This is a genomic window from Marivivens aquimaris, from assembly GCF_015220045.1.
Taxonomy (GTDB): Bacteria; Pseudomonadota; Alphaproteobacteria; order Rhodobacterales; family Rhodobacteraceae; genus Marivivens; species Marivivens aquimaris.
The window spans coordinates 1,687,438-1,918,123 of record NZ_JADBGB010000001.1; the positions used below are offsets into that span (position 1 = coordinate 1,687,438).

Annotated in this window: 204 protein-coding genes and 3 tRNA genes (2 of these 207 running past the window's edge); 90 read left to right on the forward strand and 117 right to left on the reverse strand. The window is 60.4% G+C overall.

The annotated features are described in order from the left end of the window. The 3 genes in view from IF204_RS08400 to IF204_RS08410 are tightly spaced (at most 54 nt apart) and all read left to right on the forward strand, a layout consistent with a single transcriptional unit that may run on beyond the window. On the forward strand, positions 1–1,166 hold the 3' portion of the coding sequence (locus IF204_RS08400; RefSeq protein WP_194096141.1) for a sugar ABC transporter ATP-binding protein. It extends 355 nt beyond the left edge of the window; 1,166 of the gene's 1,521 nt are visible here — the last part of the coding sequence; the start codon falls outside the window, past its left edge; its stop codon occupies positions 1,164–1,166. Between the two features lie 12 nt (positions 1,167–1,178). Beyond that, on the forward strand, positions 1,179–2,183 hold the full coding sequence (locus tag IF204_RS08405) for an ABC transporter permease (protein ID WP_194096143.1): 1,005 nt from the start codon (positions 1,179–1,181) through the stop codon (positions 2,181–2,183). Between the two features lie 54 nt (positions 2,184–2,237). Continuing rightward, positions 2,238–3,179, forward strand: a complete 942-nt coding sequence (locus IF204_RS08410; protein ID WP_194096145.1) for a substrate-binding domain-containing protein — start codon at positions 2,238–2,240, stop codon at positions 3,177–3,179. Positions 3,180–3,248: 69 nt separating this feature from the next. Here IF204_RS08410 and IF204_RS08415 read toward each other — a convergent pair whose 3' ends face one another. Together IF204_RS08415 and IF204_RS08420 are read right to left on the reverse strand one after the other, a co-directional pair. Beyond that, positions 3,249–5,075, reverse strand: a complete 1,827-nt coding sequence (locus IF204_RS08415) for an FG-GAP-like repeat-containing protein (protein WP_194096147.1) — start codon at positions 5,073–5,075, stop codon at positions 3,249–3,251. Positions 5,076–5,361: 286 nt separating this feature from the next. Next, positions 5,362–6,069: a helix-turn-helix transcriptional regulator gene (locus IF204_RS08420; protein ID WP_194096149.1), complete on the reverse strand. Its 708-nt coding sequence runs from the start codon at positions 6,067–6,069 to the stop codon at positions 5,362–5,364. Between the two features lie 84 nt (positions 6,070–6,153). On the opposite strand from IF204_RS08420, the gene IF204_RS08425 reads away from it, so the two are divergent. Continuing rightward, a complete protein-coding gene (locus tag IF204_RS08425) occupies positions 6,154–7,080 on the forward strand; it encodes an alpha/beta fold hydrolase (RefSeq protein WP_194096151.1) in 927 nt (308 codons plus the stop codon). A gap of 99 nt (positions 7,081–7,179) precedes the next feature. On the opposite strand, the gene IF204_RS08430 is transcribed toward IF204_RS08425, so the two are convergent. From IF204_RS08430 to IF204_RS08450, 5 genes are all read right to left on the reverse strand, one after another. Beyond that, complete coding sequence (locus IF204_RS08430) at positions 7,180–8,160, reverse strand: ABC transporter ATP-binding protein (RefSeq protein WP_194096153.1); 981 nt, start codon at positions 8,158–8,160, stop codon at positions 7,180–7,182. A gap of 4 nt (positions 8,161–8,164) precedes the next feature. Beyond that, positions 8,165–8,989 carry a carbohydrate ABC transporter permease gene (locus IF204_RS08435; RefSeq protein WP_194096155.1) on the reverse strand — a complete coding sequence of 275 codons (825 nt, stop codon included), beginning with the start codon at positions 8,987–8,989 and terminating at the stop codon, positions 8,165–8,167. After that, complete coding sequence (locus tag IF204_RS08440) at positions 8,986–9,855, reverse strand: carbohydrate ABC transporter permease (RefSeq protein ID WP_194096157.1); 870 nt, start codon at positions 9,853–9,855, stop codon at positions 8,986–8,988. Before IF204_RS08440 ends, IF204_RS08435 begins: the two co-directional genes overlap by 4 nt. 67 nt (positions 9,856–9,922) lie before the next feature. After that, positions 9,923–11,185 (reverse strand): ABC transporter substrate-binding protein, encoded by a 1,263-nt coding sequence (locus IF204_RS08445; RefSeq protein WP_228069130.1) that lies wholly within the window; start codon positions 11,183–11,185, stop codon positions 9,923–9,925. 42 nt (positions 11,186–11,227) lie between these two features. After that, the gene (locus IF204_RS08450) at positions 11,228–13,504 is read right to left on the reverse strand and encodes an alpha-L-rhamnosidase (protein WP_194096161.1); all 2,277 of its coding nucleotides are present in this window, start codon (positions 13,502–13,504) and stop codon (positions 11,228–11,230) included. Positions 13,505–13,641: 137 nt separating this feature from the next. On the opposite strand from IF204_RS08450, the gene IF204_RS08455 reads away from it, so the two are divergent. Both IF204_RS08455 and IF204_RS08460 read left to right on the forward strand, forming a co-directional pair. Then, entirely contained in the window at positions 13,642–14,664 is a 1,023-nt protein-coding gene (locus tag IF204_RS08455; protein ID WP_194096163.1) for a LacI family DNA-binding transcriptional regulator, read from the forward strand. Positions 14,665–14,678: 14 nt separating this feature from the next. Then, entirely contained in the window at positions 14,679–14,816 is a 138-nt protein-coding gene (locus IF204_RS08460; RefSeq protein ID WP_194096164.1) for a hypothetical protein, read from the forward strand. Here IF204_RS08460 and IF204_RS08465 read toward each other — a convergent pair. Next, complete coding sequence (locus IF204_RS08465; protein WP_194096166.1) at positions 14,789–15,991, reverse strand: NAD(P)-dependent alcohol dehydrogenase; 1,203 nt, start codon at positions 15,989–15,991, stop codon at positions 14,789–14,791. The two genes, IF204_RS08460 and IF204_RS08465, sit on opposite strands and share 28 nt — an antisense overlap. A gap of 271 nt (positions 15,992–16,262) precedes the next feature. Between IF204_RS08465 and IF204_RS08470 the strand changes: the two genes are divergently transcribed. From IF204_RS08470 to IF204_RS08490, 5 genes are all read left to right on the forward strand, one after another. Continuing rightward, complete coding sequence (locus IF204_RS08470) at positions 16,263–16,724, forward strand: (R)-mandelonitrile lyase (protein ID WP_194096168.1); 462 nt, start codon at positions 16,263–16,265, stop codon at positions 16,722–16,724. Between the two features lie 88 nt (positions 16,725–16,812). After that, the gene (locus IF204_RS08475; RefSeq protein WP_322743271.1) at positions 16,813–17,739 is read left to right on the forward strand and encodes a LysR family transcriptional regulator; all 927 of its coding nucleotides are present in this window, start codon (positions 16,813–16,815) and stop codon (positions 17,737–17,739) included. A gap of 103 nt (positions 17,740–17,842) precedes the next feature. Next, complete coding sequence (locus tag IF204_RS08480) at positions 17,843–18,595, forward strand: carboxymuconolactone decarboxylase family protein (protein ID WP_194096170.1); 753 nt, start codon at positions 17,843–17,845, stop codon at positions 18,593–18,595. Between the two features lie 10 nt (positions 18,596–18,605). Further along, positions 18,606–19,244, forward strand: coding sequence for an NADPH-dependent F420 reductase (locus tag IF204_RS08485; RefSeq protein ID WP_194096172.1), 639 nt, complete (start codon positions 18,606–18,608; stop codon positions 19,242–19,244). A 78-nt stretch (positions 19,245–19,322) separates the two neighbouring features. After that, on the forward strand, positions 19,323–20,492 hold the full coding sequence (locus tag IF204_RS08490) for an MFS transporter (RefSeq protein WP_194096174.1): 1,170 nt from the start codon (positions 19,323–19,325) through the stop codon (positions 20,490–20,492). 292 nt (positions 20,493–20,784) lie between these two features. On the opposite strand, the gene IF204_RS08495 is transcribed toward IF204_RS08490, so the two are convergent. From IF204_RS08495 to IF204_RS08510, 4 genes are all read right to left on the reverse strand, one after another. Further along, a tRNA-Thr gene (locus tag IF204_RS08495) sits at positions 20,785–20,860 on the reverse strand. A 55-nt stretch (positions 20,861–20,915) separates the two neighbouring features. Continuing rightward, positions 20,916–22,484, reverse strand: a complete 1,569-nt coding sequence (locus IF204_RS08500) for a cisplatin damage response ATP-dependent DNA ligase (protein ID WP_194096176.1) — start codon at positions 22,482–22,484, stop codon at positions 20,916–20,918. Beyond that, on the reverse strand, positions 22,481–23,485 hold the full coding sequence (locus IF204_RS08505) for a ligase-associated DNA damage response exonuclease (protein WP_194096178.1): 1,005 nt from the start codon (positions 23,483–23,485) through the stop codon (positions 22,481–22,483). Before IF204_RS08505 ends, IF204_RS08500 begins: the two co-directional genes overlap by 4 nt. A 76-nt stretch (positions 23,486–23,561) precedes the next feature. After that, a complete protein-coding gene (locus IF204_RS08510; RefSeq protein ID WP_194096180.1) occupies positions 23,562–25,214 on the reverse strand; it encodes an ABC transporter permease in 1,653 nt (550 codons plus the stop codon). A gap of 81 nt (positions 25,215–25,295) precedes the next feature. Here IF204_RS08510 and IF204_RS08515 point away from each other — a divergent pair, with 81 nt between their 5' ends. Further along, a complete protein-coding gene (locus tag IF204_RS08515) occupies positions 25,296–26,171 on the forward strand; it encodes a hypothetical protein (protein ID WP_194096182.1) in 876 nt (291 codons plus the stop codon). 54 nt (positions 26,172–26,225) lie between these two features. Here the strand turns inward: IF204_RS08515 and IF204_RS08520 are convergent, their stop codons facing one another. Then, positions 26,226–26,480, reverse strand: coding sequence for a DUF2312 domain-containing protein (locus IF204_RS08520; RefSeq protein ID WP_194096184.1), 255 nt, complete (start codon positions 26,478–26,480; stop codon positions 26,226–26,228). 105 nt (positions 26,481–26,585) lie between these two features. Here IF204_RS08520 and IF204_RS08525 point away from each other — a divergent pair, with 105 nt between their 5' ends. Then, the gene (locus IF204_RS08525; RefSeq protein WP_194096186.1) at positions 26,586–26,801 is read left to right on the forward strand and encodes a hypothetical protein; all 216 of its coding nucleotides are present in this window, start codon (positions 26,586–26,588) and stop codon (positions 26,799–26,801) included. Here the strand turns inward: IF204_RS08525 and IF204_RS08530 are convergent. From IF204_RS08530 to IF204_RS08540, 3 genes are all read right to left on the reverse strand, one after another. After that, positions 26,788–28,146 (reverse strand): enoyl-CoA hydratase/isomerase family protein, encoded by a 1,359-nt coding sequence (locus IF204_RS08530; protein WP_194096188.1) that lies wholly within the window; start codon positions 28,144–28,146, stop codon positions 26,788–26,790. The two genes, IF204_RS08525 and IF204_RS08530, sit on opposite strands and share 14 nt — an antisense overlap. A gap of 97 nt (positions 28,147–28,243) precedes the next feature. Beyond that, entirely contained in the window at positions 28,244–28,456 is a 213-nt protein-coding gene (locus IF204_RS08535; RefSeq protein ID WP_194096190.1) for a hypothetical protein, read from the reverse strand. Positions 28,457–28,504: 48 nt separating this feature from the next. Beyond that, entirely contained in the window at positions 28,505–28,852 is a 348-nt protein-coding gene (locus tag IF204_RS08540) for an ArsR/SmtB family transcription factor (RefSeq protein ID WP_167639248.1), read from the reverse strand. 271 nt (positions 28,853–29,123) lie between these two features. Between IF204_RS08540 and IF204_RS08545 the strand changes: the two genes are divergently transcribed. Genes IF204_RS08545 through IF204_RS08555 form a run of 3 tightly spaced genes read left to right on the forward strand, consistent with a single transcriptional unit; the run spans position 29,124 to position 30,437 of the window. Next, positions 29,124–29,567, forward strand: coding sequence for a YeeE/YedE family protein (locus tag IF204_RS08545; RefSeq protein WP_194096191.1), 444 nt, complete (start codon positions 29,124–29,126; stop codon positions 29,565–29,567). Further along, positions 29,567–29,998 (forward strand): DUF6691 family protein, encoded by a 432-nt coding sequence (locus IF204_RS08550; protein ID WP_194096193.1) that lies wholly within the window; start codon positions 29,567–29,569, stop codon positions 29,996–29,998. The genes IF204_RS08545 and IF204_RS08550 overlap by 1 nt, the downstream gene beginning before the upstream one ends. Before the next feature lie 10 nt (positions 29,999–30,008). After that, positions 30,009–30,437 (forward strand): TIGR01244 family sulfur transferase, encoded by a 429-nt coding sequence (locus IF204_RS08555; RefSeq protein WP_194096195.1) that lies wholly within the window; start codon positions 30,009–30,011, stop codon positions 30,435–30,437. 54 nt (positions 30,438–30,491) lie between these two features. On the opposite strand, the gene IF204_RS08560 is transcribed toward IF204_RS08555, so the two are convergent. From IF204_RS08560 to IF204_RS08580, 5 genes are all read right to left on the reverse strand, one after another. After that, on the reverse strand, positions 30,492–31,229 hold the full coding sequence (locus IF204_RS08560; RefSeq protein ID WP_194096197.1) for a FliM/FliN family flagellar motor switch protein: 738 nt from the start codon (positions 31,227–31,229) through the stop codon (positions 30,492–30,494). Between the two features lie 201 nt (positions 31,230–31,430). Further along, on the reverse strand, positions 31,431–34,097 hold the full coding sequence (locus IF204_RS08565) for an ATP-binding protein (RefSeq protein WP_194096199.1): 2,667 nt from the start codon (positions 34,095–34,097) through the stop codon (positions 31,431–31,433). Further along, positions 34,097–34,366 carry a hypothetical protein gene (locus tag IF204_RS08570; RefSeq protein WP_167639242.1) on the reverse strand — a complete coding sequence of 90 codons (270 nt, stop codon included), beginning with the start codon at positions 34,364–34,366 and terminating at the stop codon, positions 34,097–34,099. The genes IF204_RS08565 and IF204_RS08570 overlap by 1 nt, the downstream gene beginning before the upstream one ends. A 10-nt stretch (positions 34,367–34,376) precedes the next feature. Next, positions 34,377–34,745, reverse strand: coding sequence for a response regulator transcription factor (locus IF204_RS08575; protein ID WP_167639241.1), 369 nt, complete (start codon positions 34,743–34,745; stop codon positions 34,377–34,379). 84 nt (positions 34,746–34,829) lie between these two features. Next, positions 34,830–36,113 (reverse strand): helix-turn-helix transcriptional regulator, encoded by a 1,284-nt coding sequence (locus tag IF204_RS08580; protein ID WP_194096201.1) that lies wholly within the window; start codon positions 36,111–36,113, stop codon positions 34,830–34,832. Positions 36,114–36,343: 230 nt separating this feature from the next. Between IF204_RS08580 and IF204_RS08585 the strand changes: the two genes are divergently transcribed. The 9 genes from IF204_RS08585 (at position 36,344) to aat (ending at position 46,398) form a co-directional block, all read left to right on the forward strand. Further along, positions 36,344–37,687, forward strand: coding sequence for a substrate-binding protein (locus IF204_RS08585; RefSeq protein ID WP_194096203.1), 1,344 nt, complete (start codon positions 36,344–36,346; stop codon positions 37,685–37,687). A 95-nt stretch (positions 37,688–37,782) separates the two neighbouring features. After that, positions 37,783–38,805, forward strand: coding sequence for a branched-chain amino acid ABC transporter permease (locus IF204_RS08590; RefSeq protein WP_194096205.1), 1,023 nt, complete (start codon positions 37,783–37,785; stop codon positions 38,803–38,805). 3 nt (positions 38,806–38,808) lie between these two features. Further along, positions 38,809–39,996, forward strand: coding sequence for a branched-chain amino acid ABC transporter permease (locus IF204_RS08595; protein WP_194096206.1), 1,188 nt, complete (start codon positions 38,809–38,811; stop codon positions 39,994–39,996). Between the two features lie 11 nt (positions 39,997–40,007). Beyond that, positions 40,008–40,766 (forward strand): ABC transporter ATP-binding protein, encoded by a 759-nt coding sequence (locus IF204_RS08600; RefSeq protein WP_194096207.1) that lies wholly within the window; start codon positions 40,008–40,010, stop codon positions 40,764–40,766. 11 nt (positions 40,767–40,777) lie between these two features. Continuing rightward, on the forward strand, positions 40,778–41,524 hold the full coding sequence (locus IF204_RS08605) for an ABC transporter ATP-binding protein (RefSeq protein ID WP_194096208.1): 747 nt from the start codon (positions 40,778–40,780) through the stop codon (positions 41,522–41,524). Positions 41,525–41,584: 60 nt separating this feature from the next. Further along, a complete protein-coding gene (acs, locus tag IF204_RS08610) occupies positions 41,585–43,540 on the forward strand; it encodes an acetate--CoA ligase (protein ID WP_194096209.1) in 1,956 nt (651 codons plus the stop codon). A gap of 154 nt (positions 43,541–43,694) precedes the next feature. Beyond that, positions 43,695–44,189 carry an acetyl-CoA carboxylase biotin carboxyl carrier protein gene (accB, locus tag IF204_RS08615; RefSeq protein ID WP_194096210.1) on the forward strand — a complete coding sequence of 165 codons (495 nt, stop codon included), beginning with the start codon at positions 43,695–43,697 and terminating at the stop codon, positions 44,187–44,189. Between the two features lie 10 nt (positions 44,190–44,199). Continuing rightward, the gene (accC, locus tag IF204_RS08620) at positions 44,200–45,546 is read left to right on the forward strand and encodes an acetyl-CoA carboxylase biotin carboxylase subunit (RefSeq protein ID WP_194096211.1); all 1,347 of its coding nucleotides are present in this window, start codon (positions 44,200–44,202) and stop codon (positions 45,544–45,546) included. A gap of 201 nt (positions 45,547–45,747) precedes the next feature. Further along, positions 45,748–46,398 carry a leucyl/phenylalanyl-tRNA--protein transferase gene (gene aat, locus IF204_RS08625; RefSeq protein ID WP_194096212.1) on the forward strand — a complete coding sequence of 217 codons (651 nt, stop codon included), beginning with the start codon at positions 45,748–45,750 and terminating at the stop codon, positions 46,396–46,398. Here the strand turns inward: aat and IF204_RS08630 are convergent. The 13 genes from IF204_RS08630 to IF204_RS08690 form a co-directional block, all read right to left on the reverse strand. Beyond that, positions 46,362–46,721, reverse strand: coding sequence for a DUF2155 domain-containing protein (locus IF204_RS08630; RefSeq protein WP_194096213.1), 360 nt, complete (start codon positions 46,719–46,721; stop codon positions 46,362–46,364). The genes aat and IF204_RS08630 overlap by 37 nt on opposite strands. Next, positions 46,721–47,176: an outer membrane lipid asymmetry maintenance protein MlaD gene (mlaD, locus tag IF204_RS08635; RefSeq protein ID WP_194096215.1), complete on the reverse strand. Its 456-nt coding sequence runs from the start codon at positions 47,174–47,176 to the stop codon at positions 46,721–46,723. Before mlaD ends, IF204_RS08630 begins: the two co-directional genes overlap by 1 nt. A 15-nt stretch (positions 47,177–47,191) precedes the next feature. After that, positions 47,192–47,575 (reverse strand): NADH:ubiquinone oxidoreductase subunit NDUFA12, encoded by a 384-nt coding sequence (locus IF204_RS08640; RefSeq protein WP_167636237.1) that lies wholly within the window; start codon positions 47,573–47,575, stop codon positions 47,192–47,194. Positions 47,576–47,657: 82 nt separating this feature from the next. After that, the gene (locus tag IF204_RS08645) at positions 47,658–48,017 is read right to left on the reverse strand and encodes a RidA family protein (protein WP_194096217.1); all 360 of its coding nucleotides are present in this window, start codon (positions 48,015–48,017) and stop codon (positions 47,658–47,660) included. Between the two features lie 104 nt (positions 48,018–48,121). Further along, positions 48,122–49,390, reverse strand: coding sequence for an ATP-dependent Clp protease ATP-binding subunit ClpX (gene clpX / locus IF204_RS08650; protein ID WP_194096219.1), 1,269 nt, complete (start codon positions 49,388–49,390; stop codon positions 48,122–48,124). A 113-nt stretch (positions 49,391–49,503) separates the two neighbouring features. Further along, positions 49,504–50,124: an ATP-dependent Clp protease proteolytic subunit gene (locus IF204_RS08655; RefSeq protein ID WP_167636234.1), complete on the reverse strand. Its 621-nt coding sequence runs from the start codon at positions 50,122–50,124 to the stop codon at positions 49,504–49,506. Between the two features lie 212 nt (positions 50,125–50,336). Beyond that, positions 50,337–51,506 (reverse strand): HlyD family efflux transporter periplasmic adaptor subunit, encoded by a 1,170-nt coding sequence (locus IF204_RS08660; RefSeq protein ID WP_194096221.1) that lies wholly within the window; start codon positions 51,504–51,506, stop codon positions 50,337–50,339. Then, complete coding sequence (locus tag IF204_RS08665; RefSeq protein WP_194096223.1) at positions 51,503–53,764, reverse strand: ATP-binding cassette domain-containing protein; 2,262 nt, start codon at positions 53,762–53,764, stop codon at positions 51,503–51,505. Before IF204_RS08665 ends, IF204_RS08660 begins: the two co-directional genes overlap by 4 nt. After that, positions 53,761–55,068: a TolC family protein gene (locus tag IF204_RS08670; protein WP_194096225.1), complete on the reverse strand. Its 1,308-nt coding sequence runs from the start codon at positions 55,066–55,068 to the stop codon at positions 53,761–53,763. Before IF204_RS08670 ends, IF204_RS08665 begins: the two co-directional genes overlap by 4 nt. 63 nt (positions 55,069–55,131) lie before the next feature. Then, complete coding sequence (locus tag IF204_RS08675; RefSeq protein WP_194096227.1) at positions 55,132–57,753, reverse strand: hypothetical protein; 2,622 nt, start codon at positions 57,751–57,753, stop codon at positions 55,132–55,134. Between the two features lie 105 nt (positions 57,754–57,858). Further along, positions 57,859–58,722 carry a YihY/virulence factor BrkB family protein gene (locus IF204_RS08680; protein WP_194096229.1) on the reverse strand — a complete coding sequence of 288 codons (864 nt, stop codon included), beginning with the start codon at positions 58,720–58,722 and terminating at the stop codon, positions 57,859–57,861. Positions 58,723–58,780: 58 nt separating this feature from the next. Then, entirely contained in the window at positions 58,781–59,998 is a 1,218-nt protein-coding gene (locus IF204_RS08685; protein ID WP_194096231.1) for an ROK family transcriptional regulator, read from the reverse strand. Between the two features lie 24 nt (positions 59,999–60,022). After that, complete coding sequence (locus IF204_RS08690) at positions 60,023–60,448, reverse strand: RbsD/FucU family protein (protein ID WP_194096233.1); 426 nt, start codon at positions 60,446–60,448, stop codon at positions 60,023–60,025. A 179-nt stretch (positions 60,449–60,627) separates the two neighbouring features. On the opposite strand from IF204_RS08690, the gene IF204_RS08695 reads away from it, so the two are divergent. The 9 genes from IF204_RS08695 (at position 60,628) to IF204_RS08735 (ending at position 72,955) form a co-directional block, all read left to right on the forward strand. Beyond that, positions 60,628–61,644: a sugar ABC transporter substrate-binding protein gene (locus IF204_RS08695; RefSeq protein WP_167636226.1), complete on the forward strand. Its 1,017-nt coding sequence runs from the start codon at positions 60,628–60,630 to the stop codon at positions 61,642–61,644. Positions 61,645–61,741: 97 nt separating this feature from the next. Further along, positions 61,742–62,845: an ABC transporter permease gene (locus IF204_RS08700; protein WP_194096235.1), complete on the forward strand. Its 1,104-nt coding sequence runs from the start codon at positions 61,742–61,744 to the stop codon at positions 62,843–62,845. Further along, positions 62,845–63,621, forward strand: coding sequence for an ATP-binding cassette domain-containing protein (locus tag IF204_RS08705; RefSeq protein ID WP_194096237.1), 777 nt, complete (start codon positions 62,845–62,847; stop codon positions 63,619–63,621). Before IF204_RS08700 ends, IF204_RS08705 begins: the two co-directional genes overlap by 1 nt. A 10-nt stretch (positions 63,622–63,631) precedes the next feature. Continuing rightward, a complete protein-coding gene (locus tag IF204_RS08710; RefSeq protein WP_194096239.1) occupies positions 63,632–64,273 on the forward strand; it encodes a nucleoside/nucleotide kinase family protein in 642 nt (213 codons plus the stop codon). Between the two features lie 59 nt (positions 64,274–64,332). Further along, entirely contained in the window at positions 64,333–66,522 is a 2,190-nt protein-coding gene (glgB, locus tag IF204_RS08715; protein WP_194096241.1) for a 1,4-alpha-glucan branching protein GlgB, read from the forward strand. A gap of 23 nt (positions 66,523–66,545) precedes the next feature. Continuing rightward, entirely contained in the window at positions 66,546–67,802 is a 1,257-nt protein-coding gene (glgC, locus tag IF204_RS08720) for a glucose-1-phosphate adenylyltransferase (protein WP_194098186.1), read from the forward strand. Next, positions 67,799–69,229: a glycogen synthase GlgA gene (gene glgA / locus IF204_RS08725; RefSeq protein WP_194096243.1), complete on the forward strand. Its 1,431-nt coding sequence runs from the start codon at positions 67,799–67,801 to the stop codon at positions 69,227–69,229. The genes glgC and glgA overlap by 4 nt, the downstream gene beginning before the upstream one ends. After that, complete coding sequence (gene glgX / locus IF204_RS08730; RefSeq protein WP_194098187.1) at positions 69,226–71,310, forward strand: glycogen debranching protein GlgX; 2,085 nt, start codon at positions 69,226–69,228, stop codon at positions 71,308–71,310. The genes glgA and glgX overlap by 4 nt, the downstream gene beginning before the upstream one ends. A 13-nt stretch (positions 71,311–71,323) precedes the next feature. Next, complete coding sequence (locus tag IF204_RS08735) at positions 71,324–72,955, forward strand: alpha-D-glucose phosphate-specific phosphoglucomutase (protein WP_194096245.1); 1,632 nt, start codon at positions 71,324–71,326, stop codon at positions 72,953–72,955. Here IF204_RS08735 and IF204_RS08740 read toward each other — a convergent pair. Then, positions 72,948–73,241: a hypothetical protein gene (locus IF204_RS08740; RefSeq protein WP_194096247.1), complete on the reverse strand. Its 294-nt coding sequence runs from the start codon at positions 73,239–73,241 to the stop codon at positions 72,948–72,950. The genes IF204_RS08735 and IF204_RS08740 overlap by 8 nt on opposite strands. A 148-nt stretch (positions 73,242–73,389) precedes the next feature. Then, a complete protein-coding gene (locus IF204_RS08745; RefSeq protein WP_194096249.1) occupies positions 73,390–73,602 on the reverse strand; it encodes a hypothetical protein in 213 nt (70 codons plus the stop codon). Between the two features lie 384 nt (positions 73,603–73,986). Between IF204_RS08745 and IF204_RS08750 the strand changes: the two genes are divergently transcribed. From IF204_RS08750 to IF204_RS08760, 3 genes are all read left to right on the forward strand, one after another. After that, the gene (locus tag IF204_RS08750) at positions 73,987–74,871 is read left to right on the forward strand and encodes an MBL fold metallo-hydrolase (protein ID WP_194096251.1); all 885 of its coding nucleotides are present in this window, start codon (positions 73,987–73,989) and stop codon (positions 74,869–74,871) included. Between the two features lie 42 nt (positions 74,872–74,913). Beyond that, a complete protein-coding gene (locus IF204_RS08755; protein ID WP_194096252.1) occupies positions 74,914–76,590 on the forward strand; it encodes a bifunctional protein tyrosine phosphatase family protein/NAD(P)/FAD-dependent oxidoreductase in 1,677 nt (558 codons plus the stop codon). 94 nt (positions 76,591–76,684) lie between these two features. Then, positions 76,685–78,433 (forward strand): SulP family inorganic anion transporter, encoded by a 1,749-nt coding sequence (locus IF204_RS08760; protein ID WP_194096254.1) that lies wholly within the window; start codon positions 76,685–76,687, stop codon positions 78,431–78,433. A 47-nt stretch (positions 78,434–78,480) separates the two neighbouring features. Here the strand turns inward: IF204_RS08760 and ispG are convergent, their stop codons facing one another. From ispG to hemA, 3 genes are all read right to left on the reverse strand, one after another. After that, the gene (gene ispG, locus IF204_RS08765) at positions 78,481–79,608 is read right to left on the reverse strand and encodes a flavodoxin-dependent (E)-4-hydroxy-3-methylbut-2-enyl-diphosphate synthase (RefSeq protein ID WP_194096256.1); all 1,128 of its coding nucleotides are present in this window, start codon (positions 79,606–79,608) and stop codon (positions 78,481–78,483) included. A gap of 73 nt (positions 79,609–79,681) precedes the next feature. Then, complete coding sequence (locus IF204_RS08770; RefSeq protein WP_194096257.1) at positions 79,682–80,893, reverse strand: helix-turn-helix domain-containing protein; 1,212 nt, start codon at positions 80,891–80,893, stop codon at positions 79,682–79,684. A 120-nt stretch (positions 80,894–81,013) separates the two neighbouring features. Next, a complete protein-coding gene (gene hemA / locus IF204_RS08775; RefSeq protein WP_194096259.1) occupies positions 81,014–82,237 on the reverse strand; it encodes a 5-aminolevulinate synthase in 1,224 nt (407 codons plus the stop codon). Between the two features lie 185 nt (positions 82,238–82,422). Here hemA and IF204_RS08780 point away from each other — a divergent pair, with 185 nt between their 5' ends. From IF204_RS08780 to IF204_RS08790, 3 genes are all read left to right on the forward strand, one after another. Beyond that, positions 82,423–83,796 carry a M20/M25/M40 family metallo-hydrolase gene (locus IF204_RS08780; RefSeq protein WP_194096261.1) on the forward strand — a complete coding sequence of 458 codons (1,374 nt, stop codon included), beginning with the start codon at positions 82,423–82,425 and terminating at the stop codon, positions 83,794–83,796. Positions 83,797–84,009: 213 nt separating this feature from the next. Then, a complete protein-coding gene (locus tag IF204_RS08785; protein WP_194096263.1) occupies positions 84,010–85,560 on the forward strand; it encodes an FGGY-family carbohydrate kinase in 1,551 nt (516 codons plus the stop codon). A gap of 122 nt (positions 85,561–85,682) precedes the next feature. Next, complete coding sequence (locus tag IF204_RS08790) at positions 85,683–86,021, forward strand: hypothetical protein (RefSeq protein ID WP_194096265.1); 339 nt, start codon at positions 85,683–85,685, stop codon at positions 86,019–86,021. Positions 86,022–86,023: 2 nt separating this feature from the next. Here the strand turns inward: IF204_RS08790 and IF204_RS08795 are convergent, their stop codons facing one another. From IF204_RS08795 to IF204_RS08820, 6 genes are all read right to left on the reverse strand, one after another. Then, positions 86,024–86,770 carry a LamB/YcsF family protein gene (locus IF204_RS08795; RefSeq protein ID WP_194096267.1) on the reverse strand — a complete coding sequence of 249 codons (747 nt, stop codon included), beginning with the start codon at positions 86,768–86,770 and terminating at the stop codon, positions 86,024–86,026. Then, positions 86,761–87,747 (reverse strand): 5-oxoprolinase subunit C family protein, encoded by a 987-nt coding sequence (locus IF204_RS08800; RefSeq protein ID WP_194096269.1) that lies wholly within the window; start codon positions 87,745–87,747, stop codon positions 86,761–86,763. The genes IF204_RS08795 and IF204_RS08800 overlap by 10 nt, the downstream gene beginning before the upstream one ends. Beyond that, complete coding sequence (locus IF204_RS08805; protein WP_194096271.1) at positions 87,744–88,442, reverse strand: 5-oxoprolinase subunit B family protein; 699 nt, start codon at positions 88,440–88,442, stop codon at positions 87,744–87,746. The genes IF204_RS08800 and IF204_RS08805 overlap by 4 nt, the downstream gene beginning before the upstream one ends. A gap of 68 nt (positions 88,443–88,510) precedes the next feature. Then, positions 88,511–88,594: transfer RNA gene (locus tag IF204_RS08810), tRNA-Leu, on the reverse strand. A gap of 65 nt (positions 88,595–88,659) precedes the next feature. Next, complete coding sequence (locus IF204_RS08815) at positions 88,660–89,151, reverse strand: Lrp/AsnC family transcriptional regulator (protein ID WP_194096273.1); 492 nt, start codon at positions 89,149–89,151, stop codon at positions 88,660–88,662. A 225-nt stretch (positions 89,152–89,376) separates the two neighbouring features. Then, the gene (locus IF204_RS08820; protein WP_194096275.1) at positions 89,377–90,174 is read right to left on the reverse strand and encodes an inositol monophosphatase family protein; all 798 of its coding nucleotides are present in this window, start codon (positions 90,172–90,174) and stop codon (positions 89,377–89,379) included. A gap of 165 nt (positions 90,175–90,339) precedes the next feature. Between IF204_RS08820 and IF204_RS08825 the strand changes: the two genes are divergently transcribed. Continuing rightward, positions 90,340–92,304: a putative bifunctional diguanylate cyclase/phosphodiesterase gene (locus IF204_RS08825; RefSeq protein ID WP_194096277.1), complete on the forward strand. Its 1,965-nt coding sequence runs from the start codon at positions 90,340–90,342 to the stop codon at positions 92,302–92,304. Here the strand turns inward: IF204_RS08825 and IF204_RS08830 are convergent. Then, the gene (locus tag IF204_RS08830; protein ID WP_194096279.1) at positions 92,258–93,163 is read right to left on the reverse strand and encodes a LysR family transcriptional regulator; all 906 of its coding nucleotides are present in this window, start codon (positions 93,161–93,163) and stop codon (positions 92,258–92,260) included. The genes IF204_RS08825 and IF204_RS08830 overlap by 47 nt on opposite strands. A 94-nt stretch (positions 93,164–93,257) precedes the next feature. Between IF204_RS08830 and metF the strand changes: the two genes are divergently transcribed. Continuing rightward, complete coding sequence (gene metF / locus IF204_RS08835) at positions 93,258–94,124, forward strand: methylenetetrahydrofolate reductase [NAD(P)H] (protein WP_194096281.1); 867 nt, start codon at positions 93,258–93,260, stop codon at positions 94,122–94,124. Here the strand turns inward: metF and IF204_RS08840 are convergent. The 3 genes from IF204_RS08840 to IF204_RS08850 form a co-directional block, all read right to left on the reverse strand. After that, the gene (locus IF204_RS08840; RefSeq protein ID WP_194096283.1) at positions 94,121–95,185 is read right to left on the reverse strand and encodes a DUF2235 domain-containing protein; all 1,065 of its coding nucleotides are present in this window, start codon (positions 95,183–95,185) and stop codon (positions 94,121–94,123) included. The genes metF and IF204_RS08840 overlap by 4 nt on opposite strands. Beyond that, positions 95,172–97,442 carry a xanthine dehydrogenase family protein molybdopterin-binding subunit gene (locus tag IF204_RS08845; protein ID WP_194096285.1) on the reverse strand — a complete coding sequence of 757 codons (2,271 nt, stop codon included), beginning with the start codon at positions 97,440–97,442 and terminating at the stop codon, positions 95,172–95,174. Before IF204_RS08845 ends, IF204_RS08840 begins: the two co-directional genes overlap by 14 nt. A gap of 63 nt (positions 97,443–97,505) precedes the next feature. Next, positions 97,506–98,633: a type III PLP-dependent enzyme domain-containing protein gene (locus IF204_RS08850; protein WP_194096287.1), complete on the reverse strand. Its 1,128-nt coding sequence runs from the start codon at positions 98,631–98,633 to the stop codon at positions 97,506–97,508. A gap of 113 nt (positions 98,634–98,746) precedes the next feature. Between IF204_RS08850 and IF204_RS08855 the strand changes: the two genes are divergently transcribed. Continuing rightward, positions 98,747–99,184, forward strand: coding sequence for an Lrp/AsnC family transcriptional regulator (locus IF204_RS08855; RefSeq protein ID WP_194098188.1), 438 nt, complete (start codon positions 98,747–98,749; stop codon positions 99,182–99,184). Between the two features lie 62 nt (positions 99,185–99,246). Further along, positions 99,247–102,183 (forward strand): valine--tRNA ligase, encoded by a 2,937-nt coding sequence (locus IF204_RS08860; protein WP_194096289.1) that lies wholly within the window; start codon positions 99,247–99,249, stop codon positions 102,181–102,183. 107 nt (positions 102,184–102,290) lie between these two features. Here IF204_RS08860 and ygfZ read toward each other — a convergent pair whose 3' ends face one another. Both ygfZ and IF204_RS08870 read right to left on the reverse strand, forming a co-directional pair. After that, positions 102,291–103,016, reverse strand: a complete 726-nt coding sequence (gene ygfZ, locus IF204_RS08865; RefSeq protein ID WP_194096291.1) for a CAF17-like 4Fe-4S cluster assembly/insertion protein YgfZ — start codon at positions 103,014–103,016, stop codon at positions 102,291–102,293. Positions 103,017–103,050: 34 nt separating this feature from the next. After that, positions 103,051–104,814 (reverse strand): ABC transporter ATP-binding protein, encoded by a 1,764-nt coding sequence (locus tag IF204_RS08870; RefSeq protein ID WP_194096293.1) that lies wholly within the window; start codon positions 104,812–104,814, stop codon positions 103,051–103,053. A 107-nt stretch (positions 104,815–104,921) separates the two neighbouring features. Between IF204_RS08870 and IF204_RS08875 the strand changes: the two genes are divergently transcribed. After that, a complete protein-coding gene (locus tag IF204_RS08875; protein ID WP_194096295.1) occupies positions 104,922–106,100 on the forward strand; it encodes a pyridoxal-phosphate-dependent aminotransferase family protein in 1,179 nt (392 codons plus the stop codon). Here the strand turns inward: IF204_RS08875 and IF204_RS08880 are convergent. Together IF204_RS08880 and efp are read right to left on the reverse strand one after the other, a co-directional pair. Beyond that, the gene (locus IF204_RS08880; protein ID WP_194096297.1) at positions 106,097–107,209 is read right to left on the reverse strand and encodes a pyridoxal phosphate-dependent aminotransferase; all 1,113 of its coding nucleotides are present in this window, start codon (positions 107,207–107,209) and stop codon (positions 106,097–106,099) included. The genes IF204_RS08875 and IF204_RS08880 overlap by 4 nt on opposite strands. A 132-nt stretch (positions 107,210–107,341) precedes the next feature. Continuing rightward, positions 107,342–107,905: an elongation factor P gene (efp, locus tag IF204_RS08885; RefSeq protein ID WP_194096299.1), complete on the reverse strand. Its 564-nt coding sequence runs from the start codon at positions 107,903–107,905 to the stop codon at positions 107,342–107,344. Positions 107,906–108,128: 223 nt separating this feature from the next. Here efp and IF204_RS08890 point away from each other — a divergent pair, with 223 nt between their 5' ends. Next, a complete protein-coding gene (locus IF204_RS08890; RefSeq protein WP_167636189.1) occupies positions 108,129–108,449 on the forward strand; it encodes a DUF6280 family protein in 321 nt (106 codons plus the stop codon). A 62-nt stretch (positions 108,450–108,511) separates the two neighbouring features. Here the strand turns inward: IF204_RS08890 and modC are convergent, their stop codons facing one another. From modC to modA, 3 genes are read right to left on the reverse strand one after another with little or no spacing between them, the layout of a single operon-like run. Beyond that, positions 108,512–109,588, reverse strand: coding sequence for a molybdenum ABC transporter ATP-binding protein (modC, locus tag IF204_RS08895; RefSeq protein ID WP_194096301.1), 1,077 nt, complete (start codon positions 109,586–109,588; stop codon positions 108,512–108,514). Next, positions 109,585–110,280 (reverse strand): molybdate ABC transporter permease subunit, encoded by a 696-nt coding sequence (gene modB / locus IF204_RS08900; protein ID WP_194096303.1) that lies wholly within the window; start codon positions 110,278–110,280, stop codon positions 109,585–109,587. Before modB ends, modC begins: the two co-directional genes overlap by 4 nt. Beyond that, positions 110,277–111,014, reverse strand: a complete 738-nt coding sequence (gene modA / locus IF204_RS08905; RefSeq protein ID WP_194096305.1) for a molybdate ABC transporter substrate-binding protein — start codon at positions 111,012–111,014, stop codon at positions 110,277–110,279. The genes modB and modA overlap by 4 nt, the downstream gene beginning before the upstream one ends. Before the next feature lie 168 nt (positions 111,015–111,182). Between modA and IF204_RS08910 the strand changes: the two genes are divergently transcribed. Continuing rightward, positions 111,183–112,631: a cobyric acid synthase gene (locus IF204_RS08910; RefSeq protein WP_194096307.1), complete on the forward strand. Its 1,449-nt coding sequence runs from the start codon at positions 111,183–111,185 to the stop codon at positions 112,629–112,631. Here the strand turns inward: IF204_RS08910 and IF204_RS08915 are convergent, their stop codons facing one another. The 3 genes from IF204_RS08915 to IF204_RS08925 form a co-directional block, all read right to left on the reverse strand. Then, positions 112,632–113,642 carry a hypothetical protein gene (locus tag IF204_RS08915; RefSeq protein WP_194096310.1) on the reverse strand — a complete coding sequence of 337 codons (1,011 nt, stop codon included), beginning with the start codon at positions 113,640–113,642 and terminating at the stop codon, positions 112,632–112,634. A 96-nt stretch (positions 113,643–113,738) separates the two neighbouring features. Further along, positions 113,739–115,100 (reverse strand): TolC family outer membrane protein, encoded by a 1,362-nt coding sequence (locus IF204_RS08920; RefSeq protein WP_228069133.1) that lies wholly within the window; start codon positions 115,098–115,100, stop codon positions 113,739–113,741. Positions 115,101–115,147: 47 nt separating this feature from the next. Further along, entirely contained in the window at positions 115,148–115,801 is a 654-nt protein-coding gene (locus tag IF204_RS08925) for a protein-L-isoaspartate O-methyltransferase family protein (protein ID WP_194096312.1), read from the reverse strand. Positions 115,802–115,950: 149 nt separating this feature from the next. On the opposite strand from IF204_RS08925, the gene IF204_RS08930 reads away from it, so the two are divergent. Next, a tRNA-Cys gene (locus IF204_RS08930) sits at positions 115,951–116,024 on the forward strand. Between the two features lie 57 nt (positions 116,025–116,081). Here IF204_RS08930 and IF204_RS08935 read toward each other — a convergent pair. The 11 genes from IF204_RS08935 to chvE form a co-directional block, all read right to left on the reverse strand. Further along, entirely contained in the window at positions 116,082–116,726 is a 645-nt protein-coding gene (locus IF204_RS08935) for a trimeric intracellular cation channel family protein (RefSeq protein WP_194096313.1), read from the reverse strand. 87 nt (positions 116,727–116,813) lie between these two features. Further along, positions 116,814–117,662: an SMP-30/gluconolactonase/LRE family protein gene (locus tag IF204_RS08940; RefSeq protein WP_194096315.1), complete on the reverse strand. Its 849-nt coding sequence runs from the start codon at positions 117,660–117,662 to the stop codon at positions 116,814–116,816. Next, complete coding sequence (locus IF204_RS08945) at positions 117,662–118,267, reverse strand: 2-dehydro-3-deoxy-6-phosphogalactonate aldolase (RefSeq protein WP_194096317.1); 606 nt, start codon at positions 118,265–118,267, stop codon at positions 117,662–117,664. Before IF204_RS08945 ends, IF204_RS08940 begins: the two co-directional genes overlap by 1 nt. 1 nt (position 118,268) lies before the next feature. Continuing rightward, positions 118,269–119,135: a 2-dehydro-3-deoxygalactonokinase gene (locus IF204_RS08950; protein WP_194096319.1), complete on the reverse strand. Its 867-nt coding sequence runs from the start codon at positions 119,133–119,135 to the stop codon at positions 118,269–118,271. Further along, complete coding sequence (locus IF204_RS08955) at positions 119,132–120,643, reverse strand: aldehyde dehydrogenase (NADP(+)) (protein WP_194096320.1); 1,512 nt, start codon at positions 120,641–120,643, stop codon at positions 119,132–119,134. The genes IF204_RS08950 and IF204_RS08955 overlap by 4 nt, the downstream gene beginning before the upstream one ends. Positions 120,644–120,652: 9 nt before the next feature. Next, entirely contained in the window at positions 120,653–121,570 is a 918-nt protein-coding gene (locus IF204_RS08960) for a dihydrodipicolinate synthase family protein (protein ID WP_194096322.1), read from the reverse strand. Positions 121,571–121,579: 9 nt separating this feature from the next. Further along, positions 121,580–122,509: a Gfo/Idh/MocA family protein gene (locus tag IF204_RS08965; RefSeq protein WP_194096325.1), complete on the reverse strand. Its 930-nt coding sequence runs from the start codon at positions 122,507–122,509 to the stop codon at positions 121,580–121,582. Then, positions 122,509–124,251, reverse strand: a complete 1,743-nt coding sequence (gene araD / locus IF204_RS08970; RefSeq protein ID WP_194096327.1) for an L-arabinonate dehydratase — start codon at positions 124,249–124,251, stop codon at positions 122,509–122,511. Before araD ends, IF204_RS08965 begins: the two co-directional genes overlap by 1 nt. Before the next feature lie 9 nt (positions 124,252–124,260). Further along, positions 124,261–125,475 carry a multiple monosaccharide ABC transporter permease gene (gene mmsB / locus IF204_RS08975; protein ID WP_194096329.1) on the reverse strand — a complete coding sequence of 405 codons (1,215 nt, stop codon included), beginning with the start codon at positions 125,473–125,475 and terminating at the stop codon, positions 124,261–124,263. Positions 125,476–125,489: 14 nt separating this feature from the next. Then, positions 125,490–127,010, reverse strand: a complete 1,521-nt coding sequence (gene mmsA, locus IF204_RS08980) for a multiple monosaccharide ABC transporter ATP-binding protein (RefSeq protein ID WP_194096331.1) — start codon at positions 127,008–127,010, stop codon at positions 125,490–125,492. A 67-nt stretch (positions 127,011–127,077) separates the two neighbouring features. After that, positions 127,078–128,130, reverse strand: coding sequence for a multiple monosaccharide ABC transporter substrate-binding protein (gene chvE, locus IF204_RS08985; protein ID WP_194096333.1), 1,053 nt, complete (start codon positions 128,128–128,130; stop codon positions 127,078–127,080). A gap of 148 nt (positions 128,131–128,278) precedes the next feature. Here chvE and IF204_RS08990 point away from each other — a divergent pair, with 148 nt between their 5' ends. Further along, positions 128,279–129,196 carry a LysR family transcriptional regulator gene (locus IF204_RS08990; RefSeq protein ID WP_194096334.1) on the forward strand — a complete coding sequence of 306 codons (918 nt, stop codon included), beginning with the start codon at positions 128,279–128,281 and terminating at the stop codon, positions 129,194–129,196. Here the strand turns inward: IF204_RS08990 and IF204_RS08995 are convergent. Further along, positions 129,182–130,021, reverse strand: coding sequence for an alpha/beta fold hydrolase (locus IF204_RS08995; protein ID WP_194096336.1), 840 nt, complete (start codon positions 130,019–130,021; stop codon positions 129,182–129,184). The genes IF204_RS08990 and IF204_RS08995 overlap by 15 nt on opposite strands. 175 nt (positions 130,022–130,196) lie before the next feature. Here IF204_RS08995 and IF204_RS09000 point away from each other — a divergent pair, with 175 nt between their 5' ends. The 5 genes from IF204_RS09000 to IF204_RS09020 all read left to right on the forward strand — a co-directional run bounded on the left by IF204_RS09000 (position 130,197) and on the right by IF204_RS09020 (position 135,416). Next, positions 130,197–131,417, forward strand: a complete 1,221-nt coding sequence (locus tag IF204_RS09000; RefSeq protein ID WP_194096338.1) for a glycerate kinase type-2 family protein — start codon at positions 130,197–130,199, stop codon at positions 131,415–131,417. A 102-nt stretch (positions 131,418–131,519) separates the two neighbouring features. Next, complete coding sequence (locus tag IF204_RS09005; RefSeq protein ID WP_194096340.1) at positions 131,520–132,386, forward strand: cytochrome c oxidase subunit II; 867 nt, start codon at positions 131,520–131,522, stop codon at positions 132,384–132,386. Continuing rightward, entirely contained in the window at positions 132,383–134,494 is a 2,112-nt protein-coding gene (locus IF204_RS09010; RefSeq protein WP_194096342.1) for a cbb3-type cytochrome c oxidase subunit I, read from the forward strand. Before IF204_RS09005 ends, IF204_RS09010 begins: the two co-directional genes overlap by 4 nt. Beyond that, entirely contained in the window at positions 134,491–135,108 is a 618-nt protein-coding gene (locus IF204_RS09015) for a cytochrome c oxidase subunit 3 (protein ID WP_194096343.1), read from the forward strand. The genes IF204_RS09010 and IF204_RS09015 overlap by 4 nt, the downstream gene beginning before the upstream one ends. Continuing rightward, entirely contained in the window at positions 135,105–135,416 is a 312-nt protein-coding gene (locus IF204_RS09020) for a cytochrome o ubiquinol oxidase subunit IV (protein ID WP_194096345.1), read from the forward strand. Before IF204_RS09015 ends, IF204_RS09020 begins: the two co-directional genes overlap by 4 nt. Positions 135,417–135,445: 29 nt before the next feature. On the opposite strand, the gene IF204_RS09025 is transcribed toward IF204_RS09020, so the two are convergent. Genes IF204_RS09025 through IF204_RS09050 form a run of 6 tightly spaced genes read right to left on the reverse strand, consistent with a single transcriptional unit; the run spans position 135,446 to position 142,573 of the window. After that, on the reverse strand, positions 135,446–136,792 hold the full coding sequence (locus tag IF204_RS09025; protein ID WP_194096347.1) for a M81 family metallopeptidase: 1,347 nt from the start codon (positions 136,790–136,792) through the stop codon (positions 135,446–135,448). Continuing rightward, entirely contained in the window at positions 136,789–138,675 is a 1,887-nt protein-coding gene (locus IF204_RS09030; RefSeq protein ID WP_194096349.1) for a beta-N-acetylhexosaminidase, read from the reverse strand. Before IF204_RS09030 ends, IF204_RS09025 begins: the two co-directional genes overlap by 4 nt. Further along, entirely contained in the window at positions 138,672–139,766 is a 1,095-nt protein-coding gene (locus IF204_RS09035; RefSeq protein ID WP_194096351.1) for an N-acetylglucosamine-6-phosphate deacetylase, read from the reverse strand. The genes IF204_RS09030 and IF204_RS09035 overlap by 4 nt, the downstream gene beginning before the upstream one ends. Further along, positions 139,766–140,677: an ROK family protein gene (locus IF204_RS09040; protein WP_194096353.1), complete on the reverse strand. Its 912-nt coding sequence runs from the start codon at positions 140,675–140,677 to the stop codon at positions 139,766–139,768. The genes IF204_RS09035 and IF204_RS09040 overlap by 1 nt, the downstream gene beginning before the upstream one ends. Next, positions 140,674–141,720: an SIS domain-containing protein gene (locus tag IF204_RS09045; protein ID WP_194096355.1), complete on the reverse strand. Its 1,047-nt coding sequence runs from the start codon at positions 141,718–141,720 to the stop codon at positions 140,674–140,676. Before IF204_RS09045 ends, IF204_RS09040 begins: the two co-directional genes overlap by 4 nt. A 16-nt stretch (positions 141,721–141,736) precedes the next feature. Next, positions 141,737–142,573: a transcriptional regulator gene (locus tag IF204_RS09050; protein WP_194096356.1), complete on the reverse strand. Its 837-nt coding sequence runs from the start codon at positions 142,571–142,573 to the stop codon at positions 141,737–141,739. A 156-nt stretch (positions 142,574–142,729) separates the two neighbouring features. On the opposite strand from IF204_RS09050, the gene IF204_RS09055 reads away from it, so the two are divergent. The 7 genes from IF204_RS09055 to nagB are packed head-to-tail and all read left to right on the forward strand — an operon-like array spanning position 142,730 to position 149,441. Further along, on the forward strand, positions 142,730–143,446 hold the full coding sequence (locus IF204_RS09055; RefSeq protein WP_194096357.1) for a copper homeostasis protein CutC: 717 nt from the start codon (positions 142,730–142,732) through the stop codon (positions 143,444–143,446). Continuing rightward, positions 143,443–144,582, forward strand: a complete 1,140-nt coding sequence (locus IF204_RS09060; RefSeq protein WP_194096359.1) for a Gfo/Idh/MocA family protein — start codon at positions 143,443–143,445, stop codon at positions 144,580–144,582. The genes IF204_RS09055 and IF204_RS09060 overlap by 4 nt, the downstream gene beginning before the upstream one ends. Next, on the forward strand, positions 144,579–145,454 hold the full coding sequence (locus tag IF204_RS09065) for a carbohydrate ABC transporter permease (RefSeq protein WP_167636152.1): 876 nt from the start codon (positions 144,579–144,581) through the stop codon (positions 145,452–145,454). Before IF204_RS09060 ends, IF204_RS09065 begins: the two co-directional genes overlap by 4 nt. Further along, positions 145,454–146,296, forward strand: coding sequence for a carbohydrate ABC transporter permease (locus IF204_RS09070; RefSeq protein ID WP_194096361.1), 843 nt, complete (start codon positions 145,454–145,456; stop codon positions 146,294–146,296). Before IF204_RS09065 ends, IF204_RS09070 begins: the two co-directional genes overlap by 1 nt. A 33-nt stretch (positions 146,297–146,329) precedes the next feature. Next, the gene (locus tag IF204_RS09075) at positions 146,330–147,541 is read left to right on the forward strand and encodes an ABC transporter substrate-binding protein (RefSeq protein WP_194096363.1); all 1,212 of its coding nucleotides are present in this window, start codon (positions 146,330–146,332) and stop codon (positions 147,539–147,541) included. A gap of 57 nt (positions 147,542–147,598) precedes the next feature. After that, positions 147,599–148,702, forward strand: coding sequence for an ABC transporter ATP-binding protein (locus IF204_RS09080; RefSeq protein WP_194096365.1), 1,104 nt, complete (start codon positions 147,599–147,601; stop codon positions 148,700–148,702). A 1-nt stretch (position 148,703) separates the two neighbouring features. After that, positions 148,704–149,441: a glucosamine-6-phosphate deaminase gene (nagB, locus tag IF204_RS09085; protein ID WP_194096367.1), complete on the forward strand. Its 738-nt coding sequence runs from the start codon at positions 148,704–148,706 to the stop codon at positions 149,439–149,441. On the opposite strand, the gene IF204_RS09090 is transcribed toward nagB, so the two are convergent. The 6 genes from IF204_RS09090 to IF204_RS09115 form a co-directional block, all read right to left on the reverse strand. Further along, positions 149,438–150,445, reverse strand: coding sequence for a LacI family DNA-binding transcriptional regulator (locus IF204_RS09090; RefSeq protein WP_194096369.1), 1,008 nt, complete (start codon positions 150,443–150,445; stop codon positions 149,438–149,440). The genes nagB and IF204_RS09090 overlap by 4 nt on opposite strands. Positions 150,446–150,500: 55 nt before the next feature. Further along, the gene (locus IF204_RS09095) at positions 150,501–151,556 is read right to left on the reverse strand and encodes an ABC transporter ATP-binding protein (protein WP_194096371.1); all 1,056 of its coding nucleotides are present in this window, start codon (positions 151,554–151,556) and stop codon (positions 150,501–150,503) included. Positions 151,557–151,560: 4 nt separating this feature from the next. Further along, positions 151,561–152,445, reverse strand: coding sequence for a carbohydrate ABC transporter permease (locus tag IF204_RS09100; protein WP_194096373.1), 885 nt, complete (start codon positions 152,443–152,445; stop codon positions 151,561–151,563). Next, on the reverse strand, positions 152,445–153,476 hold the full coding sequence (locus tag IF204_RS09105) for a carbohydrate ABC transporter permease (RefSeq protein WP_194096375.1): 1,032 nt from the start codon (positions 153,474–153,476) through the stop codon (positions 152,445–152,447). The genes IF204_RS09100 and IF204_RS09105 overlap by 1 nt, the downstream gene beginning before the upstream one ends. Before the next feature lie 61 nt (positions 153,477–153,537). Further along, positions 153,538–154,776, reverse strand: coding sequence for an ABC transporter substrate-binding protein (locus tag IF204_RS09110; protein WP_228069135.1), 1,239 nt, complete (start codon positions 154,774–154,776; stop codon positions 153,538–153,540). An 88-nt stretch (positions 154,777–154,864) separates the two neighbouring features. Beyond that, a complete protein-coding gene (locus IF204_RS09115) occupies positions 154,865–156,028 on the reverse strand; it encodes a nuclear transport factor 2 family protein (protein WP_194096376.1) in 1,164 nt (387 codons plus the stop codon). 224 nt (positions 156,029–156,252) lie between these two features. On the opposite strand from IF204_RS09115, the gene IF204_RS09120 reads away from it, so the two are divergent. Next, positions 156,253–156,417 carry a hypothetical protein gene (locus IF204_RS09120; RefSeq protein WP_194096377.1) on the forward strand — a complete coding sequence of 55 codons (165 nt, stop codon included), beginning with the start codon at positions 156,253–156,255 and terminating at the stop codon, positions 156,415–156,417. Next, positions 156,404–157,729, forward strand: coding sequence for an amidase (locus IF204_RS09125; protein ID WP_194096378.1), 1,326 nt, complete (start codon positions 156,404–156,406; stop codon positions 157,727–157,729). The genes IF204_RS09120 and IF204_RS09125 overlap by 14 nt, the downstream gene beginning before the upstream one ends. Positions 157,730–157,734: 5 nt before the next feature. On the opposite strand, the gene hisD (IF204_RS09130) is transcribed toward IF204_RS09125, so the two are convergent. The 7 genes from hisD (IF204_RS09130) to IF204_RS09160 all read right to left on the reverse strand — a co-directional run bounded on the left by hisD (IF204_RS09130) (position 157,735) and on the right by IF204_RS09160 (position 167,070). Beyond that, positions 157,735–159,024: a histidinol dehydrogenase gene (hisD, locus tag IF204_RS09130; RefSeq protein ID WP_194096379.1), complete on the reverse strand. Its 1,290-nt coding sequence runs from the start codon at positions 159,022–159,024 to the stop codon at positions 157,735–157,737. A 22-nt stretch (positions 159,025–159,046) separates the two neighbouring features. Further along, positions 159,047–159,739, reverse strand: a complete 693-nt coding sequence (locus IF204_RS09135) for an RraA family protein (RefSeq protein ID WP_194096380.1) — start codon at positions 159,737–159,739, stop codon at positions 159,047–159,049. After that, entirely contained in the window at positions 159,739–160,440 is a 702-nt protein-coding gene (locus tag IF204_RS09140) for an alpha/beta fold hydrolase (protein ID WP_194096381.1), read from the reverse strand. The genes IF204_RS09135 and IF204_RS09140 overlap by 1 nt, the downstream gene beginning before the upstream one ends. Continuing rightward, positions 160,441–161,406, reverse strand: coding sequence for a cupin domain-containing protein (locus IF204_RS09145; RefSeq protein ID WP_194096382.1), 966 nt, complete (start codon positions 161,404–161,406; stop codon positions 160,441–160,443). A 24-nt stretch (positions 161,407–161,430) separates the two neighbouring features. Further along, complete coding sequence (locus IF204_RS09150; RefSeq protein ID WP_194096384.1) at positions 161,431–162,189, reverse strand: SDR family NAD(P)-dependent oxidoreductase; 759 nt, start codon at positions 162,187–162,189, stop codon at positions 161,431–161,433. Then, complete coding sequence (gene hisD, locus IF204_RS09155; RefSeq protein ID WP_194096386.1) at positions 162,186–163,517, reverse strand: histidinol dehydrogenase; 1,332 nt, start codon at positions 163,515–163,517, stop codon at positions 162,186–162,188. Before hisD (IF204_RS09155) ends, IF204_RS09150 begins: the two co-directional genes overlap by 4 nt. Positions 163,518–163,689: 172 nt before the next feature. Next, positions 163,690–167,070 carry an ExeM/NucH family extracellular endonuclease gene (locus tag IF204_RS09160; RefSeq protein ID WP_194096388.1) on the reverse strand — a complete coding sequence of 1,127 codons (3,381 nt, stop codon included), beginning with the start codon at positions 167,068–167,070 and terminating at the stop codon, positions 163,690–163,692. A gap of 374 nt (positions 167,071–167,444) precedes the next feature. On the opposite strand from IF204_RS09160, the gene IF204_RS09165 reads away from it, so the two are divergent. Then, the gene (locus tag IF204_RS09165; protein WP_194096390.1) at positions 167,445–168,659 is read left to right on the forward strand and encodes a flavin-containing monooxygenase; all 1,215 of its coding nucleotides are present in this window, start codon (positions 167,445–167,447) and stop codon (positions 168,657–168,659) included. Here IF204_RS09165 and argE read toward each other — a convergent pair. The 4 genes from argE to IF204_RS09185 form a co-directional block, all read right to left on the reverse strand. Then, a complete protein-coding gene (argE, locus tag IF204_RS09170) occupies positions 168,652–169,788 on the reverse strand; it encodes an acetylornithine deacetylase (protein WP_228069136.1) in 1,137 nt (378 codons plus the stop codon). The two genes, IF204_RS09165 and argE, sit on opposite strands and share 8 nt — an antisense overlap. Beyond that, complete coding sequence (locus IF204_RS09175; protein WP_194096394.1) at positions 169,788–170,720, reverse strand: LysR family transcriptional regulator; 933 nt, start codon at positions 170,718–170,720, stop codon at positions 169,788–169,790. The genes argE and IF204_RS09175 overlap by 1 nt, the downstream gene beginning before the upstream one ends. 71 nt (positions 170,721–170,791) lie before the next feature. Further along, positions 170,792–171,466, reverse strand: coding sequence for a DUF1028 domain-containing protein (locus IF204_RS09180; RefSeq protein ID WP_194096396.1), 675 nt, complete (start codon positions 171,464–171,466; stop codon positions 170,792–170,794). Further along, a complete protein-coding gene (locus IF204_RS09185) occupies positions 171,463–171,885 on the reverse strand; it encodes a RidA family protein (protein WP_194096397.1) in 423 nt (140 codons plus the stop codon). The genes IF204_RS09180 and IF204_RS09185 overlap by 4 nt, the downstream gene beginning before the upstream one ends. A gap of 429 nt (positions 171,886–172,314) precedes the next feature. Here IF204_RS09185 and IF204_RS09190 point away from each other — a divergent pair, with 429 nt between their 5' ends. Beyond that, positions 172,315–175,116, forward strand: coding sequence for a sialate O-acetylesterase (locus IF204_RS09190; protein ID WP_194096399.1), 2,802 nt, complete (start codon positions 172,315–172,317; stop codon positions 175,114–175,116). Here IF204_RS09190 and IF204_RS09195 read toward each other — a convergent pair. Then, a complete protein-coding gene (locus IF204_RS09195) occupies positions 175,076–176,092 on the reverse strand; it encodes a LacI family DNA-binding transcriptional regulator (RefSeq protein ID WP_194096401.1) in 1,017 nt (338 codons plus the stop codon). The genes IF204_RS09190 and IF204_RS09195 overlap by 41 nt on opposite strands. Before the next feature lie 239 nt (positions 176,093–176,331). Here IF204_RS09195 and IF204_RS09200 point away from each other — a divergent pair, with 239 nt between their 5' ends. The 5 genes from IF204_RS09200 (at position 176,332) to IF204_RS09220 (ending at position 181,498) form a co-directional block, all read left to right on the forward strand. Continuing rightward, positions 176,332–177,633 (forward strand): extracellular solute-binding protein, encoded by a 1,302-nt coding sequence (locus tag IF204_RS09200; RefSeq protein WP_194096403.1) that lies wholly within the window; start codon positions 176,332–176,334, stop codon positions 177,631–177,633. Positions 177,634–177,705: 72 nt separating this feature from the next. Then, complete coding sequence (locus IF204_RS09205; protein WP_194096405.1) at positions 177,706–178,587, forward strand: ABC transporter permease subunit; 882 nt, start codon at positions 177,706–177,708, stop codon at positions 178,585–178,587. An 8-nt stretch (positions 178,588–178,595) separates the two neighbouring features. After that, a complete protein-coding gene (locus IF204_RS09210) occupies positions 178,596–179,447 on the forward strand; it encodes an ABC transporter permease subunit (protein WP_194096407.1) in 852 nt (283 codons plus the stop codon). 12 nt (positions 179,448–179,459) lie between these two features. Further along, positions 179,460–180,503, forward strand: a complete 1,044-nt coding sequence (locus IF204_RS09215) for an ABC transporter ATP-binding protein (protein ID WP_194096409.1) — start codon at positions 179,460–179,462, stop codon at positions 180,501–180,503. Next, complete coding sequence (locus IF204_RS09220; RefSeq protein ID WP_194096410.1) at positions 180,500–181,498, forward strand: endonuclease/exonuclease/phosphatase family protein; 999 nt, start codon at positions 180,500–180,502, stop codon at positions 181,496–181,498. The genes IF204_RS09215 and IF204_RS09220 overlap by 4 nt, the downstream gene beginning before the upstream one ends. Positions 181,499–181,510: 12 nt before the next feature. Here IF204_RS09220 and IF204_RS09225 read toward each other — a convergent pair whose 3' ends face one another. The 4 genes from IF204_RS09225 to IF204_RS09240 form a co-directional block, all read right to left on the reverse strand. Continuing rightward, entirely contained in the window at positions 181,511–181,606 is a 96-nt protein-coding gene (locus tag IF204_RS09225) for a DUF2474 family protein (protein WP_194096412.1), read from the reverse strand. Beyond that, positions 181,606–182,637, reverse strand: coding sequence for a cytochrome d ubiquinol oxidase subunit II (gene cydB, locus IF204_RS09230; RefSeq protein ID WP_194096414.1), 1,032 nt, complete (start codon positions 182,635–182,637; stop codon positions 181,606–181,608). The genes IF204_RS09225 and cydB overlap by 1 nt, the downstream gene beginning before the upstream one ends. Before the next feature lie 3 nt (positions 182,638–182,640). After that, positions 182,641–184,086 (reverse strand): cytochrome ubiquinol oxidase subunit I, encoded by a 1,446-nt coding sequence (locus IF204_RS09235; protein ID WP_194096416.1) that lies wholly within the window; start codon positions 184,084–184,086, stop codon positions 182,641–182,643. A gap of 113 nt (positions 184,087–184,199) precedes the next feature. Further along, a complete protein-coding gene (locus IF204_RS09240) occupies positions 184,200–185,285 on the reverse strand; it encodes an AraC family transcriptional regulator (protein ID WP_228069137.1) in 1,086 nt (361 codons plus the stop codon). Between the two features lie 64 nt (positions 185,286–185,349). On the opposite strand from IF204_RS09240, the gene IF204_RS09245 reads away from it, so the two are divergent. Then, on the forward strand, positions 185,350–186,027 hold the full coding sequence (locus IF204_RS09245) for a hypothetical protein (RefSeq protein ID WP_194096418.1): 678 nt from the start codon (positions 185,350–185,352) through the stop codon (positions 186,025–186,027). 37 nt (positions 186,028–186,064) lie between these two features. Here IF204_RS09245 and IF204_RS09250 read toward each other — a convergent pair whose 3' ends face one another. Continuing rightward, complete coding sequence (locus tag IF204_RS09250; RefSeq protein WP_194096420.1) at positions 186,065–186,892, reverse strand: phosphogluconate dehydrogenase C-terminal domain-containing protein; 828 nt, start codon at positions 186,890–186,892, stop codon at positions 186,065–186,067. 114 nt (positions 186,893–187,006) lie between these two features. On the opposite strand from IF204_RS09250, the gene IF204_RS09255 reads away from it, so the two are divergent. Further along, entirely contained in the window at positions 187,007–188,362 is a 1,356-nt protein-coding gene (locus IF204_RS09255; protein ID WP_194096422.1) for a four-carbon acid sugar kinase family protein, read from the forward strand. On the opposite strand, the gene nanR is transcribed toward IF204_RS09255, so the two are convergent. From nanR to IF204_RS09290, 7 genes are read right to left on the reverse strand one after another with little or no spacing between them, the layout of a single operon-like run. Next, positions 188,359–189,087: a transcriptional regulator NanR gene (gene nanR / locus IF204_RS09260; RefSeq protein ID WP_194096424.1), complete on the reverse strand. Its 729-nt coding sequence runs from the start codon at positions 189,085–189,087 to the stop codon at positions 188,359–188,361. The genes IF204_RS09255 and nanR overlap by 4 nt on opposite strands. A 35-nt stretch (positions 189,088–189,122) precedes the next feature. Further along, positions 189,123–190,859 (reverse strand): hypothetical protein, encoded by a 1,737-nt coding sequence (locus IF204_RS09265; RefSeq protein WP_194096426.1) that lies wholly within the window; start codon positions 190,857–190,859, stop codon positions 189,123–189,125. Then, positions 190,856–191,875, reverse strand: coding sequence for a Gfo/Idh/MocA family protein (locus tag IF204_RS09270; RefSeq protein ID WP_194096427.1), 1,020 nt, complete (start codon positions 191,873–191,875; stop codon positions 190,856–190,858). Before IF204_RS09270 ends, IF204_RS09265 begins: the two co-directional genes overlap by 4 nt. A gap of 12 nt (positions 191,876–191,887) precedes the next feature. Beyond that, entirely contained in the window at positions 191,888–192,949 is a 1,062-nt protein-coding gene (locus IF204_RS09275; RefSeq protein WP_194096429.1) for an ABC transporter permease, read from the reverse strand. Next, the gene (locus IF204_RS09280) at positions 192,946–194,496 is read right to left on the reverse strand and encodes a sugar ABC transporter ATP-binding protein (RefSeq protein WP_194096432.1); all 1,551 of its coding nucleotides are present in this window, start codon (positions 194,494–194,496) and stop codon (positions 192,946–192,948) included. The genes IF204_RS09275 and IF204_RS09280 overlap by 4 nt, the downstream gene beginning before the upstream one ends. Beyond that, positions 194,496–195,143, reverse strand: a complete 648-nt coding sequence (locus tag IF204_RS09285) for a DUF2291 family protein (RefSeq protein WP_194096433.1) — start codon at positions 195,141–195,143, stop codon at positions 194,496–194,498. The genes IF204_RS09280 and IF204_RS09285 overlap by 1 nt, the downstream gene beginning before the upstream one ends. A gap of 60 nt (positions 195,144–195,203) precedes the next feature. Beyond that, a complete protein-coding gene (locus IF204_RS09290) occupies positions 195,204–196,151 on the reverse strand; it encodes a D-ribose ABC transporter substrate-binding protein (protein WP_194096435.1) in 948 nt (315 codons plus the stop codon). A gap of 143 nt (positions 196,152–196,294) precedes the next feature. On the opposite strand from IF204_RS09290, the gene oiaX reads away from it, so the two are divergent. Next, positions 196,295–197,542: a 3-oxo-isoapionate-4-phosphate decarboxylase OiaX gene (oiaX, locus tag IF204_RS09295; protein WP_194096437.1), complete on the forward strand. Its 1,248-nt coding sequence runs from the start codon at positions 196,295–196,297 to the stop codon at positions 197,540–197,542. A 54-nt stretch (positions 197,543–197,596) separates the two neighbouring features. Here the strand turns inward: oiaX and IF204_RS09300 are convergent, their stop codons facing one another. Next, on the reverse strand, positions 197,597–199,879 hold the full coding sequence (locus IF204_RS09300) for an adenosylcobalamin-dependent ribonucleoside-diphosphate reductase (protein WP_194096439.1): 2,283 nt from the start codon (positions 199,877–199,879) through the stop codon (positions 197,597–197,599). A gap of 133 nt (positions 199,880–200,012) precedes the next feature. Here IF204_RS09300 and IF204_RS09305 point away from each other — a divergent pair, with 133 nt between their 5' ends. Next, complete coding sequence (locus IF204_RS09305) at positions 200,013–200,444, forward strand: DUF1489 family protein (RefSeq protein WP_194096441.1); 432 nt, start codon at positions 200,013–200,015, stop codon at positions 200,442–200,444. Positions 200,445–200,507: 63 nt separating this feature from the next. Here the strand turns inward: IF204_RS09305 and hisG are convergent, their stop codons facing one another. From hisG to hisS, 3 genes are read right to left on the reverse strand one after another with little or no spacing between them, the layout of a single operon-like run. Further along, on the reverse strand, positions 200,508–201,200 hold the full coding sequence (gene hisG / locus IF204_RS09310; RefSeq protein ID WP_167636106.1) for an ATP phosphoribosyltransferase: 693 nt from the start codon (positions 201,198–201,200) through the stop codon (positions 200,508–200,510). Beyond that, complete coding sequence (locus IF204_RS09315; RefSeq protein WP_194096443.1) at positions 201,197–202,279, reverse strand: ATP phosphoribosyltransferase regulatory subunit; 1,083 nt, start codon at positions 202,277–202,279, stop codon at positions 201,197–201,199. Before IF204_RS09315 ends, hisG begins: the two co-directional genes overlap by 4 nt. Further along, positions 202,276–203,772, reverse strand: a complete 1,497-nt coding sequence (hisS, locus tag IF204_RS09320) for a histidine--tRNA ligase (RefSeq protein WP_194096445.1) — start codon at positions 203,770–203,772, stop codon at positions 202,276–202,278. Before hisS ends, IF204_RS09315 begins: the two co-directional genes overlap by 4 nt. A gap of 101 nt (positions 203,773–203,873) precedes the next feature. Between hisS and IF204_RS09325 the strand changes: the two genes are divergently transcribed. Further along, entirely contained in the window at positions 203,874–204,077 is a 204-nt protein-coding gene (locus IF204_RS09325; protein ID WP_167636103.1) for a SlyX family protein, read from the forward strand. On the opposite strand, the gene dnaE is transcribed toward IF204_RS09325, so the two are convergent. After that, positions 204,078–207,602: a DNA polymerase III subunit alpha gene (gene dnaE, locus IF204_RS09330; RefSeq protein ID WP_194096447.1), complete on the reverse strand. Its 3,525-nt coding sequence runs from the start codon at positions 207,600–207,602 to the stop codon at positions 204,078–204,080. It lies immediately after the preceding gene. 245 nt (positions 207,603–207,847) lie between these two features. On the opposite strand from dnaE, the gene IF204_RS09335 reads away from it, so the two are divergent. The 8 genes from IF204_RS09335 (at position 207,848) to IF204_RS09370 (ending at position 218,432) form a co-directional block, all read left to right on the forward strand. After that, a complete protein-coding gene (locus IF204_RS09335; RefSeq protein ID WP_194096449.1) occupies positions 207,848–209,203 on the forward strand; it encodes a xanthine dehydrogenase small subunit in 1,356 nt (451 codons plus the stop codon). Further along, positions 209,200–211,566 (forward strand): xanthine dehydrogenase molybdopterin binding subunit, encoded by a 2,367-nt coding sequence (xdhB, locus tag IF204_RS09340; protein ID WP_194096452.1) that lies wholly within the window; start codon positions 209,200–209,202, stop codon positions 211,564–211,566. The genes IF204_RS09335 and xdhB overlap by 4 nt, the downstream gene beginning before the upstream one ends. Continuing rightward, complete coding sequence (gene xdhC / locus IF204_RS09345) at positions 211,563–212,480, forward strand: xanthine dehydrogenase accessory protein XdhC (protein WP_194096454.1); 918 nt, start codon at positions 211,563–211,565, stop codon at positions 212,478–212,480. Before xdhB ends, xdhC begins: the two co-directional genes overlap by 4 nt. After that, positions 212,419–213,984: an ABC transporter ATP-binding protein gene (locus tag IF204_RS09350; RefSeq protein ID WP_194096456.1), complete on the forward strand. Its 1,566-nt coding sequence runs from the start codon at positions 212,419–212,421 to the stop codon at positions 213,982–213,984. Before xdhC ends, IF204_RS09350 begins: the two co-directional genes overlap by 62 nt. Further along, on the forward strand, positions 213,971–215,056 hold the full coding sequence (locus IF204_RS09355; RefSeq protein ID WP_194096458.1) for an ABC transporter permease: 1,086 nt from the start codon (positions 213,971–213,973) through the stop codon (positions 215,054–215,056). The genes IF204_RS09350 and IF204_RS09355 overlap by 14 nt, the downstream gene beginning before the upstream one ends. Continuing rightward, complete coding sequence (locus IF204_RS09360) at positions 215,056–216,129, forward strand: ABC transporter permease (RefSeq protein ID WP_194096460.1); 1,074 nt, start codon at positions 215,056–215,058, stop codon at positions 216,127–216,129. The genes IF204_RS09355 and IF204_RS09360 overlap by 1 nt, the downstream gene beginning before the upstream one ends. Before the next feature lie 49 nt (positions 216,130–216,178). Next, a complete protein-coding gene (locus tag IF204_RS09365) occupies positions 216,179–217,261 on the forward strand; it encodes a BMP family ABC transporter substrate-binding protein (protein WP_194096462.1) in 1,083 nt (360 codons plus the stop codon). A 100-nt stretch (positions 217,262–217,361) separates the two neighbouring features. Next, complete coding sequence (locus tag IF204_RS09370; protein ID WP_194096464.1) at positions 217,362–218,432, forward strand: NAD(P)/FAD-dependent oxidoreductase; 1,071 nt, start codon at positions 217,362–217,364, stop codon at positions 218,430–218,432. Positions 218,433–218,531: 99 nt separating this feature from the next. Here IF204_RS09370 and IF204_RS09375 read toward each other — a convergent pair whose 3' ends face one another. Next, on the reverse strand, positions 218,532–221,036 hold the full coding sequence (locus IF204_RS09375) for a GcvT family protein (protein ID WP_194096466.1): 2,505 nt from the start codon (positions 221,034–221,036) through the stop codon (positions 218,532–218,534). A 178-nt stretch (positions 221,037–221,214) separates the two neighbouring features. Between IF204_RS09375 and IF204_RS09380 the strand changes: the two genes are divergently transcribed. From IF204_RS09380 to IF204_RS09400, 5 genes are all read left to right on the forward strand, one after another. Continuing rightward, positions 221,215–222,000 carry a carbonic anhydrase gene (locus IF204_RS09380; RefSeq protein WP_194096468.1) on the forward strand — a complete coding sequence of 262 codons (786 nt, stop codon included), beginning with the start codon at positions 221,215–221,217 and terminating at the stop codon, positions 221,998–222,000. Positions 222,001–222,147: 147 nt separating this feature from the next. Next, positions 222,148–223,005 carry a pantoate--beta-alanine ligase gene (gene panC / locus IF204_RS09385; protein ID WP_194096470.1) on the forward strand — a complete coding sequence of 286 codons (858 nt, stop codon included), beginning with the start codon at positions 222,148–222,150 and terminating at the stop codon, positions 223,003–223,005. Continuing rightward, positions 223,002–223,814 (forward strand): 3-methyl-2-oxobutanoate hydroxymethyltransferase, encoded by an 813-nt coding sequence (gene panB, locus IF204_RS09390; protein WP_194096472.1) that lies wholly within the window; start codon positions 223,002–223,004, stop codon positions 223,812–223,814. The genes panC and panB overlap by 4 nt, the downstream gene beginning before the upstream one ends. An 88-nt stretch (positions 223,815–223,902) precedes the next feature. Continuing rightward, positions 223,903–224,463, forward strand: coding sequence for a hypothetical protein (locus IF204_RS09395; protein WP_194096474.1), 561 nt, complete (start codon positions 223,903–223,905; stop codon positions 224,461–224,463). 71 nt (positions 224,464–224,534) lie between these two features. Next, positions 224,535–225,512, forward strand: coding sequence for a quinone oxidoreductase family protein (locus tag IF204_RS09400; protein ID WP_194096476.1), 978 nt, complete (start codon positions 224,535–224,537; stop codon positions 225,510–225,512). Positions 225,513–225,515: 3 nt separating this feature from the next. On the opposite strand, the gene IF204_RS09405 is transcribed toward IF204_RS09400, so the two are convergent. Further along, positions 225,516–225,977 (reverse strand): pyridoxamine 5'-phosphate oxidase family protein, encoded by a 462-nt coding sequence (locus tag IF204_RS09405; protein WP_194096477.1) that lies wholly within the window; start codon positions 225,975–225,977, stop codon positions 225,516–225,518. A gap of 68 nt (positions 225,978–226,045) precedes the next feature. Further along, positions 226,046–227,032 (reverse strand): 2-hydroxyacid dehydrogenase, encoded by a 987-nt coding sequence (locus IF204_RS09410; RefSeq protein ID WP_194096479.1) that lies wholly within the window; start codon positions 227,030–227,032, stop codon positions 226,046–226,048. A 126-nt stretch (positions 227,033–227,158) separates the two neighbouring features. On the opposite strand from IF204_RS09410, the gene IF204_RS09415 reads away from it, so the two are divergent. Both IF204_RS09415 and IF204_RS09420 read left to right on the forward strand, forming a co-directional pair. Continuing rightward, positions 227,159–227,671: an SH3 domain-containing protein gene (locus tag IF204_RS09415; RefSeq protein ID WP_407658940.1), complete on the forward strand. Its 513-nt coding sequence runs from the start codon at positions 227,159–227,161 to the stop codon at positions 227,669–227,671. Positions 227,672–227,702: 31 nt separating this feature from the next. Further along, entirely contained in the window at positions 227,703–228,614 is a 912-nt protein-coding gene (locus IF204_RS09420) for a cation diffusion facilitator family transporter (protein ID WP_167636084.1), read from the forward strand. Here the strand turns inward: IF204_RS09420 and IF204_RS09425 are convergent. Together IF204_RS09425 and IF204_RS09430 are read right to left on the reverse strand one after the other, a co-directional pair. Continuing rightward, positions 228,611–229,687, reverse strand: a complete 1,077-nt coding sequence (locus IF204_RS09425) for an alpha/beta hydrolase (RefSeq protein ID WP_194096481.1) — start codon at positions 229,685–229,687, stop codon at positions 228,611–228,613. The genes IF204_RS09420 and IF204_RS09425 overlap by 4 nt on opposite strands. A 51-nt stretch (positions 229,688–229,738) precedes the next feature. Continuing rightward, positions 229,739–230,686, reverse strand: partial view of a M3 family metallopeptidase gene (locus IF204_RS09430; RefSeq protein ID WP_194096482.1) — the 3' end only. 1,074 nt of this gene lie beyond the right edge of the window; 948 of the gene's 2,022 nt are visible here — the last part of the coding sequence; its start codon lies beyond the right edge, outside the window; the stop codon is at positions 229,739–229,741.

Consider the following 230,686-nt stretch of genomic DNA (forward strand, 5'->3'; position numbering starts at 1 on the left):
TCCTCGACCGCCCCGCCATGCGCAAGGTTGCGCGGGCCGCGCTGGACGAGCTTGGCACTGACATTCATGTCGACGCGCTAATCAGCGACCTGAGCCTTGCCGACAAGCAGATGGTCGAGATCGCGAAAGCCATTAGTCGCAATGCCCGTGTCGTTTTCATGGACGAGCCGACCGCGGTACTGTCCGAAGGCGAAACCGACCGTTTGTTCGCTCAGGTTCGCCGCCTTCGCGCCGAAGGGACCAGCTTTGTCTTCGTGTCGCACAAGCTGGGCGAGGTCATGGCGCTCAGTGACCGCGTGACGGTTCTACGTGATGGTCAGTGGATCAAGACGGACCTGACCCGCAACCTTACCGCCGACCGCATTGCGCAGTTGATGGTCGGCCGCGAGTTGTCGGACCTTTATCCGGTGAAGCACGAACCTGATGTCGACGCCGAAGAAGTGCTGACTGTCGAGAACCTTTCCACCGGCTTTGTCAAAAACGCGAGCTTTACGCTGCAAAGAGGTGAAATCCTCGGTTTTTCCGGTCTGATCGGCTCGGGACGGACCGAGTTGATGGAGGCGATTGCGGGCCTTCGCAAATACCACTCCGGCACTGTGACCGTGAACGGCACGCCCCTGCCCGCGGCCGATATGAATGCGACGCGCGAAGCGGGCGTTGCCTACATGACCAAGGACCGTAAGGGGCGCGGACTGCTTGTCGGTGAACGTATCCGCCCGAACCTGACGCTGCAGACACTCGATCTGCATGAACGCTGGGGGATGATCTCCGGCACGTCGGAGGCGAAGGCGCTCGAACGCGCGAACCGCCGTTTCGACATCCGTGTCCGCGATCCGCGCGTGATGGTGTCGCAGATGTCAGGCGGCAACCAGCAGAAGCTCCTGCTCGCCAAAATCATGGAGCTCGCCCCCGGCATTCTGATCGTCGACGAGCCGACACGCGGCATCGACGTCGGCACCAAGCAACAAATTTACCAGTTCCTGTCCGTGCTGGCCCGTGAAGGCCATGCCGTAATCGTCGTCTCGTCCGAAATGCCCGAGATCATCGGCCTCTCCAGCCGCGTTGCGGTGATGCGCGAGGGGCGGATCATGGGGTTGCTGACCGGCGACGGCATTCAGGAAAACAACATCATGCGACTGGCCTCCGGCCTTGGCGTCGCGGCCTGACGGAGACCACAGATGAGCACCCAGACCAGCCCCCTCACCTCCATCCGCCGCACGTTGTCGTCGGTCGACATGCGCGCCGTTGCGCCCTTCATTGCGTTGATCGTGCTGATTATCGCCGGCGCGATGGTGAACCCGCGTTTCGTCGGCCTCGACAACCTCGCCAACGTGGCCACCCGCTGCGCGTTTATCGCGACCATTGCAGTCGGCGCGACCTTTGTCATCTCGTCCGGAGACCTCGATCTGTCGGTCGGCTCGATGGTCGCCTTCGTCGCCTCCGTCATGATCCTGTTCATGAACACGCAGGTCTTCGCGAGCCCGCTGATGATGGTGCTTACCGCCGTTCTGCTGGCCATCGCGCTCGGCGCGCTCTGCGGGCTCTTCAACGGGGTACTGACGACGAAAGGCCAGCTTGAACCGTTTATCGTAACCCTCGGAACCATGGGCATTTTTCGCGGCCTGACCACGTGGCTGTCGCAAGGCGGCGCGATCACGTTGCAGGCGCAGGAACAGCAGGCGCTTTACCGCGAGGTCTACTTTGGCCGCTTGTTTGGTGTGCCGTGGCCGATCCTGATTACCCTCGCCGTCGCGCTGCTCGGCTCGCTGCTGATGTACCGCACGCGCTTTGGTCGTCACGTGGTCGCCGTCGGCTCCAACCGTGAAGTCGCGCGCCATTCGGGCATCAATGTCAGCCGCGTGCGCCTCTATGCCTTCATGATCCAAGGCCTGACCGTAGCCGTCGCCGTGATCCTCTACGTGCCGCGCCTCGGCTCCACCTCCTCCACCACCGGCACGATGTGGGAGCTTCAGGCGATCACCGCAGTGGTCATCGGCGGCACGGCTCTCAAGGGTGGTTCGGGCCGCGTTTGGGGTTCGATCGCGGGCGCGTTCATCCTCGAACTGGTGGGCAACATCATGCTGCTGTCCAACTTCATCTCTGAATACCTCCTCCTCGCCATCCAAGGGACGATCATCATCCTTGCCATGCTGGTTCAGCGTTCGCTGACCCGTAGGGCCTGAAGAGACCGTATGGGCGTCGGTCATAAAACGCCCAATTTCAAGGGAGTGAACTTAATGCGTAAGACAATTTTCGGAGCGCTGCTTGCCAGTGCATCCTTCGTCAGCACCGCTTTTGCTGCTGACCTCACCATCGGTGTGTCGATCCCGGCTGCCGACCACGGTTGGACCTCGGGTGTGGTTTTTCACGCCAACCGGATCGCCGAAGAAGTCATGGGCGCCTATGACGACATCGAAGTCATCGTCAAAACCTCGCCCGATCCGGCAAGCCAGGCCAATGCGCTTCAGGATCTTGAGATCCAAGGCATCGACGCACTGGTCATCCTGCCGACCGACCCCGACGCGCTCGTCAACGCGATCATGGAAGTGAAGTCCAAGGGCACTTTCGTTGCACTCGTCGACCGCGCACCGTCGAACAACGACGACAGCGTGCGTGACCTCTACGTTGCGGGCAACAACTACGGCCTCGGCGAAGCGGCTGGCGAATACATCGCCGAGAACACCCCCGACGCCAAAGTCGTTGTGATCCGCGGTATGCCGATCCCGATCGACCAAGAGCGTCAGGACGGCTTTGACGCCGGTATCGAGGGATCGGACGTCGAAGTTCTCGACCGTCAGTTCGGGAACTGGAACCGCGACGATGCCTTCCGCGTCATGCAGGACTACCTGACCAAGTTCGACGACATCGACGTGGTCTGGTGTCAGGACGACGACATGGCCGTTGGCGTTCTGCAGGCCATCGAACAGTCGCAGCGTGACGACATCCAGTACGTCATCGGCGGCGCGGGCTCGAAGGACATGATCAAGATGGTCATGGACGGCGATCCGATGATGCCGGTCGACGTGCTCTACCCGCCGGCGATGGTCGGCACCGCGATCGAGATGACTGTTGCAGGCATGGTCGGTCAACTGCCGGTCGCTGGCACCTACACCATCGACGCGACGCTCGTGACCCCCGAGAACGCCGAGGACTACTACTTCCCCGACAGCCCGTTCTAATCGGTCCCACTGAAAATAAGGCCCGTCCGGAGACATCCGGGCGGGCTTTTTCGTTCCATGCGTCGACAATCACAGAATGTGGATGTGCTCCGAAAGGTCGATACCGGCCGCATCTTGCAGCACAATCACATTGCCCGCACCGAGTTTGAGGATGACGTCATCCCCGCGCGTGGTGGCACTGTCCAGCAGGTCCTCAATGCTGTCATGTTTCCGCAGCAGAGACTCAGCGATGTGCAGTTCATCGTCGCCAGAGCCGAAGTCCTTCACCGTGTTCTTGTCGATCTTTTTGCCGTCAAAGACGAACGTATCCGCCCCCTGCTTGCCGATCAGCTTGTCATTGCCCCTGCCCGCATAAAGGACGTCGTTGCCTTTGCCGCCGTTAAGCTTGTCATTGCCGTCGTCGCCGTAGATCAGGTCGTCACCGTTGGCCCCGATGATCTTGTCGTTGCCGCCGTTGCCTTTGAGCGCATCGTCACCGCCCTTCCCGTAGAGCTTGTCCTTGTAATCGCCGCCGGCAATCCGGTCATCGGTTTTCCAGCCTTTGCGCTTCACGCCCTTCGACAGCGCGCCAAGCTGGAACTGGCTGTAGCTGGACTCGCCCGTGATTTCGAATTCATCAGGCAGGTCCCACTCACGAACCTCATAGACGATGTCAGGCAGCCAATCGCCGTTGATATCCGCGACCTGGAAATTCTGCCTTGCAGGAAACAGATCGTCGTCAATCCGCGAGAAGTTGCCTTTGCCGTCATTGGCAAACCAGTATGTCACATCCTCCGTGAAGTCCGGCGACCAGCGTTTGTAGATAATGTCCAGATCGCCATCGGCGTCGAAGTCGTAGAGCTGGAAGATCGGCCCACCGCCCGACGCGCCAAGCACGCCGTCGTTCTCCTGCCCTTCGATGCGGTGCGACACCTTCGCGAAGCCGTCCTCGCCCCTGTTGTCGAAATACTGGAAGTACGTCGCGCCATCGGAGTCTGTATTGACCGCGTAGACCATGAGGTCGAGATCGCCATCGTTGTCGATGTCACCCCACTCCGCACTTTCTTGGGACAGGCCGTATTTATTGATGACCGGATCGGCAAAGTCATCGCTCTTCACGAGCGTGAAATTCCCCAGCCCGTCATTCTCGGCATAGAACTGAGTGAATTCCCACGTCCGAGTGTCCAGCACTTCGCCATACCAGATGTCGATATTGCCGTCGTTGTTCACGTCCAGCACAGCGGGGAAGTAGGCGCCGCCATAAAGTTTGTTGAACGCGTCATCGAACATGTCCGACTGGGCGTAGTCGCCATAGGGATGCTGGCTCGTCCACTCGGGCGCCGAGAAATTCCCGTTCCCGAGGTTCATCAGCACGTATGACCCCGTCAGGTCATCTTCACCGAGGTTGTTGACGAAAATATCGAGCAGGCCGTCATTGTTGAAATCCGCTGCAAACGAGCCGTGGCTGAAGTCAGTAAGCTGTGGCAGTGTATCTGTCGCATCGACCAGCCCGCCTTTGCCATCGGACAACAGAAGGTAGTTCTGCTCTCCCAGAAACGGGTCGTCCTTTTCGGAGCCGTGGTTATTGACGAACAGGTCGTCCATACCGTCGTTGTTGAAGTCGCCAACCACGAAATCCCGTAAGATAACGCTGTAAACATCGGTCGGGATGAGGTCAGGCCCGATGTCGGATATCCGCCCGTTCTTGAAATCAAGGACGACGATGGGGCCTGCATCAGTCCTCTGTAAGCCACCCTGATCCACAGCAGCGACAATGACTTCATAGTCACCGTCCCCATCGAGATCCATCTGACCGGATAGGTCCCAATTCAACTCGTAATTCTGGTCATAGTACTCCCCGAACGGTGTCTCGTTCAGGACGGCGGACTCATAATAGAACGGTGAAATCTTCGACATGCGGCAAACTCCTGCGGCGACCTGAACAAACAGAAGCGGCCTAGGCCTCGCAGTGGCTCGCGCAAAGAAAAGGGCGTTCTCATGGTGCGAACCGATGCAACCCGCACCGCCTCTTCACTGAAAAAAGAAGAGTATCTGATACAGGTTCAAATAATGAGACAACCCAAACAAGTAAGGTGTCCATGACTTATCGCGCGAACTGCACATATGTTGAGATGTCGATTTGTGGGTTCATGCACTTTGCGGGGACTGACCGTTTGCCGGCCCAATCGGAGACCGGCCATTTTTAAACGACCCGCTCCACGCCTTTGTCGAATGTGATGTGCCGCGGCCTAAAAGAGCTACCCTCGACGACACGCGGGCTAATGATGCGGTCCATCCGGAAATGACGCACGGCGTCACGCCTCGGGTCCCATGCAACGAGGTACCAGAGCGGCGGAAGGATCAGCATCGCGTGCGGCTCCACACTCCGGTCGGAGTGTTGGCCCTTTGCGTCGACGTACTCGAATTGCATGCATTGGCGGCCAAGAAACGCCTGCTCAACGGCCTCGAGCAAACCTCGATCCATTTCCCCAATGTTCGACACATCGACCTGCGGCGCCAGCGGCCCCACATAGAGGCAGTCGAGCAGTCTGCGCAGGTCTTTCAGCTTGTCTGGAGGCAGGGACTTTTCGATCTTTGCCAGCCCCGCGTCCGCGAGATCGGAAAATGGCAGAGACCTCGCCGCACGCATACTCGAAATACCGAGGATCAGCGCGAAAACCTCCGGAACGGACAGCCTCGCCGTCGTCTGCACCGACCCTGGATCGAGCGATAGCCCTCCGCCGCGTCCTTGTTCCGCATGGATGACGTAACCTTCGTCGCGCAGCGCAGAGAGGTCGCGCAAGATCGTGCTCCGCGATGCGCCAACCTCAGTCATCAGGGATTGCACGGTGGATGCCCCGTTGCGGCGAAGGCTGCGGATGATGGCGTCTTGTCTGGAACGAGCTTTCATAAGCAGACCATAGCAAAGAAAGGTGTCAGTTTTTGAAATCTTTCCAAGTTAGGCGGATGTCGAACTACGCAAAAGGACATTCCCATGGCTTTCAAAGATTTCCCCGCCCCCTCCATCATTCCGCTCAATGGCATCCAGCTCGAGGTTTTCGAAGCGGGACAGCAGAACAAAGGCAACCCGATTGTTCTTTGCCACGGCTGGCCAGAGCACGCCTATTCATGGCGCCATCAGATCCCCGCTCTGGCCGAGGCTGGTTACCACGTCATCGTCCCGAACCAGCGCGGCTATGGCAATTCATCGCGACCTGATACTGTGACCGACTACGACATCCAGCACCTCACGGATGACCTCGCCGCGCTGCTAGAACACTTTGGCTATGACAGTGCGACCTTCGTCGGCCACGACTGGGGCGCAAACGTGGTCTGGAGCCTCGCGCAACTCCACCCTGCCCGCGTGAGCAAGATCATCAACCTCGCCCTGCCCTATCAACCGCGCACGCCGATCCCGTGGATCGACTTCTTGGAGCAGATTTTCGGTCCGGAGAATTACTTTGTCCATTTCAATCGCCAGCCGGGCGTTGCGGATGCCGTGCTGGACGCGAATGCCGAACAGTTCCTGCAAAACCTGTTTCGCAAGAATGTCCCTCCGTCAGCGCCTGATGGGATGGTCATGATGGACCTTGCACAAGCTGAAAAACCACTGGGCGAGCCGATCATGAGTGACGAAAATCTTGCGGTATTTACGAGTGCTTTCGCCACGACCGGCTTTACCGGCAGCATCAACTGGTACCGCAACCTTGACCGGAACTGGCATATTTTGGAGAGCGCCGCGCCAGTCATCACGCAGCCTGCGCTCATGATTTACGGAACGCAGGACACCATTCCACCATCGGACACGCTGACCGATTTTGTACCGAACGTGGACGTCGCCAGCCTCAATTGCGGGCATTGGATTCAGCAGGAAAAGCCCCACGAAACTACCAAGCTGATGCTGGAGTGGCTCAAGAGGTAAGACGGCTTAATGGGCTGACTAGGCCATAGGGAGCCTCAAGAGCTCCCTATTTGCCGCCGCCGCTAACGCACCCCCTTACGGGCTACTGGGGCCTCACGCTCAAAAGCGAATTTCGCGGCTTCGGTCGGGAGTAGCGAAGAGCTTTTCACCCGGAGCAAATGTCCGCGCGCCATCCACGCGCGCGGTCAGCGGTCCAAGCTGGTCGCAGTCGATATGCACGATAGTATCCGCACCGAGCCGCTCGACATGACGCACTGTACCATGCCATGTCCCTTCGCTGGCCGACAAAGACACATGCTCGGGGCGAATGCCGTAAGTGTCTGACGCGCCGAGGATGCGGGCAACTTCGCCTTGATAGAGGTTCATCTTGGGCGAGCCGATGAAGCCCGCCACGAACGGGGTTGCTGGTGTGTCGTAGAGTTCCATCGGCGTGCCGACCTGCTCGATCCGTCCACCGTTCAGGACCACGATTTTGTCGGCCATGGTCATCGCTTCGACCTGATCGTGCGTCACATAAATCATTGTCGAACCAAGCCGTGCATGCAGATCCGTGAGTTCGATCCGCATTTGGGTCCGAAGAGATGCATCGAGGTTCGAAAGGGGCTCGTCGAACAAGAATACCTGCGGGTCTCGCACGATGGAGCGGCCAATGGCGACACGCTGGCGCTGGCCGCCGGACAGTTCTTTCGGTTTGCGGTCGAGATAATCGCCAAGCTGCAAAATTTCGGCAACCTCGCCGACCTTGCGAGCGATCTCCGCTTTGGGCGTGCGTGCTAGCGACAGGCCAAAACCGATATTTTCGCGCACGGTCAGATGCGGATAGAGGGCGTAGTTCTGAAAAACCATGGCGATGCCACGATCGGACGGCTCGCTATTAGACACGTCGCGCCCGCCGATTTCGATGACGCCAGACGTCTGCTCCTCCAGCCCTGCAATCATGCGCAATAGTGTGGACTTGCCGCAGCCCGACGGCCCAACGAAGACGCAGAACTCTCCGGATTCAATGGTCAGATCGATCCCTTTGATGACTTCGAAGGCGCCAAAGCTTTTGCGCAGGTCTTTGAGCTCAACACGGGACATAGGCTTATCCTTTGACCGCGCCAGAGGTCATTCCGGCGACAATTTGGCGGTTGAAGAAAATGAACACGATGAGCGGCGGTATCGTAATCAAGAGAATGTTCATAAAGAGCAGGTTCATCTGGGTCACAAACTGGCTTTGGAAATTATAGAGCGTCAGCTGCACAGTGATGTTATCGCGCCCCGGCAGGTAGTAGAGCGGATGCGTGAAATCGTTGAAGATGGTGATCGACTGCACAACGATGATGGTCAGCGTGACCGGCTTGAGAAGCGGCAGGACGACCTTGAAGAACACCTGCCACGGTTTGGCACCGTCGATGAGCGCGGCCTCATCCAACTCACGCGGTATGGTGCCGATGAAACTACGGTAAAGAAGCACGGTGAAACCCATGCCGTAGGCGACCTGAATGAGGATCATACCGTTGAGGGTCTTGAACAGGTTTATCCCCTGCAGAAGCCAGATCGTCGGGACAACGGCTGGCGGGATCATCAGGCCGGACAGCGCCACGAGATAAACCACCCGGGTCACCGGGCTTGGGCGACGTTGAACCACATATCCCACCATCGCGCCGAAAATCACGAGTAGTGTGATTGCGCCGACAGTGATGATGATCGAGTTCCAGTAGGCAAGCAGCAACGCGTAGTCACGAGCTTGGACCGTTGCGACAAGGTTCTCCCAGAAGACCCAACGTTCGGGCAGGCTGAAGTCCAGTTGACTGGCGTCCTGCGCGGTCTTCATCGCGTTGATCCCGACGAACAGGAAGGGGATCACGAAGATGACGAAGGCGATGGCCAGCGCGATCGCTCCAATGACGGTTTGGCGGCGGGTCATGCGTCGATTGCCCTTTTGTTCAGCCAGTATGCGAGCGGCGCCACGATCAGAGCGATCATCAGGAAAAGAATGACGTTTCCTGCGGTCGAAAGGCCCCAGAAACCGGCCTGATATTGTTTGTAAATCACCGAGGCGAGGACGTCCGACGAAAAGCCCGGACCGCCGCCTGTCATTGCCCAGATCAAGTCGAACAAGCGCAGGCCGCCGATCAATGATAGAATGATGACGGTCGTCGTGGCGGGGCGAACCAGTGGAACGGTGACGCGCCAGAATTGCTGCCAGCGAGTGGCGCCATCGATGCGGGCCGCCTCATAGTATTCCTGCGCGATTGTGGCGAGGCCAGCGATAAAGATGAGGGTCGCTAGCCCGACGCCGCGCCAGACATCAACTGCCGCAACGGACAACAGTGCCAATGACGGATCGGTCAGAAACCCGATCTTCGAGAGGCCGACGCCGTCAAGCATGAGGTTCAGAATGCCCTCGGTCGGGTGCATCATCTCTTTGAAAAGAATGCCGACACCGACGGTCGATACGAGCACCGGAAAGAAGACGATTGACCGCAAAATAGATTGGCCGAGGATGCCGGATGTCAAAAGCACGGCCAACAAAAGACCAAGAACCGTTTTTAGGCCAGAGGTCAGGAAGGCGAAGACCAGCGTGTTGATCGTACCGCGCACGAGATAGGGCTCGGAGAAGAACTGGATATAGTTGTCCCAGCCTGCAAATCGTGCCTCGAACGGGTCCCAATACGTCAGTGAGAAGTAAAAGGACGTCACCGTTGGCACCAGAAAGAAGATCACAAAGATCAGCCCTGCCGGTAGGACAAACCAATAGGGATACGGAGATTTCCGAGCCTTGTTGGACATCGTTGTTCCTCGTCTCAGGGTCAGGCCCACAAATAGCAGTGGGCCTGACGATTGACGTTACCGCGAATTACCAGCCCTCAAGACCAAGCTGCTTGGCTTGTTTGGCCACGTCCTGATCGTAGAGCTCCGCAGCACTTTGCGCGTCACGAATGCCGGTACCAACCTCGACGGCGAGCTGTTGCAGCGCCGGTCCTTTGATCGGGGACAGGAATTCAAGCGCGGGCGCGGTTGCACCTTCGGTCTCGAAGTAAGGAAGCATGTCCGACACGGCGCGCGGAACATCGGCGGGAATCTCGCAGCCAGCCACGAGCATCGGTCCGGTCGCACCGTTGCGGTCCACGATCGCCTGACAGCCCTCGGCCGAGGCCATGAAGTTTAGGAAATCCTTGGCGGCGTCGACGTGTTCGCTCGATTGCGGGACATAGGTCGCCGCAGGCATCCAGACCGTCAGGCCGTTCGCGCCATCACCCGGCTGAGCAAAGAAGCCGACGTCGTTCAGCTCATCGGGGTTGTTCAGCTGGATCGTGCCGATGGCAAACGTGAGCATCGGATAATGCACACCGTCGCCTGTTGCGACCATGCGCATACCGTCTTCAAGCGTTGCAGCACCGAAATCTTCGTTGAAATAGCCAGCCTCATAGGTCTCTTGGAGACGTCCGAAGCCCGCCATCGCCGCCGGTGTCGAAGCGTACTTCGCTTGGTTCAGTGTGTATTGCTCGGCAAAATCCGGATCGGCGGCCTGGATGTTGAAATAATCCGCCAGAACGAACAGCTGGCTGGTCCATGTGTCCCCGTAGGTCTGGATTACCGGCGTCTTATCTGTCTGCTCTGCAATCGCGGCATTGTTGGCCATGAACTCGTCCCAAGTGGTTGGAACTTTAAGGCCGAGCTCTTCGTAGGTCGGGACGTGGTAGAAAATGCCGCCGCCCATCGCTGCTTCATAGGGCACGCCGTAGTAGTTGCCTTCGTCGTCAGCGACAGTGGTCAGGAACGCTTCATTGAGGTTGCCCAGATTGGGAATGTCATTGATCGGCACCAGCGTGCGCGAAGGCCGCAGCGCTTGGAACAGTGAGCCGGAATTGTACGAGAAGATGTCAGCCATCTCGCCGGTCGCCAGCAGTGTTTTGACGAGGTTGTCACCCTCGGTGCCTGCCGGACGCACATCGATGGTGAAAGTGACGTCGGGGTTTTGCGCGGTGTAGGCCTCGGTCATTGCCTCGAAGGCCGCGACGTTGACCGGATTGTTGTCGACCAGAACAGTCAACTCCTGAGCCGCAGCCCCACCGGCGACAAACAATAGCCCGATGGCGGTGGTTGTCAGATGTTTCATCATGTCTTTCCTCCCTAGTTTGCCGGTCTCCTCAACCGGTCCTCAGTGCTTCAGTTCAAAGCGAAACTCGTGGGTTCCTCTTCCCACAGTCCCGCCACCAATTGCGTCGGACGCAATTCCTTCGCATCCCTCTGGCAAGGTCACGGTGTAGATCACCTCTTCACCATTGATTTGCCACTGCGCTTCGATGCGCCCGTGCCGCGTTTCGTGCCACATCTGTGCGTGACCCAATGCGGGCAGAATTGTCGGATCCAGCCGGACCTTCGCAAACCCCGGTGCCTCGGCCATGGGCTGCACACCGGCGACGTTTTCAAAAAGGAACTGGCAGACCGCGCCATATGCATAGTGATTGTAGCTGTTCATGTCGGGGTCGTAGATCGTGCCATCCTCGCCGATGGCGTCCCAGCGCTCCCAAATCGTGGTTGCGCCGCGGTCGACTTGAAACAGCCATCCCGGCACGCGCCGGTTCAGGAAAACCTTCTCGGCAAGATCGTTCATGCCCAGCATCGAAAGCGCGGGCAAAAGCGCGGGGGTGCCGATGAAACCTGTACCGATCAGATACTCGGCATCTTCGATCACACGCCTGAAATAGCCCTTGGCCGCCTCGAAGTGCTCGTCAGGTACGAGTCCATAAAGAAACGCCAGCGCATATGAGGTCTGGTCGTTGTGAGCGAGCCGACCATTGGGCGAGAAATACTCGGCGTGGAACGCGCTGCGGATTGCCTCGGCCCGTTTGCGCAGATCGCTGGCATCCTCGCCAATGATCTCGGCAATGCGCGCTGCAAGATCGGTCGAAATGTAATGATAGAGCGTTGCGGCGCAATCATCGGCAATCGTCGGGCGGGGCTTGCGGTTGTCGCCAACAGGCTGCAGCCAGTCCCCGAAGGTGAAGCCCTTCTCGCCCCAGCGCGAATGCGGGCGGATAAGCGGGCCATCTGAAATCGACCACAGATAATCGAGCCAACGCAGCATCGACGGGAAGCATTCGCGCAGAACGGCATCATCCCCGTAATGCAGGTAGAGCTGCCAAGGGATTACGGTGATCGCGTCCCCCCAACCCGTCGAGCCTGCCCAATCGCCTTCGAACGTCGAACCAGGGCGCCGTGTCGGGTCCGGAGTGAAGTGCGGTACTGCGCCGTTTGCACGCTGGTCATGCATCACATCGCGCAGGTATTTACGGAGGAATAGCTCGCTGTCGGCCAACCAACAGGCGGTGCCTGCAAAAACCTGCGCGTCACCTGTCCAGCCAAGCCGCTCATCGCGCTGCGGACAATCGGTGGGAATTTCGATGAAGTTGCCACGCTGCGACCAGATGGTGTTGGAGACCAGCTTATTGACGGCCTCCACCCCGCATTCGAACCCTGCAGTAATCTCGGGGACAGACGTGATCGGCACGGACACGATGTCATGCACCTGCGCTTCACCTTCGATGCGCACGCGGGCGTAGCGATATCCCATGAAGGTGAACATCGGTTGCCAGACTTCCTCACCCTCGCCGGCAAGGGTGTAGGTCAAGGACGCACGGGCTGCGCGGAAGTTTCGTCTGTCAATTTTCCCTTCGCCGTCCAGCACTTCAGCGAAATCTATCAGCACCTTTGCACCCGGAGCGCCAGTGACGGTGATACGCGTGTATCCGGCGACGTTCTGACCGAAATCATGAACGGTCGCATCGCCTTCGGCCCATGATTTGAGCGGAGTGAGAGACGGAAGTTCTTGAACCGTACCGGCCTCTTGCGCAACGAAAAGTGCAGGATCGGTCGCGAGCGGTTCGACCCCGCCAGTTACCTGCGGATTGATACGTGCGTCGTGGTCCTCACCCCAGTAGATACCCGACTTCAGGACAGGCAGAAGACCGCTTTTCCACTGCGCATCGGTTTTGCAGATGACGGCGTCACCCTGAACGATCTCGGCCAGCGCGCCGATCCGATCGCCCCAACCATTGGGGATCGCGAATTCGCGCCACATCAGGGGAGAACGATACCATCCATCGCCCAGCCAGATCTCGATCCGGTTGACCCCTTGGGTGACTAGATCACTGATTTCGTATGCTTGGTAGGCGATGCGATCATCGTAGCAGGTCCAACCCGGTGTCAGGCAGTCCGCCCCCACCCGTTTGCCATTTACGAAAGCGCGGTAAAGGCCGAAGGCCGAAGCGTACATGAGGACCGGGCCGCTGCCCCTGACCTCGAACTCGGTCGCGACAAAGCTGCCCTGTGTGCCCTGCCCCTTGTCGACCTCGGGAGCAATGACCTGCGCAGACCAATCTCGTGTCAAACGGCTAGACGCCATCTTTGCGTCGCCCAATTCATCCAGGCTCATCTCTTCCTCCCTTAGTGCGGCCATTCAGCGTGCGCTTTGTAGACCGTTCTACGTATATCGTTATACGCGCTTCTGGTCTTGGCAAGAAAAATCTGCTTATCTTGCTTGGCAAAGTCGGACTGCAGAAAGATCACCCGTTGGAAGACACCAAGGCCCCGCACGGAAAAGTAACCATCCGGCATGTCGCCTCCGATGCAGGCGTATCCGTGGCCGCCGTGTCGAAAGTTCTGCGAAATGCCTACGGAGTCAGCGACAGTCTCAGAGCGAAGGTCCTGAAATCAATCGACAAGTTGGGCTACCGCCCAAGTACCGCCGCTCGCGGTATGCGCGGCCAGACCTACAGCATCGGCATGTTGCTGGTTGAAATGCAGAACCCGTTTCTGCCGACAGTCATTGAGGGCGCCAAGGCCACATTGCAAAAAGCCGGCTACAAGACGCTGATCGGTGTCGGGGAAGCCAATGCCTCGATCGAGCGTTCGCTGATCGATTCGATGATTGACCTGCAAATGGACGGGCTGATCTTGGTTGCGCCGCGCATCTCTGGACGTCTTCTATCCCGCTACACTGCACAAAAACCAATCGTCGTCGTGGGGCATCACGAACCCGAAGCAACAAGCTTCGATACGGTAAATTCCGATGACGCCGCGGGGGCGAAACTGGCGGTACAGGAGCTTATTGCCGCCGGTTGCCACACGATCCACATGATCAGCCTGCCGCGCATCAACGAGGACCGAGAAGTCTTTGCGCTCCGCGAGCGAGGCTATCTAGAAGCGATGGCCGAAGCGGGACTGTCGGACAAAGCTCATATCTGGCGGGTCCGTGAGCGCCCCAACGGCCCAGGAACACCGCTCGAAGAGCTCTTTGAGGCAGGCAACCTCCCCGATGGCCTGTTCTGCTGGAGTGACATCCACGCAATCGACGTGCTGAACCAAGCGCACCAGCGCGGCATTTCCGTGCCAGAGCAGCTTGCAGTGGTCGGATACGACAATACGCCCGTGTCAGCGATGCCGATGATCGGCCTGTCCAGCGTCGAGCAGCGTGGCCAGACGCTCGGCGATCTTGCCGCAAAGGCATTGCTATCCCGCATCGGCGGCAGGACGAAGGCCGAACACGTCATGGTCGCCCCCGAACTCTTCAAGCGGCACAGCCTGCCGCATTGAACCTTGAGGCGATTGTGACATCAGGCGGTTTCGTTCCGCACATCGACTTTGCCACCTCGCAAAAGCGCATCGACCAGCCCGTCAAATGCCCCAAGCCGCACGAGCCCCAGCGCCGCGCGGTGCATCAGGTGTTGGTCATGTCGATCACGTAGCGATAGCGCGCCTCTTTCGCGACGACCTTTCGGCAGGCCTCCCCGATCCGGTCAGGGGTGATCAGGTCGTAACTCGCTGCGATCCCGTGCTTGGCCGCAAAATCGATCACTGCCTGTGTCTCGGCGATCCCTCCGGTCATCGAGCCCGCAAGCCGCGTTCGCCCAAAGGCCATCGCCATGCCCATCGGACCTTCCAACGGGCCGAGCGCACCGACGTTCACCAGAGTGCCATCCAGTTTCAGCAGATTGAGAAACGTTTGCATCTGATAGGCGACCGGTACCGTTGAAAGCATCAGGTCGAACGTGCCCCGCTGGCGAGCGAGCGCCTCTTCGTCGGACCACAGATAGGCTTCGACCGCGCCGAATTCGAGCGCGTCGGTCAGCTTATCCTGCGAGGTGGTGAACACAATGACCTCAGCGCCTTTGGCCGCGGCGAGTTTCACCGCCATGTGGCCCAATCCGCCCATGCCGATGACACCGTAACGCTGGCCAGGCTGGAGGTCCCACGTGTTGATCGGAGAAAAGGTCGTGATCCCCGCGCAAAGCAGCGGGGCGACCCCGGCGAGATCCATTCCCGGCGGGATACGCAGCGCAAATCCTTCGTCAACAACGATCCGTTTGGAGTAGCCGCCATAGGTCACTCCACCCGACACCTCATCTGGTGATCCGTAGGTGAACGTCGTGCCGTTCAGGCAGTACTGCTCAAGGTCGGCCTTGCAGTGATCGCAGGTGCCGCAACTGTCGACCATGGTTCCGACGCCTGCAATATCGCCTTCGCGAAACTTGATCACGTCAGCGCCGACGCCAATGACGCGGCCCACCATCTCGTGACCGGGCACCACCGGCTGAGTGACCGGTCCCCAGTCCCCGCTTACGGTGTGGATGTCGCTGTGACAGATCGAGCTGTACATAATCTCGATCACCACATCTTTTGGCCCAGCGGCGCGGCGGGTGATGACAAAGGGGTCAAAGGTCAACGAGGTGTCGGAAGTAGCCCACGCTTGAACTTGCGCGGCTTCTGTCGAGCGAGTTGCCTCTTGCGCCTGCGCGGTGCTGACCACACCCGCCGCCAGCGGAGCAGATGCGGCCAGAGCGGCGCCACTTGTCAGGAAAGCGCGGCGGCTTGCGCCTTCGCGGGTGATGACTTCGGCCTCGGCATTACAGCTTTCACACATGGGGTGTCCTTTCGCGGTGGAGGGCTACGGCACGGAGGATGTGCCGCCGGTAAGTCCAATGTTGTCCCGCAGAACCCGCACGATAATAGGCGCGCTAGGCACATCACTCATGATGCTAATTCATCAATTATGAGGCCGGACCAATGAATTCCCCTCATGAGCGCATTGCGGTTTGGCCCCATGATCAGTCGCGCTCGCGGCCCTACGTCCATGGCAAGCTGTATGATCGCAGCATTGGCCTGTCGGCCGCCTCACACCCTAGGAGATGCCCATGAAGTTCCCGACCTTAGCCGCCGCCCTCATCACCCTCGCTCCAACGGCGGGGCTGGCCGAAGGCATGACCCTGACGTCTGCCGGAGACCGTCCGCACATGGCTGGCAGCCTTGAGACCTTTACCGGGACAGTGAACATTGCATTCCTGTTTCCGCCGACCGACCCCTTCGCAGCAAGCGCTGCCACAGTCACGTTCCTCCCCGGCGCGCGGTCGGCATGGCACAACCACCCCGGCGGCCAGATGCTCGTGATCACTGAAGGGATCGGTTGGACGCAGGAACGCGGCGGCGAAAAACACATCATGCGAGCTGGCGACGTAGTCTGGTGCCCGCCAGGTGTCGACCATTGGCATGGCGCAACGGATCAGACGGCAGTCAGCCATATCGCCGTGCAACAGGCGGGCGAAGGCGGCGCGGTGATCTGGGGAGAACACGTCACGGATGCCGAATATCTCGACTGAATGATAGGCTCGCTGACACTACAAAACGCAATGAGGCGCAGCGAGCCCGCTCTTTTCACTTATGAAGAAACCTCATAGGTTTTCCGGAGTGCCCTTATCGAATGGTTCCCACCTCGACATGCTCCGCGAGAACATCAACGACCTCATTGCGTTTCAAGCTGTTGCTGAAGAGTGCAGCTTTACCCGAGCCGCCGCGCGTCTGAACGTGTCCCAATCGGCGCTGAGCCACACGATTAAGGGGCTCGAAAAGCGACTCGGGCGACGGTTACTGATCCGCACCACTAGGTCGGTTGCACCGACCCTCGAAGGACAAGAGCTACTCGAAACAATTGCGCCCTGCTTCGAGCGGATCGAAGCGCAGCTCACCGCGCTCATCGAAGCCAGTGACGAACCCTCCGGCACGGTGCGGATCGCGGCGGTGGAATATGCCATTGAAACGCTGCTCTGGCCCAAGCTGTCGCCGGTCCTCAAGCAACATCCCAAGGTGAAGGTCGAGTTCGTCATGGACTACGGCTATACAGACCTCGCTAAAGCACAATGTGATGCGGGTGTGCGCTATGGCGATCAGGTCAGCGACGGGATGATCGCCATGCGCATCGGGCCTGAGGAGCGGATGGTCTGTGTCGGCGCGCCGGAGTACCTCGACCGCACCAACAGACCCGAAACCCCGCAATCCCTTACCGACCACGCTTGCATCAACCTGCGTCTATCCAACCACGGTGCTCTCTATGCGTGGGAATTCGAGGACAGCGACGGGCAGGAAATCCGTGTCAAAGTAGACGGCCAGATTACGTTCAACACTATCAACCCGGTGATGCAGGCCGCTATAGCAGGTCACGGGCTTGCACTCATTCCCGAGCGCCTCGCACGGCCACATCTGGACGCTGGCGCACTGGAAATCTGCCTTGGCGATTACGCCCCCTATTTCCCCGGCTTTCACCTTTACTACCCCAGCCGCGAGCGCCCGTCGGCAGCGTTTGACATCGTACTGGATGCGCTGCGCGAACGCGGTTGATTGATGAATTATCTGCATAAGTGCTTTCTGCGCGCCGCGCATTAACCGCTTCAGCACAAGTCCCATATCGAATGGAACATTCCATTCTGAAAGGACTGCCCAGATGAAAACGCCCCTCGCCGCCTCTGCCCTTGTTCTGCTTTCCACCGGAGCCTTTGCGGAAACGATCGGTCAAAATGCACTGAAGCGGGTTGCTCCCGCGCTGGAGGCTTATACCACCGGCCCGCTTCAGGCTGATGTGTGGGAGAACGAGACCTTGGCCGAGCGTGATCGGGCGCTGGTGACCTTTGCCGCCATGCTGACCAGACACGAGGTCGGCCTCCTGCCTGACCACATTGCGCTGGCTCTCGACGCCGGTGTCTCGCCCGCAGAGATCTCCGAGACCATTACACACCTTGCGTTCTATTCGGGCTGGGGCAATGCGATTGCTGCCGCAGAAGCCGCCGCACCGGTTTTCGAGGCGCGCGGGGTCGACATTGCAGACCTGCCGCCGGTCTCTCCCGAGCTACTGCCGCTAAATGAAGAGGCCGAAGCAGCGCGCGATCAGATGGTGCGCAACAATTTCGGTGAGGTCAGCCCCGGTGTGGTCGACAATACGCGCGACCTGCTGTTCCGTGATCTCTGGCTGCGTCCCGACCTCGCCCCGCGCGACCGCAGCCTCGTGACGGTGGCGGCACTTGTCGCCGCGGGACAACCCGAACAGATGCCGTTCCACCTGTCGCGCGCAATGGACAACGGTCTGACCCAAGACGAAGCGGGCGAAGTTCTGTCCCACCTTGCATTTTACGCAGGCTGGCCGCGCGTGTTCTCGGCGATGCCGGTCGCCAAGCAAGTCTTCGAACAACGGGCTGAATGAGGGACCGCCGATGAAGATCGCAATCCTCGGCTCCGGCTTGATGGGAAGCAAGCTCGGTACGCTCTGGGCTCGCTCAGGTCACCAAGTGACCTTTGCCTATTCACGTACCGAAACCAAACTTGCCCGGCTCGCCGAGGTTTGCGGAGCAGCTTACGGCAGCGTGTCCGAAGCTGTCATCGGGGCCGATGCGATCCTGCTTGCCGTCCATTGGAACCGCGTCGAGGACGTACTGGCGCAAGCCGGTGACATGGCGGCGCAAGTCGTGATCAACTGCTGTGTCCCGCTCGACGAATCCAACAGCCAGATCGTCGTCGGCATGACCACGTCTGGCGCAGAAGAGCTGGCTCGCCAGCGACCACGCGCAAGGTGGGTTTCGGCGTTCAACACCAGCCCCTCCGAGAGTTTCGGTCCGGCCTTCGCTGCCAAAGGCCGAAGCGAGCCACCGCAACTGTTGATGTACGGCGATGATGCTGGGGCAAAGACTATAGCCGCAGAACTCATCCGCGACGTCGGCTTCGAACCTCTCGAGGCGGGCGGCCTCAGAACCGCACGCTACGCTGAACCCTTCGCCATGGTCACTGCAGAGCTTGCCTATGGGCAGCCAGGCGGCGCGGCGCTCGCCTATCGCGTCACACGCCTGACAGGCTGAGGCGAGAACCTCGCCGCTTGACCGAAGCCTGCCCCATCAGCAACACCTCCTGACGACATCTTCAAACCAAGAGGCCACATGCCAGATCAAGCCGCCCCCGCGACCCAAGCTAAGGGTGCCGTATTTTCGATGTCACTCTGCGTGGCATTGCTGATCGCATCCGAGTTCATGCCCGCCAGCCTACTCACACCGATGGCCGAAGGATTGAATGCAACAGAAGGGCAAACCGGACAGGCGATCTCCATTTCGGGAATTTTCGCCGTTCTGGCGAGCCTCACGGTCACAACGGTCGCAGGCGAGGTGAACCGCAAATGGGTGCTAATCTCGATGACGGCACTTATGCTGGTCTCGCTGGTGTTGATAGCAGCGGCCCCGAATTTTGCGTGGCTCATTGTGGCGCGCGCCTTGCTTGGCATTTCCATAGGTGGGTTCTGGGCGCTGGCGACATCTGTCATCATGCGACTTGTGGTGCCCGATGCCGTACCACGCGCGCTTTCGGTGATGTACACGGGACAAGCGATTTCTGCCGCGTTGGCTGCGCCGATCGGTAGCTGGCTAGGTAGTGTGATCGGCTGGCGCGGGGTGTTCTGGGTACTTGTCCCTCTGGTGTTGTTCGACCTTGTCTGGCAGCTTTTGGTCCTGCCATCTTTGCCTGCACGCGGACGCCAGACCTTTGGCAATCTGTTCGCCCTTCTGCGTCGCCCGTATTTCGCAAAAGGGCTCGTTGCACTGACGTTGATTTATGGCTCGGCGTTCTCGATGTTCACCTATTTGCGCCCTTTCCTCGAACAGGTCACAGGCGCGAACATCGCCCAACTATCATCGCTGTTTCTGGTCATGGGATTGGCTGGTTTTGCGGGCACATGGGCTGCCGGACGCTTGGTACCGCGCTACGGCACAGCGCTGATGGTCTCACCGCCACTCATCATGGGAGCAGTCACAGCAGGCCTGCTGATCTTTGGTGCGAATGTCTGGATAGTAGCAGCACTTTTGGCAGTCTGGGGCGCAATGAACACTGCCGTTTCAATCATCTGGTTCGGCTGGATGTCGCGAAACGTCGATGACGCAGCTGAAGCAGCGGGAAGTTTGATGGTCGCCGTTATTCAGGCATCAATCCTTCTCGGCGCACTGATCGGCGGCATCCTCCTCGACTGGTACGGGATCACCGCCACTTTCCTCAGCTCCATCTTGCTCGCCGGAATTGCGGTCGGGCTGGTACGCTCGGGGAAACACCTAATGAGACGATAACCAAAAGCGTGCGAAATGAAGGCGCCCTCGTGCCGAGCGTCTATCCCGCTGGACTTCGCGAAAGACGCAACAAAGTGCTCAGCGCCTGAAGCTCGGACAAGGTGTTCGTTCAATACTATGCCAACTGATCGGTGCTGCTTAGCCTCGCTTGGAGCTCAAATATTGCGGGTTAACGCAGGATGTCCGGGCCAGCCAATCAACCGTTCGTGGGGCAGTTTGTGGGGCAAAAAAGCGACAAAATTTACGGATTTCACCAAAAAATCAAAGATTGTTGGTTTTTTGGGATTGTAAATGGTGCCCCCAGAGAGACTCGAACTCCCGACCCTCTGATTACAAATCAGACGCTCTACCAGCTGAGCTATAGAGGCACTGGGGCGCTTCCTAGTGTGTCGCGCTGGGGCTGTAAAGTGGGTTTTTCGCGGTTCATGTTTCTGGGGGCAGAAGTGCTTTGAGGGTATCGAGCACATCGGCTTCTTCGACGGGTTTGTCCCAGCGGATGCGGGCGATGCGGGGGAAACGCATGGCGACGCCGGATTTGTGGCGGGTGGAGCGGTTCAGGCCCTCGAACGCGACCTCGACGGCGAGTTTTGGCGCGAGGCTCCGGACAGGGCCGAATCGCTCAGTCGTATTGTTGCGCACGAAACGGTCGAGGCGGAGGAGCTCTTCGTCGGTGAAGCCGGAATAGGCCTTGCCGACAGGGACCAGCATCTCGCCATCCCAGAGGCCAAAGGTGAAGTCCGAATAGAAACCGGACCGTTTGCCGTGGCCTCGCTGGGCGTACATCAGCACAGCGTCGACGGTCATCGCATCGCGCTTCCACTTGAACCACGGACCGCGGGGGCGGCCTGCCTGATAGACGCTGTCGCGGCGTTTGAGCATAACGCCTTCGATCACGGGATCAGGCGGATTGGCACGGAGCGCGGCGAGGTCGTCCCAAGTGGTAAACTCCAGCAATGGTGAGGCATCGAAACGCGGCTCGTTCATCTGGGCCACCGCATTTTCCAATGCGGCGCGGCGGACATCGAAGGGCTGGCTGCGCAGGTCATCACCGTCCCAGAGCAGCACATCGTAGAGGCGCAAGGCAGCGGGATGGCTGTTCAGCAGCGCCTTGCCTGGAGACTTGCGACCGAGGCGTTTTTGCAGGTCACCGAACGGGGCCACGACGTCATCGCGCCGGACCAGAAGTTCACCGTCGAGGGTTCCGGTGAATTGCATCCGCTCCACCAGATCGGGGAAACTGTGGGAAATATCCTCGCCTGTGCGGGTGTAAAGCCGCGCGGCCCCGCCCTCGCAGGCGGCCTGAATGCGGATGCCGTCCCACTTCCACTCGGCGGCATATTCAGACGGGTCGCGGGCAGCGAGTTCGTCTTCGTTCGTGGGCGTGGAGAGCATCACGGGGCGGAACGGCGCGCGGGCGAGGACTTCGGGCTTCGGGCCACCTTCGACCCATGCGAAAAGGTCGAGGTATGGCGGAACGAAGCCGGTCCAGAGTTCCTCGATCTCCTCGATTGGCACAGTGCCGTTGCTGGCAAGCGCGGTGAGCGCCATGCGGGTGGACACGCCGACTCGCATGGAGCCGGTGACCAGCTTGATCAGGGCGTAGCGTTCGGACGCTTCCAGTGCGTCGAGCCAGCCTGCGATCAAACGCGCGGCTTCGACCTTGCCGCTGCCCGTTAGCGCTTCGACAACCTCGCTGAGGCCGACATCACGCGGGTCTTGGCGGGTGGGCCAGATCAGCGCGACAGTTTCTGCAAGGTCACCGACATAGTCGTAAGACATGGCGAACAGCTCGGCATCGACGCGATCGGCCACGAGACCGCGCACCAAGGCAGGCTTGGCCGTTCCCATGTCGAGGTTGCCTGTGAGAGCAGCCAGCGCATAGCCGCGCTCGGGGTCGGGCACATCGCGGAAATAGTGCGCGAGGTGGGCGAGTTTGGCATTTCGTCCGGGCGAGAACGCAAGACGAGTGAGGAGTTCGGCAAAGGCCTTCATTCGCCCTCCTCCTCATATCCCACAAGATGCAGCGGACGCGCCTTGCGCTGCGTCAGGTCCGCCCAGCGCATCAGGGCGTCGTCGCGCCCGTGGGTGATCCAGAACTCCTCGGGGTTCAGTTGTTCGAGCGTGCGCGTGAGGTCCGGCCAGTCGACATGGTCGGAGACGATCAGCGGCAGCTCCACCCCGCGCTGGCGGGCACGGGCGCGGATCTGCATCCAGCCTGAGGCAAAGCTGATGACCGGATCGACGAACCGCTGAACCCACGGGCTCGCAAAGGCGGAAGGCGGCGCGATAACGACAGCCTCGCGAAGCTTCTTGGCCTCGGCCTTCTCCATCGTCGCAGGGCGCAAGTCACCAAGCGGGATGCCTTGATCGATGTGATAATCACACAACCGCTGAAGCGCGCCGTGGATGTAGATCGGCGCGTCATAGCCTGCCTCGCGCAGCAGCATGATGACCCGCTGCGCCTTGCCGAGCGCATAGGCCCCGACGAGGTGGGCCCGTTCGGGGAACTCGCGCACGGAATCCAGCAGCCGCCCGATCTCCTGACTGGGTGGCGGATGGTTGAAAACGGGCAGCGCAAAGGTGGCTTCGGTGATGAAGAGGTCGCAATCGACTGGCTCGAATGGCGCGCAGGCGGGGTTGGCAACGCGGCTATAGTCGCCGGAGACGACGGCGCGTGTGCCGCCCTGCTCGACCGCGATCTGGCAGGAGCCGAGGACGTGCCCTGCAGGATGGAACGACACGGTGACATCGCCGAGGGTCGTCCGGCCTTCGGCCGCTTGGCGGGACTTGGTGAAATCCTCGCCATAGCGGATCGCCATGATGTCGAGTGTTTGTTGCGATGCCATAACCGCGCCGTGGCCCGACCGTGCGTGGTCGGCGTGGCCGTGGGTGATAAGCGCGCGCGGGACGGGCTTGACCGGATCGATGTAGAAATCCCCGGGCGGGCAATAGAGGCCCTCGGGCCGTGGGATCAGCAGGTCTTCGAAACGCATCACGAGGCTTTCTTTGCGGCAGGCTTAGGCCAACGCCGCAAACTGTGATCGCGTTCCGCCGATTGCGAAACCTGTCCTAGCGGTTAGCGCGGGCGAGGAACGCCACGGCGATGAGGCCAACAGCAGTGATAACCAGTGCGGCAGGAGCGGCCTGGGTCAGGTCTTCAAGGCTGGCTTTTTCATGCACGCGGGTGGCTAGCGTGTTGTAATTGAAGGGCCGCAGCAACAGGGTTGCAGGCAGTTCCTTCACGCAATCAACAAACACCAGCAGCAGAGTGGAGCCGATGGAGGCGCGCACGAGCGGCATGTAAACGCGGCCGAGGACGCCGCCGGCGGTCTGACCCAGCGAGCGCGCGGCCATCGGAAGGCTCGGCGCGACACGACCCAACGCGGCGTCGGCAGCACCTTGGGCAATGCCGAAGAAACGCACGACGTAGGCGATGCAGAGGGCGGCGGCGGTACCAGTCAACAGCAGGCCCGGATCGTAGCCGGTGATGTTCAAAACAGTGTCCGCAACGGTGTTGTCGACGGCGGCAAGCGGCACGAGGATACCGATGCCCAGCACAGCGCCCGGCGCGGCGTATCCAATGGCGGTCACGGGCATCAAAAGGCGCGGCAATTGCTTGCCCGACAGGCGCACACCGTAGACCATAAGAACGCCACCCGCGACGGTCAGGACGGAGGCGATGCCGCCCACCGTGATGGTGTGGAAGAGCGCTTTCATCAGGCCGGGAGCCATCCATTCACGCGCTACGAGCGAATGGCTCGTCAGCACGGTGACGGGCAGGATGAAACCGACGCTTAGCGGGATCAGGCACGCGATCATCGCCAGCCACGCCACAGGACCGCGCAGCTTCACGGCGCTCACAGGGCGCTGGCCACGGGCGGAGCTGAAGAAACGGCTCTTGCGGCGGGACACCTTTTCGAGCGTCACGAGGAACACGACGATTCCGAGCACCAGCGCCGCGATCTGTGCCGCTCCGCCGAGGTTCGCGCCTTGCAGCCACGTCGTGAAGATGCCCGTCGTCAAGGTCTGCACGGCGAAATAGTCCACGGTACCGAAGTCGTTCACCGTCTCCATCATCGCGACCGCGCAGCCTGCGGCAATCGCGGGACGGGCCAGCGGCAGGCCCACGCGGACGAAGCGGCCAATGGGGCCGACACCGAGCGCGCGAGCAACCTCGTACCCTGCGCCCGACTGTTCGCGGAATGCCGCGCGGGCCAGGATATAGACATAGGGGTAGAACGAGAAGGACAGCACCACGATCGCCGCCCATCGGGTGCGGATCGCAGGGAACCAGTAGTCGGTGGGCCTTGTCCAGCCGAAAACTTCGCGCAGGGCCGTTTGCACCGGACCCGCGTATTCCAGCAGATCGACGAGCGCATAAGCCCCAACGTAGGCAGGCACAGCGAGCGGCATCAGCAGCGCCCATTGCAGCCATTTCCGCCCCGGAAATTCGTACATCACGACCAGCCACGCGGCCCCTGCCCCGATCATCGCGCACATCACGCCGACAGACAGCGCAAGCACCAGCGTGTTGGTCAGGTAGCGCGGCAGCGTCGTCGCCAGAAGGTGCGGCCAGATGTTGTCGGTCGGGTGAAAGGCGAACCAGATTACCGCGATAATCGGCATCACCATAAGCGCCGCGATCAGAATTGCCGTAATCGACCAAGGATCGACACGGAAGCGACGCGCTGAGGACAAAATCTGAGTAGACTGGTCGGACATAATCAGCGAGGTAGCCGAAAGCTGTTTCGCTGTCCAGAAAAGCCCCTATATTGGCTGATAAACAAAACGACGGGCAGGACTATGGATATTGCGTTTCACATCGGTGCGAATTGCACGGACGAAGAACGCCTGCTGAAGAGCCTTCTGAAGAACTCCAAAGCATTGACCGGACAGGGAATTGTCGCCCCGCTGCCAAACAAGTACCGCCGCCTTCTGCGCGAGACGATGCATGCCTGCGTCAGCGCTCCGCCCAAGTCCGACACCCGCGACATTTTGCTCGACGCGATCCTCGAAGAAAACGACGGGCGCCGCGTTGTGCTGTCGAATCCCGACTTTCTGTGCGTGCCGAACCGGATTTTCGAAAACGCGGAGTTCTATTCGACCGCGATCGAGAAGGTTTCGATCCTGCGTCAGCTGTTTCCCGAGGACCGCATCCAGTTCTTCCTCGCGATCCGCAACCCCGCGACTTTCATCCCTGCGGTCTATGCGGCGTCCAAACAAACGGACCTTGTGAAGTTCATGAACGGGCGCGATCCCGAAACGTTGCGCTGGGCCGACGTGATCGAGCGGATGCAGAGCGTTGCGGCCGACGTCGACATCACCGTCTGGTGCAACGAGGATACGCCGCTGCTCTGGGCGCAGTTGATCCGCGAGATTTCGGGCGTCGATCCGATGACCCGCATCTCTGGCGGCTTCGATCTGCTGCAAGAGGTGATGACGCTCGACGGGATGAAGCGCTTCCTCGCCTACATCCGCGCCCATCCGCCCCAGACCGAGGCGCGCAAGCGGCGGATCATTTCCACGTTTCTCGACAAGTTCGCGAACGAGGAAGCGATCTACGACGAGTTCGAGCTGGAAGGCTGGGATCAGGACCTCGTGGACCGCATCACACAGCACTACGAGGCGGACGTAGCAAAGATCAAATCAATGCCGGGTATCCGCTTCCTCGACATCTAACGAAAAAGGCCGGCGCATCGCACCGGCCTTTCGCTATTCTGGACTGCGAAGTCCTCAGCTCATGCCGAGCGCGGACTTGTACAGGTCGAGGATCGCTTCTTCCTCTGCAATGTCGTCCTGATCGCGCTTACGCAGCGAAACGATCTTGCGCATTACCTTGGTGTCGTAGCCGCGGCCCTTGGCTTCGGCCATGACTTCCTTGATCTGATCGGCGATGTCCTTCTTCTCTTGTTCGAGGCGCTCGATACGCTCGATAAAGGAGCGCAGCTCTTGAGCGGCCACACCGCCGGTCACGTCGGAATCGGACATTCGGATCTCCATTGTTCTTTTCGGAGGCCATCCCTAGCGGCTGCCCCGCCCCTTGCCAAGTCCCGCGAGGCAGGTTAGGCCCGTGGCCGCCTAGCGGAGAGTACTATGGATATCGTGATCTGGATCGGCGCAGCGGTTACGCTGCTGGGTGTCATCGGCCTGATGAGCACTGTCGTCATGGTCGGCAAGGCCAAGAAATCGTCGTCGAACGACGAGGAAATGCGTGCCCGCCTTCAGAAAATCATTCCGATGAACTTTGCCGCGCTGGCCGTTTCGATGATCGGCCTGATGGCCGTGATCGTCGGTATCAGTCTGGGCTGACGTCCGCACCGAGCAGCTCGGGCGCGTCGAAACCCTTCGCGTATTTCACAGCTTCATCGAGCAGCGGCGGCACGTCCCAGACGTTGGCCGTCTCGGACCATTTGCGCATATCGTTCCGCAGACGCAGTAGACCCATCGCGCGGGCCGCGTGCATCGGGCCGCCGGTCTGACGCGGCATAAGACCGGTTTGCACACTGATCGCGTCCACGGCTGCTGGCTCTTCGATGGTGCCGTCTTCCAACAGCCGTGCCCCTGCCCCCATGAACGCGGCGGTCAGCTTGCGGGTGACGTCGGGCGCGAGGTTCGCATGGCTCGCCGTGGTGCCGCCAAACGGCGTCCGGCGATAACCGGCAGAAACAAGCGCGCCGTCGATCTGTTCTTGTGTCAGACCATCGGCGACCATCGCCTCCCCCGCTTGGCCTTGGGCGGTGAGCAGAGCGCGGGCGACCATCTCACCAGACTTCTTCAGCGTCCGGCGGTTGGTTTCGGGGTCAAGCTCGGTCAGTTTGGAATTCGTCTGTCGTTCGGCAAGGAAGATATGGCGAAGCGCGGCTGCCTGCGGGTTCTTGCGGCACTCCAGCAGGCGCTCTTCTTCGTAGTCGCAACCGACTTCGAACGGCAGAACCGCAGCGGCCTCGACACAATCGATGATACGCACGGGCGCAACGAGATTCTTACCCAGTTCCTGACGGCGGGTCCCGATGGCCTGCATGTATCCGATCCCATCGGCAAAGCCGTCTCGCAGCTCACTGGTTTTGCGCGGCGACGCGCCCTCTTCGATCAGGCGTTTGCACATCTCGTAAGCGGCTGCCTGCACGTTTGAGGACACGATACCGTCGATAATTCGGCGCTCCATCGCGGCAGACGCGGACACCGGACGCCCGCCGAGCATCAGAGACATCGCCCCATCCGCACCCGCGAGGCGCGCCAGACGCTGGGTCGTACCGCCCGAAGGGATCTGTCCGATGGACACTTCCGGAAGTGCAAGGGTCGTTTTTTGTTCGGCCAAGCGGTGATGTGCCGCCAATGCCAGCGCAACGCCGCGCCCCATGACCGCACCGCGCAGCCCCACAACAACGGGAACGCGGCAGTTTTCCACCGCCGCGCAAAGCTCTCTCATCGTTGGTCTGGTTTCTTTTTCCGCCGGATCGCTGAGGTCCAGCCCCGCCGAGAACGCAACGCCCTCACCCGTCATGCAGATTGCACCGACATCATCGCGAGCCTGAAGTGCGTCTAGCAAGTCGATCAGCTGCGCGCGCACCGGCTGTTCCAACGCATTGAGCGGCGGCGCGGCCAGTACGACGACCGCGATACCTTCGACGACGCGATGCTTGACGAGTTTCACTAGGCTTCCGAACTTCACGATTTACTTGCGCCTATTAGTGCAGCCAACGCCGCATCTGGCAAGCTTTTCATGGACTTCCGATAGGTTGGAAGCCGTCTCAGACGGGCATGTTGTCGAAATCGGCCTCTTCGCCCTCTTCGATCAACTGCTGGTCGAGGTTATACAGCCGTTCGGGAACGGCCATGCCTGTGGCCTCCATTTCCGAGAGTAACGCACGGAATGCGGGGCGATGGACGTAGCGACCCGCTGGGTCTGCTTCCATCTCTCCGAGAAGGGAATAGAGCCGCTCTTCAAGAACCTTGGTGGTCATAACTGCCTCCTTCACACTGAAACTGGGTACAGTGTGAAGGTAGCAGATTTACGCGTTTACGCTCTGACTTAGGTCAAGCTTCACATGCTCGGGGCAGAAAACATCGTACAGACGCTCAAGAATTGGGCTGATGCGCGGATCCGCAAGCTTGTAGCGGATCGTGCGACCGTCACGGTCACAGCTCACCAGACCTTCGGAACGCATACGCGCCAACTGGCCGGAAACATAGGATTGCGATGCGCCCAGAATTTCTTCCAGCTCGCCCACACAGCGCTCACCGGGAAGGAGTGCGCATAGAATGCGGAGACGCGAAGGGTTCGCGAGAACCTTCAACACCTCTGCAGCTTCGTCTGCTGCTTTGTCCATTGCTTGTGCCGTCGTTGATAAATCGTTCATGGTCACCTCAAGCATTCCATAACACACATATTTAATTCTTGCAATGCATTCGAAACATGAATACATAGTAATCTGTCTCGGATGTAGGCGTGACCGCCGAGAAAGCACGGGTTAGCTGCATGACTCGCGCGGTGGTCGCAATTCCAGTCTCGATAACACCATATGGTGATGTCGTTCTAGAATGCAAACCTCGATCCGTCTTGGGGTCAATATAATGAAAGCCAGGCGTAGGCGCTACCTAATCTCGCCATGGTGGAAATGAGTGTACAATATGCAAACTGAATGGATCTTCGGGCTCGCAGGCGGGCTCATGATCGGTCTGGCCGCCGCGATGTACCTGCTGGTCAACGGTCGAATCATGGGCGCTTCGGGCATCATCGGCGGTCTGATCGACCGCTCGGCAGGTAGCCAGTCGATGGAGCGCATCTTTTTCATCCTCGGACTGTTCGGCGTTCCGACCGTTCTGGCGCTGATCTTCGGCAATGCGCAAACCGATGGACCGGCTGACACGTTCGTCACGTCGAACATCTTCGCAGTGATTGCGGCGGGCCTGTTCGTCGGCATCGGCACGCGCATCGCAAACGGATGTACGTCGGGCCACGGCGTCTGCGGCATCTCGCGCCTTTCGCTGCGCGGCATCGTCGCGACCGTCTTCTACATCATGGCAGGTGGCCTTTCGGTCATCGTGTTCAAACATATCTTGGGGTGGGTCTAATGCGTAACCTCTTTGCACTTCTTTCGGGCGGTCTGTTTGGCGCAGGCCTCTATGTTTCGGGCATGACCGACACCCGCCGCGTTCAGGGCTGGCTCGACGTTTTCGGCGATTGGGATCCGACGCTCGCGTTCGTCATGGGCGGCGCGATCATCCCGATGTTCTTTGCGTGGCGCTACACGACGAACCGCACACCTGCTCTGGGCGGTATGTTTCCGGCCAAGCCCGATCCTGTCATCGGTCGCAAACTGGTCATCGGCTCGACCATGTTCGGTATCGGTTGGGGTCTGGCAGGTCTGTGCCCGGGTCCGGCAATCGCCTCGCTGTCCTACGGCGGCATCCAAGGCGCAACTTTTGTGCTCGCGATGGGCGTAGGGATGCTGATGGCGCCGCAGATCAAGAACCGACTAGACGCGGTGGGTGTCGCGGCCTAAGGATTCGCACATGGATATTCGTCAAATTACCCCCGCCTATTCCGTCACGCCGCAAATCGATCCGGCAGACATCCCCGCAATCAAAGAGGCCGGTTTCGTCGCCATCATCGACAACCGCCCCGATGCGGAGATTCCGCCCGAGTGGCACACCGATGTGATGGGCGCGGCTGCCGAAGCTGCGGGCCTTGCGTTCACCGCCAATCCAGTGACCCACGCGGGCCTGAACATGGATATGGTCGCAACGCAAATGGCCGCAATCGAAGCCGCTGGCGGTCCGGTTCTGGCGTATTGTGCATCGGGCACGCGCTCGTCGATCGTCTGGTCGCTGGGCATGGCAGGCAAGATGCCGACCGAAGAGATCATCAAGGCCACCGCCGACGCAGGTTACGACCTCGCTGGTCTTGCGCCGCAGATCGACGGGCTGGCAAGCGCGCAGTAACGCCGCCGAATATCCCCACTCTGAACGCCGCCTTTTCGGGCGGCGTTTTGCTTTTCAGGGCTGCTGCAACCTCCGCTGAGTATATGGCATGTCAGTCATCTCGCGCTGCGTGATCGCCTCCAACCTGATCGCCCGCTGTCCGGCGAGCTGCCCGAGCCGCGCTTGCCCGACCTGCCTGCCGCCTGGTCCTTCAAGCGAGACCGCCTCTACCCCCGCACCCGAAAGCGGCAGCACATCACCGACCGACAGCCGCGCAATCTGCGTAATCGGAACGCTGATCCGCGACAGCACGACTTTGATCGACGCGGAGGAGGCCATCACCTGCGCCTCCAGCATCTCCTGCCAGTCGCTGTTCACTTCATCGACGACAGCGACCTGAGGCTCCGGTAGCGCAACCCAGATAATTCCGTCGCGGCCCGCCACCAGCGACAGCGTGAGCCGCACGACCGAATAGCGAATGTCATCGAATTCCATCGCCAATGTTCGCGGACTGGCAATCGGACGACCTGTTGCCGCCCCAACGATCAAGTCTGCCAATTCGGTGCCTTCGCAATATTCTATCAGTTCCGCCAAAAGCTGCTGCACGAATACCGCGTTCAAGGCATGGTCCGCGCGGGTGACCTCCCGCGACGGCGCGTCCTTCGGCATCACCTGCCCCGAGGTGCGCGTTTCCACCACTGCCGCGCGCATTTGAAGGTCGAGGCCGACGAACCCGACCGCCTCGCCGCCTCGCACGCATTGAACCAGCAGAGTGTCTTCGGCCAGCGCCCCTGCCAGCTCGTCAATTGTCATGCCTGATTGTTCGACGTCGGCCACCACCGCCGACATCCCGATAGATCGCTCAGCCGCTCGCTCTGCCGCCAATCTGAGCGCGCGGACTGGCGTCAGATATACCCTGTCTGGTGGTTCCGCTTTGTCTCGCAGCATTTGCCTGATCATCATCGCCTCTTTGCCAACCCGAGACCGATGTATCAGAGCGAACTTACCATCCGGTTAATCCACCGGTGGCAACACCACGCGGAACGCGGCCCCGCCCTGCCCCGGCAGATACGCGATCTCTCCGCCCAGACGGGTCATGATCTCGCGGCAGATCGCGAGGCCAAGGCCCGCGCCGCCTGCTTTACGCGCATCCGTAAGCCGGGAGAATTTCTCGAAAATAACCTGTTGGTTCTGCTTCGCGATGCCGCTTCCGTTGTCAATGAAATCGACGACGGCGCGCTCACCGATCTGGCGACTGACGATCCTGAGAACGGGCTTTTCATCATCACAATATTTCTGCGCATTCGCGATAAGATTGATGAAAACCTGCGTTAAACGGTCGACGTCGGTGTAGAGCGCGACATTCTCCTCCGTCGGACGCCGCTTGATCGCCATCGCCTGCCCTGACCCCGTCGCAGAGACCGCCTGATCGATCAGATCGCGCAAGGTACCGTGTTGCATATTCAGCGTCACCTGACCGTTTTCCAGTACGCTCAAATCAAGCAGATCGTCCAGCAGACGGGTCAGGCGCACCGCCTCGGCGTGGATGATGCCTGAATAGCGCACCGTCTGATCCGCCGTCATGTCACCGTCCCGCAGGATCTCTGAAAAAGAACGGATCGAGGTCATGGGCGTGCGCAGTTCATGACTGATCTGGGACAGAAACGCGTCCTTCTGGATCGACAATTGGGTCAGCTTTTCATTCGCCTCGCGGAGCTGAAGTGCGGTGCGCTCCTGCTCTGCCGACTTGGCCTCCAACCTGTTCGAGTATTCGAGAATTTGGGCGGCCTCATCCGCCACCGCGATGAGGTCTTCGACTGAGACACTGACACCTTGCGTCAACTGCCCGACCATCGCATGAGCGGTCGCAGCGCCAACGGAGCCCGCAAGTTCGCGCTCCAAATGCGCGACGAAATCCGGCGTCACATCAGGCAGATAGCTGGCCTTCCCTTGCAACTGAGCCTCGCGCTGGAACAATGCCTGCGCCTCCCCCGCACCAAGGATGCGTTGCGCCATGACCAGCAGGTCCTCGGCCTCGGCGGTCGATTGCGTCCACGCGCGGGCGCCTTGGGAATGCTCGAAAACATTGACGAACTGCGCGCCCTGAAGGCGTTCGAGCGGCTGCGGGAATGTCAGCACCGAAACGACAAAAAAGATCGTTGTGTTCAGGATCATCGACCACAGGATCGCATGAAGCTGCGGGTCGATGCCGTCGATCCCGAAGAGCGCATAGGGCCGCAGATACCGCAGCCCGAGCGGGCCGTTTTCGAACACGGCGGCGGGCACCACGGCGTCCGGCCCGAACGATGGCAGCAGCAGCGTCCACGTCCAGACGACAAAGCCAACGCCGATGCCCGCGACAGCGCCCCAGCGAGTCGCGCCGCGCCAGAACAGGCCGCCGATGAGCGCGGGCAGGATCTGCGCGACGCCGGTGAAACTGATGAGGCCGATCGCGGCGAGCGCGGCAGAACCCCCAGACAGCAGGTAATAGACGTAGCCAAGCAGCAGCACCCCGCCGATGGACAGACGGCGCGCGCCGATGACAAGTTGCCGGACGTCGCCGGATACCATCGCGCCCGCGCCTCGGGACGTCAGCCAGATCGGGGTGACGATGTGGTTCGAAATCATCGTCGCCAGCGCAATCGTCGCCACGATGACCATCGAGGTTGCGGACGACAGCCCCCCGAGGAAGGAGAAGATCGCGAGGAAACTCTGCCCTTCGGCCAGTGGTAGGGTCAGCACGAAGAGGTCGGGGTTGGAGCCCGCGGGCAAGCGGTCGAGGCCCACAACGGCAATCGGCACCACGAAAAGGCTCATGAGCATGAGGTAAAGTGGGAAGGCCCAGCTCGCCATCAACAGGTTGTTTTCGTCAGCGTTTTCAACGACCAACACTTGGAACATGCGCGGCAAGGTGAGGAACGCTGCGCCCGCGAGGAACGTCAGACCAACCCAGCGACCGGAGTGCTGATCCCACTCTGCAATCGGGGATTTGTCGATGAGCTCGAGTGTCGGGCCGATGCCGCCCGCGACGCCCCAGACAACGAAAATGCCGACGGCCAATAGCGCGAAGAGCTTCACCACCGCCTCCACCGCAATCGCGATGACGATACCGTGGTGCCGTTCATTGGCGTCGAGGTTCCGCGTGCCGAAGACAATGGTAAAGATGGCGAGGCCAACGGCAACCCAAAGCGTTGCGCGGTCAAGGTCGTCGGTCACCCATCCCTGCCCTGCGCTCTGCGAAAAGACCGCGATGGACTGCGTAACGGACTGGAGTTGCAGCGCCACGTAGGGCGTCGCCGCGACGACCATCAGCAGCGTCACCATGACGCCCAGAGCTGTCGATTTGCCGAAACGCGATGAAATCAGGTCGGCGATTGAGGTGATGCGATGCATCCGTCCGATCCGCACCAGTTTTCGTAGCACCCACCACCAGCCGATCATCACGACCGTCGGGCCAAGGTAGATCGTCAGGTACTCCAGCCCCGAGCGGGCCGCATAGCCGACCGCGCCATAGAACGTCCACGCGGTGCAGTAGATCGATAAAGACAGAGTGTAGATGATCGGCGAGCGAAGCCATTTGCCCTTGCCCTTTGCCGCGCTGCGTTCGGCTGCGAACGCGATGACGAACAGGAAGGCGACGTAAAAGACCGCGACGAAGACAAGGAACTGGAACGACACCATCAGCGCTTGTCCTGCTGCGGCAGGCTATCGGGTTCGATGCCCAAATATCGGGCAAGCACGCCCGCGATGACGATGAGCGCGACCCAGAGGACAAAGAGGTAAATCAGCGCGGCGGACGTGAAGTATCCACTTCCCTCACCTTTCGGCCAGAGAAGTGGCAGAAACATCAGCAGCAGACCCGCAATCGGCATCACGCGCATCACGTCCCGAATGCGCCGTCTGCGATAGCTTGAGCGTTCGAGGAAGGTCAGTTTCTTGGGCGCAGCCATCGGGCGGGCCTCAGTCGGCGACCAGTGTGCGGACGCTCTCGATCACCTCGGCGTTCGAAAACGGCTTGGTCATGAACTGGGTGACACCAAGCCGCTCTGCCATTTCGCGGTCGCGGGTCTGGCCCCTCGCCGTGAGCATAAGTACAGGGATTTCATGGGTTTCGCCGTCTGCACGCAGGTCGCGCAGGATGTCGAAACCGCTTTTCCCCGGGAGCATCACATCAAGGATAATGAGGTCCGGCGGCATCGCCTTGATCTTGTTGTTGGCAGTTTCGCCGTCTGCATGGGTATGCACCGTCCATCCGTCTCGCGACAGAATGAAACTGATGGCTTCAATAATATTCGGTTCATCCTCGATAACGAGAACACGTTTCCCCATGCGTCAGCCCCTCCCAAGACTTCGGCTCCCCTCTGATTAGAGCCGACTATCAATGGATTGGCTAGCCGAGTCAAAGCAATCAGATCAATTCGGAGCCTCATTGAGGATCGACGGCTCGCGTCTGGTGCGGCAACCGCTCCGCGAGCACACACGGCAGGCCACGCCGACGGGGTCCGCAGGCTGGCCGGAGGGCGCAATGGCCCGCACGAGCATAGTCGCTTCAAGCGTGGGCGGGGCATCGAAACTGGCAGGACCAACGGGGCTGGCGATAGCAAAGCAGCGGAACCGCCCTCCCCCTTCGACGGGAAGCTGCACATCACGACGGATGGGCTGCATCGGCTGGGTAAAGGCACGGAACGCAGGCCAGAGCGGGCAGACAGCGGAACGCGGCAGGCCAAAGCCGGTGATCTGCTTCTGTATAAGTATAGTGCCGGACCCATCGAGGATCACGAGCCCGAATTCAGGATGGCCAAGATCTACGGGCAGTGTCGCAAGGCGGCGCATCGCGGCGCTGAGCTGGACACGGAACCGGTCGGCGAGCAGCGCGGGGTCGTGGTTCAGCTCCATTGCACTTGCGCTGAAATCTTCGAGCGGCATCGCCTGCGCGTGGTCCTTATATACGCGCCGGAATTCGGACAGCAGCGCGGACGCCGCTTTCGACCTTAAAGTCGGCGCGTGCTGGGGCGAGCCGTCCCCTTCGAGATAGGGCAAATGAAACGACTGCGCGTCGAGATAGGCTTCGACCTCTTCCTGTGGGGACATGGCGACCGAGCCCTCGTCGCTCGGCGCATCGAGGTAAGCCACCAGAGCGCGGGACGCATCGGCGAGACGCTGGCTATCCTCATAGATGTTGCGGTGGAAGCGGCGCTGCCAGTCACGGTCCACTTCTTCTTCTCCCACCAGAATGGATGAGGCGGAGCGGATCGACGTGGCGGACGAGATGACTTCGTGCAGTGATGTCGCCAGTTGCGGATCGTGCGCGAGGCGGTCTGTCAAAGCCTTTACACGGGTCTCAAGGTCGTTGATGCGCCGCGCCTGACGGACCACGAGGTTGGACCAGCCAGTAAAACGTCCCGCGAAATCTTCGGTCCGGCCCAGTTCGGCACCGGCTGCGCGGTCAGCGGCAGCGGCCTCGCGCAACTGGTCAAGCAGTGCGGTTTCGGCACCTTCGACCAGCGATGAGGGGTCGGTTTTCATCTCCCGCGCGAGGTCGTTGAGCAGTTTACCTCCGATTCTGCGGCGGTTGTGCTCGATCAGATTGAGGTATGACGCCGAAATTCCGACCTTTTCCGCAAGTTCAGATTGCTTGATCCCCAGATCTGTTCGTCTTTCGCGAATTCTGGAACCCGTGAGCTGGCGCTGCGGCATGGCTGATCCCTGAGCAATTTCATTACCTTTCTGCACTTGCGAGAAAAGCTTTTTACAATGTGTACCATCGTATTGTGATTTTCTTTACAAAAAAATCGTTCTCTCTTCTGCACTTGTTGAGAAATTTTCGAACCCGACACTCTAATGGAGGAGCATTGTAAAATGCATCAACACGTGCCGTCGCAGGGAAGAGGAGCCCGGTGACGGAGTCCACGCAAAGGGAGGATTTTATGTCCATCAAGAATATCTCGCGTCGCGGCCTGCTGCGCACCGGTGCGGTAACCGCCGGTGGCCTTGCACTGCCGACGATCTTTACCTCGAGCGCCAGCGCGTACACGAACGAGCCGACCGGCTCGAGCGTCAAGCTGGGCTTCAACGTTCCGCAGACTGGCCCTTACGCCGAAGAAGGTCTCGACGAACTGCGCGCATTCGAGCTCGCTGTCGAACACCTGAACGGTGAAGGCGACGGCGGTATGCTGAGCACCTTCTCGTCGAAGGAACTTCAGGGCAACGGTATCCTCGGCAAGAAAGTCGAGTTCGTCACCGGTGACACCCAGACCAAGTCGGACGTGGCACGTACCTCGGCCCAGTCGATGATCCAGAAAGACGGCGTCGTCATGGTTTCGGGCGGTTCGTCCTCGGGCGTGGCTGTTGCTGTGCAGGGTCTGTGTCAGGAAGCTGGCGTGATCTTCATGGCCGCTCTGACCCACTCGAACGACACCACCGGTAAGGACAAGAAGGCCAACGGCTTCCGTTACTTCTTCAACGCTTACATGTCGGGCGCAGCTCTGGCTCCGGTTCTGAGCAACGCATACGGCAACGAGCGCCGCGCTTATCACCTGACCGCCGACTACACTTGGGGTTGGACGCAGGAAGAGTCGATCAAGGCTTCGACCGAAGCTCTCGGCTGGGAAACCGTCGAAACCGTCCGTACTCCGGTCGGCGCAGGCGACTTCTCGTCCTATATCGCTCCGGTTCTGAACTCGGGCGCAGACGTGCTCATCCTGAACCACTACGGCGGGGACATGGTGAACTCGCTGACCCAAGCTGTTCAGTTCGGTCTGCGTGACAAGCAGGTCAACGGCAAGAACTTCGAAATCATCGTTCCGCTCTATTCGGAGCTTATGGCAGAAGGCGCCGGCTCGAACATTCAGGGCGTTTACGGTTCGATGAACTGGAACTGGCAGCTGCAGGATCCGGGCACTCAGGCCTTCGTTCAGTCGTTCGGCAAGAAGTACGGCCGTCCGCCGTCGGGTTCGGCACACACCTCCTATGTACAGACCCTTCTGTACGCGGATGCGGTCACCCGCGCAGGCACCTTCAACCCGTGCGGCGTTGTCGAAGCTCTCGAAGACTTCGAGTTCGACGGTCTGGGCATCGGTAGCACCTACTACCGCGGCGCCGACCACCAGTGCTTCAAGGACGTTCTCGTCATGAAGGGCGCTGACAACCCGACCAACCAGTACGACACCCTCGAAATCGTGGAAGTCACCCCGCGTTCGCAGGTCGAGTACGAACCCGATCACCCGATGTTCGCCGGCGGCGAACTGGGCGAGTGCAACCCGGGCGCATAATCACCCATCAATAGGCCGGCCACAGAAATCTGTGGCCGGTCCCTGCCCCCGCTGCGTTGCGGGGGCTTAGTCACACCCAAGCCAGGGCGGGGACCATGGACGCTATTATCCTGCAACTCTTCAACGGCCTCGAGAAAGGATCCGCTTACGCGTTGATCGCTCTTGGTCTGACACTCATCTTCGGCACGCTCGGCGTGGTGAACTTCGCCCACGGCGCGCTGTTCATGATCGGCGCGTTCTGTGCCGTTACTCTCAGCCGTATCTTCCAGATCAGCTTCGTCACCGAAGACCCGACGCAGACGGACTTCCTCGGTAATCCGCTGCAGGTCGAAACTCCGTATGTAGAAAAGTGGTTCGGCGCCGACGCAGGTGCGTGGATGATCGACTACTCGGTTCCGCTGTCCATCCTGCTGACCATTCCGGTGATGCTGCTGGTGGGCTACGTCATGGAACGCGGCCTCATCAAGCACTTCTATAAGCGTCCCCACGCCGACCAGATCCTCGTGACCTTCGGCCTTGCGATCGTGCTTCAGGAAGTCGTCCGCTACTTCTACGGCGCGAACCCGATCCAGACGACTTCGCCGTCGGACTACTCGGGCACCGTCAACATCGGCGCGATGTTCGGCATGCAGATCTTCTATCCGGTCTGGCGTCTCGTTTACTTCTTCTTCTCGGCTATCGTGATTGGCGGCGTGTTTGCTTTCCTGCAGTTCACCACCTTCGGGATGGTAGTCCGTGCAGGTATGGCTGACCGCGAAACCGTTGGTCTGCTGGGCATCGACATCGACAAGCGCTTCACCCTGATGTTCGGCATCGCGGCGTCTGTCGCGGGTCTGGCTGGCGTGATGTATGCACCGATCCTGTCCCCGAACTACCACATGGGCATGGACTTCCTCGTGCTGTCCTTCGTCGTGGTGGTTGTCGGCGGCATGGGCTCGCTGCCTGGCGCTGTCGCTGCGGGCTTCCTGCTGGGCATCCTGCAGTCCTTCGCCTCGCTCAACGAAGTCAAGGCGATCATCCCCGGCATCGACCAGATCATCATCTACGTTGTCGCGATCGTCATTCTACTCACCCGTCCGCGTGGCCTTCTGGGTCGTCGCGGCGTGATGGAGGAATAATCCATGCTCGGCCTGAACGCTAAAGACTCCCGCTTCATGCTGATCGTGGTGGCACTCACGCTGCTCACCCCGTTCATCCTCAACCCCTTCCCTGCCGACAGCGCGCTGGCGCAGTTCAACGCGGGCTATCCTGCCCTGATGCAGCGCTTCGCGATCTACGGCCTCATGGCGATTGGCTTTAACATCCTGTTCGGCCTGACCGGCTACCTGTCGTTCGGTCACGCGGCTTTCCTCGGTGTGGGGTCCTATGCCTCGGTGTGGATGTTCAAGCTGCTGAGCATGAACGTCATCCCCGCGCTTATTGCCGCGACGCTGGTATCGGGCGTATTCGCGCTGGCCATCGGCTACGTGTCGCTGCGCCGCTCGGGTATCTACTTCTCGATCCTGACGCTCGCCTTCGCAGAGATGTGCTACCGCCTCGCCTACTCGGTTCTGACGCCGATCACCAACGGTGAGACCGGTCTTCAGATCACCCTGTCGGACCCGCGCATTCTTGACGGCGCACCGACTGGCAGCTCGCTGCCGACCCCGGGCTTCTTCGGTCTGAAGATGAACGCTGCGCACACCATCGACATCGCAGGTTGGTCGTTCACCTTCTCGGTCGGCTACTACTTCTGTGCCGTTATCGCCCTGATCGGCTTCTACCTGTCGCTCCGCATCTTCCGTTCGCCCTTTGGCATGATGCTCCGCGCCGTGAAGTCGAACCAGCAGCGTATGAACTACACCGGCCTGAACTCGCGTCCCTACACCCTCGCAGCCTTCGTCATCTCCGGCATGTACGCCGGTCTGGCTGGCGGTCTGCTGGCGGCCATGGACCCGCTGGCTGGCGCAGAGCGTATGCAGTGGACCGCTTCGGGCGAGGTTGTTCTGATGACCATCGTCGGCGGCGTCGGCACCCTGATGGGGCCGGTCCTCGGTGCAGGCTTCATCAAATACTGTGAAAACATCTTCTCGAAGATCAACGAAAGCGTCCTGCATAGTTGGTTCAGCTTCCTGCCGGACGGTATCGAAGACGTCGTCACCTGGATCTTTGCCCGCTTCGTCGGCGAAGGCTGGCACCTGACCCTCGGTGTGATGTTCATGCTGATCGTGACCTTCCTGCCTGGCGGTCTGGTCGAAGGTGGCAAGCGCCTCGCCGCACGCCGCAAGAAAAAAGGCGACGTAGACGCCGCCAAGCATCCTGCGGAATAAGGAGAAACCTGATGGGTATTCTAGAAGTCAAAGGCGTGAACAAGCGCTTCGGCGGTCTGCAGGCACTCGGCAACGTGAACCTGTCCGTCAAGGAAAACACCGTCCACGCCATCATCGGCCCGAACGGTGCGGGTAAGTCGACCCTTCTGAACTGTCTCGTCGGCAAGCTGATCCCCGATAGCGGTTCGGTCATGTTCGACGGCCAGTCCGTGCTGGGCCGTAAGCCGCACGAGATCAACCAGATGGGCATCAGCCGCGTGTTCCAGACGCCCGAGATCTTCACCGATCTCACCGTCATCGAGAACGTGATGATCCCCTGCTTTGCCAAACGTGACGGTGCGTTCCGTTTGCACGGCATCGAGAGCGTTCAGGACGAAAAGGGCATCATCGAACAGGCCGAGCAGATGCTGGCCGACGTGAATATGCTCGACAAACGCAATATGCACGCAGGCTCCATGTCCCGCGGTGACAAACGTCGCCTCGAGATGGCCATGTGCCTCGTGCAGGAGCCCAAACTCCTGCTCCTCGACGAGCCGACCGCAGGTATGGCCCGCGCCGACACCAACAACACGATCGACCTGCTCAAGGAGATCAAGGAGAAGCGCGACATCACCATGGCGATCATCGAGCACGACATGCACGTGGTGTTCAGCCTTGCCGAGCGCATCACCGTTCTCGCCCAAGGCACCCCGCTCGTCGAAGAAACGCCGGAAAACATCAAAGGTCACCCGAAGGTACGCGAAGCCTACCTCGGTGAGGCACAGGTCTGAGGAAGCAGCACATGTCCAAGTTCGATAAAAACGTGAACAACGCCGCGACCCATACCAAGTTTCTCTCGGTCTGGGATATTCAGGCGTACTACGGCGAAAGCTACATCGTGCAGGGTGTCAGCTTCGACATCCACGAAGGCGAGATCCTCGCGCTTCTGGGTCGTAACGGCGCAGGCAAGACCTCGACCCTGCGCGCTCTCGCCCGCCTCGATGATCCGGCACTAAAGCACGGCGAAATCTGGCTCGACCACCAGCCGCTACACCTGATGAAGTCGCATCAGGCCGCCGCTGCCGGTATCGCGCTCGTTCCCGAAGACCGCCGCATCATTCCGGGCCTCACGGTAGAAGAGAACCTCAAGCTCGCCCAGATCGCTCCGCCGATCGGTTGGTCGCTCGACCGAATCTACGAACTGTTCCCGCGTCTGAAGGAACGCCGCACACAGGAGGGCGTCACGCTTTCCGGTGGTGAACAGCAGATGCTTGCAATCGCGAGGGCGCTTGCCCGTGACATCAAGGTCCTCCTTCTGGATGAACCCTACGAGGGCCTTGCCCCTGTGATTGTTCAGGAAATCGCGAAGACCCTGAATATCATCCGCGACCAAGGGATTACGACGATCATCGTAGAACAGAACGCGGTTGCCGCCTTGAAACTTGCCGACAGAGCGGTGATCCTCGACACGGGGACCGTCGTCTTCGACGGATCGGCGCAGGAGGTTCTTGAGGACGAAGCTCTGCGTGCCAAGTATCTGGCGATCTGACCCCGCCCGCCCCACTGGGGCGGGTTTAACATGTAAGAAAAAGGATTTCGGGGGGAGAACATGACCGAGACCAAGAGCTACTCGCCTTCGGCTGACTTTGCGAAAACTGCCCACATTGACGCTGACACCTATGCGTCGATGTATGAGGCGTCTGTTTCGGATCCCGAGGGGTTCTGGGGCGAGCATGGCAAGCGGCTGGACTGGATCGAGCCGTATACCAAGGTCAAGAACACCTCGTTCGACTACGGCAATGTCAGCATCAAGTGGTTCGAGGACGGCGTGCTGAACGTCGCCGCCAACTGCATCGACCGCCATCTTGCGACCCGCGGCGAGCAGACCGCGATCATCTTCGAGCCCGACAGCCCCGAGGACGAGGCGCAGTACATCACCTACAACCAGCTCTCGGACAAGGTGAACCGTTTCGCCAACGTTCTGCTGAGCCAGGGCGTCATGCGCGGTGACCGCGTGGTGATCTATCTGCCGATGATCCCCGAAGCGGCCTACGCCATGCTGGCCTGTGCGCGCATCGGCGCGATCCACTCGGTCGTCTTCGCAGGCTTCTCGCCCGACGCACTGGCCAACCGCGTCAACGATTCCGGCGCCAAGGTCGTCATCACCGCCGACACCGCGCCGCGCGGTGGTCGCCGCACCCCGCTCAAGGCCAATGCCGATGCCGCGCTGCTGCACTGCTCGGACAAGGTGCGCTGCCTCGTGGTCAAGCACACCGGCGATCAGACCACATGGATCGACGGCCGCGATGTCGACGTCAAAGCGATGATGGAAACCGTCGCTCCCGACTGTCCGCCGCGCCCGATGAACGCCGAAGATCCGCTGTTCGTGCTCTACACCTCCGGCTCGACCGGCAAGCCCAAGGGCGTCGTCCATTCGTCGGGTGGCTATCTCCTGTATGCGGCGATGACCCACCAGTACACCTTCGATTACCACGAGGGCGATATCTACTGGTGCACCGCCGACGTGGGCTGGGTCACCGGCCACAGCTACATCGTCTACGGCCCGCTGGCCAACGGCGGTACCACGCTGATGTTCGAAGGCGTGCCGACCTACCCCGACGCGGGCCGCTTCTGGGCCGTCTGCGAAAAGCACAAGGTGAACCAGTTCTACACCGCCCCCACCGCGATCCGCTCGCTGATGGGTCAGGGCAAGGAGTGGGTCGAAAAGTACGACCTGTCGGACATCAAGGTGCTCGGCACCGTGGGCGAGCCGATCAACCCCGAAGCGTGGAACTGGTACAACGACGTCGTCGGCAAGGGCACCCGCCCGATCGTCGATACGTGGTGGCAGACCGAAACCGGCGGTCACATGCTGACCCCGCTGCCGGGCGCGACGCCGCTCAAGCCGGGCTCTGCGACCAAGCCGTTCTTCGGCGTGCAGCCGGTGGTTCTGGATGGCACCTCGGGCGCCGAGATCGATGAGACCGCCTGCGAAGGCGTTCTGGCGATCAAGGACAGCTGGCCGGGTCAGATGCGCACGGTCTACGGCGACCACGAGCGCTTCATGCAGACCTACTTCAGCGACTACAAAGGCTACTACTTCACCGGTGACGGCTGCCGCCGCGATGCGGATGGCGACTACTGGATCACCGGCCGCGTGGACGACGTGATCAACGTCTCGGGCCACCGCATGGGCACCGCCGAGGTCGAAAGCGCCCTCGTCGCCCACGCCAAGGTCGCCGAGGCTGCGGTCGTGGGCTACCCGCACGACATCAAGGGTCAGGGCATCTACGCCTACGTTACCCTGATGAACGGCGAGGAGCCTTCGGACGAGCTGCGCAAGGAGCTTGAAAAGTGGGTCCGCACCGAGATCGGCCCCATCGCCAAGCCCGACGTCATCCAGTGGGCCCCCGGCCTGCCCAAAACCCGCTCCGGCAAGATCATGCGCCGCATCCTGCGCAAAATCGCCGAAAACGACACAGGCGCACTGGGGGATACGTCCACGCTGGCTGACCCGTCGGTCGTGGATGATCTTATTGCGAACTCGGTTCATAACCAGAAATAATCTTGCGGGCCCGACTTGACAGTCGGGCCCTTTTCCCGTCCGCGATCACAAAAGCGGTACACGGTCCTTTGCAGCCCCTTTTCATTGGCGTATAAGCCTGATCCAATTGCTGCCCTTAGGGCATCTAGGATTTATGGCTAAAGCCGAGGAAAAAATGAGCAACCAAACCAACCACGACAGCGACGTCAGCTTTATTCAGGCACTGGCGGAACTGCTGCGCTCCAACGATCTGACCGAACTCGAGGTCAAGCGTGAATACGGCGAGAACGACCGTCTGAACGTCCGCGTGAGCCGTCAGACCCAGGTTGTTGCCAACGTCGGCGTCCCCGCTCCGGCTCCTGCTGCTGCCCCCGCTCCGGCTGCTGCCGCTGCACCTGCCGCTCCGGCTGCGTCCAATGACGATCCGTCGAGCCACCCGGGCTGCGTCACCTCGCCGATGGTCGGCACCGCTTATCTGGCTGCAGAGCCGGGCGCCGCTGCCTTCGTCACCGTTGGTGCACAGGTCAAAGAGGGCGACACGCTCTGCATCGTTGAAGCGATGAAGACCATGAACCAGATTCCGTCGCCGAAGTCCGGCACCGTGAAGCGTATTCTTGTCGAAGACGGCTCGCCCGTCGAGTTCGGCGCTCCGCTCGTCATCATCGAATAAGGGCCTGCCCATGTTCGATAAAATCCTCATCGCGAACCGCGGCGAAATCGCCCTTCGCGTCGTTCGTGCCTGCCGCGAGATGGGCATCAAATCGGTTGCGGTCCACTCCACCGCTGACGCCGACGCGATGCACGTCCGCATGGCAGACGAAGCCATCTGCATTGGCCCTGCCCCCTCGGGTCAGTCCTACCTGAACTTCCCCGCCATTATTTCGGCGTGTGAAATCTCGGGCGCGCAGGCAATCCATCCGGGTTACGGCTTCCTCTCCGAAAACGCCAACTTCGTCCAAGTGGTCGAAGACCACGGCCTGACCTTCATCGGTCCGTCGGCCGCCCACATCCGTATGATGGGCGACAAGATCACCGCGAAAGAAACCGCGAAGAACCTCGGCATTCCGTGCGTTCCCGGGTCTGACGGCGGCGTTCCCGACATCGAAAGCGCCCGCAAGGCCGCTGCCGATATGGGCTATCCAGTCATCATCAAAGCGACCGCCGGTGGCGGTGGCCGCGGCATGAAAGTGGCTAAGGACGAGAAGGAACTCGAAACCGCGTTCCGCACCGCTCGTTCGGAAGCCAAAGCCGCATTCGGTAACGACGAAGTCTACATGGAGAAATACCTCCAGAAGCCGCGTCACATCGAAGTTCAGGTCTTCGGCGACGGTCAGGGCAACGGCGTTCACCTTGGTGAGCGTGACTGTTCGCTCCAGCGTCGTCACCAGAAGGTGCTCGAAGAGGCCCCCGGCCCCTGCATCACCGAGGAAGAGCGTGCGCGCATCGGTAAGATCTGCGCCGACGCGATTGCAGAGATGAAGTACTCCGGCGCGGGTACCATCGAATTCCTCTACGAGGACGGCGAGTTTTATTTCATCGAGATGAACACCCGCCTTCAGGTGGAACACCCCGTGACCGAAGCTATCTTCGGCGTGGACCTCGTGCGCGAACAGATCAACGTTGCGGCCGGTAACAACCTTTCGTTCACGCAAGACGATCTGCACATTCGCGGTCACGCGATCGAAGTGCGCATCAACGCCGAGCGTCTGCCGAACTTCGCCCCCTGCCCGGGCAAGATCACGCAGTATCACGCGCCTGGCGGTCTGGGTGTACGTATGGATTCGGCGCTCTATCAGGGCTATTCGATCCCGCCGTACTACGACAGCCTCATCGGCAAGCTCATCGTTCACGGTGCCGACCGTCAGGAAGCCCTGTCGCGTCTCTACCGTGCGCTCGGCGAACTAATCGTCGACGGCATTGAAACCACCACTCCGCTGTTCGACGCCCTGCTCGCAGAACCGGACATTCAAGCCGGGAACTACAACATCCACTGGCTTGAAAAGTGGCTGGAAAAGAACCTCGGCTAAAAGTCATGCCCCTGCCATCGGCAGGGGCATTCTTCAAAGGGCAGGAAAATTGCCCTGAACCTACGCTTTCGGCGCAAAAAGATGCTTCAAGTCGCAGGTAACACCATACACACGCGGATGTGTTGATACTAAAGGGCTCTGGCGCTCATTTCAGATCGCCTCAAACTTGTATCACCGGACTTTGCTAGTCATTTAGACCTGATGCGTGATCAGACCCCACCACTCACACCGGAATTGCTGCTCCATGCCTATGCGAGCGGCGTCTTTCCGATGTCCGAATCCAAGGACGATCCGGAAGTGTTCTGGGTCGACCCCAAACGTCGTGGGATCATTCCGCTGGACGGCTTCCACATCTCGCGCTCGCTTGGCCGCTCCATGCGCCGCTGCGACTATCGCGTCAGCTTCGACACGGCTTTCGGCAAGGTCGTGGAGGGCTGCGCCGACCGTGACGAGACATGGATCAACGAGACCATCTTTCGCCTCTACGGCCACCTACACGAAGCTGGCGTGGCCCATTCGGTCGAGGTCTGGGAAGGGGAAGAACTTGTCGGCGGCTGCTACGGCGTCGCGCTAGGTGGTGCGTTCTTTGGCGAGAGCATGTTCTCGCGCCGCACCGACACATCCAAAATGGCGCTGGCGTGGATGGTGGATCGCCTGAACCAAGGCGGTTTCACGTTGTTCGATACGCAGTTCCTGACACCCCACCTCGCCACGCTGGGCGCGATTGAGGTGTCACGCGCACACTATCGCGGGCTCCTTGCGGCAGCCCTCGAAATCGATGCAGATTTTGATAGAGCGAAAACCGTCCCGACCGCTCAGGAATTATTGCAGCGCAACATCCAGACGTCGTAACGCGGGTGGTCCATCGCGTTGAGCGCGGGCGCCGACGCAATCATCCAGCCTTGGAACGCGGGCTTCGGGTCGTCGCGATATAGCACCGTGAGGTAGCCGTATGCGTTGCCCGACGGGTTATCGATCGGATAACGGCAATCGCCCATCGTTACGCCAAGCAGCCCCACGCGGCCTTCCTGCCCGACCTGCAGTTCGAGGTCGGTCACAACGCCGGTGATCTTGTCCAGCACACGGACGGAGCCGCCACCTGCTTCGGCGACATGCTCGGCCGAAGCCATGGTTCCGACCACACAGGCCAGTGCGATTGCGATACGACGCAGCATCAGTTGCTCGAGCTCCCACCATCACCCGCTACGTATTGCAGCAGCAGGTTCATCAAACTGACCGAACCTTGGGTATCCAGAATTTCCTGGCCCGGTTCGTAGTTATCGTAGGACGCACCTGGCAGGATTTCCACGTAGTTGCCGCCAAGTAAACCTTCGGAGGCCACGACTGCGGTGCTGTCGTTCGGGACCGGAATGCCGTCCTGAACCATCAGGGTCGCGGTGGCGCGGAACATCTCGGTGTCGAGAGCGAGGTCGGAAACGGAGCCGATCTTCACGCCCACCATGCGCACGTCGGTGCCGACGGTGACGCCTTCGACAGACCGGAAGCTCGCGGTCAGCGGGTAGCTGGACGACCCGCCCATGCCCGCAAATTGCGAGGCGTAAAATAAAAATCCGACGGCCGCCGCAATAACGACGCCGCCGACAACAGCTTCACCAGTGTGATTGCTCATAGCAAATTGCAGCCCTTACTCGGGCTGCCATGCCTCGTAGTCCGAGCGCTCGGCAGGCTGGACGCGGCGGATCGAACCGACGGGAGCGTAGGCGTTCGGGGTACCGGTCAGGTTTTCCTGGTGCGGCTTTTCCCATGCCTTGTGGGCCAGTGGGTCGAGTGACGGCGGCTTGTCCCACGTGCGGTGCAGCCAGCCATGCCATTCCGGCGCGATGCGGCTACCTTCGACTTCGCCGTTGTAGATGACCCAACGACGGGAATCATCCTTGTTGCGATAGAAGATATTGCCCTGCTCGTCCTCACCGACTTTGACGCCGTGGCGCCAAGTAAACAGCTGGGTGCCAATGGTTTGGCTATCCCACCAAGTGAGTGCGCGAAGAACTGTTCTCAGAACGCCCATGATCGGCTCCCTTAAATCGTCTTTGGCGTTATGGCGGAAAGACCGGCAAACGTCCAGTGCCGCACGCCGGTCCACGCCGCTTTTAGCCAGCTAGTGCAGTCACTTCGATCTCGATACGGAACTTCGGATCGATAAGGTTCGCCTCGATCATCGTCGCAGCCGGCGGGTTCGCGCCGAAAGCGTCGCGCAGAACGGGCCAGCAGGGTTCAAATTCTGCGGCGTCGGGCAGGTAGTAGGTCACGCGAACGGTCTTTGACAGGTCGCTGCCCGCCTCGGTCAGAGCGTTGGAGATCGTGGTGAGGGCAGCCTTGCACTGCTCAACAACGTCGTCGCCCTGCCCTACGGTGCCTGCAACATGGACAAAGCCGCCAGCAACGACGGCGCGGCAGTAGCCGATCTTTTCTTCAAACGGGCTGCCAGTGAAAACGCGCTTCATGGTCATGGAAAATCCTCCGAAAGTCGATTTGCCGTTACGACCAAAGGCATGGCCGCGCAAGAGACTTCGGAGGCAGAAATGAAAAAGGCCTCCCGAAGGAGGCCTGTCTCTTAGCCAGCAGTTGCAGGCTCTTTTTCTTTCTTGCCGTCGGAGAAAATCATCAACGGCTTGGCACCGGGGCCAACAGCCTCTTCGTTGACGACGACTTCTTCGACGTTCTCCATGCCCGGCAGTTCGAACATGGTTTCCAGCAGGATGTCTTCGAGGATCGAACGCAGACCACGTGCACCGGTCTTACGCTCGATGGCCTTCTTGGCGATGGCAAGCAGCGCATCTTCGGTGAAGGTCAGCTGAACGTTTTCGATATCGAAGAGCTTCTGGTACTGCTTGACCAGCGCGTTCTTCGGCTGGGTCAGAATGATCACGAGCGCGTCCGCGTCGAGGTCGGTCAGGGTCGCGAGGACCGGCAGACGACCGACGAATTCGGGGATGAGGCCGAACTTCAGCAGATCTTCGGGTTCGAGTTCCTTGAAAATCTCGCCAATGCCGCGCGAGTCGTCTTCGCGCACGTCAGCGCCAAAGCCCATCGCGGTGCCCTTGTTGCGCTGCGCGATGATCCGGTCGAGGCCCGCGAACGCGCCACCACAGATGAACAGGATGTTCGTGGTGTCGACCTGCAGGAATTCCTGCTGCGGGTGCTTACGGCCACCTTGCGGCGGAACCGAAGCGACGGTGCCTTCCATGATCTTCAGCAGCGCCTGCTGGACGCCCTCGCCCGAAACGTCACGGGTGATCGACGGGTTGTCCGACTTGCGAGTGATCTTGTCGACTTCGTCTATATAGACGATGCCGCGCTGAGCGCGCTCTAGGTTGTATTCCGAAGCCTGCAGCAGCTTGAGGATGATGTTCTCGACGTCTTCACCCACGTAACCGGCTTCGGTCAGCGTGGTGGCGTCAGCCATAGTGAACGGCACGTCGAGGATACGGGCGAGCGTCTGGGCAAGCAGGGTCTTACCGCAACCGGTCGGGCCAATCAGCAGGATGTTCGACTTCGCCAGTTCGATCTCGCCTTTGCCTGTGTGGTGCAGGCGTTTGTAGTGATTGTGGACCGCAACCGAGAGCACGCGCTTCGCATGTTCCTGACCGATCACGTAGTCATCCAGCACGTTGCAGATATCGCGCGGGGTCGGAACGCCTTCGCTGGCCTTAAGGCCCGCCGACTTCGTTTCCTCGCGGATGATGTCCATGCACAGTTCTACGCATTCATCGCATATGAATACGGTCGGTCCTGCGATCAGCTTGCGGACCTCATGCTGGCTCTTGCCGCAGAAGCTGCAATAAAGGGTGTTTTTGCTGTCGCCGCCGGTGTTATTCGCCATACTGGTCCCCTGGACGGATGTCCTTAGTAGTGTGCTTGGTGCTGCCCTCACACTAACAGTAGGGCAGCAACCAGTCCTTCACAACGCATAAAACGTCAGTTTCACGCGAGCGTTTACTCCGCCGCGTCAGGACGGTTTTCGAGAATCTCGTCGATGTGACCCCAGTCCTTTGCCTCTTGCGGCGACATGAAGTTGTCGCGTTCCAGAGCGCGCTCGACCTCTTCGTAGGTCTGACCGCAGTGGTGGACATAGAGCTTGTAGAGCTGCTCGCGAACCTTCTGGGTTTCGCGCGCGTGGATCATGATGTCGGTTGCCTGACCCTGATAGCCGCCCGACGGCTGGTGAACCATGATACGGGCGTTCGGCAGGGCAAAGCGCATACCTTTTTCGCCGGCCATCGACAGGACCGAACCCATCGACGCAGCTTGACCGACAACGAGGGTCGAAACCTTCGGACGGATGTACTGCATGGTGTCGTAGATCGACAGACCGGCAGTCACGACGCCGCCCGGGCTGTTGATGTACATGCTGATTTCCTTCTTCGGGTTTTCCGATTCAAGGAACAGCAGCTGGGCCACGATCAGCTGGGCCATGCCGTCATGGACGGGGCCGTTGACGAAAATGATGCGCTCTTTCAGGAGGCGCGAGAAGATGTCGTACGCGCGTTCACCACGAGCGGTCTGTTCGACCACCATAGGAACGAGGTTGTTATAAATCTCGACCGGATCTTGCATGTTATTCTAGTGCCTCGTCTTGGGACGCGTACGTCGTAATCACAAATGTCTAAGCAAATGTTAGTTGCAGGTTGGCGGACCTTCAAGGCGCGCCCAGCAGACTCGTGACAACTTTACGAAAAAACCGATGCACCTGTGCTGTTCGATGGTGCCGCAACAAAGCAAAACAGGGCCTTCCGGCCCTGCTGCAACTTTCGTCGATGACGTGATCGTCAGCGTTCGTGTAGCGCCTCGGACCCGCGATAGAGCGGCTTGGTCAGATATTGCAGAATGGTTTTCTGGCCCGTCTGCAACTCTACCGTAGCCTGCAAGCCCGGACGGATCTCGATCCCGCGCTGGCGGTCGGTCATCGCATCGCGGTCAACGCTGAGCGTGACACGGTAGTGCGGGTCACCATCAATGACGCGGTCATCCTTGAAGGTATCAGCGGAGACATACACTACCTCGCCCTTCAGACTGCCAAAGATCGTGTAATCGTAAGCCGATAGCTTGATCGTGGCCTGCTGCCCTGCCCGCACGTTGGCGATGTCACGGGGCGGAACGCGGGCTTCGATCATCAATTCGTCGTCGAGCGGAATGATCTGGAAAATCTCCTCGCCCGGCCTGATGACGCCGCCGATCGTCGTAACCCCAAGGTTGTTCACAACGCCGAGCATCGGCGCGGTAATTACTGTCCGGTCCAATTGGTCCTGAACCAGCTTGAGGTCCTGCGACAGGGTTGCGATCTCTTGCAGCACTTCGGAGTATTCGTTGGCACGCGCCAGTTCGGCGCCCGTCACGATGTCATTGTATTTGATTTCAGCGTCGGACTGCTGCTTTCGCGAGCGCGTGACCTCGAAAAGGGCGACGATATCGCGGGTATACATCTCTTCCATCGATTCCAACTCGCGGTTGGTCTCGCGAAGAACGCTTGCGGCGCTGTCCACCTTGCTCCGGTAATCAGCCTGACGCGCGGCGAGCAACGCCTGCTCGGACGACACCACGTCGGGGTTCTGGCCAGCCAGTTCAGCAGGAACGTTGAAGGTAGAAAGGCCCGCCATTTCGGCCTCAAGACGCAGACGGCGGATTTCAGCGGCGCCTACCTGATCGGTGAGGTCTTCGACGCGGGTCTGGAACTGGGTGCCGCGAAGACGGGCGAGCACTTGGCCGGGTTGAACCGTGTCACCTTCGCTTACCAGAAGCTCGGCAAGGATGCCGCCTTCGAGGTTCTGAACGATCTGCGGACGAGCGCCCGAAACAACGGCACCGTCGGCACGCACGATTTCATCCACCCAAGCGAAGCGCGCCCAGACGATGAAGACCAGAACGGTCAGGCCGACGAGCCAGATGATAGCGCTGGAGGAGCGGACGCCCCTATCGAATTCTGCGTCGATCGTGGTCATTGGGCCTGTCCTCCCTTGGCCTTGCTCAGATGCGCGAGAACCTCGTCACGGTTGCCATCGACCGCGAGCTGACCTTTTTGCAGGACAACGGTGCGGTGGGCGAGTTGGAGGATCGGCATACGGTGCGTCGCGATGACGGCCGTACGGTCTTCAAGCCATGTATCAAGACGCGCCACCAGCGTGCGTTCGAGCGTCTGGTCCATCGCAGCGGTCGGCTCGTCCAGCAGAACGATCTGCGGGTCTTGCAACCAGATGCGCGCCCACCCGATGGACTGGCGCTGACCGACCGAAAGCCCCTGCCCGCCGTCCGCGATGACCATGTCGAGGCCCTTTGGATGGCTGCGGACGAATTCGCCAAGACCGGAGAAATCGAGCGCTTCGAGCAAACGATCCTCATCACGCTCCAGCATAGTCATGTTGAGGTTGTCGCGGAGCGTACCTGCGAATAGGCGCACGTCCTGCCCCAGATAGCCGATGTTGCGACGCAGGTCGCGCGGCATCACTTGGGACATATCCACGCCGTCGATCATCACGCGGCCGCCGGTCGGCGCAAGCAGGCCGGACAGCAGCTTTAGCAGCGTCGATTTGCCGGAACCGTTGGCACCCAGGATTGCAACCCTTTGCCCTGCTGGGATCTTGAAGCCAGTCATACGGACCGCGTTCAGACCTTCGTCGTCGTACTGATAAACGAGGTCATGCAGCTCGAACTCGCCCTTCAGCGTCTCGCGGCGCAGGTAGCTTCGGGTCTCTTCGGTGTCCTGCTCCGCCTCGGCAACCGCATCCAGCGCGTCAAGAGCGCTTTTGACGTTCGCCCAACGGGACAGCGTGCCGGCAAGCTGCGTGAGCGGGCCGAGCGTGCGGCCCGTCAGGATGCCGACCGCGATGATGGTGCCGACGGTATATTCGCCCGCAAACACGAGGAACGCGCCAAAGACGACAGCGGAGATGTAGGTCGCCTGCTGGACGCCTTGGCTCCAGAACGTAAGTGCGGCACCGAGTTTGCGCTGTTCGCTGCTGGCCAGCGAGCTGAGCGCGGACAGTTCGGCCCACTGGCGGCGGAAACGGTCTTCGCCGCGGGTCGCCTTGATGCTGTCGGTGTCGTAGACGATTTCCTGAAGCAGACGACTGGAGCGGATGCTCGCGCCTTGGGTCTGGCGGGTCAGCTCGACCATTTTGCGCTGCATCAGCAGGCTCGGCAGGATCATCAGAACGCCGCCAGCCACCAGCACCCAGACCACGTTGCCACCGATAGAGGCGACGAGCGCCAGGAAGAGAAAAATGAACGGCAGGTCCGTCAGCGAGCCGATGGTCGACGCGGTGAAAAACTCGCGGATCGCGCTGAAATCCCGCACGGCAGAGAACGTCTGCGCAGGGCTCATGCCGATGCCCGCTCTCATGCCGAGCACCTTGTCGGCCAGCAGGCGCATGACCTTGAGCTCGATCTGACGACCGGCGCTATCCACAAGGCGCGCGCGGGCAATGCGCAGGAACGCTTCGAGCAGGATGGCGAAACCCGCACCCATCGCGAGCACCCAAAGGGTCGCGGTGGACTGGTTCGGAATAACGCGGTCGTAGACCTGAAGGCTGAACAGCGCGACGGTCACAGCGAGGAGGTTCGCGACGAACGAGCCGAGCGCGACTTCGAAAATATTGCGGCGGAAGCGGGTCAGTTGCCCCCAGAACCAGTGTGGCTTTTCGCCCTTTTCGGCGTGGCGGCGGGCCAGTTCGGTGACGGCCACGTCAGAGCGGATAATCGCGCCTGCATAGACCGACATGAATTCATCGACCGAGACTTCGGCGCGGTTGCCTTTGCAGGTGACGTCATAGACGAACAGCGTCTTGTCCTGCTGTTCGAGCACCAGAACCACTTGCCCCGATGTCATCTCCGCCAGCGCGGGCCATGCTTCGGCGGTGAGTTTTTTGACCTTACGGACCGACGTGACCAGCCCTGCGTCGGTCAGCGCGCCTGCGATGGCCTCTGCGCTGATCGTTTCCTGACCTGCGGCGCCGATGCTTTCCAGCAGGTCCGCGCGGATCAGGGTGACGCCCAGTACGCCAGCATAGACCGACGCGATGTCGGCGCGGGCGCGGGCTTTGGCGCTGAAGCGCTCGTCGTAATCTTTATGGTGCGGCTCTTCGTGAACCTCGGGTTCGGGCGCGACCTCGGGGGCCACGTCCGGCTCGGGTACAGCAGCTTTGAGTTTTTTGCCGCCCTTCTTCTTGCTATGAACGTTGAAGGCGATAACCGGTCCACTCATATACTCTCTCCATCGACGAGCGTGCCCAGAAGGGCCGCGATCTGGATTTCGACACGAGCGATTTCGTAGACCACTTCAACAGACTGGCGTTCGGTGCGGACCTTGGCCTCGAAGACGTTCACGACGTCCATGACCGTCCGCATTCCCGCGTGACGCTGCTCGGCAAAAGTCTCGTAGTTCCGTGCGGTCTGGACTGCCAGTTGCGCGGCTTGCGTCTGGCGGTTCTGGAGCGTGACAAGCTGGACTCGAAGCCCTGCAATGCGGCGCGCCAGTTCCTCGTTGATCCGCTGGGCACGGGCGGTCGCGGCCATTTCCTCGGCCTCGATTGCCTGCATCGCAGCGGAAGAGCCGAGGCCCAATCCGTTCGGAATGAGGACGTTCAAGCCGCCCTCGGTATCACCATCAGAGGAAACGCCGCCGCTGGCGCTCAGTCCCGGCAGGTATCCGGCACGTTCGTAACGCGCGGAGGCGACCGCCTGATTGCCTTCGGCTTCGGCACGCATGACCGGCAGCGGCACGGCATTGGCCGCCGGAGGAGAAAGAGCGGTCAGCCCGTGGATCCCGTCCACCGGCGTATCCGTCATGGCGTTGAGCTGCGCGAGTGCGGCAGCGGCGGCCTCCCTGTCGGCGGTCAGCTCGGCCCGCATTTCCTGTAACTTGTTGTCTACAAGCTGGAAATCGGCCGGGTTGGACGCGCCTCCCCTCAATCTTTCAGACATGACGTAGACGAAGTATTCCATCCGCTCCATGGCGCGGGCGCTGACCTCCGCTCTGGCACGTTTGGCCTCGGCGGTGAGGTAGAGGTCGAGCGCGTCGGCGACACGTTCGTTGGTATCTTCGGCTAACGTCACAGCGGCTACTTCGACTTCCGCTTGCGCGTAGTCGCGTTCGGCACGCTTGCGGCCATTGTCGAACAGAACCTGCTCGACAACCATTCCGGCGACGAGGTCGCCCAGAGACGAAAGAGACACTTGCGGACCAACCGACGGGAGCCAGTTTTTAGACTTGGCTTCCGCCCGCAATTGCGCCGCGCGCAGCTCGGCTTCAGCCGCGCGGGAGTTGGAGGCGAGAACTGCCGACGCAATGTCGGCCAGCGGCCCTTCGGGCAATACGGACCTGCGGTTCAGCAAATCTGTAATGATGCGCGATTGGGAGCCGTCGATCATCTCCGGAGACAAGGCCGCCGTCTGGGACGGCTGTCCCTCTGGCACTCCCGACTGCCCACCGAACCAGCTACAGCCTGACAGGCTGATGGCACAGGTGACGCAGACCAGAAGTGTGGCTGCTGTCTTGAATCCGGTCACATGCTCCTCCGAGTACGAAATCGCAGAGGTTGCGGGCCGACAGAACGCCGGCCCGAGACCCTATCAGATGACGACGTTAATATCGTCTTGGATAAGCAGCGTACTGCTGTCGCCCAACTCGTACTCAGTGAAACTCTTCTGGTCTACGACCGCAGTTTGACCAGTGGCCACTGCGCCCGTGATACTCAAGGTATCATCGGTATCACCGAAGATGGTAAGCGTATTGTCTTCGCCGGTGAGGCGTACGACATCCGCGCCCGTCATGGTGAGCGTCGCGTTGTCCGCGAACTGGAGGTCGATCGAGGTCAGATCGAATTGCTCCAGACCCGGATTGTCCAGATCGATGGTGTTGTTGCCGTTGACAGACTTGACGAACAGACCTGCACCGACGTTGCCCGCCGCATCTTCGGCCTGCAGCACAAGCTGCGCACCATCCGCGATAGGCGTGGTCGGGATCAGGTCGATCTCGTCATAACGAGCGTCGTACTCGTCCTCGATCTCCAGCTTCGTGACCGCACCGGTATCGTCCAGCTCGTAAATCTGAAGCGTATCGGGCTGGTTCAGAACGCCAACCGAACGCAGGTAGTTACGGTCCTGATCTGCCGAGTTCACAATCGGCGTATCCGGCGCGATGGTGTCCACGGTGATGTCTTCGGAGACAGTGCCAACGTTGCCATTTTTGTCGGTCGCGACCACGGTGACTTCGGTGTCGTATTCGCCGGTGCGCACTTCGTCCGCATCGTATTCGACAGTCCACGTGGTGCCGTCAACAACAGCATCCTTGGTGATGCCGTCGAAGGTTACTTGAACAGTGGAGCCTTCTTCGACTTCGCCGGTGATGACGATGCCGTCGGCGCGCTCTTCGGCGTTGATGATGTTGTCGCCTTCGACCGGATCGATGCCCAACGGATCGACGATAGTGTCGATTTCGATGGTTTCCTTCAGCTGCGCGGTATTACCGGCAGGGTCGGTCGCGTCGACAGTCAGATCAGCAGTGATGCCCTGCCCGGTCGGCAGCGTGCCAGCAGGGAAAGTCACCGACCAAGTGCCGTCGGTCGACGTGGTGGTCAGCGTTTCGCCGCCAAGGGTGACGTTGACGGTCGAGCCTACGTCCACAAGGCCCGTCACGACGATAGCGCCGCTCTGCTCATCCGCGTTGACGATGCCGTCGCCGCCGACCGGACCATTGTCGTGGGTCAGTTCGATGACAGTGTCATAATCGAGGTCGGTCGAGGTCGAAGCGGTGTTACCCGCAGCGTCTTCAGCAGTTGCATTGACTTTGACGTTGCCTTCGCCGTCGGGCAGTTCGCTCGCGGTGTAGGATACCGACCAGTTACCGTCCGCATCGGCGGTGGTGGTCTTGGTCACGTTGGTCTGGCCATCCGCGGTAGACGACAGGGTCACTGCGTTCGACGAGGTCGGGTTCAGAACAACTGTTACGGTCGCGCCTGCTTCGGCAGTACCGGTGACGGCGGCGCCGCCCGAGGCTTCAGCGGCGTTCATCACATCGTCTGCACCGGCTTCGATAGCGTCGATGGTGATGAAAGTGCTGCTGTCCACAACGAACGAGCCGGTGATGACTTCAACGTTGTCGAAGGAATCGACAGCGGTCACGGTCACGGACTCGGTGTAGTTGCCGTAGGTCACAACGCCGTCCGGCAGGTCCAGCGACCAAGTGGTGCCGGTGACGGTCGCGTCATACTCGGTGCCATCGATGGTCACGGTCACGGTCGAGTTTGCTTCGACTTTACCCGTCAGAGTAATGCCCGCACCCACTTCGGCTTCGTTGACGAAGTCATCGCCAGTTACTGCGTCGAGCGTGACGGTCAGTTCGGTGTCGACAACGACTTTACCGGAGTCAGCATCGGTCAGAACGTCGCCGCTTTCGGCTGTGACTTCAATCGTGGCCGCGATGACTTCGGTATACGTACCTTCAGGGATGTCGCCGCCGTCATAGGTGACAGACCAGTCGCCGTTCGCATCGACAGTGGTCGTCTTCTCGACACCATCGATAGTTACAGTGACGGTTCCGCCGACAGTGCCGGTGCCGAAGACCTCGAACCCATCGGGGTAGGACTCTTCGTTGATAACGATGTAGGGTTCGGACTTGATGCTGGCATCCAGGTCGACTTCGGCAGTTTCATCGCCTCCGCCTTTAGTGCCACCACCGCCGCCGTTCAGCAGACCGGCGCCGAGAAGTGCGAGACCGAGGCCCAGAGCCGGACCGGCTGCACCGCCGAGACCGCCGAGAAGCGGCGCATCGAGCATGTCGACGACGTCAGCGTCATAGGGGGCGATAACCTGCGGCGAACCGACGAAGAACAGATCGCTGTCGGGGTTGGTTTTCCCGAAGGGATCGCTCTCGACATAGGTCGCCCAGATGTAACCGTCGGAGCCTTCTGCGAATACGACGTCCTGAAGGATACTGCCGGAAGAAATATAGAGATCGGCGCGTTCGACGCCTGCAGGGGTGAAATACCCCTCGATCGCGATGACGCGGCCATCAATCAGCTCGATGTTCAGCGTCTGGCCGTCGCGCGTGTACTTGCTTATCTGCGCCGAGGCCAGATTCAGCGATACATCTTCGCCAGCCGCGACAGAAATGACCGATGTCATGCCGTCTCCGGACACGACTCCACTGCGGATGCCCGAACCGTTTCGGACAACGTAATTAACACCTAACATTGTACTACTCCACCTCACAAAATTCCGGCGTTAAGCCTGTTGCCGGATTGATTTTATTCTTTGTGGATAAGTGAAATGTATCCTTTTGGCTAGTGATTATGTCCCTCAGGTGGCTTTTTTGCGGCGCCCGATTTTCGAGACTTCGAGTTCTTCGATTCCGGACCTGAGCCATGCAATATTGAGCGCAGCCCCAAGAAGTATCAAAAATGACGATATATAGAGCCACATAAGCATCGCAACTACAGCACCTAGTGATCCGTAGACCTCATTGTACCGTCCGAAGTTCGCGAGGTAAAAAGAGAAGCCCCAAGAGGCCAGAAGCCAAAATACAACAGTCAAAACAGCCCCTGGAGTGAGCCAACCCACGCGAAAACGGCGTGTTGTGTTCGGACCGAATCGGTAGAGAATGCTGAGTGCTGCCAAAAGAACGAATAAAGCAACCCCCCATCTTATCAGAGCGATAGTAAAACCCCATTGTCTCGCGTAGGGGATGAAATTCAGGACAATCGGCACCACCACGACCAGCGCCAAGGCGATTAGCGCAACCGCAAGTAGGGAAACGGTCAGCATGATGGATGCCAGAATGGCCCAGAGGCCAGTGCGGGGCGGCACACCTTGTATCGCGTTCAGCCCGCGGATGAGTGAGGCGACCCCTGCCCTCGCCGACCATGTGGCCAGCCCGACAGACACCACTGTGGTCCAGCCCAGCGCGGTATCTTCCGCAGCGAGCAGAGAGTTGATCTGTTTCTGGAAGATGTCGAAGACGTCCGACGGGATCACGCCGTGCAATAGCTGTAGCTGGTCGTTGATGACCGATGGATCGGCAATCAGACCGAAGATCGCGATGGATGCAGCCACGGCGGGGAATATCGAAAACATCCCGTAAAACGCGATGCCAGCAGCGACCATATCAAGGCCGCTTTCCATGTAGATTTCGACCAGCTCCTTGGCCAGTTTTTTGAGATGCATTCTCATACCTGTCGCTTCCAGCCTTCAAACTGGCCCAACTCCGTCAGGTATCAAGCGATCAGCCTTGTGCAAACCCCGCATGGGTGTTCAGCAAGAATTGCGAGAACATCGGTGCGGACGCAGCGCCTAGCGCGCGGGCGTTACGCCCAATTGTCCCGCCTTCGAGCTTCGGAATGATGAGGCCGCGATGATCAAGGCTCGCCATGATACTGCGCGTCCGTTCGACCATCCGCTCGCGGACGGCCTCAGGAAACGCGCCATCAAGAAGGATGGTGTCAAAATCGACCACGGCGCAGACGGTCAGACAGGCTTGCGCCAACTGGGCCGACGTACGTTCGATCCAATCGTCGAGGACGTCGGAAAAGTCGCTCCAGTCCTGTGGTTGCACCCAAAGCCGACCAGGATCGACGCCCGCACGGGCAAGATCGGCTTCTAATAGATAAAGAGACGCCGCATCGACCAACTGACAGGCGGTGCCATCCGCGCGGCGCGCAGGAAGCGAGCCGAAAGAGCCCGCATTGCCGAGCGCTCCGTCAAATACGGTGTCGTTCAGAACGATACCGCCGCCGACGAACGAGCCGATATAGAAGTAGCCGAAGCTGCCAAGCTCCCTGCCCCGCCCGTAGATATGCTCCGCACGGCAAGCGGCGGTCGCGTCATTGTCGACGTAGACCGGCAGATGGGTGAATTGGGCGATTTCGTCTTCGAAGTTGAGCAACTTCCAGCGCGCAATCTCGCCCTCGGGCGCGCCGATGGATTCGTGCCAGCTCCAGATTTCATACGGCTTGGCGATGCCGATACCCGCGATGCGGCCGAATTCTTCCTTGGTCAGCTCGCGCTTGATGGTCGCGATGCCGTCCTTGAGAAAATCGACGATCGCTTCGGGCATGGGATAGCGGTAGGCCGCATGGAGCTGGATACGCGGCTCACCCATAAGGTCGGCTAATACCAGATCGGCGGTACGGCGACCGATCTTGAGGCCAATAGCGAACGCACCGTCAGGGTTCACGCTCATGGGGACGGAAGGTTTCCCGACCTTACCGCGCACCGGATCGCCACGAAGGAGCAGGCCGTCCTGCTCCAGCCGCCGCATGATCACAGAGACGGTCTGCGCAGACAGACCTGCAAGGCGTGCAACATCGCTGCCCGCCATAGCGCCCTGTCTGTGCAGCATGGAGAGAACCAGCCGTTCGTTATAGGCCCGCAGCCCCGACTGGTTCGTCCCGCGCGGGTTGGCCGCTCTGCCGCCACGCCATTCTGTGATGAGTTCTTCCATTGCCCGCCGCCACGTTCATCCGGTTCAGGGCCAGATGATACCTTTTCTCAATATCACGTTGGCATATAGAGCAGGCTCTATCGTCGCGACAACCGTGTGTGCTTCTTTCACGCGAGAATACAAATGGTCACCGTCGATGGCTTCCACTTGGATGTCGGGTGTCATTTCCGCGAAAACGGCTTCGATCTCGTCGTGCACCTTGGCGCGCTGAGTCGGGTCGTTGTTTTCCGACGAGCGGAATGCCGGCTGCACCACGTGGTCCAGCGGCATGACCGTCAGGATCGCCCTTAGCGTGTCGCAAAGGTTGGCGCCGTCCACGCGCACCAGCCTTTTTGCATGGGCCAGCGACGGGTAGTTACCATCCACAATCGCGATTTCGTCTCCGTGTCCCATCGCGCGCAGCGTGTACAACAGATCAGGCCCCAAAAGGGGCGGAATACCTATAAGCATAGCTTTTCCCTTGTCTCCTCCGCCCCTAGCCTCACTCCCACGGCGCTCCGATGTCAATAAATAAATCAGACTGATTTAAATATTGACGGCGCCCGACGAATCGTCCTTGATAAAGGTGTTCAAAGTGAAACTGCTGCGGATCAGGCTTGAGGAATGCCCCGCAGCATTGGGAGGAAAACATGAAAAAACTTCTTGCTGGGTCCGCACTGGCCCTCGTTGCTATGGCTGGCGCTGCTTCGGCTGATGACCACACCACTGCGTGCCTGATCACCAAAACCGACACCAACCCGTTCTTCGTAAAGATGCGTGAAGGTGCGACTGCCAAGGCTGAAGAGCTGGGCATCAACCTGCTGACCTTCGCTGGTAAAGTCGACGGCGACCACGAAACCCAAGTTGCTGCTATCGAAACCTGCATCGCCGAAGGCGCTTCGGGTATCCTGCTGACCGCTTCGGACACCAGCGCCATCGTGAACTCGGTCGAAATGGCCCGTGAAAACGGCCTGCTCGTCATCGCTCTCGACACCCCGCTGAGCCCGATCGACGCTGCTGACGCAACCTTCGCAACCGACAACTTCCTTGCTGGCGAACTCATCGGCCAGTGGGCTGCCGGTGCACTTGGTGACGACGCTGCCAACGCAAAGATCGCAATGCTCGACCTCGCTGTTTCGCAGCCGACCGTTGGCGTTCTGCGCGACCAGGGCTTCCTGCAGGGCTTCGGCATCGACCTCGGCGACCCGAACAAGTGGGGCGACGAAGAAGATGACCGTATCGTCGGCAACGAAGTCACCGCAGGTAACGAAGAAGGCGGCCGCAAGGCTATGGAAGCCCTTCTCGCTGTCGAGCCGATGATCAACGTTGTCTACACCATCAACGAACCGGCTGCTGCCGGCGCTTATGAAGCTCTGAAGTCGATCGGCCGTGAAAACGACGTCCTGATCGTTTCGGTCGACGGCGGCTGCCCGGGCATTCAGAACGTTGCTGACGGCGTGATCGGCGCGACTTCGCAGCAGTACCCGCTGCTGATGGCTTCGCTCGGCATCGAAGCGATTGCACAGTACGCAGCTGACGGCACCCTGCCGCAGCCGACCGAAGGCAAGGACTTCTTCGACACCGGCGTGGCTCTGGTCACCGACAAGGCAGTCGACGGCGTTGACTCGATCTCGGTCGCCGAAGGCACCGACCTCTGCTGGGGCTAATAGCCAATTTAACAAATCTTCGAGGGGCGGGCTTCGGCCTGCCCCTTTTCTCTAGAAGAAACGCATAACGTTTCTTGGGATATCTCTGGAGGGCACCGTGTCAGGAACGGAAAATTACGAAAGCGCGGCCAATAGGGCAGATGCCGTCGCTGCGTTCGAGGACAATCACAAATCTGCATTCCAGCGTTTCCAGCACCGGCTCCATGTGACGCCGTCGCTCGTTCCGCTGATCGTGCTTATCGCCTCGCTCATCATCTTTGCTGTTGCCATCGACGGGACCGCAATTCTCGGCGCTTTGGGAATTGGTGAAGGGGATCGCTTCCGCTTCTTCTCGCCGTTCTCGATGACACTCATTCTCCAGCAGATCCAGATCGTCGGCATCGTCGGCGCGGCGCAATCGCTGGTCATCCTGACTGCGGGCATCGACCTGTCGGTCGGCGCGATCATGGTGCTGTCTTCGGTCGTCATGGGCCAGTTCGCATTCCGCTACGGCCTGCCGCCGGAAATCGCGATCGTCTGCGGCCTTCTCTGCGGTTCGATCTGCGGCTTCATCAACGGTTTCCTTGTCGCTGTCGTCAAACTGCCGCCGTTCATCGTGACGCTCGGCATGTGGCAGATCGTGCTGGCAACGAACTTCCTGTACTCGGCGAACGAGACCATCCGTAGCCAGGAAATCGAGGCCAGCGCACCGCTGCTCCAGTTCTTTGGCAACAGTTTCCGCGTGGGAGGAGCGGTCTTCACATACGGCGTGGTCTTTATGATCCTGCTCGTATTGGTCCTCGCCTACGTCCTGCGTCAGACCGCTTACGGCCGCCACATCTACGCCGTGGGTGACGATATCGAAGCGGCAGAGCTTTCGGGCGTGAATACCCGCAACACCCTCATCTCCGTCTACATGCTATCGGGCCTCATCTGTGCCTTCGCAGGCTGGGCGCTTATCGGCCGCATCGGTTCGGTCTCGCCGACCTCGGGCCAGCTGGCAAACATCGACTCCATCACCGCTGTGGTGATCGGCGGCATCTCCCTCTTTGGTGGACGCGGCTCGATCCTCGGCATGATCTTCGGCGCGATCATCGTGGGTGTGTTCACCCTCGGCCTGCGCCTGCTGGGTGCTGACGCCCAGTGGACTTACCTGCTCATCGGCGCGCTCATCATCGGCGCTGTGGCTGTGGACCAGTGGATCAGAAAGGCGACTGCATAATGGAACCGATCCTTCACGCAAAGAACCTCGTCAAGCGCTACGGCAAAGTGGTCGCGATGGACCACTGCGATTTCGAACTCTATCCGGGTGAGATCCTCGCGGTCATCGGCGACAACGGCGCAGGTAAATCGACGCTCATCAAGGCACTGTCGGGCGCTGTGACGCCCGACGAGGGCGAGATCTACCTCGACGGCAAGCGCGTCCATTTCGGTAGCCCGAATGAAGCGCGCGAGGCTGGCATCGAAACGGTGTACCAGCAGCTTGCGATGTCCCCTGCCCTGTCGATCGCCGACAACATGTTCATGGGGCGCGAACTGCGCAAACCGGGCATCATGGGCAGCGTCTTCCGCCAGCTTGACCACAAGCGCATGGAAGACTTCGCCCGCCAGAAGCTGAACGATTTGGGCCTGATGACAATCCAGAACATCAATCAGGCGGTGGAGACCCTTTCAGGCGGTCAGCGCCAAGGTGTTGCCGTGGCCCGCGCCGCCGCATTCGGATCGCGCGTTATCATCCTCGACGAGCCGACCGCCGCGCTGGGTGTCAAGGAAAGCCGCCGCGTTCTGGAACTGATCCAGGACGTCAGATCGCGCGGTATTCCGATCATTCTGATCAGCCACAACATGCCGCACGTCTTTGAACTGGCAGACCGCATTCACGTTCACAGATTGGGTAAACGTTTGTGCGTAATTGATCCGAAAAACCATACCATGTCGGACGCAGTCGCGTATATGACTGGAGCCAAAGAGCCCCAAACGGAGCTCACACCGGCATAAGGAAAGAGCAATGCAGGACCTTACCAATCGATCCAATTTGGTCCTCGAAGCGATCGAAAAAGCCCGTGAAGGCAAGGAGCGTATCCTTGTTGCCCTCACGGGCGCCCCCGCCAGCGGCAAGTCCACCCTTTCGGAAGAACTTCTGCGGCGCCTGACCCTCAGTAAAATTCCGGCGGCAGTCGTACCGATGGACGGCTTCCACCTCGACAACGCCATCCTCGACGAAATGGGGATGCGTCCGCGCAAAGGCGCGCCAGAGACGTTCGATGCCCAAGGGTTCATCGAAATGGTCCGCCGCCTGCGCGCCGGTGGACAGGTATTTCATCCGACATTCGACCGTACCCGCGATCTGTCCATCGCAGGATCGGGCTATGTGCCGGCGAATTGTCAGGTCGTGATCGTCGAGGGCAATTACCTCATGTTCGACGAGGCACCGTGGCGCGATCTGGCGAACCTTTGGGACCTCACTATCCGCTGGGACGTCCCCCTGCCCGAACTGCGCGCCCGTCTCTTGCAGCGTTGGCTTTCGCTGAACCATTCGCGGGCAAATGCGCTCCGCCGTGCAGAGAGCAACGATGTGCCTAACGCGATCCGTGTGATCGAACGCGCTTTGCCGTGTGACATCACACTGGATGGTGTGAACGGCAACTAAATAGCCTATTCTTTAGGATAATATGTTGCCGTCAGGGAAATCCGCCATAGACTTGGGGCATGACGGCTGAACCATTTTTGTCGAGCGAGATTCTCGACGCGTTGAACTCCGGCCACTGTGCCGACAACTTCCAATATCTCGGCCCTCTGGGCCGAGGCCCGGACCGTTATGTTACCGCTATCGCTCCTGACACAGCATCGCTCGACGCACTCGTCGACGGCGAGGTCTATCCGCTAGAGCGACTGGACGGTAGCGTATACGGCGGCAAGGTTCCGGGCGAGGCGCGGTACAAGCTCCGCGCCGACGACGGCTTCGGAAATCGCTGGGAATATGACGACGCGTACGGCTTCGGGCCGGTGCTGTCGGGCGAGGACGATTATTACTTTGGCGAAGGCAAACACCGCCGCCTGTGGAAGATCCTAGGTGCCCATACCATCGTCCATGAATACGTCGAAGGCACCCACTTCGCCGTTTGGGCTCCGAACGCGAAGCGCGTGTCGATCATCGGCGACTTCAACAACTGGGACAACCGCCGCCACGTTCTGCGCCGCCGCGGCAATTCCGGCGTTTGGGAGATATTCATTCCCGCAGCGCACGACGGCCAACGTTATAAATACGATATCATCGGCGCCGACGGCGAACGCCATCTGAAGGCCGACCCCGTTGGCTTTGGTGCGCAGCACGCGCCCGAGACCGCGAGCATCATTCGCGACCTCAGCGGCTACGGCTGGCGCGACGCGGACTGGATGGAGACCCGCGCCGAGGTGCAGAACCGCAACGCGCCAATTTCGATCTATGAGGTTCACCTCGGATCGTGGCGCCGCGTGGTCGATGATGGTAACCGACCGCTGTCCTACAAAGAAGCGGCCGAGCAACTGGTCAGCTACGTCAAGGACATGGGCTTCACCCATATCGAGTTCCTGCCGCTTTCCGAATACCCGTTCGAAGGCTCTTGGGGCTATCAGCCCGTCGGCATGTACGCGCCGACCATCCGTTTCGGCCCGCCGCACGAATTCCGCGATCTGGTGGACGCAGCGCACACTGCTGGCCTCGGGATCATTATTGACTGGGTGCCCGCGCACTTCCCCACCGACCCGCATGGATTGGCCAAATTCGACGGCACGTCGCTTTATGAGCACGCCGATCCGAAGGAAGGCTTCCATCAGGACTGGAACACGCTGATCTACAACTACGGTCGGCGCGAGGTGTCCAACTATCTTATTTCGAACGCGCTTTACTGGCTCGAAGAATACCACATCGACGGCCTGCGCGTGGATGCGGTCGCTTCGATGCTCTACCGCGACTATTCCCGCCGCGACGGTGAATGGATCCCGAACAAGGACGGCGGCCGCGAGAACTATGAGGCCATCGATATGCTGCGCCACATGAACTCCGTCACCTATGGCGAGTTCGCGGGCATCATGACGGTGGCCGAAGAAAGCACGTCGTTCCCCAAGGTTTCCGCCCCCGTTGACCACGGCGGGCTCGGCTTTGGCTTCAAGTGGAACATGGGCTGGATGAACGACACGCTGCGGTACATGGAGCTCGATCCGATCCACCGCAAACACCACCACAGCCTGATGACCTTCGGCCTGCACTACGCCTATTCGGAAAACTTCGTGCTGCCGATCAGCCACGACGAAGTTGTCCACGGCAAAGGTTCGATGATCGAAAAGATGTCGGGCGACGAGTGGCAGAAATTCGCGAACCTGCGCGCCTATTACGGCTTCATGTGGACCCATCCGGGCAAGAAGCTCATGTTCATGGGCAATGAATTTGCCCAGTGGCGCGAATGGAACCATGACCGCCAGCTCGATTGGGATCTGCTGGGCGACCACAAGCACGCGGGCATCCAGAACCTCGTGCGGGATCTGAACAAGCTCCATCAAGGCACGCCGGCGCTGCATGTCAACGACAGCACGCCCGAAGGCTTCGACTGGGTCGACGGCGGAAATACCGAGCAATCGGTGTTCACCTATCTGCGTCGCGGTAATGCCGATGATGCGACCGTGCTGGTTGCGCTCAACATGACGCCCATCGAACGCGGAGACTACCGCATCGGTGTGCCGTCGGGCGGTTTCTGGCGCGAAGCCATGAACACCGACAGCGAGCTTTATGGCGGCGCAAACGTCGGAAACTACGGCGGCGTCGAGGCCGAGGACGTTCCCGCGCATGGCCACCAGCACTCTATTCGGGTCACGCTACCCGCATTGTCAGCGGTGATTTTCGTCGCCGGAAATAACGAATAATTTGGGAGGAATAATTGGAAAACCTGAATCAACGCCGCCTGTCGCAGCGCTCGATGGCCTTCATTCTGGCCGGTGGTCGCGGTAGCCGCCTCCACGAACTTACCGATAGTCGCGTGAAGCCTGCCGTGTATTTCGGCGGCAAGACCCGCATCATCGACTTCGCCCTGTCGAACGCGATGAACTCCGGTATTCGTAAGGTCGCGCTGGCGACGCAATACAAGGCTCACAGCCTGATCCGTCACGTCCAGCGCGGTTGGAACTTCTTCCGTGCGGAGCGCAACGAATTTCTCGACATCCTGCCCGCATCGCAGCGCATGGACGAGAGCATGTGGTATCGCGGCACCGCCGACGCCGTCGCGCAGAACGTGGATATCGTGGACAGCTATGACGTCGATTACATCGTGATCCTCGCAGGCGACCACATCTATAAAATGGACTACGAGCTGATGATCCGTCAGCACGTAGAAACCAACGCGGACGTCACCATCGGCTGTCTCACCGTGCCACGCATGGAAGCCACCGCATTCGGCGTTATGGCGACCAACGATTCCGGTCAAATCACGTCGTTCCTCGAAAAGCCGAAGGACCCGCCCGCAACGCCAGAAGACCCGAACCTCGCGCTGGCGTCGATGGGCATCTACGTCTTCTCGTGGAAGTTCCTGCGCGAGCTATTGAAGGCAGACGCCGTCGACCCGAACTCCAGCCACGACTTCGGCAACGACCTGATCCCCGAGATCGTGAAAAACGGTAAGGCGATGGCCCACCGCTTTGACGAAAGCTGCGTCCGCCACGAAGGCGCCCCCGCCTATTGGAAAGACGTCGGCACCGTCGATGCGTTCTGGGAAGCCAACATCGACCTGACCAGCTTTACCCCCGAACTGGACCTCTGGGATCGCGACTGGCCGATCTGGACCTATTCGGAAAGCGTCCCGCCCGCGAAGTTCATCCACGATGAAAAGGACCGCCGCGGCGTGGCTATTTCGTCGATGGTGTCGGGCGGCTGTATCATTTCGGGGACCGAGGTGCGCAACTCGCTGCTCTTCACCGAAGTACACACCAATTCCTACGCGGTGCTCGATCACTCGGTGGTTCTGCCCTACGCAGTGATTAATCGTTCAGCACGACTACGCAAAGTTGTCATTGATCGCGGTGTAATCATCCCCGAGGGACTCGTCGTCGGCGAGGATCCCGAAGAAGATGCAAAGTGGTTCCGCGTCACGCCCAAGGGCACGACGCTCATCACGCAATCGATGCTGGATAAACGAGAAGCAAGTCTATGACACAAGTCCTTTCGGTCGTTTCCGAGTGCGCGCCGCTGGTGAAAACCGGCGGCCTGGCCGACGTGGCGGGGGCACTGCCCATCGCGCTAGAGCAGGAGGGCGTCCGGATGCGGACGCTGATGCCACTCTACCCGCAGGTCAAATCGCGTACCAAGGGCGCCCGGAAGGTACTTTCGTTCGACGATCTCATGGGCGGTCCTGCCCGTGTGCTTGCGGCCAAGGTCGAGGGGCTGGACCTCCTGCTGCTCGACGCGCCGCACCTTTATGACCGAGAGGGCAGCATTTACCTCGGTCCCGACGGACGAGATTGGCCAGACAACGCCGAGCGCTTCGCCGCTCTGGGCCGTGCGGCTGCCGTGATCGCGGCTGATGGCGTGGGCGGCTGGCGTCCCGACGTGCTGCACGGTCACGACTGGCAGGCAGGTCTGATGACCGAATACCTGCACCAGATGGGCCTGAGCGATAAAGTCGGTACCGTGATGACCATTCATAACATGGCGTTCCACGGCCTCGCCCCCGCCGAGAAGATCGGCACGCTTGGCCTCGATCCCGAGCGGTTCACCTCGGACGGCTACGAGTTCTGGGGCCAGATCGCTGCGCTCAAAGCCGGCCTGATTAACGCCGACAAGCTGACAACCGTGTCCCCGACCTACGCCGAAGAGCTGATGACCGAACACTTCGGTTTCGGCCTTGATGGCGTGATGCGGTACCGCCGCGATGACCTTGTCGGCATCCTCAACGGCATCGACGATACGACGTGGGATCCGAAGACCGACATCAATATCCCGCCGTACAAGACCCCGCGCGGGAAAAAGCGCGCGAAGGCCGCGCTCCAGAAAGAGTTCGGACTGCCGGAAAGCAACGGTCCGCTCTGCGTGGTCGTCTCGCGCCTGACCGAACAAAAGGGCCTCGACCTCCTGCTTGCAGCGATGCCGACCCTGACCGCTCGCGGCGGCCAGCTTGCGCTGCTCGGTTCAGGTGATGCGGGCCTTGAACAGGCTTACCGAGAGCTTGCCAGCCACGATAATGTCGGCGTGCGCATCGGCTATGACGAAACGCTGTCTCACCGTTTGATTGCAGGCGGTGACGCGATCCTCGTACCGTCGCGTTTCGAACCCTGCGGTCTGACGCAGCTTTATGGTCTGCGATATGGTACGATTCCCTGCGTCGCGCTCACCGGCGGCCTTGCCGATACGGTGATCAACGCATCTCCGGCCGCGCTGGCTGCAAAGGTTGCGACGGGCGTTCAGTTCAGCCCGATTACGACCGAGGCGCTCCGCAACGCGATCAACCGTCTCTGCGATCTCTATCAGGACGCGGCGACATGGGAAAAAATGCAGAAGAACGCGATGGCGCAGCCGGTTGGCTGGGGTCCATCCGCCGCGAAATACGCGGCACTATACAAGGACGTGCTGGCACTGAAATGAGCAGCAATATCGCTATCCGCGCGGGGCACCCCTTCCCGCTCGGTGCTACATTCGACGGGGACGGCGTCAACTTTGCGGTCTTTTCGCAGTATGCGACCCGCATGACGCTGTGCCTTTTCGATGACGAAGGACACGAAGTCCTTCTGGTCGACCTTCCCGAACGCGACGGCCACGTCTGGCATGGCTACTTCCCCGGAATGCGACCGGGTCAGAAGTACGGTTTCCGTGCGCACGGCCCCTACCGCCCCGACGAAGGCCACCGATTTAACCATCACAAGCTACTGCTGGACCCATATGCCAAAAAGCTCAGCGGGCATCCGATCTGGAATGACGCGCTCTTCGGTTACGACGTGAATTCGAATGCGCTTGACCTGTCCAAGGATGAACGGGACAGCGCGCCGTACATGCCCAAATGCGTTGTGGTCGATCCTGCGTTCAGCTGGGGCCGCGATGCGCCGCCGAAAACGCGGATGTCCGACACGGTGATCTATGAGGCACACGTCAAAGGCCTCACCGCTGGTCGGCGCGACATTCCGCACGCTGGCAAGTTCCTCGCGATGGCGTCGGACGAGATGCTGGATCACCTCACCGACCTTGGCATCACTGCGGTAGAACTGCTGCCGGTCCATACCTCGCTGAACGAACGGTTCCTGATCGAAAAGGGCCTGACGAATTACTGGGGCTATATGACCTACGGGTTCTTCGCTCCCGATCCGCGCTTCATGTCCTACGGCGATATCGCCGAGTTCCAGCAGATGGTGGCGCGGTTCCATTCGGCCGGGATCGAGGTGATCCTCGACGTGGTTTACAACCACACCGCCGAGGGCAACCAGATGGGCCCGACACTGTCGTTCCGCGGTCTGGACAACGCCAGTTATTACCGCCTTGCCGAGAGCCCGCGCTACTACATCGACGACACGGGCACCGGCAATAGCATCAACATGGACCATCCGTTCGCGCTGCGCCTCGTGATGGACTCGCTGCGTTACTGGGTCGAGGTCATGCACGTCGACGGGTTCCGTTTCGACCTGTGCACCACGCTGGGCCGCACGCGCGGCGACTTCGACCGCGACGGCCCGATCTTCCGTGCAATCCGTCAGGACCCCGTGCTCAATCAGGTCAAACTGATTGCAGAGCCTTGGGACATCGGGCCGGGCGGCTATCAGCTCGGCAGCTATCCGGCGCCGTTCCATGAATGGAATGACAAATACCGCGACCAGATCCGCCGCGTGTGGCGCGGCGATGGCGGTATGATCAACAAACTGGCCAGCCGCGTGTCGGGCAGCGCCATCCGTTTCGACCACGACGGGCGTCCTGCCACCTCCTCGGTCAACTTCCTGACGGCGCACGACGGTTTCACGCTGATGGACACCGTCAGCTACAATGAAAAGCACAACGAACAGAACGGCGAGAACAACAACGACGGTCACTCGCACAACTGCTCGGACAACTGCGGCGTCGAAGGTCACACCGACGACAAGGCGATCATTGCAACCCGCGCCGCCCGCCGCCGCGCGATGATGGCGACGCTTCTGCTGAGCCAAGGCACGCCGATGATCCTCGCGGGTGACGAAATCGGCAACTCCCAGCAGGGTAACAATAACGCCTACTGTCAGGACAATCCCATCGGCTGGGTCGACTGGAACGAGCCCGACCGCGAGTTCTATGCTTTCGTCAAAAAGGCCATCGCTTTCCGCCGGTCCGAGCCGATTTTGGGCCAGTCCCGCTTCCTCCATTCCCGCGCGCGCCTCGTCGACGGTGTGCCCGATATCTTCTGGCGCAAGGCCGACGGCACGCTGATGGAGGATGCCGACTGGGCCGACCCCGAGTTGAAGCTCCTTGCGGTGGAGATGCGCATGGCCTCCGGCACGCCGGAATACATGGTCCGCGAAGGTGCTGTTTTCGCCGTGTTCAACATGGGTGCAGAGACCGAAGTCGCCCTGCCCGAAGCGCCGCACAATATGCGCTGGCGCGCTGCGCTCGACACCGGCCACCCCGAGATGCCGTCCCGCTATGCGATGGCGGTCGAAACCATTTGTGCGCAGTCTGTTTCTGCGTTTGCCCTCGAACGTATTGATTAACCAAGGAAGTATTATGGAACCCATTTTGGTCGACACCCAACCGATTGACGGTCAGAAACCCGGCACCAGCGGCCTGCGCAAAAAGACAAAGGTCTTCATGCAACCGCACTACCTTGAAAACTACGTCCAGTCGATTTTCGACGGGATCGGCGGCGTGCAGGGCAAAACGCTCGTGGTCGGCGGCGACGGTCGTTATTTCAACGACAGCGCCATCCAGACAATCCTGCGCATGGCCGCTGCCAATGGCGCGTCGAAGTGCATCGTTGGTCAGGGCGGAATCTGTTCGACCCCTGCCGCTTCGAACCTGATCCGCAAGAATGGCACGGACGGTGGCCTGATCCTGTCGGCATCGCATAACCCTGGCGGTCCGGATGAGGACTTCGGCCTGAAATACAACGGCCCGAACGGTGGTCCTGCTGCCGAGCATGTGACCGACAAAATCTTCGACCGCACCAAAGAACTCGTTCAATATAAGACGCTGGAAACCGCGGACATCGACCTTGGCGCCATCGGCACCACGAAGGTCGGCGACATGACCGTCGAGATCATTGATCCCGTCGCGGATTATGCCGAACTGATGGAGAAGCTCTTCGACTTCGACGCCATCACAAAGCTGTTCGCGGGCGGCTTCACCATGCGTTTCGATGCGATGCACGCCGTGACCGGCCCGTATGCCAAAGCGATCCTGGAAGGTCGCCTCGGCGCTGCGGAAGGCACCGTGGTCAATGCAACGCCCTTGCCCGACTTCGGCGGTGGGCACCCCGACCCGAACCCGATTTGGGCAAAGGACCTGATGGACCTGATGATGGGCGACGACGCGCCTGACTTCGGTGCCGCATCCGATGGTGACGGCGACCGAAACATGATCGTCGGCAAGGGCCAGTACGTGACCCCGTCCGACAGCCTCGCCGTGCTGGCTGCTCAGGCGACTGTGGCTCCGGCCTATTCAGATGGCCTCGCAGGTGTGGCGCGTTCGATGCCTACCTCGGGCGCGGTCGACCGCGTGGCTGAAAAGAAGGGCATCGAGTGTTTCGAGACCCCGACCGGCTGGAAATTCTTCGGCAACCTGCTCGATGCTGGCCGCGCCACGCTTTGCGGTGAGGAAAGCGCTGGCACCGGTTCGAACCACGTTCGCGAAAAGGACGGCCTCTGGGCGGTGCTGCTGTGGCTCAACATCCTCGCGGCGACCGGCAAATCGGTCAAAGAGATCATGGCCGATCACTGGGCCGAATACGGTCGCAACTACTACAGCCGTCACGACTACGAGGACGTGGAAACCGAGAAAGCCAATGCGCTGATGGACGGTCTGCGTGCCCGCTTCGAAGAACTACCCGGCCAGACCTACGGCCCGCTCACCATCGCGACAGCGGACGAGTTCGCCTACGACGATCCGGTTGATGGCAGCCGCGCGACCAAGCAAGGCATCCGTATCGGCTTTACCTCGGGCGGCCGCGTTGTGTTCCGCCTCTCGGGCACCGGCACCGTTGGCGCGACGATCCGCGTTTATCTAGAAGAATACGAAACCGATCAGTCGAAACTGCACCGCGACGCACAAGAGGCGCTGGCGCCGATCATTGCGGCAGCAGACGAGATTGCAGGTATCGTAAAAAATACGGGCCGCGAGGCCCCGAACGTGATTACGTAACGAGGCTCAGCGAAGGACGGCGCTGCTGTTGAACCGGAGGCTGGGTGATCTCGGCTTCCACCTCAACAACCAGCGCTGCTTCTTCGGCAGAGATCGTCGGGCGTTTTTGCGCATCACCGATAGCAGACACGTTGAGGAGCGCCTGTGAAAACGGGCGCTTTCCCGTATTCGGGCGGAAATCGTAGTTCATCACGCGGATCGACGGTGCGGGGGTACGACCGATTTTGACTTGCCAGAAATGGAAGCCGGTCTTTCCCATCGATACTTTGAGGCCTTTTTTACGCATGGCACGCTCCTCGGATTTCTTAGGCCCAAGGATATATCGAAATGCACTATTGGGTAGTCACTAACCCTTCGTATACCTGCGTTTTGTCCATGTGTGTCCAACAGAACAACAGTTTTCCACGTATGGATGAGCGCTCGGCGCGGCTCGCTCAACCCTCACTTTCGGAGTTCTCGTGTTCCATGCGGAAGACCCAGAACAGCATGTATGCCGCGTAAATGCCGATCGCACCGAAGAGCAGCGCCCACATTTCGTCTTCCCGCGACAGCTCGAACAAGGCCCAGCCGAGCGGCAGGATGACCACGAGGATACGGCGCCAGAGCGGCTTGAACCACGGGTGGTGAACGTCGATCAGCTTAATCACGGGGCGCTTTCCTCTATCGATAGACGTGCAGAATAGCCGTCTTTGATTGAGGCGCAATGCGCGACTCGGTCGGGGAGGAATGCTGCCAGCAATGCTGGATTCCGCGCCTCATGGTTGCGGACATCCTGCGCCAAATCGCCCTATCCGATCAGGTAGTGCGGAGCCTACAATGATGAAAACACGCCTTTTTCTACGGATCGACCGTCCACACACATCAATACATATTCACTTTATTGAAGATTTTATCTGGCTTTTGCAATGCTTCCGTTGACACAATCAAACTATGGGAGCATATACATTGCAACATCGCAATGTTTGCAGGTATCGACCTGATAGGCAGCGAAGTCTTTCTTAGAGCGCAAGCTCGCACGAGGAGTACCGAAAATGACAAATTACCCCGTCAACATGGACATCACCCCGGACGTCAAAGCTTTCTTCGACGAAGCCACTTGGACCATCTCCTACGTGGTCAAGGATCCGGAAACAAAGAAGTGTGCCGTCGTCGACTCGGTCATGGACATTGATTACGCCGCAGGCCGTATCACGTACGATTCGGCTGACGAAATCATCAAGTACATCGAAGACGAAGGTCTGGAGCTGGAGTGGCTGATCGAAACCCACGTCCACGCCGACCACCTCTCGGCTGCGCCTTACATCCAGAAAAAACTGGGCGGCAAGATCGGTATCGGCGAGCACATCAAAACCGTTCAGGACGTCTTTGGCAAAGTCTTCAACGAAGGCACCGAATTCCAGCGTGACGGCTCGCAGTTCGACAAGCTGTTCCAAGACGGCGACGAATACATGGTCGGGAACATGAAGTGTTTCGCCATGCACACACCGGGTCACACCCCTGCTTGTATGGTTCACACGATGGGCAACGCGTCGTTCGTCGGCGACACCCTGTTCATGCCCGACGGCGGCTCTGCCCGTGCCGATTTCCCGGGTGGTGACGCTGGTATTCTGTTCGACTCGATCCAGAAGGTGCTGGAACTGCCGGACGATATGCGCCTCTTCATGTGCCACGACTACGGCCCCAACGGCCGTGACATCCAGTGGGAAACCACCGTCGGCGACGAGAAGAAGCACAACATCCACGTTGGTGAGGGCAAGACGAAAGAAGAGTTCGTCAAGTTCCGCACCGAGCGTGATGCGCAGCTCGCTATGCCGCGTCTGATTATCCCCTCGCTCCAAGTGAACATGCGCGCGGGTGAAGTGCCGACCGACAAGGACGGCAACCCGATGCTGAAGGTTCCGGTAAACGGCCTCTAAGGCCGCACCGACCTCGCAAAGCCGATTTGGAGAGGAGATATCATGGACATCAAGACTATCAGCAAACGCCTGAGCGTAACGCCGCAGATCACTGCCGCCGACGTTCTGGCCATCGCCGAAGCGGGCTTCCGCGCGATCATCTGCAACCGTCCCGACGGTGAAGGCGCGGACCAGCCAACGTTCGAAGAGATCGAAACCGCAGCCAAAACGGCCGGTCTCGAAACGCTCTACCTGCCCATCGTTTCGGGCAAGGTTGGCGATGACGACGCTGAGAAGTTCGGCGATGCCCTCGATACCCTCCCCGGTCCGGTGCTGGCCTACTGCCGCACGGGCACCCGCTCCGCGACGCTCTGGTCGCTGAGCCAAGCAAGCAAGATGTCGACCACCGATATCCTCGCCACAACCAAGGCCGCAGGCTACGACATGGGCGGCGTTGTTCGCCGCATCGTCAATGGCGGCAAGACCCCGACCAACACCACCGATGCATCCTACGAAGTCGTCATCGTCGGCGCTGGTGCTGGCGGCATCTCGGTCGCGGCTTCGCTGAAGGCCCGCAAGCCGAACCTCCAGATCGCGATCATCGATCCAGCGGACATCCACTACTACCAACCGGGCTGGACGCTCGTCGGTGGCGGCGTGTTCCATGCCGAAGAAACCGCCAAGACGATGGGCAGCCTGATCCCCCGTGATGTCACGTGGATCAAATCCGCCGTCGCTGCGTTCGAGCCGAAGGACAACGTCGTCATCCTCGATGGCTGCCGCACAGTTGGCTATAAGCGCCTGATCGTTGCGCCGGGCCTCAAGCTGAACTGGAACGGCATCGAAGGTCTGGTCGAAACACTCGGCAAGAACGGCGTGACCTCGAACTACCGATATGACCTTGCGCCATACACGTGGAAGCTGGTGAGCGAGATGAAAGAGGGCAAGGCCCTCTTCACCCAGCCGCCGATGCCGATCAAATGCGCAGGCGCGCCGCAGAAGGCGATGTACCTGTCGGGCGACCATTGGCACCGCAGCGGCACGCTCAAGGACATCGACATCCAGTTCATGAACGCTGGCGGTGTGCTCTTCGGCGTGAAGGAATACGTACCGGCTCTCGAGAAATACATCGAGAAGTACGACGCGACCCTCAACTTCTTCCATAACCTCAAGTCGATCGACGGCGAGGCGAAGAAGGCGACCTTTACCGTGGCCAAGCCGGACACCGAAAAGACCGAGGTCACTGTCGACTTCGACATGATCCACGTTGTTCCGCCGCAGGTCGCGCCTGACTTCATCCGCGTCTCTCCGCTGGCCGATGCTGCCGGTTGGGTCGACGTCGATCAGTCCACCCTGCGTCACAAGACCTACGAGAACATCTGGTCGCTGGGTGACGTCATGAACGCGCCGAACGCCAAGACCGCTGCTGCGGCCCGTGTTCAGGCGCCTGTTGTGGCCGAGAACGTCTGCGCCGATATCGACGGCAAGTCCGCCGCAGTCCAGTACAACGGTTACGGCTCCTGCCCGCTCACCGTCGAGCGCGGCAAGATCGTCCTCGCCGAGTTCGGTTACGGCGGCAAGCTCCTCCCGAGCTTCCCGAAGTTCCTGCTCGACGGAACCAAGCCGACCCGCGCGGCTTGGTGGCTCAAGGAAACCGCGCTTCCGCCGGTCTACTGGAAAGCCATGCTCCGCGGGCGCGAATGGATGGTCAAACCCGAAGCGATTTCGGCGAATTCCTGACCCATACCTGCCCGGTGTCCATGCCGGGCAGCACCTTGGCGGGGTTCCCACATAGCTCCGCCACCTTTTTCTTTTTCCTCGGTTCGAGGCACCAATGAACTTCTCCTCTCTTTCCCGCTATCTGCCGATCCTGCAATGGGGTCGCACCTATAACCGCGATGCGCTGTCGAACGACCTGATCGCCGCCGTGATCGTGACGATCATGCTGGTGCCGCAGTCGCTGGCCTACGCGCTGCTCGCCGGTCTGCCGCCCGAAGCCGGTATCTACGCCTCGATCGTGCCGATCATGCTCTACGCAGTCTTCGGCACGTCGCGTTCGCTGGCGGTCGGTCCTGTTGCTGTCGTCTCGCTCATGACCGCTGCTGCGATCGGCAACATCGCCGAAAGCGGTACGATGGGTTACGCCACTGCTGCCCTGTCGCTGGCGTTCCTGTCGGGCGTCATGCTGCTGGTCCTCGGTCTGCTGAAGCTCGGCTTCATCGCCAACTTCCTGTCGCACCCTGTGATCGCAGGCTTCATTACTGCATCGGGCATCCTGATCGCGGGCAGCCAGATCGGCCACATCCTCGGCATCAGCCTGTCGGGTCACACCCTGCCCCACATGATTGAAAGCCTGTTCCACAACATCACCGGCCTCAACTTCATCACGCTGATCCTCGGCGTTGCTGCGACTGCGTTCCTGTTCTGGGTTCGCAAGGGCCTCAAGCCGCTGCTGCTGTCCAAGGGCCTCAAGCCGCGTATGGCCGACATCCTGACCAAAGCCGGTCCGGTCGCTGCCGTTGTCGCGACCACCGTTGTTACTTGGGCGTTCGGCCTGAATGACTGGGGCGTCAAGATCGTCGGGTCGGTTCCGCAGAGCCTGCCGCCGTTCACCATGCCCGGCCTGTCGCCCACCGTGATCGGCCAGCTGTTCGTCCCTGCCCTGCTGATCTCGATCATCGGCTTCGTTGAATCGATTTCGGTTGCCCAGACGCTCGCCGCGAAGAAGCGTCAACGCATTGTTCCGGATCAGGAACTCATCGGCCTCGGCGCTGCGAATATCGGTGCTGCCTTCACTGGTGGCTATCCGGTCACCGGCGGCTTTGCCCGCTCGGTCGTGAACTTCGACGCAGGTGCCGAAACGCCCGCCGCAGGTGCCTTCACCGCTGTCGGTCTCGCCATCGCCGCTGTCGCGCTGACCCCGCTGCTGTACTTCCTCCCGAAGGCAACGCTGGCGGCGACCATCATCGTTGCGGTTCTGAGCCTCGTCGATTTCTCGATCCTCAAGCGCTCGTGGGGCTACTCGCGTCAGGACTTCTTTGCCGTCGCGACCACGATTGCCCTGACGTTGCTGTTCGGTGTCGAGGTTGGCGTTTCGGCTGGTGTCGGCCTCTCGGTCATCCTGTTCCTGCTGAAAACCTCGCGTCCTCACATCGCTGAAGTCGGCCTGGTTGCAGGCACGGAGCACTTCCGCAACATCCGCCGCCACACGGTCATTACCGATCCGTCGCTGGTCACGATCCGCGTCGATGAAAGCCTCTACTTCGCCAACGCGCGGTTCCTTGAGGACTTCATTTATGACCGTATCCAGCCGGATTGCGGCGTGAAGAACCTCGTTCTGATGATGTCAGCGGTCAACGCCATCGACTTCTCGGCGCTCGAAAGCCTCGAAGCGATCAACGAGCGACTGAAGACCAACAATATCAAACTGCACATGTCCGAGGTCAAAGGCCCCGTCATGGACAAGCTCCAGACCTCGCACTTCCTGCACGAACTGACGGGCGAGATTTTCCTGTCGCAATTCGACGCGATGGAAAAACTGGCACCGAAATCGACGCCGCCAGCGGCCGAAGCTGCGGAATAAGTAACGGGGGCCGATTGGCCCCCGTTTTTCGTTTCAGTGCTCAGGTCTTATTCAGCCGCTTCGGAAGCATTGGCCGCCTCGATCTCGGCAGCCTTCTTTTCGACCTGCTCCACGATGTGTTCGATCATGCCGTCATTGCCGAGCTTGTGGCTCTGCTTGCCCGCCAGATAGACCATGCCCGACCCGGCACCACCGCCGGTGAAGCCCACGTCGGTCATTAGTGCCTCACCCGGACCGTTCACGACGCAACCGATGATCGAAAGGCTCATCGGCGTCTTGATGTGCTGAAGGCGGTCCTCAAGGATCTCGACGGTCTTGATCACGTCAAAGCCCTGACGCGCACAACTCGGGCAGGAGATGATGTTCACGCCGCGGTGGCGCAGGCCGAGGGACTTGAGGATTTCGTAGCCGACCTTCACCTCTTCGACCGGATCGGCAGAGAGGCTGACGCGCAGCGTGTCACCGATGCCCATCCACAGCAGATTGCCCATGCCGATAGCCGACTTGATCGTACCCGACATCAAACCGCCCGCTTCGGTAATCCCGAGGTGGATCGGCGCGTCGGTCGCGTCAGCGAGCATCTGGTAGGCCGCAGCCGCCATGAAAACGTCCGACGCTTTGCAGCTGATTTTGAATTCGTGGAAGTCGTTGTCCTGAAGGATCTTGATGTGGTCGAGGCCGCTTTCCACCATCGCGTCGGGGGTCGGCTCGCCGTATTTGTCCAGCAGGTGACGCTCCAGCGAACCCGCATTCACACCAATACGGATCGAACATCCGTGGTCCTTGGCGGCCTTGATGACCTCTTTGACGCGCTTCTCGTCACCGATGTTTCCGGGGTTGATGCGCAGGCAGGCGGCACCGTTCTCGGCCGCCTCGATGGCGCGCTTATAGTGGAAGTGGATGTCCGCCACGATCGGCACGGGGCTTTCGCGGCAAATCTCTTTCAGCGCCATGCTCGATTCAACGTCGGGTGCCGAGACACGCACGATGTCCGCGCCAGCTTCGGCAGCGCGCATCACCTGATCCAGCGTCGCTTTGACGTCGTGGGTGAGCGTGTTGGTCATCGTCTGCACGGAGATCGGCGCGTCGCCACCCACCGGCACGTTGCCAACCATGATCTGGCGGGACTTGCGGCGGTCGATATTGCGCCAGGGACGGATGGGATTGTGCGACATGCGAAACCTCGATTGCAGCTTGCGTCCTAACTAAAGCGCAAGCTGCCGACAGGCAACGGGCCGCGAGGCAAAGTTATTGTGACGTAGTCTCTGCCTCGGCCACACGAACGAAGTCCGCGAGGTCGGCATCGGCGTTCAGATCAGCGACCTGAAGCGATTGCGCAAGCTGATCGGTCGCCAGCGGGAGGTTCGATGTGACCTTACCGCTTTCGCCAACCGGACCGTAGTGCGTGCCGTTGATCGCAAAATACATCGCACCGGACTCGCCGACGCGGAGCGTCGCGGGCTCTTCGGTCTGCGGCACCTCATAGGTGTCGCCAGCATTCATGATGCCTTCGAAAATGACGGTGCCGTTAGCGGCGGTCACGCGGACCCAAGCCGGACGGACAGCAACCATCGCGAGCTGCGGTGCGGGCGGCTCTGTCACCTGAACGCCACTCGGCGCGAGGGTTTCGGTGGTCGCCTCGGTCGCGTCGGCAATGACGGGCTCGGCTTCGACCTCGGGCGCCAAGGTGCCCATGGTTGCCGGATTAAGCGAGGAAATCGGACCGTCGCGCGCAATCAGCACAGGCATATCGAGCGCCTGCGGACGGTACATACGGTCGAGGGTGTCGTTATTCGGCGTCTCGAATGCAGCCATCGACGTGCCTGCGTCAAGCGAGGTGCCAGCGCGTTCGGCGGCAACGCCAGCGAGCGGGTCGAGGTCGGCAACGACGACGGGCGTGTTTTCGACGGGTGCGAACTGGACCTTCTGCACTTCTTGCAGGACGGTCCAACCGCCGTAGCCCAGACCACAGATCAGCGCAGCCAGCACCAGAACGGAGCCAATGGCACCCGGTTCGATACGCGACAGCATCCCCTCGCCCGCCGGAATGAACGGGGTCGACGGCGAGTCGAACATATCGTTGCTGGACTTGAAGCTACGCTCTTCGCGCTCCGGCTTTTTGGCCGATGCAGCGGGCGACATGCCGTGGGCGGTGGTGAAACCGCTCTCGGCGCAGAATTTATCGAAGGCTTGCTCGGGGTCCATGTTGAGGTAGCGCGCATAGGAACGCACGTAACCTGCAATGAAGCCCGGAGTATCGAATGCCGACGGGTCGGCGTTTTCGATTGCAGCAATGTAGGCAGCTTTGATCTTGAGTTCGCGCTGGACGTCCAAAAGGCTCTTGCCCATGGTCGCACGCTCGCCGCGCATGAGATCCCCCAAGCGCAGTTCGAAACCATCGAACCCTTTGACTTCAGTCTCTTCGACTGCCGGCTTCCGCCTGAAAGTCTTCCCGATCATTAGGCCGTCCCACCGCCTCAAAACACATGGCGCCCATCCCGAGTATCCCGATTCGAGTTTAACTAGACGCCTTGATGCCAAGTAACATACACGACATCTTCACGCACCCGCAGAAAAATTTTACCCCGCCATTTCGGCACGATTTAGCGCACAATGGGACCACAGATTGTCCATAGCGCCTACGAGGTGGTCAATTTCTTGTGGTCCGTGCACCGGCGACGGAGTGAAACGAAGACGCTCCGTCCCACGGGGAACTGTCGGAAAGTTGATCGGCTGGACGTAGATTCCGAACTCCTGAAGCAGCATGTCCGACAACTTTTTGGTGTGGACCGGATCACCGACGACGACGGGAATAATGTGCGAACCGTGGTCGATGATCGGCAGACCGAGGCCCTTGAGGCGGAGTTTCAGGACTTTCGCGCGCTCCTGATGGAGGTCACGCAGGGCCTGATCCTGCTTGAGATGCGCCACCGACGCTGCTGCACCTGCAGCAACGGCCGGCGGGATCGACGTGGTAAAGATAAAGCCGGGCGCATAAGAGCGCACAGCGTCACACATCTTAGCCGACGCAGCGATATAGCCGCCGTGAACGCCGAACGCTTTACCAAGGGTGCCGTTGATGATGTCGATGCGGTCCAGCAGACCGTCACGTTCAGCAACGCCGCCACCGCGCGGGCCGTACATGCCGACGGCGTGCACTTCATCAAGGTAAGTCAGCGCACCGAATTCGTCGGCAAGGTCGCACAGTTCCTTGATCGGGCCGAAATCGCCATCCATCGAATAGACGGACTCGAACGCGATCAGCTTCGGTGCGGCGGGATCGTCCGCTTCGAGCTTGGCGCGCAGGTCGGCCAGATCGTTGTGCTTGAAGATGCGCTTGGCACCACCGTTGCGGCGGATACCTTCGATCATCGACGCGTGGTTCAGCTCATCGGAGTAGATGATGAGGCCGGGGAACAGCTTGGGGAGCGTCGAAAGGGTCGCGTCGTTGGCGATGTAAGCACTGGTGAAGAGCAGCGCGGCTTCTTTCTGGTGAAGATCGGCCAGCTCTGCCTCGAGGCGCTTGTGGTAAACCGTCGTGCCCGAGATGTTGCGCGTACCGCCCGAACCTGCACCGGTCGCGTCCAGCGCTTCGTGCATCGCCGCCAGAACGACGGGATGCTGGCCCATGCCCAGATAGTCGTTGCCGCACCACACGGTGATCGGCTGCTCGCTTCCGTCTTCCTTGCGCCACACGGCGTGCGGGAACTGGCCCTTCTGGCGCTCGATATCGATGAATGTACGATACCGACCTTCCTCATGGAGTTTACCAATAGCGGAATCGAGTTGGGCTTCGTAGTTCAAGAGAGCATCCTTCACGTCAGGGCAGCGCTAACGCGCTAACGGCAGGTTGGGGGGTCTTTATAGACTCTCGTAATGCGGAACAATACGCTACCTTTGGCTCCCCCAGTCACATTTTCGCACAGAACCGCCTCTAGACACCCGATTTTACAGGATTAGTGTCCGATCGGAAACTCAAAGGAGAGCAAATGTCCCTTACTCCAGTTCTCACCCGTATCGACTCGGACCTCGACGGTGCGTTGGACCGTCTAATGGAATTGCTCCGTATTCCATCAATCAGCACCGACCCTGCCTACAAGCAGGAATGTGCAAAAGCGGCCGACTGGCTGGTCGAGGATCTCAAGTCCATCGGCTTTGAAGCATCCTCCCGCCCTACCCCCGGTCACCCGATGGTCGTCGCACAAGGCGGCGAAGGCGGCACGCATGTGCTGTTCTACGGTCACTACGATGTGCAACCCGCCGATCCGCTGGAGCTGTGGAACCGTGACCCGTTCGACCCTGCCATCGAGGACACCGCAAACGGTAAGGTGATCCGCGCCCGTGGTTCGTCTGACGACAAAGGCCAGCTGATGACCTTCGTCGAAGCCTGCCGCGCTTGGGTTGCCGAGCATGGCAAGCTGCCCTGTAAGATCACCATCTTCTTTGAAGGCGAAGAAGAATCCGGCTCGCCTTCGCTGATCCCGTTCCTCAAAGAACACGCCGACGAGCTGAAGGCCGACGTCGCGCTGATCTGTGACACTGACCTGTTCGACTACGACACGCCTGCGATCACCACGATGCTACGCGGTCTGCTCGGTCAGGAAGTCACGATCACTGGCCCGTCCAAGGACCTGCACTCCGGAATGTACGGCGGCCCCGCGATCAACCCGATCCGTGTGCTGACCAAAATCTGCGCCAACATGCACGACGAAAACGGCCGCATCACAGTGCCCAATTTCTACGACGGCGTGCCTGAGCTTTCTGACGACCTGCTCAGCCAGTGGGACGCACTCGGCTTCGACGCCGAAGGCTTCCTGAAAGAGGTCGGCCTCGACACCCCCGCAGGCGAGAAAGACAAGTCAGTTCTCGAGCAGATCTGGGCCCGCCCGACGGCCGAGTTCAACGGCATCACCGGCGGCTACACCGGCGACGGGTTTAAGACCGTTCTGCCATCGCAGGCATCGGCCAAGATCAGCTTCCGCCTCGTCGGCACGCAGGACCCGCTGAAAATTCGCGAAAACTTCCAGAACTGGGTCAAAGAGCAGCTTCCGCCGGATTGCTCGGTCACGTTCAAGGATCACGGCGCAGGTCCGGCGTCTGTCATGGCGACCAGCAACCCCGCCTTCGAAAAGGCCCGCCTCGCGCTGACCGACGAATGGCCGAACGCTGCCGCCTTCACGGGCTCCGGCGGCTCGATCCCCGTGGCGGGCTACTTCAAAACCATCCTCGACATGGACGCCATGCTGATCGGCTTCGCGCTGGAGGACGACTCAATCCACTCGCCGAACGAAAAATACGACGTGCGGAGCTTCCACAAAGGCATCCGCAGCTGGGCGCGCATCCTGTCGGAACTCAGCGCCTGAGGCGAATTACAAGACAATGACCGGCGGCCCCGCCGGTCATCCCTCGAAAAGGCTTTTGTGCTGCTCGACACGAATGCCTTTGGGCGCTGCCTGAATGTGAATAGTTGCGAATTGGGTCAGACCAATTTTACCACTTCAATTCGGCTGGCCATCACATAGCAAATCGGCCTCAACATATCGGTCTTCACTATTCAGGCTTTGGCGAACACGAATATGAACGAGTACATTATCGGCCTCGATTACGGCTCCGCCTCAGCGCGCGGCGTTCTGCTGGACATCGCTACAGGCCAAGAGGTCGCGTCCCACGTTCACAACTATCGCCACGGTACGCTGACGAAGAGCTTGCCCGATGGCACGCTGCTGCCGCGCAGTTGGGCGCTTCAAGTGGCCGACGATTATCTGGAGGCGGCCCGCGATATCCTCGGACGTATCGGCAACGGCAAGCGTGTGCGCAGCATCGGCTTTGGGTTCACGGCCAGTTCGCCGTTACCCTGCCGCGCCGACGGCACGCCGCTTCATCGCATCGCGCCAAACGCGCCCCATGCGTATGTCAAGCTCTGGAAACATGGCGCCGCGCAGCCGCAGTCCGAACGGATCAGCGCGATGGGCGGCGCGTGGCTCGACAACTTCAACGGCAAGGTGTCGGGCGAATGGCTGATGGCGAAGGCCGCGCAGATTGCCGAGGAAGCGCCCGAGATCTGGGCCGTGACCGACAAATTCATCGAAGGCGGTGACTGGCTGGTCTGGCAACTGACCGGCGTGGAAGCGCGGGGACTCGGCTTCGCCGCCTACAAAGCGCAATTCCAAGATGGCCACGGCTATCCTGATGTCGGCATCCCTGACATGGCCTCGCGCCTCAGCGATCCCCTGCCCGTCGGCACTCCTGCCGGAGACCTTACTGATGAATGGCTGGCTGACACCGGCATCATCGGCTCGTGCACTGTCGCCGTCGCCGTCATCGACTCCCACGTCGTGTTGCCAGCAGTCGGAGCGGTGCAGGCAGGCACATTTGTTGCGGCACTCGGGACCTCCGCTGGCGTGATGATGCTCGACGATCAGCCCCCACGCCTGCCGAAAGGCATTGAGGGCGTGGCCTTCAACGGCGCGTTACGTGACCTCTGGTGCTACGAGGCCGGTCAGGCGAGTTTCGGTGACACGCTGGCGTGGTTCGTCGACGCCTTTCCGAACGGCAGCACGCCAGCCGAGAGCTTCGCCAATTACGAGGCAGAAGCGCGCCAGGTCCCTGCGGGCGCGAACCGCTTGCTGGCGCTTGACTGGTGGAACGGGAACCGCGTGCCGCATGCCCGTTCGGACCTGAGCGGCATGATCCTCGGGCTGAACATGCAGACGACCGCAGTCGAGGTGTACCGCGCATTGATCGAGGCACTTTGCTACGGGATGCGCCTGATGCACGACCTCTTTGCGGAGGGCGGCTTCGCCATAGACAAAGTCATCATGACCAGCGGCTTGGCGTCGCGAAACGCTCTGCTGATCCAGACGATGGCCGACGTTTTGGGCCGCGAGATCATCGTGCCGAAAATCGCCAACGCCACCGCAGTCGGCGCGGCTATCCACGGCGCTTTCGCAACGGGGATGGTGGCCAATTACGCTGATGGTGCTGCCCGTTTTGGTGCGCGCGGCAGCCGCAGGGTCGTGCCCGACATGGCCGCCCACGCGACCTACGAGCAGCTTTTCGAGAGCTACCGCACGCTGGTCGGCGATAGAGTGCTTCAGGATACCATGCGCAAACTGCAGGAGCTTTGAAGGCTGCCTGCGCGGTGATCGAGCGAAAGCCTGACACTGTACCGATGCGTTGCTGTCAATCGCCTGTTTGGAACTGCCGATCGCAGCTAGTGTCCTCTTAGAGCTACAGAGAGGATAACTCCATGCAACGCCTGTTGGGACTGGCCATATTCGCAGGTTGCTTGATCGCAGCAATGCAACTCAGCGGCGGTTTCGCACCGTTTTCAGACGTACCGTCGCTGACCCTCGTCGTGGTCATCGGCGTGTCTGCAGCGATAGCGCCAAAGGCCGACCAGACGCGGACCGCAGCGTTTGGTGAGGGATGCCTTCGCGGCGGATATATCGGCTTCGTGCTTGGTTTGATCGTGCTGGTCGCGCAATGGGACGGCGATCTGGCGTCACTTGGCGCACCGCTCGCCGTGGCACTTCTGACGTTGTTCTGGGGCGCGGCCCTCAGTCACGCGGCCCAATTGGTCGGATAGGGCTACTTCGCGCGCTGAATGGTGACGCTAGCCTTGGTGAGACGGGTGCGCAGGGTGCGTGCCATTTCCAGCGCTTCGGTGGTGTCCCCATGCAGGCAAACTGTGTCGATGCGGGTCGGGATATGCTTGCCGGATGCAGAGATGATCGCCCCCGCCTCCAACATCGCAAGCACCCGTTTGGAAGCAAATTCGGGGTCGTGGATCACGGCGCCGTCCAGTTTGCGATCTACGAGCGTTGCGTCGTCGTTATAGGCGCGGTCCGCAAAAATCTCTCCGATAAACGGCACGCCAAGGTTTTCCGCCGCTGTCTGCTGGGCCGTTGCGGCGATGACCATCAGTTTCATCTCGGGCGCGACCTGAAGGGCGGCGCGGAAAGCGGTCTCCGCGAATTCGACGTCTTCGGTCGCCATATTCGCCATCGCGCCGTGCAGTTTCAAGTGATCGAGCCGCGTGCCGAGCCCTTCGGCAACCGCTTTCGCAGCACCGACTTGATAGCGAATGAGCGAAGCCAGATCATCGGCCCCGAGCGCCATGCGGGTACGGCCAAAATTGGCGCGATCGTCAAAGCCTGGGTGGGCACCGATGCCCACGCCGCGCTTCATCGCGGCCTTCATGGTGTCTGCCATGACTTGCGGGGAACCCGCATGCAAACCGCAGCAAATATTGGCCGAGGTCACCACGTCGAGAAGCAACGCGTCCTGCCCTATGCCCTCGCCCATGTCCGCATTCAGATCGACTGTCAGAACCATTCTTCGTCCCCTCGGATAAAACCGCTCACCAGCTGATACGACAACAGATCGTGCATCGTCGCCGGGTCACGCAATAGCGGACTGATCTTACTGCGAAGCGCCGCGACCTGCTGCACGTCGGATTGCCAGAGCGCCTCGGCCTCGTCGGTCGAGACCAGTTCGAACCGCAACGCGGCACCCGGTTTTGCTTGCGCAACGATGGGAATATCGCAGGGCAGCACCGTTCCGATGCGGGGGTAACCGCCGATCGTCTGACATTCTGCCAGCAACACGAAAGGCGCGCCGTTGCCGGTGATCTGGATGTCACCTTCGGTGATAAAATCAGAGATGCGGCTGAGCTGACCGGCATCCAGCGCGACAGTCCCATCAAGGCCAGCACCCTGCCGATTGCTCCGCGCGGATTTGGTGAAGGTTTGGTTGGTGAAGGCCGCAAGTGCCTCTTCGCTAAAGGCGTCGGTCTGCGGCCCCGCCATGAAGCGGACCGTGCCACCGTCCGTGCGGTCGGCCACGTCGAGCAGATCGGACGTTCCGATGCGGGCGTCGGTGAAATGCAGTTCGCAAGGTTCGAGATGGCCGCCGATCCCGCCCTTCAAATGGGCCGATTGGCTGCCGATTACTTCGGGCCTATCGAGCGCCGCGTCGAACGCAACATAGGCATATCCCTGCCCCGCAGTGATGGTAAGCACCGTCCCAGCGGTCAGATTATGGCTGGCGTTCCAACGCAGCGGGTTCCCGTCGGCATTGGCCTTTCGATGCGCACCAGTCAGCGCGATCCGGCACGCCTGACCAACGCGGAAAGAGGCACCCGCCCCAGCCAGTTCAATCACCGAAACGCGGCGCTTCAGCAGTGCTTCTGCCACCAGCAGGGCTAGCCGGTCCACCGCGCCGCCACGGGACAAACCTTGCGCGATCAGCCCCGCGCGGCCTTGGTCCTGAATGGTCACACCCGGACCGGCCTTGAGCACTTCGACGATCATGACAGAACGGCCCCGCCCATCGGGGCATTCAGAAGGCCCTCAAATTCGACCGCCGAGACCGCCTCGAACTGCATCAGGTCGCCGGGTTTCAACGCGAAGGCTTCGGGCCGCCTCATGTCGAAACATCGGAAACCTGTCCGCCCGACCTGCCTCCAACCAGTCGGCGACGGATTGGCGAAAAGCACCAATTGCCGCACGGCGACGGTCAGCGCGCCTTGGGGCACTTCGGCTGTGAGGTTGGTCTGGCGCGGGATGTTCCAGTGATCCGGCAGTAGCCCCAGATAAGGCTGCCCGGGTGCAAACCCGATCGCCATCACGCGCACAGGCTCGGCGCAAAGTTCGGTCACCGCGACATCGGGCGTCACGCCCGCGAGCTCCGACGCTTCCGCCAACTGGGGTGCGTGGTCCGCAGCAAAACAGCAAGGCACCGTCCACAGACGCGAGGGCTGCACCTCAGCCTGCCCTTCGGTCGCCAGTGCCGCATTCACCGCCTGCTCCACCGACGCGCGCCCGACCAACGGGTCGAAACGCACATAGACAGATGTCAGCCCGCCGGCCGCCTCCAGCACACCATCAAGTCCCGCCGCCACATTCGCGAATTGCAGCGCGCGCGCGTTGGTCTCGTCGTCCAACACATCGCCGAAACGGATCAGAAGCCCGTCAACGCCTTGTGGAAATATGCGGGGAGTATTCAATCGCGGACCTCGTTTGATAACAGGAATATCCCGATATCCGAGGGAGGCTCAACTCGAAACAGAGGCGCTGGTACCCGCGGCCGGACTCGAACCGGCACGGCCTAAGCCAAGAGATTTTAAGTCTCCGATGTCTACCATTCCACCACGCGGGCGCCGACGATTGGCTATCAACTCTGACGGCATTCGCCAAGAGGAGACCGCGAAAATTCTACTGCTTTTAGATGGTTGCTTCGGTGACGGCGGCGGACACACCTTCTTCCTTGACCGCCTGCATCGCCACGTAGGTCGAGGTGTTGGCGAGGAACGGAAGGGTCGAGATTTTCTCTGCCAGAACGAGGCGATAGGCGGTCATGCTCGATGTGCGCACCTTGAGAAGATAGTCGAATTGGCCCGCGATGAGGTGGCATTGCTCGATCTCGGGGATCTTCATGATCGCTTCGTTGAAAGCCGCCAGCGCAGCCTCGCGGGTATCAGTCAGCTTGACCTCTACAAAGGCAACATGGTCGCGGCCGAGGCGGATCGGATCGAAAAGCGCGCGGTAGCCACGGATCATGCCCGTATCTTCGAGGCGCTTCAGACGCGCTTGTGTCGGTGACTTCGACAGGCCGATCCGGCGGGAAAGTTCGGTGACACTGATGCGCCCTTCGACAGCAACGATATCAAGAATTTTCCGGTCAAACGCATCAAGTTCGGCCACGCGATCGTTCACGACATTCTCCGAGAGATTGGGGGTTTTCTGGATTTCGGGGACTGAAATTGCAGAATGACCGTTATGTCAAATGTTCTTACCGTGATCACCGCAAATAGTACCGATACTTGCGCATCTCGCACACAAATTAGGCATAATCTTATCTTAGGTTAAAACAAACTTGACCCCGTAAGCAAAAAAGCGCGCCCGAATGGACGCGCCTTTCAAAATTCTCGCCGTGATAGATCAGGCAGCCGCGTTGCGGATCACTTTCGCCAGAGACGGGAAAACGCCTTCGTTGGCGACGATCAGCGAACGGTCTTCGAACACGTCTTTTGCTTCGGTACGGATCGGCTCAATGAAGGCACCGGCTTCGCGTGCGATGACCAGACCGGCAGCGATGTCCCAAGCGTTCAGGCGGCGTTCCCAGAAACCGTCAAAGCGGCCAGCAGCCACATAGCACAGATCGAGCGAGGCAGCACCAAAACGGCGGACGCCGGCGGTGGCGGGCAGAAGCTGCGACAGGTCTTTGAGGGTCTGCGGCAGGTCGGTGCTACCGGCGAACGGCAGACCGGTCGCGAAGATGCAGTCGATCAGACGGTGACGGGCCGAAACGCGCAGACGGCTTTCGTTCATCCATGCACCGCCGCCCTTTTCAGCGTGGAACAGTTCGTCCTTCACGGGGTCATAAACGACGCCCGCGATGATCTGACCCTTGTGTTCGAGCGCGATCGAGACAGCCCATTGCGGCAGACCGTGAAGGAAGTTGGTGGTGCCGTCGAGCGGGTCGACGATCCAGCGGCGGGTCGGGTCTTCGCCCTCGATCTCGCCGCCCTCTTCACCAAGGAAACCGTAGCTCGGACGGGCCGCCATCAGCTCTTCGCGGATGGTCTCTTCGGCGCGGCGGTCGGCACGGGTGACGAAGTCCGCCGGACCTTTGGAACTGACCTGAAGCTGCTCGACTTCGGTGAAGTCCTTGAGCAATCCACGACCGACCTTGCGGGCAGTCTTGATCATCACGTTCATGTTCGCACTTTGAGCCATCGGGGCCTCCGTTCACGGTCAAGACAGCGCCTATAGAAAAATATCTCCGCGCGGGCAAGGCCGTGCGGAGGGGCTGTAGCAGATTTTCTCTGCATTAACCTTTTATTCGCTTTTGTCACCTAGAACTTCCGCAAGGGACAGTGGGTGCAGATGATTTCAACGAGTTTGGACAAAATCCGATACCAGACCCGCTTTGCGGTTCACATCGCGACGCGGGATATCGCAAAGCGCCTTGCGGCGGCGGCGATGATGATGCTCATCCTTTTGTGGCTGGGCTATGTGTCGACGCCGATCGTGATGTCTGTGTCGATTGTCGGGTATGAATTCTGCGCCCAAGCGGTTGCGCGGCACCTTCCAGACCGCGATGACGAAATGTCCGTCAGCTATGTCGTGGCCGTCTGGGCGATGAATTGCACGTCGGTGCTGTTCTACCTCGCGCCCGCCTACTTGCTGGCGTCGGAGCCGTCTTCCGCCATGTTGCTCGCGGGTTTCCTGTGGCTCTTCGGCGTGTTCGTGCACATCACCAACACCTTCGCGGCCCTCCCGTTTTATAACTGGAGCCTAATGGCCCCCTCCTTCGGCGCGGCTTTTCTCGTGTTCTGGCTGGCTGCGGGGAACGCGTTTCTGCCGTCGACCGATACCGAATGGATGATCACCACTGGCATGATGGTGGTCTACATCTTCAATACCTACGAGACGCTGCATAAACAGAAAGATACCCAGCGCGCGCTCAACGCCGCACGCGAGGAAGCAAACTCCCGCCTCCGCGCACTCGAACATCTTTCGCGTCACGACCCGCTGACCGGCCTCTTGAACCGCCGCGCCTTTGACGAAGAGCTTTCGCGGATGCTGACCGCGAGGCGCATCGGGACGGATGTCTGCGTGTTTTTGATTGACCTCGACGGATTCAAACCGATCAACGACACCTACAGCCACGAGGCCGGCGATCAGGTCCTCCAGGCTATAGCAGAGCGCCTCCGCGGTCTGGTCGGCGCGACCGGCATCGCGGCCCGTCTGGGCGGCGACGAGTTCGCGATGGCCTTCCGTTCTGTAGCGTCCGAACAAGCTGCAATGCGGCTGGCGCAATATGTCTGCCGCGCCGTGCGCGAGCCAGTTCACTACGACGAAAAAGATCTGCACGTCACCGCCAGCGTCGGCGTCGGCCTGACATCCTACACAGGCGAAACGGTCGAGGCGATTTGCGCCGCAGCCGACCAAGCGATGTATCGCGCCAAGAATGCAGCCGGATCGCGCGCGGTTCTTTATGACAAATCTGTTTTCGAACGGCGCACCACGCTGGAGGACCGCGCCTCCATCGTTCGGGCCATGGCGCAGGGCCAAATCGTGCCGTTCTACCAGCCCAAGGTCGACCTGAGCACCGGACGCAGCATTGGCTTCGAAGCACTCGCGCGCTGGGTCCATCCTGAAAAAGGTGTGCTCGCCCCCGCCCTTTTCATTCCAGAGATCAACGAAATGGGCCTCCACGGCGATTTCATGATCCATATGACAACCGCGATCCTCAGCGATGTCGAAAAGCTGCTCTCCGAAGGGATCGACCCTGGCCAGGTCTCGATCAACATCCCCGAAGTCGCGCTGGCGACAATGTCGGGGCGCACTGAACTGGATATCCTTCTCGGACGATACGCCCGTGCGCGGCAGCATATCACCTTGGAAATCACTGAGGACGTCTTTATCGCGCGCTCCGCCGATATGATCCGCGAGAGCATCGCCCATTTCCGCAATGCTGGCCTGCGCGTGTCGCTGGATGATTTCGGTACCGGCTTTGCGTCGTTCCAGCACCTGCGCCAACTTGAATTCGACGAACTCAAGATCGATACCAGTTTCGTCTCCGACCTCGTGACTGACCCAACCGCGGAGGTGCTCGTGCGTGGGTTCCTCGATATCGCCGAAGGGCTCGGCGTGGACGTCATCGCCGAAGGCGTAGAAACGCGCAAACAGGCTGACCACCTCGAACAGCTCGGTTGCCGTTTCGTGCAGGGATACCTCTTCGGCAAGGCGCATCCGTTGGAGGACATTCGCATCCGGCTTTTTAGTGAAACCCGCGAAGCTGCGCGCCAGAAAGCTATGCTCGCTGCAGCTTCACAGCCTCTTGCCGAGCCAGCCGAATGAAATGCGCCATATAGGGCAGCGTATTTTCGGTCTCGCGCGTGGCCGCATACATCCGCCGAGTCAGTCCGCCCTTGGTAATTGGCAGTACGACATGCTCGGCCGCTTTGCCGACCTGACGCACGACCCAATCGGGCAACACAGCTACACCGCGATTTGACGCAACCAGCATCAGGATCACTGCGGTCAATTCGACCTGACGCACCGCTTCGGGCTCAACTCGGTTCGGCGTCAGCAGCATCTTGAAAATATCGAGCTTCGGACGGTCGACTGGATAGGTAAACAATGTCTGGTCGACGAAATCATCCGCGCTGACAAAGCTCTTGTCCGCCAGCGGATTTTGCGATGAACACACGAAGACCGGCGAATAATCAAAGAGCGGGTTGAACACCGCCACATCATCGGCATTCGGATCAGAGGTAATGACGAGGTCCACCTCCTCGCGCCGCAGGGCGCTCATCGCATCGAATGCAAGGCTGGAACGGATATCGACGTCCACATCGGGCCAGACTTTGCGGAATTGTTCGAGCACCGGCAGCAACCATTCAAAACACGCGTGGCATTCGAGCGCGATGTGCAGACGGCCGGTGCTGCCGTCCTTCAGTCCGTCGAATTCGGCCTCGAGATCGGACAGGATCGGCAAAATGCTCTCTGCTGCCTTCAGCATCCGTTTTCCAGCCGCCGAAAGTTTCAAAGGCTTCGAGCGGCGCACGAACAATTCCACGCCTGCCTGATCTTCGATCCCCTTGATCTGGTGACTGAGTGCAGACTGCGTGATGTTCAGCACGTCCGCCGCCCGCGCGAGGCCACCAGTGTCGTGGATCGCCTTGATGGTTCGTAGGTGCCGCACTTCAATATGCATATTGAGGGAACCTCATGATCGTCGTGAGAGTTATGAATTTGTCTCACACGTTTTTTTCGACGACAAGAGGATAACAGAATTTGCAGGTGACCCGATGACACGTCCGAATGTTTCGTTTGAATTTTTCCCGCCGAAGACGCTCGAAGCGTCCTTCCGTCTGTGGGATTGCGTAAATGTCCTGTCGCCGCTGGACCCGACTTTTGTGTCGGTGACCTACGGTGCCGGCGGCACGACGCGCCAGCTGACCCACGAAGCGGTGGGCACAATCCACAAGACCTCCGGCCTGCGGGTCGCGGCGCACCTGACCTGCGTTGACGCATCGCGCGAGGAAACCATGCAGATTGCCCATGGCTATGCCGACGTTGGCGTGACCGATATCGTGGCGCTGCGTGGCGATCCGCCGAAGGGCTCGAACGTTTTCCAGCCGAACGAAGACGGTTTCCAGTCGTCGATCGAGTTGATCGGTGCGCTGGCCGACACCGGCAAGTTCAACATCCGCGTCGGTGCCTACCCCGAGCAGCACCCCGAGTCGCCGAACGCCACCGCTGACGTCGTGTGGCTGAAGCGCAAGATCGACGCCGGTGCGACAAGCGCGATCACCCAATTCTTCTTTGAAGCTGACACCTATTTCCGCTTCCGTGACGCCTGCGAAAAGGCCGGCATCGACGCGCCGATCATTCCGGGCATTCTGCCGATCGAAAACTGGAATGGCGCCCGCAAGTTCGCGGCAATGTGCGGAACCAGCATCCCGACTATCGTCGCCGATGCATTCGAGACAGCGACCAAGCACGGCGGCACCGACCTGCTGGCAACTGCGCTGGCGACCGAGCTTTGTGACGATCTGCTTCAGGGCGGCGTGGAAGACCTGCACTTCTACACGCTGAACAAGCCGGAACTGACCCGTGATGTGTGTCATGCGCTCGGCATCACGCCGCGCGTCCAACTCGAGAACGTCGCCTAACTCTTGCGCATTCGAAAACCTAAGAACCAATGACGCGGCGGCGGGGGCAACTCCGCCGTTTCGTGTATGAACTCGGACGGATCGGTGCAGGGGATGCGTTTGTGGCGGAGCAGGAACAGCTTTCCCCAACCAACCCAGAGCCCAACGTCCGGCGCATCGGGATCACAAGGAAACTGCTGACGCCAGCCAGCGGGCAATGGCAGGCCGTGGTTTCCCAGCTTTTCAAGCATCCAGACGAGCGGAATGTTCGACAGCGGACGGGCGCTCGTGAACGGCGTGATGTGTCCACCAACATCACCGTGCGAGCCGCGGAACCAAGCCTGCTCAATCACGCCCGTCCAGTTTTCGGGCGTTTTCCAGATTTCCGGCGTGAAGACATCGCGGTTCTCGTGCAGGGCAAGCGCGTGGAACGCAGACTTCACCGCAGGAACGAGGCCGTCTGAGTGGAAGCTGTGGCGCTCCTCCTCCAATTTCCAAAGCAGCGGAACGCGTAGCCCGAGCGATTTCACGGTATCAAAGCAGCCCAGCGCGCTGATCGTCACGTCGCGGGTGCAGTGCAGCTCGCTGAATTTCGTGGCATAGGACGAGCTCGCACCTTGAGAATAATAGCGATACGCCTGACGGATGTTGCGTTCATTGGCATGATGACTTCGGACAAGTCCGACGCGATCGATGACACCGGCCAAGGACCGGACAGCGAAGGCTCCGCGCGAAAATCCGATGAGCACAATGTCGTCGCCTTCGCGCCAGCGGGAACAGAGCGCACCGTAGGCCCGTTCGATCTGGCGATTGATGCCGCGACCTGCGACGACGCTGAAGGTCTCGGTCCAGTCTTTCCACTGGATGCCCGCCTCGTAATAGAGCGTCATGTTGGCCGAATAGCCGTTTTCCCGCAGCAGCTTGTAGATGAGACCCGCGTTGGTTTCCTCTTCGGGACGAAGCGACGAGTTGGTGCCGTCAAGGATGATCACATGCGTTGCCGCACCCCGTTGCCGGACTGTTTTCTCCTCGACGCGCGGCTCTTTGTCAAAGAACCGGAGTATCCAGTTACCGAGCTTCAACGCCTTTCTCCTGAAGTGCCCGCCACACGCGATATGGCGTTAATGGCATAGCAATTTCCGTTCCAATCGCGTCGATCACGGCGTTGGTCACTGCTGCCAGCGCGCCGACGGTTCCGGCCTCGCCGCAGCCCTTCATGCCCATCGGATTGTATTTCGACGGCACGGGGACTGAAGTGAACTTGACCCATGGCATGTCAGTCGCGCGCGGCATGGCGTAGTCCATGAAGCTGCCCGAGAGGAGCTGGCCGTCCTCGTCGAATACCGTCTGCTCCATTACCGCTTGACCAAGGCCCTGCGCTACGCCGCCATGGACCTGCCCTTCGGCGAGCATCGGGTTGATGAGATTACCGAAGTCATCGACCACTACATAACGGTCGACCCGAAGCTGACCGGTTTCGGGATCGACCTCCACCTCTGCCACGTGACAGCCGTTCGGGAAGCTGCGGTTTTCGAGCGTGATCGTCGCCGAGTGGGACAGCAGATCCTCGCGGCCATCTTCGCGTGCCATGCGGGCAACGTCCTGCATGGAGGGCGAGACGTTCGAATTCTCTATACGGAAGCGTTCGTCGTCAAAGGTAACTTCGCCGCCCTCTTTCTCCTGAAGGTAGGCAGAGAACGCTTTGATGATGGTTTCGACCGTCGCCAGCGTCGCGGTGTTCTGCACCGTGACAGAGCGCGACCCGCCGGTGCCGCCGCCTGTTGCGATGCGGTCGCTGTCACCTTGGACAACGGTGATGTCTTCAGCGGGGATGCCGGTCTGGTCAGACAGGAACTGCGCGTAAACGGTCTCATGCCCCTGCCCGTTCGACTGCGTGCCGACGTAAATGTTAACCGACCCGTCCCAGAGGAATTCGACCTTCGCGGTTTCACTCGGCTCGCCGAGGATGCTTTCAATGTAATACGCGAGGCCCATCCCGCGCAGACAGCCTTTCGCCTCGCTTGCACGGCGGCGCTGGTCGTAGCCTTCGGTCTGCTTTTCGGCTTCGGAGAGCAGTTTGTCGAAATCGCCGACGTCGTAGGGCATTCCGGTCGCGGAGGTGTAGGGGAACTGGCTCGGCTTGATGAAGTTGCGGCGGCGCAGTTCCCACGGATCGACGCCCAACTCGCGCGCGGCGGCGTCCATGGACCGTTCGAGGACAAAGATCGCCTCCGGACGACCGGCACCGCGATAGGCGTCGACGGGCGTGGTGTTGGTGTAGATGCCCTTGGCCTCAAGGTGGATCGCGCTGAAATCGTAGGTGCCGGGCGCGACCTTGGAGAATAGCTCGGACTGGATCACCTGACCGTTCTGCGAGTTATAGGCGCCGAGGTTCGACAGGGTTCGCGTTTTGTATCCGGTGATCTTATAGTTTTCGTCGAAGGCCAGCGTGCTTTCGGTGACCAGATCGCGGCCAGCGTTGTCGGACAGCATCGACTCGCTGCGGTCGGGTATCCATGCCACAGCCTGCCCCAGCGTCCGCGCAGCGAAGGCGGCGATGATCGGCTCGCAATAGACCATCGCTTTCATCCCGAAACCGCCGCCGACGTCGGGTGTGGTCACGCGCACGTCTTCTTTAGCAAGCTTGAGGTGGCGGGCGACATCATCACGAGCGGACCACACGCCCTGACCGTTCACGCAAAGGTGGATACGGTCACCCTCGGGTTCGGCATAGGCACCGCGCGGCTCCATCGAATTGACGATGATGCGGTTATCGGGGACCGATGTGTGGATGACATGCGCGGCCTTCGCGATGGCTTGCTCGACCGCTTCCGCGTCGCCCATTGCCCAATCGTAGGCGACGTTATCCGGCACTTCCTCGTGGATGGCGGAGCCGCCTTCGCGCAGATTGATGTGCGGCGGCAGTTCTTCGATGTCGAAGTCCACCATTTCGCCAGCATCGCGGGCTTGCTCGAAAGTGTCGGCAACAATCACGGCAATCGCCTCACCGACATGGCGCACGCGGTCGGTCGCCATCAGAGGGCGCAGGGTCTTGGTCGCGCGCTTGCCGTCCTTGTTCTTTACAAGGATCGCGTTCATGTCGAGCCGCACGCCTGCGGCTTCCAGATCGGCGGCGCTCATTGCCAGCCGCACGCCATCCATTTCGCGCACGTCATCAAGGTTGACCGACACCAGACGGCCATGGGCGACGGGGGAGCGGACGAAATAGGCACGAAGGGCATTTTCAGGCAGGATATCCGCGACATAGCGACCTTCACCCGTGATGAAACGCACGTCCTCGACACGTTTGACCGACTGGCTTTTTCCGAACTTTTCCATGAAACCTCCGCCCTTCCCTCTTCATGAGAAAAGGTAGTTCAGCATAGAGGCAAGGCCAATCTCTCAGAACGGCGCATCGAGTGTGTCGAGCGTCACCATTTCGATACTGCCATAGCCGTTGAAACGGGTCGTCACGCCCGTGACATAGGCCCCCATCGAACGGAAAACGATCCAGTCGCCTTCATCGAGGTAGATTGGCAATTCGAGCGGATCGCGCAGCACGTCGATGGAGTCGCAGGTCGGCCCGAACGCTTTGCGCGGACGGTGCGGCCCTTTTCGCCAGCCCTTTTCGGACAGCACCGCGAAGGACGGCGCGGGCATGGACAAAAGTTCTGACAATCCGCCGTACACGCCGTCCGTCAGATAGATGCAGTCGTTGCGCACAGATTTGATCTGCACGGCCAGCGCGAAGGCATCGGCGACAAGGCCCCTGCCCGGTTCGCAGATCAATGTCGGCTGCACCGGAAACGCGCCTAGCGCCTCTTTGATCGCGGAGAAGAACGGCATCATTTCGACGCGGTAATTGCGCGAGGCGGGGAAACCACCGCCGATATTGAGCCGTTCGATAGTCACGCCCGCTTCGGCAGCGATTGCAGCGGCTTCTTCGACATACTGCCCCCACGCGGCGGGATCGACGCATTGGGTGCCGACGTGGAAGGTGAGCGACGGCTTGCGTCCTGCCTCTGCCACGCGGGCCAGCATCATCGCGGCGAGCGGCGGGGTCGCACCGAATTTGGCGCCAAAGTTATAGGCCGCGCCCTCGATCGGCAGTTTGAACCGCACGGCGATTTCGGCATCCTCGGGCACGCGGGCGAGCAGTTTTTCCAGCTCGTCCCAGTCATCGACCGACCAAGATGCCACGCCGTTGGCCACGCCATAGTCGATCTCCGCACGGGTGCGTACGGGGTTGTTGTAGTGAAGCGCCGCTGTGGGGCAGATCTTGCGGGCCAGTGCGATCTCTTCGGGAGAGGCCACATCGAAGCCGTGCAGACCGCCATGACAAAGAGTGGAGAGAACATCCTCTGTCGGGTTGGCCTTCATTGCAAAGGTAACGAGACCACCAAAACCGCGTTGGAACTCCGCCAGCTTGGCCGTCAGCAAACTTGGACTGAAAAAGTGAACCGAGCCGCCACCCTGATAGGATTGCAGAAACTCTGCGATAGAGGTCTGACGAACTGGCTGGTGCAGCATGGGAACTCCTGTCTCGTACGATCAGAGTAAGGCCCGTTTGTGTCAAAATGTTGGGGCAAATTGTCCGAATTGTCTTGGTGGATCGGCAGTTTGCCGACACTATCGGCATTATGATGGAAATCGATGACACAGATCGCCTTTTACTGGCCGAGCTTTCCCAGAACGCCCGCCTTCCGGTGGCCAAACTTGCCGTGCGGCTCGGTCTTGCCCGCACGACAGTTCAGGCACGGCTCGAACGGCTGGAACGGTCGGGCGTCATTGCAGGCTACACGCTGCGCCTTTCGGATCAGGTTCAGCGGCAGTCGATCAAGGCAACCGTCCTCGTTCAGATCCGACCCGCCGCCCTGCCCGGCGTTCTGACCCACCTCAAGCGGATGCCAGCGGTCGAGGCCGTCCACACAACCTCTGGCCGGTTCGACCTGTGCTGCCTGCTGCGGACGGACAACACCCTTGATCTCGACTCCGCGCTCGACCAGATCGGCGAAATCGACGGTGTGATCCTGCTCGAAAGCCTTATTCATCTATCTACGCGCATTGACCGGACGGTCTGACCCCTTTCCCTCGGACCAGCCACGGGTTATCTGATCCCCAACCAGCATTAGGGATCCGCATTATGCCGATGGAAAAAAGCTTCAACGCCGCCGAGGCCGAAGCCCGCATCTACAAGAAGTGGGAAGAGTCCGGCGCATTCAAGGCTGGCGCCAACGCGAGCCGTGACGAAACCTTTAGCATCATGATCCCGCCGCCGAACGTGACGGGCGCTCTGCACGTCGGCCACGCCTTCAACAACACGCTTCAGGACATCCTGATCCGCTGGCACCGTATGCGCGGCTTCGACACGCTCTGGCAGCCGGGACAGGACCACGCGGGTATCGCAACCCAGCTTCAGGTCGAAAAGATGCTCGCCGCCAGCGGCCAGCCGGGTCGTCGCGACCTGGGCCGTGAAGCGTTCCTCGGCAAGGTGTGGGAATGGAAGCAGCAGTACGGCGATACCATCATCAGCCAGCTGAAGCGTCTGGGCTCGTCCGCTGACTGGTCGCGCAATGCCTTCACTATGTCCGGCGCGCCGAATGCGCCCGAAGGCGAGGAAGGCAACTTCCACGACGCGGTCATCAAGGTCTTTGTCGAGATGTACAACAAGGGCCTCATCTATCGCGGCAAGCGTCTGGTGAACTGGGACCCGCATTTCGAAACCGCGATCTCGGACCTCGAAGTCGAGAACACCGAAGTCGACGGCCACATGTGGCACTTCAAATACCCGCTGGCTGGTGGCGAGACCTACACCTACGTCGAGAAGGACGAGGATGGTAATGTCGTGTTTACCGAAGAGCGCGACTACATCTCCATCGCGACCACCCGCCCCGAGACGATGCTCGGCGACGGCGCTGTTGCCGTTCACCACGATGACGAGCGCTATTCGGCCATCGTCGGCAAGCTCTGCGAAATTCCGGTTGGTCCGAAGGAGCACCGCCGCCTGATCCCGATCATCACCGACGAATACCCAGACATGACCTTTGGTTCGGGCGCGGTGAAGATCACCGGCGCTCACGACTTCAACGACCACGAAGTCGCCAAGCGCAACAACATCCCGCAGTACCGCCTGATGGACACCCGCGGCGCGATGCGTGCCGATGGCGCGCCCTACAACGAGGAAGCCGCGAAAGCTGCGGAGTACGCTGGCGGCAAGGACTTCACCGTTCAGGAAATCGACGCGATCAACCTCGTGCCGGACGAATATCGTGGCCTCGACCGTTTCGAGGCCCGCAAGAGGGTCGTCGACGCCATCGTCGCCGAAGGCCTCGCCGTGATGACCGAAGCGACCGACCCCCGTCTGGGCAAAGCCGCCGTCAAAGCGCCGGTCGAGCCCGCAGAGGGCGGCGAGATGCGCACCGAGGAAGAACAGCTCGTTCCGCTGATCGAAGCCAAGAAGATCATGCAGCCGTTCGGCGACCGCTCCAAGGTCGTCATCGAGCCGATGCTCACTGACCAATGGTTCGTCGAGACCTCGAAGATCGTCGAGCCGGCACTGGACGCCGTTCGCACTGGCAAGACCAAGATCATGCCGGAGTCGGGCGAGAAGACCTACTACCACTGGCTCGAAAACATCGAACCGTGGTGTATCTCGCGCCAGCTGTGGTGGGGCCACCAGATCCCCGTCTGGTACGACGATGAAGGCAAAGCCTACTGCGCGCCAACCGAAGCCGAAGCCGTCGCGCAATCGGGTGGCAAGTCGCTGAAGCGCGATCCGGACGTTCTCGATACCTGGTTCTCGTCGGGTCTGTGGCCGATCGGTACGCTGGGCTGGCCGAACTGGGATGAGAGCACTTCGCGCTACTTCCCGACGGACGTGCTCGTCACTGGTCAGGACATCCTGTTCTTCTGGGTCGCCCGCATGATGATGATGCAGCTTGCTGTCGTCGACGACATCCCGTTCCACACCGTCTACCTGCACGACCTCGTCCGTGACGAGAAGGGCAAGAAGATGTCGAAGACTACGGGCAACGTGATCGACCCACTCGTCATCATCGACGAATACGGTGCCGACGCGCTGCGCTTCACCAACACCGCGATGGCCTCCATCGGCGGCGTTCTGAAGCTGTCCGAGGACCGCATCAAAGGCTACCGCAACTTCGGCACCAAGCTGTGGAACGCCTCGCGCTTTGCAGAGATGAATGGCGCTGTCTGCGGCCAGACCGAGATCCCGACGGCGACCGCGACGGTCAACAAGTGGATCATCGGCGAAACCGCCCGCGTTCGCGAAACTGTGGACGAGGCGCTGGCTGCCTACCGCTTCAACGACGCTGCGCTGGCGCTCTATGCGTTCGTCTGGGGCAAGGTCTGTGACTGGTATGTCGAATTCTCGAAGCCACTGATCCTCGACGGTGACGATGCGACCAAGGCGGAAACGCAGAAGGTCATGGGCTGGGTGATCGACCAGTGTCTGATCCTGCTGCACCCGATCATGCCGTTCATCACCGAAGAGCTGTGGGGCACCCTCGCCGAGGACCGCGCCAAGATGCTCGTTCACGCCGACTGGCCGACCTACACCATGGCCGATCTGGTCGACGACAAGGCCGATGCGGAAATGAACTGGGCGATCTCGCTGATCGAAGGCATCCGTTCGGCACGCGCGCAGATGAACGTGCCGGCTGGTCTTTATGTGCCAGTTGTGATGCAGGAAGCTACGGGCGCCGCGAAGGCTGCGCTGGCCAGCAACGAGACCCTGATCAAGCGTCTGGCCCGCATCGGTGACATCACCGAAGCCGCCGAAGCGCCCAAAGGCTCGATCACAATCCCGACCAATGGCGCGACCTTCGCCCTGCCGCTGGCCAACATCATCGACGTGGACGCCGAGAAGGCCCGCATCGAGAAGGTGCTCGGCAAGTTGCAGAAAGAGCTCGGCGGTCTGCGTGGTCGTCTGAACAACCCGAAGTTCATCGCGTCTGCGCCGGACGAAGTGGTCGAGGAAGCCAAGGGCAACCTCGCGCTGCGCGAGGAAGAGGAAGCGCAGCTGAAAGCCGCGCTGGCCCGACTGGCAGAGATCGGTTGATAAAACAAAAGGGCGGCCCAAGCGGTCGCCCTTTTCATTTCAGGGGCTTTGCCCCTCTTGGCTTCGCCAATTCACCCCAGGATATTTGAGGCACAAAGGCAGAAAGGTCAGTCGACCTTGGCCGGTGTTGTGCCTGCGGTCAGGTTTTCGGCGCGGTCGAAGCGGAGGTAGGCGAGCGCCTTATTTCCGGAGACCGTGTGGACCGTTCCGGCGGGGCGGTCGTTCGACGTGAGGTCTGTGCCGGCGTCGACAGGGGCGTCCAAGGTGACGCGGGCAAGGCCCTTTTTGAGTTCGGTTTTATGCTTCATCCGCGCGGTGACTTCCTGGCCGACGTAGCAGCCTTTCTTGAAGTCGACGCCGTTCAGGCGCTCGAAGCCCATTTCGAGGATGTAGCTGTCGGGACCGAGTTCTCTGCCCGTTTCGGGGATCAAGTGCTCGACGCGGAGCGCATCCCAGTCGGTGCCGTCGTCGCCTTCGCTGCCGTAAAGGCGCCAGCCCATGGCGGGATCGCGTGGGTCGATCAGAGCGCCTTCGGGGGCGTCTCCGGTGCCGCGGGCGACGGGCATGTCAGTGGCTTCAAGTTGGACATTGGAGCGGAGTTTGTACATCGACAGCCGCTGGAGCAGCATCGGCGCGAGCGAGGTATCCACGTCGATCAGGATGCGATCCTCCTGACCGATCATGAAGAAGTCGGCGAGGTATTTGCCCTGCGGCGTCAGGAGCGCGGCATAGGCGATCCCGCCGCGCGCTTTTGCGACGTCATTGGTCACGAGGCCTTGCAGGAATTTTTCGCGGTCGCTGCCGGTGACGGCCAGAATGGTGCGTGTGCTCATAGCGTTCCTCTTATCCGTCAGACGGATATAGGTATCAGTTCTCGGAGTTGAACTGCAGGCGGTAAAGATCGGCATAGATGCCGCCGCGTTCAAGCAGTTCGTCGTGGGTGCCCTGATCGGCCACGGTGCCCTTGTCCATCACCACGATCTTGTCGGCGTTGCGCACGGTCGAAAGGCGGTGGGCAATGACGAGCGTGGTGCGGCCTTTGGAGAGGTTTTCCAGCGCCTGTTGGACGATCACTTCGCTGCGGGTGTCGAGGGCGGAGGTCGCTTCGTCGAGCAGCAGCACGGGAGTGTTGCGCAGCAAAGCGCGGGCGATGGCGACACGTTGGCGTTGGCCACCCGAGAGGTTCGATCCGCGCGGACCGGCAGGGCTGTCGAGGCCGTTGGGCAGGCGCGGAACGAAGTCGGCGACATGGGCGGCTTTCAGCACCTCCTGAAGACGGTCTTCGGGCACATCGTGGCCGAGCAGAACGTTTTCGCGAAGGGTTTCATCGAAGAGCGCCGCGTCTTGGGTGACGACCGAATAAAGGCCGCGCAAGTCTTCGAGCGCAAAGTCCTGCGAGCGTGTGCCGCCGACGGTGACGAGGCCGCTTTGCGGTTCGACAAGGCGCGTGAGGATGTTGAATACGGTGGACTTGCCGGCGCCCGACGCACCAACGAGAGCGGTGGTTTTGCCCGCCTCGGCAGTGAACGTCGCGCCGCGCAGGACGGGGAAATCGCCATAGGCCAGGCTTACGTCATCAAAGACGATCGGCGGAGCTTCCTGCGGAACGGGTTTGGGTTTCGCTGGCGATACGAGGGTTGGCTTCGCATCGAAAACGGTGACGACACGTTCGATGCTGGCCGCTGCCTGCTGCAACTGACCCGAAATATTGCCGAGGCGGCGGAGCGGCTCGAACGCCAGCGCCATCGCGGTGAAGAACGACATGAACTCGCCAACAGTCTTTTCGCCCTCAATGATCTGGGCGCCGCCGTAGATAAGCACGGCCATGAACCCGACGCCTGTCATCACATCGACCAGACCGGGGATTGCCGCCTGACCGAGCGCTGATTTAACCTCGGTCCGCACGCGGGCATCGACGAGCGCATTGTAGCGGTTGGCTTGGTAGTCCTCGAGCGAGTTCAGCTTGATCTGGTTGATGCCGTGGAACACCTCGTCAAGGCGGGTCGACATCTTGGCGGCGACATCGCGGGCTTCTTTGGATTTGCGGCGCACGTAGCGCTGCGCCAGCGTCGAGGGCAGCACGAGGATGGGAATGCCGATCAGGGCTGCGAGGGTCCAGCGCCAGTCGGTATACATCGCAACGCCGAACAGCCAGAGTACCGCGACGCCATCGCGCGCGATGCCGGTGACGATGCTGGTCCAGACCGTACCGATAGCTTGCACATCGCCTTGCACGCGCTCGATCAGATTGCCCGGAGGGTTTACCTGATGGAAAGAGGTATCGAGGCGCATCAGATGGCGCAGAAGGTCGAGGCGGATAACAGCGGCTGCCTTCTCGCTCACGCGCTTCATCAGGACACGTTGCCCGACGGTACTGACCGCGCGGGTGGTGAAAATGAACAGAACCGCAACCGCGACGAACCAGAGCGAACCGGCCTGACCTTGGACAAACACGTTGTCGAACATCGGCTTCATGACCCAGCTCAGCAAGCCCAGCATCGAGCCTTCGAGCACCATGAAGAACACGGCAGCCATCAGGCCGCCAGTTTGTTTCCTCAAATATCGGCGCCAGAGCCAGCCGAACAGAGCGCGTGCATTCGTCTCGGGTTCAGTCAAACCGCTTCCTTTCATAACTGCACAAGCCAATAGCGATAATAAGCGCAGGATGAAAGCGCCAGCCCGATTGACCCCGCTTCGGCTTGGAGTAGTCTCGCCGCACTATTCCAAGGAAGATTTCGATGACACTTTCCAACGGCCGCCCCTATCTGGCCATTCCGGGCCCTTCGGTCATGCCTGACTCCGTCCTGCGTGCGTTGATGCGGCCAGCCCCGAATATTTACGAGGGCGAACTGCATGACCTCGCCGACGGGCTGGTTCCCGACCTGAAGTATGTCGCTGGCACCGAACATTTCGTGGCGATTTACATCGGTAACGGTCACGCTGTCTGGGAAGCGGCGCTATGCAATGTGGCCTCGCGCGGCGACAAGGTGCTGGTGCCTGTGAACGGTCGCTTCGGTCATGGTTGGGCCGACATGGCGCAGGGGCTGCACCTCGACGTCGAGATGCTGGAACACGGCATGGAAGCCGCCATCGATCCCGCCCGCATCGAAGCCGCCCTTCGCGCCGACACAGGTCACAAGATCCGCGCCGTTACGCTCTGCCATGTCGACACCTCGACCGGCATCCGCAACGACATCCCCGCGATCCGCCGCGCGATGGACGCGAGCGGTCACCCTGCCCTGCTGATGGTCGACTGCATCGCCTCCCTCGGCTGCGACGTGATGAAGATGGACGCATGGGGCGTAGACGTGATTGTCGCAGCGAGCCAGAAGGGTCTGATGACTCCTCCGGGCCTCGGTTTCGTCTGGTTCAACGACAAGGCCGACGCCGCCCGCAACACAGCCGATCTAGCCAGCCGCTATTGGGATTGGCGCCCGCGCGCGGCACCAGATTTTTTCCATCAGTATTGGGGCGGCACCGCGCCGACGCATCACCTTTATGCCCTCCGCGCCGCGCTGGACCTTATCCGCGCCGAAGGTCTGGACCACATCTGGGCGCGTCACACCCAGCTTGCCAAGATGATCTGGACCGCCATCCAAGCTTGGGGCCAGAAGGGCGAAATGCGCCTGAACATGGTCGACGCTGCGCACCGCAGTCATGCGGTAACGTCCGTCCACCTCGGCCACAACGACGCGGACCGTCTGCGCCACTGGTGCGAGAACGAAGCAGGCGTCACGCTCGGCATCGGTCTTGGCCGCACGCCTGACAGCGCATGGTTCCGCATCGGCCACATGGGCCACGTTAACGCGCATATGGTGCTGGGAGTGATTGCCACGATCGACGCGGGCCTCAAAGCTCTGCAAATCCCGCATGGCGACGGCGCTGTCGAAGCCGCCACGCGCCTGCTGTCTGCTTAACCTTCCGCTGCCTCTGCAAGTGCCAGAGGCAGCGCCTCCGCAAAGGCGTCGAGCTCTTCGGGCGTGCCGCAGCTCACACGGATGCAGCGGTTTTGCGGCGCGACGAACGGCATCCTGACAAAGATGCCCCGCACATCGAGTGCATCCAGCACACACTTGGCAAACGCGCCGTCCCGCCCACAGTCAATGCAGACAAAGTTGGTCGATGACGGAATGACCGTTAGCCCGTTGTCTGCCGCGATCTCTCCGATCCGGCGCCGCGCCAAGATGACCTCGGCCCGCACATGGGCCAGCCATTCCTCATCGCGGTAGGCGGCCAGCGCTCCCGCTTGGCTCATCCGGCTCATACCGAAGTGGTTTCGCACGCGATCGAAAGCAGAAATCACCGACTTCGGCCCCAGCGCATACCCGACACGCGCCCCTGCCAGCCCGTATGCCTTGGAAAACGTCCGCATCCGGATCACCCGCGTGTCCTCGATCGGAATGTCAGGCACGACGCTCTCGTCCGCAAACTCCAGATACGCCTCGTCGAGCACCAGCAGCGCGCCTGCCGGCACCGCCTGAACCATACGGACAACGGTGACCGCATCGTGCACGGTGCCCATCGGGTTATCCGGATTGGCAATATAGATCAGCTTTGCGCCAACGTCCTTTGCCTTGGCGATAAGGCGCGATGGATCCTCGAAATCACCCGTATACGGGATCCTATGCAGAACGCCGCCGAAGCCCGCGACATGATAGTTGAACGTCGGATAGGCGCCATCGGACGTCACAACATTGTCGCCCAGCCCGACGAGAAGCCTGACCAACAGCCCGAGCAACCCGTCGATACCTTCGCCAACCATCACATTCTCGGGCGATACCCCTTCGCGCTCGGCAATGGCGCTGCGCAGATCATGGCTCTCGGAGTCCCCGTATTTCCAGCTGTCCATCGCAGCGCGCCGCATGGCGGCGATAGCCCACGGCGACGGACCGAACGCGTTCTCGTTTGCGCCAAGCCGCGCCACGAACGGCCGCCCCGTTAGCCGCTCACGGGCCTCAGGTCCTACAAAGGGAACAGTCGCGGGAAGCGACGCAGCAAGCGGTGTCAGTCGGGGATCATTGGTCATAGCCGCACGAGTTAACCGCCTCCCCGACCCGCGAGCAAGCCACAGAACGCAAAAGAGCGCGGAAATCCCGCGCCCTTTTCACTTTGATAAAAATACCTCCGCCGGAGGCTTGGTCTGCGTCAGCAGGCCAAATCAGGCGCGTTCGGAGTATTCGATCACGTCGGTGTTGACGATGATGTCCTCGTCGGTCGCGATGAACGGCGGCACCATGATGCGGACACCATTGTCGAGGATCGCCGGCTTGTAGGAGTTCGCAGCAGTCTGGCCTTTGACGACCGGCTCGGTCTCGACGACCTTGCAGACGACTTTCTGCGGGATCGAAACACCGAGAGCTTCTTCCTCGTGGTATTCGACGGTGGCGGTCATGCCGTCCTGAAGGAACGGGCGACGTTCGCCGAGGAGTTCGGCGTCGATCTCGACCTGCTCGAAGGTTTCGGTGTCCATGAATACGAGACGGCCGTCAGTTTCATAAAGGAACTGCTGGTCTTTCTGCTCGAGGCGGACTTTCTCCACCTTGTCTTCCGAACGGAAGCGCTCGTTCAGTTTCGAGCCGGTGCGCAGGTTCTTCATCTCGACCTGAGCGAAAGCGCCACCCTTGCCGGGCTTGACGTGCGATACTTTCACTGCAGCCCAGAGGCCGCCGTCATGCTCGAGGATGTTGCCGATTTTGATTTCGTTGCCGTTGATCTTGGGCATGATGGGTCTCTTTTCCGTGACTATAGGTTGCCGGAGTCTGATAGCGCATTACATCGGGCCAATGCGTTCGGCAAGCCGCACGCGCACTACTTGAAATTCGCCGGTCAGGCCATGCAGTCAGTGCATAGCTGCCATTCCAAAAGAGGGCCCCCGAATCAAGACGAAATAGGGATATTGCCCCCTACGCCTGAACCACAAGAGCAAAAACAACAAAGGACGCGAAATGAACGATTTCGTAGATGGCACCGCATTCAATAACGAGCAAGGCAACCGCGCGCGCAAGCTCTTCGCCGCTGTCGTCCTCGCTGCTCTTGATGATGCGATTGCTGATGATAAAAAGTACGGCAATGGTCCCGAACAGATCGCCCGCTGGGCGCGTTCGCGTGACGGCCGTGAAGTACTCACCTGCGCCGGGATCGACCCGAACGAGCGCGTTGTAAACGGTCTGATGGAATTCGTCGCCAAGGGCATCCGTACTTCGGTTGCACTGTCGCGCGAAGAAAGCGAACGCCGTCATGCTGCTGCACAGGACGAAGCCGCGTAAGGCTTGTCCAAAAGTTAATGTTACTGAAACGCGGTCCTCTGCTCGGGCCGCGTTTCTGTTTTCTAGGACCCGAGGTTGCTGCGGGACACCGACACGGCCTTGAGAACCGCGTAGAGCTCCAGCCCTTCGGTGAGGCTAAGCGCCGCAACACTGCGCCGCGTCACGCGCGCTAGCAGGCGCTCTCCACCCGTTTCAAGCTGTACGAGCGCACCAGGGCCGTCGCCCATGCGGATCGACCTGACCTTGGCTGGAATGACATTCAGCGCCGAAATCCCCGTGGGCCGCTCAAGCGACAGCATCACATCCTGCGCCTCGACATGCACCCTGACGCCCGCACCTGTCGGTTTGTCGACGTGTGGGACCAAGAGGCTCTCCGCCCCGAAGCGAAGCTCGGTCAGGCCATCCTCGTGCTGCGTGCCGACGGTCGTCGTCAGCATCGCACCGGCGGCCATCGCACCGACGGGAGTAACGGCAGGGTCCGACAGAACGTCATGCGCCTCACCTGCCCGCAGGACCTTGCCATTTTGCAAAGCGACCACCGTCGTGGCGAGGCGTGCGACCTCGCTGGGGGAGTGACTGACGTAAAGGATCGGGACGCCTGCCTCGTCGCGCAGCTTCTCGAAATACGGCAGGATCGCTTCCTTGCGCTGTTCGTCAAGCGCGGCCAGCGGCTCGTCGGCGAGCAAGACATCAGGGCCGGACATGAGCGCCCGCCCGATAGCGACGCGCTGCTTCTCGCCGCCCGACAATTGCGCGGGCCTTCGTGTGAGAAGCTTGCCGAGGCCGAGCATCTCGATGATCCGACCGGCATTCTGGGACTGTGCGGATTTAGGCGCGAACCAGCGCCCGTATTTCAGGTTCTGCTGCACTGTGAGATGCGGAAACAACCGCGCGTCCTGAAACACATAGCCGACGCGGCGCTTGTGGGGCGGCAGGTTCACTCCTTCCCCCAGCAGCACGCGGCCATCAATCGCGATGTGCCCGCTATCGGGTTTGAGCAGCCCAGCGACCGCATTGATGACCGTGGTCTTGCCAGACCCCGAGCGCCCGAACAGAACCGTTAGGCCCTGCGGCGCTTCAAACTGCACATTCAAGGCAAAGTCACCGAAGCGGTGCTGGATATCGACCAAGACCGTCATTGCCCGCTTACCCTACGCGCGATGCGGCGCGAGAAGTACTCGGACAGCACCACCGCGCCCATTGCGATCACGACGGCGATAATGACGAGCCGCATGGCCGAGGCCTCACCGCCAGGCACTTGGAGGAAGGCGTAGATGGCTGACGGCAGGGTTTGCGTCTGGCCCGGAATGTTGGAGACAAAGGTGATCGTCGCGCCAAATTCACCCATCGCTTTGGCGAAGGCGAGGACCGCGCCTGCAAGCACGCCCGGCAGGATCAGCGGCAAGGTCACGGTGAGAAACACCCACGGCTTCGATGCGCCCAAAGTGCCCGCGGCCTGTTCGAGTTTCGGATCGACCGCCTCGATCGACAGGCGGATAGCGCGCACCAGCAGCGGAAAGGCCATGATCGCGCAGGCCAGCACCGCGCCCGTCCAGCGGAACGCAAAGACGATCCCGATATCAGCCAAGGCGCTGCCGATCACTCCTCGCCGACCGAAGACGATAAGCAGCAGATAGCCCGTCACGACAGGCGGCAGGACCAGCGGCAAATGCACGAGCCCGTTCAATAGCTGCCGTCCGGGAAACCGCCAGCGGGCCAGCGCATAGGCTGTGAGAATGCCGAGCGGCAAGCTCCAGACCGTGGCCCAAAGCGCCACCTTGAGCGACAGCAGAACCGCCTGCCACTCCTCTGGGCTCAGCCAGTCCGTCACTTTTCGCCCTGCAAAACGGTGAACCCTTGCGCCGCGAACACGTCGGCGGCTTGCGGAGTGGACAGGTAGTCGAGGAAGCCCGCATCATCGCCCTCGGTCGTCAACGCGGCGGGATAGATGATCGGCGCGTGGGTGTCCTCGGCAAAGGACGCGATGACATGTACCGCAGGTTCGGCCACCGCGTCGGAGGCGTAGACGATCCCGAAAGGCGCCTCCCCCGTTGCGACGAGCGCGAGCGCGGCCCGCACGTTGTCCGCCTGCGCTATGGAGGGCGCGAGCGTGTCCCAGAGGCCGAGCGAAGTCAGCGCCTCTTTGCCGTATTGGCCCGCCGGAACCGAGTTCACGAGGGCCATCGCGAGGCGTTCGTTCCCCAAGTGGACGGGCAAATCCGCGATGTCGAACGTTGCATCCTCAAAGCCTACCAGAACCAGTGAGTTGCCGAGGAGGTCGGTCCGACTGCCCTCTGCCAGCAGCTCCTCCGCTTCCACTGCATCCATCCACTGCGTCGAGGCAGAGATAAACACATCCGCCGGTGCGCCCTGGATAATCTGCTGCGCGAGCTTGCTGCTGCCCGCGTAGGATATCAGGACTGTGTCGCCCGTTTCGGCCTCATAGCCCGAGGCGATCTCGTCCAGCGCGGTTTTGAGAGAGGCTGCAGCAAAAACAATGACTTCATCGGCCATCGCCTGCCCTGCCGACAGGGCAATCACCGCTGCCATGACCGCTGATTTCATGCTCGCCTCTCCCTCGTTCGCTCCAGCATATCCGCCAGCAACAGGGGAGCAAGCGAATGTCGCAAATCCTCACATTTACGTCGACGGGTGCGAGAGCGCCCTTGCCGCCAAGGGTATGTTCACAGTCGGACATTCCCCCGCTACAAGCAGCGGAACGGAGGAACGCGCATGGCCAAGGCGATCATGATTCAGGGTGCTGGCTCGAATGTCGGCAAGTCGATGCTGGTTGCGGGCCTGTGCCGTGCGTTCCTCAAACGCGGGCTGTCCGTCGCGCCGTTCAAGCCTCAGAACATGTCCAACAACGCTGCCGTCACCGTCGATGGCGGGGAAATCGGGCGTGCGCAGGCGCTACAGGCGCTGGCGTCTGGCTTGGAGCCGCACACCGACATGAACCCCGTCCTGCTGAAGCCCGAAACGGATGTCGGCGCTCAGGTCATCGTGCAGGGCAAGCGGGTCGCCACGATGAAGGCACGGGACTACGGCAAGACCAAAGCGACACTCATGCCTGCCGTGCTGGACAGTTTCGAGCGACTTTCAAGCCAGTTCGATCTGGTCGTCGTTGAAGGGGCCGGATCACCTGCCGAAGTGAACCTGCGCGCGGGCGACATTGCCAACATGGGTTTTGCAGAGGCCGCGAATGTGCCGGTCGCCTTAATCGGTGACATCGACCGCGGCGGCGTCATCGCTCAGTTGGTCGGCACCCATGCTGTTTTGCCGGACGAAGATCGGAACCGGATCAAAGCCTTTGCGGTCAACAAATTCCGCGGCGACACCACGCTGTTCGCCGAGGGCATGGACGTCATCACCGAATGCACCGGCTGGACGCCGCTAGGCATTGTGCCGTGGTTTGCGGATGCGTGGCGCCTGCCCGCCGAGGACGTGATGGACATCAAGGGCCGCCCCGGTGGTCACGTCAAAATCGCCGTACCGCGCCTGAATCGTATCGCGAATTTCGACGACCTTGATCCGCTGTCGGCGGAGCCTGATGTGACGGTCGAGATTATCGAAGCCGGACGCCCCCTGCCCGCCGATGCGGACCTTGTCCTGATCCCCGGCAGCAAATCGACCATCGCCGACCTCGCCTATTTCCGCGCGCAAGGATGGGACATCGACCTCTTTGCGCATGTGCGACGCGGCGGGCGCGTTCTGGGAATTTGCGGCGGTTACCAGATGCTCGGCAAAGCGATCCACGACGACGATGGCATCGAAGGCGCCGCTGCCCGCGTCGAGGGCCTCGGCCTGCTGGACGTGGTGACCGAGATGAAACCGATGAAGCGGCTGACGATTTCCAGCGCGCTACACACTGCCTCCGGCGAGGCGGTCAGCGGCTATGAAATCCATATCGGCGTGACTGAAGGCCCTGACCGCGAGCGCGCTTGGCTGACGCTCGACGAGCGCGGCGAAGGTGCTGCGAGCGCCGACGGCAGAGTGCTTGGCTGCTACATCCACGGGCTGTTCGCCGCAGACGGATTCCGCGCAGCGTTCCTCGAAACGCTCGGGGCAACCGCAACACCAGGCTATGCGGCGACTGTGGATGCTGCGCTCGACGCATTGGCCGAGCACATGGAAACCCATCTGGATCTGGATGCTATCCTGCGGATCGCCGAGAACGGCTGATCACTCGTAGTCTTGCTGCGCCATCACGCGGTAGATCTCGCGGCGAACCAGCTTGCGCACGTTGCGTGTGATACGCTCGCCCAGCTTGCCTTGCAGTTCTTCACGGATGATATCGCGGACCATTTCGCGCAGCGCGGCTTCTTCGAACTGCGGGCCGGTATCGTAGAAATCTTCGAGCGGATCGGCATCCAGATCGAGGTCGGGATCGTCGTTGTGCTCGTAGGCGTCCTCTTCGGGGATCGCGAATTCTTCATCCGGCTGCGGCGGCATGTAGTGATCCTGCGCCGTGGCAGGCTCTTCGACTACAGGTTCTTCCACCTCGAACAGCGTCTGAACTTCCGGCTCTGGCTGCTTGGGCGCGGTCTGGATCGCGTCAAAGATCGCATCTTCGATTGCGGTTTCGAGAACGCCGAGTTCCGGCGCATCGTCAGCCACTTCTGCATCTTCGACCATGTCGGATTCGCGCATAGGACGATCAGCGGAAGAGTCCGCGACGTGTTCGAACGGCGCTTCGTCGTCCCATTCACTGCCGTGGTTCACTGCCGCCTCCAACTCTTCCATCATACGCTCGAGCTCGTTCATGCGAGCGTCCGCGGCCATGGTATCGGAGTCTTCGGTATAATCAGAAGAAAATTCGACAGCGTCCTTCGGCATGAGGCGCGTCGTCTGGAATTGCGGCTCATGCTCGGGCGCTTTTTCCGCAACGGGGGCCGCAGGTTCCTCATACGGTTCGCTGTAAGTGATCGAGACTTCTTCGTCCTCTTCGACCTCCACATTTTCCACAGCCGAAACAGCAGGTTCTGCCGATTCCGCGATGCGCAATGAAGGGGTGAGAACGAATCGTTCCGCCGCCGGTTTTTCGACGAATTTCGGGGCCTTCTCCATGCGACGTGCATCCTCCGCACTGTCGGGACGATAGACCTTCGGGCGTGCCCATTCGTTGTCGGACACGAGTCGACGGATGGACGTCAGAACGTCCTCGATTTCGACATTGGTGACCGGATCAGACATTTTATTATCCTGCTTTGCCTCACGATCAATTTAGACCAGTGACACCCCGCAGACAACATTAACGCTGATCCGGCTGTTCACATTTGCAACTCTCGGTTAACGGAGTGCCTCAAGAACACGCTCCAGCGCGGCGCCCTGCTCGGAACGAGCCAGCGGTGCGTCGGCAACCAGATTGTAGTGCGCTTCGACGTCGTACTGGGTGACGTCCAGGTTCAGATGCGACGCGTTCAGCAGGCCCATCGCGTAGAGAACGCCGTAGCTCGCCAGAACCACATCGGCCTGAGCCGATACGCGGTTTGCGCGCGCGTCGAGCAGGTCCTGCTCTGCGTTCAGAACGTCGATCGTGGTGCGCGAACCTGCGTTGGCTTCTTCGCGAACACCGTCAAACGCCAACTGGGCAGCCGAAACCTGACGCGTGTAAGCCTCTGACGCCGAAACGGCGACCTGATAGTTCGAGTAAGCGTTCGCAACGCCCTGCTCGATCAGCAGGCTGGCGCGGTGAAGCTGGGCACGCAGACCATCGATGCGGTCACGCACCTGACGCACGGTGCTGTCGAGCTGACCGCCGAGGTAGATCGGTCCGCCAGCGTTAATGCCAAACTGGGCCGCGCCGTTGAAATCTTCGTCGATGCCCGCAGTCGCGGTAGCCGAAACGGTCGGCATGGTCGCGTTTTGTGCGCGGGTCAGGCCGATTTCGGCAGCAGCAATCTGATGCTGAAGAGCAACAACCGTCGGATGATTACGAACGGCGTAAGCCTGCGCATCGGTCAGGTTCATCGGGAGCGGCGCAACCGGAACACCCTGAAGGTTCGACGGTAGGTGACCGATGGTAACCACATACGCTTCGCGTGCATTGGCAAGGCTGCCCTGCGCAACGGCCAGAAGGCTGCGGGCCGATGCGAGTGCGGCTTCGGCGATGGAAACGTCGGTGCGGGTGACTTCACCAACATCGAAACGGTCCCGCGCAGCGCGCAGTTCCTGCGTCAGAACGCGAACGTTACTTTCTCGCAGGTTCACGAATTCGCCCGCGGTCTGGACGTTGAGATACGCCGACACTGCGGAGCTGAGCACGTCAAGTTCGACCGACTTCAACGACTCGCGGGTCGCCAGAACGGTTTCTTTCTGCTGCTCGACACCCATGGCGCCGGTGCCGGCATCCCAGATATCGAAGCTTGCAGAAATGCGTGCCAGTTCGGTCGAAGTCTGAAGGAGATTACCTTCGAAGTCGTAAGCACGCGAGTGCGAGGACGACCATGAAACGGCCGGACGGAGCGATGCAACAGCCTGCGCCACATCTTCGTCGGCGGCGCGCAGAACGGCGCGGTTATATTCCAGAAGACCACTGTTTTCGTAGGCCGCGCTCAATGCTTGACCGAAGGTTTCAGCGGAAGCAAGCGATGCCGACAGCCCAAATACTGCCGCCATCGCGGTTGTGAGAAGTTTGTTACGCGTGAACATGGCTTTCCCTTATTAAATCCATGGCGCCCATCCACTGCGTTCCCGGCTCAGAGGGCGAATTCTTTGTTTTTCTCGAAACCGGCAAGAACCGGAGCGGAAGCGTTGAACGCAAACCGCCAGTTGATCCGTCCATCCAGCTTGTAACCGACGCGGGCCACACCAAGCTCGCCTTCGGCAAAGAGGCACGCAATGCGGCCGCCTTCCTTGAGCTGGGCCAGAAGGGAATCAGAAACCACCTCGACAGCGCCTTCGAGGATGATGACATCGTACGGACCGGACTTGGCACAGCCTTCGGCCAGCGGGTTCGTCATCACTGCGGCGTTGTCCACGCCGTGCTCGGACAGAAGCGCCTGCGCATCGGCAGCCATTGCTTCGTCGCTTTCGACGGCTACGACAAATTCAGACATACGAGCCATGACAGCGGTCGAGTAACCGAGGCCACAACCCAGATCCAGAACGACTTCGTTAGGCTGAATATTCAGCGCATCCAGTAGCTTAGCAAAGGTGCGCGGTTCGAGCATCACTCGACCCTCGCCGATTGCGATGTTCTCGCCGAGGTAGGCGGCTTCGCGTTGTGCCGACGGCACGTAAGCTTCGCGCGGCACGGCGAGGAAAGCTTCAATGATCGGAAACTTGGTCACATCCGACGGGCGGATCTGCGTATCGACCATCATTGTACGGCGGGTGGTGTATTCGGCCACGGTCTAAACTCTTTCGTTCAGTTCCAATTAGGTTCTAACCATATCTAACCCGAACCCGCAATGTCCGAAAGTCAAAGAATATCCTATCTGACCCGCTTGCACGTTCCGAAGTTCCAGTATAGATCACGCGAACCATACCACACCACGGCGGCGAGTTGGCGGAGTGGTGACGCAGCGGATTGCAAATCCGTGTACACCGGTTCGATTCCGGTACTCGCCTCCATCCCTATTTTCCCAAATCATTGAACGACTTCGCACCTTGCCGGTGTGTGTAATCGCCTCAGCTATTGCGGCCCCAAGGCCTGCCCTTCCGTGGTTTATAGACTGGCAGTTTCAAATCAAACTGGATCGCAGCCAGGCGGACTGTCAGTGCGACGCAAAAGCCTACAAACATCGACAAAGTCATCGGCTGACCCAACCAATGGCCTCCGACAACTGTGACAGCGCCCAAAACGGTTGCCGACATATAGATTTCGGGGCGCAGGATGATGCTCGGCTCTTGGCCCAGCGTATCGCGAATGATCCCGCCCGCGGTCGCACTGAACAGCCCCATCGCGACCGCCACGAGGGCCGAAGCCCCTAATTCCAGCGCTTTCGCCGTACCGACCACTGCCGCGAATGCCATGCCGAATGCGTCCGCCCACAAGATCCACGTTTGCCGCGAGGCAACAAGCGAGGCGGCGAAATGCATGACCACCGCCACGATGATGCAGATCGACAGGTAGACCGGATTGATGATCCAGAACACCGGCACATCAAGCAGGAGGTCCCGCAGGGTCCCTCCGCCGATGCCTGTGGCTGCTGCGAACCAGACAAAAGCGAGCATATCCAGCTGCTTGCGCGATGCCACGAGAGCGCCGGTCATGGCAAAGATCGCCGTTGCCAAGAAGTCGACGAAGGCGAGCGTGGCGGTAGCGTCTGTCATCGGGTCAGCACCAGCTAGGGAATAGTAGCTGCTGTCTTAACCGATTTTGAGCGCGCTGGACATCCAAGCCTGCTACTAGATCGCCGCTCAGAGGATAACGCGCGGCTCCGGCAGACCAGCGACATCAACAGGCGCTGAGTAGACCTTGCCTTCAGCTTCGGACGGGTTGTCGATCCCCTCGCAGGCGGTCGTGACGAACAGCGTTTTGTAGCCATCGCCGCCGAAAGCGGGGCACGATGCGTGGGCGCCTCCGACCTCGACGCTGATGTCTTTGGAGCCATCGGGCAGATAGCGCGAGACGCGATGGGCGCCCCAGTGCGCGCACCACACCGCGCCTTCGGAATCCGTGACCGCGCCGTCGGGGTTCATTTCGCTGTCATTGAGGTCAACGAATACCTCCGGCTCGGCATCGGGCCAACCGTCGGACGCAAGTGAGACCTTTTTGACGATGCGGGTCGGGGTGTCGGTGAAATACGCCGTGCGGCCGTCAGGGGCAAAACAGATGGAGTTCGGGATGGTGATGCCGCCGAACAGCTTTCGCAGTTCACCGCGATAGTAGCGATAAATCGATCCGGCCTCTTTTTCGGCGCTCTTGCCCATCGTGCCGATCCAGAACCCGCCGAACGGATCGGCGCGTCCGTCGTTCGAACGGGTGACGGTGTTGTCGGCTTCGAGGTCGATAACGTGGCCCATGGTGCCTGTCTCGATATCGAACTTCTGAAGCTTGGTTTCCGATGCGACCAGCAGAGTCGTCTGATCCACCCATCCGGCGGCAGAGACGCGCTCTCCGAAATCCCAGCTTTGCTGACCAGCGTCGGAGCTCGTGTGCAGCGTGTTCGCCATAATGTCGAACCAGAACAGTTGCTTGCGCTCTGGGTGCCAAAGGGGGCCTTCGCCCAGTTCGCAAGTGCGGTCGTCGAAAACAGAAGCAGTCATCAAGAAAATACCTGGTCGTATGCAGTCACAATATGGGTTGCCTTTTCGGCCACCACAGCGGCGTTGTCACCTGGTTTATAAAGCGCGGTACCGATGCCGAAACCAGTCGCACCGGCAGCGGCCCACTCACCGAAGTTGTCCGCACTCGCCCCGCCAACGGCGAGCAGGTCCGTGCCTTTGGGCAGAACCGCGTTCATCGCTTTAAGCCCAGCGGGGCCGATCAGCGATCCCGGGAAGAACTTTAAACCGTCCGCGCCTGCGCGAAGGGCCGCGAAGCACTCGGTCGGGGTCATGACGCCCGGATATGACAGCAGACCCTTGTACTTTGCCGCACCGATGACTTCTGGATTGCAGTCGGGCGAAACGATGAGCTTACCGCCCGCGTTCGCGACGTCCTCTACATCGCCCGTCGACAGAACTGTGCCTGCGCCGATGAGGGCCGTGTCGCCGAACTCTTTTGCCATCGCTTGGATGGATTTCAGCGGGTCGGGCGAATTCAATGGCACCTCGATTTTCGTGATCCCTGCGTCGATCAAAGCGCCCGTGATCGAAAGGGCTTCGTCCGGCGTCACGCCGCGAATGATGGCTACGATATTGCGCGTCATGTTAACCCTTCAACTCTGGATAAGCGGCCTTGAGACCTTCGAGAACCAGCCCCTCACCGTCAACGATTTCCGAAGTTGCGCCGAAATGTTCGAGCGCGGCGGCATAGAGCGCGGAGAGCGTTCCGTCGCCGATCAGAACGACGGGAGCATTTGTGTCGATGCCCTGAAGCTCCGCACCGATAAGGAGACCGGAGAGGTAGGACCGCGCTCCGGCGGCTTTGCCGGGGTTTAGCAGACCGACAGAGCGGACGGTAAAGAGGGCATTCAGCGCATCATGCGATTGCTTCAGTCCGTCGGTGAAAGCGGCGTCATCCCAGTCGCCCGCCATGCCGTGGCGCAGGACCGACTGTTCGGACAGCAGGTTGAATAACTCGCCGGTCATCTTCGTCCGGAACGACGTCACCTGCCCGCCTGCGATCTGCACCCATTTGGAATGCGTTCCCGGCAGGCAAATAGTGCCCGCGAAATCGGGCCGCGACGTGAGGAATCCCGCGATCTGGGTCTCCTCTCCGCGCATGACATCCGGTGGGTCCATCTGGCATAGGCCAGGCAGAATGCGCACGTTGAGCGCACCGCTGGTCTGTACCGAAATCGCATCGGCACCCGCAGGGGTGCAAGGCACCGAGAGGTACGGAGCCTCTCTCCAGCCTTGCTTCGCGCCAGCCATGCCACAGATCAGAACGTCGGTCGGCCCGTTGGTCCAACCGGCGACCAGACCGTTCAGAACGCTTTCGTACTGATCAGGAGAGAGCTTTCCCATCCCCTGATCGGAACGCGCGGTTTTGATGACTTTGCCGCTGGCGTCCAGACCCCAAACACGCAGGTTGGACGTGCCCCAATCGGCTGCAATCCACGCTACATCGCTCATGCAATATCCTCGGGCAGAACGCCTACAGGGATGTTCTGATAGCATACCGGACGCAGGAAGCGGCGGATCGCGAGGGTGCCGACCGAGGTCGCGCCGAAGTTGGTCGACGCAGGATACGGGCCGCCGTGAACCATGGCGTCAGCCACTTCGACGCCGGTCGGGAACCCGTTGGCAAGGACACGTCCCGCTTTGCGTTCGAGGATCGGCAGCAGACGGCGGGCGGTTGCCGCATCGCCGTCATCCATGTGGAGCGTGCAGGTCAGCTGGCCTTGCAGGCTGCGGGCGAGCTTGTCCATTTCGTCGACCGACTGCGCGGTGACGATGATGCCGAGCGGGCCAAAGACCTCCTCGGCCAGCACTTCGTTCGCCAGCCAATCCTCGGCGCTCACTTCATAGACGTAGGGCGTTGCGTTGCGCATGTCACAGACCGAGGTCAGGACTTCTTTAACGTTGGTCCCAGCGGCAACGCGGTCGCGGCCCTTGCGGTAGGCGTTCGCGATACCGTCGGTCAACATGGTCTGCGGGGCCGCATCTTTCAGGGCCTCGGCAGCGGCGTTGGCAAAGGTTTCGGCCTGATCAGCGAGGACCACGACGATCCCCGGATTGGTGCAGAACTGCCCTGCCCCCATCGTCAGCGATCCGGCCCAGCCCGCCGCAATCGCAGCGCCGCGAGCAGCGCCCGCTTCGGGCAGAACAAACATCGGGTTCACGCTGCCCAACTCGCCGTAGAACGGAATCGGAACCTCACGCTGGGCGCAGAGGTCGAATAGCGCACGGCCACCGCCGAGCGATCCGGTGAAGCCAACCGCATTGATGAGCGGGTGCTGAACCAGCGCCGCGCCAACCTCTCGGGTGCTGCCTTGGACGAGGCTGAACACACCGGGATGGATGCCGCATTTTTTGGCGGCGGCGGCGATAGCCTCGGCCATGATCTCGCCAGTGCCGGGGTGCGCATCGTGGCCTTTGACGACGACAGGGCAACCCGCAGCCAGCGCGGCAGCGGTGTCACCACCAGCGGTCGAGAATGCGAGGGGGAAGTTCGACGCGCCGAACACAGCCACGGGGCCGATGGGGCGCTGCATCATGCGCAAATCGGGACGGGGAAGCGGCTGGCGGTCCGGCAGCGCTTCGTCATGACGGCGGTCGAGATAGGCGCCATCAAGGATATGCTGCGCGAAAAGACGGATCTGACCGACGGTACGGCCACGCTCGCCCATCAGACGCGCTTCGGGCAGACCGCTTTCCTGCGTGCCGATCTCGGTGATCGCATCGGCGCGAGCTTCGATTTCGTCAGCGATGGCGTTCAGAAACGCTGCGCGCTCCTCGCGGGTCGAATAGCCGAAGGTCCAGAACGCTTCCTCTGCGGCCTGACACGCTCGGTCCACATGCGCGGGCGTGCCTTCGCTGAACTCACGCGCTTCGCCGTGGGCTGGGCTGGAGGTGAAGGTCGCGTCGCCCGCGACCCATTCGCCTGCGATCAGGTGCTTACCGCTTGGTACATAGGTCATAAGTCGTCCTTACTTGCCCCACTTCAGGGCAATCACATCGAGTTCTTTGGAGAGTTGCAGCAGACGGTCCTTGGTCCGCTGGCTCATCGGTTTGAGAGGGTGGCGCACGTAGTCCGAACGGATAACACCGCCCGCCTGCATGACGGTTTTCGCCGCCCGCAGACCGCATTGGCGGTTTTCGTGGTTGATCAGCGGCAGGCAGAGGCGCCACTGGTCGAGCGCGGCGTCGATGTTGCCAGCGCGATAATCGACCACGATCGGTCGGATCTTCTCTGGCTGGAGCGCCGAGGTCATCGTGCCCGTGCAGCCCGCATCGAGGTCGGCCAGCAGCGTCACCGCTTCCTCGCCGTCGAACGGGCCGATGATGTGCTCGCCGCCCTGCTCGATCAGTGCAGCCAGTTTGTCGGCTGCAAACGGTGTTTCCATTTTGAAATAGCTGACGTTTTCCAGTTCTTTCGCCATGTGCACCAACAGCGGCACTGTCAGCGTGCAGCCCGAAAGCGGCGCGTCCTGCACCATGATCGGGATGGAGATCGCATCGGACACGGCGGCAAAGTGCTCGTAGATTCCAGCTTCGGCGGGCACGAGGCCGACACCGTGGTACGGCGGCATCATCATGACCATCGACGCGCCGAGCGCTTGGGCTTCCTTCGCGCGCTTCACGACGATCTCGGTCGCGAAGTGGCTGATCGTGACGATGACAGGCACGCGGCCATTCACATGTTCCAGCGACACGCGGGTCAGGGTCGCGCGCTCTTCGTCGGACAGCAGGAACTGCTCCGAATAGTTGGCGAGGATACAGATCGCATCAACGCCCTGATCGATCATGCAGTCCAGAACGCGGCGCATGCCCTCTTCGTCAACGCGGCCATCATCGAAGAACGGCGTCGGAGCGACGGGCAGAATGCCGGTGAGTACGTCTTTCATAGTCGGTTCCTATTCGTGGAAAGGCTCGACGGAGTTCCGTCGGCCGAGTGCCAGCGCATCGGACACATGCACCATCGGGCGCAGGTCCATATCGATGCCGCCGGTCGACAGCAGCTTGGCCATATTTGCGTAGAGACGCGGATATTCACCCGCGAGAGGATTGTCGGATTTCAGCGCGTCCTCGACACCGTCGATCTGAATGCGCGCACCGCCGTCGAGCAGCGTCAGCGTGCCTTCGTCCGTGACGGCTTCGATCTGCCAGATCTGGTCACCGGTCTGACGCCAGTCGAAATCGGCAGTGACTTCAGCGCCGTTCGGGTGGAAGAAATCAAGCCGCGCACCGATGGGCGTCTGGCGATTTTCAGGCACATCGAGGTCAGCGGATTTCAGGTGCACATTGACCGGCAGGATCTCGGTCACGATGGACAGCGCGTTAATGCCCGGATCGAAGACACCCATGCCGCCCGGCTCCCAGATCCACTCCTGACCGGGATGCCAACGGCGCACGTCTTCTTTCCACGTGACATGGAGCTTGCGGAGCGTCTTGTCCGCCAGCCAAGTCTTTGCCGCAGCGACCTTATCCGCTTCACGGCTGTGCCATGTCGCGTAGATCGACACGCGATGCTCACGAGCCAGCGTTTCGAGAGCGTGGCACTCAGCCAGCGTCGCCCCCGGCGGCTTTTCCAGCATCACATGGCGCCCTGCGCGGATGGCTTTGGCGGCATAGTCGAAGCGAGGCACTGGTGGTAGGCAGAGCGAAATGACACGGATATCGCGGCGCTTTTCCAGCATCTCGTCGAAGTCGGTGAAGGCTTCGACACCGTCGACCGAACCGTGACGCGATACCGTTGCAGCCAGTTCCCAATCGGGCGAGGCCGCGATCGACGGGACGTGCTGATCAATCGCGATTTTTCCAATGCCAACGAGTGCGATTTCCATCAATGGGCTTCCTTTCCGACTTCTCTTCCGCGGCACCCTTTCAAGAAATCGAGGTCTGCGCCAGTGTCGGCGCCCTCTACGTGCTGCTGATGAAGCCAGGCGTAGCCACTTTCAGGTTTGTCATGGTTCGGCATCCACTCTGCGAGGCGCACCGCCATCTCTTCGTCCGAGATTTCGAGGTGCATTTTCCGCGCCTCGACGTCCACTTCGATGAAGTCGCCATTGCGAACGATGGCGAGCGGTCCCTTGGCCGCTGCCTCAGGCGAAGTGTGAAGGATAACGGTGCCGTAGGCGGTACCCGACATGCGCGCGTCAGAGATACGCACCATGTCGGTGATACCCTTTTTCAGCACCTTGGGCGGGAGGCCCATGTTGCCGACTTCTGCCATGCCCGGATAACCCTTCGGACCACAGTTCTTCAGGACCATGATGCATGTCTCGTCGATATCGAGCGCGTCGTCGTTGATCTTGGCTTTGTAGTCGTCGATGCCCTCGAACACGACGGCGCGGCCACGGTGTTTAAGCAGGTGGGGCGACGCAGCCGACGGTTTCAGCACCGCGCCGTTCGGGGCAAGGTTGCCCTTCAGCACGACGATGCCGCCCGACTGGGTCAGTGCCTTGTCGGCGGGCAGAACCACGTCTTCGTTGTAGTTGACGACGTCCTTGACTTCTTCCCAGATGCCCTCGCCCGACACGGTCAGTGCGTCCTTGTGCAGATGGCCGCTTTCGCCGAGGCGCTTGAGCACCACCGGCAGACCGCCCGCGTAGAAGAACTCCTCCATCAGGTACTTGCCCGACGGCATGAGGTTCACAATGGTCGGGATATCGCGGCCGCAGCGGTCCCAGTCGTCCAGCGTCAGGTCGACACCGACGCGGCCAGCAATCGCCAGCAGGTGAATGACCGCGTTGGTCGAGCCGCCGATGGCTGCGTTAGTGCGGATCGCGTTCTCGAAAGCCTGCTTGGTCATGATATCGGACGGCTTGAGGTCGTCCTTCACCATCTGCACGATCCGGCGCCCCGAAAGCTGCGCCATCACGCGGCGGCGGCTGTCGACCGCAGGGATTGCAGCGTTGCCCGACAGCGCCATGCCGAGGGCTTCGGCCATCGACGCCATCGAAGAAGCCGTGCCCATCGTGTTGCAGGTGCCCGACGAGCGCGACATGGCTTGCTCGGCTTCGAGGAAATCGTCTTGTGTCATCTCCCCTGCCTTCACGGCTTCGGAAAAACGCCATAGCGCGGTGCCGGACCCGATCTGCTCGCCTCGGAAATGACCGTTCAGCATCGGGCCACCCGTCACAACGATGGACGGAATGTCCGTCGACGCCGCAGCCATCATCAGCGACGGTGTGGTCTTGTCACAGCCGACCAAAAGCACAGCGCCATCAATCGGCTGCCCGCGCATCTGCTCTTCGATCGACATGGCCGCGAGGTTGCGGAACATCATCGCCGTCGGACGGAATGTGTTCTCGGAAGCCGAGAAGACCGGCACCTCGACAGGGAAACCACCAGCTTCCCATATGCCTGCTTTGACCTTCTCCGCCAGCTCGCGAAGGTGACCGTTGCAGGGCGTCAGTTCGGACCAAGTATTCAGGATGCCGATGATGGGGCGTCCGTCGAACAGGTCGGAAGGGTAGCCTTGGTTCTTGAGCCAACCACGGTGGTAGATCGTGTCGCGGGAGTTGCCGCTATACCAGTGAGTGGATCTCAGTTTGCGCGGCCAAGGCGCAGGCTTGAACGACATGATTAACCCTTACTTGCTTTTATTGTAGACGTCGAAGAACACGGCGGCGAGCAGCACGAGGCCTTTGATGACCTGCTGGAAGTCGATGCCGATACCGACGATCGACATGCCGTTGTTCATGACGCCCATGATGAATGCGCCGACAACTGCGCCGACGATTTTGCCCGAACCGCCCGACATGGACGCGCCGCCGATGAAGACCGCAGCGATGACGTCAAGTTCGACTGCGAAGCCGGCTTTAGGCGTTGCGGTGTTGAGGCGTGCCGCAAAGATCAGGCCACCAAGCGCCGCGAGCATCCCCATGTTGACGAAGGCGAGGAACGTGAGGCGCTCGGTCTTGATGCCCGACAGCTTCGCTGCCTTCTCATTGCCACCCAGCGCATAGACGCGGCGACCGATGGTCGTGTTGGCGGTCAGGAAGGCGTAGATCACGGTGAGGACTACCATCGAGATCAGCACATTCGGCAAACCGCGGAAGGTAGCAAGCTTGAAGCTCACGAACAGCAGCGCACCAGCGACAATGGCGTTGCGGACAACGAAGAACGCAAATGGCTCGCCGACCACACCGTAGCGGGCATTGCGGGCACGTTCGCGCAGACCAACGTAGATAATCGCGAGCACGGCCACGAGACCAAGCAGCATGGCCAGAACGTTGAAATTACGCGAACCTGCGAGTTCAGCGAGCGACTTCGAGAAACCTGTCGGAACGATGTCCGGAATGAAACCGGTCGAGATCTGCTGGAACGACTGCGGGAACGGGCCGATCGACTGGCCTTCGAGCAGCCAGAGCGACAGACCGCGGAACACAAGCATCCCTGCCAGGGTCACGATGAACGACGGGATTTTCCAGTACGCGACAAAGTAGCCCTGCGCCGCGCCGATCAGGATACCTACGCCAAGCGAGGCCAGCATGGTGACTGCCACGGGCATGTCCCATTCGACGACCATCACCGCAGCAAAAGCACCGATAAAGCCCATGACCGAGCCGACCGAGAGGTCGATGTTACCCGACACGATCACCACCAACATGCCCAGAGCCATGATGATGATGTAGCTGTTCTGCAAGAAGAGGTTGGTGATGTTCACCGGCTTGAGAAGCGTGCCGTTCGTCCAGATTTGGAAGATCAGCATGATAGCGATCAGCGCGAAAAGTAGACCGTATTCGCGAATGTGGTGCTTGAGATAAGCGCCCAGACCGCCCGAATTGTTGGTTGCCTGTTCCATCTTCGATGGTCTCCCTATTCCGTTACGATGAGCGACATGATGCGCTCTTGGCTGGCCTCGGCGGCGGTCAGTTCGCCCACGAAAGCGCCTTCGTTCATGACGTAGATCCGGTCACACATCCCCAGCAGTTCCGGCATCTCTGAAGAGATCATCAGAACGCCTTTCCCTTGTGCGGACAGATCGTTGATAATATTGTATATTTCGTATTTCGCGCCGACGTCGATACCGCGTGTCGGCTCGTCGAGGATCAGCACTTCCGGCTCGGCAAAGAGCCACTTGGACAGGACAACCTTCTGCTGGTTGCCGCCCGACAGATTGCCGACCTTCTGGAATACCGACGGCGTGCGGATGTTCATTGCGGCGCGGTATTTCTCGGCCACGGTGGTTTCCGCGTTTTCGTTAATCACGCCGCTGCGCGACACACCTTCGAGGTTCGCGAGCGTCACGTTGGTGCGGATGTTCTCATCCAGCACGAGACCCAGCGATTTGCGGTCTTCGGTCACGTAAGCCAGACCCGCATCGATGGCCTTGTCGATTTCCTTGACGTTGGCGACCTGCCCTTTGAGCTTCACCTCGCCGGAGATGTTCTGGCCGTAGCTGCGACCGAAGATCGACATCGCCAGCTCGGTCCGGCCGGAGCCCATGAGGCCCGCAATACCGACAACCTCGCCCGCACGGACGTTGAGATTGATGTTCTTGATGATCTGACGGTCGTTATGTTCGGGATGCCAGACGTTCCAGTCGTTGACCTCCATAAGCATCTCGCCTGCGCGGCGGTCACGTTCCGGATAGCGGTTTGCCATATCGCGGCCAACCATATCGCGCACGATGCGGTCTTCGGTGACGGCTTCGGTGCGCGCGTCGATGGTCGACACGGTAGTGCCGTCGCGAATGACGGTGACGGTATCGGCCACGCGGCGGACCTCGTTCAGCTTGTGACTGATGATGATCTGAGTGACGCCCTGCGCCTTCAGTTCCAGCATCAGGTCGAGCAGTGCCTGGCTATCGGCTTCGGACAGCGCAGCGGTCGGCTCGTCGAGGATTAGCAGACGCACCTCTTTCGAAAGCGCCTTCGCGATCTCGACCAGCTGCTGTTTGCCGACGCCGAGCTTTTCGATCAGCGTCCCAGGGCTTTCGCGTAGGCCGACTTTCTTCAGAAGGTCTTCAGTCTTGGCAAAGGTGCTGCGCCAGTCGATGACGCCTTTGGAGGCGCGCTCGTTACCGAGGAAGATGTTCTCGGCAATCGATAGGAGCGGAACCAGAGCCAGCTCTTGGTGAATGATGATGATGCCGCGCTTTTCGCTGTCGGAAATATCGCGGAATTCTGCAAGTTGACCGTCGTAGTGGATTTCGCCGTCGTAGCTACCGGCGGGATAGACCCCTGACAGAACTTTCATGAGAGTGGATTTGCCGGCGCCGTTCTCACCACAAATCGCGTGTATTTCGCCCTCCATCACCTTCAAATTCACCTGATCGAGCGCTTTTACGCCGGGGAATTCCTTGGTGATGGACTGCATTTGCAGCAGCGGAGTCATATTCGCCCCTTAGTCTTTTGGGGACCCGCCCGCGTGTGCGCGCGGACGGGTCGGGAGGGATGGACGATTATTCGACTTGGTCAGCGGTGTAGTAGCCCGAACCGACGAGGATTTCTTCCCAGTTGGATGCGTCGACCGAAACCGGCTCCAGCAGGTAGGACGGAACGACCTTCTTGCCGTTGTCATAGGTCTCGGTGTCGTTGATCTCCGGCTCGCCGCCTTCGAGAACAGCTTCAACCATGCCGACGGTGACGCGAGCGAGTTCGCGGGTGTCCTTGAACACAGTCGAATACTGCTCGCCCGCGAGGATCGACTTGACCGACGGAAGTTCGGCGTCCTGACCGGTGACGATCGGCATTTCCATGTCGCCCGAACCGTAGCCAACGCCTTTCAGCGACGAAAGGATACCGATCGAAAGACCGTCGTAGGGCGACAGAACGCCGTGGACGTCCTGATCGGTGTAGTAGGCCGACAGCAGGTTATCCATGCGCGACTGGGCCACAGCACCGTCCCAACGCAGGGTACCCACGGTGTCCATGCCCATCTGGCCGGAAACGATGTTCACGGTGCCGTCGTCGATGAGCGGCTGAAGAACCGACATCGCGCCGTTGTAGAAGAAGTAAGCGTTGTTATCGTCCGGCGAACCGCCGAAGAGTTCAACGTTATACGGGCCTTCGCCAAAACGCTCTTCGAGGCCGCTGACCAGCGACGAAGCCTGCTGCACGCCGACTTTGAAGTTGTCGAAGGTCGCGTAGTAGTCGACGTTTTCGCTGTCACGGATCAGGCGGTCATACGCGATGACGTGGATGCCCGATGCGGCTGCGTTTTCCAGAGCGTTCGACAGGGTCGTGCCGTCAATCGCCGCGATGACCAGAACGTCCACGCCCTTGGTGATCATGTTCTCGATCTGGGCGAGCTGGTTCGGGATATCGTCTTCAGCGTACTGCAGGTCGGTCTCGTAGCCGGCAGCTTGGAACTGCTCAACCATCGAGTTGCCGTCCGAGATCCAACGGGACGAAGATTTGGTCGGCATTGCGATACCGACGAGACCGTCAGCGAATGCGCCGCCCGCAAGGGTAATGGCCGCGGCAGCAGTGGCCACGAGATACTTGAATTTCATAATGTCCTCCCAGAAGTACCGCCGCTCCTCTGCGGCTGTACGTCATTGTTTCGGGGTCGATCCCCGCTACCGTCATAGGCAGACGTTTACATAACTGTAAAATTCCAATATCGACTATCTGCATATCATTTATGTTATGGCGGTGCAGATGGACCTTATTCATAGGATTAAACCTTCCCACCTACGATTGGTTGTCCGCATCGCGGAGACAGGCAAATTGCAGGTCGCGGCTGAAAGTCTGTACCTGTCACAACCTGCGGCCTCACGCACCTTGGCCGATCTGGAATCAGCGGCCGGATCGCCACTGTTCGAACGGCACCCCAAAGGCATGATCCCGACCCCCGTAGGCGAGGCATTCATCCGGCACGCACGCGTGGTGTTGTCTGAACTCGACTCGCTGGGTCAGGAAGTGCGGAACCTGAAAGACGGCCAGACGGGTAACGTCCGCGTCGGCTCGGTCACCGGCCCTGCCGTGAGCTCCCTCGTCCCTGCTGTGCAGGCCGTTCGTAAGGAAGCCCCAGACATCGAAATCTCTATCGAGGTCGGCCCGTCCAACCAGTTGGTCCGTGCTCTGGACGAAGGCGCGCTCGACTTTGTGCTGGCCCGCCTTCCGTCCGAATACGATAGCCGCGCCCTCCGCGTGCACCCTGCCCGCAACGAAGTTGTTTCTCTGGTGGTGAAGGACACGCACCCGCTCGCTGGCAAGAAAAACGTCGGCCTCGATGAGCTGCTCGATTACGATTGGGTCATTCAGGAGCGCGGCTCGCCCATTCGCCAATCGGTTGAAAACGCTTACTACGCCGCGCGCATTCCCACGCCGACGCGGGTAGTTCATAGCTCGTCTCTGCTCGTCGTGCTTGCGATGCTCGCCGACAGCGATTCAATCTCGCCCCAATCGCGCGAAGTGGCCGAATTGCTGACAAGCTCGCAGATCAGTAGCCGCCTGACGACGCTCGACATCGACACCACGATTACTGTGAGTCCGTTCTTCATCATTCAGGATAGAACGCGACAGCTGAGCCGTGCGGCGGACAGACTGCTTCAGGAAATTCTACTCGGCCTTTGAGGCGAGGTCTTTCATCTGGCCGATCCAGTTATGGAGGGCGGAAATGACTAGCGGCTCGTCCAGAAACGGCACGTGTCCGCGGTCGGCCACATCGACGAAGATCATCTCGGGGATGCGTTTGCGCATCTCGTTCGCGGTTTCCTCGGACAGCAGGTCGGTGTTGTGACCACGCACGAGCATCGTCGGAATGCCCTTCATCGCGTCGAACAGCGGCCAAGCGTCGACTGTCGGCGCATCGAGCGCCTTCATGAACGACGTCCGCAATTCGGGATCGTATGTCAGACCGAGGCCGGTGCCTTCCTGAACATAGTGACGTTCCGCCTCTTCGATCCAACGCGACATAGGCACGTTCGGGAATGCAGGATCGCGGGACAGCTTTTCAGCCATGCCTTCAATAGTCTTCGCGACGGGGCGTTTCCCGATGTAGTCGCCGATCCGCGTAAGCGCGGGCGGCTCCAGCACTGGACCGACGTCGTTGAGGCAGATACCGTGCAGACGGCCTTTGGCGACTGCGCCAAGCAGCATGGCAATCAAACCACCCCGCGAGGTGCCGAGGATCGCGGCTTTGTCGATTTTTAGGTGGTCCAGAAGCGCAATCGCATCGTCGGCTTCCTGCGGAACGGTGTAGGTGTCGGCCCCGCTCCACCCCGATAGACCACGTCCACGGCTGTCGAGCCGGATGAGGCGGATACCTTCAAGATGCGGTGCAACGTAGTCGAAATCCCGACCGTCTCTGGTCAGACCGGCAAGCGCCAATACAGGAAGACCTTCGCCTTCATCCCTGTAAGCAAGCTTGGTTCCGTCTGTCGTTACAAAAAATCGCATCGGATATCCTCCTGTAAGGTGAGCTAAACCACCGAACACGGGGAGTTCAAGTATTTGTGAGCCTACGGTAGCGATAAACCCGCGCACGCCCATAGCTTGTGCTGCAAACTGGACAATAGTCTTTTGGGAATAAGCGTTTAAGATCGAGTTATCACCAACATGAGACACGCCGATCATGACCGAAGCACAATTTCTACGCAGCCTTTTCGACAAAGCTGTCGAGGTCGCGAATCCGATGCGGTCGCTGGCAAACCACCTGCCGCCCAAACCCGCAGGACGTGTCATTGTCATCGGCGCGGGCAAAGCATCGGCGCGGATGGCAGAGGCGGTCGAGGCGGCATGGGGACCGTGTGAGGGGTTGGTCATCACGCGCTACGGCTATTCCCGCCCGACCCAAGGAATCGAGATCGTAGAAGCCGCCCACCCCGTTCCTGATCAGGCGGGATTGGACGCAACCTCGCGTATGCTCGACCTGCTGGCTAGCTGCGGACCGGACGACTTTGTGTTGGCATTGATTTCGGGAGGCGCATCGGCGCTGCTTGAGGCTCCGGCGGAGGGTATTTCGCTGGACGATCTGAGGGTATTGAACGCTGCCCTGCTGGCGTCCGGCGCGCCAATTGACCGCATGAATACGGTTCGCAAGCATGTTTCCCGCGTGAAGGGCGGACAACTGGCGGCGGCGGCGTATCCGGCGAAGATGCTCACGTTGATGATTTCCGACGTGCCGGGGGACAATCCTGCGTTCATCGGCTCCGGCCCTACCGTCGGTGATCCGTCAACCAGTGCGGAGGCTCTGGCCGTCATCGGCAAGTGGAAGATGGCAGTTCCGCCCTCGGTCATCACGGCATTGAACCGCCCGACCGGCGTCATCGCGCCCGATGACACCCGCCTGACGACGACAGAGAACGTGATCTACGCCGCCCCTGCCCAGTCGCTCGATGCCGCTGCCGAGTTGGCGACGATGCCGGTCCAAATACTCGGCGATGCAATTGAGGGCGAAGCGCGCGAGGCCGCCGCTGCACATGCAGCCCTCGCGCTGTCATCCAAACCGTGCCTGCTGCTGTCAGGTGGCGAGTTGACGGTCACTTGCCGTGGAAACGGTGTCGGCGGCCCGAACGTCGAATACCTTCTCGCGCTCGCCATCGCGCTGGACGGAGCCGCCAACATCCATGCCCTCGCCTGCGATACGGACGGCGTCGATGGCGGGGCCGAGGTTGCGGGGGCGATCATTTCGCCGGACACGTTGCAGCGCGCGAAGGCACTGGGCCTCGATCCGCAGGCCATGCTCGACAACAACGACGCGCATAGTTTCTTCGCCGCACTCGGCGATCAGGTCGTGACGGGACCGACGCTGACCAACGTCAACGACTTCCGCGCGATCCTGATTACCGCTTAGTCCTTGATGATCGATCCGGTTGGCCTAGCTCGTGGCATGACCGGTACGTAAACCTACGCGGCACGGCAGGTCACTTTCTGCGACTGATATCGGCATCTCTGGATGAAACGCTTCCTGCCCCTTTTCCTATTCGTCCTGCTGCTTGGCGGATGCGAGGGGAAAAGCAGCTTCCTGTCGCCCCAAGGCCCCATCGCCGCCGCGCAGAGCCAGCATTTCTGGTACGTCGTCATCGTGATGATGGTCGTGTGTTTGCCCGTTTTCATCGGCGTGCCGTGGATCATTCTGCGCTACCGCTACAAACACGGACGCGGCGATTACAGCCCGCGCTGGCATTTCTCCAAGCCGCTCGAAATTCTGGTCTGGGGCGTGCCTGTACTGGTCATCGTCGCCCTCGGGATCAAGCTTGCGAATGCGACGCTGGCGCTCGATCCATACGAGCCGTTGGAGGGCGATGCCGTTGAAATTCAGGTCATCGGGTACGACTGGAAATGGCTGTTCATTTATCCCGAGCAAGGCATCGCGACGGTGGGTGTCCTCGTATTTCCTGCCGACCGTCCAGTGAGTTTCCGCATCACATCCGACACCGTGATGCAAAGCTTCTTCATCCCCGCTTTGGGCAGTCAGATCTACGCGATGAAGGGGATGGAGACACGCCTGAACCTCGCCGCGACAGGTGTGGGAGAATTCCTCGGCGAGAATTCCCAATATAGCGGACGCGGTTTCGCAACGCAGAGCTTCGCTGTCCATGCCGTCAGCGAGGACGACTTCGCGGCTTGGGCCGAAAGCGGCAATTCAGATGGCGTTCCTTTCGATGAAGCTGTGCTGGACGCCTTGCAAACGCCAAGCACCCGCAGCGAGCTTCTGGATACGTTGGGTTTGACCGGCGAAAGTGTCGTTTTTGCCGACGCGCCGCCTGACCTTTTCACATCGGTTGCTACCGATCCAAGCCGGATGGGAGCGATGCAATGAGCGATCTCTGGTCACTGATTTTCGGGCGACTGACACTCGATGCGCTTCCCGTGATGGAGATTATCCACGCCACCAACGGGCGCGAGCTAGCCAGCGGGATCGTTGGGACCGCTGCCGCAGGGCTGGCGGTTCTGGGTGCGCTGTATCTGCTCTATGCGCTGACAAAATACCGCCTCTGGGGGCCGGTGTGGCGCAACTGGCTGACCTCGGTCGACCACAAGAAAATCGGCATCATGTACATCGTCCTCGCCCTCGTCATGCTGGCGCGCGCATTGGCTGAAGCATTTGTCATGCGGACTCAGCAGGTGCTTGGTGATGGCGGCGGAGGGCTGGTGTCCAACGAACACTTCGCGCAGCTGTTTTCGACCCACGGCACGATCATGATCTTCTTTATGGCGATGCCGTTCCTGACGGGCCTCATCAATTACGTCATGCCGCTCCAGATCGGTGCACGAGATGTGGCGTTTCCCACAATGAACTCCGTCAGCCTCGGGTTTACGGCAGCGGGCGCTGTCCTTCTGATGATCTCGCTCGTCTTGCAGCCATTCTCCACCGGCGGCTGGACCGGCTACCCGCCCTTCACCGAGGCCGCGTTTAATCCGGGCCCCGGACCCGATTACTGGATCTGGGCAGTCACTCTATCAGGCATCGGGACCACGCTGTCGGGCATCAACTTTGTCGTGACGATCTACAAGTTCCGCTGCGATGGCATGAAGCTGATGGACATGCCGCTGTTCTGCTGGACCTCGCTCTGCACATCGATCCTGATGATCTTCGCCCTGCCCCCGCTCACGGTCGCAACGGGCCTGCTAGCGCTCGACCGCTACTTCGGCTTCCACATGTTCACCAACGGCGGCGGCGGGAACATGATGAACTTTGCCAACCTGTTCTGGCTGTTCGGCCACCCCGAGGTCTACATCCTCATTCTACCTGCCTTCGGTGTGTATTCCGAGGTCTTCTCGACCTTCTCCAGCAAGACGCTGTACGGCTACACGGCGCTGGTCATCGCCACGATGTGCATCGCCGTGCTGAGCTTCACGGTCTGGGTGCACCATTTCTTTACCATGGGCCAAAGCGCCAACCTGAACGCCATTTTCGGCATCGCCACGATGCTCATCGGCATTCCGACAGGCGTCAAAATCTACGACTGGATGCTGACGATGTACCGTGGTCGCGTCCGGATGGCGGTGCCGATGGTCTATGCGGTGGCGTTCCTCATCCTATTCACGATCGGTGGTCTTTCGGGCATTCTGCTCGCCAACCCGTCGCTGGATTACGTGATGCACAACACGCTGTTCCTCGTGGCGCACTTCCACAACATGCTGATCCCGGGACTGCTATTCGGAATGCTGGCGGGCTATACACTGTGGTTCCCGAAGGCGTTCGGTTTCATCCTCGACCCCAAATGGGGCTACCGCGCCGCCTACCTCTGGATCGCGGGGTTCGTGTTCGCGTTTTTCCCGCTCTACGGTCTCGGCTTCCTCGGAATGCCGCGCCGCATGGCTGAGTATTTCAACGGCGCGTGGTTCCCGCTGACCATCGTCGCCCTCCTCGGCGCTGTGCTCATCATCGCGGCCTTCGCCTGCCTGTGCATTCAGCTTTATGTGTCGATCCGCGACCGAGAGGCCCTCGCCGTGCCGATGGGCGATCCATGGGACAGCCGGACGCTCGAATGGGCAGTCCCCGCCCCCGCGCCCGAATGGAATTTCCCCGCAACGCCCGAAGTCGAAGGTCGCGACGCCTTCGCCACTCTCAAAGAAGGCGGCTACGACCTGCGCGCGCCCGACGACGGCTACCACGATATCGAGATGCCGCGGAATTCGGCGCTCGGCCCCGTGTTGATGGTTAGCTCGACCGCGATGGCCTTCGGACTGGTGTGGTACATGTGGTGGCTCGCCGCGTTGGGGGCAGTGGTCTGTTTTGCCGCGACCGTGGCCTACGGGTTCCGGCGTGATACCCACCACATCATCAAAGCGGCCGATGTCAAAGCCGAGTGGGAGGCGTTCTGCGCCCTCGCCGACACCACGCCGCGCATCCCGCGCTCGCTGGAACAGACAACGCAGAACATGGGCCACGCCATCCCCGCGAGCGAGGAGATCATTTCATGAGCACCACTCGCCACCCTGGCCTGAACCTCGGCCCGCACCACGGAAAGGCCGACGACACCGCAGAGGTCGAGGTCTTCGGCTTTTGGGTCTTCATGATGTCCGACGCGATCATCTTCGGCCTTCTGATGGCAACCTACGTCGTGATGTCGGGCAACCTGAACGGCGGTCCGGGGCCGCGAGAGTTGTTTGAACTGCGGCCTGTGTTCATCGAGACGATGTTGCTGCTCTTCAGTTCCCTGACCTTCGGGTTCGCGCAGATCGGGATGAAGTATCACCCCCACCCTGCCCGCATGATCATCTGGCTTCTGGTGTCCATCGCGCTTGCGCTGATCTTTGTCGGAATGGAAGTGAACGATTTCATCACGATGGCTGGCAAAGGCGGCGTCCCGCAGGCGAGCGGTTTCCTTTCGTCGTTCTACGCCCTCGTCCCGCTGCACGGCATACACGTCACGGCTGCCTGCATCTGGGCCTTCGCGATCCTTGGCCAGATTGCCGTCTACGGGCTGGATGACGAGGTCAAAACGGGGATGCTGAGACTTGGTATCCTCTGGCATTTCCTCGACATCGTGTGGATCGGCATCTTCTCTATCGTCTATATCGGAGGGCTGGCATGACCGACAAAGCGGCAGAGAAGCGCAAAGAACAACTCAGCTACGCTTTCGGGTTCGGATATGCGCTGCTACTCACGGTGCCGTTGTTCGCATCGGTCGCCTTCGACTGGATCGACCGCAGCACGCTGCTCTGGATCACGGGCATCGCGGCCATCCTCCAGATCGTCGTGCATTTCCGGTTCTTCCTTCACATCCGCCTCAAGGGGCAGACAAAGGAAGACCTGCAACTCATCCTCTTCACGACACTCGTGATGGGTGTCATGGGCCTCGGCACGATCTGGGTAATTTTCAACCTGATGAGCCGGATGTAGCGCCGTTTACAGGCGCTACTACAGTAGTCCTAGTCAATCGACTGGAACGGAAACGTCGGACGCGGCCGGTGTTCGTTGGCTTGCGCGAGCACGTCCTGACACACGGCACCGTCGGTCAGCAGCATGATCTGCTGGCGCGGCAGAGTGCGAATGTCCGGGGACAGATAGCCTGACTTCACGACAAGCAGCGGATGTGCACTCAGCACGAGCCCGAGCGCTTCGAAGTCTGCGAAGTTGTGGAACGGGCGGCGTTTCTTAGAGATGACCACCGTCTGCGCCCCACTTGCGACCACGGCGCAATCCATTGCAAAGGTCACCTGATCGACGATCAACTTTACCTCCGGACCGCCGCCGCCAAGCGCTCCGCCGACCGTGACCGAAGAAGCGCCATTCAGAAGCGCCTCATACGCTGAGGGCGAGCAAATACCCGCGAACAACGCAGGCATGACTGCCGCTTGGATTGCCGCCAGAACGTCGGCACGATCCCCCACACCGCCAGCGGTCGGGTTGTCGCCGCTATCGGCCAGCACCGTCGGCAGTTCAAGCGCGGCCAATGCCTCATCCAATGACATGGAGTTCATATCGTAAGTCAGATCGTGCCGAACCGCGCGATAGCGAGCGGCAATCTCGTCCGCCTTGGCCTGTCCCGCATCGGGGTCGGTCGCAGTCACAACAGCCGCCGCAGTCGCGCGCGGGCTGTCGGCCCAGACGTAGCCGATCATCAAATTGCTATCGACAATACCCTCGTCTTCGTCGTCTAGCGGCAATTCCGCATAGAGCGACTGACACGGCTCGACAAACGTGGACGACATCTCTCCCGACACCAGCACCGGCACCGCGGACCACTTCACGCAAGGACGCGGGCCATCCAACGCATCGGCGAGGATCTTCGCAGCGCGGGCATAGGTCTCCGGCACGTCGATATGAGGAGCCGTGCGGTAGGCCGCAAAGCCATCGAGGTTTGTGGTGATCTGATCGGTGATCTGTCCGTGCAGATCGAAGGACGCCGAGATTATGCAATCCGGCCCGACGATCTGGCGGACTTCGGCGATAAACTCGCCCTCAGGATCAGTCACATCCGGCACGAACATCGCGCCGTGCATCAGCAGCAGCACGCCTTCGAGGGGTAGCGCATCGCGGAGCATCGCCATGAACTCGGCCCGTTGCGCGGCGAAACAAGCGCTCGAAACCGGACCGCCCGGCACCGAGCGTTCGTGGAACAGCGGGACAGGCGTGATGCCCCTTGCGGCGAAATCGAAGTTCGCGCGCTGGATCAGGTCGTCGCCTTCCGAGCGGGTGAAATCCTCTCTCACCTGTTCGAGCGGCGAATAGCTCGAACATTCGGTGTGGAGGCCGCCGATCGCAACGCGCTTCATAGCTGCGGCATCCTGTGCGAGAGGGCAAAGAACCGGTCACGGTCTTTGTTGTCAGGCTGCGTCCAGCCAGCCTCGGCGATAGCTGAAAGACGTGGGAAAACCATGTGGTTGAAATGGCGGTCGCCGACGATGGTTTCGGTCCAGATACCGGCCTGAACGCCGACCAGCTTTCCAGGGCCTTCGGGCAGGCCGCGGCTCGGTTCGAAATCGTAGCAGAACGCGGGCGTGCAAACACCAGCCCAGGCAGCACCGGGCTCGTTCCAGCCGTCTGCCTGTACCATATCGAGGTAATATGCCTGACCCGGGGTGGCGACGACGTCGTAGCCTTCCTTCATCAGCGCAGCAGTCGTTTCGACCTTCTGCCACGCGAACAATAGGCTGCCGTCGCGGTCCACGCCGCCGCCTTCGCCGCATTCATCCCAACCACCAAGTTGGCGGCCGCGCGCTTTCAGCATCTCGTGGATCTTGCGCATGAAATAGGCCTGCAGCTCCATCGTGCCCGAGAGCCCCTCGCGCTTTGCCAGCTCCTGCGCGGCGGGCGATTGGGACCATGTTTTCTTGTCCACCTCGTCACCGCCGACGTGGATAATCGGGGACGGGAACATCTCGCAAATCTCGTCGAGCATTTGCTCCAGCACTTCATAGGTACGAGGCAGCGCAGGGTTCAGCGCGTTGTTCGGATAACCTTGGATCGAACGGTAGCTATCGGGCGTTTCGTCCGCATCCTTGAGACCCGGAATAGCCGAGAGGAGTGCGGTGACGTGGCCCGGAATGTCGATTTCGGGCATGACGGTGATGCCAAATTCAGCGGCGCGCTCGACGACCTCGGCGACCTCGTCGAAGCTGTAGTCACCCTGCTGACCGTTGGGACCATCCGCGTATTGCGGGGCAAGTGCATTGCCACGACCGCGCTTTGCGGCGTGCTCGGCTAGTCCTTGGAACTTGCGGGACGGCAAACGCCAGCCTTCGTCGTCGGTCAGGTGCCAGTGCAGGTGGCTGAAACGGTGCCACGCAAGAATATCGACGAAGCGCAGCACCTTATCGGCACCGCGGAAATTGCGAGCCACATCGAGGTGCGCGCCCCGCCAGTCAAAACGCGGAGCGTCCTCGACCGTACCCGAAGTCGGGCGGGCAAAACGGTCGTCAGCATAGGCATGGTGCAGGATCTGCGCGATGGCGATCACGCCGTAAATACGGCCTTGGTCATCGCTATGCTCAAGCGTGATTTCGTCGGTCGCGAAAGTCAGTTTGTAGCCTTGCGCGGGCGCGTCGCCTTGCTTGACCGTAACAGCCACACCCACGACAGGAATGGCAGAGACTGGAGCCTTGGCGGACGGGAATAGACGGCGTTGGAGCTTGGCGACCGAAGCGAAAAGCGCGGCATCTTTTTCGTCAGCGGGGTAAGCGACAGCGGCCTCGCCAAAGCTGTCGACCTCGACCGAATTGGGCCAAGGCAGAAGGCCGAGCTGGCTGGTGACCTTGCCATCAGGCCAGTCTTTTAGCGGCGAAAGCTGGGTGCCTGCAGGTGCTTCAAGGTCGCCGATGGCGGCAGAGGTCGCATTGCCCTTCGCGTCTTCAATCCACGATGCCAGAACGCCTTGTGAGCGGTTCTTGGGTGGGTGGGTCAGGCCGTCGATGCGGAAGGTCAGCACCTCGCCAGCGCCGATTTCCTTGGCGTCGGGCGTCAGTTCAACGTGGTTCGCGAACTTGCGCTGGAACTTAGCGCCCGTCACCGCAACATCATCGCGAATGCGGGTCATGGAGCTGTAGCAAAGCTTTGCCAGTGCCAGCGGCTCGGTACCGGTGTTCATCAGACGGAATTCGAAAGCGCCATGTTCGGTGCCGGTGTCGTTCAGGTAGCGTTGCGCAAGAAAGAGCGTCATGCGGCCTCCAGTGGGGCGTATTTGAGGTGTTCGTCGAGAGTTATGAAGTCGGCCAATGCCGCTCCTGCGCCAATACGCTGCGGCTTCAGCCCGATAGCCGCGCGCGGCACGTCGGTTGCCATGGCAATGGCGGTTTCGAGCGGCACATCGGCCTTGCGATGAAGGTTGGCGATACTGGTGACCATGTCGATATGCGCGCCTGCCAGCGAGCCTTCGGCATTCACCAGCGCGCCATCGCGGACAAAGATTTTCTGGCCGTAGAGTACAAAATGATCCGGCCCACCGACCGTAGCCATCGCATCGGACACGAGGTAGGTCAGCCCCGCCTTGGGACGCGCGGCGAGCGCAATGCGGACCATGTCCCAATCAACGTGGATGCCATCGGCGATCAGGCCGCAGTAGCCCTCGGACAGAAGCGCGGCGGCCAGAATTCCCGGCGCGCGGGACAGCATCGGCGGCATCGCGTTGTAGATGTGGGTGAAGCAGGAGATGCCGTTGTCGAGGCCCTCGCGAGCTTGAGCGGCAGTCGCGGCAGAGTGACCCGCAGCGAGGATCGCGCCCGCAGCGACCATCCGCCCCATCAGATCGCGGTCGGCCAGTTCAGGCGCAAGCGTCAGTACAACAGTGACGCCAGCGTGGCGAAGACGCTCGACCGTACGCACGGTGGTCTCGTTCAGCGGACGGATGAACTCGGGTTTGTGGGTGCCGCGCCGCTCGATGGCGAGGTGCGGACCTTCAATATGCAGACCAAGCTGGCCAGCCTCGCCCTTGACCTCAATCGCGGCGTCAGCTGCTGCGTCAATAACTTCGGCGGTATCCGTAATGACCGTCGGAAGTATCGCGGTCGTACCGAGCGATGCGTGCGCTTTTTGCATGGTGCGCAAAGCGTCCGCCGTCGGCGAACCGTTCAGCATCACGCCGCCCCCACCGTTGACCTGAAGGTCGTGACAACCCGGCATAAAAAGAAACGGCGATTGGTCACCGCTCGCTTGGGTTTCAAAGATCCGTTTGACCTTGCCATCGGCGGTTTCAATCCCGAGCCCCGTTTTCAGGCGGCCGTCGAGAAAGGTAAACTCTGGTGTAATCAACATCACTTCGCTCCCGCGAATTCGAGCGCTGCCAGCCCTGCCCCGCGCGCGCCGGAACTGTCGCCATGCAGAGCGAGGCGGATCTTTGGCGCAGCGACATGGCCAAGGCGATGACGCTCCAGCGCGACCTCAAGCCTGCCCGTCAGGTTCGGAATTTGCGACGCCCCGCCACCGAGTACAATGCACCCCGGATCGAGCATCACCTGAATTGTATAGAGGCACTCCGCCACAATATCCGTCCAGATGTTCAGAAGGCGCTCGGCTAGGTTGGTGTCGACGACATGGAGTTCATGCGCACCGATCCGTTGGCCCGTCACATGCTCTGCGATGTTCGCGAAGCCCGTGCCGGACATGTAGTTTTCCATGCAGGCGACCTTGCCGCATCCGCAGGTAAAGACCGGAAGATTGTGACGTGTCGCAGCGCGCAGCGGCACCCCGACGTGACCGATTTCAATCGCGAGGCCGTTTTCGCGGTAGGGCAACTCTCCGTTCAAAACGTATCCGCCGCCAACGCCGGTGCCGAGGATAAGGCCCATGACCGACACTTCGCCCTGCCCTGCACCATTCATCGCTTCGGAAAACGCGAAGGCCATGCAGTCGTTGATGACGGGGATCGCAACGCCGATGCGGGTCTTTACCGCCGCCTCGATAGAGTGGCCTGTGGACGGGATGTTCGACGCGTAGCAGATGCCCGTTTCGCGGTCGATAACGCCTGGCACGCAGACACCAATGGGCAGGTCCTTCCCGCCCTGCGCGTGCAGCCACTCGATCTGGTCGACCAGCGCGTCGATCATCTCGTCAAAGCTGGACAAAGGTGTCGGCACGCGCCGCTTTTCAATCGTCGCCGTCTCGGGCCCGTCAAAGAAACGGGCCTCGATTTTGGTGCCGCCAAGGTCGATGCCGCCGCAAATCATAGCGGATACAGCTTTACGCCCGATACGACGCGGGACAAGTTCTGGCCTTGGAAAGGATCGTCGATGGGAAGGCCCAAGTCCGCCGACCACTTCACCGCCAGCACCTGCGCGAGCAGAACGAAGAGCACGCTATCAACCCGTGGATCGCCGGTGCCTTTGATGTAGAAATCACCACCTCGCCCGAGTGTCTTCACGGGGATATCGGGGAACTGGCGGCGAATTTCCTCAGCGATATCAGTGTCGTACTGGCGCACATATGCGTCGGGGTGCAACATCACGTAGACCTGCGTCGACCCATCCACGCCCGCCTTGGGACCGTGACGATAGCCAAGCGTGCTGTCCCACTGGGTCATCGTCTTGCCCGCGGTCAGCTCCAGCACCTTAAGCGCACTTTCACGCGCCACGCCCGTCAGCGCACCCGCACCAAGGAATACAGCGCGTTCAGGGCGGGCAACCGACATGGCGTCCGCTTTGAAGATCAGGCGTTCGGCCTCATTGGCCAGTTTCTCTATGTCGCCGCAATCCAACACGCCGAGGCAGGCGAGCGCTGTCATCGTCATCGTAGTAAAGCTCGACGTCATGGCAAAGCCACTGTCGTGCGTCGCTTCGGGCAACACGATCACGCGCTGGTTCGCGGCCGGACGGGTCGCAAGGGCGCTTTCGCCATTGCAAGTGATGTTCAGGCGGGCAATGTCAGGACGTTGCGCGTCGAGCAGATCGAGCATTCCGATGGTCTCGGAGCTATTGCCGGAACGCCCGAACTGGATCGCAAGGATTTTGCCAGTCGCCGACAGATAATCCTGCGGGCAGCCGACCAAATCAGTCGTCGGGACAGCGCGGACTTTGGCGGTGCCGCGCGCGATGATCTCACCGATGAATGCGGACGTTCCCGCGCCTGACACCCAGATTTCATCGAAATTTTCGGCGGCGATCCATGCCTGCACTTCAGCGGATTTCTCGGACAGAGGCTCGGCCCACGCGCGCCAGATCGCTGGCTGGGCAGCAATTTCGCCCCAAGTGGCCGAGGTTTTGTAATCGGTCATGACGTCAACTTTATTTTCAGGAAACGAGGATAACTTCGAGCCCGCGCTGACGCAGCGCCGCGACGTTCGGATCGTCGTCAGGCAGGTCGGTCACGAGGGTCGAAACGCAAGGAATGTCGCAAATCTTGTGAAGTGCGGGCTTTGAAAACTTGGTGCTGTCGGCCAGCACGATGACACGGGCGGCGGCATCGACCATTGCGCGGTTGTGGGCAGCTTCGTCCTCGCGGAACGTTGACAGGCCCAGCTGAGCATCGACAGAGTCGGCACCCATGACGAAGGTGTCGAAGCGGTATTCTTTCAGCGAATCCTCGACGAGGCGGCCAGTAAGCGACAGCGCATTCGGACGGATACGCCCGCCGGTCAGCATCACCGTATGATGGCGATGCTGCATCGCGTTTTGCGCCACCACCAGACCGGTCGTCATGATGGTCAGCGGCTCCAGTTCGCCCAGCGCACCAGCAAAGAATTCAGCGGTAGAGCCGTTGTCGATCAGGATCGCCGCGTCCCCTTCGACCAGCGGCACGGCACGTTCGGCAATCTTCTGTTTCTGGGTCAGGTTGGTGCGGCGACGGTCGACGGCGAGAGGTTCGACAAACCCCGCCCCCCGCGGCTGACGCGCGAGAGAAAGAGCAAGCTCGATCCGGAAATCGGAGAGCCCAGCAAAGCCGAAGTGGCGACAGAATCGGATGAGTGTCGGCTCCGACGTTCCGATCTCTGCGCAGATATCCTTTGAAGTATTGCGAATGAAACGCTCCGTATCGGAGAGCGCCAGATCGCCGATGGCACGCAGCTTCGTCGTGAGTGAGGGCAGCTCTGCCCTGATCTCCGACATGAGGTCACGTTTTTCGCTCATTAAGCCGCCCTTTAGCCAAGATGCGGATTTAGAATTGCTGAAACCATTCTTTATGTCAAACCAATATGTCGGTCGTAAAAATTTTAGTTGAACAAAAATAATTCTTGAAACGAGTCGCAAAACTTGCTCGTAGTTGTGCAACCAATGGGAGTCACCATGTACCGCGTTGCACTGGAAGTTTGTATCGATACGCCCGACGGCATTGCCGCCGCGATGGGTGCTGATCGCATCGAGCTGTGCTCTTCGCTGGCGCTTGGTGGCCTCACCCCTGGCGTCGGTCTTGTCGCCAGCGCGATTGCCCAAGGCGCCGAGGTTCACGCTATGGTACGGCCCCGCGCAGGTGATTTCTTCTTCAGCGCTGCTGACATCGACGCGTGCCTCGCCGACATCGCGTTTCTGCGCACCGCAGGCGTCAAAGGCATCGTCATCGGTGCGGCGAATGAAGACGGCACTATCAATGAAGCGGCCATTGCAGAGATGGTGGCCGAGGCAGGAAACCTCGACGTGATACTCCACCGCGTGGTCGACATTTCGCCTGATCCCGTTGCGTGCGTCAATGTTGCAAAACGACATAAAATAAAGCGTATCCTGACATCCGGCGGCGCGTCCAGCGTCCGTGAAGGCCTCCCCGTCATCAAACGAATGATCGCCGCCTCCGAAGGCGTAGAGATCATGGCTGGCGGTGGACTGACAATCGCTGACGTGGAGCCGCTCATCGACGCGGGCATCCACGCGGTCCATTCCTCCTGCGGCACGGATATCGCGGCCAAGGGCGCGGTCGGACGCATCGGACTCAATGCCACCCAGCGAATGACCGATGCCGGAAAAGTCGCGACTTTGAAGGCAGCTATCCACCGGAAAGTGACAGCATGAAGTACGGCATTATCGGCCTTGGCCACAGGCTCGCCCATCTGGTTCGGTGCTTTGCCGCAGCCGATCAGAGCATTGAATGGGTGGCCGTTGCAGACCCAGATGACGTGCGTATGCCGGTGTTCGAGCCACTGGACGCAGCGCCGATCCGCTATGATAGCCCAGCACAAATGCTGGCGGAGCATGATCTGGATGTGATCATGATCGGATCGCCCAATCACCTGCACCTCGAACACCTTGAATTAGCGCTCAAATCGAACGCGAAATTCATCTTTGCCGAAAAGCCTGTCGTCACGAATATCGAAGAGACGATGGCGCTGGCCGAGTTGATGGCAGCGCATGATGGCGTCCGCCGCATCCTCGTTGGCATGGTGCTGCGCTACTCCCCGCTCTATCGCGCGCTGACCGACGCGAGCCGCCAGCACCTTGGCGAGATCATGTCCATCGAGGCCGCCGAGCACATCGCACCCTACCACGGCAGCTTCTTCATGCGCGACTGGCGCCGCGATACCGCGATGTCGGGCGGCTTCATGCTGGAAAAGTGCTGCCACGACCTCGACCTTTATCAAGGTCTCGTCGGCGCACGTCCGATGGAGGTCGCCTCGTTCGGTGGGCGCAAGAAATACCTGCCCGAACGCCGTGTCGATGCTGACTATCTGTCAAAGATGAGCCCTCGTTGGGGCGGAGTGAACGATGCCTTCGGCGGCACGGGCGATATCATCGATTACCAGACAGCGATCGTGAACTACGCGAACGGCGCGACGCTGGCGTTCCACACCAACCTCAACGTGCCCGACGAATACCGCCGTTTCATGGTGGCAGGCGTCGACGGTCAGGCCGAGGGCGATTTCCTCCGCAATTACCTGCACGTGACCCTCTCTGACACTGGTGAGCGGATCATCGACAGCACTCCAGGCGACGCGACGAACGACGGGCACTACGGCGCGGATGATGCGATGGCGGTGGATATCGTCGCCCACATCAACGGCACTCTGGACCAGCTTCCGCTCAGCGTCATTGACGCGCTGGAAGCTGGCGTCACCGCGATGGCGATGGACCTGTCGCGCAACGAAAAACGAATGATCGATCTGGCTCCGGTCTGGGACGATTTCGACAAGGCTCTGGCGGGCAACGCATGAAAAAGATCGACTATTTTCCCTACCTTCTCCTGATACCGGCGTTTGCGCTGACGGTGACGATCGTGGCTTGGCCACTGTTCGAAACCTTCCGCCTGTCGTTCACCAACGCCTCGATGAGGCCATCGTGGAAATACGTCGGCATCGACAACTACGTCGAGATTTTCGAGGACGACTTCTGGGAGGTTATCCGCCTCACCTTCCTTTGGATGACCTGTTCGGTCGCGCTTAAGATCATCTGCGGAACGTTTGGCGCGGTTCTGCTGAACGCCGCCATTCCGGGCCGCGCGCTGTTCCGCGTACTCATCATGCCGCCGTGGATCGTGCCGATTGCTGTGGGCGTGTTCATCTGGGCTTGGATGTATAACGGCCAGTTCGGCATGATTTCGGGCGTGATGCAGCGCCTCGGCTTGATCGACGGACCGCTGGAATTCCTCGCCTTCGGCAACACCGCATTCCTCGCAACGGTCATCACCGACGTCTGGATCGGCACGCCGATGGTCGCGCTCTACCTGCTGGCCGCGATGCAATCCATTCCCACGGAATTGCACGAAGCCGCTTGGACCGACGGCGCATCGCGCTTCTACCGCTTCCGCCGGATCACGCTGCCGCTGATCGCACCTGCGATGGCAACGATGGCCCTGCTGTCCGCGATCTGGACCTTCAATAGCTTCGACATCATCTGGATCCTGACCGAAGGCGGCCCGCGCGGCTCGACCACGACGATGATCATCGACACCTATAAGACCGCGATCAGCCGCTTCCGCTACGGCGAAGGTGCCGCCCGAGCCGTGATGATCCTGATCTGCCTTTCGGCCTTCGCCGGAGTTTACCTCGCGCTGCTGTCGCGACTGAGCAAGCGGGGGACTGCCTGATGCTGAACAAATACACGTGGTGGGAACTGGTCCTGCTGTACCTCGGCGTTGCTGTCTTCCTGCTGTTCGTCCTCGCGCCCTTCGCCGAAGCTTTCGCGGTCTCGCTCCGCCCGCTCGATGGTCTGTTCAACATTCCTTACGAGTTCATCACCGATGACATGACGTTCGAGAACTATTCGATCATGTGGAAATCGGTGCCGAACCTCGCGCTCTATATCTGGAACAGTTTCTTCATCGCGTGCTGCGTGACGATCCTCGCCCTGATCTGCATCATCCCCGCCGCCTATTCCTTCGGTCGCTTCACTTACCGTGGACGTGACGGGCTGCTGGCGATGTTCCTCGGCATCAACATGGTCGGTGCCGCAGTGCTCATCATTCCGCTCTACAAGCTGATGCTGGCGCTCGGACTTCTGAATACCTACTGGTCGATGATTATCCCTGGTGCAGCGTTCTGCGTACCGACCGGTATCTTCCTGATGCGCAGCTATTTCCTGCGTATCCCCAAAGAGCTTGAAGAAGCCGCCTACGTCGACGGTGCTTCGCGTCTCTACACCCTATGGCGCGTCATCCTCCCGGTCGCGCTTCCCGGCATCATGGTTGTGACCATTGCCACTTTCATTACCGCCTATGCGCAGCAGTTCCTGTTTGCCCTCACCTTCAACTCGAAGGACGCCTACAAGCCGCTGCCCGTGGGACTCTACGATTTCTTCGGCCACCAGACCGTTCACTGGAACGAACTGATGGCTGCAAGTCTGGTCGGCATCTCTCCGGTGTTGATCCTTTACGTCTTCCTACAACGCTACATCGTCGCCGGGTTGACCTCCGGCGCGGTGAAGGAGTGACGAAAAATCATGGTCCAACAAGGGAATATAACAATGAAAGCCAAGGCACTATTTCTTGCTACGACTGCGGTTCTGGGGTTTGCCTCCGCTGCCGCTGCACAGACTGAAATCCACCTGATCAACTGTGGCGCTGCTGCCGACCCGCAGAACCCGCTTCAGGAAGAACATGCGAAAGCATGGGAAGCCGAAAACCCCGATTACTCGGTCGTCTTCGAGTATGTTCCGTGGGGTTCGTGCCAGGAACGCGCCATCACCCTTGCTTCGGCTGGTGACCCCGTTGCTGCGTCCTACATGGGTTCGCGCGTGCTCAAGCAGCTCGCAGAAAGCGACCTGATCATCCCGTTCGACCTGACCGAAGAAGAACTCGGCACCTATGAAGACTCCGTTCTGTCGACCGTCATGTTCGACGGCGAAGTCTGGGGCCTGCCGCGCGCCTTCTCGACCAAGGCACTCTACTGGAACAAGGGTCTCTTCGAAGAAGCCGGCCTCGATATGCCGGACGGCCCGCAGACTTGGGAAGACGTCGTGACCGCTGCCAAAGCGATCACCGAAAACACCGACGCTGCCGGCATCGGCCTTCCCGCTGCCGACTTCGACAACACCATGCACGAGTGGTTGAACTGGCTCTACTCGAACGGCGGTGAAGTCATCAACGCAGACGGCGAGATCGTGTTCGACTCTCCCGAGGTCGTCGAAGCCCTCCAGCTCTACGCTGATCTGGCCGACTACACCGAAGAAGGTCCGCTGGCATACGACCGCGGCAAGCTCGAGCCGCTCTTCGCTGAAGAAGCTATCGGCATGTACACCAACGGTGGTTGGGGTCGTAACACCGCAGGCGACATCGACTACGGCATCACGCTGATCCCGTCGGGCCCGTCGGGCGACCACGGCACCCTGCTGATCACCGACAGCCTTGTCGTGTTCAAAGGTTCGGGCGTCGAAGAAGCGACTCTCGACCTGATCACCTACATGACCGCTCCGGAACAGCAGTCGGCATTCGACATCGCCGGTGGTTGGACCCCGATCCGCCAGACCATGGATACCGAGAACCTCGTTGCCGAAGACCCGTCGTGGGAGCCGTTCGTCGTCTCCGTTCCGACCGGTGGCCCCGAGCCGCTTCTCTATGACTACGTCGCTATGCAGGACGTGATCAACGAAGCCATCCAGTCGGTCCTGACCGGTGAAGTATCGGCAGAAGAAGCCGCTGCCGAAGCCCAGTCGGAACTCGAAGATCTGAACGAGTAAGCCACTATCGGAGGCGGCACCACGCCGCCTCCCCCACCCCATTTACAGGACTGCGATATGGGCCAACTTTCGCTGCGTGCGGTGACGAAGAGCTTCGACAAGGCCGAAGTCATCAAACCGACCAATCTGGACATCAACGAAGGCGAGTTCGTTGTCTTTGTCGGACCTTCGGGCTGCGGCAAATCGACAATGCTGCGCATGATCGCGGGCCTGGAAGAGATCACCAGCGGCGAGATCGTCATTGACGACAAGGTGGTCAACAACCTCGCGCCCGTCAAACGCGGCATCTCGATGGTGTTCCAGTCCTACGCTCTCTACCCGCATATGTCGGTCTACGAGAACATCGCCTTCCCGCTCCGCGTTGCCCGCACGCCCCAAGCCGACGTCGACCGTCTGGTGAGCCGCGCCGCCGACGTGCTGAAGCTGAACGAGCGCCTGAAGCACAAACCGGGCGAACTGTCCGGCGGCCAACGCCAACGTGTCGCAATCGGCCGCGCAATCGTACGCGAACCCAAGGTTTTCCTTTTTGACGAGCCGCTGTCGAACCTCGACGCCGCGCTCCGCGCCGAGATGCGCGTCGAGCTCAAGCGTCTGCACGGCCAGCTCAAGAACACCATGATCTACGTCACCCACGACCAGATCGAAGCCATGACCATGGCCGACAAGATCGTCGTGCTGCGTGACGGCGTCATTGAACAATGCGGTAGCCCGCTGGAGCTATACCACAAGCCGCAGAACAAATTCGTTGCCGGGTTCATCGGAAATCCGAACATGAACTTCCTGCCTGCCACGATCACTGCGATCTCTCCCGCGAGCGTGACGGTCAAGCTGAACGACGGCAACGAATGCACCCTCCCCGTTTCGGGCGACTGCAAGATCGGTGACGAGGTCAGCGTGGGCGTCCGCCCTGCCGACTTCCATTCGGGCGGCAATATCAAGGTCATTCCTGACGTGGTCGAACGGCTCGGCAACGAAACCGTCGTCTATGCCAACACCCTTTCGGGCGAGCCAGTGTGCATCGTCACCGGCGGCATGGTCACGATGGCGGGCGGCAAGGAAATCGCCGTCGGCTTCGAAGGCCACAACGCGCATCTGTTCCGCGCGGACGGCAGCGCTTTCGAGCGCAACGTGAACCTTAACGAGTTGGAATTGACGGCCTGATATGCGCCTGCACGTTCACCCCACGCCCGAAGCAGCAGCGACCGAGGCCGCAAACCTCATCGCTGCGCAGGTCACGGACAAACCGTCATCGGTCCTCGGGCTGGCGACCGGCGGCACGATGGAGCCGGTCTATGCGCTGTTGCGTCAGAAACATGATAGCGGTCTGAGCTTTGCTGACGCGGTGACCTTCAACCTCGATGAATACGTCGGGCTGAGCGGCGATCACCCGCAGAGCTACCGCCGCTACATGCAGCACCATTTCTTTGATCACGTCGACATTTGCCAAAGCTCTGCTTACCTGCCGCGCGGGGATATCTCGCCCGAAGAAGCTTCCGAAGAATACGAGGCGCTCTTGCAGAAGTTTGGTCCAATTGACCTGCAACTACTGGGTCTTGGTCGGAACGGTCATATTGGGTTCAACGAACCGCTGAGTTCTCTGGCGTCCCGCACTCGCGAGAAGTCCCTGACCAAAAGCACGCTAGAAGCAAACAGCCGCTTCTTCAACGAAGGCGAGCGCCAGCCGACGACCGCCATCACCATGGGTATCGCGTCAATTATGGATGCCAAGCGCATTATCGTCCTTGCGGTCGGTGACGGCAAAGCCGACGCAGTGGCCGCCATGATCGAAGGTCCGGTCACCAGCATGTGCCCTGGTTCGATCCTGCAAATGCACGCTCAGGTCACGGTGATCGTGGACGAAGCCGCCGCTGCAAAACTCACAATGAGAGAATACGCTTAATTTCGGGTGGTGCCGCGGATCTGCGGCACTGGCTCGATCTTGATGCTACGGATCGGCGTGGTCGGGTCTTCGATCGCGCTGATCAACTCGTTCACCGCAGCCGACACCATCTGGTTCAGCGGCTGGCGGATTGTCGTCAGGTTATAGCTCGGCCAGCGCGATTGCTGCGTGTCGTCAAAACCGATGACCGCAACATCCTCGGGAATTCTTAGACCGAGCTCATGACGGATCACATCCATCGCGGCAAAGGCCATGTGATCATCAGCCACAAACAGGGCGTCGGGCTTATCTTCGACATCGAACAAGGTGCGCGCAGCCTCGACAGCTTCGGCATAATCGTAGTTACCCGAAGCGCGCGAGTGCAGGCTTTGACCCGCCGCGTTCAGCGCGTCGACGAAGCCCTTTTCACGGTCGATCTGCGTCTTCGCGTCGTCGAAACCGGCGAGATGGGCGATTTTCTTGTGGTCGGATTTCAGGAAAATCTCCGCCGCCATCTGGCCGCCACGGTAGTTTTCACTGGTGACAGAACGCAGGTCATCGCGCTTCTGATCGCGGTTGAACAGCATGACGGGGATGGACAGATCGCGGCATCGCTCGGCCAGTACCGAGGACACCGAAACCGATACCATGATGATGCCGTCGACGCGGTAATCGAGGATTTGCTGCACGACCGGCTCGACATCGCCAACGGTGTTGGACGCCATGAAGAGCAGGACGTGGTAGCCGTTTTCCTGCAAAGCGATCGACAGTTTCTCGACCGCCTCGGGGTAGAAGCTGTTTTCCAGATAGTAGACGACCAGACCGATGATGCGGCTTTTGCCGGTGATCAACGATCTGGCCAAGACGTTCGGGCGGTAGCCCAATTCGTCAGCGGCGACGCGGATTTTCTCGGCCATTTTGGCAGAGACCGACGCCCCCGGAGTGAAATAGCGCGAAACGGCCGACTGGCTGACGCCAGCTTTGCGGGCCACATCTACGGATGTCACTGATTTCGCGCTAGCCATTCACTTACTCGCCTTTGTGTCAGGTGGTATTTATCGGCGTGAACGGCCGATGTCATTAATCCAGAATGATACGTTTACCCGTTTTACTATCAAACAGGTGGCAAGTTTCTACCGGAATTGTTGCATGGATCATCTCGCCGATCTCGGCGCGGAAGTCTTTTGCAGCCTTGAGGTTCACCAGCGTCTCGCCCACGTGGACGGCGACCATGGATGCCTCACCCAACAGTTCCAGCGCGAAGGCCGGAGCGTTCAGGTGCGACGGCTGATCCGAAAGTGTCACGTCCTCTGCACGGAAACCGAGGATGATCTTGCCCGACAGGTGCGTCGGCAGACCGGCGAGGGTCAGATTCTCGGCCGTGAAGACACCACCGTTGATCTCGCCTTCGACGAGGTTCATCGCAGGCGAACCTATGAAGCTGGCCACGAAGGTATTCGCCGGATTGTCGTAGATCTCGGTCGGGGTGGCGACCTGCTGGACGACACCGTCGCTCATGACGACAACGCGGTCGGCGAGCGTCATGGCTTCGATCTGGTCGTGGGTGACGTAAATCGTGGTGACTTGCAGCTTGTGCTGGAGGTTCTTGATCTCTGCACGGGTCGAGACGCGCAGCTTGGCGTCGAGGTTCGACAGCGGTTCGTCCATGAGGAACACGTTCGGTTCGCGAACCAGCGAACGGGCAAGTGCCACACGCTGACGCTGACCACCCGAAAGTTCTGCCGGACGACGATCCAGAAGGTTACCGAGGTTCACCATGTCGGCTGCGCGCATGACGCGGTCGTGGTGTTCGGCTTTCGGGATCTTACGAACTTTCAGCGGGAAGCGGATGTTCTCGTAGACGGTCATGTTCGGGTAGAGGCCGTAGGACTGGAACACCATGGAGATGTCGCGGTCCTTCGGTTCAAGGTTGTTTACAACCTTTCCGCCGATGATGATCTCGCCGTCGGTCACGTCTTCGAGGCCAGCGATCATACGCATGGTGGTCGACTTACCGCAGCCCGACGGCCCGAGGAGAACGAGGAATTCCTTGTCTGCAATCTCCAGGTCGAAATTGTCGACACCGACGACATCGCCCCAGCGTTTGCAGACGTTCTTGAGATGGATTTCTGCCATGGGATTACCCTTTGACTGCGCCGGCGGTTAGGCCGCTGACGATCTGGCGTTGGAAGAACATCACGAGGATGAAGAGCGGAACGGTAGCCGAAACCACGGCGGCAACCGCGTACATGATCATGCCTTCGCTCTGGATTGTGCCCATGAAGGAGTTGATCTTGGGGACCATCGTCTGGTTGTCCTGATTGAGGAGCATACCGGTGACAGCAAAGTCGTTGTAAGCGAGCAGGAAGCTGAACAGACCCGTTGTAATCACACCCGGCCACATGACAGGCATGATGACCCAGCGGAACGCCTGGAAACGGGTGCAACCGTCAACCATGGCGGACTCGTCGAGGTCTTTCGGGATCGACATGAAGAAGCTGTGCAGCATCCAGATGGTGAACGGCTGGTTGATCGCCACAAGCACGATGATCGCGGTCGGCAGATAGCCCCAGATGTTCATTTCGAAGAACGGCAGCAGGTAACCCGAAACGAGCGTGATGTGCGGCATTGCGCGGAAGAACAGCGCCGCCATCAGGATCCAGAAGGTGTACTTGCGGGTCGAGCGGGACAGCGCGTAACCACCCAGCGTGCCGAACACGAGGCTGATCGTGGTCACGCAGACGGTCACGATGGCCGTGTTGATGACCGACCGCCAGAATTCGCGCTCGATCCACGCACCGCGGTAACCGTCCATGGTGAAGGCGCCGCCGGTCTGGCGTTCGGTGGCCGGTCCAAAGATCGCGTTGAGGAAGTTCTCGCGGCTGAAGAAGTCGGCCTGCACTTTGAACGATCCCCAGACAGTCCAGAAGAACGGGAAGGCCGCAAGGATGAGCCAGAGGATCAGGATCACCGTCGTAACGATCATCAGTCCTTTGCTCTGGCGGAGTGCGTTAGTGTCGTGCATCAGCGGGCCCTCCGCGAGAAGTCACGCCATGTGCGGATCAGCACGGGCGTCAGGATGATAAGTACGCCGATCATGGTCAGCACCGAAGTTGCCGCAGCCGAACCGTAAAGCTGGTCTACCTGACCGCTGAGGTCGTTGTAGATCGCCCAGGACAGCGAGGTTGCGTGCGCTTCGGAAGAGAAACCGACGATCGGTTCGAAGACGCGGAAGTTATCCATGAGCAGCACGAGGCCAACGAAGGTCGCCAGCGGCACGAGGTGCGGGATCACGACATAGCGGATGCGTTCCCAGCGGTTTGCGCCGTCGATCATCGCACTTTCCAGCGTGTCGGTCGGCAGCGTCTGGAGACCCGCGTAGAACACAACAAAGCAGAACGGTGCCATGTGCCAAGTACCGTAAATGATGAGCACCATCCACATCAGAGCCGGCGACGCTTTGAGCGACAGCTCGGGGTCGTCGAAGATGTACTGGAGGCTCGCGCCGATCACACCGTCGGAGTTGATCATCCAGAACAGGATGAGCGAGCCGATCAGCGGGGTCACGATGTAGGGCAGCAGCGACAGGAAGATCACCGGCCCTTTGACCACTTTCGGGATTGCATTGACCCCTAGCGCGATGAGGAAACCGAATATCATACAGAGCGGCGTCACAAGGAATGTGTAGACCAGCGTGAAGCTCAGCGCCTTGTAAAACGGGAGGTTATAGATCTGGGCGACGATGTCACCAAATCCGTCGTTGTCGGCAAAGATCGCCTTGAGCTCGTCCACAGCGAGGTGGGCGCGGTTGAAATAGGTCCCGAGGCCGTTAAATTTGCCGAGCGGTTGTTCTGCCTTCATTTCGGCAGTGGCTTCGGCATCAACACGGGTTTCGGTCGTACAACCGAACGGACCACAGTTCTCAACTTCGATCAGGACGCGGTCGTGCTCCACATAAAGGGACTGAACGACCACCGACACGATGGGAATGGCGATGAACAGGATCATCGCGACCACGGACGGGAAAATAAAGGCGATAAAATCGCGATGTCGCATGGAGTGCTTCCGAAATAGAGGTGTCCCCGACTAGGTCGGGGACACGGGAGGTGCGACAGGCTTAGTTCAGAAAACCAGCCTCGGTCGCGGCTGCACGGTAGGCGGCTTCTACGTCAGACAGTGCCTGCTCTGCGCCTTCGGAACCCTGCATGAACTCAGCCAGTTCGGCACCCAGTGCGGTGTGCAGAAGGCCCATGTAGGGGGTCATCGGGTAAGCGCGAGCACCTTCGGCAGCAGTGCCGAGAACGCCGTTTGCGCTTGCCGGAGCGTCGAAGTCTTTCATCAGCCAGGTTGCGCCAGTCGGGTTCGCCTGAGCGACTTCCGGACGTGCGCCGTAGACCATGGCCTGGAACGAAGCAGCGGCATCTTCATCCGAGATGTTCTTGGCGATGGTGAAACCATCCCACCACAGAGCCGCAGCCGGGGTCGAACCACCACCGACGAACGGAGCCGGAGCGAGTACAGTTGCTTCGCCGATTTCCGGTGCCGGGCCTTCGGGATCGATGTGACCGTTCACCATCGAACCCCACTGGTTCATGATGGCAACTTCGTCAGCCAGATACAGCGCCTTCATTTCGTTGGCGTCGTAGGTCATGTATTCCGGCGACATGTACTCGGTCAGCGCCTTCATCATTTCCAGCGTCTTCATGCCGGTTTCGTTGTTGATCGACGGCTCTGCCGAACCTGCCTCGAAGAAGTCGCCGCCCATGCCGAGGTACATGTTCACGAATTCCGCAGCGAGGTTCCAACCCGGAAGGTCAGCAGCTGCGAGCGGGTATTCCATAATGCCCTTTTCGCGCAGAACCTTGGCAGCTTCGAGGATCTCTTCGTAGGAGGTCGGCGCTTCGATGCCGGCTTCTTCGAGGATGTCCGAACGCATGAACAGGTGCTGGGCGTTGCCCATGAACGCGATCGCCATGACTTTGCCGTCAACGCGGATCAGCTGGCTTTCCTGAAGGCTGTCGCCGTACTCAGCGACAAGATCGTCCAGCGGACGGATCAGGTCGTCGTTCAGCAGCGGAACGATCGAGTTGTTGGCGACCAGAGCAACAGTGTATTGGGCCGGATCGATGGTCAGTGCCGGAACCTGAAGCGACTTGTGCTCCGAGGTCATGTTGGCTTCAACCGAAACGGTGTCCGAAGCGCAGGTCTTGGCTTCGTCGATTACGATGCCGAGCGCGTCGAAGTCGTTGGCAAGAATGCGGACCGAACCGCTTTCGATGCCGCAGTCAGCGAATGCAGCGCCGGTGCCGAGGACGAGAGCGGCGATGCTGGCCGCAGTCGTTTTCATCATCATCATGTCTTTCCTCTCCGTTATTACGCCCGCGTTGCTTTGCGCGCGGATCGTATGTGTGACGGAGCGGGACAATCCCGCTCCGGTCATTCTGTTAGGCAAGTGCCTCTTCTGCCGAAGGCTTGTCTGCCAGTTGTGCCAGTTTGATCTGAACGAGCATCGACAGCTCGTCGTAGACCGTCCACTCGTCGACGATCTTGCCGTCCTTGAAGTGGAAGTGGGACATGCCCATAACCTGAACCCGCTTGCCGGTCGGATCGCCGAAGCTTTCCAGTCCGCCGAAGCCGAGGTGATGACCTTCCATCACCCAACGCACCGCAACCTTGGTGCCGCCCTCGATGTCCGGAACCGAGCAGATGTGCTGCGGCGAATAGACGGCATCAGGCAGGGCACCAACGAGGCCGATGATCTGATGCGTTACAGCGTTGATGCCGTAAAGCTCTTTCATCAGCGGGCCGTGGTACATACAGGTCGGCGCATAGTTGCGGCGGATTTCACCGAACATTTTGCGGTTATAGATCGCGTGGAGCATTTCCAGCGTCTTGCGCTCAAGCTCGTTGTTCGCAATCGAGGTGTCGACGCTTTCGGCGACCGGATATTGACCGAGCATCAGACCGTTTTCACCGATATCGAGGCTCTTGAGGCCCTGCGACAGCTTCGATGCAGCAACCTTTTCAGCGTAGCCGTGCGGGTCGATGCCGAGCTGCTGGATGATCGCCATCTGGTCCGAAACAACCCACTCGCGGTAGATCTTGTTACGCAGGATCATGCAGTCGGCAACGGTGCGCGACACGAACGGTCGACCGTTCGCTTTGCCGTAGTGGCCGTTTTGGGTGTAACGGCCGGTGCCGGTGACGAGGTGCGAAGTGTAGAAACCGTTCTTGTCGTCACCGTTCCAGATAACCGAAGTCGCGAGACCGCGACGTTCCGGCAGGCTGACGAGGCGCTGGATGGTGTCGCGGACAACATCCTCGCGGTTGTACATCGTACCCATGGTCCCGTAGAGAACGCAGTTATGAGTGTAATGGGTGTAGATCAGACCAACGTCACGCTCGTCCCAAATCTTGTGCGTGCAGCGGATAATGTAATCGACAATATCCGAGTAACAGTCGTCGAAACCTTCCATCGAGTGAGCTCGCTGGCGGGTCTCCGGCACGAGGTCTACAAAGTCGTTGGTTTCGACCTGCATGACCTGCGGCACTTTTGCCGAAGCCGAGACCTTCTTATCGGCCACCGGGGTGGTGTCCTGATTTCCCATTTGTTTGTTCCAATCTTCTTAAAGACGTCGCAAAAATGTATTTTGCATACCTATTCACAGCATCGTTGACTGAAACTCGGAATCGATCAACAAGAAAATGCATACTTATGCAAAACTGATCACAGAACTCCTGTTCGCCATGCTAAAACAAAGCACTCCGGTTGTCAGGCTTACTCGATGAATAGGTATGCAAAATTGAAGAAAAACAGCGAAATAGTGCGGCGATGACCTCTGACAACATGACATTTGACCAGTTCCGGCAACGACTTGAAAGTTTGGGCATAGTCGCCCCTGCTGACGACCTGAAGCCCGCCTATGAAGCAGGCAAGGCGCTCCGCGAGAATGCGAATCGCATCATTGGAAAAGGTGACGCCGATGTCCGTTCTTGATCTCCCGCTCCGCGAGCAGGCCGCGCTGTTACAATCCGGTGAGGTTACAGCAGCAGAACTGTGGTCACTGACCATGGATCGCATCAAAGCGCGCGATGGAAAACTGCGGTCCTTTGTATACCTTTCGGACGGCGAGACACCTGCCGAGGGGCCGCTTTCCGGGCTGCCAATCGCGGTCAAAGACATCATCGACGTGGCCGGAATGCCGACCCGTTGCGGCTCTCACGCGCATGACGCGACGCCCGCCGAGAAGGACGCACCTGTCGTCGCAACTCTGCGTGCACTCGGCATGGTGCCCGTCGGTAAGGTCGCGACTTATGAATACGCGCTGACCGGCCCCGCTTACGACCAACCCAACCCGCCTGCCCGCAATCCGTGGAGCGAGGCGCACATCACGGGCGGTTCGTCCTCGGGCTCCGCGGCTGCGGTCGCGGGCGGGCTGGTTCGCGCCGCGCTGGGGACCGACACGGGTGGTTCCGTTCGTTCTCCGGCGTCCTACAGCGGCTGCGTTGGCCTGAAGCCGACCCACGGCGCGGTCTCTGATGAAGGCGTCTTCCCGCTATCGCAAAGCCTCGACGTGGTTGGCCCGTTGGCTGCGTCTGTCGACGACGCGGCGTTCGTGTACGACGCGATGACAGGGCGGGACATCTCTGCCGAGCTCGGCAAAGACATCAAGGGGCTGCGCATTGGCTACGCCCGCGACTGGTTCGTGAACGATCCCGCCTGCGAGCAATACGTCATCGACGCGATGGATGACGCGGCGGGGATGCTCTCGCAACTTGGAGCCGTGATCGAACTGATCACCCTGCCCGGCTATGCCCCGATGGAGGTCATGGGCTGCGTGCAGATCCAGGCCGAGGCGTGGGACAATCACAAGGCGGGCCTTGCCGAGTCTTATGACCGCTACGGCGTCGATGCGCGTCGCAACTTGCTGTCCGGTGCGATGCTGGACGATGCGACGATCAAAGCGGCTTTCGACTTTGCAGCCGACCTACGAAGGACCTTCGATGAGGCGCTCGAACCATTCGCCGCACTGCTCACGCCGACAACCCTATCGACCGCGCCAGCCTTCGCGGATTTCGAGGACGGGCCCGTCTGGACTGCCATGCGCACCCTGCCCTTCAACATGACGGGCCATCCGGCCATATCTGTCCCTTGCGGCTTTGCGAACGGATTGCCGCTCGGCATGCAGCTTGTCGGTAGATATGGCGACGAAGGCATAATCTGCCGCATCGCTCACGCATTCGAGCAGGCTACAAACCACACGGCCCGCCCTGCATTGCAGGACGGGCCGCTGGAAATCACTGACTGAGGACATCAGTCCTGCATGCGGTCCAGTCGCAGCTGGGCCGCACGGCGGTGACCTTCGAGCGTTTCGCTGGCGGACTGACGCGCTGCCGGCGGTGCAACCTGACGGACACCTTCTTCGCTGAGCCACTGGTGGGTACAGGTCTTGATGTAAGTGCCGACCCACAGACCGCCCGTGTAGCGACCCGCGCCCATGGTCGGCAGGGTGTGGTTGGTGCCGCAGCACTTATCCGAATAGACGACGCTCGAGTTGGTGCCGATGAACAGCGAGCCGTAGTGCTTGAGCTTCTTCGCAAATGCCTTGGCGTCGAGCGTGTGAACTTGCAGGTGCTCGGCGGCTACGATGTCGGAATAGGCGATCATGGACTCTTCGTCGGGGCAGAAGACGATCTCGCCATAGTCGCGCCATGCCTGACCAGCGGTTTCGGCGGTCGACAGAGTTTCGAGCTGCTTGTCAACTTCGACCAGAACAGCCTCGGCCAGCGCCTTGTCGGTGGTGATGAGGCCCACACGGGTGCGGGTGTCGTGCTCTGCCTGCGCCAGAAGGTCGGTCGCGATCATCTCAGCGTCGCCGGTCTCGTCGGCAAGGATGAAGATTTCCGACGGACCGGCCAGTTGATCGATGCCTACAGGGCCGAAGACCTGACGTTTGGCTTCGTTGACGAAGGCATTGCCCGGACCAACGATCTTGTCGACCGGCGGGACGCTTTCGGTGCCGAGCGCCATGGCGGCAATCGCCTGCGCACCGCCAATGCGGAAGATACGGTCAGCGCCCGACAGGTGGCAGCCTGCAATCATGGCTTCATGGGCGTTCGGCGGAAGGCAGGCGACGATCTCTTCGACGCCAGCTACCTTGGCCGGAACAATGGTCATGATCGGAGCCGACAGCAGCGGGTAACGACCGCCGGGAACGTAGCAACCGACGCGCTCCAGCGGGATGTTGCGGTGACCGAGGTGAACGCCTGGGCGGATTTCAACTTCGAGTTCGGACAGCGTGCCGAGCTGCGCTTTGGCGAATGCGCGGACGTTTTCGATGGCGAATTCGGTGTCGGCGCGGGTCTGCGGGTCCATGCGCGACAGAGCCGCTTCGCGCTCTTCGGCGGTGACTTCGAAGACTTCAAGGTCGGCTTTGTCAAAACGCTTGGAATAGTCGCGAACCGCAGCGTCGCCTTCTTTGGCAACACGGTCGATGACTTCGGCAACGATGGTTTCGACCGAAGAGTTGTCCGCGACAGCGTCGCGGTTCGGCGATTTGACGAATTCAATGGAGGACGGAATGGGAAGGCGCGGAGAAGTCATGCGTTAATTCCAAATGGAGTGGTCAGGTACGGGCATTTTCGAAGGCCGACCATGCGGCCTCGAATGAGGAAAAATCGAAATCATCAGCCTTTGTGGCGTCGAGAACGATACGTTCGGTGGCCTGCGTCTTGTGGATCGCATCCTCCAATTGCGGGATCAGGTCGGCGGGGATCACCACAGCACCGTGACGGTCGGCGTGGACCCAATCGTCGGGGCGGACAGTCATGCCGAACACAGTGACGGGCGTGTCCAGTTCGGTCACGCGAACAAACGCGTGGCTCGGACCGACGCTGCCTGCGACAACCGGAAAATCGGGAGCCATATCGCCGAGGTCGCGCATGACGCCATTGGTCAGCACACCTGCCAGGCCGAATGCCTTGTGAACGGTGGTGTTGAGTTCACCCCAGAACGCACCGACGGTATCAGCGCCGTCCTCATCCTCGATCACGACGATCGACGGATCGGTGCCTTCGGACATGTATTTGTAATAGGCCATGCGGCGTTCGCGGATCACGGCGGGGTCCTCGGTGCTGGGCACCTTGGCGGCGATCTTCGCGGTGCGCGCTTTGCCGACGACAACGCCAGTGGGATCGCTGATCTGAACGGTGCCGCGGGTAAAGTCGTTAAAACCGCGTTTGCCCTGCGCCACTTCGATGGCATTGCAGACCGTCGGCGTATCGACCGAGCGCAGCAGTTCGAGGAGTGTTGGTGTCATCATATCTCCAGCCAGTTGCGAAGCGCTGCATTGACGACTTCGGGTGTTTCGAGTGTGGGGATGTGCCCTGCCCCGTCGATGCGAACGACCGTCGCGTGGGGCATTAGGTCCGCCATCAGTTCATGGCGCGACGGCGGGCAGAGTTTGTCTTCGGACCCGTAAAGGATCAGCGTGCGCGGCTGGTACGCCTTCAGGGCTTCCGTCTGATCGGGACGATCGCGCAGGGCCACGGATTGCTGCGCGAACACCAGCGGGCCGAGGTCGAGCGCCATGTCCATCGCGACCGAGCTGACGAGGTGACATTCCTCTACCCCGTGGTAGCGCGGGATGAAGGTGTCGGCCATCATCGCAGCCAGTTCGCGGCCCTTGGCGCGTGCGATTTGTGGTGCCCGTCCGGCTTTGACCTTATCGGTCTCAGCCAGCGGGTTCGTGTCCAGAAGCGCGAGGTGCGTGATCCGTTCCGGTGCCTGACGCAGCACTTCCATCGCGACGATGCCGCCCATGGACAGACCGGCCAGAGCAAACGTTTCCGGCGCGTTTGCCAGAACGCTTTTCGCCATATCGGCAATAGTGCTCTGCGTCGTGAAGTCGGCCACGCTGACCGGAATGTATGCGCCGATTTCCTCGACCTGCGGGGCAAAGAGCCTCGCATCGCACATCATGCCGGGCAGCAGGACCAGAGACAGATCACGCGATCCCATTTACGGCTTCCAGGTCGCGCCGGCGGCGTCGTCGGTATCGCGAACGCGGTAGAGGCTTGCCTCGCCCGACATCGACGGCACCAGCGAGTAGGTCAGCGACGGCGGAACGGCGCAGGTATCACCCGGAGCCAGAACGGACTCGCCGCCTTCCCATGTCAGCTTCCAGTGACCGCGCATGACCATCAGCACGTCGTTGCGACCGCTGGTAACTTGCTCGTCGCTGGCGGACTTGTGCGAGATGAAGTCAACTTCAAAACCAGGCTTGTCCTTGAGCGCGGCGTTTTCACCGATGACCTTTGCGGGGGTCTTGTCAGCCAGCGCCATCAGATCCCAGTAGCGCGCAACATAGCCCGGAATGACATCTGCGGTGGTCGGCTCGGGGTAGGCTTTGAGCTGCTCTTCGGTCAGCAGCGGCATCGGCTTCACGCCTTCAGGCAGGAACTGGCCCTTCTTGCTGTCGTAGAGCTTGCCGTTTTCACCCAGTACCAGGCCGTGATCCTTGGCATCTTCGATCACCTGAGGCGCCCATTGGACACCGCCGCCGGCATCGTCGCCGCCGAGGATCGCCATGATCATACCGTAGTCGGTGCCGATATTTTCGAAACCGCGGAAGATACCGGTCGGAATGTTGATGATGTCGCCTTCTTCAAGGACGACCTCGCCCGCATCACCCCAACGGCCCCAAAAGAAACGCCAGCGGCCCTTGAGCACGAAGAACACTTCGGCGGTGCGGTGCGAGTGAAGCGAGTTGCGGCACTTCGGCGGCTGACCGGCAGCACCGATGTTGAAACCGGGCGTATCCTTGATGTGGACGTGCTGGTCGGGGCTTTCGGAAACGCCGCCACCGATGATGGTGAAGTTTTCCTTCTGGTCCGAACCCGGAGTATGGGCGTCGATAAATGCGGTTTTGCAAGGCACGAGTTCGCCGTAGCGAACGATGCGGCTTTCCATTTCCTGCGGAGTCATTGCGAGTCTTTCTTTGTTATGCGGTCAGCGAGCGGTCCAGCCGCCGTCGACCTTGAGTGAGGTTCCCGTGACCAGCGCCGATGCGGGCGTGGCGAGGAAAAGAACGGCGCCCATCATGTCCGACAGTTCGCCCACACGGCCGAGAGCGATATTCTCGGTGATCCATGCGAAACGTTCGGGATCTGCGAATGTGGCTTCGGTCAGTGGCGTGCGGATGAACGTCGGACAGACCGTGTTCATGCGAATACCCGACGGGCCGAATTCGAGCGCCATAGCCTTGGTCATGCCTTCGATGGCGTGCTTGGACGCGCAGTAGACCGCGCGATCCGGCCCGCCGACATGGCCCATCTGACTAGAGATATGAATGATCGAGCCGCCCTTTCCTGCTGCCTCCAACGCTCTGGCTGCGTTGGTCGAAAGGAAATAGGCGGCCCGCACGTTGACGTTCATCACGGCATCATAGTCTGCCGGCGTCGTCGCGAGCGCAGGAGTGTGGCGGGCCATGCCCGCAGCGTTCACAACGACATCGAAAGGAACGTCAAAGAGTTCTGCCTGAGCGTCGAGGTCGGCGATGTCGCAGACGCGGGAGTATGCGTCCCATCCGTGTGCGCGGATCTGCGACACCGCCTCCTCGAGCGGACCTTCGCGGCGGGCGACGCAAGTCACCTCCGCTCCAGCCTCCGCAAGCGCCACCGCACAGGCCAGACCGATGCCCGATGACGCTCCCGTCACGAGAGCGCGCTTTCCGTCCAGTCGGAACGATGGTGTTTGCGGCAAGTTCATTCGGCGGCCTCTTGCAGAACCGGAGCCGCTTCGGCGTAAGGCACGTTCACGCCGCCATAGCGACGGACACGGACGTTGCACTGTTCAGCGTGTCCTGCGAAACCTTCGAGCATGCACAGACGCGAGCCGTAAGCGCCGATACGTGCGGCGGCCTCGTCGGTCGTGACCTTCTGGTAGCTGTGGGTTTTCAGGAACTTACCGACCCAGAGGCCACCCGTATAGCGACCAGCTTTCTTGGTCGGCAGCGTGTGGTTGGTGCCGATCACCTTGTCACCGTTAGCAACGTTGGTGCGCGGACCGAGGAACAGCGCGCCGTAGCAGGTCATGTTTTCAAGGAACCAGTCGTCGCGGTCGGTCATGACCTGAACGTGCTCGGAGGCGATATCGTCAGCGACCTGAAGCATTTCGTCATAGCTGTCGCAGACGATGACTTCACCATAGTCTTCCCAGCTTTTGCGGGCTGTGTCGGCGGTCGGCAGAATGGCGAGCAGGCGCTCGATCTCGGCCAGCGTGTCTTCGGCCAGCGACTTGCTGTTGGTCAGCAGAACGGCGGGCGAATTGTAGCCGTGCTCTGCCTGACCCAGAAGGTCGGTCGCGCAAAGCTCCGCATCGACGGTGTCGTCCGCAATGACCATGGTTTCGGTCGGACCTGCGAAAAGGTCGATACCAACACGGCCAAACAACTGGCGCTTGGCTTCGGCGACGAATGCATTGCCCGGACCGACCAGCATGTGAACCGGCTCGATGGTTTCGGTGCCCAGCGCCATCGCGCCGATCGCCTGAATACCGCCGAGAACGTAGATTTCATCTGCGCCGCCGAAGTACATGGCCGCGATCACGGCTGCGTTCGGCTCGCCTTTGAACGGCGGCGTGCAGGCCACGATGCGAGGCACGCCAGCAACCTTGGCCGTTGCAACCGACATGTGGGCCGAAGCGACCATCGGGAATTTACCGCCCGGGACGTAGCAGCCGACCGACTGCACGGGGATGTTCTTGTGACCGAGGATCACGCCCGGAAGCGTTTCGACTTCGATATCGGTCATGGACGCGCGCTGCGCCTTGGCGAAGGTGACAACCTGTTCCTGAGCGAACTTGATGTCCGCGATTTCCTGTTCGGTCAGGGTCGAGATCAGTTCGTCGATCTGCTCTTGGGACAAGCGAAAGCTCTCGGGCGTGTAGTTGTCGAACTTGGCGGCCAGTTCGCGAACGGCGGCGTCGCCGCGCTTCTCGATTTCGGCCAGCGTGTTTTCGACCGTGTTGCGGACCGCTGCGTCGTCCGACTGGCGCTCGGCCTCCGGTTTGCCCTTTTTCAGGTAGGTAATGGCCAAAGCCGTCTCTCCCGTCGTCTGAATATTTTGAATACGATTGCAATAGCGTTATGTGGAGAATGCGAGTCTCGCAAGTGATTTTTGCATTCGTATTCAAAATGACCCTGAAAACGACAAGGCCCGCCGGAATTCGACATTCCGGCGGGCCTGTTTTTATGGGATTTCGGTCAGCCTAGAACAGGAAGGTGTCCGCAGTGCCGAAGTCCAGACCGACGATCAGCGGATCGTGGTCCGAGCTGCCGTAGACGCCATCGTTGTAGAAGGCCGAGTCAGTGAAGGTGTCGTCGTAGCCGATGAGACCCGGCTCGTCCGCGTTGATGTGCCACTCTGTGACGCCCGTGACATGCGCCATCAGTTCGTCATCCGCGAGACCCTGATCGAGCGAACCCTGCATTCCGTCAAAGACATAGGAGTACGCCTGATCCTGACCGATGAACTCATCGACAAGGTCATTGAAGTCAGTGCCGAGCGCCTGCACCGGATCTTCCTGCGCGTAGGCGTTCATGTCGCCCATCATGATGACGTTGGTCGCGCCGGTGCCGTTGTAATCGGTGGTGATCCAGTTCCCCAGTTCAATCGCCGCATCGGTCCGCACCGCGTTCCAGTAACCCTGACCGTCGCCCTGATCCACGTTCGGATCAGCGAGCAGCGCGTCGAGTTGCTCCTGAGTGATGTCGGTGCCGCCGCTGGCGATGTGCGCCTTGGCTGCGTCGACCACATTGGCCAGCCCGCTGTCGCCTTTCGATTTGAAGTGCGACGAAACGACGGTGAACTCTTCGCCTGTTGCATTGTCGATGAAGGTCGCAGCGGTGGACGGACGGTTGCGGTCGTAGTCGTCGAACTTGACGCCCAGCGTGTCCGCGATCTCGCCCGCGATGGCGTAGGTCGGATCGGCAGAGCTTTCCTCATAAACGAGGTACTCGGCATGAACGAGCGTGACTTCGTCGGCGTTGTAGATGATGCCGGTCATGATGGCATCAGTACCGACGTGGGTTTCGCCTTCTGCCAGCGGGTTCACGTAGGCAAAGTTGGTGCCGCCTTCAGCATTGATCTGACCGACCAGCGTGTCGATGGCCGAGCCCTCGCCGAAGCCGTTGTTCTCGATTTCTTGCAGTGCCAGAACTTCAGCGCCGGTGCCAAGGATGCCTTGGACGATCTTGCTCGACTGGCGTTCGAATTCCGAAGCGGTGTCCGCACCGCGCGGATCAAGTGTGCCATCAGGACCGGTGCCTGCACCCGTAACGTCGATGGTAGTGAAGTAGTTGAGCACGTTGTACGACGCGACCTGAAGCGTACCGCCAACATCCGACGGCGCATCCTCACGGGCGCCTTCGTTGGTTGCCGGATCGAGCTCCAACGTTTCGGTGACGTTCAGACGGTAATCGCCGTAGGCGTAGTTGATGACGCCCTTCGCGCTATCCATTTCCGCGCCGAGGCGGATGGTCGAGCCGTCGTCGCCAAAGTCGTCGCCGTTATCGAGGTAACCGTTGCCATTGTCCCCTGCTCCGCCAGGCAGATAGGTGAACTGGTCGGGGTTCTGCGAGGTGGTGTTGTCTTCGAGGATCAGACGGTTGTTACCGTTGGCTTCGTTCAGTGCCTCGATCTCGGCCTGCTGGGTCTGTGCATCATAGAGCTGCGTCGGCTGCATCTGGGTGCCTGCCGAAACCACGATCTCGCCATAACGTGCGAGGTTGTAGTTCTCGATGATTGTCAGCGCGTCTTCGGTGCCCGAGTGAACTTCGACCAACATGCCTTCGTACTGTTCAAGCGAAAGCGCCTCAGTCGGGGTCAGATAAAGGTCGACATACTCCGGCGTCATCGCGGCCTGCTCGATCACGACAACATCATTCGCGCGGATCTGGGTGAGGCCGAAGTACTCCTCGACTGCGCCGGTAACTTCGACAAGGTTGCCGATTTCGACAGCTTCGCCGCCGCCAGTATAGACGAAGACACCTTCCGAGGTCAGCGCATTGCCGTCCGCGTCAATGTCCTCTTCCTGCACGAAGAAACCGTTGTTGGTGATCTGGGTCACAACAGCCGACACGGTCACGGTCTGGCCGGTCATGCCAGACGCGTAACCGTCGCCCTGAATGGTCGAAATCAGCACGATCTCGTTGTCGACCGGCGGCTCTTCGGGCTCTGCGCCGGTGGCGTAACCCTTGGTTTCAGGGGCAGCCTCGGCCCAGGTGCCGTCGTCCAGGCGCTGAAGCGAATAGCCGATGGGCGTCGAGCTGTCTTCGGCAACGCCGATATCGGTCGAGGTGACCCCAAAGGCATATCCAAACCCGCCCGTCATGGTGCCTTCGTACGATAGAAATTCAATCAATTCGCCGTTTTGAGCGAGCGCAATGCCATCGGCTGCACCGGAGCCATTGTTAGTACCGTTCTGGATACCGCTTATTTCCATGACATAGTAGTCGTAGGTGCCGTCGCTCGTTTTGGTCGCATTTGACATGACCTTAAGATCGTACGACGATCCGTTACTACCGTTATACAGCTGGACATAAAGGTTCGAGACATCTGCTCCCGCGCCGACGCGAACTTCGTAAAATTCGCCCGTATCGGTTCCGACGTTGTCGTAGTGAATTTCGTTGATACGCGGGGTCGGATCGGCCTCGACAACATCGGTGACGTTGACAGTCAGGTCCTCGCTGGACGTGCCGCCTGCTTCATCGGTCGCGGTTACGGTCAGGTTGTAGCTCGTCGGGTCGGTCTCGTAATCCGGCGCGTCAATGAACGAAATCTCACCGTCCGCGTTGATCGAGAAGTTGGCAGCATCGTCGCCCGAAAGGCTCCAAGTGACAGTGTCGCCGTCCACATCGGTGGCCGCAGCGGTTGCCACTGCAGTCTGGTTCTCGGCGACATCAACCGACGGCGCAACAGTCACAACCGGCGCGTCGTTGGTGCCCGTGACTTCGACAGAAACGGTGGCGGTGACTTCGCTGCCATAGCCGTCAGTGACGGTGTAAACGAAGGTATCGGTGACAACCTCGCCCTCGGCCAGCGCATTCATCGCATCGCCGGTCAGGTAGGTAATCAGGCCGTTTTCAATAGTGACCGACGCGCCAAGTTGGCTGGTCGCGGCAACCGACGAGACGCTCAGCACATCACCGTCGGCGTCGAAGTCATTCACCAGCAGATCGGCAACATCGATCTGGAGCACGACGTCTTCAACGGCGGCTACGCTATCGTCAGCGGCCAGCACTTCGTTGTTCCGACCGTCGAGGTAGAGGGTGTAATCATCGCCCGCGAAGAAAATCTGCTCGACGCCAACGATAGTGATCGTCTCGCTCTGACCCAGCGCATTAGTGCCCGACAGCAGCGCGAGCGGCGAGCCTGCCCACTTGTGCGGACGGAAGGTCGAGAGGAAATCGTAGTCCTCCATCGCCCCATCAATCACCAGCGTGTCGTCACCCCTTTGGCCGATAAAGAACTGTGTTCCGCCATTGCTGTAGAAGGTGTCATCACCGCGCGAGCCAATTTCGAGTGTCGGGAGGAAATTCTTGTAACGATTGAACGATGAAAGAGCACCAAAGGCCGGAAATGCGAACATAGTTGTCTCCAAAATGAGCTTGGTCATCAGCACACGTTAAGGAAGTTTGTAACTTGCGCTTAACACTCTGCTTAAACTGACGAGAATTTTAACAAATGGTTAACTTTTTACGCGAAGGTGACGCAAAGTTAGCTCGTTATTAAGGCTGAAATTGGACAGAGAACGAAAGTTCCGATCCCAAAATCCACACCGCAGAACCTAGATTCTGGTCTGCGATTCAACTTTTGCTTGGTGCGCCGCGCTCGGCAGAAACGCCGGTCAGGCGGAAAATTTAGCCTCGCCCCAATCTCGGGTTAGCCAAACCGTTGTTCCCGTGATTTTCTGCGGATCGTATAGGATGAGTGACCCCCTATGTTGAGGGGACTGGAGCGACAATGAATACGCGCACTATCGATACCGTTGTCATTGGCGCCGGACAGGCGGGCATCGCCGCGTCCGAACACCTGACGGCCCACGACATCCCGCATATCGTGCTGGAAAAGGACCGCATCGCGGAGAAGTGGCGCACTGGCCGCTGGGACTCGCTGGTCGCTAACGGTCCTGCTTGGCATGATCGCTTTCCGAATATGATCTTCCCCGAGACGTCCGCCAACGGCTTCCCCGGCAAGGACGAAGTCGTGCGGTATTTCGAAGAGTATGCCGCGCGTTTCGATGCCCCGATCCGTTCCGGTGTCGAGGTACTGCGCGTTACGAAAGACGGCGAATATTTCATCGTCGAAACCTCCAAGAACACCTACCAAGCGCGCCATGTGATCGCGGCCACCGGACCGTTCCAGAAGCCTGTCTTTCCTGACCTCATTCACTCCGGCGCGGTTCATCAGATTCACTCCGCCGCCTACCGCAATCCCGCCGAGCTAGCGGAAGGTGCGGTCATGGTGATCGGCGCAGGCTCTTCTGGCGTCCAGATTGCCGAAGAACTGGCCCGTGCGGGCCGAAAAGTATTCCTGTCGGTTGGCCCGCATGATCGCCCGCCCCGCAGCTATCGCGGAAAGGATTTCGTCTGGTGGCTGGGCGTGCTTGGCAAATGGGATATGACCACACCAGGTGCGGGCCGCGCGCATGTGACCATCGCTGTCAGCGGTGCGAACGGCGGTCACACGGTCGATTTCCGCAAACTGGCGGAGCTCGATTTCACCCTCGTCGGACGTACCGACGAATGCGAAGGTGACGAGGTGCGGTTTGCCGATGACCTCGCCGAGAATATTCGAAACGGCGATGCAAACTACCTTTCGGTATTGCGTGAAGCCGACGCCTATGTCGCCGATCACAGTCTGAATTTGCCGCCGGAACCCGAAGCGCACGATATCGGCCCGCTGCCTGCTGCGGCGACCAATCCGATCCGTACGCTGTCGCTAAGCGAGGAGGACATCGGCACAGTCATTTGGGCGACCGGCTACACGCAGGATTTCAGCTGGCTCCAAGTCGATGGCGCGCTTGCCGATGGAAAGCCGTTGCACCACCGCGGCATCGGGGCCGTCGATGGCATCTACTACCTCGGCCTACCGTGGCTTTCGCGTCGGGGATCGTCATTCATCTGGGGTGTCTGGCACGACGCGAAATTCGTCGCAGACCACATCGCAACTAGCTGAGCCGCAACGCCTCCAGAACGCGGCCCAACATGTCATCGCAGGCGGCGAGCTGGCTTTCCTCGATGTACTCGTCCGGCTTGTGGCCCTGCGCGCTCATCGATCCCGGACCGCAGACCACGGTCGGAACGCCGAGCTGGGCAAAGAAGCCCGCCTCTGTGCCGAATGCGACTTTGAAAGGTTTGGCATTTTCCGCGAGCGCAAAGGCGCGCTGGACGCCAACGCTTTCGGGGGCCGCGTCAAATCCGGGGTAGCTGTTGAAAACCTCGATCTCGATACCCGCGCCGTTCTTGAAACCGGCGAGCGCCTTTGCCGCGGCGGCGTCTATCGATGACAACAGGTCTTCGGGTTTGTCAGCGGCGAGATGGCGGAATTCAAAAAGAACCTCCGCCCGATCAGGCACGATATTCAACGCAGAGCCGCCGGTAATGCTGCCAACATGGAACGTCGAATAGGGAATGTCGTAGGCTTCGTCGTGAGCGCCCCTGTCGGCCATGCGGGTTTGGACCACATCCAACTCACGCGCAAAGGCAGCCGCGACTTGCACCGCGTTGACGAACTTCGGTGCGAGCGAGCTATGCCCCGCCTGTCCCGTGCACACCGCCCTTAATGCCGATTTACCTTTATGACCTATGGCCACTTTCATCTCGGTCGGCTCGCCAACAATGCAAAGCGCAGCACTTTTGAAATGATCCGGCAGGTAGGCGATCATGTTCTGCATCCCGACGCAGCCGATTTCCTCGTCGTAGGAGATGGAGAACATCAGCGGCGCCTGCAGGTCTTCTGCTTTCAAGCGGCCAGCGAGCGCGAGCATGGCGGCGAGAAAGCCCTTCATATCCGTTGCGCCGCGTCCGTAAATCCGGCCGTCCTGCCTCGTCGCTTGGAACGCCTCTTTGGTCCAGATCTGGCCATCTGTCGGCACGACGTCGGAATGGGCGGACAGGATGATGCCGCCCGATGCGATAGGTCCGAGGGTGCAGAACAGTCCCGCCTTTTCGCCATCTTCGATCCGGTCGACCGTCCATCCACGCGACTTCAGGTATTCATCCACAAAGTCGATCAGAGGCAAGTTGGACTTCGCACTGACCGTCTCGAACGCGATGAGTTTTTCGAGCAGCGCGATGGTGTCCATTACTTCTTCTCCGGCATCACGCGCGGCATACGGCCTTCGGTCGTCCATTCCTTGGCGAAGTTGACGAAGTGCTTGACCACCTGCGTGCTGTCCGCGCCCTTCATCATCGAAAGACCCATCTGCAATGTGGGCAGATCCGTTTCCAGCGGCACGAATGCCAGCGGCTTTCCGTCGGGCGAAAGATCGTTCAGCGGCCGCATATTCACGAGGCCAAAACCGAAGTCATGACCCACGAGGCTACGCAGAACAGCGATATCGCGGGTGCGCTCGACAATGGTCGGACGCTCCGCGAGGTGACCGAAAAACGACAGGAAATATTCGGCGCTATACGGCAGATCGAGCAGCACCATCGGCAGCCACACGAGCTCTTCTGGCGCGACGCTAGTGCGTGACGCAAGCGGACTGTCACCGGCGACCATGACATAAGCGGGCATCCCGATCAGCGGGATGAAATCCATATCGGGTGGAATACCGAGATCATAGCTGACGGCAATGTCGATCTCCGCCCGTCGGAGTGCGGAGAAAATACCGTTCTGGTCCAGTTCGATCTGGGAGAATTTTACCTCTGGCGCGACAGCCTCATAGGCGCGGCGCATCGCGGGCAGCACGACCTGCGCAAAGCTGACCATTCCGCCGACGGTGAGGGGACCGCGCATTTCGCCGCTGATGTCGCCAGCGATGTGCAGCATCTTGTCTGCCTCGCGCAGCACCACCTGTGCTTGCGCGAAAAGCGCCTTCCCAGCGGTGGTCAGTGACAAACCCTGCGCATGCCTGCGCACAAACAGAGGCAGACCCAATTCCGCCTCGAGCTGAGATATCGCTGAACTGACCGAAGGTGCTGATACGTTTACTCTTTCCGCAGCTAGCGTCACGCTTCCGCAGTCGCCAACGGCAACAAAGTACTCAAGCTGCCGGATCGTAAATCTCAGCATTCAAATTTTCCCAATCAAGAGGCCCAACCTTACTAACAGTTGAGCGAAAATCGTAAATAAATCAACTATAACTATTCATCGCCCGGCACGCCATAAGACGGAGCAACGGTCGGATCGAGGGCACGCGTGACGTAATCGTCAGCTTGCGGCTTGTAGACGTCCCACGCCGCTTTCACATTGTCGATCGGACATCCCTCTGTCCAATCACAACGCAGTTCCGCATAGGGCCAACTTTGCTTATCAACCAGCAGAATGCCTGCGGAATGGACGGGGCCGGCCTCGCCTCCGGCATCACGCGCCGCGAGAAGCGCGGTGAGGATGCGGTCGCCCAAGTGGCCCTCGGACTGCTCGAACGCCGAAACCATTGCGGCAGGGATATCCGCGTTTTCCAGCAGATTGCCACCAGCGGCGACGTCCGTCCCAATGGCATGGCCGAAGATACCCAATGCTTCTTCGCCCGAATGCACAAAAGCGCTGCCGTCAGAGCCGATGGCGAGCACCTGTCGGAACTCGATATTACGACCGAATTTGCGGACTTCCTCGATAGCGGCTTCAGCGCCCAATCCGCGCTGCATGTGGCTCAGCGCCAGAGGTCCCAGACGTGGATCGGTGATGTTCTGGGTTGCGACTGCCCCGACCCCCGCCCGTGCAAAAGCACAGCGGGCCGCAACAGCCGGAGAAGAGGACGAGATGCCAACGCCGAACATCCCTGTTTCTGCGCAGCGCGCAACGATCGAGAATGTCATAGCGGATCCGGGATCACTGCGGTCGCATCGATTTCGACCAGCCATTCGGGCCGCGCTAGGGCCGACACAACCAGCCCGGTCGAGACAGGATGCACGCCTTTGATGTACTCGCCCATCGTCCGGTAGACGGCCTCGCGGTGGCGGACGTCAGTAATATAGACAACCACCTTTACGAGATGCTCCATCTCTCCGCCCGCCTCTTCGATCAGCTGACGGATGTTCTGCATGACCTTATGGGTCTGTTCGACCGGATCGTGGCTCTCGATGTTTTTCGCATCGTCGAGGTTCTGCGGACATTGCCCGCGCATCCAGACGGTTTGCCCTCCGCGCGTGACGACAGCCTGCGCAAGGTCGTTATCCAGATTCTGCTCCGGATAGGTGTCCTTCGTGTTGAAAGGACGAATTCGTTTATGTTTCATATCCCACCCTCGAATGACTAATGGCCACTCGCACCAACAGATGCGATGTCATTTCAGCATGTGTGAGGGAATAACGCTTTGCCTCAAATCAAGTTAGCCCACGGCTAACAAATGAGTAATCTGCGTTTCGTGTGAGGCTTTTAGCATGACGGGCGCACATGGAAAGTCGTGAAAACATCACTATGACGCGAGAGATTTTTCCCATCTAGTACACGTGTGAAGTGCAAGGTTCGAAAGCCTTGCTATGTTGGACTTTCGCACACAGGACCAAAGTCCAACCAACAAATGCGCACATGCTGAAGTTTGAATGCGCACCCTGAAAGACGTTGCCAGCGGGTCGATACAACCTAAAGTTAGAGAACCGACATTCTTTACGGTTGATTTTTAAACGCGAATTTCTCGCACGCTTTTTACATCTCGGAGATGATTTTGCTTCCAGCCACCCACGACTATTTTGTCGTCTACTCGGACTTTGCCTCGCAGACAGTCGCAGGCGTTTTTGAAACCTACGACGAAGCGAAGGCCGCCCTCCAGACCGGTTACGCACTCCGCTTTCCGGCAGACTACGAACCTCTTGGCATCGTGGACATCGAATATGACGATTTGATGTTCATCAATAGCCAAGAAGGTGACATTTTCCGCCTTGCCGAAGGCATCACCGATTTCCGCCTCGAAGGCGACGGCAACTCCACCATCATCGGTGGCGACACGAACGGCAAATTCTACGGTAGCAACGGCGACAACACGATGACCGCAGGGGATGGCGGCATCAGTCTCGTCGGTCGTAGCGGTGATGACGTTCTCGTCGGCGGTGACGGTAATGACCGCCTGTTCGGCAATCAGGACAATGACAGCCTCTTTGGCGGCGACGGTTCGGACATTCTGAACGGCGGCGACGGCGACGACCACCTCTTCGCGGGTGACGGCACCGATTTCCTTTATGGCGAAGATGGTGCTGACACGTTCCACTTCGCACTGGATGCCAACGGCAAGTCCTACATCAAAGATTACGACGCAACCGAAGGCGACACCATCGAACTTGAAGGCACCTACACCTCCTTCGACGATCTGATGGCAGCAGGCGCCGTGACGGAGGCCAGCGGCCACGTCACAATCAAGGAGGGCACGGCCCAGATTATCGTGCAGAACACCTCGCTCGCCGATGTCCAAGCGTCGACGACCTTCGTGACCGAAGCAGACACCACCATCAACGGCGGCAGCTTCGACACGTTTGCAGAGTTCCTCGACACCGGCCTTGATACCAGCGCGACCGAGGTCAACATCGCAGGTACGACGTACATTTTGCGCGACGACGAACCGCTCCACGCCGACTACAAATATCAGGACAGCAACGGTCGGTGGTGGTCGCCCGACTACTTCGTCCTCGTGGCTGGCGGCCAGTCGAACATGTTCGGCTCGGGCCAAGGCGGCGACACGACCATCGACCCGAACGTGATGGCCTACGATTACATCAACGGCGAAATCGTTGTGGCCGACTACGATGCGGCCCCTGCTGGCGGCACGGGCATCAAGCCCGAAGGCACGACTTACAACAACCTCTACTTCCCGCTCGCCAATGATCTGGCAGCCGAGCTCGACCGTCCCGTTCTCGTTGTGACCCATGCTGTTCCGGGCACCACGATGTCCATGTGGAACGAAGACGAGGCCGATCCCGAAGCAGGTGCGCTGTGGCGTGACCTGAACACCGACGTCGAGAACGCGCTGACCGCTATCGATCAGGACAAAGCCGACCTCTTCGTCTGGCATCAGGGCGAGTCCGACTTCACCATGGACCCTGCGCAGTACGAACAGGAATTCATGGAGTTCGTTGCACAGGTTCGCGCCACCGAGTGGGGCGGAGATGACCTCGCGTTCCTTGCCGGTGAACTGTCGCGTCAGGGCGACAACTACCATATGAACGAAGCGCTCCAGAACATCGAGACGACCGAGACCGACCCGAACCTCGGCTTCGTGTCCTCGGTCGGTATCACCACCTTCGGCACGAACAACATCCATTTTGACGGCGCAGGTCTGGTCGAATTCGGCCACCGCTATTTCGACGCCTACATGGACATTCTGGCCGAGCGTGAGAACCCCGGCAGCACCGCAACCGGCGACACGGCTCCGGTGTTCGACATCACGCCGGAAGACAACAGCGAAGACACCTACATGTGGGGTGATCCCGATCCGAGCCCGGGTCAGACCATGGCGCTCGACAACCAGTACTGGACCATCGGCGAAGGCTATTCGGACAGCATCTACCTGAGTGATGGCTTCTCGGATGCCGAAGGCGATGCCCTGAGCTATTACGTTCACATCTACGGAGCGAACGGCTCGCGTGGTCACTACTTTGGCGAGATTGACGGCGACAAACTGACCATCGACCCGACCCTCGCGGATGCAGGCGACTACGAAGTGCACCTCTTCGCTTCGGACGGCGAGCTGGACAGCGAAACCGTTGTTTACAACCTCACCGTTGAAGAATCCGCGCCGACCGTCGTGATGTATGACGACAGCACTTACACCAGCCTGCGCGGTGAATACCTCAGCCTGCGTTCCGCACTGGATGACGCATCCTCGCACCGCGGGATGGAGATTCTGAGCTTGAACATGTGGGAGCAGATGGGTGGCGTCTACATCGACACGGACTCGCTGCACATCAAGGGTGACAGCAGCATGGGCCTGACATTCAACATGTCCGACGACATTCTACGCATCTACTTTGATGGCGAGGCGGAATTTGACGCCAACGGCAATGCTCTCAACAATAACATTGAAGGCAACGCAGGCGACAACATCATTCGCGGCTACGAAGGTATCGACTGGCTTTACGGCGAAGGCGGTAACGACATGCTGGACGGCGGCGCTGATATCGACCGTCTGTTCGGCGGTGCGGGTGACGACTACATCATCTTTGGGTCGGGCAACGACCAAGCCTACGGTGATGCGGGCGCGGACATGTTCGTGTTTGCCGATGGTGACGAAACCAACCAGATCCGCGATTTCGCGGCGGCCGAGGGCGACAGCGTCGTCGTTCTGTTCGACGGTATCGACGACTACGACACCCTGATGGCCACCGCGACGCTACAGGACGACACGACGAACAACCGTGTCATCGTCAATGTCGGCGACGACCGCGTGATCATCTGGGGCATCCAGAGCAATGAACTCACTTCGGATATGTTCCAGTTCACCGATCAGGCAGCAGCCTACGACTCGACGATCGCGTAACCAGTTTTGTGTCGAGCAGTATGACCTCGCCGTCTTTGGCTGGGTCCACGGCGCGGCGGTGCAGAAGTTCTGTAATCGCCGCGACCATGTCGTCGATCGGGTTCCGGATTGTTGTCAGGTCGAATGCAGGCCAGCCTGACATTTCGATATCATCAAAGCCGATAAGAGCGATGTCATCGGGGATACGCACACCCGAATCACGCAAGTAAGTCATTGCGCCCAGCGCCATGGCATCATTCGCACAAACGAGTGCGTCCGGACTGTGCTCTTTCAACAAAGCGCGGGCCGCGTCGTATCCGCTTTCCATCGTGTAACGCCCCTCGCATTCCGCAATCAGTTCCAGACCGCCCAGCGCATCGAGGCACCCTGCCCTGCGTTCAGGCGCAGACGAGAACGACGTTGGCCCGCCGATGTACGCGACCCGGTGACAGCCGCCTTTGATGAGGTGAGCCACGCCCTCCCGCATTCCTTCACGGTTGCGGACACAGATGTTGTCGACACCGTCCTGCTCGATGATCCGTCCGGACGAAATCACTGGCACGCCCATTTTGATGCAGGTCGCGGCCACATCCGCGCCGAGGCTGCCTGACCGTAAGATCATGGCCTCCAACGGAAAACTGAGCACACGCGAAGCGGCCTCGTGAGCAACCGCGTCGCTGCCGCCAATCATGATCGGCCACTTTCCTGCAGCGTTCAGACCGGTCGCCAAGCGTGCGGCGGCTTCCTTGTCATACTGGTTCGGCATATCGCCCACGAAGATCGCAACGAGGTTGGATTGCCGCCCTTGCAACCCCGCGGCGAGAGCGTTGGGGCGATACCCGATATCCTCGGCCGCACGCAGAATGCGCTCCCGCTTTTCCGCATCGAGGTAAGCGCCTTCAGTAAAGGCCCGCGAGACCGCAGAACGGGACACACCCGCCAGTCTGGCGACATCGGCCGCCGTGGCACGGCGGGTTCTCTGTCGAGGGCTATTCATTGCTGTTTCCCGCTATAGGTGAAATTTTATTGCTTAGTCAAAATTACCGACACATACTCGTTACGTGCATCATCTATATGAACACGTGTGCACATTCTGGCAAGATTCGCGAAGAGGCGATGCCCGAAGTGCAAAGCGTCGGCCCCATCCGCCGACATACGAGTTTCGCGCCCTGCCGACGATCGGGAGGGCAAACCAACCCAAACGCCTATTCAGGCGCTCATGATTGGAACAGGACTATGAAGCGCATTTCTTTCGTTTCGGCCCTCGCACTGTCGCTCGCGGCCAATGCTTCTTTCGCTCAAACCGAAATCACTTTCTGGCACGCCATGGGCGGCGCGCTGGGTGACACGGTCAACCAGATTGCGACCGACTTCAACGCAAGCCAGGACGACTACCAGATCACTCCGGTCTTCAAAGGCACCTACGAGGAAGCCCTGACCGCTGGCATCGCGGCATTCCGTGCTGGCGAACAGCCGAACATCCTTCAGGTCTTCGACGCTGGCGCCGCTACCGTCATCGGCGCCAAGGGCGCAACCGTTCCGGTTCAGGATCTGATGATCGACAATGGCGTCGACTTCGACATCGAAGACTACATCTCGGGCGTTCGCTACTTCTATGCTGACAGCGAAGGCAAGATGATCGGTATGCCGTTCAACTCGTCCTCGCCGATCATGTACTTCAACGAGACCGCTCTCGAAGAAGCTGGCGTCGAAGCGCCGAAGACCTGGGAAGAGTTCGAGAACACCACCGCTCCGGCACTCGTCGAAGCAGGCTACATCCCGCTCTCGCAGTCGCACTCCCCGTGGATCTGGGTCGAGAACTTCTTCTCGCGTCATAACCTGCCGTTTGCGACCAACAACAACGGTTATGACGGTGCTGACACCGAGATCCTCGTGAACTCGGACGAGATCAAGATGCACTGGACCAACGTCAAAGAGTGGCTCGATGAGGGTTACTACAACTGGTACGGCGCAAGCTGGGACGACAACCAGACCCCGTTCGAAGAAGGCAAAGTCGCTATCTGGCTCGGCTCGTCGGGTTCGTTCGGCGGCCTGATGGCCAAAGACCTGCCGTTCGAATTCTCGGCAACCTACCTGCCCTACTGGGAGTCCATCACCACCGAGCCGACCCAGACCTTTATCGGCGGCGCATCTCTGTTCGCTATGTCGGGCAAGTCGGACGAAGAAGACGCTGCTACCGCGGCCTTCTTCGAGTACCTCACCTCGCCGGAAGTCCAGTACATGTGGCACCGTGAAACCGGCTACGTGCCGATCACCGAAGCTGCCTACGAGATGGCAAAAGAAGACGGCCACTATGACCGCTTCCCCGCTGCCGAAGTTGGCATCCAGCAGCTTTCGCTGCCCGCTGGTGAGAACACTGCCGGTTACCGCATGGGCTTCTACGTCCAGATCCGTGACGTGATGAACCGTGAATTCGGCCGCATCCTCACCGACGAGACCTCGGTTGATGACGCATTCGCGACCATCGAAACCGAAGCCAACGATCTGCTGTCGCGCTTCGCGATGACCCAGCAGTAACTCTCTCCATCTCCGAGAGTGTCCAGCGGTCGCCATCAGGCGGCCGCTATCCATTACGACCAAGGGGGCCTTATGAAGCGCGCCGGTTTCTCCACACGGTGGTTGCCGATCATGCTGCTTTTGCCGCAGCTGCTCATCATCGTTATCTTTTTCTACTGGCCTGCGTGGCACGCGGTTCGGTCGTCGTTTTTCCTCCAAGACCCCTTCGGGTTCGGAGAGACCTTCGTCGGCCTCAAGAACTACGCCTCGCTGTTCAAGTCCTCCGCCTACATGCGCTCCGCGTGGTTTACGTTGTTCTTCGTTGTGCTCGTGACGTTCTTCTCGCTCGGCATATCGCTTCTCTTGGCCGTGAAGGCAGACAAGGTGCTGCGCGGCGCGAAAACCTACCGCACGCTGCTGATGTGGGTCTACGCCGTCGCTCCGCCGGTCGCAGGTGTGCTCGGCGTCATCATGTTCGACCAAAGCTGGGGCCCGGCGACCGAGTTTTTTGCCCTCCTCGGCTACGACTTTCGCCTTGGCGTGAACTACTACGACACCGCTTTCGCGATGGTCGTCGTGTCGGTCTGGAAGCAGCTTCCGGTCAACTTTATCTTCTTTCTCTCCGGCCTCCAGTCGATCCCCCGTTCGGTTCGCGAAGCCGCCCTGATCGACAACCGCTCGGCATCGAGCCGCTTCTGGGATATCACCTTCCCGCTGTTGGCCCCGACCGGTTTCTTCCTTCTGATCACCAACATCACCTACGCGATGTTCGACACATTCGGCGTGATCGACGTGCTTGTCCGCGGCGAGCCCGGAAACAACCCGCTCACACTGGTCTACAAGGTCTACGTCGACGGCTTCCGCGGCAATGACCTTGGCGGGTCGTCGGCGCAGTCGGTGGTGCTGATGGTCCTCGTTCTCGCCATGACCGTGTTCCAGTTCCGCATGGTCGAACGCCGCATCCACTACACCTGAGGACAGTCATGAAACGTATCAAATTAGAGACGATCCTCGACCATACGGTGCTCATCATCGGGTCGCTGATCATGATCCTGCCGATCGTCATGCTGGTTCAGATGGCATCGACGCCAGACATCGAGACGATCAAGAACGGCCCCGGCCTTGTCTTCGGGGACCAGCTTCCGGTGAACTTCGAAAAGGCGATGTTCCAAGCGGACGGCTTCAGCGGTGCCAATACCGGCGTGCGGATGCTCTATAACTCAATGATCCTCGGCTTCGGCTTTGCCTTCGGCAAGATCATCGTCGGCATGATGGCCGCTTACGCCATCGTTTATTTCCGCCTGCCCTTCGCCACGATGGCGTTCTGGATCATCTTCACTACGCTTCTGCTGCCGCTCGAAGTGCGCATTCTGCCGTCCTACGAGATCGTGCAGAAGCTGGGGATGCTGAACACCTATCAGGGCCTCATCATTCCGCTGATTGCATCCGCCACCGCGACGTTCTTCTTCCGCCAGTTCTTCCGTTCTGTGCCCGAGGAACTGGTCGAGGCCGCACGCATCGACGGTGCCGGTCCGATCAAGTTCTTCATCGACATCCTCGTGCCGCTGTCGCGCACGATGATCGCGGCGATGTTCATCATCATGTTCGTCTACGGCTGGAACCAGTACCTCTGGCCCACCATGATAACGACCGAGGAAGACATGTTCACCCTCGTGCGCGGCATCAAGCAGATCACCCAGTCGATCGACAACACCAACGTCCCCGAGTACGGCCGCGCGAACCTGCTCGCGATCATCGCGATCCTTCCGCCCGTCCTCATCGTCATTTTCTTCCAGTCCTGGTTCGTGAAGGGCCTGACGGAATCCGATAAATAAGGAGCTGACAGAATGGCTCAGGTTACTCTCGACAACGTCCGCAAGGTCTATCCCAACGGTTTCGAAGCCGTGAAACCCGCCTCCTACGACATCGCCGACGGCGAGTTCGTCGTGCTGGTCGGCCCTTCAGGCTGCGGCAAATCCACCATGCTGCGCATGATCGCAGGTCTTGAGGATATCAGCGAAGGCGCGCTGAAAATCGGCGACCGTCAGGTCAACAAAGTCGATCCCGCCGACCGCGACATCGCGATGGTGTTCCAGAACTACGCGCTCTACCCGCACATGACGGTGCGCAAGAACATCGGCTACGGCCTCAAGAACCGCAAGATCGACAAATCCACCATTGAGGCAAAGGTGCAGGAGGCGGCGACCATGCTGAACCTGACCGAATACCTCGACCGTAAGCCGTCGCAACTCTCGGGTGGTCAGCGTCAGCGTGTTGCCATGGGCCGCGCGATCGTGCGTGACCCTTCGCTGTTCCTGTTCGACGAACCGCTGTCCAACCTCGACGCCAAGCTGCGCAACCAGATGCGGATCGAGATCAAAGCCCTCCAGCGCCGTCTCGGCGTGACCTCGATCTACGTGACCCACGACCAGATCGAAGCGATGACAATGGCCGACCGCATTATCGTCATGAACGGCGGCATCATCGAACAGATCGGCACTCCGGCAGAGGTCTACCACTCCCCCGCCTCGACCTTTGTGGCGTCGTTCATGGGGGCGCCTCCGATGAACCTGCTGGAAGGTCGCGTCGATGGCGGCGTGGTGCGCGTCGGCGAAACGGTTGTCACGAACACCGCCCTCGCCGTTTCCGGTCCCGTCACCGTGGGCATCCGCCCCGAGGATCTGGAGCCGAGCGTCGGCGGCCAGCTTCGCATCGACGTGTCGATCATCGAAGAACTAGGCGCGCATCGCCTCGTGCACGGCCACATTGCGGGTCAGGCCCTGACCATGCAGATTGGCAAGGACACCGCTATCGGCGACGGCCCGATCCCCGTCGCGATCAAGAATAACGCCGTGTCGCTGTTCGACCATCAGACCGGAAACCGCCTGTGACACGCTGCGTAGAGAACCTGACACCCATTACCGAGGCAGAGAAATCGGCCATCCTCGCGAGCCCGCGCACGGCTGATGCTCATCGCGGATTCATGTCCTCTCTGGACGCAATGCAGGATGTTCAGAAAGGCGGCACAGCATCAGCGCAAACGCTGCCGGCACAGGTGAATGTCGTCGCGTGGAACGTTGAACGCTGCCTCTTTCCCGAGGCGACGGCGGCAACCCTCGCTTCGCTGGGTGCCAATATCGTCCTGCTCTCCGAGGTCGACAACGGCATGTCTCGCACGGCGCAGCGCAACACGACTAAGGACATGGCAGATGCGCTCGGGATGGAGTGGATTTACGGCGTCGAGTTCTTTGAGATGAGCCTCGGTAGCGATGCGGAGAAGGAGTTCTTTACCGACGACTTCAACACGCTCGGCTTCCACGGCAACGGCATCATGAGCAAGGCGCCCATGACCCGCGTAAAACTTTTGCGCCTCGACGACCACGGGCAATGGTTTGACCCTGCTTGCGGAGCCGACCCCGACCAGCCGCGCATCGGTGGGCGAATGGCACTCTTAGCCGAAGTTCCGACTGATAACGGTCCGGTTTGCGTGATTTCGACCCACTTGGAAAGCAACGCCCAAGCGCCGCATCGTCATGCGCAAATGCAGAAGATCATTGACGCGGTCGATGCATTCGCGCCCGACATGCCGGTTATTATCGGCGGGGATCTGAACACCGGCAACCATATGCCGCCGGACTTCGACTGGCAGAAAGAAACCCTGTTCGGACTGGCCGAGGAGCACGGCTACACGTGGACCGCGACGGCGGACGGCCCAACAACGCGCCCGAGTCTCATCACGCGGCACCCAGACCGTCAGATGAAGCTGGACTGGTTCGCTACACGCGGCTTTGATTGTCTAGAAAAACGGGTGGTGTCATCGCTGGACGAAACAGGGCGCCCGCTGTCCGACCACGATGCGGTCTATTGCAAAGTGCAGCGCGCCTGAGGCGCTGCACTTTCACGCAATCCAGAGCCGGATGACAAAGGCAATGACGCCGAGCGCAGAAACGCTCGCGAGCCACAGTCCGATGAACCAAGCGACCTTGCCGAACATCAGTGATATCCTTTTTCCGGATCGACTTTGCCGCGGAAAACCCAATAGGCAAGGCCCGTATAGATCAAGATGATCGGGATCAGAACGCTTGCTCCGACGATCATGAAGAGCTGGCTCGCGCGCGGCGCAGCAGCCTCGTAGATCGTAATTTCGGTGGGTACGATGTAGGGGAACATCGACACGCCCATACCCACAAAGCACAGCGCGAACAGCGCGAGCGAGATGATGAACGGCCAGACTTCCTCGCCGCCACTGCGGAGCGTGAGTTGCAGGAGCGCCAGCATTAGTAGGGTCACAAGCGCGACCAGCACCGCGAGGCCGATGCCAAATCCGCTGAACCAGCGGCTGAAATAGCCGTCTTGGAGGAACGGGGTCCAAATGCTGACGAGCCCGATGAAGATGACCGTGATGATCGAAAGCAACCGCGCACGCTTGCGCATCCGTTCTTGCAGTGGACCTTCGGTCTTCATCACGAGCCACGTTGCACCAAGCAGCGCGTAGCCGAAAACAACCGCGAGGCCGACGAACAAGCTGAACGGCGTCAGCCACCCCCAACCGCCGCCGACGTAGGAACGGGTCGCCTTGTCGATATCCAGCCCCTGAAGGAGCGCGCCGAGGATCATGCCCTGCGCGAATGCCGCGAGGGTCGAGCCGCCGATGAAAGCCGCGTCCCAGACAGGCTTCCACCGTTCGGTCCGCCACCGGAACTCGAAGGCAACGCCCCTGAAAATCAATGCGAGTAGCATGATAATCACTGGGATATACGTCGCAGGTAGGATCGTCGCGTAGGCCAAGGGGAAGGCCGCAAAGAGCCCCCCGCCGCCAAGGATCAGCCACGTCTCGTTCCCGTCCCACACAGGCGCGACGGAGTTCATCATCACATCGCGGTTCTTGCGGTCCTTTTCAACTGCGAACAGCATGCCGAGGCCGAGGTCGAAGCCGTCGAGGATGACGTAGATCAGAACCGCCAGCGCGATCAGCATCGCCCACGCGAGGGTCAGGTCGAAAGAGACACCTTCTGCAATCGGCATGGCTTACTCCTCCTCTTTCGTGTGGCGGCGCATGAGCTCTTCGGTCACGGGCGTGATGCCCGCCGTCCGTGTCGGGCCGTCAACCACGTCTTTGTAACGTGCTTCGGAAGTATGCGGCGGATGGCCCATGAGGCGCAGGATGTAATAGGTGCCTGCCCCGAAGACCGCCGTATAAATGACGATGAATGCAACCAGCGTCGCGCCCACAGCAGCTGCCTCTAGAGGGGCCGCAGAGTCCGACGTGCGCAGCAGTCCGTAGACCGTATAGGGCTGGCGGCCGACCTCTGTCGTGACCCAGCCTGCCAGCACCGCGACAAGGCCGGACGGCGTCATCAGCACTGCCGCGCGGTGGAGCCATGGCGCTTCGTACAGCCTCTTGCGGTAACGCGCCAACAGCGACCACATGCCCACGCCCAGCATTGCAAAGCCCAGCGCGACCATGATGCGGAAGGACCAGAAGACGATAGCCACGGGCGGCTGTTCATCGTCCGGAATACTATCGAGGCCCATAATCGGCGCGTCAAAGCTATGGCCGAGGATCAGCGACGACACACCCGGAATGCCGACAGCATAGTCGAGCGTCTGCGTTTCCTCGTTCGGAATGCCAAAGAGGTAGAGCGGCGCCCAGCCTTCGGGATGGCTTTCGAAGTGTCCCTCCATCGCCATGACCTTCTGCGGCTGGTGCTCCATCGTATTAAGGCCATGCGCATCGCCAAGAAAAATCTGGACCGGCGCCACGATCGTCGCCATCCACATCGCCATGGAAAACATGGTTTTCGTCGCTTGGCTCGGCTGATCACCGCGCCGCTTGTAACGCAGCAGGTGCCATGCACCGACGCCGCCCACGATGAACGCAGTGGTCAGGTAGGCCGCAGTGACAGTATGGGCCAGACGGTACGGGAAGGACGGGTTGAATACGATCTGCCAGAAGTCCTCGGGCAGGAACTGGTTGGTATCGGGGTCGATGCTGAAACCTGCAGGCGTTTGCATCCACGAATTGACCGAAAGAATCCAGAAGGCCGAGAAGAAGGTGCCGAACGCCACAGCCAGACAGGCCACCATATGCAGCGTCGGCCCAACACGGTCGCGGCCAAAGAGCATGATGCCGAGGAAGCCCGCTTCGAGGAAGAACGCGGAAAGCACCTCGTAGGCCATCGGCGCGCCGATGACCGGCCCTGCCCTGTCCGCAAACACCGACCAGTTGGTGCCGAACTGGTAGGACATCACGATGCCCGACACGACGCCCATCGCAAAGGCGAGCGCGAAGATTTTGATCCAGTAGCGGAAGAGGTCGAGGTAGTGCTGCTTTTTCGTGTAAAGCCACAGCCCGTTCAACACCGCCAGATAGCTCGCCAGACCGATGGTGAAGGCGGGAAACAGGAAGTGGAATGAAACCGTAAAGGCGAATTGCAGGCGTGCCAGCAGCACCGCGTCGAAGGAACCGAGCATTCGTCTCTGCCCTCTAGCTGATTTTCTGAATGAAACGCCAAGTAGCGGCGTTGTTCGTCAAACTATGCCTAAGGGCCCCCGATGCAACGCAATCCGGCATCTAAAATGCGGATTTAGCTGTGTCCCAGCGTCGCACCTTTTCTGAAGTCGGCGGGCGTTTTGCCCGTCCAGCGCTTGAATGCCCTCACAAAAGACGACGCTTCGGAGAAGCCGACGAGATAAGCCGTCTCGTTGATCGAGACCTTGCGCGCCGTCAGATAATCCGATGCCATCCGGCAACGCAGCCCGTCGAGCAGTTCGGCGAATGTCACGCCTTCGTCGCGCAGACGACGATAGAGCGTCTGGCGGCTCATACCCATGTCGCTCGCAACCGCCTCGACCGAGATGTCGCCTTTGTGGAGGACGGGCATCAGGGCCGCTTCGATCTTAGCGCGCAGCGAGGTGCGGCTTTCCAGTTCGGCCATCAGCGCGTCGGCGCGTTCGGTAAATAGCCCGAAGACATAGCCGATGTGTTCGTCAAATTCCTGCCCCAGCCACGCGGCGTCGATCAGCATCGCGTTGCGCGCCGCATTAAACGTCACTAGGCAGCGCATCAGCGCGTATTCCTCGGCGTAGCTCGGCGGCGCGTAGGTGAACTCCATCGCTTTGGCAAAGGGCTTGTCCGGAAACTCGCGGGTGAATTCGCTGACGAAGCGAGCAAAGCTGCCTTCGGTCAGTTCGATAAAGCTGTTCGGATCGGGCCGGTTATCGATGATCCAGACGCCTTCGGGCGAAAATTCGGTCGAAAAACGCTCGGCCCCGTCCATCACGTCCACTTCGACCATCAGCTTGCCGTAGCGGTTCAGTTGCATGAGCGACTCGCCCATCGTGCGGCAGGAATGGACGATGAGCCCGACGACCGAAATCTCCTCGATCTCGGTGTCCATCGCATGATGAAGGACGAACGCGGGATCGCCCGTCATCTGCTGCGCTGTGCGGATCAGGTTTTTGTAGGTCTCCAACGGGATACGCCCGTCCTGATCGCCAAGGTCAACGCCGGTCAGGCCCGCCTCGGCCAGCAGCGCCTCGCGGTTCGCGCCATGTTTATGCGCATAATCCACATAAGTTCGCGCCAAACCTGTGGCGACAGTCAGTTCTTTCATGCTCTGGGTGTAACGGGAAGTGTCACGAGCAAGCAATAGCTTGGTACGTCCGGTCATACGGTGAGGTGCAGAAAACCGATAGAACACAGGCAAACGAAGATATTTATTGTGGGGACAACCAATGAAACAATTTGCAAAATGGGGCGCTTGGGCCGCCTTCGTCTGCGGAGCGACCTATGTGTTCGGCTTCGCGCTCATGATCGGCGTTCTGGCCGAAAGCGGTTATGGCACTGACGGCGCCGATGTGGACCAGATCCTCGCGTTCGTGACGAGCCACGCGGGTCTGATGACCATCTGGAACATGTCGATCTACGTGCTGAATGGATTGGCGCTGGCGGCGCTCGCGGTCTGCCTGTCCGAAGTGCTGCGTTACGAGGCACCGCACGCCGCGCCGATGATTAAAACGTTCGGCGCGCTCTGGGCGACGCTCGTGGTCGGTGCTGGCATGGTGGCAAACGTCGGCCTTGCCGAAGTCACCCGCGTCTACGCCGAAGACACTGATGCGGCGCGTAGCCTCTGGCAGATGGTGTCGATCGTGGAAAACGGCCTTGGCGGCGGAAACGAGATCGCCGGCGGCGTTTGGGTGCTGATCGTCTCGGGAGCTGCCGCATCCAGCCCGCGCTTCTCGAAAGCCCTCGTCGGCTTCGGCGCGGCAGTCGGTCTGGCGGGTCTGCTGACGCTGGTTCCTGCCCTCGGCGATGCAGCAGGCGCAATCTTCGGCCTTGGCTTCATTGTGTGGTTCTTCTGGGTCGCGGCGGTTCTTGGCTTCAAGCGCAGCAACATTGCAGTCGCCGCATAAAACAAAAGGCGGAGCTTTTGGCTCCGCCTTTTTCGCATCAAGTAATGCGCTTGATGCTTTCCATGATCTCGTCGCGTTCAAAGACGCTCTTCCAGTCGTCTTTCATCAGCGCCGGAATACCGAACTCGATCGCCTTGTTGCACGCGTCAGAGAACTGACCTTCCTGAACACCGAAGATCACCGCGCCGAGGATGTTCATGTGACCGAGGAGGAAGTCCTTCGCACATTCTTCGGACACGCCGGTCTTCACGACTTCGTCCATCGCCTGCTTCATCACGACGAGCAGCGAGGCGCAGACCGTCTCCGACAGACCCGGTTCCAGATAGGCCATCTGTTCGACGGTCACGCGGTAGGTCGTGCGGACGGGTGCGTAGATCGCCTTCGCGATCTCATCACCAACAGCATAGTGCTCTTCCGGCCCTTGCATCAGCGCATTCACAACGCCCTGCGGGTGGGCAACGCCGCCGAAACGGTCGAGGCGCGCAGCTTCGGTTTCTTCGTTATGGAAAATCATCGGGTGGCACGGGTGCGTGACGAAATAGGTGATGTCTTCGCGCTCCGGCAGGTGACCCGCGAACGGCGCAGCAGCGTCGAGGATCACGACCATCGTGCCGGGGTTCAGTTTGTCGACGATGCCCTTGGCCACGACACCAATCGCGGTATCCGGAACAGCGAGCAGAACGACGTCGGCGTCTTTGATTGCGACGTCGGCGTCAACGCAGTCGACACCAACGGCATCTTTCAGACGCGCGCGACCGACTTCGCTCACCTCGACGTGGGACACATTGAAGGACGTCTTGGCCAGATTGAGTGAGCACCGCACCCCCATTTTCCCGCCGGCGCCGAATACAGCCACATTAGTCATATGATACATCTCCTCCATGCCCCGTTATTCGGGCATCTTGCGTAACTGGTATGATCAGATAATATCCAGACTAGATTGTCAATGCAGGCCGAACGGCCAAAACACCGCAGGAGGATGATTGTGGCCCCAAAGTTGACGTGGTTTGGTGACGATTTCACCGGCGCAGCCGCAGTTATGGAAGTTCTCGCCTTTGCCGGTATAGACACAATCCTCTTTGCGGATATGCCCGATGCTGCCCTGATGGAGAGGTTCGCGGGCTGCGACGCCATCGGAATCGCCTCCACCGCGCGCACCGAAGGGCCGGAGTGGATGGAGGCCCATCTGCCCGCCGCTTTCGAGTTCCTCAAAGCCACCGGCGCGCCGATCCTCCACTACAAAGTCTGCTCGACCTTCGACTCATCGCCCAGCACCGGCAACATCGGCCGCGCGACCGAGATCGGCCTTAACGTGACGGGAGCCAAGGCAGCGCCGATGGTCACCGCCGCCCCGCAGATGCGCCGTTATCAGGCCTTCGGCAACCTGTTCGCGGGCACGTTCGACGGCGTGTTCCGCCTCGACCGGCATCCAGTCATGTCGCAGCACCCCGTGACCCCGATGGCAGAGGCTGACCTGTTGGCGCACCTCTCCGAACAGACGGACCTCAGTTCCGGCTTAATCGACCTTGAAGCCCTCTGGTCCGATCCAGCGCCGCGGTTGGCGGAACTGCTGGAGAGCGGCGCACGCGTGATCTCCATCGACAGCATGGAGGGCCGCTCCGAAGCCGCCGCAGGGAAGCTGATCTGGGACAACCGCGATGACTTGTCGTTCGTGGTTGGGTCACAAGGCATCGAGTTCGCGCTCATCCGACACTGGTTGAATGAAGGCATCATCCCCAGCCCTGCCCCGCTGACCTCCGCTGGCAAGGTCGACCAGATCGCTGTTGTGTCCGGCTCTGTCTCGCCCAGCACCGCGCAACAGATCGACTGGGCTGCGTCGAACGGGTTCGAGGTCATTCGTTTTGACGCCGCCGCGATGGTCGAACGCCCTGCGGACACGGAAAGCCTGATCGCCAAAGCCGTTCTGCAATCGCTCGAAGCCATATCGAACGGCCTCAGCCCGCTGGTCTGCTCCGCCACCGGCCCCAGCGATCCTGCAGTCGCCGCCGTGCGCGAGGCGTCCGCAAAAACCGGCACGCCTATGGACGACATCAACCGCAACATCGGCATCACCCTCGGGCGTATCCTCGACGAGGTTCTGCGGAAATCGAACATCCGCCGCGCAGTCATTTCCGGCGGCGACACATCCGGACACGGGATGCGCGCACTCGGTCTCAAAGCGATCAAGGCCATCGCTCCGACCATTCCGGGCGCATCGCTCTGCGTCGGTTACGGCGGCGAACATCACGACGGGCTGGAGATCGCCCTCAAAGGCGGCCAGATGGGAAGTTTGGATTTCTTCGGCTGGATCCGTGACGGCGGCGGACCGCGTTAGGATTTCGGCTCGAACACGTTGGCAGAACGTTCAAGGTGACGCGCCATGGTTTCGACCGCGGTGGTCACATCATGTTTTTCGATCTGATTGATCAGCTCTTCGTGCTCGGCCAGCGTCACGTCTTCCTTGCCAGACCAGTGCAACAGATTGACGTGATATTCGAACAGCCAGCTCAGCATTGCCTGTGACACCGACACGATGATCGGGTTTTCCGTCATTTCGGCAAGGCGGGTGTGAAACCGCATATCGGCCTCGATAAACGCAGTCGGATCATCGCGGAGGCCCTCTTGTTCCTCAAGAATCGCCCGCAAATCGGCGATATCCTCGGCGCTCGCTTTTTGCGCCGCGACCCGCACCATGCCCAGTTCGAACATCTGGCGCGCGTGTTTGAGGTGTTCGAGGTTCGCCGGAGCCGCGCTAAGGACCATACGGGCAACCTCGTCGGACTGGCTCAGAACCGTGCTCGCGTCGATGGCGTTCACACGCGAACGCTCGCCATGGTTAATGCTGATCAGACCGCTGTTGTGCAGTGATTGCAGCGCCTCGCGGACGGCGGGACGGCCCACGCCGAAACGCTCCATCAGCGCACGCTCAGACGGCATGAAGTCACCAGGGCGAAGCTCGCGCGAAAGGATCATCTCGCGCAGTTTATCCAGCACCTGATCCGACAGCTTGCGGCGGACGATCTTGTCCGCGTCCGCTTTCTTGTTTGCCGTCGGGATCATGCCCGTGCTCCGTATTTGTCTTGAAGGTCGTTAGTTTATAAGTCGTTACCGCCCGCGTCAGCAAGGTTGGATTGCGCCCAGTCGTAGGGGCCGAGGTCACCGATCGTATCGGGCGTCAGGTTGGCGGTGAATTTCGTGTCTCCGACTTCGAGCGTTGCGATGCCGTTCGCGACTTCTGCGCGGTACACCTTTTGCCCTGCGCAGCGTGCCAAGGCAGCTAGCACATCGACGATCGGCCCTTCGAGGCCGCGTGGCCCGTAGACGCCCGACGGCGCCCAGACGGTTACGCCTGCTGGCGCCAGCGAAGCGGCCAAACCGATCAAATAGGCCGCACCGAACTTCGCACGGTGGCGAGGGTCGTCATGCGCCATGCAAACGCGGCCATTGTCAGGGTTCGGGATCGTGCGATTACCATACGGGTTCTGCCGCATGGCGATAGTCGCGGGGCCAATCCGGTAGTCGAGGTCGCCGATAATGGCCCGCGCGGACCGCGTGATATGCGGAATCGCTTCGAGCGTCTCAATGACCGAAACATCGTCAGCCGCGTGAACGATGGGGCACAGCCCATGAGAGACGAACGACAGGTTTTCGAGCGGCGGTCGCTTGCGGTTCAGTTCTGGGAAAAAGCTGACCATGCCACCGCCGCGCGTGATGTCGGGGAACACCTCGGCAGCGGTGTTGTGGATCAGATCGAGCGGCGGGCATTCGGGCCATTCCGATCCTGGCGGCGTGGACTGGCGATCGACCGAGGGGCAGACCAGAACGCTGTCCGGCTTGAAGTCCGAAGCCTCCATCGCAGCCTTCATGGCGATGAGCTCATCGGCGACCGAAGGCTCATAGATACCGATCAATTCGGCATCGTATACGAGCGATGGGAGGGCATTTTGAAGCGCTGCGAAGGCTGCGATTTGGCCCTCGATGTCACCGAGCGCTGCGTCGATGTGGCAGAGCAATCGCTGCGGCGCGACTTTGGCGATGTCCTGCGGCGAATCCGCCAAACGCGATGCGTCCTCGGCGGTTATGACCAAAGCCATTTCGGGGAAAGTGGCGTCCGACACCTCATCGGTGGCTTTGGAGGCTTCGGTTTCACAGGCTTCCCACGTCAGGCGCACGGACTGCTCGATGGTCTCTCCAGCTTGAAGTTCGTAGGGCCAAGGCAGCGCGAGCGGACGATTGTAGGTCTTGAACGACGCGTCGCCCCACTGGCGCTGGTCTTCCATCTCGAACGTGTCGCCCGACAGCTCACAGCGTACGCGGTATCCATCCCGCTCGTGGGCCAGCGAGACGATGTCCATGAACGGTTGCCAAGGGTCGATGAGGACAGGGAATGCTGCCTCTTCGACTGATCCGTCGGAATGGCCGACCACTGCGGGGCAACCCGAGACGCCCGCAGGGTGGAGGATAGTGAAGCCGGTGCGATTGGTCTCGAAGAGGGCGTCGGCAGAGCCGCGGGCGGACACGGTCAGACTGGTTTCGTCGGCGCGCACATCGACGGTGACATCCAGCGTCGCGCCGTGGCTTTCGTATTCCATACGCTGAGACAGCGCGAAGCCATTCGCAGTATCGCGGGAAATTTCTGTCAGGCGCGGCGCGAGGGTGCCCCAGTCGCGGTCGCGGACCAGAAAGGCGATGCCGCGCAGTAGCTCCACGCCGTCATATGTGATGTGCCGCAGCGCGCCGTCCTGAAGCGAGAACGTCAACTTTCCAACGCTGATCTTCTCGACCTTGGCGGGCGGCTTTTCGGTGCCGTAGAGCTCCAGCGCGGTGCTCATAGGTCGGCCAGTTCGATGGTTCGATGGTCCTTGGCCGACATATACGCCGCCTCGACCAGCGCGAAGGTTTGCAGGTTGTCACGGCCACTGGTTTCCGGCTCCGTCCCCGCAGCAATGCAATCGACGAAGTGCTGCTGGATGATCCGAACGCTTTCCTGAATGTTGTGCCACGGCTTAGACGCCCAATCGAGGACGGGCGGCGCTACGTCCCGCTCGGTCACATCGTCACCCAACTGCACCGACAGCTTGTAGCCCGCGTGAAGCCGGATCGTGCCCTTTTCGCCGTCTATCTCCAGCAGGCTTTCGGGGAACGTCTCGGGCGAACGACGGGTCGCGTAGGAGCAATCGACGACTGAGGTCACACCGCCCTCGTGCTCGAGCAGCATGGTGGCGACATCCTCGCCTTTGATCTTGGGATTGATGCGGCGGGTCGTGGCGGTGATGCGGGTCGCGTCACCGAACAGTGCCCGCGAGATATCAAGGATGTGGATGCCGAGGTCTTCGATGATGAACCGCTCGCCCTCGGCCAGATAGGGCTGGCCAGAGAACACATCGTAGCCCGAACGGAACGACACCCTGCCAAAGAACGGCGTGCCAATCACCCCGCTACGAACCTCGTCGATCACGGCGCGAACAGCGGACTGCCAGCGGAAGTTCTCGTGGATCATGAGCGTTTTGCCCGTGGCCTCGACCGCCTTCACCATGGCCCTTGCATCTTCGAGGTTCAGTGCAAAGGGCTTCTGGCAGATGACATGCACATTGTGAGCGGCGGCCATCTCGACCAGCGGGCGGTGCGATGAAACGGTGGTCGCGATGTCCACCGTATCAAAGCCGCCATCCGCGAACATTTCCGCCGCATCGGTGTAGGTCCGCACGTCGTCGAACAGGTCCGAGGCGACGGCCAAACGCTCTTCGTCGCGATCGCAGAGGGCTACGACTTTGACGCCGTCGATATCTTTCCAGCCGTGAAGCTGGTTCATCGCGAAGAAACCGCAGCCGATCAGTGCAACCTTCATAAATAAGCTCCTTTACTGGCCGATGGCGGCCTGCGCCTGCAATGCAACGCGCGCTTGCACGCGTTGCTGGGCTTGGTCGATAACAACTGCCGCGATGATAACGAGGCCTTTGATGACTGTCTGCCAAAACGACGAGACACCCATCATCACGAGGCCGTCGGAAAGAACGCCGATGACAAAAGCACCTACGATGGTACCGCCGATCTTACCGCGACCACCGGCCATCGAGGTGCCGCCCAAAACCGCCGCCGCAATGGCGTTGAGTTCGAAGGTATCGCCCGTCGCGGGGTGGGACGCCACCAGCTGCGAGGAAATGATGATCCCGACGAGCGCGCCGCAGAAACCGGAGAACATGTAGACGAAGTATTTGACGCGGTTCACCTTCACGCCCGACAGACCCGCCGCCCGCTCGTTGCCGCCGACAGCATAGATAAAGCGACCGAGCGGTGTGCGGCTGGCGATGTAGGCGGCGAGGACACCGACGACGATCAGCATCAGGATCGACACGGGAATGCCGAAGATATCGCCTGCGCCGATCCAACGGAACGTATCCGAGCCATACTCTGCATTGCCATTCAGGTTCGGGAACGTACGACCATCCGAGGACAGCATGGCCGTTCCACGCGCCACATAGAGCGTGCCGAGCGTCGCGATGAACGGGGCCACGTTGAGCTTTGTAATGAGGAAGGCGTTGATCGCACCAATGAACACGCCGACCGCGATGACGATCAGGCAGATCTCCAGCGTGTTGAACTGGACGGACCAGCCCAGCCCGATGTCGATCCCGTTCAGTACGAGGTAGCCCGCGACCATCCCGCAGAGCCCAACAATAGAGCCTACGGACAAGTCGATGCCGCCGGAGATGATGACGAACGTCATGCCGATCGCGAGGAAGGCGTTCAGCGCCACGTGCTTGGACATGATCACAAGGTTCGCGGTAGACAGGAAGTTCGGCGCAGCGGCAGAGAAGAACGCCACCACAAGGATCAGCGCGATGAATGTCCGCGCCTTGAGCAGTACGAGCAGTGCGCTGGAGTTGCCCGAAGGGACGGTCGAAGACGTCATGGCCGTCATGATACGGTTTCCTTTTGTTCGTGCGAAGCAGCGTGACCGACCGCAGATGCAGTGATGAGCGCGGTCTCGGTCGCGGTTTCTTTGGTGAATTCGCCAGTGATCTTGCCGTTGGACATGACGACGATGCGGTCCGACAGGCCGAGCACTTCTTCGAGGTCGGAGGTGACGAAGATGATGCCTAGCCCTTCCGCTGCGAGCTGGCGCATGACGCGGAACACCTCGGCCTTGGCGCCAATGTCGATGCCGCGCGACGGCTCGTCCATTAGAAGAACCTTGGGCTTGGTCATGAGCGCCTTGCCGATGACCACCTTCTGTTGGTTGCCGCCGGATAGCGATGACACGGGGTTTTCTGGCGATGCGATCTTGATCAGCAACTGTTTGACGTAGTCGCCGACGGTCTTCTTTTCCTTGGCGAGGTCGAGGTGACCGGCGGTCGAAAGATCACCGAGCGACGACAATGTCATGTTCTCGCGGATCGACAGGATCTGGACGAGGCCGTCCTGCTTGCGGTCCTCCGGAATGATCGCGAGGCCCATCTTGATCCGGTCGGACACGTGGGGCGACTTCGCTTCCTTACCGTCCACATAGAATTTGCCGCGCGCGTGTGGATAACGGCCCATAGCGGTCTCGACGAACTCCGTCCGCCCTGCCCCCATGAGGCCGTAAACGCCGAGGATTTCTCCCGCTTTTAGCGACATCGACACGCCGTTGACGGTGAAACCACCCGAAGAGTTCGGCAGGTAAACGTCCTCGGCGCGGAAAATCTCGTCGCCGAACGGATGATCCAGTGTCTTGGGGAAATCCTTGCTGGCATCGCCGATCATGTTGAGGACGATCCACGGGATATCGACGCCCTCCATCGAGCGGGCCCCAGTAATGACGCCGTCCCGCAGGACGGTGATGTAGTCGCCAACGCGGATCAGTTCTTCGATGCGGTGGGAGATATAGACGATCCCCACCCCGTCGCGTTTCAACTCTTCGATCACGCGGAACAGGATTTCCACCTCGGCCGCCGATAGCGCAGAGGTCGGCTCGTCGAGGATCAGGATACGCGCGTTCTGGGCAAGGCTCTTGGCGATCTCGACGATCTGCTGTTGACCGACTTTGAGGTCGCCGACCAGCGCATCGGGGTCGATATCATGCTCCAGCCGTTTCATCAGCTTGCGGGTTTCTTCGCGCTGCTTGGCGCGGTCGATATCGACGCCGTAGCGGGTACGCTCGCGGTTGATGAAGATGTTGTCGGCCACGGTCATGTTCGGGAACAGGTTCAGTTCCTGAAACACGATGCCGATGCCGTGGCGGGCGGCCTCTTCGGTGGAGGTCAGAACAACCTCCTCCTCGCCGACGAAGATCGAACCGGAGGTGAGTTGCTCCACCCCGGCGATGACCTTCATCATGGTGGACTTGCCCGCGCCGTTTTCTCCGACGAGCACGTTGACGGCGCCCATCCGGAGATCGAAGTCGGCGTTCTTCAGCGCGACCGTGCCAGGATAGACCTTGGTCCCGCCGCGGATTTTCAGGCCGATGGGATGCTTTTCCTGCTCCATCACCGCACCTGAAGCGAGGTCGGCACCAGTTCGATCGCATCCCCTTTGTTGCGGAGCGTGTAGACGCCTTCGAAGGTCACGGTGCGGCCGACGAGGTCGCCTTCGGGCACGCTAAGTCCCGCATTCGCGAGGTCATTCAGCGCGCGGCCCAGTTTGGCAAACTCGATCTGGTCGCGGAAATCGGTGAAGACGATGAACGGCATCGCGTCGCGCAAGGCCGTGCCGCGGATAACGGGGCCGAGTTGCAGCGTCAGGTCCGCCGCGCCGTCAGCATCCACGTCCACCATCAACTTAGCAGCGCGGCTTTCGGTGTTGGCTTCGACAATCGTGCCCTCACCGTTCGCGGCAAAGTTCCACGGGTTCGCCTCACCTTCGGGTCGCAGGCCATGCGCGGCACCGGCAGCGTCGAGGCCCTCAGCGTCGATCTGCGCATGGAGATCAGTGAGCCTCACCGCGTTTTCTGAAACGGTCGGCAGGACTTTATCCGCCCAGATAGTTTCAGCGTAGGCGGCCATGCGCGCCTCATCGGTCATCTCGGCAGCCTGCACGGAGGCGTCATTGGGGTCGGGATTTTTAACGATCTTGCAGCCTGCGAGCGGCAGCGCCATGCAAGACAGGATCGCGAGCGGCGTGAAAAGTTCGCGCATTCTGTGTCCTTAAATAAAACGCGGGCGCCGGCGTTAACCGGCGACCCGCACAGGGAGTTCTCAGGACGAGAGCGCGAAGGTCTCGAGGTTTGCAGCGTTGTCAGCGTTGATCAGAACACAGTCCATCAGCTGCTTTTCATCCTGACCGGTCGCACCGTCGGTCAGATAGGCATCCGCCTGTTCGACGGCGATCTGCGCCTGACGATAGGCCGGCTGGAGAACCGTTGCCTTGATACCGCCAGCAAGGATCGAGTCGCGCACGTCGTTCGAGCCGTCGAAGCCAACGACGATCACATCGGTGCGGCCAGCGGCTTCGAGAGCAGCCCAAGCGCCCATTGCCATAGTGTCGTTCCCGCAGATCACGCCCTTGATATCAGGGTTCGCCTGAAGGATGGTTTCCATCTTCTCGTAGCCCTCGGTCTGCGACCAGTTGGCCGACTGCTGGGCAACCATCACCAGATCGGGGTACTGGTCGATGATGTCATGATAGCCCGACGAACGGATACCAGCGTTGGTGTCTGCTTCGCGACCGACGAGTTCGACATAGTTGCCTGCCTCGCCCATCAGACGCACGAACTCTTCGGCACCAAGCTGCGCACCCTGATAGTTGTTCGAAACGATCTGGCTGACGGCGATGCCGGACTCTTTGATTTCGCGGTCGATCAGGAACGACGGGATGCCTGCATCCTTTGCGCGCTGGACAGCGGCAACGGTCGCATCGGCGCCGGCATTGTCGAGAATGATTGCGTTCGCACCGCGGGCAATCGCACTATCGAAGAGCTCAGACTGCTTATTAGGATCATCATCGTGGACCATAATAATGGTTTCATAACCCAGCTCGATTGCGCGGGCTTCGGCACCGACGGCTTCGGCCTTGAAGAACGGGTTGTCGTGGCTCGGGGTGATGATTGCGATCAGGCCCTTGTCTTGGGCAAAAGCGGGACGAGCGAGCGGCAGGATAGCTGCAGCCGCGACGCCGGACATAAAATGACGACGATTAAGTTTCATGGGTTTCCTCTCCTCCTGTCGACCGAACTTGCGCGTTGTGGGCGCTTCCTCCTCGGTCGACGGTCAGGTTGTGAGATAATTATCGTGTTGTCAACTGGTATGATCACTACTACTCTTTGCTCAGATTTTGGAGGACGGATTTAATGTCGCGAAGCACAATTCAGGTCACCTACAGGCTTGAAACATCAGGCGAAATCGAGGCGCTTGCGGCCAAAATCGCCTCTGACCAGTCCACGGGGACGTTTACTGCCCTTCCGAACGAAACCGATGAAGTGCGAGCCCGCTGCGCTGCGACAGTGGTCAAAATCGCGCCGTTGGAATCGTCGGACACCCCGTCATTTCCCGACCCCGACGGCACCGGCCCCTACCACCGCGCGGACGTTACCATCGCTTACCCGCTCGAGGCTGTCGGCACCGATATCGCTGCTTTGATGACCATCACCATCGGCGGAGTTTACGCCGTACGCGGGCTCACGGGCGTGCGGGTGAAGGACATCGACCTGCCGTCCGAGTGGTCCTGCCACCCCGGTCCGCAGTTCGGCATTCTAGGGTCCCGCAAACTGATGGGGGTCACAGACGGACCTATGATCGCTTCGATCATCAAGCCCTCGCTGGGACTGCTGCCCGAAGAGACCGCCGCAGTGGTCAAGACGCTCTGCGAGGCGGGTGTCGAGTTCATCAAGGACGACGAAAAGCTGATGAGCCCCGGCTATTCGTCGCTCGAAGACCGTGTGAAAGCGATCATGCCCATGATCAACGACCACGAGCAGAAGACAGGCAAGAAGGTGATGTACGCCTTCGGAATTTCCTCTGCCGACCCCGACACGATGATGCGAAACCACGACACGGTCGTCGCCCACGGCGGCAATGCGGCGGTGCTCAACATCAATTCCATCGGCTACGGCGGCATGTCGTTCCTGCGCAAACGGTCGGCGCTATGCCTCCACGCGCACCGCAATGGCTGGGACATCCTGACCCGCCACCCGGGGCTGGGAATGGACTTCACCGCCTATCAGAAAATCTGGCGCCTGCTCGGCGTCGACCAATTCCAGATCAACGGCATCCGCGCGAAATACTGGGAACCGGACGATAGCTTCGTCCAGTCGTTCAAAGACGTGATGACCCCGATCTTTTCGGACACAGACCGCCCGCTTCCCGTGGTTTGCTCCGGCCAATGGGGCGGCCAAGCGGTCGACACCTATCGCCAGACGGGCCGGACGCTGGATCTGATGTACCTCGGCGGAGGCGGCATCCACGGTCACCCGATGGGCATTGCTGCGGGTGTGAAAGCGATCCGTCAGGCATGGGATGCCGCGGCAGCGGACGTCGAATTGGCCGACTACGCGAACGATCACCCCGAATTGGCGGCCTCTCTCGCCAAGTGGGGCTAACGAAAAACGCCGCCCGATTGGGCGGCGTTTCCATTTTAAATCATAGCGTTAGCCTTAGCCACACTTGCTATATCCGCAAGACAGGCACGACTCACAGCCGCTTTCCATCTTCATGCCGTACTCGCCGCAGCTCGGGCAGGATTTGCCTTTGGGTTTTTCGCCGACGACCATGACTTCGGCTTGCGGGTCGGCTTTTAGACCGAGGCCCTCGCCTTTAATGAAGCCCGTGGCGACCATGTGCTGTTCCAGAACACCGCCGATAGCTGCGAGGATCGACGGGACGTACTTGCCCTTCATCCATGCGCCGCCGCGCGGGTCGAACACGGCCTTGAGCTCTTCGACGACAAACGAGACGTCACCGCCACGGCGGAACACGGCCGAGATCATGCGGGTCAGCGCGACGGTCCACGCGAAGTGCTCCATGTTCTTGGAGTTGATGAACACTTCGAACGGGCGGCGATGGCCTGCGATCACCACGTCGTTGACAGTGATGTAGATCGCGTGCTCGCTGTCCGGCCACTTGACCTTGTAGGTGTTGCCTTCGAGGGCTGCCGGACGATCCAGCGGCTCCGACATGTAGATGACTTCGGCTTCTTCAGAGACGGTTGCCGGTGCTTCTGCCGGAGTTTTGTCCGAGGATTCCGAAACCGACAGAACCGAACCGGTTACATCGTTCGGGCGGTAGGTGGTGCAACCCTTACATCCGGTGTCGTACGCCTCCATGTACACCTCTTTGAACGACTCAAAGCTGATGTCTTCGGGGCAGTTGATGGTCTTGGAGATCGACGAGTCGATCCATTTCTGCGCAGCCGACTGCATACGGACGTGAGCCAGCGGCTCCAGCGTCTGCGCGTTGACGAAGTAGTCGGGCAGCTCGGCATCCGCGCCGAACTTGTCGCGATACATCTTTACGGCGTAGTCGACGACTTCTTCTTCGGTGCGCGAGCCGTCTTTCTGGAGAACCTTGCGGGTGTAGGCATAGGCGAACACCGGCTCGATACCCGACGAGACGTTACCTGCGTAAAGCGAGATGGTGCCGGTCGGCGCGATCGAGGTCAGCAGAGCGTTGCGGATGCCATGCTTGGCAATCGCATCGCGCACGTCCTTGTCCATCTGCTTCATGTTGCCCGAAGCGAGGTACTTGTCCTTGTCGAAGAGCGGGAACGCGCCCTTCTCTTTGGCCAGCTCAACCGATGCGAGGTAGGACGAGCGGGCGATCTGCTTCATCCATGCGTCGGTCTGGGCGGCGGCTTCTTCGGTGCCGTACTTCAGGCCGAGCATCAGCAGAGCGTCGGCAAGGCCAGTCACGCCAAGGCCGATGCGGCGCTTGTTGCGGGCCTCTTGCGCCTGAGCGTCGAGCGGGAAGTTCGACGCATCAACGACGTTGTCCATCATGCGGACTGCGGTGGCGACGAGGTCGTCCAGCGCTTCGACGTCCATGCGTGCGTCTTTTTCGAACGCGTTCTCGACAAGACGGGCGAGGTTGATCGAACCCAGCAGACACGCGCCATACGGCGGCAGCGGCTGTTCACCACAGGGGTTGGTCGCCGCGATGGTCTCGCAGTAGTTCAGGTTGTTCATCTTGTTAATGCGGTCGATGAAGATCACACCCGGTTCGGCGTAATCGTAGGTCGACTGCATGATCTGGTTCCACAGGTCGCGCGCCTGAACGGTCTTATAGACCTTGTCGCCGTAGGTGAGTTCCCACGACTTGTCGGCCTTCACGGCTTCCATGAACGGATCGGTGACGAGCACCGACATGTTGAACATGCGCAGGCGGGCGGGGTCAGATTTCGCGGTGATGAAGGCTTCGATATCGGGGTGGTCGCAGCGCATGGTCGCCATCATCGCGCCACGGCGCGATCCGGCGGACATGATGGTGCGGCACATGGCGTCCCAGACGTCCATGAACGACAGTGGGCCCGATGCGTCCGCGGCAACGCCATGAACCAGCGCGCCCTTGGGGCGGATGGTCGAGAAGTCGTAACCGATGCCGCCACCCTGCTGCATGGTCAGCGCGGCCTCTTTCAGCATGTCGAAAATGCCTGCCATCGAGTCCGGAACAGTGCCCATAACGAAGCAGTTGAACAGCGTGACCGAACGCGCAGTGCCTGCACCCGCGGTGATGCGGCCAGCGGGGAGGTATTTGAAATCTTCGAGCGCGTGGTAGAATTTGTCTTCCCACTTGGCCGAGTCCTTTTCGACCGACGCCAGAGCGCGGGCAATACGGCGCCAGGTATCTTCTACCGTGCCGTCCAGAGCCTTACCGTCAGCGTCTTTGAAACGGTATTTCATATCCCAAATTTGTTCGGCGATAGGGGCTGCAAAGCGGGACATGGGCTCGAATCCTCCAGAGTGGGTTTAGGTGAGGTGGGCATACATATTGCGGTCACTTTCCCGTATCAACGCAAAATACGGGCTTGTCCACAGGTTGTGAACAGATATTTAGTGAGCGACAAGGAGAGACCGTATGAGCAAATTCACACATCTGATCAAGCTGTCGGTCGGCACGGAAGACGTATCCGGTTTAGAACGTTGGCAAAAATCCGGTGCCGCCAAAACCGCGGACGGCCTGCCCTGCCATGTTACGCGAATGTGGCCTAAACGTCAGGACGAAGTTCTGAATGGCGGATCAATTTATTGGGTGATCAAGGGCCTGATTCAGTGTCGCCAAAAGATCGTCCGACTCGATGAAGTTTTGGGCGGTGACGGGATCAGCCGATGCGCCATCGTTCTCGACCCCGAAATGGTGCGCGTGGCCCCGACGCAGAAGCGCCCGTTCCAAGGCTGGCGGTACCTCGCGCCTTCGGACGCGCCTGTCGATCTGGGTGCGAAACGCGAAGACGAGCCGGAACTGCCGGCTTCCCTTTCTGCGGCGCTCGCTGAAATCGGGATTATGTGAGGGGGCGCTGCCCCCTCGGCCCGAGGGCCTCACCCCCAGGATATTTTTCGCACAAAGGCAGGCTCAGATGCGGAGCAGGTCTTCGAGTTGATTGAGGACATTGCGGTCTTCGTTGCTCCAATCCGCGTTGCGCGATTTGAAGAGCGTTGCCTGACTCGCGTGAATGAGTGCGTCATCGAGGATTTTCAGACCGTTCGCGCGCAGCGTTTCACCGGTCGAGGTGATGTCTGCCACCGCTTCGGCGGTCTCATTGCGGACAGTGCCTTCGGTTGCGCCTTGGCTGTCGACCAGTTGGTAGTCGGCAACGCCGTTGTCGCGCAGGAACTCGCGGACAAGGCGGTGGTATTTCGTCGCGATGCGCAGGCGGAAACCGTGGTTGCGGCGGAATTGTGCAGCGGCGGCGTCCAGATCATCGAGGGTGTCCACGTCGACCCAGCCGTTCGGCACGGCAATGATCAGATCAGCACCGCCGAAGCCCATCGGAGCCAGTTCGCGGATGCGGTTTTCCCAATCCGGCACTTTTTCGCGGACCAAGTCAGAGCCGGTAACGCCGAGGTGGATACGGCCAGCCGACAGCTCGCGCGGAATTTCACCGGCCGAGAGCAGCACCAGCTCGATACCGTCGATGCCTTCGACAGCGCCGGAGTATTCGCGCTCCGAACCGGTTTTCACCAGCTTCAGGCCGCGATCTGCGAACCATTCGAAGGTCTTCTCCATCAGCCGCCCTTTGGACGGCACACCAAGTTTCACGGTCATGCCTGCCCCCTGAGTGCGACGACGAGTTCCGGACGGATGACGGCGCCCACGGCGGGCACTTCGCGGCCACGGCCAAGCACGCGGGTTAGCGCGTCATAACGGCCGCCAGTTGCCACGGCGGGCATTCCAGCGCGGGTTTCCGAATAGAAGCCGAAGACGAAGCCGTCGTAGTATTCGAGCGAGGTGCGGCCAAAGTTACCTTCGAATTCCAGCGCATCCACGTCGATACCGGCTTCAGACAGCGCATCGAGACGCTGGGAGAAGCGGGTCACAGCCTCGGAGATCGACGGCATATCCACGGCGATGTCACGCAGGTTGCCGAGGACATTCGGGCAGGTTTCGCGCAGGCTCACAAGTTCTTCGAGCATCGCGATCTGTTCGCTGTCGATAGGGGCCATTTGCGCATCTTCGCGGAGCGCCGCGATGCGGTCTTCGACCTCTTTGGCGGAGCGGAGGCCGACAACTTGAGCGTCAGCCATCGGATCAGCTTTGGCCAGCAGCGCGGCGCGGGTTGCAGGAACGTCGGCTTTGCCGCCGAAACGTTCCAGCAATGCGCGGAAGCGGCGGGGGCGCCAGATGTGGCGCAGCAGAGCTGCTTTGCGCGCGTCGGATGTGTCGAGCCCGCGAACAGCGGCGGTCAGGATACCGTAGTCGCCAGTTGCAGCGCGGACGGGCAGACCGTCCAGAGCCTTCGCGATGATCGCGAAGACCTCTGCGTCGGCTTGAACAGGCGCTTTGCCGTCGAACACCTCGTAGCCGACCTGCACGTACTCGTTCGGGCGGCTAAGGTCTTCTTCCTGCATACGGAAGACTTTGCCCGAGTAGGTGTAGCGGGCCGGATCGGCGTTGGATTCCATGTGCCACTGCACCACGGGAACAGTGAAGTCCGGGCGGAGCATCATCTCGCCGCGCACGCCGTCTGTGGTCACATAGGCGCGGCCACGGATGTCTTCACCATAGAGGTCGAGAAGCGTTTCGGCGGGTTGCAGGATGTCCGTTTCGACAAGCTGCGCGCCCTGCGCTTCAAAGAGCGCGCGGATGCGGCGCGCTTCTTCGTTCGTCTGGCGAAGTCCCGTCATTGCTTCTGGCTTTCAAGGATTTCGCGGACTTTGGCGACGAGCTCCGAACGCGGCATTTCGTACTGCGAGGGACGCTCTTTCCATTCGTCGAGCGTGGCGTTCTGCGCGATCTGGGCACCGAGGATCAGGTCCTTGATCTGCACAACGCCGTTTTCCTTTTCGCTGCCACCTTCGATGACGGCGATCGGGCTGTTGCGCTTGTCCGCATACTTCAACTGGTTGCCGAAGTTCTTCGGGTTGCCGAGGTAAACCTCGGCGCGGATGCCTGCGTTGCGCAGCTCGGCGACCATAGCCTGATAGTCAGCCATGCGGTCCTTATCCATGACGGTCACGACCACGGGGCCGGTCGGCGCTCCGCCCATGCGGCCTTTTGCGCGGAGCGCGGCGAGCAGACGGTCAACACCAATCGACACGCCCGTTGCGGGGACTTCCTGACCGGTGAAGCGCTTGACCAGATCGTCGTAACGACCACCGCCCGACACCGAGCCGAACTGGCGCGGACGGCCCTTTTCGTCGAGGATTTCAAAGGTCAGTTCTGCTTCGAACACGGGGCCAGTGTAGTAACCGAGACCGCGCACGACCGACGGGTCGATCAGGATACGGTCAGGGCCGTAGCCTTGGGCGTCCAGCAGTTCCGCGATGTATTCAAGCTCGTTCACGCCATCATTGCCGACGACCGAACCGCCGACCAGTTCACGCAGACGCGCAGCGGTCGCAGCGCCGGTGTCGCGGCGGGCGGACATGAAGCCCATGACGATGTCGGCTTGCTCGTCCGAAAGCCCAGCGCCCTTGGTGAAGTCGCCGGACTCGTCCATGCGGCCCTTGCCGATCAGAAGGCGGACGCCCTCCTCACCGAATTTGTCGAACTTGTCGATGGCGCGGAGCACGGTGCCGCGCTCTTCGGCCATTGCCTCGGGGTCATTGGGGTCGAGAACGCCTGCGACTTCCATCACGCCGTTCAGCACTTTGCGGTTGTTCACGCGCACGATGTAGTCACCGCGCGGAATGCCGACGGTTTCCAGCGTGTCGGACAGCATCGCGCAGATCTCTGCGTCGGCGGCAACAGTCGGCGCGCCGACGGTATCCGCGTCACACTGATAGAACTGACGGAAGCGGCCCGGTCCGGGCTTTTCATTACGCCAGACGGGCCCCATCGCGTAGCGGCGATAGGGCGACGGCAGGTCATTGCGGTACTGCGCAGCCACTCGCGCCAGCGGCGCGGTCAGGTCATAGCGCAGCGCGACCCAGTCCTTTTCGTCTTCCTGCCATGCGAACACACCCTCGTTCGGGCGGTCGACGTCAGGAAGGAATTTACCCAGAGCTTCGACAGTTTCGACACCGGATGTCTCGAGCGCTTCGAAGCCGTAACGGTGGTAGACCTCGGCAATCTGGGACAGCATATGGGTGCGTTCGGTCACTTCGGTGCCGAAATAATCGCGGAACCCCTTCGGCGTGACTGCCTTGGGGCGGGGCTGCTTCTTTTGCTTTGCCATGGTCCGTCCTCGGTCGGTTTTCGCCGCATCCTTTATAGACAGGACCGCACAAGAGCAACGCGATCTTGGCCTTTCCTCCGCCACGGCATAAGATGTTGCACATGACAGACACCACCGCACTTGAAGAGCGTATCGCTCACCTCACCCGCACCGTCGAAGAACTGTCCGACATCGTCGCGCGGCAGGAGACCGATCTGCTACTGGCAAAGCGCCGCCTCGCCATGCTGATGGAGCGTGAGGCAGAGCGTGAATATGCGAGCAGCAACGACATCCCGCTCGCCGACCAGCGCCCGCCGCACTGGTAATTACATCTCGATCACGTCGACGACGCCTTCGATCGACCGCAGCGCCCCACGGATTTGCGGCGACACGGGGAAGCTATCGGCGAGGTCGATATCGACTTCTGCCGGATCGGCGTTGGTCATAACTGTGAGGCGGATCGGCCCGATGCTGCCCCGCACCTTGTCACGGCGCGCGGTTTCCAGAACGGACGCGATGGAGACGACCGCCTCTTCGTCCTGAATATATACCTGAAGCCCTGCCCCGCCCGCATCGGCCACCACCGATTCCATCGGAGCGACCGCGCGGATCGTCGGATCGAACTGACCGTCGTTGAAACGCCCTTCGAGCGTGACGACCACTTTGTCGGTTTCTTCGAACACGGTACGCGCGGCGAATAGCTCGTCATCCTTGCGCATGAACATCGCGATGCCGGAAAGCTGGCCCGACGAATCCGAGATGTTCATTCGGAAATAGCGGGTGCCTTTTGATGACTTCATTTCGCGGAAGCCCGAAACCATGACGCCTACACGGACGGCAACGGCTCCTTCGGCCTCTGCTTTTTTTTGGGCTTCGGCGATCGTGAAGATTTTCTTGCGCTTCAACGCACTCGCATAGTCGTCGAGCGGGTGGCCCGAGAGGAAAAAGCCGATGGCTTTCTGCTCTTCCATCAGACGGTCGGATGGAGCCCAGTCGGTGACGGCAGCCAGACGCGGTTCGGGCAGATCCTCGCCTGCATCACCGAATAGCGACACCTGCGCCGAAGCGCTCTGTTCGTGGATAGCTGCGGAATAGGCGACCAGCGGATCGAGGCTTTCCAGAACGCGGCGGCGGTTGCTGTCGAGCTGATCGAATGCCCCTGCCCGCGCAAGCATTTCCAGCGGGCGCTTGCCCACTTTCTTTAGATCGACGCGGCGGGCGAAATCGTAGAGCGTTGCGAACGGGCGGCCTGTTTCCTCGCGCGCACGAACGATCATATTCATCGCTTCGGAGCCGACGTTTTTCAGCGCGCCCAGCGCGTAGACAAGTTTCTGATCGACCACATCGAACGTCGCCAGCGAGCGGTTCACGCACGGCGGGACAATTTCGATGTTCATCCCGCGGCGGACTTCTTCGGCGTAGATCGCCAGCTTTTCCGTCAGGTGGATATCGCAGTTCATGACGCCTGCCATGAACTCGACCGGATGGTTCGCCTTGAGCCAACCTGTCTGGTAGGACACGACCGCGTAGGCCGCAGCGTGAGATTTGTTGAAGCCGTAGTTCGCGAATTTCTCCAGAAGGTCGAAGACCTCGGAAGCTTTCTTTTTATCAACGCCGTTCTCTTTGGCGCCTGCTTCGAACTTCGGACGTTCGGCGTCCATCGCCTCTTTGATCTTCTTACCCATCGCACGGCGCAGAAGGTCAGCGCCGCCGAGCGAGTAACCCGCCATGACCTGCGCGATCTGCATCACCTGTTCCTGATAAACGATGATGCCCTGCGTTTCGGCGAGGATATGGTCGATGGTCGGGTGGACGGATTCCAGTTCCTTGCGGCCGTGCTTCACGTCGCAATAGGTCGGGATGTTCTCCATCGGACCCGGACGGTAAAGCGCCACAAGCGCAACGATATCCTCGATACACGTCGGTTTCATCTGGCGAAGCGCGGACATCATGCCCGAACTTTCCACCTGGAACACAGCGACCGTTTTCGCATCGGAATAGAGGTCGTAGGTTTTCTTATCGTCCAGCGGGATCGCGTTGATGTGGTTCTCCGCACCGGCGGCAGGCTCGTAGAGCTGCGTGCCATCGGCGGCGATATGCAGCGAACGACCCGATTTGAAGATCAGGTTCATTGCCGACTGGATCACCGTCAGCGTTTTCAGACCGAGGAAGTCGAACTTCACCAGACCGGCCTGCTCCACCCATTTCATGTTGAACTGGGTCGCAGGCATGTCCGAACGCGGGTCTTGGTAGAGCGGCACGAGCCGATCCGTCGGGCGGTCCGCAATCACGACACCCGCCGCGTGTGTCGACGCGTTCCTCAGCAACCCTTCGACCTGCATCCCGTATTTCAGAAGGCGGTCGATGACCTCTTCCTCGCTCGCCATCTGGCGCAGGCGGTCTTCCTGTTTGAGCGCCTGCTCGATCGACACGGGCTTCACGCCCTCAACGGGGATCAGCTTCGACAGGCGGTCGACCTGTCCGAACGGCAGCTGGAGCACACGCCCCACGTCACGCACTGCCGCCTTGGACAGAAGCGCACCGAAGGTGATGATCTGCGCGACCTTATCGCGGCCGTATTTCTCCTGAACGTATTTGATGACCTCTTCACGACGGTCCATGCAGAAGTCGATGTCGAAGTCGGGCATCGACACACGTTCGGGGTTGAGGAAGCGTTCGAACAGCAGCGAATAGCGCAGCGGATCAAGGTCGGTAATCGTCAGCACGTAAGCCACGAGTGAGCCCGCACCTGAACCGCGGCCCGGCCCGACGGGGATGCCCTGATCCTTCGCCCACTTGATGAAGTCAGCAACGATCAGGAAGTAACCGGGGAATCCCATGCCCTCGATGATATCCAGCTCGAACTGGAGGCGTTTGTTATACTCCTCCACCGGCGCGGCGTGGGGGATGACCGCCAGTCGTGCTTCCAGACCTTCCCAAGCCTGACGGCGAAGTTCCTCGACCTCGTCATCGGCGAACTTCGGAAGGATCGGCGCGCGCTTGTAGGCTTTGAACGCGCAGCGCTTGGCAATCTCGACCGTGTTCTCGATAGCCTCGGGCAGGTCGGCGAAGAGTGTGATCATCTCTTCCTGCGACTTGAAATAGTGCTGGCGCGTAAGGCGGCGGCGGTCCTGCTGCTGGTCGACATATGCGCCCTCCGCGATACAGATCATCGCGTCGTGCGCTTCGTACATCTCTGCATTCGGGAAATAGACGTCGTTCGTCGCGACCAGCGGAATGTCCATCGCATAGGCCATCTCGACAAAACCGCGCTCGCTTAGCTTTTCGGCTTCGGGAAGGCCGCCCTCTTCGGGGTGACGCTGGAGTTCGACGTAGAGGCGGTCGCCGAAGATGTCCTTCAGCTCCTGCATCATCGCCTGCGCCTTGGCCGCCTGCCCCGTGCGCAACAGACGCCCCATCGGACCGTCGGGGCCGCCGGTAAGACAGATCAGACCTGCGTTGTGCTCGCGCAGATCCTGCATCTGGATCTGCGGCAACTGACCCTCGTTATTATCCACATAAAGGATGCTCGACATCCGCATGAGGTTCTCGTAGCCCTCTTCGGTCTGGGCGAGGAACACCAACGGCGCGGGCGGTTCGGGCTTCTTGCCCGGCTCGGGTTTGACGTAGCCGAAGCTCACCTGACAGCCGATAATCGGCTGGAGCCCCGCCCCACTCGCGTATTCGGAAAACTCAAGCGCGCAGAACATGCTGTTGGTGTCGGTCACCGCGACGGCGGGCATTCCCATGCCCAAGGCAGTGCCAGACAGCTTTTTGACCCGCATTGCCCCTTCGAGCAGCGAATATTCGGTATGGACGCGCAGATGGATAAAACGGGGAGAGTCGGTCATACGCCCAAGCTACCCCAAGCCTTTGATAAGTGGAACATCATCGCGATCACATTCGGCGCGATCCCGTTTGCCTAATATTAAGGCAAATGCCCTAGCGTCGCTTGCTTAGCGTGCAAATCATTCGGCAATACACCTTGCACAAAAGGGCCTTCATAGATTTGAATGAACGGTAAAAGGGGGCGCGGGTCTACGCCGCATCGACGATGCGCCATTCCCCAAGGAAGAGTAACGCGGCGGGTTTTCACATGGAGATCACGTTTCTTCTGAACGGAGAGACTGTTTCGGTAGACGTTCCGCCGACGCGGACGGTGCTCGACTGGCTACGCGAAGAGCAAGGGCTGACCGGTACGAAAGAAGGCTGCAACGAAGGCGACTGCGGTGCGTGCACCGTGATGGTCACCGACGAACGCGGCCCGCGTGCCCACAATGCCTGCATCATGCTCATGCCGCAGATCAACGGCAAAGCGCTCCGCACGGTCGAGGGCCTTTCGGGCCCGAACGGTGAAATGCATCCCGTCCAGCACGCGATGGTCGAAGAACACGGAAGCCAGTGCGGTTTCTGTACCCCCGGTTTCGTCGTGTCGATGGCGACTGCGCAGCTGACCGGAGAAACCGATACCGACCGCGTTCTGGCAGGCAACCTATGCCGCTGCACAGGATACGCCCCGATTGTCCGCGCCGCCGAAAAGGCCGCGCATCAGGCAGCGCCCGAATGGGTCAAGGACAAGGCCGTTGACGCCAGCGCCTCCCCTGCCCAGCCGAAGTCCTCGGACGAACTGGCCGCGTGGTATATGGAGCACCCCGAAGGCACACTGGTTGCCGGTGCGACCGACGTCGGCCTCTGGGTGACGAAGCAACTACGCGACCTGCCCAACGTGGCATTCGTCGGCGGCTGCGCAGACATGCGCAGTATTAATGACGAGGGGGATACGCTTCGCATCGGTGCGGGTGTGACTATGGCCGAGCTGCTTCCCGTGCTGACCAAACACCACCCGAGCTACGCCGCGATGGCCCGCCGCTACGGCTCGGAACAGGTGCGCAATTCAGCGACCATCGGCGGCAACATCGCCAACGGCTCGCCCATTGGAGACAACCCACCTGCCCTCATCGCGCTGGGTGCCACGCTGCACCTGCGCCGCGGTGATGACCGTCGTTCGATGCCGATCGAGGATTTCTTCATCGAATACGGCAAACAGGACCGGCAAGCGTGCGAGTTCGTCGAGGCCGTGACCATCCCCAAGTCGGCAGACGGCCTGCGCTGCTACAAACTGTCGAAGCGTTTCGATCAGGACATCTCTGCCGTTTGCGGATGCTTCAACCTGACAATCACTGACGGCACCGTCACCGAGGCCCGCATCGCGTTCGGCGGCATGGCGGGGACACCGCAACTGGCCAAGGGCACGATGGAGGCTCTGGTCGGTCAGCCGTGGACCGAAGCCACCATCGACGCGGCCTGCACCGCGCTGGGTACTGACTTCAAACCAATGTCCGACATGCGCGCCTCTGCTGCGTACCGCACCGAGGCCGCACAAGGGATGCTCCGCCGCTATTTCGCGGAGAGCCAAGGCATCTCCATCGACCTGATGGAGGTCCGCGCATGACCGTCGGCATCGCTACTCCGCACGACAGCGCCGCGCTTCACGTCACCGGCAAGGCCCGTTACGTTGATGATATCCCCACGCCGAAAGGCACGCTGCACCTCGCGTTCGGTCTTTCGCCCCAGGCACGCGGGACGCTCCGCGAACTGGACGTTTCAGGCGTCCGCGCTGCAGAAGGTGTCGTCGCGGTTCTGACTGCCGACGACCTGCCCTTCGCCAACGATGTCAGCGCTTCGATCCATGACGAGCCCCTACTTGCCACTGACCGCGTGAACCACGTTGGCCAGCCGGTGTTTCTCGTGATCGCAGACACCCATCTGAATGCCCGAAAGGCCGCACGGCTCGGTAGGATGGTCATCGACGAAGAAGACCCGATCCTCACCTATGACGCCGCCCTTGCCGCTGAAAGCTGGTTCGAAGGCGGCCCGCGCGTCTGGCAGAAGGGTGATGCCGATGAGGCCGTAGCCAAGGCTCCGCGCCGACTATCGGGCCGGATCGAGATGGGCGGGCAAGAGCACTTCTACCTCGAAGGTCAGGCCGCGATGGCCGCGCCGCAGGAAAATGGGGATATGGTGGTGCACAGCTCCACCCAGCACCCGACCGAAATCCAGCACAAGGTGGCCGAGGCGATCGGCACCCCGATGCACGCAGTCCGCGTCGAATGTCGCCGGATGGGTGGCGGCTTCGGCGGCAAGGAGTCCCAAGGCAACGCGCTGGCCGTGTCCTGTGCGGTTGCCGCGCGTCTGACGGGGAAGCCCTGCAAGATGCGCTACGACCGCGACGACGACATGGTCATCACGGGCAAGCGCCATGACTTCCGCATCGACTACGAGGTCGGCTTTGACGAGCGTGGCCGCGTTCAGGGCGTCGTGTTTGAGCAGATCACCCGCGCCGGCTGGGCGCAAGATCTGACCGGAGCGGTCGCCGACCGCGCCATGCTCCACGCCGACAACGCTTACCTTCTGCCAACGGCCAAGATTACGTCCTACCGCCTCAAGACCAACATGCAGTCCGCCACCGCCTATCGCGGCTTCGGCGGTCCGCAAGGTGTGGTTGGCATCGAGCGAGTGATGGACCATATCGCGCACGACCTCGGTCTCGATCCGGTCGAAGTGCGCAAAGTGAACTACTACGCCGAAGCCAAGATCGACACGGCTTCCGAGACCGCGCCCGACGGCACGTTTTCTCGCGTCAAAGGCGGCGGCACGCCGTTCGGCGGCAAGTACTCTCCCCCGAGCCACAAACCCGAGCCGAACACCACGCCCTACGGGATGGAGGTGAAGGACTTCCTGCTGCACGGCATGACCGAAAAGCTGCTGCAAAGTTGCGAGTACGAAGCGCGCCGCGAAGCCATCGCCGAGTGGAACGCCAACTCTCCGATCCTGAAACGGGGCATCGCATTCTCACCGGTAAAGTTCGGCATTTCGTTCACCCTCACCCACCTCAACCAAGCGGGCGCACTGGTCCACGTCTACGCCGACGGCTCGATCATGATGAACCATGGCGGGACGGAGATGGGCCAAGGTCTGTTCCAGAAGGTCGCTCAGGTCGCCTCTGCCCGCTTTGGCGTCGGCGTCGACAAGGTGAGGATTACGGCCACCGATACCGCAAAAGTGCCGAACACATCTGCCACCGCGGCATCGTCGGGGTCTGACCTTAATGGTATGGCCGTGCTGGTTGCCTGTGACGCAATCAAAGAGCGCATGGCAGAGCACCTCGGTGGCGGCCAACCCGTCGAATTCGCGGGCGGCATGGTGCGCTGGGCAGATCAGGAACTGACCTTCGCCGAAGCCGCGCTGAAGTGCTATGAGGCCCGCGTGAGCCTTTCGGCCACTGGGTTCTACAAGACGCCGGACCTGTCGTGGGACCGTCAAAAGGGCCAAGGTCGACCGTTCTTCTACTTTGCCCACGGCGCCGCTGTGACCGAAGTGGTGATCGACACGCTCACGGGCGAAAACCGCATCCTGCGCACCGATATTCTGCACGACGCAGGCAAGTCGCTGAACCCCGCGATCGACAAGGGTCAGGTCGAAGGCGGCTATGTTCAAGGTGCCGGATGGCTGACGACCGAAGAGCTTATCTGGGACGACCAAGGCCGCCTACGCACCCACGCGCCGTCGACTTATAAGATCCCCGCGTGCTCTGACCGTCCGCCTGTTTTCAACGTCGAACTGGTCGATGCGGAGAACCCTGAGGCCACGATCTACCGATCCAAAGCTGTCGGCGAGCCGCCGTTCATGCTCGGCATCTCAGCGTTCCTCGCGTTATCGGACGCGGTTGCAGCTTGCGGCACGACCTACCCCGCCCTTGATGCGCCCGCGACGCCGGAACGCCTTCTCGAAGCCATCAAACGGGTGCGCGGGTGAGTTTCGACCTCGAACACCTCGCGGCCCTGACGGCTCGCGGACCCGTCGCGCGGATCGTCGTGACCCGAACCGCGGGTTCGGTCCCGCGTGAGGCGGGGACGGTGATGTATGTCTGGAACGATGGTCAGGACGGCACCATCGGCGGCGGTCGTCTGGAGTGGGAAGCCGTTGCCGCCGCCCGTGCTCAGACAGACGCGCTGTCCGAACGCACCTATCCCCTCGGGCCGGGACTTGGGCAGTGCTGCGGCGGGTCGGTGACATTGGTGAGCGAGATTTTCACTGCCGAAACGTTGCCAACCCTCCCCTACGCGCGTCCATTAAAACCGGGCCCGATGCCGACGAGCGTCGAGCGCAAGCTGACGCACATTGGCACGCTCCCCGCGCCGGTCATCGTCGACGGCTGGCTGATCGAGACAGCACCACCCAAGGGCCGCGAGATCTGGGTCTGGGGTTCGGGGCACGTGGGCCGCGCGCTGGTCGCCATTCTGGCTCCGCTGGCGGACATCAAATGGGTCGACATCGCGCAGGACCGTTTCCCGTCGGACATCCCTTTCGGCGTCACCGATCTGGTCGCCGTGGACCCCGTGCAGATGGTCAAACACGCACCAAAAACTGCCGAGCATGTCATCTTGACGCATAGTCATGAACTCGACCTTGCGCTCTGCCATGCTCTTCTGGCACATGGATTTTCCGGCCTCGGCCTCATCGGCTCGCAGACCAAACGCGCCCGCTTTTTCAAGCGGCTTGCCGATCTGGGACATCGGCAGGAAAAGATCGCGCGTATCGCCTGTCCGATCGGGGATCCGTCGCTTGGCAAACATCCTCAGGCAATAGCCTTGGGGGTCGCAACAGATGTGCTACAACGGGCGCACATCGGACAGGGAACGGGACAGGGCAACAGTGACACTGCTTGATCTGAGAGGGTTGACCAAAGCCTATCCGGGCGTGGTCGCCAACAGCGATGTCAGCTTCTCCATCGGCGAGGGAGAAATCCACGCGCTGCTGGGTGAAAACGGCGCGGGCAAATCGACCTTGGTCAAGACGATCTATGGTCTGGTGCGGCCCGATGCGGGGGACATGACGCTCGCAGGTCAGCCTTTTAGCCCGAGCGATCCGCGCGCCGCGCGCGGGTCTGGCATCGCGATGGTGTTCCAGCATTTCTCGCTGTTTGACGCGCTGACCGTGGCCGAGAACATCGCGCTTGGTATGGACAACCCTCCGCCGCGCAAGCAGATCGCTGGCCGTATCCGTGAAGTGTCGGAGAAATACGGCCTACCGCTCGATCCCGATATGATCGTCGGCGATCTGTCGGCAGGTGAGCGCCAGCGGGTCGAGATCATCCGCTGCCTGCTCCAGTCGCCGCGCCTGCTCATCATGGACGAGCCGACGTCCGTTCTGACCCCGCAAGAGGTCAATATCCTGTTCGAGACGCTCCGCCTGCTGTCCGAACAAGGCACCTCGATCCTCTATATTTCCCACAAGCTCGATGAAATCCGCGCGCTTTGCCACAGGGCCACGATCCTGCGGCTCGGCAAGGTCGTCGGCGAATGCGATCCGCGCGCCACGACGAGCCGCGAGATGGCCGAGATGATGGTGGGCACCGTTCTGCAAGCGCCGCAGCGCGACTACGCGGAAGCGGGCGCCGAGATTCTGAAGCTGAAAAACCTCTCCGCCCCTGCCCCGCACCAATTCGGCACGGCCCTCAAGAACATCGAACTGACGGTCCGCGCTGGCGAAGTCGTCGGTATCGGCGGCGTTGCAGGCAACGGTCAGGACGAACTGGTCGCCGCGCTCTCGGGCGAGATGCGAACCGGCGACGGCATGGTCGTTGTTGACGGGGCCTCCATCGGCGGTCTGACACCGAATGCGCGCCGCAAGATCGGCGTTTGCGCTGCCCCCGAGGAACGGAACGGCCACGCCGCTGCGCCCGACATGACATTGACCGAAAATGCGCTGCTCACAGGCAACACGCGGATGGCTCTATCAAAGAACGGTATGCTCGATTGGTCCAAAGCACGCGACTTTGCCGACAGCATCATCAACGCGTTCGATGTCCGCACTCCGGGGACCGAGACAACCGCGCGCGCACTGTCGGGCGGCAACCTGCAAAAATTCGTCATCGGCCGCGAGATCCTGCAAAAGCCCAAGGTTCTCGTCGTGAACCAACCGACTTGGGGGGTGGATGCGGCAGCGGCGGCTTCGATCCGTCAGTCTCTGCTTGACCTCGCTGCTGGTGGGTCTGCGGTAGTGGTGATCAGCCAGGACCTTGATGAAATTCTGGAAATTGCAGACCGTTTCGCGGCTCTAAACGAAGGGCGGCTGTCCAAGCCTGTCTCGACCAAGGGGCTGAGCATTGAGGAAATCGGTCTGATGCTGGGCGGCGCCCACGATATGGAGGCCGCGCATGCTCAGGCTTGAGAAACGACCCCAGCCGTCGACATTCTGGACCTACGCCGCGCCTCTGGTCGCCGTCGTCGTGACCATCCTGCTCGGCATGGCGCTCTTCGCCAGCCTCGGCAAAGACCCCGTGGGCGCGATCCGCGCAATTTTCTACGAACCGCTTTTCGGTGAGTTCTCGTTCTACTACCGACCCGAAGTCATCAAGAAAGCCGCTCCGCTGATCCTCATCGCGACCGGCCTTGCCTTCGGGTTTCGCGCGGGCGTTTGGAATATCGGCGCCGAAGGCCAGTATATCATGGGCGCGATCTGCGGCGCTGGCGTTGCGCTGGCGTTCTATCCCAGCGAATCCCGCTGGCTTGTCTTCCCGCTCGCCATCATCGCGGGCACCATCGGAGGTGCGGTCTGGGGCCTGATCCCCGCGCTGCTGAAGGTCAAATTCAAGACAAACGAAATCCTTGTGTCGCTCATGCTGGTATACGTCGCGCAAGTGCTGATTACTGCGTTCTCGTCGGGCCTGATGCGCAACCCCGAGGGCCACGGCTTCCCCGGTAGCCGCAACCTCAGCCAGTATCCCGCCGCCGCCAACGGCGAGCTGTTCGCGGGTACCGGCGTCCACTGGGGCGTGATCGCGGCGCTGATCGCGGTTGCCGTGGCATATGTCATCCTGACCCGCCACCAGTTCGGTTTCGACGTGCGCCTTGCAGGGCAAAGCCCGAAGGCCGCGTCGTTCTCGGGCCTGAACCCGAACAAGCTGGTCATCATTTCGCTCCTGCTTTCGGGCGGCCTCGCCGGACTTGCAGGCGTGTTCGAGGTCACTGGACCTGCGGGACAAATCCTCGGATCTTTCCCCAAATTTTACGGTTTCACGGCTATTATCGTTGCCTATCTGGGCCGGCTCCATCCGGTCGGCATTCTGATGGCGGGCGCATTGATGGCTCTGACTTATATCGGCGGCGAGGTCGCTCAGGACCGCGAACAGCTGCCCGCTGCGGCGATCATGGTGTTCCAAGGGATGCTGCTGTTCTCGATCCTCGGGGTCGATGTGCTGACCAATTATCGTCTCCGCTTTGGAAAGAACGAGGTGCGCTGATGGACATCAATCCGATCCTCCTTCTCGCGGCGGTCATGGTCGCCTCCACGCCGGTTCTGCTGGCTGCTATCGGAGAGCTGGTCGTCGAGCGCTCCGGCGTTTTGAACCTTGGTGTCGAGGGCATGATGATCACCGGAGCGGTCTTCGGCTATATCATCGGTCACGGTAGCGGTAGCGCCATCGGCGGCTTTGCCGCGGCGGCGCTTGCGGGCGCGTGCCTGAGCCTCATCTTCGGTTTTCTGACGCAGTTCCTGCTGACCAACCAGACCGCGACGGGGCTTGGCCTGACGCTCTTCGGGCTGGGTCTGTCATCACTCGTGGGCCAAGGCGCAACCGCCACCTACCCCGTCACCGTACCGCGTCTGCCGATCCCGCTCCTGTCCGACATTCCGGCAATCGGTCCGATCCTCTTCAACCACGACGCAGTCGTATATCTGTCGATCCTCCTCATCGTCCTCGTCTGGTTCGTTATGTTCCGCAGTCGCGCGGGTCTGATCCTGCGCGCAGTCGGAGAGAACCACGACGCGGCACACGCTCTCGGCTATCCTGTTCGCCTTGTTCGCATGGCGGCAATCTTCTTCGGCGGCGGATGCGCGGGCCTTGCAGGCGCTTACATCAGCCTCGTTCGTGTGCCCCAGTGGACCGACGGCATCACTGCCGGTGCGGGCTGGATCGCCCTCGCTATCGTGGTCTTCGCCAGCTGGAAGCCTTTCCGACTTCTGATCGGTGCCTATCTTTTCGGCGGCGTCACCGTGTTGCAGCTAAACCTGCAAGCCGATGGGACACTGGCTCTTCTCGATATCGCGATTGGGCTTCTTGCTGCCGCCGCCGCTGTGGTATGGCTTACCCGCTCGATCACAAAGAAAGCAGCCGCACCGATGGACAACCTGCTCTCGGTCATCATCCTCGTTCTGTCAGTGGTTTACGGACTGCTGCGGCTTGCAGGGATGCAGACCATTCCGATCGAATACCTTTCGATGCTACCCTACCTCGCGACGATTGCCGTTCTGGTCGGGCTGCGCGCCTCCAATGCGCCTGCATCGCTGGGCAAAACCTTTCACGCCTCGACCTGAGGCGCTGCAAACAGCCAGATCTGCTCTGGTCCAATTGGGAGAACTAAAAATGAAACGCAGAACGCTACTTGCCACCGGTGCCAGCGCCGCGATTGCAACCGCTCTGGGCGTCCCCGCCCGCGCGCAGGACAAGACCAAGGTCGGCTTCATCTACGTCGGTCCGATCAACGACGGCGGCTGGACCCAGCACCACCACCACTCCGCCATGGAGATGGTAGAGCACTTCGGTGACGCGGTAGACTTCGTCTATCAGGAATCGGTTCCGGAAGGCCCCGACGCCGAGCGCGCGATCACCCAGATGGCTCTCGGCGGCGCCGACATCATCTTCACCACCTCGTTCGGCTACATGGACCCGACCATCAACGTCGCCGCCAAGTTCCCGGATGTGAAGTTCGAGCACGCGACCGGCTACAAGATGGCCGACAACGTTTCGGTCTACTCGGCACGCTTCTACGAAGGCCGCGCCGTTCAGGGCACCCTCGCGGGCCGCATGACCCAGAGCAACAAGATCGGCTACATCGCGTCGGTTCCGATTCCGGAAGTCGTGCGCGGCATCAACTCGGCTTACATCCACGCCAAGAAGGTGAACCCGGATGTCGAATTCAAGATCATCTGGATCTTCGAATGGCTTAACCCGGCGAAGGAAGCCGACGCTGCCAAGGCTCTGATCGAGCAAGGCTGCGACGTCATCCTCCAGCACACCGACTCCACCGCGCCGCAGCAAGCTGCTAAGGATGCGGGCAACGTCTACACCTTCGGTCAGGCTGCCGACATGGCGGAATTCGCACCGATGCCGCGCATCTCGTCGATCATCGACGAATGGGCGCCCTACTACATCGACCGCGTACAGGCTGTCATGGACGGCACCTGGACCTCGACCAACACCTGGGACGGCATCGGCCCGGGCATGGTCGGCATCGGCGAGATTTCGTCGGCAGTTCCGGACGACGTCAAAGCCGAAGCAGAAGCACTCCGCGACGCGATCGCTTCGGGCGAGTACCACCCGTTCACCGGCCCGATCAACAAGCAGGATGGCTCGGTCTGGCTTGCTGAAGGCGAAGTCGCTGACGACGGCACCCTCGCTGGTCTCAACTTCTACGTCGAAGGTATCGAAGGCGACATCCCGTCCTGATCGGTCTCTTCCGACCAAGTTTCAAAGGGGCGCTTCGGCGCCCCTTTTTCATGGCGCACGCCTGTGTCAAGGTCACGCCAACTGACAACGGACAATTCACATGATCGACTATCTGGTTATCGGCGGCGGCATCGCCGGACTTGCAGCAGGCGCTGGCCTCTCGACCTTGGGACAAGTCACCGTGCTCGAAGCCGAAGACACGCTGGGCTATCACACCTCGGGTCGCTCCGCCGCGCTCTATGAACCCAGCTACGGCAGCAAAGCGGTCGAGGCACTGGGCCATGCTTCCCTCAAAGGGCATCAGGATGCTGGCGTCCTTTCCCCTCGCGGCGTGATGCTCGTCGCCAAATCGGATCAGCGCGCAGAGTTCGAAGCCGATACCGTAGGGATGGGCATGACCGAGATCGACATGGCCAAAGCGATGGACCTGTGCCCCATGCTCGATCCGGAAAAGGTCGCCTTTGCTGCCTACAACGAGGCGTCCTACGACATCGACACCGAACTGTTGATGCAGACCTATGCCAAGAAAATCCGTTCCAACGGCGGCAAAGTCGTCACCGCCCAGCGCGTCCAGTCCATCACGAAAACGGGCGAGACTTGGACCGTCACCACAGCCACCCGCACATTTGATGCCAAAAACATCGTCAACGCCGCAGGCTCTTGGGTCGACAAGGTCGCCGCACTAGCAGGAATTACCGAAATCGGCTTCCAGCCCAAACGTCGTTCCATGGCGCGCGTCCCCGCCCCCGATGGCATGAACCCATCCGCGTGGCCGATGATCTTCGGCGTGGAGGAAAGCTGGTACATGAAGCCCGACGCCGGCGCGCTCATTGTCTCGCCTGCCGACGCAACGCCCTCTGAACCGATGGACGCTTGGGCCGACGACATGGACCTCGCCGAAGGCATCGCCCGTTTCGAGGACCACACCACGGTAGAGGTCGACCGCATGATCGCGAACTGGGCGGGCCTCAGAACCTTCTCGCCCGACAAAACGCTCGTGCTCGGCCCCGATCCGCTCGATCCCTCGTTCATCTGGTGCGCGGGCCAAGGCGGCTACGGCTTTACCACAGCACCTGCCGTCAAAGACTTCATCCACGCCATCGTCACCGGCACCGAACTCCCGATCGACGCCGGGCACGCAGCCGCCGTGCTGCCGGATCGCTACCGCTGATCTGCCTTTGTGCCCCAAATATCCCGGGGTGAATTGGCCGCAGGCCAAGAGGGGCAGAGCCCCGAAATGAAAAGGGCGCCCGAAGGCGCCCTTTTGTACTTAGCCATCCACGCGGATGTTTGCGTTCTTCGGATCGTAGGGGCTGTCTTCGACGATTTCCGCGTCGTAGAGATCACCCATGATCTTGACCTTCAGCTTGGTGCCAACCTCGGCAAGCGCCGGTTTGACGTAGCCCATGCCGATCTGCTTGCCGAAGTGGACCGAGTAGCCACCCGAGGTCAGACGACCTGCGTAGTTGCCGTCCAGATCGCGCAGCGCTTCCTTACCCCACGGATCGGCATCTGCCGGACCGTCGATGAGGATGGTGACGCACTTCGAGCGCACGCCGATAGCTTCCATCTTCTCTTTGCCCTGGAATTCCTTGGACAGGTCGACGAAGCGCGGCAGGTCTGCTTCGAGCGGGGTCGCGTCGCGGCCCAGTTCGTTGCCGAATGCGCGGTAGGACTTCTCCTGACGCAGCCAGTTCTGTGCGCGGGCACCGACGAGCTTGCCGCCGTGCTTCTCAAGCGCCGGAACGAGCAGATCCCACAGGTAGTTCTGCATTTCGATCGGGTGGTGGAGTTCCCAGCCAAGCTCACCGGTGTAGGCCACGCGGATTGCGTTGACGGGGCACATGCCCAGTTCGATCTGACGCGCCGACAGCCACGGGAAGCGCTTGTTGGACAGCGCGGTTTCGACGTCGGCATCCTTGAGGACTTCCTTCAGGATATCGCGCGAACGCGGACCGGCCAGAGCGAAGACGCCCCACTGGGTGGTGACGTTCTGGATCTCGATGTAGCCGAACTCGGGCGCCTTGTCCTCGGCAGCCTTGCGCAGGAAGTCACCGTCATAGTCGGTCCATGCGCCTGCCGAAACGAGGTAGTACTCGTCCTCGCCCAGACGGACGATGGTGTATTCGGTGCGGGTGGTGCCTGCCTCGGTCAGCGCGTAGGTCAGGTTGATGCGACCGACCTTGGGCAGCTTGTTACAGGTGAACCAGTCGAGGAACTGGGTCGCGCCCGGTCCTTTGACGATGTGCTTGGTGAAGGCGGTCGCGTCGATAAGACCAGCGGTCTCGCGAACGGCTTTCGCCTCTTCCATGGCGTACTGCCACCAACCGCCGCGGCGGAAGCTGCGGCTGTCGTGGTCGAAGTTGTCGGCGGCGTCGAGCGGACCGTAGTAGTTCGGACGCTCCCAACCGTTGACCTGACCGAACTGAGCGCCGCGGGCCTTCTGGCGGTCGTACGCCGGAGCGGTACGCAGCGGACGGCAGGCTTCGCGCTCTTCGTCGGGGTGGTGCAGGATGTAGACGTGCTCGTAGCACTCTTCGTTCTTGCGGGCACCGTATTCGGTGGTCATCCACGAGCCGTAACGCTTGGGGTCGAGCGACGCCATGTCGATCTCGGCTTCGCCGTTGACCATCATCTGGGCAAGGTAGTAGCCGGTGCCGCCCGCAGCGGTGATACCGAACGAGAAGCCTTCGGCCAGCCACATGTTGCGCAGACCCGGAGCCGGACCGACGAGCGGGTTGCCGTCAGGGGTGTAGCAGATCGGGCCGTTGAAGTCGTCCTTGAGGCCCGCGACTTCCGACGACGGAAGACGGTGGATCATCGAGACATACTCTTCCTCGATACGGTCGAGGTCGAGCGGGAAGAGGTCGGCACGGAAGCTATCCGGAACGCCGTATTCGAAACGTGCCGGTGCGCCGCGCTCGTACGGGCCGAGGATCCAGCCGCCGCGCTCTTCGCGGACGTACCAGAGCGCATCAGCGTCACGCAGAACGGGGTGCTCGGGGTTGCCGGCTTCGCGGTATGCAACCAGCGCCGGATCGGGCTCGGTAACGATGAACTGGTGTTCGACGGGGATCGCGGGGATCTTGATGCCGAGCATCTTGGCAGTGCGCTGCGCGTGGTTACCGGTCGCGGTAACAACGTGCTCTGCGTGGATGACAGTCTGTTCGTCAGTCGGAACGAGGTTACCGCCCTTTTCGCCCATCTTGGTGACGGTGACTTCCCAGTGATCGCCAGTCCACTTGTAGCCGTCGACCTGCCACTTACGTTCGATGATGACGCCGCGCTGACGTGCGCCCTTGGCCATCGCCATGGTGACGTCGGCGGGGTTGATGTAGCCGTCCTGCGGGTGGAATAGAGCGCCCTTGAGGTCGTCGGTGCGAACCAGCGGCCAGCGTTCCTTGATCTGCGCGGGGGTCAGGAATTCGTGGTAAACGTCGGCGGTTTCGGCAACCGAGGAATACAGTTTGTATTCATCCATACGCTCGTCGGTCTGCGCCATACGCAGGTTGCCGCAGATCGAGAAGCCGGCATTCAGGCCGGTCTCTTCTTCGAGCGTCTTGTAGAAGTCGACCGAGTACTTGTGGATGTGGGTCGTCGCGTACGACATGTTGAACAGCGGCAGAAGACCGGCTGCGTGCCATGTCGAGCCGGAGGTCAGCTCGTCACGCTCGAGGAGCATGACGTCTTCCCAGCCAGCGCGGGCAAGGTGGTAGGCAATGGAGGTGCCGATGGCGCCACCACCGACAACAAGGGCGCGAACGTGCGATTTCATTAGGGCGACTCCCGTTTGGACTTGCAGGCACTTTTGCCAGATTGCGCAAAACAGCAATGGAAACAGCCGACCAGAAAGTGTCGAAAACCGACAGCATTTCATTCAGGCTGTGCGAAGGGACAGTAACAGTTCCGTTTGCCCCGCCGTTGGAAGCTCCAGATAAAACTGGAGTACATCCATGAAGCTGCACGCATTCTGTTCCCTTCTGGCCTCGGCCGCATTTGCTTCGGCCGCTTTCGCCGAAGGTTCTTCCAGCGACAATTCTGCATCGGCGGGTCATTCTCGTCTTGCCGCACTGCACTGGTCCTATCCCGACAGCGGAAACGAAAACTGGGGCATCCTGTCCGATACGTTCGCAGCCTGCGACAACGGTGCGGAGCAGTCTCCGATCGACCTAACGGGCGGCATCAGCTCCGACCTGCCCCAGCCGCAGCTGACATGGGATACCGCGGCTGATCTGACGGTCGTCGACAACGGTCACACCATTCAGGTCAACGTATCCAACGGCGGTGGCATGACGATCGGCGGCAAGTACTACGACCTGCTGCAGTTCCACTTCCACGCCCCGTCCGAACACGCCGTCAACGGCACTCGCGCGCCGATGGAAGTCCACTATGTCCACAAGGCAGCCGATGGCCAACTTGCTGTGATCGGTGTGCTCATGATCGGCGGCGGTACCAATGCGCTTTTCAACACCATCATGACCGGTGCCAGCGTCGAGGCGACTGACGGCTTCGAACTGGTCGGCCACTATGACCTTGGCGACCTCCTGCCGGAGAACACCAGCGTTTACCGTTACCAAGGCTCGCTCACCACGCCGCCGTGCTCGGAAACCGTGCTCTGGACCGTCATGCAGCAGCCCGTTGCTGTTTCAGACGAATCCATCTCCGCATTTGCAGCGCGTTACCCGATGAACGCACGCTCGCTCCAGCCGGTGAACCGTCGCTTCGTCCTGACGAACTAATCCGACAAGACATCACCGAGTCGCCGCGTCCCCGCAAAGGACGCGGCGTTTTTCGTTTCCGCACACATTGTTAGCGCCAACCCGCGCCCGTGTTTGCTTGCCGCCCTCTCGCCTGACCGCTACACCTTGCGCAAAAGTGGAGGGGCTATGCTGGTCTGCCGTTCAATCGCTGAAATCAGGGCTGCCGTGCGGGACTTTCGCGCCGCCGGTCAATCTGTCGGACTGGTGCCGACGATGGGCGCTTTGCACGATGGTCACCTATCGCTGGTGGCCGCCGCGAAAGCCGCCAATGACGCCGTTGTCGCCACGATTTTCGTGAATCCGACCCAGTTCGGCAATCCTGACGATCTGCTGAAATATCCGCGTACCGAAGACGAAGACCTCGCCAAGCTGGAAGCTGCCGGCGTTTCCGCCGTTTTCATGCCGCCCGTGAGCGAGATGTACCCCGAAGGCGCGGAGACGATTGTCGAGACAACGCAACTTGCAAACATGCTGCATGGCCTCGTCCGTCCCGGTCATTATCGCGGCGTCTGCACCATCGTGACGAAGCTGTTCAACATCGTCATGGCCGACAATGCCTACTTCGGCGAAAAGGACTACCAGCAGCTTCAGGTCATCCGCCGTATGGCGCTCGATCTGAATGTGCCGACCGCTGTGCATGGTGTACCCACTGTGCGAGAGGCTGACGGGCTGGCCATGTCCTCCCGCAACGTGCGCCTTTCACCCGAAGACCGTGCTGCCTCCGTCGTACTGAATGCCTCGCTCACCCGCGCCGAAGAGGTTGCGGAAAACGGCGGCACCATCGCGCAGATCGACGCGGCGATCCGTGATACGATCAACGCCGAGCCGCGTGCACGCCTGACAGGTGTCGACATCGTGCAGGCATTGACACTCCAGCCGGTGACGGGCCGCCCGAGCGGCACCATCGGCATTATGATGTCAGCCGAGTTCGGCCCCGAGGACAACACCGTCCTCCTCATTGACCAGAGGGAGATTGCCCTATGAGCACCCAGACCAAGACAATCCGCCGGACCACCGTCCCCCAAATCGCAGCCCGAAAAGGCGGCGAACCGATTGTCTCTCTGACGTCGTACCACGCGCATACTGCGGCCATCGTCGACAAATACGCCGACTTCATTCTAGTCGGTGACAGCCTCGGCATGGTGATGCACGGCATGGAGTCGACCGTGGGCGTGCCGCTCGACCTGATGATTATGCACGGCAAGGCTGTTGTGCGCGGTACTCAGCAGGCGCTCATAGTCGTCGACATGCCGTTTGGTACCTACGAGGAAAGCCCGAACATCGCGTTCCGCAACGCCGCGAAGATCATGAAGGAAACCGGCTGCGGCGCGGTCAAGCTCGAAGGCGGCAAGCGTATGGCCGAGACCATCCGCTTCCTGACCGAACGCGGCATTCCCGTCATGGCGCACATTGGCCTCACCCCGCAGTCGAGCCACGTTATGGGCGGTTTCAAGACCCAAGGCCGCGATGAGGACAGCTGGCCGCTCCACGAGGAGGACGCCAAGGTCGTCACCGAAGCAGGCGCCTTCGCCATCGTGCTTGAAGGCATGGTCGAACCTTTGGCGGCGAAGATCACCAAGCAGGTCGCCGTTCCGACCATCGGCATCGGCGCGTCGGCGCAGTGCGATGGCCAGATCCTCGTGCTCGAAGACATGCTCGGCCTGAACCCGTGGACCCCCAAGTTTGTAAAGGAATACGGCAAGCTCGGCGCGATGATCGAACAGGCCGTCTCCGACTACGCGGACGAGGTCAAAACCCGCGCGTTCCCTGGCGAAGATCAAGTCTACCGCTAAGCCAGCATACCAAAAACAGCGTGACGGCGCCGTCCGTCACGCTATGTATCTCTCATATTCTGATTTATGCCGGATTCGAGATATCACTATGCACCGTCGCGCCCTTTTCGCACTTCTCGCAGGCGCAGCTCTGACTGCCTGTACTCCCATCCTCTACGAAACCAACCCGATCAGCCGCGACATGCGCGCGACGCTGCGGATTGCTTCGATCGAGGTAAACACCGCTGGTACGGCTTTCGACAGCACCCGTGCGCGTGAATATACCAGCTCACTTGCGCCTGAACTCAAAGCCCAGCTGGAGCGTGAGTTCCGCGACCGCATGACGACCGGCACCGGCGTCCAGATGATTGTCGATGTCTCGCGCCTCAACGTTGCCGGCGCGACCACCACCGCCTTTGGCCGTGACCTGTCGACGCTACAAGGCTCCGCCCGCATCGTCCGCAACGGTGCGACCATCGGCACCTACAGCCTGCAAGTTACCGCAGGCGATGCGTCCACCACGACCACCGGCGCTCTGATCAGTTCCGCTGTCCAGTCGGGCGACGGTTATTACCGCACCCTGCTCGACAAATTCGCGCGCTCGGCCCGTGAACAGATCATCGGAGCCGACCTGCCTGGTGAGCGCCTGCTGCGCCAAATCACCAACTGACTGTGCGCTAGGCGAAGCTGGACATTACATCCGGCCTCGCCTAGCAATTCTCCCAAGATAGGGAGAAAACCATGCAGTCCAAAACTGTCATCATCGAAGAACACGGTGGCCCCGAGGCCCTGAAAATCGCGACCCGCGACGTAGGTGAACCCGCCGCCGGTCAGGTCCGCATTCGCCATCATGCCGTCGGTCTAAACTTCATCGATTGCTACCAGCGCTCGGGTCTCTACCCCATGCAGCTCCCTGCCGCTCTGGGAATGGAAGCCGCCGGTGTGATCGAAGCCGTCGGCGAAGGCGTCACACACCTCAAGGTCGGCGACCGCGCCGCTTACGCCGCCAACCCGCCGGGGTCCTACTGCGAAGCCCGCGTGATGCCCGCCGCTCAGGTCTGCCCCCTTCCCGATGCGATCAGCTTTGAAGAAGGCGCAGCAATGATGCTGAAGGGCCTGACAACGCACTACCTTTTCCGCCGCACCGTGCCGATCAAATCGGGCGATACGGTGCTGTTCCACGCCGCTGCAGGCGGTGTCGGTCTCATCGCCTGCCAATGGGCCAAGAGCGAAGGCATCACCCTCATCGGAACGGCGGGTTCCGATGAAAAATGCGCGCTCGCTGCCGAACATGGCGCGACGCATACGATCAATTACAACTCCGAAGACTTCGCCGAGCGCGTGAAGGAAATCACGGGTGGCAAAGGCGTAGACGTCGTGATGGACTCGGTCGGCGCGTCAACGTTCGAAGGTTCGCTGAACTGCCTGCGCCCGCTCGGCATGATGATCTCGTTCGGCAACGCGTCCGGAGCGGTGCCACCGTTCAGCCTACAAACGCTGGCGGCCAAAGGCTCGCTCCAGATCACGCGACCGACGCTGTTCACCCATATCGCCGATCACGCGACCTGCCAGCAGATGGCGGCCGAGCTGTTCGAAAAAGTCACTTCGGGTGACGTCAAAATCCGGATCGACCAGAGTTTCCCGCTCGAAGACGTCGCCGAGGCTCACCGCACGCTCGAAGCGCGCAAAACCACCGGCTGCACGATCCTGACGCTCTAAACGCTACTCGACCGCGCGGACACCGTAGGTCCGGAATGCGTTCCGGATCTGCTCCGCTTCCGTGCGGTCGGGATACAGTCGGTAACTCGGCGCAACGATCGGCGTCGCCCTGATCGCCTCGACGACGACAACACCGCGCACTTTGAACTCCGGTCCGGCCATCTTTTGCAAAGGGGCGGCGAGCGCGTCGAAATCGCTCGCGTCCTCGCAAACCATCCGCGCATCGCCGTGAATTTTGTAGCCTTTCTGGCGGAACACATCGACAAAGCTCACGCAGACCTTGTGATTGCCCTGAATGTTGCGACGCGACACCGGGCTCGCGATTTCGGCGATGTGGATTTCGCGATCACCGACCGCATAGAACATCTCTTTCGGGCTGACGTTCGGCTGCCCCTCGCCGTCTACGGTTGCCAGCCAGCATAAAACCGACTGGTCGATGGCACGGCGCACATCGTCTGTAAACATATCCCCTCCCCTTCATTCTGACCCAAATACCTCCGCCGGAGGCACCGGTTTCGCGCAGCGAAGCCGGATTAAAGGAACTCGGGCACCACCAGATCCGGCGGTTTGTGACCGTCCGCAAAGGTGTGGATGTTCAGGATCACCCGCTCACCCATTTCGACGCGCCCCTCCCGCGTCGCCGAGCCCATATGCGGCAGCAGTACAACATTGCTCAACTCGCGCAGGCGCGGATTGAACTGCGCGCCTTGCTCGAACACATCAAGGCCCGCACCCGCGATCTCCCCCGCCCGCAGCATTCGCGTCAGCGCGTTCTCGTCGATAACCTCTCCGCGGCTGGTATTCACTATCACCGCGTCGGGTTTCATCAGTTTCAGGCGACGCGCATTCATCAGGTGAAACGTCGCGGGCGTGTGCGGACAGTTGATCGAGATGATATCCATCCGCGCGACCATCTGGTCGAGACTGTCCCAGTAGGTCGCACCCAGCTCCTGCTCGGTCTCGGGCCGCAGACGGCGGCGGTTATGGTAGTGCACAGACATTCCAAATGCGGCCGCACGGCGAGCAACCGCCTGACCGATGCGGCCCATGCCGAGGATACCCAAACGGCGGCCCGCAATCCGGCCACCTAGCATCCCCGTTGGCGACCAGCCCTCCCAGTCTCCAGCCTGCATCATTGCAAGACCCTCGGGAATACGGCGCACCACGGCGAGGATCAGCGCCATCGTCATGTCGGCGGTGTCTTCGGTCATCACACCCGGCGTATTCGACACCTCGATACCCGCATCGCGCGCGGCATCAACATCAATGTGGTCCGTCCCTGCACCAAAGTTCGCGATCAGCTTCAAACGCTCACCGGCTGCTTTGATCACCTCGGCGTCGATCCTGTCCGTGATTGAGGGCACCAGAACATCCGCATCCTGAAGTGCCGCAGTCAGCTCCGCCTTGCTCATGACGGTGTCATCGTCACGTAGGCGCACATCGAAAAGCTCTTTCATCCGCGTTTCGATCTGGTCGGGCAACCGTCGCGTTACAACAACACTCAATTGTTTTCCCGGCATGCTACCCTCTACGCAACTTTTCATTTGCTTTCTTACAATGCAGATTGCCTGCACCTCGCGCATGATACAAGAGCAGCATATGCCCCGCGCGGCAACAGGCTTACAGGTGACACGATGCGCCCCATGATGCGTCCGATCGCAACTCTGATTGCGTTGATGCTCGCCGTTTCGGTTCACGCCGAAGACGCGCCTTCAAGCGTGCCTGAACCCCAAGAACTGGGCGAAGTGACCAACCTACCCCTTCCCCGTTTTGTCTCGCTCAAAGCGCAGGAGGCAAACGTGCGCCGCGGCCCTTCGACCGACTATCGGATCGACTGGGTGTTCACGCGCCGCGACATGCCGCTTCAGGTCACCGCCGAACATGGCCACTGGCGCCGCGTTATCGACCGTGACGGCATGGGTGGATGGGTGCATTACATCATGCTCTCGGGCAGCCGCACCGTGATCATCGACGAGATGACTCCCCTGTTTTCCATGCCCGACGAGGACGCCACGCAAGAAGCGCAGCTTGAAAGCGGCGTGGTTGCCCGCATCCGCGAATGCAACGTCGACTGGTGCAAGCTCTCCGCCGGCGGATTTACGGGCTGGAGCCCGAAAACCAATCTTTGGGGGGTGGGCGAGACCGAAGTCATAGACTAGATAGTCCCTCCCAGACTCAGGAGACCTGACCATGCCGGACAGAGAAAGAACGAAACTCTCAATCTCCGCCGGTGTCCTCTCCGTAACGGTCGCGCTGTTGCTTGTTGGCGCAAAACTCTGGGCACTTGCCGCCACGAACTCTCTATCCATCGCTGCGACCCTCGCCGATAGCGCGCTTGATCTGCTCATGTCGCTTGGCGGTCTGGCCGCGATTATATACGCATCGAAACCTGCGGACGACGATCACGCCTTCGGTCACACGTCGGCAGAAGACCTCGCAGCTTTGGCCCAATCCGTGTTCATTATGGTGTCGGCCTGCGCCATCGCCATCGCGGCTTACCTGCGCCTGACCTCGGATGCGGTGTCGCCCGTTGCACGTGAGGGCGCGGGCATGGTCGTCATGGTGTTCTCGATAGTTGTGACGCTGATCCTCGTCGCATGGCAGCGGTACGTCAGCAAACGCACTGGCAACAAGGTGGTCGAGGCCGACTCGCTCCATTACGTGGGCGACCTGATCCCCAACATGGGTGCGCTGATTGCGCTTTGGCTAAACGCGCAGTTTGGGCTGGGCTCGGTCGACAGCATCGTGGCCCTGCTCGCCGCCCTGCTCATGGCCGTGGGCGCGATCCGCATCGGCAAGCAAGCGTTCGATGCGCTGATGGACCGCGCGGCCAGCAACGATTTTATTGCTGACGTCGAAAAGATTGTTGGCGAGTTTCCCGGCGTGCATGGCTTCCATGATCTGAAAACCCGCCGTGCTGGGAGCCGCGTATTTCTGAACATCCACATCGAACTCGACGGCAGCCAGACCCTCGACGAAGCCCATTCGATTGGTGCCGCCCTTCGCCGTGCAATCGTTGCCGCCCGCCCCGAAGCAGACGTTCTGATCCACAAAGACCCGATCGGCGTGGAACGCCACCCCGACGATCCACGAAACGCTTAACGATAGAACGCGCCGCTCACAGGCTGGATGACCGCGTTCTCGAATGCGTTGAACACGAACGCGCCTGTCGACGCGAAGTCGCCCCTGCCCGAGTCCGCCTGTTGCAATTCCGAATAGTGCTGAGCGACGCCGATGTAGCCGCTATGGCCGAGCGGGTCGAAGTCCACGGACGAGATGTCGATCAGCTGGACGTGCGCGAGCTGCGCCGCCTCCGCGACCGCTGGATCCGTAACATCGACCGATCCCAGCTTCGGCCTGCCGCCCGCCAGTCGCGCGGCGAGGTCGAGCGCGCGGTCTTTGCGTGACACCAGCACCGCGATAGGCGTCTTCATCGGCCCGATCAGATCCATCGCCCGCCCGAAAACGAACGTATCCACATCGGGCGCGGCTAGGATTACCTCCAACCCGTCAAGCACATCCTGACGGCCTGCGAGCTTGAGTATCCGCAGCGCCTCGACCGTCAGCCAGCCGCCCATGCTGTGCGCGAAAACGACAGTCCTCAGCCCCGTGTTGTGCAGATCGGTCAGCAGATCGGCCAAAGGGTCGCGGGAGAACAGAACGCCTTGCGCGTCAGTCTCGTAGCCGAGGGGATTGCCCTCCGACGGCCAAGAGAACAGCACCGAGGCCACGGTGTCAGAATCCGAATCCGCATTGAGCTGCGCAACACGGAACAGCGCTTCTTGGAAGCGTTGGTTGAAGCCATGTACGAACACGCCGACTTCGCCATCGCCAAGGTTGTCGCGATGGACTTGGCGGAGGAATTCCTCGCGGGTCAGCGTACCTGTATCGACCACGAGGAAGTCCGTCACAGGATCGGGGTCGAGGTTCGGCCACTTGATGCTGCCCTCGGTCCGCTCCGGCGGAACGGAGATGTCGTAGTAGCGGTAACCCGTCGCGAAATCGAATGACGCGTTGTAGCCATACTCGGTCGGTGTGCGCGACGAGACGACGAAAAGGCGAATAATTTCGGCGTCGTCACCAATGTCGACATAGGGCACCAGCACATTATCGCCCGGTCTTTGCGAACAGGCTGTGACGAACAGAAGTGCAATGAAAACCAGAATGCTGCGCATCAAAGTGACTTCACCAATCAAATGAAAGGAGCGCCCGATGGGCGCCCCAGATTATGCAACGTCCAACAGGTCGCGGCCCTTGAGCAGCGCCTCGACACCGGGCAACCGGCCACGGAAGCGGGTGTAAAGTTCGGCCGCTTCGACCGTGCCGCCCATGGACAGAATGTTGTCTTCGAGCGACTTCGCCGTCGCGGGATCGAAGGCGCCGCCGGCTTCCTCGAAGGCTTGGAAAGCGTCGGCGTCCATGACCTCGGACCACATGTAGCTGTAGTAGCCGCACGAGTAGCCGTCGCCTGCAAAGACGTGCGCAAAGTGCGGCGTCGCGTGGCGCATGCGGATCGCGTGGGGCATCCCGATATCTTCGAGGACTTCGGCCTGCTTTTGCATAGGATCAGCGGGCGGCGTGCCAAGGTGGAATTCGAGGTCAACGATGGCCGAAGCCACGTACTCGACAGTCTGGTAGCCCATGTCGTAGGTCGCGGCGCCGAGCACTTTGTCCAGCAATTCCTGCGGCATAGCCTCGCCCGCCGGATTGACGGCGAACTTCGACAGGACTTCGGGAACCTCCAGCCAATGCTCGAATAGCTGGCTGGGAAGCTCGACGAAATCGCGCGCAACGGAGGTGCCGGACATCGACTCGTAGGTCACGTCAGACAGCATCTGGTGCAGCGCATGGCCGAATTCGTGGAATAGCGTGCGAGCGTCATCGTAGGATAGAAGCGCGGGCTTTCCGGCGACGGGCTTGGCAAAGTTGCAGACGTTCACCACGATCGGGCGAATGTCGCCTGCCAGCTTCTGTTGGCTGCGCATGGCCGAACACCACGCGCCCGACCGTTTCGAGCCGCGCGCGAAGTAGTCGCCAACGAAAAGCGCGATGTGCTCGCCGTTCCGCGAGACTTCGAACAGACGGACGTCGGGGTGATATTTCGGGCCGTCGACCGGCTTGCACTTGAGGCCGAACAGGCGGTTCGCGCAGTCAAAGGCCGCCTCAATCATGTT

Coding starts and splice junctions, on each gene's coding strand:
- IF204_RS08405 (WP_194096143.1), top strand. CDS start 1,179: ATGAGCACCCAGACCAGCCCCCTCACCTCCATCCGCCGCACGTTGTCG.
- IF204_RS08410 (WP_194096145.1), top strand. CDS start 2,238: ATGCGTAAGACAATTTTCGGAGCGCTGCTTGCCAGTGCATCCTTCGTC.
- IF204_RS08415 (WP_194096147.1), bottom strand. CDS start 5,075: ATGTCGAAGATTTCACCGTTCTATTATGAGTCCGCCGTCCTGAACGAG.
- IF204_RS08420 (WP_194096149.1), bottom strand. CDS start 6,069: ATGAAAGCTCGTTCCAGACAAGACGCCATCATCCGCAGCCTTCGCCGC.
- IF204_RS08425 (WP_194096151.1), top strand. CDS start 6,154: ATGGCTTTCAAAGATTTCCCCGCCCCCTCCATCATTCCGCTCAATGGC.
- IF204_RS08430 (WP_194096153.1), bottom strand. CDS start 8,160: ATGTCCCGTGTTGAGCTCAAAGACCTGCGCAAAAGCTTTGGCGCCTTC.
- IF204_RS08435 (WP_194096155.1), bottom strand. CDS start 8,989: ATGACCCGCCGCCAAACCGTCATTGGAGCGATCGCGCTGGCCATCGCC.
- IF204_RS08440 (WP_194096157.1), bottom strand. CDS start 9,855: ATGTCCAACAAGGCTCGGAAATCTCCGTATCCCTATTGGTTTGTCCTA.
- IF204_RS08445 (WP_228069130.1), bottom strand. CDS start 11,185: ATGAAACATCTGACAACCACCGCCATCGGGCTATTGTTTGTCGCCGGT.
- IF204_RS08450 (WP_194096161.1), bottom strand. CDS start 13,504: ATGAGCCTGGATGAATTGGGCGACGCAAAGATGGCGTCTAGCCGTTTG.
- IF204_RS08465 (WP_194096166.1), bottom strand. CDS start 15,991: ATGTGTGAAAGCTGTAATGCCGAGGCCGAAGTCATCACCCGCGAAGGC.
- IF204_RS08470 (WP_194096168.1), top strand. CDS start 16,263: ATGAAGTTCCCGACCTTAGCCGCCGCCCTCATCACCCTCGCTCCAACG.
- IF204_RS08480 (WP_194096170.1), top strand. CDS start 17,843: ATGAAAACGCCCCTCGCCGCCTCTGCCCTTGTTCTGCTTTCCACCGGA.
- IF204_RS08485 (WP_194096172.1), top strand. CDS start 18,606: ATGAAGATCGCAATCCTCGGCTCCGGCTTGATGGGAAGCAAGCTCGGT.
- IF204_RS08490 (WP_194096174.1), top strand. CDS start 19,323: ATGCCAGATCAAGCCGCCCCCGCGACCCAAGCTAAGGGTGCCGTATTT.
- IF204_RS08500 (WP_194096176.1), bottom strand. CDS start 22,484: ATGAAGGCCTTTGCCGAACTCCTCACTCGTCTTGCGTTCTCGCCCGGA.
- IF204_RS08505 (WP_194096178.1), bottom strand. CDS start 23,485: ATGCGTTTCGAAGACCTGCTGATCCCACGGCCCGAGGGCCTCTATTGC.
- IF204_RS08510 (WP_194096180.1), bottom strand. CDS start 25,214: ATGTCCGACCAGTCTACTCAGATTTTGTCCTCAGCGCGTCGCTTCCGT.
- IF204_RS08515 (WP_194096182.1), top strand. CDS start 25,296: ATGGATATTGCGTTTCACATCGGTGCGAATTGCACGGACGAAGAACGC.
- IF204_RS08520 (WP_194096184.1), bottom strand. CDS start 26,480: ATGTCCGATTCCGACGTGACCGGCGGTGTGGCCGCTCAAGAGCTGCGC.
- IF204_RS08525 (WP_194096186.1), top strand. CDS start 26,586: ATGGATATCGTGATCTGGATCGGCGCAGCGGTTACGCTGCTGGGTGTC.
- IF204_RS08535 (WP_194096190.1), bottom strand. CDS start 28,456: ATGACCACCAAGGTTCTTGAAGAGCGGCTCTATTCCCTTCTCGGAGAG.
- IF204_RS08540 (WP_167639248.1), bottom strand. CDS start 28,852: ATGAACGATTTATCAACGACGGCACAAGCAATGGACAAAGCAGCAGAC.
- IF204_RS08545 (WP_194096191.1), top strand. CDS start 29,124: ATGCAAACTGAATGGATCTTCGGGCTCGCAGGCGGGCTCATGATCGGT.
- IF204_RS08550 (WP_194096193.1), top strand. CDS start 29,567: ATGCGTAACCTCTTTGCACTTCTTTCGGGCGGTCTGTTTGGCGCAGGC.
- IF204_RS08555 (WP_194096195.1), top strand. CDS start 30,009: ATGGATATTCGTCAAATTACCCCCGCCTATTCCGTCACGCCGCAAATC.
- IF204_RS08560 (WP_194096197.1), bottom strand. CDS start 31,229: ATGACAATTGACGAGCTGGCAGGGGCGCTGGCCGAAGACACTCTGCTG.
- IF204_RS08565 (WP_194096199.1), bottom strand. CDS start 34,097: ATGGTGTCGTTCCAGTTCCTTGTCTTCGTCGCGGTCTTTTACGTCGCC.
- IF204_RS08570 (WP_167639242.1), bottom strand. CDS start 34,366: ATGGCTGCGCCCAAGAAACTGACCTTCCTCGAACGCTCAAGCTATCGC.
- IF204_RS08575 (WP_167639241.1), bottom strand. CDS start 34,745: ATGGGGAAACGTGTTCTCGTTATCGAGGATGAACCGAATATTATTGAA.
- IF204_RS08580 (WP_194096201.1), bottom strand. CDS start 36,113: ATGCCGCAGCGCCAGCTCACGGGTTCCAGAATTCGCGAAAGACGAACA.
- IF204_RS08585 (WP_194096203.1), top strand. CDS start 36,344: ATGTCCATCAAGAATATCTCGCGTCGCGGCCTGCTGCGCACCGGTGCG.
- IF204_RS08590 (WP_194096205.1), top strand. CDS start 37,783: ATGGACGCTATTATCCTGCAACTCTTCAACGGCCTCGAGAAAGGATCC.
- IF204_RS08595 (WP_194096206.1), top strand. CDS start 38,809: ATGCTCGGCCTGAACGCTAAAGACTCCCGCTTCATGCTGATCGTGGTG.
- IF204_RS08600 (WP_194096207.1), top strand. CDS start 40,008: ATGGGTATTCTAGAAGTCAAAGGCGTGAACAAGCGCTTCGGCGGTCTG.
- IF204_RS08605 (WP_194096208.1), top strand. CDS start 40,778: ATGTCCAAGTTCGATAAAAACGTGAACAACGCCGCGACCCATACCAAG.
- acs (WP_194096209.1), top strand. CDS start 41,585: ATGACCGAGACCAAGAGCTACTCGCCTTCGGCTGACTTTGCGAAAACT.
- accB (WP_194096210.1), top strand. CDS start 43,695: ATGAGCAACCAAACCAACCACGACAGCGACGTCAGCTTTATTCAGGCA.
- accC (WP_194096211.1), top strand. CDS start 44,200: ATGTTCGATAAAATCCTCATCGCGAACCGCGGCGAAATCGCCCTTCGC.
- aat (WP_194096212.1), top strand. CDS start 45,748: ATGCGTGATCAGACCCCACCACTCACACCGGAATTGCTGCTCCATGCC.
- IF204_RS08630 (WP_194096213.1), bottom strand. CDS start 46,721: ATGCTGCGTCGTATCGCAATCGCACTGGCCTGTGTGGTCGGAACCATG.
- mlaD (WP_194096215.1), bottom strand. CDS start 47,176: ATGAGCAATCACACTGGTGAAGCTGTTGTCGGCGGCGTCGTTATTGCG.
- IF204_RS08640 (WP_167636237.1), bottom strand. CDS start 47,575: ATGGGCGTTCTGAGAACAGTTCTTCGCGCACTCACTTGGTGGGATAGC.
- IF204_RS08645 (WP_194096217.1), bottom strand. CDS start 48,017: ATGACCATGAAGCGCGTTTTCACTGGCAGCCCGTTTGAAGAAAAGATC.
- clpX (WP_194096219.1), bottom strand. CDS start 49,390: ATGGCGAATAACACCGGCGGCGACAGCAAAAACACCCTTTATTGCAGC.
- IF204_RS08655 (WP_167636234.1), bottom strand. CDS start 50,124: ATGCAAGATCCGGTCGAGATTTATAACAACCTCGTTCCTATGGTGGTC.
- IF204_RS08660 (WP_194096221.1), bottom strand. CDS start 51,506: ATGACCACGATCGACGCAGAATTCGATAGGGGCGTCCGCTCCTCCAGC.
- IF204_RS08665 (WP_194096223.1), bottom strand. CDS start 53,764: ATGAGTGGACCGGTTATCGCCTTCAACGTTCATAGCAAGAAGAAGGGC.
- IF204_RS08675 (WP_194096227.1), bottom strand. CDS start 57,753: ATGTTAGGTGTTAATTACGTTGTCCGAAACGGTTCGGGCATCCGCAGT.
- IF204_RS08680 (WP_194096229.1), bottom strand. CDS start 58,722: ATGCATCTCAAAAAACTGGCCAAGGAGCTGGTCGAAATCTACATGGAA.
- IF204_RS08685 (WP_194096231.1), bottom strand. CDS start 59,998: ATGGAAGAACTCATCACAGAATGGCGTGGCGGCAGAGCGGCCAACCCG.
- IF204_RS08690 (WP_194096233.1), bottom strand. CDS start 60,448: ATGCTTATAGGTATTCCGCCCCTTTTGGGGCCTGATCTGTTGTACACG.
- IF204_RS08695 (WP_167636226.1), top strand. CDS start 60,628: ATGAAAAAACTTCTTGCTGGGTCCGCACTGGCCCTCGTTGCTATGGCT.
- IF204_RS08705 (WP_194096237.1), top strand. CDS start 62,845: ATGGAACCGATCCTTCACGCAAAGAACCTCGTCAAGCGCTACGGCAAA.
- IF204_RS08710 (WP_194096239.1), top strand. CDS start 63,632: ATGCAGGACCTTACCAATCGATCCAATTTGGTCCTCGAAGCGATCGAA.
- glgB (WP_194096241.1), top strand. CDS start 64,333: ATGACGGCTGAACCATTTTTGTCGAGCGAGATTCTCGACGCGTTGAAC.
- glgA (WP_194096243.1), top strand. CDS start 67,799: ATGACACAAGTCCTTTCGGTCGTTTCCGAGTGCGCGCCGCTGGTGAAA.
- glgX (WP_194098187.1), top strand. CDS start 69,226: ATGAGCAGCAATATCGCTATCCGCGCGGGGCACCCCTTCCCGCTCGGT.
- IF204_RS08735 (WP_194096245.1), top strand. CDS start 71,324: ATGGAACCCATTTTGGTCGACACCCAACCGATTGACGGTCAGAAACCC.
- IF204_RS08740 (WP_194096247.1), bottom strand. CDS start 73,241: ATGCGTAAAAAAGGCCTCAAAGTATCGATGGGAAAGACCGGCTTCCAT.
- IF204_RS08750 (WP_194096251.1), top strand. CDS start 73,987: ATGACAAATTACCCCGTCAACATGGACATCACCCCGGACGTCAAAGCT.
- IF204_RS08755 (WP_194096252.1), top strand. CDS start 74,914: ATGGACATCAAGACTATCAGCAAACGCCTGAGCGTAACGCCGCAGATC.
- IF204_RS08760 (WP_194096254.1), top strand. CDS start 76,685: ATGAACTTCTCCTCTCTTTCCCGCTATCTGCCGATCCTGCAATGGGGT.
- ispG (WP_194096256.1), bottom strand. CDS start 79,608: ATGTCGCACAATCCCATCCGTCCCTGGCGCAATATCGACCGCCGCAAG.
- IF204_RS08770 (WP_194096257.1), bottom strand. CDS start 80,893: ATGATCGGGAAGACTTTCAGGCGGAAGCCGGCAGTCGAAGAGACTGAA.
- IF204_RS08780 (WP_194096261.1), top strand. CDS start 82,423: ATGTCCCTTACTCCAGTTCTCACCCGTATCGACTCGGACCTCGACGGT.
- IF204_RS08785 (WP_194096263.1), top strand. CDS start 84,010: ATGAACGAGTACATTATCGGCCTCGATTACGGCTCCGCCTCAGCGCGC.
- IF204_RS08790 (WP_194096265.1), top strand. CDS start 85,683: ATGCAACGCCTGTTGGGACTGGCCATATTCGCAGGTTGCTTGATCGCA.
- IF204_RS08795 (WP_194096267.1), bottom strand. CDS start 86,770: ATGGTTCTGACAGTCGATCTGAATGCGGACATGGGCGAGGGCATAGGG.
- IF204_RS08800 (WP_194096269.1), bottom strand. CDS start 87,747: ATGATCGTCGAAGTGCTCAAGGCCGGTCCGGGTGTGACCATTCAGGAC.
- IF204_RS08820 (WP_194096275.1), bottom strand. CDS start 90,174: ATGGCTCAAAGTGCGAACATGAACGTGATGATCAAGACTGCCCGCAAG.
- IF204_RS08830 (WP_194096279.1), bottom strand. CDS start 93,163: ATGCATATTGAAGTGCGGCACCTACGAACCATCAAGGCGATCCACGAC.
- metF (WP_194096281.1), top strand. CDS start 93,258: ATGACACGTCCGAATGTTTCGTTTGAATTTTTCCCGCCGAAGACGCTC.
- IF204_RS08845 (WP_194096285.1), bottom strand. CDS start 97,442: ATGGAAAAGTTCGGAAAAAGCCAGTCGGTCAAACGTGTCGAGGACGTG.
- IF204_RS08850 (WP_194096287.1), bottom strand. CDS start 98,633: ATGCTGCACCAGCCAGTTCGTCAGACCTCTATCGCAGAGTTTCTGCAA.
- IF204_RS08855 (WP_194098188.1), top strand. CDS start 98,747: ATGGAAATCGATGACACAGATCGCCTTTTACTGGCCGAGCTTTCCCAG.
- IF204_RS08860 (WP_194096289.1), top strand. CDS start 99,247: ATGCCGATGGAAAAAAGCTTCAACGCCGCCGAGGCCGAAGCCCGCATC.
- ygfZ (WP_194096291.1), bottom strand. CDS start 103,016: ATGAGCACACGCACCATTCTGGCCGTCACCGGCAGCGACCGCGAAAAA.
- IF204_RS08870 (WP_194096293.1), bottom strand. CDS start 104,814: ATGAAAGGAAGCGGTTTGACTGAACCCGAGACGAATGCACGCGCTCTG.
- IF204_RS08875 (WP_194096295.1), top strand. CDS start 104,922: ATGACACTTTCCAACGGCCGCCCCTATCTGGCCATTCCGGGCCCTTCG.
- IF204_RS08880 (WP_194096297.1), bottom strand. CDS start 107,209: ATGACCAATGATCCCCGACTGACACCGCTTGCTGCGTCGCTTCCCGCG.
- efp (WP_194096299.1), bottom strand. CDS start 107,905: ATGCCCAAGATCAACGGCAACGAAATCAAAATCGGCAACATCCTCGAG.
- IF204_RS08890 (WP_167636189.1), top strand. CDS start 108,129: ATGAACGATTTCGTAGATGGCACCGCATTCAATAACGAGCAAGGCAAC.
- modC (WP_194096301.1), bottom strand. CDS start 109,588: ATGACGGTCTTGGTCGATATCCAGCACCGCTTCGGTGACTTTGCCTTG.
- modA (WP_194096305.1), bottom strand. CDS start 111,014: ATGAAATCAGCGGTCATGGCAGCGGTGATTGCCCTGTCGGCAGGGCAG.
- IF204_RS08910 (WP_194096307.1), top strand. CDS start 111,183: ATGGCCAAGGCGATCATGATTCAGGGTGCTGGCTCGAATGTCGGCAAG.
- IF204_RS08915 (WP_194096310.1), bottom strand. CDS start 113,642: ATGTCTGATCCGGTCACCAATGTCGAAATCGAGGACGTTCTGACGTCC.
- IF204_RS08920 (WP_228069133.1), bottom strand. CDS start 115,100: ATGTTCACGCGTAACAAACTTCTCACAACCGCGATGGCGGCAGTATTT.
- IF204_RS08935 (WP_194096313.1), bottom strand. CDS start 116,726: ATGACAGACGCTACCGCCACGCTCGCCTTCGTCGACTTCTTGGCAACG.
- IF204_RS08940 (WP_194096315.1), bottom strand. CDS start 117,662: ATGACTGCTTCTGTTTTCGACGACCGCACTTGCGAACTGGGCGAAGGC.
- IF204_RS08945 (WP_194096317.1), bottom strand. CDS start 118,267: ATGACGCGCAATATCGTAGCCATCATTCGCGGCGTGACGCCGGACGAA.
- IF204_RS08950 (WP_194096319.1), bottom strand. CDS start 119,135: ATGAGCGATGTAGCGTGGATTGCAGCCGATTGGGGCACGTCCAACCTG.
- IF204_RS08955 (WP_194096320.1), bottom strand. CDS start 120,643: ATGACCTATGTACCAAGCGGTAAGCACCTGATCGCAGGCGAATGGGTC.
- IF204_RS08960 (WP_194096322.1), bottom strand. CDS start 121,570: ATGAAAGACGTACTCACCGGCATTCTGCCCGTCGCTCCGACGCCGTTC.
- IF204_RS08965 (WP_194096325.1), bottom strand. CDS start 122,509: ATGGAAATCGCACTCGTTGGCATTGGAAAAATCGCGATTGATCAGCAC.
- araD (WP_194096327.1), bottom strand. CDS start 124,251: ATGTCGTTCAAGCCTGCGCCTTGGCCGCGCAAACTGAGATCCACTCAC.
- mmsB (WP_194096329.1), bottom strand. CDS start 125,475: ATGGAACAGGCAACCAACAATTCGGGCGGTCTGGGCGCTTATCTCAAG.
- mmsA (WP_194096331.1), bottom strand. CDS start 127,010: ATGACTCCGCTGCTGCAAATGCAGTCCATCACCAAGGAATTCCCCGGC.
- chvE (WP_194096333.1), bottom strand. CDS start 128,130: ATGAAATTCAAGTATCTCGTGGCCACTGCTGCCGCGGCCATTACCCTT.
- IF204_RS08990 (WP_194096334.1), top strand. CDS start 128,279: ATGGACCTTATTCATAGGATTAAACCTTCCCACCTACGATTGGTTGTC.
- IF204_RS08995 (WP_194096336.1), bottom strand. CDS start 130,021: ATGCGATTTTTTGTAACGACAGACGGAACCAAGCTTGCTTACAGGGAT.
- IF204_RS09000 (WP_194096338.1), top strand. CDS start 130,197: ATGACCGAAGCACAATTTCTACGCAGCCTTTTCGACAAAGCTGTCGAG.
- IF204_RS09005 (WP_194096340.1), top strand. CDS start 131,520: ATGAAACGCTTCCTGCCCCTTTTCCTATTCGTCCTGCTGCTTGGCGGA.
- IF204_RS09010 (WP_194096342.1), top strand. CDS start 132,383: ATGAGCGATCTCTGGTCACTGATTTTCGGGCGACTGACACTCGATGCG.
- IF204_RS09015 (WP_194096343.1), top strand. CDS start 134,491: ATGAGCACCACTCGCCACCCTGGCCTGAACCTCGGCCCGCACCACGGA.
- IF204_RS09020 (WP_194096345.1), top strand. CDS start 135,105: ATGACCGACAAAGCGGCAGAGAAGCGCAAAGAACAACTCAGCTACGCT.
- IF204_RS09025 (WP_194096347.1), bottom strand. CDS start 136,792: ATGAAGCGCGTTGCGATCGGCGGCCTCCACACCGAATGTTCGAGCTAT.
- IF204_RS09030 (WP_194096349.1), bottom strand. CDS start 138,675: ATGACGCTCTTTCTTGCGCAACGCTACCTGAACGACACCGGCACCGAA.
- IF204_RS09035 (WP_194096351.1), bottom strand. CDS start 139,766: ATGTTGATTACACCAGAGTTTACCTTTCTCGACGGCCGCCTGAAAACG.
- IF204_RS09040 (WP_194096353.1), bottom strand. CDS start 140,677: ATGATTTGCGGCGGCATCGACCTTGGCGGCACCAAAATCGAGGCCCGT.
- IF204_RS09045 (WP_194096355.1), bottom strand. CDS start 141,720: ATGACCGATTACAAAACCTCGGCCACTTGGGGCGAAATTGCTGCCCAG.
- IF204_RS09050 (WP_194096356.1), bottom strand. CDS start 142,573: ATGAGCGAAAAACGTGACCTCATGTCGGAGATCAGGGCAGAGCTGCCC.
- IF204_RS09055 (WP_194096357.1), top strand. CDS start 142,730: ATGTACCGCGTTGCACTGGAAGTTTGTATCGATACGCCCGACGGCATT.
- IF204_RS09060 (WP_194096359.1), top strand. CDS start 143,443: ATGAAGTACGGCATTATCGGCCTTGGCCACAGGCTCGCCCATCTGGTT.
- IF204_RS09065 (WP_167636152.1), top strand. CDS start 144,579: ATGAAAAAGATCGACTATTTTCCCTACCTTCTCCTGATACCGGCGTTT.
- IF204_RS09070 (WP_194096361.1), top strand. CDS start 145,454: ATGCTGAACAAATACACGTGGTGGGAACTGGTCCTGCTGTACCTCGGC.
- IF204_RS09075 (WP_194096363.1), top strand. CDS start 146,330: ATGAAAGCCAAGGCACTATTTCTTGCTACGACTGCGGTTCTGGGGTTT.
- IF204_RS09080 (WP_194096365.1), top strand. CDS start 147,599: ATGGGCCAACTTTCGCTGCGTGCGGTGACGAAGAGCTTCGACAAGGCC.
- nagB (WP_194096367.1), top strand. CDS start 148,704: ATGCGCCTGCACGTTCACCCCACGCCCGAAGCAGCAGCGACCGAGGCC.
- IF204_RS09090 (WP_194096369.1), bottom strand. CDS start 150,445: ATGGCTAGCGCGAAATCAGTGACATCCGTAGATGTGGCCCGCAAAGCT.
- IF204_RS09095 (WP_194096371.1), bottom strand. CDS start 151,556: ATGGCAGAAATCCATCTCAAGAACGTCTGCAAACGCTGGGGCGATGTC.
- IF204_RS09100 (WP_194096373.1), bottom strand. CDS start 152,445: ATGCACGACACTAACGCACTCCGCCAGAGCAAAGGACTGATGATCGTT.
- IF204_RS09105 (WP_194096375.1), bottom strand. CDS start 153,476: ATGCGACATCGCGATTTTATCGCCTTTATTTTCCCGTCCGTGGTCGCG.
- IF204_RS09110 (WP_228069135.1), bottom strand. CDS start 154,776: ATGATGATGATGAAAACGACTGCGGCCAGCATCGCCGCTCTCGTCCTC.
- IF204_RS09115 (WP_194096376.1), bottom strand. CDS start 156,028: ATGGGAAATCAGGACACCACCCCGGTGGCCGATAAGAAGGTCTCGGCT.
- IF204_RS09120 (WP_194096377.1), top strand. CDS start 156,253: ATGACCTCTGACAACATGACATTTGACCAGTTCCGGCAACGACTTGAA.
- IF204_RS09125 (WP_194096378.1), top strand. CDS start 156,404: ATGTCCGTTCTTGATCTCCCGCTCCGCGAGCAGGCCGCGCTGTTACAA.
- hisD (WP_194096379.1), bottom strand. CDS start 159,024: ATGACTTCTCCGCGCCTTCCCATTCCGTCCTCCATTGAATTCGTCAAA.
- IF204_RS09135 (WP_194096380.1), bottom strand. CDS start 159,739: ATGACACCAACACTCCTCGAACTGCTGCGCTCGGTCGATACGCCGACG.
- IF204_RS09140 (WP_194096381.1), bottom strand. CDS start 160,440: ATGGGATCGCGTGATCTGTCTCTGGTCCTGCTGCCCGGCATGATGTGC.
- IF204_RS09145 (WP_194096382.1), bottom strand. CDS start 161,406: ATGACTCCGCAGGAAATGGAAAGCCGCATCGTTCGCTACGGCGAACTC.
- IF204_RS09150 (WP_194096384.1), bottom strand. CDS start 162,189: ATGAACTTGCCGCAAACACCATCGTTCCGACTGGACGGAAAGCGCGCT.
- IF204_RS09160 (WP_194096388.1), bottom strand. CDS start 167,070: ATGTTCGCATTTCCGGCCTTTGGTGCTCTTTCATCGTTCAATCGTTAC.
- IF204_RS09165 (WP_194096390.1), top strand. CDS start 167,445: ATGAATACGCGCACTATCGATACCGTTGTCATTGGCGCCGGACAGGCG.
- argE (WP_228069136.1), bottom strand. CDS start 169,788: ATGGACACCATCGCGCTGCTCGAAAAACTCATCGCGTTCGAGACGGTC.
- IF204_RS09175 (WP_194096394.1), bottom strand. CDS start 170,720: ATGCTGAGATTTACGATCCGGCAGCTTGAGTACTTTGTTGCCGTTGGC.
- IF204_RS09180 (WP_194096396.1), bottom strand. CDS start 171,466: ATGACATTCTCGATCGTTGCGCGCTGCGCAGAAACAGGGATGTTCGGC.
- IF204_RS09185 (WP_194096397.1), bottom strand. CDS start 171,885: ATGAAACATAAACGAATTCGTCCTTTCAACACGAAGGACACCTATCCG.
- IF204_RS09195 (WP_194096401.1), bottom strand. CDS start 176,092: ATGAATAGCCCTCGACAGAGAACCCGCCGTGCCACGGCGGCCGATGTC.
- IF204_RS09200 (WP_194096403.1), top strand. CDS start 176,332: ATGAAGCGCATTTCTTTCGTTTCGGCCCTCGCACTGTCGCTCGCGGCC.
- IF204_RS09205 (WP_194096405.1), top strand. CDS start 177,706: ATGAAGCGCGCCGGTTTCTCCACACGGTGGTTGCCGATCATGCTGCTT.
- IF204_RS09210 (WP_194096407.1), top strand. CDS start 178,596: ATGAAACGTATCAAATTAGAGACGATCCTCGACCATACGGTGCTCATC.
- IF204_RS09215 (WP_194096409.1), top strand. CDS start 179,460: ATGGCTCAGGTTACTCTCGACAACGTCCGCAAGGTCTATCCCAACGGT.
- IF204_RS09225 (WP_194096412.1), bottom strand. CDS start 181,606: ATGTTCGGCAAGGTCGCTTGGTTCATCGGACTGTGGCTCGCGAGCGTT.
- cydB (WP_194096414.1), bottom strand. CDS start 182,637: ATGCCGATTGCAGAAGGTGTCTCTTTCGACCTGACCCTCGCGTGGGCG.
- IF204_RS09235 (WP_194096416.1), bottom strand. CDS start 184,086: ATGCTCGGTTCCTTCGACGCGGTGCTGCTGGCACGCCTGCAATTCGCC.
- IF204_RS09240 (WP_228069137.1), bottom strand. CDS start 185,285: ATGACCGGACGTACCAAGCTATTGCTTGCTCGTGACACTTCCCGTTAC.
- IF204_RS09245 (WP_194096418.1), top strand. CDS start 185,350: ATGAAACAATTTGCAAAATGGGGCGCTTGGGCCGCCTTCGTCTGCGGA.
- IF204_RS09250 (WP_194096420.1), bottom strand. CDS start 186,892: ATGACTAATGTGGCTGTATTCGGCGCCGGCGGGAAAATGGGGGTGCGG.
- IF204_RS09255 (WP_194096422.1), top strand. CDS start 187,007: ATGATTGTGGCCCCAAAGTTGACGTGGTTTGGTGACGATTTCACCGGC.
- nanR (WP_194096424.1), bottom strand. CDS start 189,087: ATGATCCCGACGGCAAACAAGAAAGCGGACGCGGACAAGATCGTCCGC.
- IF204_RS09265 (WP_194096426.1), bottom strand. CDS start 190,859: ATGAGCACCGCGCTGGAGCTCTACGGCACCGAAAAGCCGCCCGCCAAG.
- IF204_RS09270 (WP_194096427.1), bottom strand. CDS start 191,875: ATGAAGGTTGCACTGATCGGCTGCGGTTTCTTCGCGATGAACCAGCTT.
- IF204_RS09275 (WP_194096429.1), bottom strand. CDS start 192,949: ATGACGGCCATGACGTCTTCGACCGTCCCTTCGGGCAACTCCAGCGCA.
- IF204_RS09280 (WP_194096432.1), bottom strand. CDS start 194,496: ATGGAGCAGGAAAAGCATCCCATCGGCCTGAAAATCCGCGGCGGGACC.
- IF204_RS09285 (WP_194096433.1), bottom strand. CDS start 195,143: ATGCGCGAACTTTTCACGCCGCTCGCGATCCTGTCTTGCATGGCGCTG.
- IF204_RS09290 (WP_194096435.1), bottom strand. CDS start 196,151: ATGAAACTTAATCGTCGTCATTTTATGTCCGGCGTCGCGGCTGCAGCT.
- oiaX (WP_194096437.1), top strand. CDS start 196,295: ATGTCGCGAAGCACAATTCAGGTCACCTACAGGCTTGAAACATCAGGC.
- IF204_RS09300 (WP_194096439.1), bottom strand. CDS start 199,879: ATGTCCCGCTTTGCAGCCCCTATCGCCGAACAAATTTGGGATATGAAA.
- IF204_RS09305 (WP_194096441.1), top strand. CDS start 200,013: ATGAGCAAATTCACACATCTGATCAAGCTGTCGGTCGGCACGGAAGAC.
- hisG (WP_167636106.1), bottom strand. CDS start 201,200: ATGACCGTGAAACTTGGTGTGCCGTCCAAAGGGCGGCTGATGGAGAAG.
- IF204_RS09315 (WP_194096443.1), bottom strand. CDS start 202,279: ATGACGGGACTTCGCCAGACGAACGAAGAAGCGCGCCGCATCCGCGCG.
- hisS (WP_194096445.1), bottom strand. CDS start 203,772: ATGGCAAAGCAAAAGAAGCAGCCCCGCCCCAAGGCAGTCACGCCGAAG.
- IF204_RS09325 (WP_167636103.1), top strand. CDS start 203,874: ATGACAGACACCACCGCACTTGAAGAGCGTATCGCTCACCTCACCCGC.
- dnaE (WP_194096447.1), bottom strand. CDS start 207,602: ATGACCGACTCTCCCCGTTTTATCCATCTGCGCGTCCATACCGAATAT.
- IF204_RS09335 (WP_194096449.1), top strand. CDS start 207,848: ATGGAGATCACGTTTCTTCTGAACGGAGAGACTGTTTCGGTAGACGTT.
- xdhB (WP_194096452.1), top strand. CDS start 209,200: ATGACCGTCGGCATCGCTACTCCGCACGACAGCGCCGCGCTTCACGTC.
- IF204_RS09350 (WP_194096456.1), top strand. CDS start 212,419: ATGTGCTACAACGGGCGCACATCGGACAGGGAACGGGACAGGGCAACA.
- IF204_RS09355 (WP_194096458.1), top strand. CDS start 213,971: ATGCTCAGGCTTGAGAAACGACCCCAGCCGTCGACATTCTGGACCTAC.
- IF204_RS09360 (WP_194096460.1), top strand. CDS start 215,056: ATGGACATCAATCCGATCCTCCTTCTCGCGGCGGTCATGGTCGCCTCC.
- IF204_RS09365 (WP_194096462.1), top strand. CDS start 216,179: ATGAAACGCAGAACGCTACTTGCCACCGGTGCCAGCGCCGCGATTGCA.
- IF204_RS09370 (WP_194096464.1), top strand. CDS start 217,362: ATGATCGACTATCTGGTTATCGGCGGCGGCATCGCCGGACTTGCAGCA.
- IF204_RS09375 (WP_194096466.1), bottom strand. CDS start 221,036: ATGAAATCGCACGTTCGCGCCCTTGTTGTCGGTGGTGGCGCCATCGGC.
- IF204_RS09380 (WP_194096468.1), top strand. CDS start 221,215: ATGAAGCTGCACGCATTCTGTTCCCTTCTGGCCTCGGCCGCATTTGCT.
- panC (WP_194096470.1), top strand. CDS start 222,148: ATGCTGGTCTGCCGTTCAATCGCTGAAATCAGGGCTGCCGTGCGGGAC.
- panB (WP_194096472.1), top strand. CDS start 223,002: ATGAGCACCCAGACCAAGACAATCCGCCGGACCACCGTCCCCCAAATC.
- IF204_RS09395 (WP_194096474.1), top strand. CDS start 223,903: ATGCACCGTCGCGCCCTTTTCGCACTTCTCGCAGGCGCAGCTCTGACT.
- IF204_RS09400 (WP_194096476.1), top strand. CDS start 224,535: ATGCAGTCCAAAACTGTCATCATCGAAGAACACGGTGGCCCCGAGGCC.
- IF204_RS09405 (WP_194096477.1), bottom strand. CDS start 225,977: ATGTTTACAGACGATGTGCGCCGTGCCATCGACCAGTCGGTTTTATGC.
- IF204_RS09410 (WP_194096479.1), bottom strand. CDS start 227,032: ATGCCGGGAAAACAATTGAGTGTTGTTGTAACGCGACGGTTGCCCGAC.
- IF204_RS09415 (WP_407658940.1), top strand. CDS start 227,159: ATGCGTCCGATCGCAACTCTGATTGCGTTGATGCTCGCCGTTTCGGTT.
- IF204_RS09420 (WP_167636084.1), top strand. CDS start 227,703: ATGCCGGACAGAGAAAGAACGAAACTCTCAATCTCCGCCGGTGTCCTC.
- IF204_RS09425 (WP_194096481.1), bottom strand. CDS start 229,687: ATGCGCAGCATTCTGGTTTTCATTGCACTTCTGTTCGTCACAGCCTGT.